This is a genomic window from Marinilabilia rubra, assembly GCF_003121985.1.
Taxonomy (GTDB): domain Bacteria; phylum Bacteroidota; class Bacteroidia; order Bacteroidales; family Marinilabiliaceae; genus Marinilabilia; species Marinilabilia rubra.
In genome coordinates, this window is sequence record NZ_QEWP01000001.1 from 1 (window position 1) to 230,686 (window position 230,686).

Annotated in this window: 187 protein-coding genes, 2 tRNA genes and 1 pseudogene (1 of these 190 cut by a window edge); 102 read left to right on the plus strand and 88 right to left on the minus strand. The window is 41.8% G+C overall.

Annotated elements, in window-relative coordinates; genetic code table 11:
• Positions 1-667 precede the first annotated feature (667 nt).
• Positions 668-3,091, minus strand: coding sequence for an RICIN domain-containing protein (locus tag DDZ16_RS00005; protein WP_109262370.1), 2,424 nt, complete (start codon positions 3,089-3,091; stop codon positions 668-670).
• 195 nt (positions 3,092-3,286) lie between these two features.
• Here DDZ16_RS00005 and DDZ16_RS00010 point away from each other — a divergent pair, with 195 nt between their 5' ends.
• Positions 3,287-4,318, plus strand: a complete 1,032-nt coding sequence (locus tag DDZ16_RS00010) for a serine hydrolase domain-containing protein (RefSeq protein ID WP_109262371.1) — start codon at positions 3,287-3,289, stop codon at positions 4,316-4,318.
• A gap of 504 nt (positions 4,319-4,822) precedes the next feature.
• Here the strand turns inward: DDZ16_RS00010 and DDZ16_RS00020 are convergent.
• Positions 4,823-5,521, minus strand: a complete 699-nt coding sequence (locus tag DDZ16_RS00020; RefSeq protein WP_109262373.1) for a hypothetical protein — start codon at positions 5,519-5,521, stop codon at positions 4,823-4,825.
• 792 nt (positions 5,522-6,313) lie between these two features.
• Here DDZ16_RS00020 and DDZ16_RS00025 point away from each other — a divergent pair.
• From DDZ16_RS00025 to DDZ16_RS20945, 6 genes and pseudogenes are all read left to right on the plus strand, one after another.
• Positions 6,314-7,861, plus strand: coding sequence for a type I restriction-modification system subunit M (locus tag DDZ16_RS00025; RefSeq protein WP_109262374.1), 1,548 nt, complete (start codon positions 6,314-6,316; stop codon positions 7,859-7,861).
• Complete coding sequence (locus DDZ16_RS00030) at positions 7,858-9,105, plus strand: restriction endonuclease subunit S (protein ID WP_198416651.1); 1,248 nt, start codon at positions 7,858-7,860, stop codon at positions 9,103-9,105. The genes DDZ16_RS00025 and DDZ16_RS00030 overlap by 4 nt, the downstream gene beginning before the upstream one ends.
• A 141-nt stretch (positions 9,106-9,246) precedes the next feature.
• A complete protein-coding gene (locus tag DDZ16_RS00035) occupies positions 9,247-9,825 on the plus strand; it encodes a transposase (RefSeq protein WP_198416652.1) in 579 nt (192 codons plus the stop codon).
• Between the two features lie 15 nt (positions 9,826-9,840).
• Entirely contained in the window at positions 9,841-12,948 is a 3,108-nt protein-coding gene (locus DDZ16_RS00040; protein ID WP_109262375.1) for a type I restriction endonuclease subunit R, read from the plus strand.
• Between the two features lie 317 nt (positions 12,949-13,265).
• Entirely contained in the window at positions 13,266-14,057 is a 792-nt protein-coding gene (locus tag DDZ16_RS00045; protein ID WP_109262376.1) for a type IV toxin-antitoxin system AbiEi family antitoxin domain-containing protein, read from the plus strand.
• Positions 14,054-14,845: pseudogene (locus DDZ16_RS20945) on the plus strand (nucleotidyl transferase AbiEii/AbiGii toxin family protein). Before DDZ16_RS00045 ends, DDZ16_RS20945 begins: the two are co-directional and overlap by 4 nt.
• A 794-nt stretch (positions 14,846-15,639) precedes the next feature.
• Here DDZ16_RS20945 and DDZ16_RS00065 read toward each other — a convergent pair.
• On the minus strand, positions 15,640-17,151 hold the full coding sequence (locus DDZ16_RS00065) for a BCCT family transporter (protein WP_109262379.1): 1,512 nt from the start codon (positions 17,149-17,151) through the stop codon (positions 15,640-15,642).
• A gap of 367 nt (positions 17,152-17,518) precedes the next feature.
• Between DDZ16_RS00065 and DDZ16_RS00070 the strand changes: the two genes are divergently transcribed.
• A complete protein-coding gene (locus DDZ16_RS00070; protein WP_109262380.1) occupies positions 17,519-17,698 on the plus strand; it encodes a hypothetical protein in 180 nt (59 codons plus the stop codon).
• A 160-nt stretch (positions 17,699-17,858) separates the two neighbouring features.
• Here DDZ16_RS00070 and DDZ16_RS00075 read toward each other — a convergent pair whose 3' ends face one another.
• A complete protein-coding gene (locus DDZ16_RS00075) occupies positions 17,859-18,893 on the minus strand; it encodes a nuclear transport factor 2 family protein (protein WP_109262381.1) in 1,035 nt (344 codons plus the stop codon).
• Positions 18,894-19,321: 428 nt separating this feature from the next.
• Positions 19,322-20,341 (minus strand): phenylalanine--tRNA ligase subunit alpha, encoded by a 1,020-nt coding sequence (gene pheS / locus DDZ16_RS00080; protein WP_109262382.1) that lies wholly within the window; start codon positions 20,339-20,341, stop codon positions 19,322-19,324.
• 389 nt (positions 20,342-20,730) lie between these two features.
• Here pheS and DDZ16_RS00085 point away from each other — a divergent pair, with 389 nt between their 5' ends.
• The 4 genes from DDZ16_RS00085 (at position 20,731) to DDZ16_RS00100 (ending at position 26,537) form a co-directional block, all read left to right on the plus strand.
• A complete protein-coding gene (locus DDZ16_RS00085) occupies positions 20,731-21,396 on the plus strand; it encodes a metallophosphoesterase family protein (RefSeq protein WP_109262383.1) in 666 nt (221 codons plus the stop codon).
• Positions 21,397-21,526: 130 nt separating this feature from the next.
• The gene (locus tag DDZ16_RS00090) at positions 21,527-22,174 is read left to right on the plus strand and encodes a LuxR C-terminal-related transcriptional regulator (protein ID WP_109262384.1); all 648 of its coding nucleotides are present in this window, start codon (positions 21,527-21,529) and stop codon (positions 22,172-22,174) included.
• A 363-nt stretch (positions 22,175-22,537) separates the two neighbouring features.
• The gene (locus DDZ16_RS00095) at positions 22,538-23,662 is read left to right on the plus strand and encodes a hypothetical protein (RefSeq protein ID WP_109262385.1); all 1,125 of its coding nucleotides are present in this window, start codon (positions 22,538-22,540) and stop codon (positions 23,660-23,662) included.
• 70 nt (positions 23,663-23,732) lie between these two features.
• Complete coding sequence (locus tag DDZ16_RS00100; RefSeq protein WP_109262386.1) at positions 23,733-26,537, plus strand: S8 family peptidase; 2,805 nt, start codon at positions 23,733-23,735, stop codon at positions 26,535-26,537.
• A gap of 98 nt (positions 26,538-26,635) precedes the next feature.
• Here DDZ16_RS00100 and DDZ16_RS00105 read toward each other — a convergent pair whose 3' ends face one another.
• The gene (locus DDZ16_RS00105) at positions 26,636-27,364 is read right to left on the minus strand and encodes a redoxin domain-containing protein (RefSeq protein ID WP_109262387.1); all 729 of its coding nucleotides are present in this window, start codon (positions 27,362-27,364) and stop codon (positions 26,636-26,638) included.
• A gap of 386 nt (positions 27,365-27,750) precedes the next feature.
• The gene (locus DDZ16_RS20665; RefSeq protein WP_158275578.1) at positions 27,751-28,029 is read right to left on the minus strand and encodes a LytR/AlgR family response regulator transcription factor; all 279 of its coding nucleotides are present in this window, start codon (positions 28,027-28,029) and stop codon (positions 27,751-27,753) included.
• Between the two features lie 199 nt (positions 28,030-28,228).
• Here DDZ16_RS20665 and DDZ16_RS20670 point away from each other — a divergent pair, with 199 nt between their 5' ends.
• Together DDZ16_RS20670 and DDZ16_RS00115 are read left to right on the plus strand one after the other, a co-directional pair.
• The gene (locus tag DDZ16_RS20670; protein ID WP_158275579.1) at positions 28,229-28,450 is read left to right on the plus strand and encodes a hypothetical protein; all 222 of its coding nucleotides are present in this window, start codon (positions 28,229-28,231) and stop codon (positions 28,448-28,450) included.
• A 441-nt stretch (positions 28,451-28,891) separates the two neighbouring features.
• Complete coding sequence (locus tag DDZ16_RS00115) at positions 28,892-29,962, plus strand: class I fructose-bisphosphate aldolase (protein ID WP_109262897.1); 1,071 nt, start codon at positions 28,892-28,894, stop codon at positions 29,960-29,962.
• Between the two features lie 349 nt (positions 29,963-30,311).
• Here the strand turns inward: DDZ16_RS00115 and DDZ16_RS00120 are convergent, their stop codons facing one another.
• Positions 30,312-31,076, minus strand: a complete 765-nt coding sequence (locus DDZ16_RS00120) for a hypothetical protein (RefSeq protein WP_109262389.1) — start codon at positions 31,074-31,076, stop codon at positions 30,312-30,314.
• 500 nt (positions 31,077-31,576) lie between these two features.
• On the opposite strand from DDZ16_RS00120, the gene DDZ16_RS00125 reads away from it, so the two are divergent.
• Positions 31,577-32,401: an alpha/beta hydrolase gene (locus DDZ16_RS00125; protein WP_109262390.1), complete on the plus strand. Its 825-nt coding sequence runs from the start codon at positions 31,577-31,579 to the stop codon at positions 32,399-32,401.
• Positions 32,402-32,769: 368 nt separating this feature from the next.
• A complete protein-coding gene (locus DDZ16_RS00130; protein ID WP_109262391.1) occupies positions 32,770-36,228 on the plus strand; it encodes an RICIN domain-containing protein in 3,459 nt (1,152 codons plus the stop codon).
• Between the two features lie 57 nt (positions 36,229-36,285).
• Here DDZ16_RS00130 and DDZ16_RS00135 read toward each other — a convergent pair whose 3' ends face one another.
• Complete coding sequence (locus DDZ16_RS00135; protein WP_109262392.1) at positions 36,286-36,729, minus strand: MarR family winged helix-turn-helix transcriptional regulator; 444 nt, start codon at positions 36,727-36,729, stop codon at positions 36,286-36,288.
• 191 nt (positions 36,730-36,920) lie between these two features.
• The gene (locus DDZ16_RS00140; protein WP_109262393.1) at positions 36,921-37,415 is read right to left on the minus strand and encodes a glutathione peroxidase; all 495 of its coding nucleotides are present in this window, start codon (positions 37,413-37,415) and stop codon (positions 36,921-36,923) included.
• 486 nt (positions 37,416-37,901) lie between these two features.
• Here DDZ16_RS00140 and DDZ16_RS00145 point away from each other — a divergent pair, with 486 nt between their 5' ends.
• The 12 genes from DDZ16_RS00145 (at position 37,902) to DDZ16_RS00205 (ending at position 48,573) form a co-directional block, all read left to right on the plus strand.
• Entirely contained in the window at positions 37,902-38,504 is a 603-nt protein-coding gene (locus tag DDZ16_RS00145) for a 5-bromo-4-chloroindolyl phosphate hydrolysis family protein (RefSeq protein ID WP_109262394.1), read from the plus strand.
• Positions 38,505-39,596: a toxic anion resistance protein gene (locus DDZ16_RS00150; RefSeq protein WP_109262395.1), complete on the plus strand. Its 1,092-nt coding sequence runs from the start codon at positions 38,505-38,507 to the stop codon at positions 39,594-39,596.
• A gap of 28 nt (positions 39,597-39,624) precedes the next feature.
• Positions 39,625-40,260, plus strand: coding sequence for an NfeD family protein (locus tag DDZ16_RS00155; RefSeq protein WP_109262396.1), 636 nt, complete (start codon positions 39,625-39,627; stop codon positions 40,258-40,260).
• Positions 40,261-40,310: 50 nt separating this feature from the next.
• A complete protein-coding gene (locus tag DDZ16_RS00160; protein WP_109262397.1) occupies positions 40,311-41,636 on the plus strand; it encodes an SPFH domain-containing protein in 1,326 nt (441 codons plus the stop codon).
• A complete protein-coding gene (locus DDZ16_RS00165) occupies positions 41,633-42,901 on the plus strand; it encodes an SPFH domain-containing protein (RefSeq protein ID WP_109262398.1) in 1,269 nt (422 codons plus the stop codon). The genes DDZ16_RS00160 and DDZ16_RS00165 overlap by 4 nt, the downstream gene beginning before the upstream one ends.
• 138 nt (positions 42,902-43,039) lie before the next feature.
• Complete coding sequence (locus DDZ16_RS00170) at positions 43,040-43,453, plus strand: DoxX family protein (protein ID WP_109262399.1); 414 nt, start codon at positions 43,040-43,042, stop codon at positions 43,451-43,453.
• A 304-nt stretch (positions 43,454-43,757) separates the two neighbouring features.
• Positions 43,758-43,832: transfer RNA gene (locus DDZ16_RS00180), tRNA-Val, on the plus strand.
• A 235-nt stretch (positions 43,833-44,067) separates the two neighbouring features.
• On the plus strand, positions 44,068-44,403 hold the full coding sequence (locus DDZ16_RS00185) for a hypothetical protein (RefSeq protein ID WP_109262401.1): 336 nt from the start codon (positions 44,068-44,070) through the stop codon (positions 44,401-44,403).
• Positions 44,404-44,419: 16 nt separating this feature from the next.
• Positions 44,420-45,253 carry a peptidylprolyl isomerase gene (locus tag DDZ16_RS00190; protein ID WP_109262402.1) on the plus strand — a complete coding sequence of 278 codons (834 nt, stop codon included), beginning with the start codon at positions 44,420-44,422 and terminating at the stop codon, positions 45,251-45,253.
• 172 nt (positions 45,254-45,425) lie between these two features.
• Positions 45,426-46,241 carry a peptidylprolyl isomerase gene (locus DDZ16_RS00195; RefSeq protein ID WP_109262403.1) on the plus strand — a complete coding sequence of 272 codons (816 nt, stop codon included), beginning with the start codon at positions 45,426-45,428 and terminating at the stop codon, positions 46,239-46,241.
• An 11-nt stretch (positions 46,242-46,252) separates the two neighbouring features.
• On the plus strand, positions 46,253-47,560 hold the full coding sequence (locus tag DDZ16_RS00200; protein ID WP_109262404.1) for a peptidylprolyl isomerase: 1,308 nt from the start codon (positions 46,253-46,255) through the stop codon (positions 47,558-47,560).
• Positions 47,561-48,141: 581 nt separating this feature from the next.
• Positions 48,142-48,573 carry a hypothetical protein gene (locus tag DDZ16_RS00205; RefSeq protein WP_109262405.1) on the plus strand — a complete coding sequence of 144 codons (432 nt, stop codon included), beginning with the start codon at positions 48,142-48,144 and terminating at the stop codon, positions 48,571-48,573.
• 112 nt (positions 48,574-48,685) lie between these two features.
• On the opposite strand, the gene DDZ16_RS00210 is transcribed toward DDZ16_RS00205, so the two are convergent.
• The gene (locus tag DDZ16_RS00210) at positions 48,686-49,390 is read right to left on the minus strand and encodes a LytR/AlgR family response regulator transcription factor (protein WP_109262406.1); all 705 of its coding nucleotides are present in this window, start codon (positions 49,388-49,390) and stop codon (positions 48,686-48,688) included.
• Positions 49,387-50,457 (minus strand): sensor histidine kinase, encoded by a 1,071-nt coding sequence (locus tag DDZ16_RS00215; RefSeq protein ID WP_109262407.1) that lies wholly within the window; start codon positions 50,455-50,457, stop codon positions 49,387-49,389. Before DDZ16_RS00215 ends, DDZ16_RS00210 begins: the two co-directional genes overlap by 4 nt.
• Before the next feature lie 518 nt (positions 50,458-50,975).
• On the opposite strand from DDZ16_RS00215, the gene DDZ16_RS00220 reads away from it, so the two are divergent.
• The gene (locus tag DDZ16_RS00220; protein WP_109262408.1) at positions 50,976-51,353 is read left to right on the plus strand and encodes a MotA/TolQ/ExbB proton channel family protein; all 378 of its coding nucleotides are present in this window, start codon (positions 50,976-50,978) and stop codon (positions 51,351-51,353) included.
• 129 nt (positions 51,354-51,482) lie between these two features.
• Here DDZ16_RS00220 and DDZ16_RS00225 read toward each other — a convergent pair whose 3' ends face one another.
• From DDZ16_RS00225 to DDZ16_RS00235, 3 genes are all read right to left on the minus strand, one after another.
• Positions 51,483-53,057, minus strand: a complete 1,575-nt coding sequence (locus DDZ16_RS00225; RefSeq protein ID WP_109262409.1) for a M81 family metallopeptidase — start codon at positions 53,055-53,057, stop codon at positions 51,483-51,485.
• A gap of 111 nt (positions 53,058-53,168) precedes the next feature.
• Positions 53,169-53,744: a peroxiredoxin family protein gene (locus tag DDZ16_RS00230; protein WP_109262410.1), complete on the minus strand. Its 576-nt coding sequence runs from the start codon at positions 53,742-53,744 to the stop codon at positions 53,169-53,171.
• Positions 53,745-54,130: 386 nt separating this feature from the next.
• Positions 54,131-55,180 (minus strand): hypothetical protein, encoded by a 1,050-nt coding sequence (locus DDZ16_RS00235; protein WP_109262411.1) that lies wholly within the window; start codon positions 55,178-55,180, stop codon positions 54,131-54,133.
• Positions 55,181-55,366: 186 nt separating this feature from the next.
• Between DDZ16_RS00235 and DDZ16_RS00240 the strand changes: the two genes are divergently transcribed.
• The 7 genes from DDZ16_RS00240 (at position 55,367) to DDZ16_RS00270 (ending at position 61,047) form a co-directional block, all read left to right on the plus strand.
• Positions 55,367-55,672, plus strand: coding sequence for a hypothetical protein (locus DDZ16_RS00240; RefSeq protein WP_198416655.1), 306 nt, complete (start codon positions 55,367-55,369; stop codon positions 55,670-55,672).
• Positions 55,673-56,154: 482 nt separating this feature from the next.
• Positions 56,155-56,943: a molybdate ABC transporter substrate-binding protein gene (modA, locus tag DDZ16_RS00245; RefSeq protein WP_109262412.1), complete on the plus strand. Its 789-nt coding sequence runs from the start codon at positions 56,155-56,157 to the stop codon at positions 56,941-56,943.
• Positions 56,944-56,999: 56 nt separating this feature from the next.
• Positions 57,000-57,656: a molybdate ABC transporter permease subunit gene (modB, locus tag DDZ16_RS00250; protein WP_109262413.1), complete on the plus strand. Its 657-nt coding sequence runs from the start codon at positions 57,000-57,002 to the stop codon at positions 57,654-57,656.
• 154 nt (positions 57,657-57,810) lie between these two features.
• Entirely contained in the window at positions 57,811-58,911 is a 1,101-nt protein-coding gene (modC, locus tag DDZ16_RS00255) for a molybdenum ABC transporter ATP-binding protein (protein WP_158275580.1), read from the plus strand.
• Between the two features lie 22 nt (positions 58,912-58,933).
• Positions 58,934-60,109 (plus strand): porin family protein, encoded by a 1,176-nt coding sequence (locus DDZ16_RS00260; protein ID WP_109262415.1) that lies wholly within the window; start codon positions 58,934-58,936, stop codon positions 60,107-60,109.
• A 24-nt stretch (positions 60,110-60,133) separates the two neighbouring features.
• Positions 60,134-60,640, plus strand: a complete 507-nt coding sequence (gene tsaA / locus DDZ16_RS00265; RefSeq protein WP_109262416.1) for a tRNA (N6-threonylcarbamoyladenosine(37)-N6)-methyltransferase TrmO — start codon at positions 60,134-60,136, stop codon at positions 60,638-60,640.
• 125 nt (positions 60,641-60,765) lie between these two features.
• Complete coding sequence (locus tag DDZ16_RS00270) at positions 60,766-61,047, plus strand: winged helix-turn-helix domain-containing protein (RefSeq protein WP_158275581.1); 282 nt, start codon at positions 60,766-60,768, stop codon at positions 61,045-61,047.
• A 35-nt stretch (positions 61,048-61,082) separates the two neighbouring features.
• Here DDZ16_RS00270 and DDZ16_RS00275 read toward each other — a convergent pair whose 3' ends face one another.
• The 5 genes from DDZ16_RS00275 to DDZ16_RS00295 form a co-directional block, all read right to left on the minus strand.
• Entirely contained in the window at positions 61,083-61,472 is a 390-nt protein-coding gene (locus DDZ16_RS00275; protein WP_109262418.1) for a response regulator, read from the minus strand.
• A 203-nt stretch (positions 61,473-61,675) separates the two neighbouring features.
• On the minus strand, positions 61,676-63,106 hold the full coding sequence (locus DDZ16_RS00280; RefSeq protein WP_109262419.1) for a glycosyltransferase family 2 protein: 1,431 nt from the start codon (positions 63,104-63,106) through the stop codon (positions 61,676-61,678).
• Positions 63,107-63,109: 3 nt separating this feature from the next.
• A complete protein-coding gene (locus DDZ16_RS00285) occupies positions 63,110-64,144 on the minus strand; it encodes a hypothetical protein (protein WP_109262420.1) in 1,035 nt (344 codons plus the stop codon).
• 8 nt (positions 64,145-64,152) lie between these two features.
• Positions 64,153-65,370 (minus strand): YaiO family outer membrane beta-barrel protein, encoded by a 1,218-nt coding sequence (locus tag DDZ16_RS00290; RefSeq protein ID WP_109262421.1) that lies wholly within the window; start codon positions 65,368-65,370, stop codon positions 64,153-64,155.
• 16 nt (positions 65,371-65,386) lie between these two features.
• On the minus strand, positions 65,387-65,770 hold the full coding sequence (locus DDZ16_RS00295) for a response regulator transcription factor (protein ID WP_109262422.1): 384 nt from the start codon (positions 65,768-65,770) through the stop codon (positions 65,387-65,389).
• Between the two features lie 162 nt (positions 65,771-65,932).
• Between DDZ16_RS00295 and DDZ16_RS00300 the strand changes: the two genes are divergently transcribed.
• The 4 genes from DDZ16_RS00300 to DDZ16_RS00315 all read left to right on the plus strand — a co-directional run bounded on the left by DDZ16_RS00300 (position 65,933) and on the right by DDZ16_RS00315 (position 69,015).
• Positions 65,933-66,355, plus strand: coding sequence for a Fur family transcriptional regulator (locus DDZ16_RS00300; RefSeq protein WP_109262898.1), 423 nt, complete (start codon positions 65,933-65,935; stop codon positions 66,353-66,355).
• A 19-nt stretch (positions 66,356-66,374) separates the two neighbouring features.
• Positions 66,375-67,259, plus strand: a complete 885-nt coding sequence (locus DDZ16_RS00305) for a metal ABC transporter solute-binding protein, Zn/Mn family (protein ID WP_109262423.1) — start codon at positions 66,375-66,377, stop codon at positions 67,257-67,259.
• A gap of 200 nt (positions 67,260-67,459) precedes the next feature.
• Complete coding sequence (locus DDZ16_RS00310; RefSeq protein WP_109262424.1) at positions 67,460-68,200, plus strand: metal ABC transporter ATP-binding protein; 741 nt, start codon at positions 67,460-67,462, stop codon at positions 68,198-68,200.
• Positions 68,197-69,015 carry a metal ABC transporter permease gene (locus DDZ16_RS00315; RefSeq protein ID WP_232526512.1) on the plus strand — a complete coding sequence of 273 codons (819 nt, stop codon included), beginning with the start codon at positions 68,197-68,199 and terminating at the stop codon, positions 69,013-69,015. The genes DDZ16_RS00310 and DDZ16_RS00315 overlap by 4 nt, the downstream gene beginning before the upstream one ends.
• 5 nt (positions 69,016-69,020) lie before the next feature.
• On the opposite strand, the gene DDZ16_RS00320 is transcribed toward DDZ16_RS00315, so the two are convergent.
• Together DDZ16_RS00320 and DDZ16_RS00325 are read right to left on the minus strand one after the other, a co-directional pair.
• Positions 69,021-70,091, minus strand: coding sequence for a glycosyltransferase (locus DDZ16_RS00320; protein WP_232526513.1), 1,071 nt, complete (start codon positions 70,089-70,091; stop codon positions 69,021-69,023).
• Positions 70,092-70,234: 143 nt separating this feature from the next.
• Complete coding sequence (locus DDZ16_RS00325) at positions 70,235-71,359, minus strand: SPOR domain-containing protein (protein WP_109262900.1); 1,125 nt, start codon at positions 71,357-71,359, stop codon at positions 70,235-70,237.
• A 177-nt stretch (positions 71,360-71,536) separates the two neighbouring features.
• Here DDZ16_RS00325 and DDZ16_RS00330 point away from each other — a divergent pair, with 177 nt between their 5' ends.
• The gene (locus tag DDZ16_RS00330) at positions 71,537-72,478 is read left to right on the plus strand and encodes a bifunctional riboflavin kinase/FAD synthetase (RefSeq protein WP_109262426.1); all 942 of its coding nucleotides are present in this window, start codon (positions 71,537-71,539) and stop codon (positions 72,476-72,478) included.
• A gap of 145 nt (positions 72,479-72,623) precedes the next feature.
• Positions 72,624-74,024: an adenosylhomocysteinase gene (gene ahcY, locus DDZ16_RS00335; protein WP_109262427.1), complete on the plus strand. Its 1,401-nt coding sequence runs from the start codon at positions 72,624-72,626 to the stop codon at positions 74,022-74,024.
• Positions 74,025-74,224: 200 nt separating this feature from the next.
• On the opposite strand, the gene DDZ16_RS00340 is transcribed toward ahcY, so the two are convergent.
• Complete coding sequence (locus tag DDZ16_RS00340; RefSeq protein ID WP_109262428.1) at positions 74,225-74,668, minus strand: Rieske (2Fe-2S) protein; 444 nt, start codon at positions 74,666-74,668, stop codon at positions 74,225-74,227.
• 127 nt (positions 74,669-74,795) lie between these two features.
• On the opposite strand from DDZ16_RS00340, the gene DDZ16_RS00345 reads away from it, so the two are divergent.
• From DDZ16_RS00345 to DDZ16_RS00355, 3 genes are all read left to right on the plus strand, one after another.
• A complete protein-coding gene (locus DDZ16_RS00345) occupies positions 74,796-75,263 on the plus strand; it encodes a hypothetical protein (protein WP_109262429.1) in 468 nt (155 codons plus the stop codon).
• A gap of 159 nt (positions 75,264-75,422) precedes the next feature.
• On the plus strand, positions 75,423-75,896 hold the full coding sequence (greA, locus tag DDZ16_RS00350; protein WP_109262430.1) for a transcription elongation factor GreA: 474 nt from the start codon (positions 75,423-75,425) through the stop codon (positions 75,894-75,896).
• A 61-nt stretch (positions 75,897-75,957) separates the two neighbouring features.
• Complete coding sequence (locus DDZ16_RS00355) at positions 75,958-76,350, plus strand: HIT family protein (protein WP_109262431.1); 393 nt, start codon at positions 75,958-75,960, stop codon at positions 76,348-76,350.
• Between the two features lie 143 nt (positions 76,351-76,493).
• On the opposite strand, the gene ruvC is transcribed toward DDZ16_RS00355, so the two are convergent.
• The 5 genes from ruvC to rplU all read right to left on the minus strand — a co-directional run bounded on the left by ruvC (position 76,494) and on the right by rplU (position 79,725).
• Positions 76,494-77,054, minus strand: coding sequence for a crossover junction endodeoxyribonuclease RuvC (gene ruvC / locus DDZ16_RS00360; protein WP_109262432.1), 561 nt, complete (start codon positions 77,052-77,054; stop codon positions 76,494-76,496).
• Positions 77,055-77,062: 8 nt separating this feature from the next.
• Positions 77,063-77,413 carry a DUF4286 family protein gene (locus tag DDZ16_RS00365; RefSeq protein ID WP_232526514.1) on the minus strand — a complete coding sequence of 117 codons (351 nt, stop codon included), beginning with the start codon at positions 77,411-77,413 and terminating at the stop codon, positions 77,063-77,065.
• A gap of 95 nt (positions 77,414-77,508) precedes the next feature.
• Complete coding sequence (gene serS, locus DDZ16_RS00370) at positions 77,509-78,780, minus strand: serine--tRNA ligase (protein ID WP_109262433.1); 1,272 nt, start codon at positions 78,778-78,780, stop codon at positions 77,509-77,511.
• A 346-nt stretch (positions 78,781-79,126) separates the two neighbouring features.
• A complete protein-coding gene (gene rpmA / locus DDZ16_RS00375) occupies positions 79,127-79,390 on the minus strand; it encodes a 50S ribosomal protein L27 (RefSeq protein ID WP_109262434.1) in 264 nt (87 codons plus the stop codon).
• A 23-nt stretch (positions 79,391-79,413) separates the two neighbouring features.
• Complete coding sequence (gene rplU, locus DDZ16_RS00380; RefSeq protein ID WP_109262435.1) at positions 79,414-79,725, minus strand: 50S ribosomal protein L21; 312 nt, start codon at positions 79,723-79,725, stop codon at positions 79,414-79,416.
• A gap of 331 nt (positions 79,726-80,056) precedes the next feature.
• Here rplU and asnS point away from each other — a divergent pair, with 331 nt between their 5' ends.
• The 9 genes from asnS (at position 80,057) to DDZ16_RS00425 (ending at position 91,062) form a co-directional block, all read left to right on the plus strand.
• Positions 80,057-81,496: an asparagine--tRNA ligase gene (gene asnS / locus DDZ16_RS00385; RefSeq protein WP_109262436.1), complete on the plus strand. Its 1,440-nt coding sequence runs from the start codon at positions 80,057-80,059 to the stop codon at positions 81,494-81,496.
• Between the two features lie 115 nt (positions 81,497-81,611).
• Positions 81,612-82,454 (plus strand): LytR/AlgR family response regulator transcription factor, encoded by an 843-nt coding sequence (locus DDZ16_RS00390; RefSeq protein WP_109262437.1) that lies wholly within the window; start codon positions 81,612-81,614, stop codon positions 82,452-82,454.
• Positions 82,455-82,678: 224 nt separating this feature from the next.
• The gene (locus DDZ16_RS00395; protein WP_109262438.1) at positions 82,679-83,815 is read left to right on the plus strand and encodes a fatty acid desaturase family protein; all 1,137 of its coding nucleotides are present in this window, start codon (positions 82,679-82,681) and stop codon (positions 83,813-83,815) included.
• Positions 83,816-84,532: 717 nt separating this feature from the next.
• Positions 84,533-84,913, plus strand: coding sequence for a PH domain-containing protein (locus DDZ16_RS00400; protein WP_109262439.1), 381 nt, complete (start codon positions 84,533-84,535; stop codon positions 84,911-84,913).
• 437 nt (positions 84,914-85,350) lie between these two features.
• Positions 85,351-85,881: a hypothetical protein gene (locus DDZ16_RS00405; RefSeq protein ID WP_109262440.1), complete on the plus strand. Its 531-nt coding sequence runs from the start codon at positions 85,351-85,353 to the stop codon at positions 85,879-85,881.
• Between the two features lie 110 nt (positions 85,882-85,991).
• Positions 85,992-87,440: an RNA polymerase factor sigma-54 gene (gene rpoN, locus DDZ16_RS00410; RefSeq protein ID WP_109262441.1), complete on the plus strand. Its 1,449-nt coding sequence runs from the start codon at positions 85,992-85,994 to the stop codon at positions 87,438-87,440.
• A 73-nt stretch (positions 87,441-87,513) separates the two neighbouring features.
• Positions 87,514-88,119 carry a hypothetical protein gene (locus DDZ16_RS00415; protein ID WP_109262442.1) on the plus strand — a complete coding sequence of 202 codons (606 nt, stop codon included), beginning with the start codon at positions 87,514-87,516 and terminating at the stop codon, positions 88,117-88,119.
• 85 nt (positions 88,120-88,204) lie between these two features.
• On the plus strand, positions 88,205-89,044 hold the full coding sequence (locus DDZ16_RS00420) for a PorV/PorQ family protein (protein ID WP_109262443.1): 840 nt from the start codon (positions 88,205-88,207) through the stop codon (positions 89,042-89,044).
• Complete coding sequence (locus DDZ16_RS00425; RefSeq protein ID WP_232526515.1) at positions 89,041-91,062, plus strand: helix-hairpin-helix domain-containing protein; 2,022 nt, start codon at positions 89,041-89,043, stop codon at positions 91,060-91,062. The genes DDZ16_RS00420 and DDZ16_RS00425 overlap by 4 nt, the downstream gene beginning before the upstream one ends.
• Here DDZ16_RS00425 and recQ read toward each other — a convergent pair.
• The gene (gene recQ / locus DDZ16_RS00430; protein WP_109262444.1) at positions 91,059-93,239 is read right to left on the minus strand and encodes a DNA helicase RecQ; all 2,181 of its coding nucleotides are present in this window, start codon (positions 93,237-93,239) and stop codon (positions 91,059-91,061) included. The two genes, DDZ16_RS00425 and recQ, sit on opposite strands and share 4 nt — an antisense overlap.
• 432 nt (positions 93,240-93,671) lie before the next feature.
• Here recQ and tatC point away from each other — a divergent pair, with 432 nt between their 5' ends.
• From tatC to DDZ16_RS00445, 3 genes are all read left to right on the plus strand, one after another.
• Positions 93,672-94,490, plus strand: a complete 819-nt coding sequence (gene tatC / locus DDZ16_RS00435; protein WP_109262445.1) for a twin-arginine translocase subunit TatC — start codon at positions 93,672-93,674, stop codon at positions 94,488-94,490.
• A 22-nt stretch (positions 94,491-94,512) separates the two neighbouring features.
• Positions 94,513-95,280, plus strand: a complete 768-nt coding sequence (gene lptB, locus DDZ16_RS00440; protein WP_109262446.1) for an LPS export ABC transporter ATP-binding protein — start codon at positions 94,513-94,515, stop codon at positions 95,278-95,280.
• Between the two features lie 123 nt (positions 95,281-95,403).
• A tRNA-Leu gene (locus DDZ16_RS00445) sits at positions 95,404-95,485 on the plus strand.
• A 482-nt stretch (positions 95,486-95,967) separates the two neighbouring features.
• Here DDZ16_RS00445 and DDZ16_RS00455 read toward each other — a convergent pair.
• The 8 genes from DDZ16_RS00455 to DDZ16_RS00490 all read right to left on the minus strand — a co-directional run bounded on the left by DDZ16_RS00455 (position 95,968) and on the right by DDZ16_RS00490 (position 101,023).
• Entirely contained in the window at positions 95,968-96,213 is a 246-nt protein-coding gene (locus DDZ16_RS00455; protein ID WP_109262448.1) for a hypothetical protein, read from the minus strand.
• 56 nt (positions 96,214-96,269) lie between these two features.
• Positions 96,270-97,091, minus strand: coding sequence for a hypothetical protein (locus DDZ16_RS00460; protein WP_146192184.1), 822 nt, complete (start codon positions 97,089-97,091; stop codon positions 96,270-96,272).
• A gap of 283 nt (positions 97,092-97,374) precedes the next feature.
• Positions 97,375-97,866, minus strand: coding sequence for a DUF6291 domain-containing protein (locus DDZ16_RS00465; RefSeq protein ID WP_109262450.1), 492 nt, complete (start codon positions 97,864-97,866; stop codon positions 97,375-97,377).
• Entirely contained in the window at positions 97,863-98,339 is a 477-nt protein-coding gene (locus DDZ16_RS00470) for a hypothetical protein (protein ID WP_109262451.1), read from the minus strand. The genes DDZ16_RS00465 and DDZ16_RS00470 overlap by 4 nt, the downstream gene beginning before the upstream one ends.
• 13 nt (positions 98,340-98,352) lie before the next feature.
• Positions 98,353-98,637: a helix-turn-helix domain-containing protein gene (locus tag DDZ16_RS00475; protein ID WP_109262452.1), complete on the minus strand. Its 285-nt coding sequence runs from the start codon at positions 98,635-98,637 to the stop codon at positions 98,353-98,355.
• A gap of 90 nt (positions 98,638-98,727) precedes the next feature.
• A complete protein-coding gene (locus DDZ16_RS00480) occupies positions 98,728-99,504 on the minus strand; it encodes a hypothetical protein (RefSeq protein ID WP_109262453.1) in 777 nt (258 codons plus the stop codon).
• Positions 99,505-99,510: 6 nt separating this feature from the next.
• Positions 99,511-99,720 (minus strand): hypothetical protein, encoded by a 210-nt coding sequence (locus DDZ16_RS00485; RefSeq protein ID WP_109262454.1) that lies wholly within the window; start codon positions 99,718-99,720, stop codon positions 99,511-99,513.
• A 4-nt stretch (positions 99,721-99,724) separates the two neighbouring features.
• Entirely contained in the window at positions 99,725-101,023 is a 1,299-nt protein-coding gene (locus DDZ16_RS00490) for a tyrosine-type recombinase/integrase (RefSeq protein ID WP_109262455.1), read from the minus strand.
• 556 nt (positions 101,024-101,579) lie between these two features.
• Here DDZ16_RS00490 and tig point away from each other — a divergent pair.
• The 3 genes from tig to clpX all read left to right on the plus strand — a co-directional run bounded on the left by tig (position 101,580) and on the right by clpX (position 105,178).
• Positions 101,580-102,956, plus strand: a complete 1,377-nt coding sequence (gene tig, locus DDZ16_RS00495; protein ID WP_109262456.1) for a trigger factor — start codon at positions 101,580-101,582, stop codon at positions 102,954-102,956.
• Between the two features lie 275 nt (positions 102,957-103,231).
• A complete protein-coding gene (gene clpP, locus DDZ16_RS00500) occupies positions 103,232-103,909 on the plus strand; it encodes an ATP-dependent Clp endopeptidase proteolytic subunit ClpP (protein WP_109262457.1) in 678 nt (225 codons plus the stop codon).
• 54 nt (positions 103,910-103,963) lie between these two features.
• Entirely contained in the window at positions 103,964-105,178 is a 1,215-nt protein-coding gene (gene clpX / locus DDZ16_RS00505; protein WP_109262458.1) for an ATP-dependent Clp protease ATP-binding subunit ClpX, read from the plus strand.
• Between the two features lie 71 nt (positions 105,179-105,249).
• Here the strand turns inward: clpX and DDZ16_RS00510 are convergent, their stop codons facing one another.
• A complete protein-coding gene (locus DDZ16_RS00510) occupies positions 105,250-105,666 on the minus strand; it encodes an OsmC family protein (RefSeq protein ID WP_109262459.1) in 417 nt (138 codons plus the stop codon).
• Between the two features lie 360 nt (positions 105,667-106,026).
• Here DDZ16_RS00510 and DDZ16_RS00515 point away from each other — a divergent pair, with 360 nt between their 5' ends.
• Positions 106,027-106,734, plus strand: coding sequence for a Crp/Fnr family transcriptional regulator (locus DDZ16_RS00515; RefSeq protein WP_109262460.1), 708 nt, complete (start codon positions 106,027-106,029; stop codon positions 106,732-106,734).
• A gap of 12 nt (positions 106,735-106,746) precedes the next feature.
• On the opposite strand, the gene larC is transcribed toward DDZ16_RS00515, so the two are convergent.
• The 3 genes from larC to DDZ16_RS00530 are packed head-to-tail and all read right to left on the minus strand — an operon-like array spanning position 106,747 to position 109,069.
• Positions 106,747-107,556, minus strand: coding sequence for a nickel insertion protein (gene larC / locus DDZ16_RS00520; RefSeq protein WP_109262461.1), 810 nt, complete (start codon positions 107,554-107,556; stop codon positions 106,747-106,749).
• A 2-nt stretch (positions 107,557-107,558) separates the two neighbouring features.
• Positions 107,559-108,293, minus strand: coding sequence for a nickel pincer cofactor biosynthesis protein LarB (larB, locus tag DDZ16_RS00525; RefSeq protein ID WP_109262462.1), 735 nt, complete (start codon positions 108,291-108,293; stop codon positions 107,559-107,561).
• Positions 108,290-109,069 carry an adenine nucleotide alpha-hydrolase family protein gene (locus DDZ16_RS00530; RefSeq protein ID WP_109262463.1) on the minus strand — a complete coding sequence of 260 codons (780 nt, stop codon included), beginning with the start codon at positions 109,067-109,069 and terminating at the stop codon, positions 108,290-108,292. Before DDZ16_RS00530 ends, larB begins: the two co-directional genes overlap by 4 nt.
• A 376-nt stretch (positions 109,070-109,445) precedes the next feature.
• Between DDZ16_RS00530 and DDZ16_RS00535 the strand changes: the two genes are divergently transcribed.
• On the plus strand, positions 109,446-111,095 hold the full coding sequence (locus tag DDZ16_RS00535) for an AMP-binding protein (RefSeq protein WP_109262464.1): 1,650 nt from the start codon (positions 109,446-109,448) through the stop codon (positions 111,093-111,095).
• A 79-nt stretch (positions 111,096-111,174) separates the two neighbouring features.
• Here DDZ16_RS00535 and DDZ16_RS00540 read toward each other — a convergent pair whose 3' ends face one another.
• The 4 genes from DDZ16_RS00540 to DDZ16_RS00555 are packed head-to-tail and all read right to left on the minus strand — an operon-like array spanning position 111,175 to position 114,025.
• Entirely contained in the window at positions 111,175-111,810 is a 636-nt protein-coding gene (locus tag DDZ16_RS00540; RefSeq protein ID WP_109262465.1) for a DUF4097 family beta strand repeat-containing protein, read from the minus strand.
• A gap of 12 nt (positions 111,811-111,822) precedes the next feature.
• Complete coding sequence (locus DDZ16_RS00545) at positions 111,823-112,629, minus strand: DUF4097 family beta strand repeat-containing protein (RefSeq protein WP_109262466.1); 807 nt, start codon at positions 112,627-112,629, stop codon at positions 111,823-111,825.
• A gap of 60 nt (positions 112,630-112,689) precedes the next feature.
• Positions 112,690-113,472, minus strand: a complete 783-nt coding sequence (locus DDZ16_RS00550) for a HEAT repeat domain-containing protein (RefSeq protein ID WP_146192185.1) — start codon at positions 113,470-113,472, stop codon at positions 112,690-112,692.
• A gap of 13 nt (positions 113,473-113,485) precedes the next feature.
• Positions 113,486-114,025 (minus strand): RNA polymerase sigma factor, encoded by a 540-nt coding sequence (locus DDZ16_RS00555; RefSeq protein ID WP_109262468.1) that lies wholly within the window; start codon positions 114,023-114,025, stop codon positions 113,486-113,488.
• Between the two features lie 101 nt (positions 114,026-114,126).
• On the opposite strand from DDZ16_RS00555, the gene DDZ16_RS00560 reads away from it, so the two are divergent.
• The gene (locus DDZ16_RS00560) at positions 114,127-114,957 is read left to right on the plus strand and encodes an MBL fold metallo-hydrolase (RefSeq protein WP_232526516.1); all 831 of its coding nucleotides are present in this window, start codon (positions 114,127-114,129) and stop codon (positions 114,955-114,957) included.
• A 3-nt stretch (positions 114,958-114,960) separates the two neighbouring features.
• On the opposite strand, the gene DDZ16_RS00565 is transcribed toward DDZ16_RS00560, so the two are convergent.
• From DDZ16_RS00565 to DDZ16_RS00595, 7 genes are all read right to left on the minus strand, one after another.
• Positions 114,961-115,452, minus strand: a complete 492-nt coding sequence (locus DDZ16_RS00565) for a dihydrofolate reductase (protein WP_109262469.1) — start codon at positions 115,450-115,452, stop codon at positions 114,961-114,963.
• 18 nt (positions 115,453-115,470) lie between these two features.
• Positions 115,471-116,265, minus strand: coding sequence for a thymidylate synthase (locus DDZ16_RS00570; RefSeq protein WP_109262470.1), 795 nt, complete (start codon positions 116,263-116,265; stop codon positions 115,471-115,473).
• A 5-nt stretch (positions 116,266-116,270) separates the two neighbouring features.
• Complete coding sequence (locus DDZ16_RS00575) at positions 116,271-117,380, minus strand: endonuclease/exonuclease/phosphatase family protein (protein ID WP_109262471.1); 1,110 nt, start codon at positions 117,378-117,380, stop codon at positions 116,271-116,273.
• An 11-nt stretch (positions 117,381-117,391) separates the two neighbouring features.
• Positions 117,392-118,285, minus strand: a complete 894-nt coding sequence (locus DDZ16_RS00580) for a rhomboid family protein (protein WP_109262472.1) — start codon at positions 118,283-118,285, stop codon at positions 117,392-117,394.
• A 9-nt stretch (positions 118,286-118,294) separates the two neighbouring features.
• Positions 118,295-119,158: a rhomboid family intramembrane serine protease gene (locus DDZ16_RS00585; protein WP_109262473.1), complete on the minus strand. Its 864-nt coding sequence runs from the start codon at positions 119,156-119,158 to the stop codon at positions 118,295-118,297.
• 81 nt (positions 119,159-119,239) lie between these two features.
• The gene (mutL, locus tag DDZ16_RS00590) at positions 119,240-121,126 is read right to left on the minus strand and encodes a DNA mismatch repair endonuclease MutL (RefSeq protein ID WP_109262474.1); all 1,887 of its coding nucleotides are present in this window, start codon (positions 121,124-121,126) and stop codon (positions 119,240-119,242) included.
• Positions 121,127-121,191: 65 nt separating this feature from the next.
• Positions 121,192-121,521 (minus strand): hypothetical protein, encoded by a 330-nt coding sequence (locus tag DDZ16_RS00595; RefSeq protein WP_109262475.1) that lies wholly within the window; start codon positions 121,519-121,521, stop codon positions 121,192-121,194.
• 225 nt (positions 121,522-121,746) lie between these two features.
• Here DDZ16_RS00595 and DDZ16_RS00600 point away from each other — a divergent pair, with 225 nt between their 5' ends.
• Complete coding sequence (locus DDZ16_RS00600) at positions 121,747-123,285, plus strand: YifB family Mg chelatase-like AAA ATPase (RefSeq protein ID WP_109262476.1); 1,539 nt, start codon at positions 121,747-121,749, stop codon at positions 123,283-123,285.
• Between the two features lie 74 nt (positions 123,286-123,359).
• Positions 123,360-124,061, plus strand: a complete 702-nt coding sequence (locus DDZ16_RS00605) for an inorganic pyrophosphatase (RefSeq protein ID WP_198416656.1) — start codon at positions 123,360-123,362, stop codon at positions 124,059-124,061.
• A 495-nt stretch (positions 124,062-124,556) separates the two neighbouring features.
• On the opposite strand, the gene DDZ16_RS00610 is transcribed toward DDZ16_RS00605, so the two are convergent.
• Positions 124,557-126,419, minus strand: a complete 1,863-nt coding sequence (locus tag DDZ16_RS00610; protein WP_109262477.1) for a methyl-accepting chemotaxis protein — start codon at positions 126,417-126,419, stop codon at positions 124,557-124,559.
• 440 nt (positions 126,420-126,859) lie between these two features.
• Between DDZ16_RS00610 and DDZ16_RS00620 the strand changes: the two genes are divergently transcribed.
• Positions 126,860-127,531, plus strand: coding sequence for a 2-C-methyl-D-erythritol 4-phosphate cytidylyltransferase (locus DDZ16_RS00620; RefSeq protein WP_109262479.1), 672 nt, complete (start codon positions 126,860-126,862; stop codon positions 127,529-127,531).
• Here DDZ16_RS00620 and DDZ16_RS00625 read toward each other — a convergent pair whose 3' ends face one another.
• The 13 genes from DDZ16_RS00625 to DDZ16_RS00685 form a co-directional block, all read right to left on the minus strand.
• Positions 127,532-128,617, minus strand: a complete 1,086-nt coding sequence (locus tag DDZ16_RS00625; RefSeq protein WP_109262480.1) for a 3-oxoacyl-ACP synthase III family protein — start codon at positions 128,615-128,617, stop codon at positions 127,532-127,534. It lies immediately after the preceding gene.
• A 25-nt stretch (positions 128,618-128,642) separates the two neighbouring features.
• Positions 128,643-129,398, minus strand: coding sequence for a UDP-2,3-diacylglucosamine diphosphatase (locus DDZ16_RS00630; protein ID WP_109262481.1), 756 nt, complete (start codon positions 129,396-129,398; stop codon positions 128,643-128,645).
• Between the two features lie 288 nt (positions 129,399-129,686).
• A complete protein-coding gene (locus tag DDZ16_RS00635; RefSeq protein WP_109262482.1) occupies positions 129,687-130,856 on the minus strand; it encodes a TlpA disulfide reductase family protein in 1,170 nt (389 codons plus the stop codon).
• A gap of 202 nt (positions 130,857-131,058) precedes the next feature.
• A complete protein-coding gene (gene leuB / locus DDZ16_RS00640) occupies positions 131,059-132,126 on the minus strand; it encodes a 3-isopropylmalate dehydrogenase (protein WP_109262483.1) in 1,068 nt (355 codons plus the stop codon).
• A gap of 230 nt (positions 132,127-132,356) precedes the next feature.
• Entirely contained in the window at positions 132,357-133,901 is a 1,545-nt protein-coding gene (locus DDZ16_RS00645; protein WP_109262484.1) for an alpha-isopropylmalate synthase regulatory domain-containing protein, read from the minus strand.
• A 72-nt stretch (positions 133,902-133,973) separates the two neighbouring features.
• A complete protein-coding gene (leuD, locus tag DDZ16_RS00650) occupies positions 133,974-134,567 on the minus strand; it encodes a 3-isopropylmalate dehydratase small subunit (RefSeq protein ID WP_109262485.1) in 594 nt (197 codons plus the stop codon).
• Between the two features lie 70 nt (positions 134,568-134,637).
• Positions 134,638-136,038: a 3-isopropylmalate dehydratase large subunit gene (leuC, locus tag DDZ16_RS00655; RefSeq protein ID WP_109262486.1), complete on the minus strand. Its 1,401-nt coding sequence runs from the start codon at positions 136,036-136,038 to the stop codon at positions 134,638-134,640.
• A gap of 72 nt (positions 136,039-136,110) precedes the next feature.
• Positions 136,111-137,607 (minus strand): 2-isopropylmalate synthase, encoded by a 1,497-nt coding sequence (locus DDZ16_RS00660; RefSeq protein ID WP_109262487.1) that lies wholly within the window; start codon positions 137,605-137,607, stop codon positions 136,111-136,113.
• 160 nt (positions 137,608-137,767) lie between these two features.
• Positions 137,768-138,820, minus strand: a complete 1,053-nt coding sequence (gene ilvC, locus DDZ16_RS00665; RefSeq protein ID WP_109262488.1) for a ketol-acid reductoisomerase — start codon at positions 138,818-138,820, stop codon at positions 137,768-137,770.
• Positions 138,821-138,843: 23 nt separating this feature from the next.
• Positions 138,844-139,398, minus strand: coding sequence for an acetolactate synthase small subunit (ilvN, locus tag DDZ16_RS00670; RefSeq protein ID WP_109262489.1), 555 nt, complete (start codon positions 139,396-139,398; stop codon positions 138,844-138,846).
• Positions 139,399-139,476: 78 nt separating this feature from the next.
• Positions 139,477-141,210: a biosynthetic-type acetolactate synthase large subunit gene (ilvB, locus tag DDZ16_RS00675; protein ID WP_109262490.1), complete on the minus strand. Its 1,734-nt coding sequence runs from the start codon at positions 141,208-141,210 to the stop codon at positions 139,477-139,479.
• A gap of 222 nt (positions 141,211-141,432) precedes the next feature.
• Complete coding sequence (gene ilvD / locus DDZ16_RS00680) at positions 141,433-143,259, minus strand: dihydroxy-acid dehydratase (protein ID WP_109262491.1); 1,827 nt, start codon at positions 143,257-143,259, stop codon at positions 141,433-141,435.
• Positions 143,260-143,880: 621 nt separating this feature from the next.
• Positions 143,881-144,609 (minus strand): peptidase associated/transthyretin-like domain-containing protein, encoded by a 729-nt coding sequence (locus DDZ16_RS00685; protein WP_109262492.1) that lies wholly within the window; start codon positions 144,607-144,609, stop codon positions 143,881-143,883.
• A 109-nt stretch (positions 144,610-144,718) separates the two neighbouring features.
• Here DDZ16_RS00685 and DDZ16_RS00690 point away from each other — a divergent pair, with 109 nt between their 5' ends.
• The 3 genes from DDZ16_RS00690 to DDZ16_RS00700 all read left to right on the plus strand — a co-directional run bounded on the left by DDZ16_RS00690 (position 144,719) and on the right by DDZ16_RS00700 (position 146,727).
• A complete protein-coding gene (locus DDZ16_RS00690; protein ID WP_109262493.1) occupies positions 144,719-145,537 on the plus strand; it encodes a 2,3,4,5-tetrahydropyridine-2,6-dicarboxylate N-succinyltransferase in 819 nt (272 codons plus the stop codon).
• Positions 145,538-145,679: 142 nt separating this feature from the next.
• Positions 145,680-146,249: an L-threonylcarbamoyladenylate synthase gene (locus DDZ16_RS00695; protein ID WP_109262494.1), complete on the plus strand. Its 570-nt coding sequence runs from the start codon at positions 145,680-145,682 to the stop codon at positions 146,247-146,249.
• A gap of 46 nt (positions 146,250-146,295) precedes the next feature.
• Positions 146,296-146,727, plus strand: a complete 432-nt coding sequence (locus DDZ16_RS00700) for an acyl-CoA thioesterase (protein WP_109262495.1) — start codon at positions 146,296-146,298, stop codon at positions 146,725-146,727.
• A 106-nt stretch (positions 146,728-146,833) separates the two neighbouring features.
• Here DDZ16_RS00700 and DDZ16_RS00705 read toward each other — a convergent pair whose 3' ends face one another.
• Positions 146,834-147,367: a ribosome maturation factor RimM gene (locus DDZ16_RS00705; RefSeq protein WP_109262496.1), complete on the minus strand. Its 534-nt coding sequence runs from the start codon at positions 147,365-147,367 to the stop codon at positions 146,834-146,836.
• A 127-nt stretch (positions 147,368-147,494) separates the two neighbouring features.
• A complete protein-coding gene (locus tag DDZ16_RS00710; protein WP_109262497.1) occupies positions 147,495-149,522 on the minus strand; it encodes a transketolase family protein in 2,028 nt (675 codons plus the stop codon).
• Between the two features lie 425 nt (positions 149,523-149,947).
• Between DDZ16_RS00710 and DDZ16_RS00715 the strand changes: the two genes are divergently transcribed.
• Both DDZ16_RS00715 and gnd read left to right on the plus strand, forming a co-directional pair.
• Positions 149,948-151,072, plus strand: a complete 1,125-nt coding sequence (locus DDZ16_RS00715; RefSeq protein WP_109262498.1) for a 4-phosphoerythronate dehydrogenase — start codon at positions 149,948-149,950, stop codon at positions 151,070-151,072.
• Between the two features lie 205 nt (positions 151,073-151,277).
• Positions 151,278-152,732 carry a decarboxylating NADP(+)-dependent phosphogluconate dehydrogenase gene (gene gnd, locus DDZ16_RS00720; RefSeq protein WP_109262499.1) on the plus strand — a complete coding sequence of 485 codons (1,455 nt, stop codon included), beginning with the start codon at positions 151,278-151,280 and terminating at the stop codon, positions 152,730-152,732.
• A 65-nt stretch (positions 152,733-152,797) separates the two neighbouring features.
• On the opposite strand, the gene DDZ16_RS00725 is transcribed toward gnd, so the two are convergent.
• Complete coding sequence (locus DDZ16_RS00725) at positions 152,798-153,115, minus strand: type II toxin-antitoxin system RelE/ParE family toxin (protein ID WP_109262500.1); 318 nt, start codon at positions 153,113-153,115, stop codon at positions 152,798-152,800.
• Positions 153,097-153,300 carry a hypothetical protein gene (locus DDZ16_RS00730; RefSeq protein WP_109262501.1) on the minus strand — a complete coding sequence of 68 codons (204 nt, stop codon included), beginning with the start codon at positions 153,298-153,300 and terminating at the stop codon, positions 153,097-153,099. Before DDZ16_RS00730 ends, DDZ16_RS00725 begins: the two co-directional genes overlap by 19 nt.
• A 348-nt stretch (positions 153,301-153,648) precedes the next feature.
• On the opposite strand from DDZ16_RS00730, the gene DDZ16_RS00735 reads away from it, so the two are divergent.
• Entirely contained in the window at positions 153,649-154,503 is an 855-nt protein-coding gene (locus DDZ16_RS00735; protein ID WP_109262502.1) for a UDP-2,3-diacylglucosamine diphosphatase, read from the plus strand.
• Positions 154,504-154,767: 264 nt separating this feature from the next.
• Entirely contained in the window at positions 154,768-155,814 is a 1,047-nt protein-coding gene (locus DDZ16_RS00740) for a glycosyltransferase family protein (RefSeq protein WP_109262503.1), read from the plus strand.
• A gap of 357 nt (positions 155,815-156,171) precedes the next feature.
• Here the strand turns inward: DDZ16_RS00740 and DDZ16_RS00745 are convergent, their stop codons facing one another.
• From DDZ16_RS00745 to priA, 8 genes are all read right to left on the minus strand, one after another.
• Positions 156,172-156,876 carry a zinc metallopeptidase gene (locus tag DDZ16_RS00745; protein ID WP_109262504.1) on the minus strand — a complete coding sequence of 235 codons (705 nt, stop codon included), beginning with the start codon at positions 156,874-156,876 and terminating at the stop codon, positions 156,172-156,174.
• A 128-nt stretch (positions 156,877-157,004) separates the two neighbouring features.
• Positions 157,005-158,513 (minus strand): MBOAT family O-acyltransferase, encoded by a 1,509-nt coding sequence (locus DDZ16_RS00750; RefSeq protein ID WP_109262505.1) that lies wholly within the window; start codon positions 158,511-158,513, stop codon positions 157,005-157,007.
• Positions 158,514-158,526: 13 nt separating this feature from the next.
• The gene (locus DDZ16_RS00755) at positions 158,527-159,930 is read right to left on the minus strand and encodes an SGNH/GDSL hydrolase family protein (protein WP_109262506.1); all 1,404 of its coding nucleotides are present in this window, start codon (positions 159,928-159,930) and stop codon (positions 158,527-158,529) included.
• 39 nt (positions 159,931-159,969) lie between these two features.
• Positions 159,970-161,430, minus strand: a complete 1,461-nt coding sequence (locus DDZ16_RS00760) for a lytic transglycosylase domain-containing protein (RefSeq protein ID WP_232526517.1) — start codon at positions 161,428-161,430, stop codon at positions 159,970-159,972.
• 224 nt (positions 161,431-161,654) lie between these two features.
• A complete protein-coding gene (locus DDZ16_RS00765) occupies positions 161,655-162,353 on the minus strand; it encodes a DUF5683 domain-containing protein (protein WP_109262507.1) in 699 nt (232 codons plus the stop codon).
• 16 nt (positions 162,354-162,369) lie between these two features.
• The gene (locus tag DDZ16_RS00770) at positions 162,370-163,263 is read right to left on the minus strand and encodes a ParB/RepB/Spo0J family partition protein (protein WP_109262508.1); all 894 of its coding nucleotides are present in this window, start codon (positions 163,261-163,263) and stop codon (positions 162,370-162,372) included.
• A 197-nt stretch (positions 163,264-163,460) separates the two neighbouring features.
• Positions 163,461-164,261 (minus strand): ParA family protein, encoded by an 801-nt coding sequence (locus DDZ16_RS00775; protein WP_109262509.1) that lies wholly within the window; start codon positions 164,259-164,261, stop codon positions 163,461-163,463.
• A 189-nt stretch (positions 164,262-164,450) separates the two neighbouring features.
• Positions 164,451-166,919: a replication restart helicase PriA gene (gene priA / locus DDZ16_RS00780; RefSeq protein WP_109262510.1), complete on the minus strand. Its 2,469-nt coding sequence runs from the start codon at positions 166,917-166,919 to the stop codon at positions 164,451-164,453.
• 357 nt (positions 166,920-167,276) lie between these two features.
• Here priA and DDZ16_RS00785 point away from each other — a divergent pair, with 357 nt between their 5' ends.
• The 3 genes from DDZ16_RS00785 (at position 167,277) to DDZ16_RS00795 (ending at position 170,813) form a co-directional block, all read left to right on the plus strand.
• Positions 167,277-167,936, plus strand: coding sequence for a 2-aminoethylphosphonate--pyruvate aminotransferase (locus DDZ16_RS00785; protein WP_109262511.1), 660 nt, complete (start codon positions 167,277-167,279; stop codon positions 167,934-167,936).
• Between the two features lie 427 nt (positions 167,937-168,363).
• A complete protein-coding gene (locus DDZ16_RS00790) occupies positions 168,364-169,716 on the plus strand; it encodes a UDP-N-acetylmuramate--L-alanine ligase (RefSeq protein WP_109262512.1) in 1,353 nt (450 codons plus the stop codon).
• Between the two features lie 74 nt (positions 169,717-169,790).
• The gene (locus DDZ16_RS00795; protein ID WP_109262513.1) at positions 169,791-170,813 is read left to right on the plus strand and encodes a DUF4097 family beta strand repeat-containing protein; all 1,023 of its coding nucleotides are present in this window, start codon (positions 169,791-169,793) and stop codon (positions 170,811-170,813) included.
• Between the two features lie 152 nt (positions 170,814-170,965).
• On the opposite strand, the gene DDZ16_RS00800 is transcribed toward DDZ16_RS00795, so the two are convergent.
• Both DDZ16_RS00800 and DDZ16_RS00805 read right to left on the minus strand, forming a co-directional pair.
• Complete coding sequence (locus DDZ16_RS00800) at positions 170,966-172,267, minus strand: acetyl-CoA hydrolase/transferase family protein (RefSeq protein WP_109262514.1); 1,302 nt, start codon at positions 172,265-172,267, stop codon at positions 170,966-170,968.
• Positions 172,268-172,572: 305 nt separating this feature from the next.
• Complete coding sequence (locus DDZ16_RS00805; RefSeq protein ID WP_109262515.1) at positions 172,573-173,154, minus strand: 30S ribosomal protein S16; 582 nt, start codon at positions 173,152-173,154, stop codon at positions 172,573-172,575.
• Between the two features lie 296 nt (positions 173,155-173,450).
• Between DDZ16_RS00805 and dnaE the strand changes: the two genes are divergently transcribed.
• Together dnaE and trxA are read left to right on the plus strand one after the other, a co-directional pair.
• Positions 173,451-177,251: a DNA polymerase III subunit alpha gene (gene dnaE, locus DDZ16_RS00810; protein WP_109262516.1), complete on the plus strand. Its 3,801-nt coding sequence runs from the start codon at positions 173,451-173,453 to the stop codon at positions 177,249-177,251.
• Positions 177,252-177,591: 340 nt separating this feature from the next.
• Positions 177,592-177,909, plus strand: coding sequence for a thioredoxin (gene trxA / locus DDZ16_RS00815; RefSeq protein WP_109262517.1), 318 nt, complete (start codon positions 177,592-177,594; stop codon positions 177,907-177,909).
• A 240-nt stretch (positions 177,910-178,149) separates the two neighbouring features.
• Here trxA and DDZ16_RS00820 read toward each other — a convergent pair whose 3' ends face one another.
• The 4 genes from DDZ16_RS00820 to DDZ16_RS00835 all read right to left on the minus strand — a co-directional run bounded on the left by DDZ16_RS00820 (position 178,150) and on the right by DDZ16_RS00835 (position 182,343).
• Positions 178,150-179,553: a NupC/NupG family nucleoside CNT transporter gene (locus tag DDZ16_RS00820; protein WP_109262518.1), complete on the minus strand. Its 1,404-nt coding sequence runs from the start codon at positions 179,551-179,553 to the stop codon at positions 178,150-178,152.
• 111 nt (positions 179,554-179,664) lie between these two features.
• The gene (locus DDZ16_RS00825) at positions 179,665-180,267 is read right to left on the minus strand and encodes a bifunctional nuclease domain-containing protein (RefSeq protein ID WP_109262519.1); all 603 of its coding nucleotides are present in this window, start codon (positions 180,265-180,267) and stop codon (positions 179,665-179,667) included.
• Positions 180,268-180,376: 109 nt separating this feature from the next.
• Positions 180,377-181,360: a lysylphosphatidylglycerol synthase domain-containing protein gene (locus tag DDZ16_RS00830; protein ID WP_109262520.1), complete on the minus strand. Its 984-nt coding sequence runs from the start codon at positions 181,358-181,360 to the stop codon at positions 180,377-180,379.
• Between the two features lie 5 nt (positions 181,361-181,365).
• Positions 181,366-182,343 carry a lysylphosphatidylglycerol synthase transmembrane domain-containing protein gene (locus tag DDZ16_RS00835; RefSeq protein ID WP_109262521.1) on the minus strand — a complete coding sequence of 326 codons (978 nt, stop codon included), beginning with the start codon at positions 182,341-182,343 and terminating at the stop codon, positions 181,366-181,368.
• Between the two features lie 218 nt (positions 182,344-182,561).
• Between DDZ16_RS00835 and rsmA the strand changes: the two genes are divergently transcribed.
• Both rsmA and mgtE read left to right on the plus strand, forming a co-directional pair.
• Complete coding sequence (gene rsmA / locus DDZ16_RS00840) at positions 182,562-183,338, plus strand: 16S rRNA (adenine(1518)-N(6)/adenine(1519)-N(6))-dimethyltransferase RsmA (RefSeq protein WP_109262522.1); 777 nt, start codon at positions 182,562-182,564, stop codon at positions 183,336-183,338.
• Positions 183,339-183,382: 44 nt separating this feature from the next.
• Positions 183,383-184,747: a magnesium transporter gene (gene mgtE, locus DDZ16_RS00845; protein WP_109262523.1), complete on the plus strand. Its 1,365-nt coding sequence runs from the start codon at positions 183,383-183,385 to the stop codon at positions 184,745-184,747.
• A gap of 87 nt (positions 184,748-184,834) precedes the next feature.
• Here mgtE and nagB read toward each other — a convergent pair whose 3' ends face one another.
• On the minus strand, positions 184,835-186,781 hold the full coding sequence (gene nagB, locus DDZ16_RS00850; protein ID WP_109262524.1) for a glucosamine-6-phosphate deaminase: 1,947 nt from the start codon (positions 186,779-186,781) through the stop codon (positions 184,835-184,837).
• 421 nt (positions 186,782-187,202) lie between these two features.
• On the opposite strand from nagB, the gene DDZ16_RS00855 reads away from it, so the two are divergent.
• The gene (locus DDZ16_RS00855) at positions 187,203-187,931 is read left to right on the plus strand and encodes a FadR/GntR family transcriptional regulator (RefSeq protein ID WP_109262525.1); all 729 of its coding nucleotides are present in this window, start codon (positions 187,203-187,205) and stop codon (positions 187,929-187,931) included.
• 423 nt (positions 187,932-188,354) lie between these two features.
• Here DDZ16_RS00855 and murQ read toward each other — a convergent pair whose 3' ends face one another.
• Together murQ and DDZ16_RS00865 are read right to left on the minus strand one after the other, a co-directional pair.
• Positions 188,355-189,185 (minus strand): N-acetylmuramic acid 6-phosphate etherase, encoded by an 831-nt coding sequence (gene murQ / locus DDZ16_RS00860; RefSeq protein ID WP_109262526.1) that lies wholly within the window; start codon positions 189,183-189,185, stop codon positions 188,355-188,357.
• Between the two features lie 38 nt (positions 189,186-189,223).
• Entirely contained in the window at positions 189,224-190,060 is an 837-nt protein-coding gene (locus tag DDZ16_RS00865) for a BadF/BadG/BcrA/BcrD ATPase family protein (protein WP_109262527.1), read from the minus strand.
• An 844-nt stretch (positions 190,061-190,904) separates the two neighbouring features.
• On the opposite strand from DDZ16_RS00865, the gene DDZ16_RS00870 reads away from it, so the two are divergent.
• From DDZ16_RS00870 to DDZ16_RS00925, 11 genes are all read left to right on the plus strand, one after another.
• Positions 190,905-193,973, plus strand: a complete 3,069-nt coding sequence (locus DDZ16_RS00870; protein ID WP_109262528.1) for a golvesin C-terminal-like domain-containing protein — start codon at positions 190,905-190,907, stop codon at positions 193,971-193,973.
• A gap of 20 nt (positions 193,974-193,993) precedes the next feature.
• A complete protein-coding gene (locus DDZ16_RS00875; RefSeq protein WP_109262529.1) occupies positions 193,994-195,466 on the plus strand; it encodes a glycosyltransferase family 2 protein in 1,473 nt (490 codons plus the stop codon).
• 2 nt (positions 195,467-195,468) lie between these two features.
• Positions 195,469-196,434 (plus strand): DUF4922 domain-containing protein, encoded by a 966-nt coding sequence (locus tag DDZ16_RS00880; protein ID WP_109262530.1) that lies wholly within the window; start codon positions 195,469-195,471, stop codon positions 196,432-196,434.
• A 12-nt stretch (positions 196,435-196,446) separates the two neighbouring features.
• Positions 196,447-197,781: a SpoIID/LytB domain-containing protein gene (locus tag DDZ16_RS00885; protein ID WP_109262531.1), complete on the plus strand. Its 1,335-nt coding sequence runs from the start codon at positions 196,447-196,449 to the stop codon at positions 197,779-197,781.
• Positions 197,782-198,038: 257 nt separating this feature from the next.
• Positions 198,039-199,880, plus strand: a complete 1,842-nt coding sequence (locus DDZ16_RS00890) for an MFS transporter (protein ID WP_109262532.1) — start codon at positions 198,039-198,041, stop codon at positions 199,878-199,880.
• A gap of 109 nt (positions 199,881-199,989) precedes the next feature.
• Positions 199,990-201,507, plus strand: a complete 1,518-nt coding sequence (locus DDZ16_RS00895; RefSeq protein ID WP_109262533.1) for a glycoside hydrolase family 10 protein — start codon at positions 199,990-199,992, stop codon at positions 201,505-201,507.
• Between the two features lie 180 nt (positions 201,508-201,687).
• Positions 201,688-203,127 carry a sodium:solute symporter gene (locus DDZ16_RS00900; protein ID WP_109262534.1) on the plus strand — a complete coding sequence of 480 codons (1,440 nt, stop codon included), beginning with the start codon at positions 201,688-201,690 and terminating at the stop codon, positions 203,125-203,127.
• A gap of 151 nt (positions 203,128-203,278) precedes the next feature.
• Positions 203,279-204,388, plus strand: a complete 1,110-nt coding sequence (locus DDZ16_RS00905; RefSeq protein ID WP_109262535.1) for an acyltransferase family protein — start codon at positions 203,279-203,281, stop codon at positions 204,386-204,388.
• A gap of 305 nt (positions 204,389-204,693) precedes the next feature.
• Positions 204,694-205,413, plus strand: a complete 720-nt coding sequence (locus tag DDZ16_RS00910) for a pirin family protein (protein WP_109262906.1) — start codon at positions 204,694-204,696, stop codon at positions 205,411-205,413.
• A gap of 438 nt (positions 205,414-205,851) precedes the next feature.
• Positions 205,852-206,610 carry an NYN domain-containing protein gene (locus DDZ16_RS00920; RefSeq protein ID WP_109262537.1) on the plus strand — a complete coding sequence of 253 codons (759 nt, stop codon included), beginning with the start codon at positions 205,852-205,854 and terminating at the stop codon, positions 206,608-206,610.
• Between the two features lie 176 nt (positions 206,611-206,786).
• A complete protein-coding gene (locus DDZ16_RS00925) occupies positions 206,787-207,491 on the plus strand; it encodes an HAD family hydrolase (RefSeq protein ID WP_232526518.1) in 705 nt (234 codons plus the stop codon).
• Between the two features lie 687 nt (positions 207,492-208,178).
• Here the strand turns inward: DDZ16_RS00925 and DDZ16_RS00930 are convergent.
• Complete coding sequence (locus DDZ16_RS00930; RefSeq protein ID WP_109262538.1) at positions 208,179-209,402, minus strand: exo-beta-N-acetylmuramidase NamZ family protein; 1,224 nt, start codon at positions 209,400-209,402, stop codon at positions 208,179-208,181.
• 254 nt (positions 209,403-209,656) lie between these two features.
• On the opposite strand from DDZ16_RS00930, the gene DDZ16_RS00935 reads away from it, so the two are divergent.
• From DDZ16_RS00935 to DDZ16_RS00980, 10 genes are all read left to right on the plus strand, one after another.
• The gene (locus tag DDZ16_RS00935; RefSeq protein WP_158275582.1) at positions 209,657-211,036 is read left to right on the plus strand and encodes a transglutaminase-like domain-containing protein; all 1,380 of its coding nucleotides are present in this window, start codon (positions 209,657-209,659) and stop codon (positions 211,034-211,036) included.
• A 205-nt stretch (positions 211,037-211,241) separates the two neighbouring features.
• Positions 211,242-212,405 (plus strand): C40 family peptidase, encoded by a 1,164-nt coding sequence (locus DDZ16_RS00940; RefSeq protein WP_109262540.1) that lies wholly within the window; start codon positions 211,242-211,244, stop codon positions 212,403-212,405.
• Positions 212,406-212,417: 12 nt separating this feature from the next.
• Positions 212,418-213,563 (plus strand): dipeptide epimerase, encoded by a 1,146-nt coding sequence (locus DDZ16_RS00945; protein ID WP_109262541.1) that lies wholly within the window; start codon positions 212,418-212,420, stop codon positions 213,561-213,563.
• Positions 213,564-213,757: 194 nt separating this feature from the next.
• On the plus strand, positions 213,758-216,787 hold the full coding sequence (locus DDZ16_RS00950) for a SusC/RagA family TonB-linked outer membrane protein (RefSeq protein WP_109262542.1): 3,030 nt from the start codon (positions 213,758-213,760) through the stop codon (positions 216,785-216,787).
• Between the two features lie 21 nt (positions 216,788-216,808).
• Complete coding sequence (locus DDZ16_RS00955; protein WP_232526519.1) at positions 216,809-218,359, plus strand: RagB/SusD family nutrient uptake outer membrane protein; 1,551 nt, start codon at positions 216,809-216,811, stop codon at positions 218,357-218,359.
• 190 nt (positions 218,360-218,549) lie between these two features.
• Entirely contained in the window at positions 218,550-220,412 is a 1,863-nt protein-coding gene (locus tag DDZ16_RS00960) for a serine hydrolase domain-containing protein (RefSeq protein WP_158275583.1), read from the plus strand.
• Positions 220,413-220,716: 304 nt separating this feature from the next.
• Positions 220,717-223,815, plus strand: a complete 3,099-nt coding sequence (locus tag DDZ16_RS00965) for a SusC/RagA family TonB-linked outer membrane protein (RefSeq protein ID WP_109262544.1) — start codon at positions 220,717-220,719, stop codon at positions 223,813-223,815.
• An 11-nt stretch (positions 223,816-223,826) separates the two neighbouring features.
• Positions 223,827-225,512, plus strand: a complete 1,686-nt coding sequence (locus tag DDZ16_RS00970) for a SusD/RagB family nutrient-binding outer membrane lipoprotein (protein ID WP_109262545.1) — start codon at positions 223,827-223,829, stop codon at positions 225,510-225,512.
• A gap of 210 nt (positions 225,513-225,722) precedes the next feature.
• Positions 225,723-228,566 (plus strand): FAD-binding and (Fe-S)-binding domain-containing protein, encoded by a 2,844-nt coding sequence (locus tag DDZ16_RS00975; RefSeq protein ID WP_109262546.1) that lies wholly within the window; start codon positions 225,723-225,725, stop codon positions 228,564-228,566.
• A 344-nt stretch (positions 228,567-228,910) separates the two neighbouring features.
• Positions 228,911-230,686 carry the 5' portion of a SusC/RagA family TonB-linked outer membrane protein gene (locus DDZ16_RS00980; protein ID WP_109262547.1) on the plus strand. It continues 1,422 nt past the right edge of the window, so 1,776 of the gene's 3,198 nt are visible here — the first part of the coding sequence; the start codon lies at positions 228,911-228,913; the stop codon falls past the right edge of the window.

Sequence of the window (230,686 nt, forward strand, 5' to 3'; positions counted from 1 at the left end):
TTTACAGTGTAAAATAAGGCCGATCGCTTTAAGATTCACCAATCAAGATCGGCCTTTTTATTGTTAAATAAATCACAGCAAATATATGAAGAAAATTCGACTATCATCCCGAAAGGGGTGAGTTGCGTCTGCTTACCAATCTTCAAATCAAGCACTTAGGCTTTGTAAGCCTGACGGCTATGCCCTCTGGGGACAGGACATTCCCCTTGTCATATCCACATTGTTCCCCAAGATTATTTGGGGTAGGCACTCAGAATGACAAATCTGGTGCTGCGAATTCTTTCCAGGATAATAGGTAACGTCGAGGCCGATCCCCGTGCTCAGCAGGATTTGCCATCCGGCTGGCTTTTAGCAGTGGGTTTGTAACCCGCCAATTTTAAAAACTTCTCCGGATAGACAATTAGGAATAACGGTCTGACCGTATTACCGCTCTGCTCCACTGCTTTGACCTTGCAGAGAAATCCTGCTGCACCGTTTTACCTGAGGATAAGCATTTTTTGCAGTCTGGCAAAGTTGGCGGTAAAGAAAATTAAAAGTAATTCCAAAGCAATGAAAAGGAGCTGCTAAACAAAATAACTCCAAACAAAAACCGGCTGCCCAAAGAGACAGCCGGTTTGTTTTGTGATGTTTATTTGAATAACCTTGCTAAGGTTATAAGGTTAGATATTTAATTAAAATACTTTGTAAAGTCGATGGGCTTACCTGTTTTGGTATCAATCAGCTGAAACTGCTGGGCAGCTTCATAATGGGTATCCCAGAGCTGGATGTCTGCACTGTTCTCGTTGTATTTTCCGCCTTCTATGTCAAACGCTTTCCAGCCCTTACTGAAAATAATACAAGTATATTTTCCGGTAGGCCTGATGGCGAACTTTTGCGAATCATTTCCATGAGGAGTCCAGGTGCTTAGTTTAACATCTTTCCTGCCCATGTTTTTATCACCACCTGATACGTCAATGCGCATTTGTCCATTGTTAAGCTCGAACCAAATCCAGGAAGCATCACCGGATGACTTAATGGTATATATACGGTCTTTTTCATCGCTGTCAGAATAGATCTGTAACTGACTGCTTTTCTTACCGGCCATTTCGCTGCCGCCGCCTGCCAAATCCCAGGTTTTGTCGCTGTAAGCGGCTTTTATTTTAACGGTTACCGGCTCTTTTGGCGCAAACCACTTCGGGCCGGCTGGTTCCAGCTTCCATTTTTGCTGATCCTGACCGTTTTTACTCCAGATCTGAACCGGGCAGCCGTTTTGAGCAATTCTTGATTCAGAGGCATCCAGGTATTTTTCGCTTTGTTTGCTTTGTATGTAAAAGGTCATAGCGGAACCGGCATAAATAAACCTGAATTGCTGGTTTTCGGTATCCGTTTTATCCCACAATTGCAATTTTGCACCGTTCTTGGTGCTTTTGCTCTCAATATCCCATACATAGTTGGAGGCGTGGTTGTGAAACACATAAAACCAACCATCTACAGGTGTTTTTCTGACGGTGATGTAACGGTCGGGATCATTGTCCATATCCCAAAGTTGTATGTGCTCGTCTTTTTTGCGGGCTTTGGCTTTCCTTCCTCCCAGGTCCATGTAGCGATTGGCTTTGACATTTCGCAGGGCCATTGAATAATCTGTTTTTACAGGCATCATTTGTTCTGCCCTTGCAGGTTCCAGATACCATTGCTGATTCTCGGCTTTGGTGTTTTCTTCCTGGGTGAGTTGCTGGCTTTTTCCATGCGAGGTAAGTACCAGTCCGCTGTTCTTATTTTCGATGTAGTAGGTATTCTTTTTACCGTCTACCTCAACGAGTTTAAACATCTGGGCACCATTGTTCTCCCCTTTTGACCACAGGTGGATTTTGGTACCCGGCGTTTTATGCCCTCCGGCTACATCCATTACTAAATCGGAGTTCTGTGGACGCAGAAATACATAATCAGGATTGGTAGAGTGAGGAATGACTTTAATAAAGCGGTCTATTCCCTGAAGTCCGCCCATCTTTGTGTCTTTAGGATACATAGACACTTTTGTGCCTTGACTTCTGCCGGCATCGAAGTGATATCCGGGAAGGTCGATGTACAAACCATCGCCCACATTTTTGATAAAGTACACCTGGTTACTCACGTACATAGATGCAGCCATGGCTGCAGGCAGCGGATTGGCTTTTACCATACGGTCGAACTCAGCTTTTAAAGCGCTTTTGCGGGCGGCATCTTTACAGAACATCCAGATAGGTTTGAGACTGTGCTTGTCAAAATCACACAGTACCGGCATGTCAGCAATCCCGGCAGCCCATTGCTCATATTTTACAGGGTCCTGAATGTTGTTGGCAAATTCAGAATTACCGCCTGTAACCGTCAGTTTTGAAGTGGTTTTGGATTTGCTAAGTGTGTTTTTCTGGTCTTGTGACAAATCGGTGCTTCCACTTACCGCTTTATATTGTGCTTTAACGGCTATTGCTATTGACGAAGTATTGGTTTGACTGGTAACTACGGATTTTGTATTAAAATCGGCGCGGCCACCCAGATACGCACTGGCAATGAAGTGGGTGCCGTAGCGGTCAAACAAATCGGCAGGCGAGAGATTTGAGTTGTTAAGATCCTCAACAAAGAGGGGGTCAAGCATCTCCTGAAGACTGTTTAAACGGCGTTCATCGAACGAAATACGCCACTTGGTATTGGCATCGCGGTAGGTGTAGTAATAACTCCGCTCGCTGCCCGATGAACTCTTACTAAAAGAAGAATTGACCGATGCCGAGAAAAAGAATCCGTCAGCTTCCAAACCTACAGAGGCTGACTGGTTTTTGGCATACTCGCGCATGCTTGAGCCTTCTACCTCTTTGGTGATGTGATTGGAAATGTTTTCCAGGATTACATATTTGGGAACCGAATATTGTTGAGACCCAATGTTGTTAACCTGCTGAGCAACATTGTTGTATTTGAATAAGCAGTAGCGCTTCTTGCTTTTTTGGTCGGCGTAATTTCCAAAAACGTCATAGCCAAAGCCCAGTACATCCAACCCCGGTGCTTGTATTTGTGCATGGGCGGGAATAACCACAAGCACAGCAAGCATGCTCAGTAATAATTTTAGTGATCGTTGTTTCATGTTTCGTGATTTTAGCTTGTAAAGTTGATTTCGAATTTTTTTTGCAAATGTTTAGTTGCATGTATGGGCACGAATTGAAAATTTATTTGGTAGTTTTTTGGTCTAAATTTGAGGGAATGGGAGCCCCGGTGACCCCGATTCTGAAGAATATCAGAGATTAATGTGTAAATTGAACCGCAATCAAATCCAAATCAAATGAAGAAGAAACAAAAAACACTAATAATCAGACTGGCATTGCTATTGGGAACTGTTGTTTCCCTGTTCTTTGTGCCATGGCCATTGGTGAAAGCATGGTTGAGGCCCCTTCCGGATTCGGTTCAGGAACAAGTCAGTGAAGCAATAAACCTGGGGTTTGACGGCATTGTTGCTTATGTGGATGAAGGAGGTAATGAACCTGCTTTTTATGCGGCTGGTTATAAGAACCGGGAACACGAAATTCCTGCTGATCCTCATGCCCTTTTCAAAATTGCCAGCGTGGGAAAACTCTATAATGCTTTGGCTGTGGCCAAACTTGTAAACAGTAACAAGCTTTCATTGGATAAAACCCTTGGTGACTATTTGCCCCAACTGAAAGGACGAATTGAAAATGCTGACAGGATAACATTGCGAATGATGGTGCAGCACAGAAGCGGCATTCCCAACTATACCGATACAAAAAATTATTGGGTAGCCCCAAAAGAAACGGACGATGAGAAGCTTGCCCTGGTTCTTGATTTACCTGCAAATTTTGAACCTGGTGAAGCCTTTGAATACAGTAACACAAATTATTTATTACTGGTGAGGATTATGAATCGTGTGCTGGGTTATGATTCGTTTCAATACATTGAGGAAGAAATTTTGGAGCCTCTGAACCTAAACCATACATATGGTTCCATTCACGATGTAAACATGGATGAAGTAATGAGTGGCTACTATGTTGGTTACAATGCCGATCTAAAAACTGTTGATAATGGGTCTATGGTGGCAACAGCAGATGATCTGGGGAAATTTATCAGAGCTTTAAACGATGGTTCGGTGTTTAAAGATCAAAATGAGCAGGATATATACACCTCCATTTACAGGTATAACCATACAGGGTTGATTCCCGGCTATCAGACCATTGCCGCATACCACCATGACATAGATGCGGTTGTCATCCTGTTTACAAACACAGTGGATTTTGAGGGGTACAACTGGAACTTATCCGAAATAGTATATAACCGTATTTTGAAAATATTAAGAGAGTAACAATAGATCGTTAGATTTCGTCCCTGCCTGCCGTCAGGCACTCAGGTGAGATAGCTCTTATTATGCTGAAATTTTGCAGATTAAAACAAAAACGGGTCCTTTTGTAATCAATCGACTACGAACCTGTTGTAAAAGTTTAATTGAGTGTTGAGGTAAAGATGCGCCCAAAAAACAAAGGCCCCGAAATTTCCGGGCAACACCTTGAAAGGCCCGGGGAGAGGAGAAAACGCCCGGGAGCATGAGAAAACGCCCGGGAGGATGAGAAATTCTCCCGGGGCGGCCCAAACTGTCCCGGGAACGCGAAAAACTGTCCCGGGGCGGCTCAAAACCTCCCGGGGCGGCTCAAAGAGACCCGGGAAGGTCAGAAAATGCCCGGGGCCACTGAAAACTTCCCGGGACGGCCCAAATTCTCCCGGGACGGGTTAAATCGCCCCGGGAACATGAAAAAACCGGCTACCTTTTAAGGAAACCGGTTTTATTTTGGGATTTTTATGTGATTAAAGATTATTCTCTATGATATTTGCTGATGTAACCGCGATAGCGATTGTCATCTCTCCAGAAAACATACTTTCCATGAAGGCGTATTTCATCAACAGCTTCTTTCAAATAGGTATACGCTTTATCGCGGATGACTTTGGTTTCTTCAGTGTCGAAGCGTTCACCATTGGCCCGTGCCAGAACTGAAGCCAGCTCATCAGACCAGGTACGCGCTTGTTCGAGCTTTTCCCAGTCAAATCCGATGGCATCCAAAAGTGGTTTGTTGTCCATCCCCAGCTGATAGAGGTTGTTAAGGTCCTGAAGCATGTCGGAGTTGGAGCCTCCTTCACGTATGGCCCGGACCTTATTGGTTAAATCGGACTGCCTGCGGAAGGCGTGTGTGAAGTCGTGTACCAACACATCCCGCAGATCAAAGGCTTCGGGCGATTGTTCTTTCCATTGCTCCTGGGCTTCTTCTCTGGTGAGCGAATCGCGGTTCCAAATGGCCTCTGAGTAACGCAGAGCGCCGGCGCGAAGTGGCAGATCGGTGACCAGTTGCCAGTCCAGCCCGGCTGGTTCCAGCTTTTCCTGGTCTTCCTGTACCCATTCAAACAAATCTTCGGCTTCCTGTACCGATGCATGAACAGGCATGTTAGGGATTTTCACTTCTTCCGGGCGTAGGGCCAGGATGGGTTCCTGTAGGGTTTCAAAGTCTTGTTTCGACATAAAATTGAAATTTTGGTGGTTAAGGATAATAATCGTTAGGGTTATTATCCATTTAATTAAAGAAACTGTTTAAGTTTTATCCTTTGGGATGTTTTCTGGTCTTGAGCTCTTATACTTCGTCAAAATTTCCTTAAATAGCGTTGCTATTCGTGTCAATTTAGACTTGTCTAAGAACTCAATTCTTCAAAAACATCTTCCAAAAATAAAATTCAAACCGTTTCTAAAGAATTGACACGAATTTATAGAGTTTAATTATAAAACACAAAAATTCAAAAGTTTTAACTTGTAGATTGACAGGCTTCGATGTTCTGAAATGTACAACCACTCTTAGGTTGAGGTGGTAAAAAATTTTTAATTATTTTTTGAAAATGTCGATGAGGTTGATAGATTAAATATGTGCCTGTGAGTTGTTTATGACAACAGGGTAATTCCTCTCCATGCCTTATTGAATGGGGCCATCAGAGGCTTTCAACAGTCCGGCTTGGCGGTCATCCTGAGCTTGTCGAAGAATCTTTTCCATCCGTTTTCTTAAACGTTTGAGTTTTTCCGACCAAACAAAATATCTATTGGTTTACGAATAATTATCTTTGAGGGGGCTTTGAAAGGAGTATTATAGTTCCGGCATTGACTATACTTCGTTAAACTTTTTCAAATGCATGAAACTAAATTGGCCGAAAAACACGAGATGCAAAAGTTAACGCTATTATAATAAAAAAACTTTGCGTCATTGCGACTCTGCGTTTAGTTTTTTTAACGGACTATTAGATTGAAAAAACGACATAAAAACATAGAATGACAAGTACAAACCAACGAGCCGAATTACAACAACAAATATGGAAAATTGCCAACGATGTGCGTGGCTCTGTAGATGGGTGGGATTTCAAACACTTTGTTTTGGGCACCCTTTTTTATCGCTATATAAGCGAGAATTTTACCAATTATATTGAAGGTGGCGATGAGAGTGTAGATTACGCCGCGCTTGATGACAGTGTTATCACGCCTGAAATAAAAGAGGATGCCATTAAAACCAAGGGATACTTTATCTATCCCGGTCAGCTTTTTGTCAATGTGGCCAAAAATGCCGACAACAATGAAAACCTCAATACCGATTTGGCTGAAATCTTCTCGTCCATCGAAAGTTCTGCCAACGGCTTTCCTTCGGAGCAAGACATAAAGGGACTGTTTGCCGACTTTGATACTACCAGTAGCCGGCTGGGGGGTACCGTTGAAAACAAAAACAGCCGGCTTGCTGCCGTACTAAAGGGCGTTGGGGGACTGAAATTTGGTAAGTTTGAAGACAACCAGATTGACCTCTTTGGGGATGCCTATGAATTCCTCATCTCCAATTATGCCGCCAATGCCGGTAAATCGGGCGGGGAGTTTTTTACCCCTCAGAATGTATCAAAGCTCATTGCGCAGCTGGCCATGCACAAGCAGGAAAAAGTGAATAAGATATACGACCCGGCGGCTGGTTCCGGATCGCTGCTTCTGCAAGCCAAGAAACACTTCGATAACCATATTATAGACGAGGGTTTCTTTGGACAGGAGATCAACCACACCACCTACAACCTGGCCCGGATGAATATGTTTCTGCACAACATCAATTACGACAAGTTTAACATTGTGCTGGGCAATACACTTATTGATCCTCAATTATGGGATGACAAACCTTTTGATGCCATTGTTTCCAATCCGCCTTACTCGGTAAAATGGATTGGCAGCGATGACCCGACGCTGATCAACGACGACCGGTTTGCCCCGGCCGGTGTGCTGGCACCCAAATCGAAAGCCGACTTTGCCTTTGTGCTCCATGCACTGAGTTACCTTTCGGGCAAAGGGAGAGCGGCCATTGTTTGTTTCCCCGGCATCTTTTACCGTGGGGGCGCCGAACAGAAAATCAGAAAGTACCTGGTGGATAACAATTTTGTGGAGACGGTGATCTCCCTGCCGCCCAACCTCTTCTTTGGGACTTCTATCGCCGTTAATATCCTTGTTCTCTCGAAAAGCAAGAACGATACCACCACGCAGTTTATCGATGCCAGTGGCGAAGAGTTCTATCAAAAAGCCACCAACAACAATGTGCTCACCGATGCCCATATAGAGCGGATTATGGGCATGTTCGACAGCAAAGAAGATGTGGCGCATGTGGCCAGACAGGTCGATAATGCCAAGGTTGCCGAAAATGAATACAACCTATCTGTGAGCGCTTATGTGGAAGCAAAGGATACCCGTGAGGTGATTGATATTGATGAGTTGAATAATGAGATTGCTGCCACGGTAAGTAAGATTGACGCTCTGCGTACCGATATTGATGCCATTGTAAAGGAGATTGAAGCATGAGTGAACCACAAAATACACAAAATACACGAAAAAGTGCCTTCATGGAGAGGTTGTTGGATGGGGTTGAGGTGGAGTGGAAGAGTTTGGGGGAGGTAATTCAATCGTTAAAAACGGGATTGAACCCTCGAAAAAACTTCAAACTTAACACCACAGATGCTAAGGGCTATTATGTGACTGTTCGTGAAATTCATAATGGTAATATTGTTTTTCATGAAAAAACGGATCGAGTTAATAATCAAGCACTAGAGTTAATAAATAATCGTTCAACTTTAGAAGTTGGTGATATTTTATTCTCTGGGACAGGTACAGTAGGAAGAACAGCAGTAATTGAGAGTCCACCTAAAAATTGGAATATCAAGGAAGGTGTTTATGTAATAAAACCTATACAAGAAATTATAGTTTCAAAATATTTATCTCACTTACTTAACTCAGAAAATATTGTTCAAACTTATATCAGAAAGATTGTAGGTTCTCCAGTAGTTAGCTTACCTATGAAAGAACTCAAAAAACTCCAACTCCCCATTCCACCCCTCTCGGTCCAAAAAGAGATCGTTCGCATTCTCGACACCTTTACGGAGCTAACCGCAGAGCTAACCGCAGAGCTAACCGCTCGTAAAAAGCAGTACAGCTACTATCGGGATGAGCTGCTGAGTTTTGAGTCCACGAAAGACACGAAAAGCACGAAAAAGGTGGAGTGGAAGACGTTGGGGGAGGTAGGTGAGTTTCGACGGGGTACGGCAATTACAAAAAAAGAGACAATACCCGGAGAAATACCAGTTGTTGCAAATGGGCCATTTTCAACCTATTCTCATATAAATTATAATAGAGAAGGTGAAACAATTGTCATTGCTAGATCAGGAGCTTATGCAGGTTATGTGAGCTTTTGGGATCAGCCAATTTTTTTAACTGATGCTTTCAGTATTCATCCCGATTATACAATTTTAAGGCCGAAGTTCGTTTACTATTTTCTTCAAAACAAACAGCAACATATTCATGCAATGAAGAAAGGTGCTGGTGTTCCTCATGTTCGTGTTAAGGAGTTTGAGTTATTTGCTATCCCTATCCCCCCATTAGAAGAACAACAACGCATCGTCAGCATCCTGGACAAATTCGACACGCTGACGGCGTCCATCAGTGAAGGATTGCCCAGGGAGATAGCATTGCGAAAAAAACAATATGAATATTACCGGGATATGTTGTTGACGTTTCCGGGGGCGCCGGGAACGACGACGGGAACAACGTAGGGGCGAACCTCTGTGTTCGCCCCTGAAACGGGCAGACACGTAGGTCTGCCCCGACAGGTCTGCCCCGACAGGCCCCGACAGGTCTGCCCCGACAGGCCCCGACAGGTCTGCCCCGACAACAAAAAATAAAAAAATAGGATTATGAAAACCAATTACCCAAACCGCCAATCCATCCGGTTAAAAGGATATGATTATTCGCAACCGGGCAGATATTTTATCACCCTTTGCACGCAAAACCGGGAATGTTTGTTTGGCGATATACAAAACGGCAAATTGATATTGACCGATGCCGGGGAAATGGTGAACCATTGGTATTACGAATTGGAAAATAAATTCCCCGATATAAAATGCCACGCCATGGTGGTTATGCCTAACCATTTTCATTGCATTATTGAAATTGTGGGGGAAACGGGCAGACACGCAGGTCTGCCCCGACGGGTTCGCCCCGAAATGGGAGCCGTTATCCAATGGTTTAAAACGATGACAACGAATGAATATATCCGGGGGGTGAAAAACGGGAAATTCCCACGTTTTGATCGTCGTGTGTGGCAACGAAATTATTGGGAACACATTGTGCGCAATGAAAATGAATATATGCGCATATCGCAATATATAATTGACAATCCGCAAAAATGGGTCAACGATAAATTAAATAATGGTGATGGAAATGTTGTATTGGAAACCCAATCACCCTATAATGAAGAACCCTGGATGATTTAATAAAAAACAGAAACCATGACTACCTACAAAACCATAGCAGAAACCAACAATTTCATTGTCTTAGATACATACACCAAATTTTCGGAGGTGAACGATGCACCTGTCGGCTATCAGTCGGAGGCAGACCTTGAGCGGGAATTCATTCAGGATTTAATCAGTCAGGGTTATGAGCATCTTCCTAGGGTGAGCACGCAGGAGGCCATGCTTGCCAATGTGAGAACGCAGCTTCAACGCCTCAACAATGTGGAGTTTACAGAAGGAGAGTGGCTGCGTTTTGTGGAGGAATATTTAGACAGGCCCGGTGATACGCTCATCGATAAAACCCGGAAAATACACGACGACTATATTTACGACTTTGTCTTTGACGACGGTCATATCCAAAACATCTACCTGGTAGATAAAAAAATGATTGCGCGGAATAAAGTGCAGGTCATTTCGCAGTTTGAGCAGGCAGGGAGCCAGGCCAACCGGTACGATGTTACCATCCTGGTCAATGGCTTACCACTGGTGCAGGTGGAACTGAAAAAGCGGGGTGTTGCCATTTGCGAAGCTTTTAACCAGGTGCATCGGTACACCAAAGAGAGCTTCAATGCCAAAAACTCCCTCTTTAAATACTTACAGCTTTTTGTAATATCTAACGGTACCGATACCCGCTATTTTGCCAACACTGTGGAGCGCAATAAAAACAGCTACGACTTTACCATGAACTGGGCAAAGTCGGACAATACGCTTATCAAAGACCTTAAGGACTTTACAGCCACCTTCTTTCAAAAAAACACCCTTTTAAATGTGCTGCTTACCTATTCGGTATTTGATGTAAGTGATACGCTGCTGATCATGCGACCGTATCAGATTGCAGCTACCGAGCGGATCCTATGGAAGGTTGCCAGTTCGTATCAGGCAAAACAATGGTCTAAGCCCGAAAGTGGTGGTTATATCTGGCATACCACCGGATCGGGTAAAACCCTCACCAGTTTTAAAGCGGCACGCCTGGCTACAAAGCTTGATTTTATCGACAAGGTATTCTTTGTGGTCGATCGTAAAGACCTCGACTTCCAAACCATGAAAGAGTATCAGCGGTTCTCCCCCGATAGTGTGAATGGCTCGGATAGTACAGCTGGTTTAAAAAGAAATATTGAGAAAGAGGACAACAAGATTATCGTTACCACCATTCAGAAACTCAATAACCTCATGAAAGGTGAGCGTGATTTGCCTGTATTTCAGAAACAGGTGATGTTCATTTTTGACGAAGCTCATCGCTCTCAGTTTGGAGAGGCACAAAAGAATCTCCGGAAGAAATTTAAAAAGTACTATCAGTTTGGTTTTACCGGCACCCCTATCTTTCCGGAAAATGCTTTGGGAGCAGAAACAACAGCCGGAGTGTTTGGTCGCGAATTGCACTCGTATGTTATTACCGATGCCATCAGAGATGAGAAAGTACTTAAATTTAAGGTTGACTACAATGATGTCCGGCCAAAGTTTAAGGCCATAGAGACAGAAACGGATGAGAAAAAGTTAAGTGCAGCCGAAAACAAAAAAGCCTTGCTGCACCCTGTCCGTATCAAAGAAATATCTCAATACATTTTGCAGCACTTCAGGCAGAAAACCCATCGATTACAGGGGAATGGAAACGGGTTTAATGCCATGTTTGCCGTTAGCAGTGTGGATGCTGCCAAATGTTACTATGAAGCAATCAACAATCTGCAAAAAGAGAGCGGCAAGCCGTTGAAAATAGCCACCATTTTCTCCTTTGCGGCCAACGAAGAACAAAATGCCATAGGTGAGATAGCCGATGAGAGTTTTGAGCTCTCTGCCATGGACAGCACTGCAAAGGAGTTTTTAACCCAGGCCATCAACGACTATAACGCCCTGTTTAAAACCAGCTATGGGGTAGACAGCAAAGAGTTTCAGAACTACTATCGCGACCTTGCCAAGCGCGTGAAGAACAAAGAGGTGGATCTGCTTATTGTGGTGGGTATGTTCCTGACAGGTTTTGACGCGCCTACCCTCAATACGCTGTTTGTGGATAAAAACCTGCGTTATCATGGATTAATGCAAGCCTTCTCACGCACCAACCGAATTTACGATGCCACCAAGACCTTTGGTAATATTGTAACCTTTCGGGATTTGGAGTCGGCAACCGTTGATGCCATTACGCTATTCGGGGATAGCAGCACCAAAAATGTTGTACTGGAGAAGAGTTATAAAGAATACCTGGAAGGCTTTACGGATATTGCAACGGGTAAAGCGCGGCGTGGTTACATAGATGTGGTAAACGAGCTGAATGAAAAATTCCCCGATCCTGACGAGATCGTCACGGAAAAGGATAAAAAAGAGTTTGCAAAGCTCTTTGGCGAGTACCTCCGCGTTGAAAATATTCTTCAAAATTATGATGAGTTTACCCATCTCAAGGCACTGCAAGGTGTTGATACTGATGATCACAAGGCTGTTGAGGAATTTAAGGAAACCCACTTTGTAACAGATGACGATATAGCTGCCATGCAAGAGGTGGATGTTCCGGAGGAAAGAACGATCCAGGACTATCGCTCCACCTATAATGACATTCGCGACTGGCTGCGTCGCGAGAAAAGCGGTAAAGAAGGCGAAGAATCGGATATTGACTGGGATGATGTGGTTTTTGAGATAGATTTGCTTAAATCGCAGGAAATCAATCTGGATTACATTCTTGAACTCATTTTTGAGCACAACAAAAAGACCAAAGATAAGAATGAGTTAATTGAAGAAATTCGCCGTGTTATCCGTGCCAGCATTGGTAACCGGGCAAAAGAGAGTCTGGTTGTTGATTTTATCAATAATACTGACCTCGATACCATACAAGACAAGGCCGGCATAATAGATTCTTTCTTTGCTTATGCTCAGGAAAAACAAAAATCAGAGGCATCCGAATTAATTGCAGATGAGGATTTGAACGAAGAAGCTGCCAGGCGGTATATAACGACCTCGTTAAAACATGAATATGCCAGCGAAAATGGTACTGAACTCAATTCTGTTTTACCCAAAATGAGCCCGTTGAACCCTCAATATTTAAAGAAGAAGCAGAGTGTTTTTCAAAAGATTGCTTCGTTTGTTGAAAAGTTTAAGGGTGTGGGGGGGCAGATATAAAAACAGTATCTACAGGTTATCTGTAAGGATGCAAATACCGGTTTTCCAAAAAAACAATGCGTATTGTATATTGCAAAGCGGGTTGCAAGCCCGCAGTTTAAGGCCACCCGGATTGGCGCTCAGCTCTGCCGCTTTTGCTCGTCAAAAGAAATCCGGGTGAGCAGAGGTTAATAGTTCTATCTTTATTTAAAAATCCTGCAAGCCACCCCGCTTCCAAAATTTTAAAAGAGTTGTTTTTTGTCAACAAACAAAGAAATCGTAGAATTAATTTGACATTTGCACCAATTTGAGGTATATTGCTCGAAATATTTCTAAAGTTGGCCACTGCAGGATATATAAAAAAACTATTATCTGTTGAGGAATACTCATTCTCAGTAGATGAACTTCGAAGAGAAACAGGTAAAACGGATACCTCTATAAAGAGAGAACTTGACCGTTTGTCTGAGAAGGGAGACGTTGTAAATCTGAGAAAAGGATTTTATTTAATAATCACTCCGAGGTATTCCTCTGCTCAAAAGTTACCAATTCAATTATATTGTGAGAAATTATTCAAATACTTAGATAGAAAGTATTATGTAGGGCTATTCTCTGCGGCAAGATTTCACGGCGCTGGTCATCAACAAATTCAAAGAGACTACCTGCTTACTGAAAAACCAAAACTTAACGATATATCAAAAAAAACGATTGATATTCGTTTTTTTACAACAAGTAGGTGGCCGGATAATAATATTCAAATAAAAAAATCAGATGCCGGAACTTTTAAAATTTCCAGTCCTGCATTAACAATTGCTGATTTAATACATCACCAAACAAAATTGGGTGGTATCAACAGAATGCTTGCGACAATTGAGGAACTAACCGAAGAGTTAACTGAATCTGACTTGTCAAAGCTATTGAGCGTATATCCTAATAAAAGTACTTTGCAAAGATTCGGATTTTTGCTTGAAGTCCTTGGTATAGAAGAAGAGTTACAAGAAATGATTTATGCAGAACTAAAATCGGAAAACTTCTTCCCTGTTTTATTAAGCCCGAAATTAGAAGAAAAACCAGGTGCAGTTCATAATAAGTGGAAAATAGATGTTAATGTAAAATTAGAAAGCGATTTATGATACCTAAACCATATATAGCAAAGTGGCAAGAACAGGAACCATGGAATGAATTTTCACAGATTGAGCAAGACTTGATTATTTCCCGAACCTTAGTGGAAATATTTTCTGATGACTTCCTGAGAGAGAACCTTGCATTCAGAGGAGGAACAGCATTGCATAAACTCTATCTTAATCCGGCACCCAGATATTCTGAGGATATTGATTTGGTACAAATAAAAGAAGGTCCAATAAAACCAATAATGGAAAGGTTAAATGAGGTTATTACCTTTTTTTAAGAAAAAAGAGCAACACAAGTTCGTGGACATGGGGCCAAAGCGTTGTATCGTTTTACTTCGGAATATGAAGAAATACGAATGCGATTGAAATTGGAGATTAATTGCAAAGAGCATTTCAGCGTACTTGATTGGGTTGATTTTCCTTTTGCAATTGAAAGTGAATGGTTCTCTGGTAAAGCGGAAATAAAAACATACAATATTAATGAGCTTTTAGGGACAAAACTGCGGGCACTGTATCAAAGAAGAAAAGGAAGAGATTTATTTGACCTGGATTATTCACGGCAACATATTGATTTGAACTATGAGCAAATTATAGCTTGTTTTAGGGAGTACATTTCTTTTGCCACAGGTAAAAGACCTCCAGGGAAAAAAGAATTATTGTTAAATATCGAAGGAAAAGAAGATAGTGCAGAGTTTACAGGTGATATGGAAGGATTGCTGAGACCTGAAATTAAATACAATCAGGATGATGCTTTTAATTGGTTGAAAAAAGAATTGGTTGAAAAAATATAGAAGCTTTTTCATCAATTCAGGATTGCAATTAGGAATAACTGTCCGGCTGATTATAGCTTGTGTTGCCAATTTGCTCTTGGATGAAATCCCGCTGAGCAGTAGCCTGTCAGCCACAGCATATGAATACAATGCTAATATAAAAACAAAAGGCCGGTTGGAATCAATATCCAGCCGGCCTTTTATTGATCCGTATTAGCTACCAATACCCCGTTAAACTTTTGCAGGGCACCGCAAGCCAGTATTTTGTGTTTGCAGGTGTTTGTTTGTTAAGATGCATCATTTCAGGATTGTATCAATCATCTTACATCTAAAAATCTATAAATAAGAGCTGCTGAAAAAGTCAGCAGCCTCATTTTTATTTTTTTATTGATTTTCTTTTTGGCATTGCCCCAAAAAGAAACAAAATCCCGAATTAAGTTTTGTAAGGTTTTTGTTAGGCCAAAAACCCACAAAAACTATTCTCGGGAAGTCCGTTTAAACCTTTCCACCCGCATCAGGCTTAATTTCCGGCTAGCCCGCAAGGCCTGGAAGTCACCCATTAAGCCTTCTCGCCAACCGCCGGCCCGGAAAACGGACGGGCCCGCGCGCCTTTTAAATACTAAGATGCGTAGCTGTTTTTAAACAATCTTTCAGAACAAAAACAACTAAAATTTTATCCTAAAGAATTTCTCAAGTGCAAAGCTAATTGTGATTCCAAACAAACATCCTTGCACCTCATTTTTGTTAAAGTACCCTCGATGTACTGATGCGTAGATATATAAGTGTTTCTCAGCCAGCCCCAAATAATAAAATGATCAGCTCTTTAACTGCTCATCCTGTTTTAAACTTTTGATTAAGGACAAACTGACCAGCACCAGGATCATGGCAAAAGGGAAGCCGGTTGAAATAGAAGCCGATTGAAGGGCCGTTAATCCGCCTCCTACTAATAATGCAATGGCAATGGCGCCTTCCATGAAAGCCCAAAATACCTTTTGTCCTTTTGGGGCATTCAATTTTCCGCCTGCTGTCATCATATCTACCACCAAAGAACCACTGTCGGATGATGTAATGAAGAAAGTACCCACCAAAACAATGCATATAAATGCGGTGATTTCATATAAAGGCAGAGTCTCCAGCATTTTGAAGAGTCCCACTGAGCTGTCCTGTGCCACGATGGAGGCAATATCCAGGCTGCCATCTAACTGGAGGTTTAGAGCGGTTCCCCCCAGAACAGACATCCATAAAAAGGAAAAAACAGAAGGAATGACGAGTCCAAAAACCCCAATTTCCCGGATGGTTCGGCCTTTGGAAATTCTGGCAACAAAAGTTCCCACAAATGGCGACCACGAAATCCACCATACCCAGTAGAACATCGACCAGCCTTTAAACCAGTCGCCGGGAGTGCCATACTGATTTCGGAATAAGCTCAATTCAACCAGACCTGAAAGGTAAGTCCCTAAGCTTTCCACAAAACCATCGATCAAGCGCAGGGAACTCCCTAAAATCAGCACAAATGCGAATACAACCAGTGCTATGATGATATTGGCATTGCTTAAATATTTGAGTCCTTTATTTAAACCTGTTACCACCGAGATGGTAGCAATTAATGTTATTCCTATGATGGAACAGACTTGTAAACTGGTGGAGTTCTCCAGTCCAAAATACTCAGATAAGCCGGTGCTGAACTGCAATGCACCAAAGCCGAGTGAGGTGGCCAGTCCAAAGAGTGTTGCCAAAACAGCCACAATATCAATTATATGGCCTGGCCATCCATTCAGGCGGTTACCAAATAACGGAACCAGGGTCGATTTTAATGATAATGCTGCGTTCTTGTTAAAGGTAAAATAGGCCAGTGCAATACCGAGCAACATGTATATTCCCCAAACATGGAAACCATAATGAAAATAGGTGTTGCGAATGGCCAAACGGGCTTTCTCAACATCCGAGGCCCCTTCAATAATGGGATTGTTAAAATGCAGCATAGGTTCTGCTACACTAAAATAGACCAGGCCAATGCCCATGCCGGCAGAAAACAGCATTGCGACCCAGGAAAACTTGCTGAAACTGGGTTTCGCATCTTTCCCGCCTATTCGGATGTTTCCGAATTTGCTGAATGCCAGATATAGTACAAATATTAAAAAGTAATTGATGCACAGGGAGATGAACCAGCCAAAATTACTCGACATATAATACTGAAAACCGGAAAATCCGGCTTCAGCTCTGTCGCTGAAAAGGATGGTTAAACTGACAAATAGAAAGGTGATTATGGCTGCCGGTATGAAAACCGGTTTTGAAATATCAAAATACTTGTTCTTGAAATTCTTCATTACGATTGTTTGAGATTTAGAGCTACCACTTATTTTTCTGTACTTGAATTCGTCCCGGGTGGTATGCTTCAAAATGAAGGCAGGGTGCCTGATAAGTTTTTTACTCAACCGGCACTAAAAATTTGAAATAAGAATTATAGGCAATTTCATTGGAGTGGCTTGAGTTATGGCGGAACCTCCAATTCACTACTTTCTGCACCATTTCCGGCAACATCATTTACTTGGCTGGGTTGAAGATTGGCCCATGCGGCAGTTTGATTCATAAATCTCTTGTAAAAACTATTGGTAAAAAATTTTAAGGGTGCGAAATAAAGGAATTCCTTAAGATTCTTACATCAATACTTTGTTAAAGTTTTAAAAACAGCTTATGAAGAATTATTTGGTTATTGGTGAGTCGAAAATCCAAATACTTGAAAGCAAGTGTTTTCTCTTTCGGTTTTTGTATTTAGGGTTTTTTAACAAGTCGATATTGCTGCTGGAGGGAAGGATCTCTTTGCAATATGAAAATGGCGGAGTTGAGCGGCAATTTGTGGATAGTTATCTTTGATTTCTAATTCTTCATAATTTAGACTTTGCAGCGGGTTGCAAACCCGCAGTTAAGAACAACCGGATTGCCTTTCGGCTATGCCGCTTTGTCTTGCAAAGAAATCCGGCTGAGCGGGGTATAGTACCTGATATTCCGAATGGCAGGGACAGATGCACTCGCCCTACTGGGGACTGACGTAGGTTGGATCAACGGCGCTTCGGTAGTAATCGCGAAAACCGAGTACGGCATCTCTGAGATCAGGAACGCCAAGCATTACGTCACCCTCTGTGTAGTAGTCCCGGGAGTAATAGGTTTGTGTTGTACCTTCAACAAACTTCACGATTGACATACCTGGCGCGCTAAAAGGAGCTCCGTTAAATTCACCGGACATGGTCCACGTCGCCATATAAATATCGTCTACCATAGTCTCGTCCTCGACTGTAGTGTACAGGTCCGACGATCCTGCAAACAGACGGCCCAGAAACTCGGTCATGGTGGCAGGGGTAAAGATGTCGACGATGGGGTCGTGGTATTCGTAGTTACTCTCCAGGAAGGGGAGTACGTTTGTCCAGTTCCCGGCATTGATCTCGACCAGTTGACGACCAACCACCAGCTGATCCTTACTTATCTGTTTTAGAGAACGCAGTTGGTTGTTTTCGGCGTTGAGAGGGACATTCGCGAGTGGGCAGTCATAGGTAGGATCAACAGAGCATCTGTAGTACATCCTGAAGCCACCTATTGCCTCATCCAGACCGGGAATAGTGGCCATGATATCGCCTTCGGAATAGTAGTCACGTTGGTAGTACACCTGTGAAGAGTTGGGTGAGAATTTGAAGATTGAGATCCCTTTGGCCTGATAAGGAACATTGAGGAAATCCCCCGACATGGTCCACGTAGCTGAGTAGATGTCGTCGATGAGGGTTTCGTCCTCCACAATAGTGACAAGATTGGGAGAAGCATCAGTAATGAGTTGATTGAAGAATGCAGTCATATCCTGAATTCCATAGATGTCAACGATCGGATCGTGGTACTCTATGTCGTCCGTATAGTACGGCAGGACTTCATCTACGTTAGGCGCCTGCACTTCGAGCAGGGCACGTCCGATCTCGAGTCTCTCCTGGTGGAGATTGGTGGAATCGTCTTTTGAACAGGCCTGGCTAATCAGGATCATGACGATGCCGGCGAGCATGGTGAATGCATGGATAAACTTTCTCATGTATGACCTCCTTAAAAGATTGATTAGTATATAATAATATATAAAGATTGAATTTGTAAAATAAGGCTGTCCGAAAAGTTCAAATTTGACGTCATTGTTTGCTCTTGCTCTTATAAAGGTAGGTGTTTTTTGTTTTTAGTGCATCATTAATTTAACCCCTGCTGAGCGACTGTTTTCCCCCCCCTTCTCAGCAGGAATTGCAATCCAGCTGACTTATAATTGCGGGTTTGCAACCCGCCATTATAGCCCTTGATTTTCAATCCTGAAAAGATCTCCTGTCCCACAAACTTCTAAACTATATTGGCTGGTAAAAAGTGTTTTAGTGTCTCACCAAAATCCACAAAAAAACCGCGAACCCAAAGATCCGCGGTTTGAATATTTTCAATAAAAACTCTGCGTCATTGCGTCTCCGCGTTTAAATAAGGTCTTTAAGATTCTGCCTTAAATTGTTCCAGGAAGCGGACATCGTTCTCGAAAAAGAGGCGTATGTCGTTGATCTGGTACTTCAGCATGGCAATACGCTCGATGCCCATACCAAAGGCAAAGCCGGTGTATTTTTCGGGGTCGATGTTGCAATTGCTCAATACAGCAGGGTCAACCATGCCACATCCCAGAATTTCCACCCATCCGGTGTACTTACAGATGTTACAGCCTTCACCACCACACAGCGTACATGAGATGTCCATCTCTGCCGATGGTTCGGTAAAGGGGAAATATGAAGGTCTCAGACGAATGCGCGTCTCTTTACCAAACATCTCTTTCGCAAAGTAAAGCAATGTCTGACGTAAGTCGGCAAATGAAACATCTTCATCAATGTAAAGGCCTTCTACCTGGTGGAAAATACAGTGCGCCCGGGCTGAAATGGCCTCGTTGCGGAAAACGCGTCCCGGGAAAATGGCCCGGATGGGGGGCTGCTGATTTTCCATGGTGCGGATCTGCACCGATGAGGTATGCGTACGCAACAAAATATCCGGATCCTGATTGATAAAGAAGGTATCCTGCATATCTCGTGCCGGGTGCTCAGGGGGGAAGTTCAAAGCTTCAAACACGTGCCAGTCGTCCTCAATCTCAGGACCTTCAGCCACAGTAAAACCAATGCGGTCGAAAATATCCACAATCTGTTTGCGTACAATTGACAGCGGGTGGCGACTGCCAATGGGCATCTGGCTTCCGGGAAGCGTCAGGTCAGACGCTCCGGATGTTAAATTGGACTGCTCAAATTGCTCCTTCAGGTTGTTGATGGATTCCTGCGCGGTATTCTTCAGCTCATTAATGGCCTGTCCCACTGCTTTTTTCTGATCGTTGGGTACACTCTTAAACTCATTGAAGAGCGAAGGAATGATGCCTTTCTTACTCAGATATTTGATGCGCAGTTGTTCTGCTTCCTCAGCCGTTTCGGCAGTCAACCCTTTGACCTCTTCCAGTAAATCTTTTATCTTATCAAGCATTGTGTCTGATTTTTTGGAACAATTTGAAGCACAAAAGTAATAAATTTTTCTACCCGCTTAAAGGGAGGGGCTTTTTAATAAAAGTTTAGAGTTGTTATACTACACAAGGCGCATTTGTGCTTGAATCTTATGGGGCAAATAAGATTAGCACGCATAAACACCAGGGTTGATGTTTGACCATTCTTTTTGTAATTTATGCTGGAGGGAAATATCTGTTTACCAGATGAACAGCTTCTTCGGCAAGCTCAGAATGACATTAAACCCGGACCTTTGACAGCCACTTAAAAGCCCAAATATGGCTTAAATAGATCAAATTTCTATCCTCTGATTTCCAACCTCTAACCTCTATTGTCTAAAAGTCTTAAATCTAACCATCTAAAAATATATTAATGCCCAATACCTACTTCATAGGAGATGTTCACGGTTGCTGCCGGACTTTAAAAAAACTGATTACTGAAAAGATAAGGCCGGTTAAAGAAGATTTGCTCTGTTTTATTGGCGATTACATCGATCGGGGCCCCGATAGCAAAGGCGTGATAGATTATGTTATGGAATTACAGAGTGAAGGTTTCCATGTGATTACGCTTCGTGGTAATCACGAGCAGATGTTGCTGGATAGTCTAAATGGTAGAAGGTCTCAAAAATTGTGGTTGATGAATGGAGGCGGGGAAACACTTCGAAGTTTTGGCGTTGATTCTGTAGATGAAATTCCGGCCCCGTATATTAACTTTTTCGGGCAAACCCGTATGTATGTCAATGGGGAAAAGTTTGTGGCTGTGCATGCCGGGTTGGATTTTGGTGTGGATGATCCTTTTAACGATGCTGAGTCCATGCTTTGGATTCGCGATTTTCCGGTTGACCATTCCTTTTTGGGTGGAAAAGTCCTGATCCACGGTCACACCCCACGTCCCCTTGATTTTGTGTTGTCTCAGGAGATGAGCAGTCCGGTAAATATAGATGCCGGTTGTGTTTATCAATCCATGGGCGGAATGGGGCATTTGGTAGCTTTAGTTTTTGAAGGGGGAGAGTTTCTGGTAGTTCAATATGAGGGATAAATCTTTAAATATTGCAGATAACCTTTAATTTTAAGGTGTTGGTACAAAATGAAGGCATAAAAATTCAAATAATTGTAACTTCTGATGTCCGGGAACTTTCATCGGGCCATGAGAATCAAATTTTATTGAGATGAAGAAAAGAGTTGCCATATTGTACCTTCATCAGCTATGGGGAGAGGCTCTTCAGGCTTTGATCAATCAAAGTGATCAATTCATAGTTCAGGAGTTACTGCCATTAAACGATGAAACGATACAAATCGCTCAGCCGTTTTCTGTAGTTATCCTGGAGACACTCTGCCCCGATCAGTCAGTCTTAAAACACATTCAGGAGTTAAAGAAATATGAGCAAAGAGTCCTTTTAATAGGCTTTCTGAAAGAAAATACTCTCTTAATAGACATACTTGATGCCGGCCTTGATGGTTATGTACTGAAGAGCTGTGGAGGAAAAAACCTGATGATGGCCCTTCAGCAGGTCAGCAACGAAAAAAAATACTTTTGTTCCGTTATTACTGAAGTTTTAAATCATCAGATTCATGTACAGAACGGAAACGGGAAAAATGAATTAAGTGCCCGGGAAAAGGAAATTTTAAATTCCTTTATTGATCTGCAAACCCCAAAGCAGATAGCGGAGGTTTTTAACATCAGCGAATCTACGGTTCGTACCCACCGGAAAAACATTATGCGAAAAGTAGGAGCCAAAAATGTTCTTGGTCTTCTCAAATATGCTTGTTCTCAAGGCATCCTTTGCCGGAATGAACGGGTTCAATGTACCGACTGAATCAGGGCTTCCCTTTTTACCCCATTTGGTTAGCTTCTCTCGACGAAATGGGTATTTAAAATCCTCAACCGTGGTATTGAAGCACCATTGGTATTTCCTTAATTTTAATTGAGTACATGTGTTAACCTGGAGTGGGCAGGAAAATGAAGAGGATTATTATCCTTTGTCAATCTGCCAACGAACTTCTGCCTTTCTGCTTTAAAACGATTTCCCGGGAATAGCAGGCAGGGCTCTCACAAATACCCCATTCCGTTTATTCTGAAGGGATGTAGGTTTTTTAACGGTTACTCGGCTTTCTGAATTTTTCGGGAGCCATCTGTGATGTTGCCTCTTTTAATAAAACAATTCTTAAAAACCTGAAGGATGAAGAAATTATTATTACCAGCCTTACTCATACTGGCTGTTCTATCCGGATGCCAAAAAGGACGTATGTGGACGGACGGAGATGACGACAGCGACCGTCCGAATTGGGCCAATGGCAATACAAGCGAAAATCCTCACATCAAACGAAACGATGAAAGCGGCACCTCCAGAGGTGGGGATTATGGAGATCTTTATGTGCTCCTGAGAGAAGAAAATGGTGTGCCTGAAATGGTTGAAATTGCAGGTGAATGGTACGTTCAACCGGTGGATGCCAACGGCAATGCTCTGGAATTGGATGCTGAAGGTGAACTATTAAACCCCGAACTGGCATCTGAAGTTGAATTTGGACGTTTAAATATTGTCCGTTCCCCCCAGGATGTTTTGGACCAGGCTTTTGAGGAAGCCATGAAAACCCTTACTGCGCCTAATGCAGTGATTACGGTTGACTTTTGCGGACGGTTAACTTCGACTTATGACCTTATGGTGGAGGGGGAATTAACGCGATATACCAAAACCATCGATTCTCCCCGTGAAAACATGGCGCTTTATCAATACCTGATGAAATGGCTGTTTGAGCCTACTGATGACGGACCTAACCGTTTGGCATTCCTTGGACAGGACCCTTACAACTTTAAACCTCTTGAGCTGGCGGCTTCCTGTCTGGCAGCAGGATCAGATAAAACCGGTACGCTCACCCTGGATGAAATGGTTTACATCAATGGATTTGTTAACTGCTGGGGAATTAATCCTATTGTGAACCCCCATGAGTATAACTTTCTGGGCGAGCAAAAACGGTATTTTAATTTCCTTGATTTCGACGGGATGGGCTCTTCCTATAGCTACAACCGCAGAGAAACTTATGAGAACAGGTACATCCAGTTTTTGGTTTGGAATAATGTGTATTATCCCATCGATGAGAATGGAAACTCTGCGAGTCCGGCTATTTTCTCAATTGCTGATTATTTTGAAACCAACGGACTATTTACATCCCGGTGGGGGACTGAAGAGACGGTAGACGCTGCCGGGGGTTTTGCTCTTGCCGCCGATGATGCCGTTCAGGTACTTGACTTTGTACATGGCGACAGTAATGTCATTTTTTTGCCCGGGTATTCTCCTGCCGAGTAGTCCTGTTTTTGATTGTTGTGCCTGTTCAGGAGGTGCTTAAGATCCGAGAAACGGGCTGAGAGAATTTATTATGATATCAAAATTTTCTTTGGTAGCTGCTTGGCTGACTTTTTTGTTGCTGGCATGTTCCGGGCTCTCCGTTAATGGTCAGCTCCGGAGCATGACTCTCCGGGACCAGCAAAGGAAAGCAATAAGAGATTATTCCATGAATTGGGCCCAATGGTATCGTCAGCAGCAGTATGTTGTAGATTCCCTGGCCCGAAAAAATAATTATCGGTCCTCCTTTTCGGGTGGAGATGGTGTTGCGTTGCTCTTGCGGCGTTTCGAGCATCAACATCCGGTATGGATACACACTCACAACCTTGATGCTGCCATTACTGCAGGTGTTGATGTGTTATGGGATGAGCCGGAGAATGAACTATCCGGGAAAGGAATTATTACCGGATTATGGGATGGCGGAGGTGTGTTGACTGAACACAATGAGTTTTTTCAAACGGGCGAAAGTCGGATTATCCAAAGAGACCAACCCAATGCCTGTAATGATCATTCCACCCACCTGGCTGGCACGATGGTGGCCGGAGGGGTGGATAAGTCATGTCATGGCATGGCCCCTTTGGGAACTGTCGTGGCTTATGATTTTAATTTCGATGTGTCGGAAATGGGTTCCGAAGCGGCTGATGGATTATTGGCTTCAAATCATTCCTATGGCACCATTTGCGGGTGGAAGTACAACCCGGGAGATGAAGCCTGGTACTGGTACGGTGATCTTGACATTTCCACCGATGAGGATTTGAATTTTGGCAGATATTCAAAAGAAAGTTATGACCTGGATTTATTGACTTACCTGGCACCATGGTATTTGATTGTAAAATCAGCCGGCAATGACCGTAATGATGCTCCTCCTGAAAACACCCCCCATTTCGATTTTTCAGACCATTGGTATGAGGCTAATGATTATCATCCTCCAGATGGCTCTTCGGATGGTTATGAATGTATGGGCTCCATGTCGGTAGCCAAAAATATCATCACAGTTGGAGCAGTTGCCGAGGTGCTGTCAGGTTATTCAGGGCCCGAAGATGTTGAAATGAGCATTTTCAGTAGCTGGGGACCTACCGATGATGGGCGTATTAAACCCGATCTGGTAGCCAATGGCACTTCTATATATTCTTCCATTGCACAGAATGTAAACCAATACGAAACTTATGATGGCACCTCTATGGCAGCAGCATCTGTGTCGGGAGTTGTTACGCTCATCAATCAGATGCAGAAGGAATGCCAGCCGGGAGTGCCTTTGGCTGCCTCTAGTGTAAAAGGGTTGTTGATTCATTCTGCCAGGGAAGCAGGGGCTTATCCCGGACCTGATTACCGGTTTGGATGGGGCCTGATTAATGCATCAGCGGCTGTGGAATTGTTAAAGACCAACAGATCATCAGGGGGGCAGTCAGTTATGGAAGATGAGCTGGCCGATGAAACTGTCTTTTATCATGAGATATACATACCTGGTGACTGTCCCGAATTGAAGGTGACACTCTGCTGGACCGATCCCGCCGGGCAAATTGCCGAATATGTGCTGGATGATGAAACCCCTGTGTTGGTAAATAATCTGGATATTGAATTGGTCCGGTTAAACGATGGTACTGTTTTTTACCCCTGGGTTTTGGATCCTGACGAACCCTCGGCTCCTGCTATCAAAGGAATAAACAATCTCGATAATGTAGAACAGGTAGTCCTGTCCAATCCAATGGAAGGAGAGTACTTAATTCGCATTTCCTCGCGGGCCGGGCTGAAATATGGAAAACAATCCTTCAGCTTGATTATTTCCGGACAGGATTTATCATCAGGCCTTTATCCTCCTTCTAATCTTGAAAGGATCTCTGATGATAGTGAAGTTTTTCTTACGTGGTATGCTCCTGATGAGGGTGAGCCTTCTGGCTACAATATATACAGAAACGGGAGCTGCTTTGCCACCTGCCATGATACAGCCTGGTTAGATAGCAGCGTTCAAAATGATATTGAATACTCCTATTATGTAACCGCGGAATATGGCAGTTTTGCTAATCAAAGCCTTCCCACCAATGAGGTTGTTGCCAAACCTCATGAGCAGGAACTTCTGCCTTATGTTGTAACGTTCGAGGAAGAACCCGTTGATTGGAGTATTAAGGACGATACCACCGGTTGGCTGTGGGGCAATAGCTCTACGCTTTCTTCCTATTATCTGGATTTTGGTAATAATACAGGGAGTTTCCTGGGAGCTGATTCTTATTCAGCAGGCGAAGGGGTTCACGTTTGGGACGGGGCCCGGTCTCCTCCACTGGCTCTGGATTTGTACGAAAGAGTGACTCTTTCATTTAATTATTTGTTGGTTACCGGAATTTATGACGCCATTGATGAATTGGTGATTATGGCCTGTAAAGAAGGGGATTCTTGCATTGAAATTGTGAAGCTGTCTAAATCTTCTTCCTGGGAATCTATGAATATTGACATTACTGAGGAGATGCGAAGATCTAATACACGATTAGTCTTTTATTATGATGACAATTACCGTTGGGGGATGGGGGCCGGGATTGATGATATTACCGTTACCGGAATTCCTCTGGTACCATTAGATAATCGGGTTGATGTTGAAGATAGTCCTGTTGTAAAGGTTGGTTATGAGGGAGGCAGGCATGTGGTTTGGATAGGTGGAGTTAATGTATCAGAAAATATGCAGCTTCAGGTAGTTGCAATAGACGGGAAGGTGTTATGGGAGGAGAATTGGGGGAACAACAGAAATGCTGAGACCAGAGTGGTTTTGCCTTCATTGCCAACAGGATTGTATATTCTCCGTTATTCCTCTTCGGCTGAGGTTTCAAGTGTTAAGTTTGAGGTCCGTTAGTAAATACTGTATTCCCTGTTCAAATATAAATTTTAACCGGCTGTCACTATCCTGTAAGGCCAGCCGGTTACTTTTTTATATTGAACGACAGCAATAGTTTACTTTGCTCTCATGTAATTCATAAACCAGGCTTTCCGGTAGTATTTTGAGCCGGGAAGGTCTACTTCTGCTAATTGCTCACTATCCAGATATTTGAGCATTACATCGTCGCCCGGCTGCCAGTTAACGGGAAGTACTACCCTGTGGTCTTCGTAATTGGTTTGGAGGGCGATAAGTGTTCTTTTCATTTCTTCCACATTCCGTCCTACTTCGTTTGGATAAAAATAGTAAGCCCTGATCCGGTTCTCGGGGTCAACAAAAAATACACCGCGTACACTTTGTCCGATTGTGGGTCCCATATCCAGCATGCCGTAGCTTTTGATAATCTTCATGGAATTGTCATCCACAATAGGGAAATTTATTTTTATCGGTTCCCTTCCATTGAACTTAACTTCTTCCAGTGCCATTTTCCAATTGTTGTGGGAGTCCAGCAAATCTGTTGAAACAACAACAAGGCTGGCACCCAGTTTGGCGAACTCTTTTTCCTGATGGGCCAATTCCAAAATCTCTGAGGAGCAAACGGGGGTGTGGTCTTTGGGGTGAGCGAACAGGATTTTCCAGCTGTTTCCAAAATCCTCGGGGAAGGCTATTTCTCCATTGGTAGACATACCCACAAATGAGGGGGCTTCGGATCCAATAAACGGAACATTCTGAATGTCCTTTTTCTGGCTTTCTGCTCCAAATAGGGGAAGAACCAGAACCACTGTTAACAACATTAGTTTTTTCATGACACCTTTATTAAATAATTTTAATTTGTAGCAGCAATTTACATTCAAAACCAGCAAAAAAAAACTTAATTAGGACCAAAAGGTCCGAAAACCGTCCGAACGTATGTTCTGTTCTTCCCGGGAAATTTTTGGGGTACATTCAACCTACTCCTGAGACATTGATTTCTGATGCTGACGAAGGGAGAAGTATTGAAAGTGAAAGGAAGATTGTCTTGATAAAACGCAATAGATCAGAAGTCTAACCTTTACCTGGTACCTGTCTGTAAACTAAGTAGCCATGTGTCTGGTCAGAAAGTGCCAGTTGCAAAGCCTGCCCCGGTTTTTCTTCGGGGGCTTGCGAAGCTAATGGTACTTTATGGACAGACTCTGCTTAGCGTAAAATTTGCTCAGATGGTTTGCAAATGCTTGAGAAGTTCTTCCTTTGAGGATTTGCTTAAAGGAACAGTTTTTTTTGAGATTACTACATGTCCGGTCCCGATTTCATCAACGTGTAAAAGATTTATGATGAAAGAGCGATGGATCCTGAGAAATTGTTTTGAAGTCAACTTTTCACCTAAATCCTTAAGAGGCATCACGACCAAATACTCTTTTTGTTTGGTATGAAGAGAGCAATAGTTGCGGTCTGCCTTAATGAAGAGAATGTCCTTCAGGGGAATTTTAACCATTCGCTCATGGTTTTTAATAAAGACGCAATCTCTGATTCTGAAAGGATTGTTGTTGGTCTTTACAGAAAAGCCGTTAATGTTTTTCGGTGATTCAGGGGGTGCTGAGCTCTTTTTCAGAAGTTCTTCATTTTGTTTTTTGAGAATCAGATATCTCTTCTGGTAATACCTGGTCCGGAAAAACATAAAAAACAGAAGAAATGTGAGCCCTGCTAAGATGCCGATAAATAAGAAGCCGGGATTGGCTGACCGGTGCGTTGAAATTGGAGATGTTTCCGGATTAGCAATGAAAGTAAGAAATGTATCATTTTGCATGCCCGTGTTGAGCAGGGTGATACAGGCCGGACAAAACGCCTCAGGAAAAGCCTGTAATGATGAAATGGGTTTTGAAAAAGATGGAGAAGCATTGCTTAACAGCAAATAAAGGATCAAACATAAAATGGTGGAATTTTTCTTTGGCCTTACTTTCTCAATGCAATACTTCCTCATATTCTCTCCTCATCTTTTACTTTAAAACCAAAGGCCGGGTGGATCTTTCTGTTTTTTTCACTACAGAAATAACAAAAATGCAAGGTGTAAGATACAATAATCGGGTGGGGATATCAAGATAAATCTTGTGAAAAAAAGTTTATGTTCGAACGCATGGCATTTTGGAATAGTATCCGTGTGGTACGTAGAACAAATAAGACAAAAATTCGCATAAGGACAGCTATTGTCCCGGAAAACCAATAGCTCTGATTAGTGGTAATGAAATTTAAATCATCCTCTGATTTAAAAGCTTGTTCCTATTGAAAAAATGATCCGGATACTGGACATTCTTCTGTTGGATTGCTACATTTAATTGAATCACAAAAAAATGACCGTTATGGATACCTTGAAAAACAACACTGAAAAAATTCTTGAATACCTGGGAAGTGATGACTCTCTGCTGACGTTTGACCAGCCCAAAATTTCCAAAGACAGGTTGCTAAAGCCAGGCCCCGATTATATTGATAAAGCCTTTGGGTTGAGCGACCGCAATGTCAATACTCTGATTAATCTTTCACGGATTTACAACCATGGCCGGTTGGGCGGTTCAGGGTATTTGTCTATACTTCCCGTCGATCAGGGGATAGAACACACGGGTGGTAGTTCTTTTGCCCCCAACCCCGATTATTTCGATCCGGAGAATATTATCAAACTTGCCCTCGAGGGTGGTTGCAATGCGGTAGCCACTACCTTTGGAGGCCTGTCGTTGCACGCCCGCAAGTATGCCCACAAAATTCCTTTTTTGGTTAAGATCAATCACAATGAGTTGATGACTTTTCCCAATACCTATGACCAGATTATGTTTGGAAGTGTATCTGATGCCTGGAATCTGGGAGCTGCTGCAGTAGGTGCCACCATTTATTTTGGCTCGGAGGAGTCGGACCGGCAAATTGTTGAAGTGGCCGAAGCTTTTGAGGAGGCACATGAATTGGGTATGGCCACTGTTCTTTGGTGCTACACCCGCAACAGCAACTTCAAAACCGACCAGCAGGATTACCACACAGCGGCCGATCTGACAGGACAGGCCAATCATCTGGGAGTAACCATTAAAGCCGATATCATTAAGCAGAAATTACCAACCTGCAATGGCGGTTTTAAAGAACTGAAGTTTGGTAAAACACACCCGGATATGTATAAGAAACTGGCTTCCGACAACCCCATCGACCTTTGTCGCTATCAGGTGGCCAACTGTTATATGGGCAAAATAGGACTGATTAATTCCGGAGGTGCTTCTTCGGGCGCCGGCGATTTTGCCGAGGCCGTTAAAACAGCGGTGGTAAACAAACGTGCCGGCGGTACGGGGTTGATTTCAGGTCGAAAAGCATTTCAACGTCCCATGAAAGAAGGGATTGAGCTGTTAAATCTTATCCAGGACGTATACCTGAATGATGAGATTACCATAGCCTGATAAGTTATATAGTTATAGTCATTAGATGGGTAAGTCTGATGACTATAACTTAATACCCGGCCAATATCTTTCATATAAAAGTAAAAAGGGCACCATCAGTGCTCCTGAACAGGTAGTATCGAATTAGGTCTGGCAGATTCCGATCCGCCACCGGAGGTAAACCGGCGGATCGGCTTCGGCTCTGCTGCTTTCTTCAGAAAGAATCTGCCGTACCTGATCTTCCATTGGTAAGGTTCGGCCCCCAAAAACACGCAACAATAAACCGAAGCCTTGAGGTTTTGTAAGAGGCAGGAAGTCAGTTCTTAGGAGTCCTGTAGGGGGAGACTTAATGCCTATCGCCTTTATCTTGCTATTGGGCAACAGCCGCGATAATGAGAAGTCCTAACCCGGCAACTCCACCCATGAAAGTTCCAAAACCGGTTGTTTCTTTTATATAGAAATGTTTGTCTCCGCTCTTGTTGAAATTGTTGGGTTTTACCGAAGTGTTGGTCAATGTTTTGGCATTGAATGTTTTGTCCATAAAAAAGGGTTTCTCATCAGATCCATATTTAGAAAAAGTCAGAAATACACGAAACTGATGCGGAGAGTTGTTGCCAAAATGAATTTGTTCCCCTTTGAAGGATCCGTTAGGGGTGGGGATCAAAATTTTTTTGATCTCAGCATTAGGCGTTGAATCAAGAAAATTGGTCTGAATCTTTGGTCCATTGAGCTCGCCTTTGCTGGCAGGAGGGATGAACAGAAGTGTTTCATCTTTGATGATTTGACCATCTGTGTCGGTGTAATAATTCCTTTTGTCCACAGATGACTGCCGCGTGGTGGAAGATGCGGTGATAACAGATTTGTCCTCCCAGAGGGGGATGGTTTTTTCACCCTTGATGAGGTTCGATTTGGTTTTATCCACAATAATGGGGTGTTCGGAATTATTCCGAATATGCATAACAATATTCCCCCCATCTCCTGTAAAGGTAAAAGCCACTTTAACAGAATCTTTAATGGAGGATGAAGAATTTTCATTTGTTGCAGGAGCGTCTTCCAGAGTGACATATTGATAAGTGCTGCAGCTGGTTAATGCCAGTAAGGTTACAAGAAGGGTAAGCAAATAAGTTTGTTTCATGAGTTGAGTTGTTTTTGGGAAAAAAAACTTTAAGAATTTATATCAATTATTTTGCCAAATTTGAATTTTTTGTTTGCATAGTCGGTTTTTGTTTTTCAATTGACAAAAGAGGTTGTCTCAAAAGTCCAATTTTGATGTCATTGGTAGCTTGTCGAAGAATCTTTTTTTTGAAGTGTAGATGTTTCGCCTCCGCTCAACATGACATGCATTTGATATTTTATACTTTTTCAAAGCTCCGGAAATGAAATTTTTAAGTTTGAATGAATGTTTTTGATAAAATTCAGAATATTAATTTTATGCGATTTGTCTAATATCAATAGATCGTTAGTCCCGATGCTTCGGGATAGACATAAGATATAAGATGAATTGTATGATATTGAAAATCTGCACCTTAGCACAAACAATCGTTTAAATATAAATAGTTGACTACAAGTGCCTTATAAAAGTTTAACGGAGTATTGTAATATCTAACTTCTAAAAATCTAAAGATCTATTGTGATATGAAACACACAAAACTACTATTACTGTTAATCTTTCTGACCGTCAATACCGTTGGACAGGATACGGAATACAAATCAGAAACAAATATTCATTACTACCCATCAGAGGTGAATCAGTCCGACACATACATCAATGAGCGATGCGCATTGGATATTTATTATCCTGAAAATAAAGAAAACTTCAGCTCCATCGTTTGGTTCCACGGTGGAGGGCTGAGTGCAGGACAAAAAGAAATCCCTGAAGCATTGAAGAATCAAGGAGTCTGTGTAATTGGCGTAAATTATCGTTTGCATCCTAAAGTTGAATCACCAAAATATGTTGAGGACGCTGCTGCTGCGGTGGCATGGACCATCAAAAACATCCACCGGTACGGGGGTGATTCCACTATGGTTTTCGTGTCCGGCCATTCTGCCGGAGGCTATCTTACAAGTATGGTTGGATTGGACAAACGCTGGCTTGCCAAATTTGATGTGAATGCCAATCAAATTGCAGGTCTTATTCCTTTTAGCGGACACACCATCACCCATTTTACTGTCAGAAAGGAAAGAGGAATACCCGGCACCCGGCCAATTGTCGATGATATGGCTCCGCTTTACCACGTCAGAGCCGATGCTCCACCTCTTTTGTTGATTACCGGAGATCGGGAACTGGAGATGCTGGGCCGGTATGAGGAAAACGCTTACATGATGCGTATGATGAAAGTGGCAGGGCATAAAGATACCCGCCTGTTTGAGTTGGACGGTTACGGACATGGAATGACTTATCCTGCTTTTCCGCTATTATTGGAGGAAGTTAAGCGCATTGAAAAAGGTTTAAATAAATAGCATTAGTGTTAGTATTTGGTTGGAGAATGATTTTAAACCCACTGATTTAATTTGGTGGGTTTTTTTTGAACTATTTAGTTTCTGTCCATAAAGTACCACTTGCGTCCCCGAAGGATCGGGGCAGGCTGTTACGCTTGCCGCCAAAATACTCATCCCGAAGGATCGGGACTCCGTTTTTGGCGGCTTAGCAAGCCTAGCAATTGGCACTTTCTGACCAGAAACAGCTCTAAAAACAGGATTTACTTAGTTTATGGACAGGCACTTCTATTTAGAATGACTTAAGATTGCCATTTATCCTGCCTGAAACATTTCATTTCTGCCTCAAATTCGCAACTAACTCCTTATAAACCGTCTAAAGAGTTGTTAGTATGCGAATTATCACATTTTTACTATTGCTTATTTTTGCCAGCCCGGTATTTTCACAAACCACTGAGCAAATAAAATTGCCCGGATTTGGAGAAATTCCTGTAACCAAAACAGGAGATCTGTATTCAGTCAAATTACGTAATTATGGGACTTTTGACTTTAAAGGAAGTATAAATCCTTTGGAGTTGGAATCTACTGTTACCATAGGCCAAATGAGTAAACTGCCCGGGTATGAGATTTATAAAAATCTTGGACTTGAAGATATTACGCTAAACCTGTCCGGAGATGGTTTTATTTTCGAAGCCAACGCTGACACTCGTAAAAATTTAGCGACCTTATGTGATGCTTTTAACATTACCGCTCCCTTTATTAAAATAAAAGCTAAGATAGCCAGGGATGGTTTTGCTACTCAGGGGGCCTTATCTTTTGAAGATGATCCCATTGAAGTGATCATCATCCCAAGCCAGGGAACCAAATATTCATTAGTGGAACTTGAGCTGGGAGCTAAAATTGGGATTAGTATGCCGGGAGCTGAAGATGAAGGGGATGACTCTGCATCCGGCACCCGGGGGAACCAGGGAAAAGGTGGCGGCAAACTCTTTGATATCTCGCCTGAGATTGGGGTAAAGACCACCATGGGTATTCAGCCAACCAAATGGGATCCTGATTTAGAGACAGTCGTTGCTTTTTCTTACAATTTGGTGACACAGGAAATCACCGGCTCGGGATCGATGGTTGGTGAGTGGTCGAATCCATTTAATTTGTCCAAGTTTTTGGCGCCCGAGACCATCGTTCTGGCTGATGCTGCCATTGAGATGGGATACATCCCGGGATCACCTACACCTACCAATATTGGATTTCACTTTGGAAGAGCCCGCCTTTTCGGACTGGAATACACTGTGGCTATGTCTATGGCTCCTGCCGACAAGCAGATAGCTGTAAAAGCAGGACGGCCCAAAATGACCATGAACCAGTTCACCGATATGCTTCAAAGCTTTAAACTCAATGTGCCTGATATTTTTCCGGATGAAATTTATATTGAAGATGTGGAGATAACAATGGCCCCTGCCGGTGCCGAGATTGGTGAATTTGAGTTGGATGATGGTTTGAGGTTTAAGGGGGTTGCCAATTTCCGTAATACCTTTAAGGGAGATATTAACTTTATTGCCAGTGTAAGTCAGGGCTTCTTCCTGGATTACAATATCGATGCTGATTTTAAGCGAATGCTGATGAATGAACTCAGAAAGGTGAAACCTTTGGCTCCTGTTATGGATCGTGCGTTGAGTACACTTCAGGTTCGTAAGGTCAATCTTCATCTCGAAGCTAATCGCGAGGACCTGAAACTTGCCGGAAAAACACATGTGAAGTTTGAAGTTTTCGATAAGACCTTTGAATTTGATGTAGAGGGACAACTTGATCCACAAAAGATTGCTGAGAAGGCTATTGATAAAATTGTTGAGGAAGGAGAAGTGCTTCAAATGGCCAATAAGGTAAGAGATGTTGTGGGTGGAGCTTCTAAAAAAGCCTATGGAATTGCCAGTAATGCTTTTAATGATGCGCGGAAAGAACTTGGTACTGTAGCTCGACATACTCACGGAAAGGAGGCAGCAGAAAGTGCTGTAGGATTTTTAAAGACTGCGATCACAGAAAGAAAGCTCGACTGGGAAAATAAAAGCAAAACCAAATGTGATAAAGAATGTGTGCCCAGGCTTGCCCGGAATATGGCGGATCCAATGCTTAGAGGAACCAATAATTCCGTAAGCAGCTTTTACAATGAAGTAATGCCCAGTCTTCGCAGAGTTGTTGGTGATAATGAAAGTGAGACCAAAGAGATGCGAAAAAAGATTATTTGGAACGATTGGAAAAAGCTGGCACAAAAAATAGATAAGGATTGGGCGAGTATTATTAAAGATGATACTTACATCCGGTTTTACATTAAACCTTCCAGTGCTACAAACGGGGGGCATATTTATCGACGATTGGTGCGCAAAGAGCGGGATGAACATAAAAAGTTCCGCTTATCCATATGGGAAAAAATGCTGACTGAGGTGGATCGTTCTAACGAACTCTACAATGTTTATCGTATTTACTCGGTGGCCGACGAAGATAAGTCATGGGATATCCCCGGCCTCCATTTTAATGCCAGGACCAAAGGGGGAAAGCTTAACCTATATAAAGACGACAATGGAGCCGACCGCTTTATTAAAGTCATCGATAGTGATAACGACGGTGTGGTTATGTTCCAGCCTCAGCACTCAGATTGTGTTGTAGACGTTACCGGTGGATCAAGTGCAACTGGTAATCATATGCAGCTTTGGCATCAGAATAATACTGCATCACAGAGATTTAAGCTGATTGAGGTTCCCGGTAAAATCGACACCTATTTTATCGAAACAAAAGATGGTCTTTACCTGACATCCGGGCGAACGATTACTCAGGAAACGCCCACCAAGACCGAAAACCAAATGTGGTATTTTGAGAAAGCTTATACCAGTGAAATGGATCCCCCAAAAAGCGACAAATACCGAATCAGGAGTATGGCAGGTAAAAAGCTTTATATCGATGTGCCGGGAAGAGGTGAAGGAATTGATGGTAAAGATGCCTACTTACAGTTATGGAGTATGGATTCAGGCCCTGATCGTACCATTCAAATTAGTAATGAAAAAGATGGCAATCTGTTTACCCTTCAACCTTTGCACGGAAAATGGGTGTTCGATGTAGAAGGCTATTCTCACAGCAAAGGAGCCAGAATTCAATTGTATGACAAAAACAAGACTCCAAACCAGTTTTTTGAATTTGTTTACGCCGGAGCTCCTATGGTATATCAAATCAGATGCTTTCACAGTGGCAAATTCCTTGATGCATCTGCTGGAGGTATTAACCAAAACGGATGTAAAGTACAGCAATGGGCGGGTCACAACGGAGATAATCAAAAGTGGAAACTCGAATCTGTAGGTCCTCACTGGGCAGCGCCCCCTAAAGATCAGGCTTTCTTTATTCGACCGGCCTATTCCAAAAAATACTGGGATCTTGGCGGTGATGGTGCTGAAACCAACAAAAAAGGAAAACGGTTTAAACTGTGGACCTTAAATGGAGGTGGTGACCGTAAATTTAAATTCAAGCCCACCGGAGATCATTCCTGGTTGAATATTCAGGTTCAGAATGGCGGCAGACAAGTAGATTGCAAGGGAGGAAAAGTTAAAAGTAATGGAACCCCTCTTCATCTTTGGGATGCCCATGGTGGCGATTCTCAAAAGTTTGCCATAAAACCAACCGGTCCCAATACCTTTGTATTGCTGTCTAAAGGCTACAAAGCAGTGGACATTAAAAGCGGGGATATTCATGACAATGGTGCCGAAATACATCTTTGGAGTCAGCATTACGGTGCAAGCCAGCAATTTGTAATTGAGTATGCCGATGGGCCTAAAAGGGGACAGGTATATAAGTTTCCAGGATTTTAGGTAAGGATAAAAAAAATGAGAATAGGGCTGTTCCTGAGGGAGCAGTCCTTTTTGCTTTTACTGACTTTTCAAATGTTCTATGACTTTATCCAACTTCTCCTTCAAATCTATTAATTCTTCTACCGATAAAGTTTCGGAGATCAGGCCATCGGCTAATTGCTGAGGAATCTTCGCTGCTTCTTCCTCCAGATCACGTCCTTTTTCTGTTAGTTCAATAAAAACTTTACGCTCATCTTCCTGAGAGCGCTGGCGGTTTAGAAGCCCCATGGTCATCATTCGCTTCAGAAGCGGGGTAAGTGTGTTGGTATTTAACAAAAGCTTGCCTGATAGCTCACTTACCGTTATTTTGCCATGTTCCCACAAAACTATTAGAACGAGGTATTGAGGATAAGTTATCCCAAGTTTTTCCAGATAGGGCTGATACTTCTTGGTTATGAGCCTGGAGGCAGCATAAACCGGGAAGCACAGCTGGTTACTTAGTTTTAATTGTTCGTAAGCCATGACAAGCCTTTTGTACTGTTTATATTTTAATTCAAAGGAAGTTGTCCAAAAGAGTCCGAAACATCAACTAGCTTGTCATGTTGAGCATAGGCGAAACATCTGTATATTAAACGAACAGATTCTTCGGCAAGCTCAGAATGACATCAGATTTGGACTTTTTGGAACAGCTTCCTTCCATGCCGGGGACAAATTTAAACAGTTTCTTTATTCAAAATGCCTTTCAGATATTGCTCTATGGCTTCCGGTTTCGTAGTTGGAGCAAATCGCTTCACTGGTTTTCCTTCAGAGTCAATCAAAAACTTTGTGAAATTCCACTTTATCATGCTGCCAAATATTCCCCCTAATTCGTTTTTTAGGTATTTAAAGATTGGATGTGCATTTTCCCCGTTAACATCCACTTTGGCAAACATCGGGAAAGTAACCCCATAGTTGGTGTAACAGGTTTCTGAAATGGACTTTTCATCCCCGGGCTCCTGATTGGCAAATTGATTACAAGGGAAACCCAGTATGACAAGGCCTTTGTCCTTATACTTTTTGTAAAGAGCTTCCAGCCCTTTATACTGAGGTGTTAATCCACATTTGCTGGCTGTGTTTACAACCAGTATGGTCTTCCCCTTGTATGTATTCATATTTACTTTCTGTCCGAAAAGAGTTGCCGCTGAGAAATTATAAAAATTGCTTTCCATGCTTAAATATTTTTAGATTTAAATGACGTGAACGAAAAGATCGCGCACGACACGAATGTAGATGTTTTTTGATTCTCTGTCAATATTTTTTTTGGAATTATACTTGTTATTGCTTTAAAGTACCGATTATTAGTGTTGTATGATTTGTCATAAATCTTACCTGACTGCCGTCAGGCAGGTATCTAAAAATCTAACGATCCATTGTAATAGTTAATCAGCAATTTAAAAGCATGGATGGGCTGAAAAGAAATCTGTTTTTCAGGGGGGGGTATTGGGGTGCGGAGTTGTAGTGAAACTAATTTGAGTGTTAGTGTGAACGGAGCACCTTCCTGATGATTTGTTTAAACAGGTTGTATGGCCGGAGAGATGAAGAAGTTTATCTTTTTTAGTCAAAGCTTAACAAAAAGCTTAACTTTTTACTATATTTGAAAAGAATCGATAAAAGTTTAATATTTAAACCTGCGTTGGAACCCTAATCCAATTAAAATGAAAAGATTTTTTCAACACTTTTTTTGTGGACTTCTTTCTTTTGCTCTTTTCTTTATTCTGTTTTTCATAGCAGATCTATCTGTCATTTTATCAGGACTTTCAGGCGTTGTGTTATTTTTTATTTGCTCTTCCTTTCTTACTTCAGGGAACGAGAGTTCTGAACAGGAAATTAATAGCCCCTCCGACTCTAATGTTGAATCAGCCCTTTCGTATGGATTTCAAAAGTTAGAAGCGATTGAGAAAAAATCATTTGGGATAGAAAATGAAAGTGTAAGAACAAAAGTGGGTAGAATATATAATTTGGGGCAGAAGATTCTGGATGATATTAAAGAGAATCCGGATGATTTTTACGCTGCCCGGCAATTCTTTAATTATTATCTCGACGCTACCCATTCCATCCTTGAAAAATATGTTTCTCTTCAGGAGAACCGTCAATTTCTTGAAATTGCTGATGAATCATTCAGAAAAACCGAAGCTTTGCTCGATACGGTTGAAGTTGCTTACCAGAAACAGCTTGAGAAACTCTTTGAAGACGATGTAATGAATCTTGATACAGAATTAAAAGTACTTGCCAAAACCATAAAAACGGAGGGATTTTAAATGACAAATGAAAGTGTTACTCCCGGGAGTGAATTAAAAATTATTGATGTTGAAAAACTTGAGCCGGCTCAACTTGAGAAGGCCAGAGAAATTGCTTCTTCTATAGATGTCAGCGACTCACAATCGGTGATTCAATATGGCGTTGGTGCCCAAAGCAGGATCTCCGAATTTTCCGATAATATTTTGTCAAAGGTCCGCTCCAAAGACGCGGGCTATGTGGGCGAAACACTTACCGATCTGGGCATGAAAGTCAAGAGCCTGAAGATTGAAAAGCTGGGACAAAGTTCGTTTTTCTCCGGGATTCCTTTTGTGGGTGGGCTGGTTAGTTCTATCAAAAAATTTATGAGCCGTTACGAAAAAGTAAGCACTCAGATTGAGAAAATTGTTGGAGAACTTGAGAAATCCCGCATGGAACTAATAAAGGATATTACCATGCTGGATACTCTTTACGAAAAAAACCTTGAATATTTAACGGAGCTGGATCTTTTTATTGCTGCCGGTCAGATTAAGCTTGAGGAACTGCGTGAGGAGATATTACCCAAAATGCAAAAAGAGGTTGAACAATCTGATGATGCTTCTGAAGCTCAAAAGTTCAGAGATTTTGTGCAGATGGCAGATCGTTTCGAGAAAAAACTTCATGACCTGAAACTCAGCCGGACAATATCTATTCAAACTGCTCCACAACTTAGGCTGATACAGAATAATGACCAATTGCTGGTTGAAAAAATTCAAAGCAGCATTTTAAACACCATTCCTCTTTGGAAAAATCAGGTGGTAATTGCACTGAGCATTTTCAGGCAAAAGAATGCTCTGGAAATGCAAAAGAACGTTACCAAAACTACCAATGATCTGCTTTCCAAAAACTCGGAAATGCTAAAAGACAGTTCTGTAGAAACGGCCAGAGAAAGTGAAAAAGGCATTGTGGAAATTGATACCCTTAAGAAAGTGAATGATGATCTTATCTCCACCATCGAAGAAACCATTTCTATTCAGAAAGAGGGACGAATCAAACGGCAGCAGGCAGAAAGTGAGCTTTCAAAAATTGAAAATGAACTTAAGATGAAGCTTAAGTTGGTGGATCAAACCCGTTAATGTTTAACCCTGATTATTTTCTAACCTAATGGACAAGTTATTTTATTTGTATGTTGTAGCCGCAGTTTTTGGTGCCGGAGTCCTCCTCGTTGATTCTTTTTCAAGTGTTTTGTCTTCATCTCAGAGTGGAGATGACGATGGTGGTGATGATCTTGATGCTGATGGAGAGGTTGATGTGGATTCTGAAGGAGGAGATGATAGCGATCATTATGAGGCAGATGGTTCAGATCTTGTGGATTATCAAAAATATAAGGCCAAAGGCTTTCTTCAGTTTATTTCCTTTCTCCGGACTCTTGTTTATTTCTGTGCAGGTTTTGGCGTAACAGGTGTTTTTGCAATCCTCACTGGTGAATCTACTTTATCCAGTCTTCTTTGGAGTATTCCAGTGGGATTGGGAACTGTTTTAGTTTTCAAATTATTCAGACGCATTCAACAAAACAAACTGGATTCCAGCTTTGCAGATAAAGAGCTGGTTAATATGAAAGGGGAGGCTTTGTTGCCCATCGAGGGGCAACAAATGGGCAAGGTAAGAATTCAATTCGGGTCTCTCACACTGGAGCGTTATGCAAAACTGGCTTCAAACAATCAATCAATAAATAAAGGCGACCGCATAGTGATTAGCAATGTGGATAAAGAAGTGGTCTATGTCCGGAGCCTTAACTGACAACATTTTTATTAACCCAATATTTAATTTTTCGAAAGAAAGGAAAAGACATGGAAACACTTTTTCAGCAAGGCTCCGGAGGTATTCTTGAGGGAGTCGTAGCAGTAATCTGCTTTTTTTTGCTACTGGGCATTTTGAAAGCTTTAATCAAAGTCGCTCCGCCGGACAAGCTGCTGGTTATTACCGGTCGCAAAAGGAAAGAAAATGGTAAAACATTCGGATTTAGCGTGGAACGGGGTCGAAGTACGGTTATTCCCTATTTTCAAAGTGCGCAGAATTTGGACCTTAGGGTCTTACCTATCAATGTGCAGGTGGATGGTGTAAATTCAGCTAACGGAATTACCGTTGGGGCTGATGCCACAGCTTGTGTTTGCATTGATGATGAACAAAACTCTATGCTTTACTCTGCAGTGGAACGCCTGATGGGTAAGGATACAGAGGAACTGCAGGAGCAGGTCCGACAGACCCTGATTGGGAACTTCCGCGGAGCTCTGAACAAAGCGACGCCTCTTGAGGCCATTGGTATGCAGGAAGTGACCAATGATGATGATAAACATGGTGGAGTTGATGGGGAACGTGCCCAGTTTAGAAATGCACTTCTGGTCGATATCAATGGTGATATTGCCAGTTTTGGTATGAAAGTGGTGTCGGTTTCATTGCAAAAAATTTGGGACAGTTCTAATTACATCGGTAACCTGGCCCAAAAAACACTTGCTGAAAAGAGACAGGAAGTTGAAATTGAAGAAGCCCGCCTGAGAGCGCTTGCAGAACAAGCAGAATCTGATGCTCAGCGAAGAATCGAAATCGCCAGATCTAAAGCCAATGAGAAAATAATTGAGGCCAATGAAAAGCTGGAGATGTACAAGCGGGAAAGCGAGGCCAGTATTAATCAGGCTCAATCTGAAGCAGTAAACAATATAGAAGCTGCCCGAAACAAAGGATTGAAAGGTATTGAAGAGTTGAATACTGCCTTGAAAAAGCTTCAAAACGACACCGAAATACTTATCAAAGAAGAAGCTTCTAATGAAAAAGCTGAAATAATTAGTCAGGGTGAAAAAGAAGCTGTGAAAATTGTTGAGAGTACCCGTAACCGAATTCTTGACCAAAAAGTTAAGATTATTTCAGAAGCCAAAGAATTTGGAACTTCCGTACTATTCCTTCAGCAGCAATTGCCTACACTTTACGAATCTTTTAAAGAATACAGCGCCGACCTTTCGGTTGATTCTTATATTCTTATGGACAATGAAAAAGGCTTCAGTGGAGCTGTTAACCGCGGACCTGAGTCGTTTGTCAGGTTCCTGGGTGAATTCGAAAAAGCTACAGGAATTGCAGTAAAAGATTTTTTGACAACTAAAAAAGCGGAGGAAGAAAAATGATAGTATTTGTAAGTGTATTTTTCGGCTTAATTATCGTCACCCTGCTCATTCAGGTGATATCCAATATGCGAATTGTAGGGGGGAATGAACTGGGAATTATTTCCGGCGTTTCAGGAAAAAAAGGGTTTCAAATGATCAGCGGTGGCCGTATGTTTACCATTCCGCTGTTGCATAAGTTTGCCAAAATGGACCTGACCCCTCATACCATTGAAGTTGTGGTGGATTCGGCGATTGCTGACGGGGTTGTTCCGCTAAATGTAAAAGCTACTGTGAGCTTTGCAATTGCATCTAACCAGGCCGGTAGGAGTCTGGCTGCCACGCGTATTCTTCATATGGTAGATAATCCTGAGGAGTTAAAGCAGGTCGCCAGTAATATTATCGAGGGGCATCTGAGAGATTCTATTGCTACCATGACACCGGTTCAGGTGATGCAGGATAAAGATACTTTGGTTGCAAAAATGATCAATGTGTGTAAAAGTGATCTGGAAAACATAGGATTGGAAATAACCACCATGAATATTGCCGATGTTGACGATCACCGTCTCAAAGGGGTAGAAGAGCCTGATTTGTATATTGCTTTGCTTAAACGGGTACAAACCGTTAATGCTGAAACAAAAGCCAGACAGGCCAAAGCAGAATCTAAAGCTTCAGCTGTTGAGCAGGAAGAGGCGCGAAAAGCAGAGGTTAAAGTTCGGAATATTGAGAACCAGTACGAACAATTGGTGGCCGAAACCCGGGTGAGAGTGATGGAAGAAAAGCAGAAAGAGAAAGTCGGGGTTGAAAAAGTTGTTCAGGATATTAAAGCTCGTGTTGCTGCTTTGCAATCAGAAATTGAAGCTGAAAGCCAAAAAGTAGAAATGTTAAAGCAGAAATACCAGGCTGAAATTGTAACGCCTGCCTTTGCCGAAAAGGAAAGAATGATTCTTCAGGCTAAGCAGAAAATGGCTTCTGTTATTGGAAAAGCAGAAGGTGAGATTGAAGAACTAAAAGAAACCATTGACATTCTTCGCAAGAATCCGGAAATGGGAAATCAGATTTATCTGATCGAAAACTTCAGTACTTTAATTAAGCCTTTCGCTGAAACGCTTAATTTCTTCCCATCTAAAAATATTTCCGTTATTACGGGTGTTGACGGGAAACATGAACCTATTTCTGCAATACATCCCAATGCGGTGGATGAAATGAAGAATAATTTGATTGGCGGAGCAATGAGTGAAGTGCTCAATCACAGAAATAATTCAAAAAAGGATTCTCAAACAGATTGATGATCTTTTTTTGTATAGGAAAGGCCGTTCTGGAATTGACCAGAGCGGCTTTTGTTTTCAATTGGGAGATTATCCGGGATGGGGATGAACAAAATTTTATTTCCCCGGTTTAGATATCTCAAATATAAAGAACACAAAATGGGAATATTTAAGAAAAGCGAAAAAGATTTAGCAGCTCTGATATTACGAGTGGGATTTGGATTTTTTATGGCCTTTGGTCACGGCCTTGGCAAACTGCAAATGCTGTTGGCCGGGAATATCCAGTTTCCGGCATTGTTGGGCATTAGTCCAACCATCAATTTGATTTTGGCTATTCTGGCAGAATTTGTAGCCGGAATTATGGTTATGATCGGACTGCGTACCCGCCTGGCTTCAATTCCGTTGATGATTACCATGGCTGTTGCTGCATTTATGGTGCATGCCGGTGATCCGTTGTTTTCATCCGGAGGCGCTTCCAAAGAATTTGCATTGCTTTATCTGATTGGTTTTGCAGGTACTTTCTTTCTGGGGTCGGGCCGATTCTCGGTTGATGCCATTGCCGGAAAGCGATAGATAGAAAATTCCGCAATGATTTGTTAAAAATGATTATTATCCAGTGATTCAGGTAAAAGAGCCGGTTTCGGGTTAAGATAGTTGACATGTTTTTCATGTTTTATTTAAAAAATATCCACTTTTTGTTTGTGATTGTTAAAAGATGTCTATCTTTGCCGTCAGAAAGTTTCGCCTTTCCCTTGAATCAGAAAAAAATCCATCAAAAGGAAGGTTCGGTATATGTCGAACCTTTTTTTATGATCTTTTGTGAAGTAGATCGTTTACGGAATCTTAAATTTTTCTATTTTTGCAGTGTTTACAAAAAGGGTTGTTAGCTCAGTTGGTTTAGAGCATTACCTTGACAGGGTAGGGGTCACTGGTTCGAATCCAGTACAACCCACAAAAAGCCGGCAGGATTTTCCTGGCCGGCTTTTTTTAAACTATAACTTAAAACTCCGATTTACTATTCATTAGGCTATAACTATCCACTTAATTCTCTAAGTTTTATTATTTTTGAACTTTTGCATCAGCAAATTTGTATTTGCAGGGAAGATATTATTTAGAAAATAGCCCCTTAGGGGAGAAAGCTGGTTTAGACGTGCAAAGTCCCCGCAGGGGATCAAAGGGCTATAAATATGGAGTACAATGCAGAAAACTGGGACCTCATGGTCCTCGAAATAAGTAAAAGGTTCAAGGTAACGGCCGATTTTGATTTTATGCTTTTCTTAATCGGAATACAAGAGCTTGGGCAGGGGATGAAACCATACGAACGTCAGGAAAAGATGGATTTGATAAACTTGGGGAAATGCACCCTTCTGAGTGAGCAGGGTTACCTGGAAGCCGGCGGTCGTGATGAAGAGGGCTGGCCCCAATTTAAAGAAGTTAAATCATTGAAGTCCCTGACGCCGTCTTTTATGAATCATCTTTTAAAAAGAGCCGCCTACGATTATTTGAAAGTTCAATTACAATAAACATAAAAACGCAATCATGACACCATTTCAGTTTTTAAAAAAAACAGCAATTTTTATCATTATTGCCGGCTTAGGTATTGCTTTAACTTTTTGCAATGAACCGGAGAAGAAGGTTTTAGTTAAGACACCTTACGGAAATATGAAAATCAAACTTTATGACGATACACCTGAGCATAAAGCCAATTTCCTGAAACTTGCTGAAGAAGGCTATTATGACGATTTACTCTTCCACAGAGTGATTGAAGGATTTATGATTCAGGGAGGGGACCCTGATTCAAAAGGAGCTGAACCAGAAGCACGCCTGGGAGGCGGAGGACCGGGATACAAAATCCCGGCGGAAATAAATTATCCTGAACGTTTCCATAAAAAAGGTGCATTGGCAGCTGCTCGCCAGGGGGACAGGGCTAATCCTGATCGTGAGTCGTCCGGTTCACAATTCTATATTGTGCAGGGGCAAGAGTACACCGACGGACAATTGGATACCATAGCCGATAAAATGGGACAACGTCGTCTGCAGGCTCTGATGTTTGAAAAAATTACTCCTTATCAGGACTCTTTGATGGCTATGCGTCAGCGCGGCGATCGGGAAGGCTTTGAAGCACTTATTAAAGGGTTGGAAGATGAAGCCAAAGCTGAACTTGGTGATTCAGCTGACTTTGAGTTTCCTGAAGAAATTCGTGAGGCCTATACTACAATAGGCGGAACACCAATGCTTGATGATGAGTACACCGTCTTCGGTGAGGTTGAAGAAGGTCTTAATGTGATTGATTCAATCGCCGCTGTAGCTACTAACCAAATGGATCGTCCTGTTGAAGATATTGAAATGACGATGGAAGTCATTGAGGAATAGTTTTTGCATTCTTTACTGAGGCTGTCTTAAAAGACCGTATTTGATGGCATTCTGAGCTTGCCGAAGAATCTTTTTGTTTTATATACAGATGTTTCGCCTCCGCTCAACATGACAAGCCATTAATGTTTTTTACTTATGAGACAGCTTCAGTTTTGTTTTTAAAAGGTAAGATATGCGAGGATTTACTAAACTTCTGATAGCAGGATTGTTAATGCTTTCCTGTGATTTGGTATTTAGCCAGAATTATACCCATTATGTGTTGATAAAAACCAATATGGGCAATATGAAGGTGAAACTCTACAATGATACACCCAATCACCGGAACGAATTTCTGAAACTGGTCAACAATGATCATTTCGATGGAACCTTGTTCTACCGGGTGGTTAAAAACTTTGTGATTCAGGGTGGTTCCTCCGACTCCAGAAATGCCTCTCCACGACAACACATTGGTTATGGTAATTCGGCTAAAGTGATTGACGCCGAAACACACGAGCATCACTTTCATAAAAAAGGCGCCTTATGTGCTCCCCGCCAGCCTGAAGACATTAACCATTTTAAGATGTCCGATATTTCTCAGTTCTACATTGTTGACGGGCGAGTCTGGACGGATGAGGAGTTGGATGTTATAGAGAAGAACAACAATATTCCTATTAAGAATAAGCTGAAGAAGAAATACTATGTGCCCCGTAAAGAAGAACTGGCTAAGTTAAAAAAAGAAGATCCCCGCGGGTTTAATAAACTGCTGAGAGAGATCAAAGAAAAAATCAACTTCGAGTACTCTGTTTCTGATTACATCGAGTTTTCCGAAGCTCAACGTGAAGCTTATACCACCATTGGCGGGCTTCCCGACCTTGATGGAGATTATACGGTTTTTGGGGAAGTGGTTGAGGGCTTTGGTGTGATAGACAAGATTGCTGCCCTGAAAACCGACAAAAATGACCGTCCTTTCAAAGACATAGAGATTCATGTTGAAGAAGTAACCCAATAATTTTTTGCCAAATGCCAAATCGCGTTCAAACTCTTCTGATTTATCTGTCAGTTTTTGCTTTAGCAATATTTGAAGGTTGTAACTCAAGTGGAGGAGGTAGCAGCTCACAACAAAGTGTACCTAAAGGGTCATATGGTGAAAACATCAAAGGAATGGTTGAGATCCATACTTTTGATCATTACAACCGTGCAGAGAAAGAGGGTTTTGGCTTTTTTATCGACCGCGATTTGGTAGTAACCAATCTTGACTGGATAAAAGGAGCTTACAAGGCAAAAATTACTCCTCCCGGAGCTAAAGATTTTAAAGATGTCCGGGGCTATACAGTTTACGATCATAACTTGAATCTGGTGGTGTTGAAGGTGAAACGCAACAATCCCAATCATCTGGGAACAGGTGGGAGTATGCAGCAACCAGACACTCTTTACACTCTGAAACGGCCCAAGAGAAACCTTTTTGTGGTAAAAGGGAAGGTTGATGCTTATGTCGACCAGGATTCTGTGAGTTTCTGGCCCGTACCGGATGATTTAAGGACAGGCAAACCTGCTTTTCGTCTCAATCATGAATTTATGGGCATTGTTCAGGAGAGAATGATGGGGGACAGTCTTAGCACAGTGGTATTGTCCAAAAAGTGGATTGCATCCTTATTGAAAAAGCAGAGTGATCAACCAAAATCCATTTACGATCTAAGAACTAAAACCGATAAGGTTTATATTTCTCATAAGAAAGTTTCCGGCTTCCGTATAAAAACCAATATGGGCAACATTGTTATCCGTCTATACGATGAAACACCCGGGTTTCGAGACAACTTCATAAAATTGGTGAGCGATCAGTTTTACGACAGCCTTTTGGTTCATCGCGTGTTGAAAGATTTCCTGATTCAGACCGGTGCTGCAGATTCAAAATATGCCGACAAAGATGACGTTGTCGGCTGGCAGGGGCCGGGATACAATTTGCCAACCAACATTATTCCTTCTCTTTATCATAAGCGAGGGGCTATAGCTGCCTCCAAACTGCCTGCTGATAGAAATCCCGGCAATCGCTCTGACGGATCCCAGTTTTTCATTATCTCGGGCCGTGTCTTTACCAATGAAGAGTTGGACGATATTGAAGAAGAGAAAGGCTTCAGATTTACACCTTCGCAACGTGAAGTATACACAACCGCAGGGGGAGCACCATATCTGGATGGTGATTACACCGTTTTTGGAGAAGTAGTCAGCGGGATGGATGTGGTGGACCGCATAGCATCTGTAGAAACATACGGGGAGGACCGTCCCGTGAATGACATTCGCATAAAAACTATTGAGATTATAAGAAAGTGAACTATTAGTTAGTTCTCGTGGTTACTTAGGGGGCGCTGAAAAGCGCAATTTTTTTTTAATATTTAAATCATGACAACGAGTTTGTAAGAGCAAGGTTATTTCACAAAACACTCATATTCCTTTGCACTTATATATAAGAGAGGAGCTAATCAAAAGAACAAAATTTACTTCACCGTTTCAATCTCGAAGTATTTCAATGCTCCTTCGATCGGATCGGCTTGTAAATTTTGCTCTTTTGACTTTTTCAGCAGGCCCTTCTTATATCTTAAACCCATCCTAAATCATCGGAGCTAACGATCTGTTTTTGAGGATTACGGGATCAATAATTTTGTATTGTTTTCCAAAATTATGTTTTATATTAATTGAATTAAAGAAAATATTTTCTATATTTAGGATTGTATATATCATCAATACTCCGTTGAACTTTTACAATAGTTTCGGAATCAATTGATTATAAGAACACTTTCTTTTGTGTTAATGTGCCGAAATTCAGCATGATACGAATTATCTTACCTGACTGCCGTCTGGCAGGAAATCTAACGATCTATTGTATCATTATTTGTTAATTAAAATCCTTTATTATGACTCAGAATTTGACTGACCCGGGTAGTGAAAATCAGGATATGACTCTTGATCAACAAGCATTAACCAATATTTCCGGAGCACGCAAATGGAGCCTGTTTCTTTCAATTGCAGGATTTATTATGATCGGCTTTACTTTCCTTGCCTTTCTGGTAATGGCATTTGGTCGCAGCTTTTTGGGTGGAATTGGTGCCATGGAAATGATTCCTGCATTAGTGTTGTTGTTGATTTATATTATTCCAATTTATTATTTGTATCAGTTCTCGGTTTTATCCAAAAGAGCTTTGGCCACTTCACAAGCTTATATTTTATCAGATGCTTTTAAATATCTGAAGAAGCATTATATGTTTATGGGAATATTATTGATTATTGCTTTGGCTTTGAATGTTGTTTTGATTCTTCTTCAAATGACCATGATGAGTGGATTTTAAATATTGCAATGTTTTGTTGGAATGAGAAAACTGTTCTGATATTTCCCAAAAAAAATCCCATGTCAGCAAGGAAGTGGGGTTTTTTTATTGAGAATTGATTATACCGTATATTTCAAAGTCTTTTTGCCACCTCCTCTTTATAATTCCGCCCTATGGTGAGTTTTCGATCACCAATTTCCACATATGAGGCGGTGAAAGCTTTTATGTGATGAATATTGACAATGAAAGAGCGGTGAATTCGTAAAAAGTCATTCTTTGGTAATTTTTGTTCAATGGCAGAAAGGCTTTCATAGCAAACCAGGCTTCCTGTATTTTGGTTGTGAATTTTTATGTAATTGTCCAGGCTTTCAATGATGGTTATATCGCTAAAGGCCACCTTGTGATGCTTTTTGTCCGATTTCAGAATTATGTACGCTTTCTCTTGTGTTTTATCATAAGAAAAACCCTGCTCATTTGCTATCTCCAGAAATTTGTTAATGGCCTTTACGAACCTCTCAAACGGGACAGGCTTTACCAGGTAATCCACAGCATCAAGGTCAAAGGCATCTACAGCATATTCACGATAGGCGGTGGTGAAAATTATCTGTGGTTTGTGGGCGAGTGATTTAAACAGGTCAATCCCGGAAAGGCCGGGCATATTAATGTCCAGAAAGATAAGATCCACTTTCTCCGAACTCAGGAATTCCATTGCTTTCAAAGGATTGGTGAATCCTCCGAGACATTCAAGGGATTCAAAAGGCTCCAGATGCTCTCGAATGATGCGAATGGCAATGGGTTCGTCATCAATGATAATGCATTTATGCTGTTGTTTTTTCATTTAAGTTGGATTTGCAGTCGGACTTGATAGGTTTTTCCGTCGTTTTTTATTTTTAGTTCATAATTATCCTGATAGATAAGGGATAACCGTTGGCGAATATTCTTCAGTCCCATACCATGGAGGGTGGCATTTGCTTTCTTTTGCGGAAATTGTGCAATACTGTTTTGAACCTCAAAAAGAAGCAGCTTGTCTTTTATTTCCAACGAGATGGTTATACCGGCATCCGCTTCGGGGCTCAACCCATGCTTAAAGGCATTTTCAATGAAAGGAAACAGTATTAACGGGGCAATCCTGACAGGTTCTACATTGTCTGCAACATTGATCTGTACATTGAAGGGCTCTCGCCTTAATCGTTCAAGATTTATGTAATTAAGAATGAAATCCAGCTCTTTTCTCAGTGGAATCCACGGGTCGTTGCATTCGTACAACATATATTCCAGCAGGGAGGAGAGTTTCAGGATCACTCTTCGTGACAGGGCGGTATCTTCTGAAACCAATCCATACAAATTATTGAGCATGTTGAAAATAAAATGTGGATGGATTTGATCCTGCAATAATTTCAACCTGGCTTCTTTGAGTTTAAGTTCCATCTCCCTTGTGGTTCTTTCGAGCTCGTTTTTCTCCATTTGCTGCTGATACGATTCCCGAATGAAGTGAATAACTGCGTTTAAAATTACAAAGAGATAAATTCCTGTAAGTAGAATGACAACATCTTTCCGGCTGGGTATAACAGCCTCAGGAAGATAATACATGCTGAAAAGGAGGATAATTAAAACCAATATAAAGATGACCCAAAGCGAGATGAGAAAGAGGCCTCCGAGTAAATAGTAAAACCTTAAAGGTTTGTTCCTGAAAAGAAAACGCGGTATTAGATCTTTGTTGATCAGAGTTGAAATTGAAATGCCCATTAAACTAACGAGCCCTACCAATATAAGGCGAATGTTGATGTTATACTCCCGGTTGCTAAAGACAAAAAACAAAATGGCTGCAGCTATTATCCAGAACAAAACCTGCTTTATTGCTCTGGTGCTGCCTTTCAGAGATATGTTTTGTATTTTATTAGCCATAGTATTTAGGGCGCGCTGAAAAACGCAGATTCAATTAACTATTAGATATTTAAAGCAAATCAACAATTAACTGGGTGCAAGGTTATTCCACAGCATACTCTTATACCTTTGCACTTGTAAATAAGAAAACTGCTAATCAAAAGAAAAAAATTTACTTCACCGGCCCAATCTCGAAGTATTTCAATACTCCTTCGATTGGGCCGGCTTGTAAATTCTCCTCTTTTGACTTTTTCAGCAGACCCTATTTAATGATGTGCCTGAGCCACGAGCCTTTAATAATTACTAGTTCTAATATAGTGTGTTGATAACCAGTCAAAGATAAAAGAAAGTGGTTCAGCCTCAAATTGAAACTGCTCTTTTTATGCAGACTACCAATTTGTCACCCCGAACAACCCAAAAACGGTTTGCATGGTGAAACTTGTTTTCCACCCGGGGAAAATGTACTTTGGCATAAGAAGTTTCGGGAGATTGACCTGAAGGCCTAATATTGCTTCAGTATTAATCAAAAAAGCTGAGTTATGATTTTTAAACATTGGTATGAAGGTGGTCCCCTTTTTATGACATTGATTTATCTGCTGTGGTTAGTAGTGATTGTGTTAATCGGGACTTTTTTTATGAAGAAAGGGAAAAGTAACCCGTCAGAACTAAAGCGGCTCAATGAAGGTGTTTTTTTTACTGGCAGCTTAGCATTTTTACTGGGCATTCTGGGACAAGTTATTGGCGTTTTCGAAGCACTAAAAGCTCTTGAGACCATTAAGCAGGATGTCTCTCCGGCTATGATTGCCGGTGGATTGAAAGTTTCTTTCCTGGCTCCGCTCTATGGTTTTGCTTTATTCCTGATATCGGGGATTGTTTGGTTTGTTTTCAGGAATATACTGAATAAACAAAGAATATAAAGCTTTTAGGAATGGCGGATTCCGATCTGCCATATATCTGTTTGACTGGTTAAGTGAGGGCTTCACTTCACGTGAAACCCTCACAGAGTAAATTAACATGGCTTTCATAAGCCTTGAATAGTTCAATCTCTACATGTCGTCTGATGATTTAATCAGCCTTGCCGATAAATCCGGATCCTCCATGTCTTTATCAAGCGGATACATGGGGCGTTTAATATTTTCGTAGCCCAATCGCTTCAGATCCTGATCTACGCCGCCGGGAGTGAGAGCCATTACCCAATCACCACGCATGTTGTAAAGCTCAGGTACCAGGTACCCAATTTTCACTACTACAATATCGGCTTCCCTGGGATTAAGTCCCAGATTGGTAAAGTCTGATTCATGATGATAAGGTTTTCGTCTTTTGGTAACAATAACATGGGCACTACCAACCTTTACTACAACTTCTGTATCGGCATCCCGATCCCCATGTTCGATGGCTTCAATGGTTCCTTTCAGACGAACGGGAGGAGCAAATCGGTTGTCCACATTTGCGCCGGCAGTGGCGTCAATGGTACTCCCAACGCCAGCTTCCACGGCTTTTTTGACAAACTTTGGTCCGGGAATAGAAGCATAAATGAGGCTGGGACCAGCTGGATTTTGAAATTCCCGGCGTTCCAGAATGCGCTGAAGAGTCCAGGTAACATCACCTGCCCCACCGGCCGTTGGATTATCGCCCATGTCGCTAATAATGAATGGCTTTTTGTTGCTTTCAATGGCCATGTCAAGACTTTCTTTAAGCGTGGCCACCGGAGCCACAAATTCAAACTCTGAACGGACATCCCAGAAACTTTGGGCCAGATCTTCTGCCGAATTGACCACTTTCTCTTTATCATCGCCTGTAACCATCACCACGGCATGATTGCGTGGTGCATCTGCCCATGCGTATCCCACCCATATGGCTGCATCAATAACGCCTTCCTGATTTGCAATGGGAGCCACCCTGGCGTAAAGACTTTTGGCTGGTTCAATACGTGTACTTGTCTTTTCACCCGGAAGTAGGATAGGTACAGGCACCCATGCTTTATATTGGGGCTTGCCCTTACCGGATTCAAGGCGGTCAAGGAGATTCTCAACAGCTCTTTGCTTCGATTCTAAAGCATCCTCGTGAGGAGCCATGCGGTAGCAGGTGATCAAATCAGTGTGGCGGGCCAGTTTCCTGGTGACATTACCATGTAAATCCATGCTTGTTGAAATCACAGGGTCTTTGCCTATTACTTCCCGGATCTTAGCAATGAAATCTCCTTCCGGATCATTCATTCCCTCCACACTCATGGCGCCGTGGATATCGAAAAACACCCCATCGTAAGGCGCATTGGTCTTCAGCATTTGCAGTGTCTCATTTACCAGTGAGTCATAAGTTTCACGGGTTACCATCCCGCCCGGAAGTGCATGGCCTCTAAGGGTTGGTACCCAATTGGCGCGTTGACGGGCCGATGAGTCTTCATCCATGAAGGGATAGTAATCAAATATTTCCTCTCCACGTTTTACTTTAAAGGCTTCGACATGACTGCGTGCCGGCGAAAAAGTGCTGGATTCGATGGCTAGCCCGGCAATGGCGATTTTAGGCAGGTCATTTGATGATCCTTTGTCTTTCCCGTCCTGGATGCAGGATGGCAATAACAAAAGAAGCATCAATGCAAAACTTAATAAATTGGATCTCATATTTCCTGAATTTGTTTATCCTGCAAAATTAGGACAAAGGACTTTTGTTTACAATGGCTTTTGCAAAAAACAACAAAAACAAATTCAATCTTAGTGTTAAAATTTTAAGAACTACAGCAATTTATTAACTACGGCCCTTAGGTTTTTTTCAGTTTTTTCTGGACTGAAGCCTTTTATTACTTTCCTGATAATCCGGTTTTTATCCAGGACAAAGAAAACAGGAACGCCTGAAATCTTGTATGTTTTCTTTACTTCATCCGAGCAGTTAAGAAATTTGTAATTCATTTCGTTTTTATCAGAGTAATGTTTTAATGATTGCATGTTATTGGTCCAGGTTTCCAGTGAGATCAGTTCCAGGTCCTTGTCTTCATAATCCTCAGCCATTCTTTTCAAAGCCGGAACTGAGGCCTGACACGGTCCGCAACCAATGCCTGTAAATTTTAGGAGAACCACTTTGCTTCCTAACTTATTTAATGTTACCATTCGATTATTAAAGTCGGGCAAAGTCCAGTCAGGAGCTTTTTTTCCCAATAAATCATGAGCATTGGGCTTCTTCTTATGAGTATCTATGCCATATTCTCTAATTTCATAACCTTCGGGGAAATAATCGGCCAATTTGAATTTTTTTATGTCCAAATGATTGGTTTCAACGTCGAAAACCCGGGTAGATGAAACGCTGTGGGCCATTGATCTTTTCACCTTATAGGGTAAATCGGTTTCTTTATCAATCCAGATTTTATATTTGGAGCTATTGTCTCCAAAAGTATAGGGGTTGTCGGCATATTTGGGTTTACCAAAAAATTCTACTTGTCGATCTTCATTAATGGTTAGTTTGAATGAGGTTTTTTTTAACAGTCATAATTTGATGTCAGTCTTAGCTCATGGAAAGAAACTGTTAATTTGATGCACAATTTTCTCGGCGACGCTCAACATGACAGGCTTTTTGCTTAATATCCCGGTTTGTTTTTAGACCGGAACCATTCTTTGATTTTGTGTAATAAAAATCCACTAGTTCAAACACTGGACTTATTTTTTACAAAAAAATAAGTTTTCAGTATGGTTGATGATTTAAGCTATATAAAGAACAAAACTCCCACTCCCATTGTACGTGAAATAAATGCCTCAGGTTTGAATATTAAAAATGCAATATCTGTCTCAAGATTTAAGTCAACATAAACTGATTTTGTCGCTTTTATCATAAGACCGGCGGAGGGAGCCATTGTAAACAAAAAACCTTCATGATTTTCTGTGTTTGCACTAGTGAAGATATTAATTCCAAATTCAAATTTTGGACGGATAATTTTATCTGGGAACAGATATTTTATTTGCAAAGGAATTTTAGTTAATGAACCATTACCGGTATTGTCTGAACCCAATACTCCGGTCTTTAGAAAAAGTCTTTCATTATATTTGGGAAGCCAGATGTAGATAAGGCCTCCATACAAATTTAATGCGCTATTTCCAGTAAACTTTGTTAGTTCTACTTTTGGTTCAAGCCGGATTTTTAAAGGATGTTTCTTTTTCTGGTAGGCAATGAGTTGATCTTCAATACCCATCATGCTGTGGTAGTTTGTTGTTATGGATGTCAGATTTTTTGCATTTGGTTCTTTTATTTGTTTTATTTTCCCAAAAAGTTCCGGACAATCTCTAAAATAGGATTTAAGAAACCCGATATGAGTTGTAGATTTGCGTAAATAGGAGCGTCCTGAGGATCTAATAATCTTTTCTTTGTAAGGGATTTTAACTGTTGAACTATCATTGATGCTTAATAAATAATATTTATGGTGGGTGTCTCTGAAATATAGGAGGTCTTTCTCACCTTTGACTAAATATTCTGCAAATACCGGGATTGAAACACTGTCTTCTGCGATATATTTTGATATGTAATACTTTCCATTGGAGAATCGATATGCATTAATGTCGAATGGTAAAAATATTTGCTTTTTCCCTTTGCCGGAATAAAATGTGCAGCTCTGACTGTTTTTTATGTCTCCCCGAAAGTCTATTTTGCCGTGAATGGTATCTCGGGTGTTTTTTATGATATAACCGTTGCGTAAATCTTGTTGAGCAGGTGCTGAAAGATAAATAAATAAGGAGATAATTAATAGGATTAATCTTTTCATATTTTTAGCTGTGATAATTTGAATTACAACTTTACTTAAACATACAAAAAAGTTTGAATAAAATAGCCTAAACGTACTGTCTTTTGCCAGTTCAAATGAAAAAGCGGATTTGGGGTAAATATGATAAACATTGGAAGTTATTATTCTATGTATTGAAAAGTCCTATCTTGCTAAGTCCTTGAATTAATGAAGACCAATCTCTCATCCAAGTCTTATCAGGAAGCCTTGGAGAGCATGCGCCTCGGAGCTCAAACCAAGGGAATTGATAAAGTGATGGATGCCATGAACCTGGATGCCATTATTGCCCCAACCGGGAGTCCGGCCTGGAAAACCGATCATATTAATGGCGACAGTTTTCAATTGGGGAGTTCTGGTCCGGCTGCTATGGCAGGATATCCCATCATTACGGTTCCATGGGCTTTGTGGAAGAATTGCCGGCAGGTATTTCCTTTTTCGGAAGAGCCTGGAGTGAACCCACTCTCTTGGAAGTAGCTTATGCCTATGAGCAAGCCACAAAGCATCGGAGGGCACCTGAATTTTTAGAACAGCTTTAGAATAGGCTGATTACATATAGGTTCTTCCTTCTCTTGTGAAACTTAAATACGTGCCTGAAACCAATTCGAAATAAAAAGGTATTCCACACATAGCAAACAGGTACCATCATCGGTCATTTGCCGAAGGAGGTACCTGTCAGCTACCTGTTTATTACCTGTGCCCTTCCCGGTTTGTCCGAATGATACCCGCGCAATTTCCTTATATGGGAATCTACATTTCTGAAGTTTTCTATAAAATTTCCCTACAAATGTGTAGGATTCAGAAAATAGATCCAGGTTCTAAATGTCTGTTCAGTAAGAGTTTGGGTGATTTTTTTCGTTTTGGCACATATACTGCTGCCCCCAATTCTATAAGATAGCAGCGATTTCTGCTAACCGTTATTCTTTTTGAGTATAACGGAGCCTAAATGAAACTTTATCATGAGGAATTTGAAAAAGAACCTGAGTGGTTTGATGGTTATTTTTGTTTTACTTTCTGCCTGTAGTAATCCTTCCGGCGAAAAGATTTCAGCACCTCAGGAAGAGCTGACCGTTTTTGTTGCGGCCAGCTTAACAGATGTTATTACCGTTTTGGCAGATAGTATTGAAAAGGATTTGAATACTAAGCTGAAGCTGAATCTTGCCTCATCCGGTACGTTGGCGCGCCAGTTGAATGAGGGCATGCGTTGTGATATTTACTTTTCGGCCAGCAGGCACTGGATGGATTATGTGGCCCAACACAGGTTGATTGATTCAACCACGCTGTGTTCTCCTGCCAAAAACAAGTTGGTGTTGATTGCTCCGAGGGGGAGAAAAGATATAGGTGGGGCGTTAGCAGCTCTGCCGCAGGTGCTCCGTTCACGCCTTTCAATTGGAGATCCGGCGCATGTGCCTGCAGGAAAATACGCCGAAGAAGCCATTAAATCGATGGGTATGTATGACCAGTTAAAAGACCGGCTTTTACCGGCAAAGGATGTCCGGTCGGCTTTGATGATTGTAGAGTTGGGGGAGGTTGATTTTGGGATCGTTTATAAAACAGATGCTTTGAAATCAGAAAAAGTAAAAGTCACGGGTGTTTTTCCGGATTCGTCGCATTCTCCCATAGATTACCACACTGCTGTTTTGAAGTCGTCAATGAAAAAGGATTTAGCCACGAAAGTGATAAAGTATCTGACGGGTCAGAAATCTAAGAAAACCTGGAAACAGTTTGGTTTTACTCCAGTGTTGTAATTCATCAGGACATTCATTCAAAAGTCAATTTGTTTTAACCAATTAACAGCTAATTTATGGATTATCAGGCAATATGGCTGTCTGTTAAAGTGGCGGTTTTTACGTCGCTCATTGCCCTGCCTTTGGCAATTGGGACTGGTTATGTTTTGGCCAGAAAGCATTTCAGGGGGAAGGCGGTTATTGAAGCAGTGCTCCATTTGCCTATGGTAATGCCGCCTGTCACTACCGGATATTTGCTGTTGTTGCTGTTAGGAACGAATGGATTGCTGGGGAGTTTTCTGAACCAATGGCTTGGCATTCGAATTGCATTTTCTTTTGGTGCTGCCGTGATTGCGGCCGCTGTAGTATCGTTTCCGTTGATCATACGATCTGTAAAAGTGGCTATGCAGATGGTTGATCCCGGATTGGAAGAGGCTTCAAAATCGCTGGGTGCATCACCTGTCAAAACCTTTCTTTTTATAACCCTTCCATTGGCATGGCCCGGAATTTTGGGCGGGTTTGTGTTGGGTTTTGCCCGTAGCCTTGGAGAGTTTGGTGCCACCATCACATTTGCCGGGAATATCGAAGGTGAAACAAGAACCTTGCCATTGGCCATATATGCCAAAATGCAGGTGCCGGGTCAGGAAAGCGAAACGTTCCTGCTGGTTGCTGTATCGGTGGTTATATCTTTTGTGGCCATCATTGGGTCGCACTTTGCCTACCAAAAGAAATGAATAAATCGGTGGTGCTGCTTATTTGTGCCCCTCTGATACGAAAAGGAATTATATATGGCAGGAGGGATTCTGCACTAAGCTTTAACATCTTTCTTGATTGCCTTAAGTCAATCATCTAACATCTAATTATCTAACGTCTAAATATCTGAAAAAGGTGTCTGGTTGTCTAAAAATTAACATAACGCTTCAGCGTCCCGGGTTCTCATTCCGAATCAATGAGACATTTAAGCCCGGGATAACAGGAGTTTTCGGGCAAAGCGGTGCCGGAAAAACCACTCTTTTGCAATGCATTAGCGGGGGTGTGCATCCCGAAAATGGTTATATCAGCTCCAACGGGCACACTCTGTTTTCAAAATCAGACAATGTAAATGTTCCGTCCCATAAACGCAGAGTAGGATACGTCTTTCAGGAGGGGCGATTGTTTCCGCACTTTTCAGTTAGGCAAAACCTTTTGTACGGAACGCGATTTCGTAAGAATAACAACACAGGGAATGCTCTTGAGCGGATGACTGGCATGCTTAATATTGATCATCTGATTGACAAATACCCGGGAAGTTTATCGGGAGGCGAAAGGCAGCGGGTGGCGCTTGGTCGGGCTTTGTTGGCTTCACCTGAGATTCTTTTACTGGATGAACCTTTTAGCGCATTGGATCAGGAACTGCGTCAGCAGATTATACCTTATATATCCAAAGTGGCTAAGCATCTAAATATACCGGTATTGATAGTGAGTCACGATTTGCCAGATATTATTAAGTTAACCAGTCGGTTATGCCTTTTGAGCAAGGGGGAAGTGGTGGCTCACGATCATTATGAAGCACTGATGCACCAACAATATTTGTTTAACATTCTGCCTGCTGCAGATGCTCTCAACTCTATTACCATGGAAGTGAAATCGGTCAATCCTGAGGATGGGATGATTGTGCTCAATGGTTTTGGCGAGGGGAGGCGTGTGAATGTCACTTTTGAACCGGGTGTGCACAATTATACAAGGGGAAGCAAGATGAAAGTCTTCCTGCGTCCGGACCATATAGTATTAGCCAGGGGACGGGTTGAAGGTTCTTCGTTTAGAAATCAGTTGGAGGGGCGAATTGTGGAAACGTTTGATGAAGGACCGCGGCTTCTTTGCCATGTTGATTGCGGCTTTCCGTTGGTGGCGGAAGTGAGTAGAGCTGCCGGTCGGGAATTAGAGTTACAGAAAGGAACCCGGGTGTTTTGTTTATTCAAGACTCTTGCTCTGGATGCCGTGCAGGTGTAGTTGACCGAAAATACAAAATGAGATGAGAAAATACTTTTGTTGTTTGTTTGTATCAATATTATCAATTTCTGCTTTCTCCGGAGAGCAGTTGAAATTTAATAATTTCGATAAAGCAGTTGTTCCATTTGTGGCTCTTCAAATTTGGAATACGGTTAGTTTTGATAATCAACTATCCGGAGAGGCAGTCGACAGCCGTTATGGGATGTATTTCAGAAGGGCCCGACCAGGATTCAAGGGACATCCACTGGACAGGCTTTACTATAATGTTCAGCTAAGTGCTGATTTCTTGGGGAAAGACCAGTTTCTTAGCTCAAAAGGTCCTTCAAATACAGGGGCCATCAAAGTCTGGTCGGCTTATATTACTTATCGGCTGAGCAAACAAAGCCAGTGGTTCAATTTAACTACAGGTTATATGCTGCCTCACATAAGCCGGGAGTCCACAACCACACCATGGACTATGTCCTCGCTGGATAAAGCTGAGACATCCTGCTATTTGCGACAGTTTGCAACGGGTAAAAGCAATGGCATTTCCTCCGGTATAAATCTTGGAGGAACCGGGGTTTTATCGGAATATATGAGTGCCTCTTACAATTTTGCATTCCTGAGTAATATGCACGGCGGAGTCACTCAGGGGAGAGAATATGCACCATTGCTTATAGGCCATCTTATTCTTACCATTGGAGCTACTGAGAGAAACGCCTATAAATTTACTGCTGACGATAACGTTCTGTCTGATAATATTTTTGTTTCGTTTGGGGTTGGGGCATCGTTTCAGGACCAATGCGACTATTTTCAAAAAAACACCACTTTCAGCACAGATTTGAAGCTCAATTTTAAAGGATTTCATCTTTTGACTGAATACAGCGAAATGAAACGTGATGCAGGTGTCAATTTTAAAGCCCATAATTTCCTGATCCGGTCAGGTTACAATATTGACTGGAAATACAGTGGGATATTAGAACCGGTTTTCTCTTACCGGGGTTTTTATGGAGAAGATAATGGAGAGGAAGTCGGGTTTTACACAGGCAAAGATACTCAGGTGGACGTTGGAATTAATTGGTGGTTGAGTGGACAAAAGATGAAAATCAATGTACATTATCTTGTAAACTCAGGAAATGGAAATAATTTTAGCTCAAAGGAGTCCGATCATACGAAGAGGGGGAACATAGCCGTATTAGGGTTACAAGTTGTTTTATAGAAAAAAATATTAAAATCAGAAAATATGGATGCGAAAGATGAATCGAAAAAAGAAGTGAGATTTTCAGTTATTGGAACCATTTCCACACCTCATGATACTGTCCGGGACATGCCGATTCAACCCTCAGGTGCCGGTAATACAGAAGGTGTGGCAGAAATACTCCCCAATTTTATCCCGGGATTGAGAGACCTTGAGGGGTTCTCCCATATCATGCTTCTTTATCATTTGCACAAAGTAGAGGGGTATAAACTCGTTGTAAAGCCATTTATGGATGATCGCGAACATGGGGTTTTTTCCACACGCTCTCCCAAGCGGCCAAGCCCTGTAGGTATATCCATAGTAAGATTGGTTAAGATTGAGGGTGGAAAGGTTTATTTCGAAGGTGCGGATATGCTGGATGGCACACCGCTCCTGGATATCAAACCTTTTATGCGACAATTTGATAACCGTCCGCATGCCGTGAGTGGCTGGCTGGACAGGAAGGATGACGACCTTGTTGAAAGAACTCGTTCTGATACCCGTTTTGTGTAAACATGCGGTTCAAAAAACATTTATTAAATATTTGACAGTTTGATACAGATCTTGAAATGAATTTTATCGTTAAAGGAGAAATCTCAATAGAGACTGAATGCGGTATCAAAATTAGTTCCAAAACCATGAAGTTATTCGGGTTGGTGAAAAAAACCGGTGCATTGAATACTGCCGCCAGAGAGTTGGGAATGTCTTATTCTCACGCCTGGAATACTGTTTATAAGATAAATTGTCAACTAAACCATCCGTTGGTTGTAACTCGCCGTGGAGGAAAGGGAGGAGGAATTGCTTATCTTACTCCTGAAGGGGAAGAGCTGTTAAAAAGTTTCACGGCTTTACAGAAAGAAATCAGGAGGCTTATAAAATCTACCGGGATTAACGATAAGAAAACTTCTCTTTCTGCTTGAAAGCTATTATAGCGGGTGAACTTAACCTGGCTTTTCTAAGCTGAAATAATGCTGAGGCGCTTGTGGTTTTGCAATAGCTGGTTGGTTTTTCTCTTAAGTCGATCTACTGCAAATGGTTTGGGAAGAAAGTCATTGGCCCCTCGTTTCTTGGCCCGGCGGACCTGATCAGAATTGGATGAAGCTGACGTTAACAGAATCGGTGTGGGTAATTGTATGATGTTTCTGATGAAATAGACTATTTGCATACCGGATTTTCCGGGCATGTTAATGTCAGATACAATTAAATCAAAATGGTTTAAACGCAATTTATCTATGGCAGAATTTCCATCAGTAACCAAGGTTACCTCATGGTTTTCACCACAAAGGATCCGCTCAATGATGCGGCTTAATAATTTATCGTCTTCACATACAAGAATTCTTGCCATCGTTCTATTTCTCCCTCAAATATTGCTTGTTCAAGTCATAATGGTTTTGTCCGGGTTTTAATCAAGGGGGTTGGGGGAAATAATTTATTAGTGGATACGTTGATCCGGGGAAAAGGTTTCTTAATCAACTAATAATTGCTATTCGTCAAAAAAAATAAACGTTAATTCATCATCATATTTTTTTGACAGGCGATTTTAATTTTTTATTTGATAGTTTTCTTTTTCGAGAATCCTTTTCTTTCCTGTGCGCCCCATGAGGAAACCCCGCGAAGATAGTCAATATTACCTCTAATGCCCCACCAAACTGTGAGCGGGTGATATATTAAAGGTTCGATAAGCGCTGTAAATAGTAGGGAACCAATGTGTGATGGTTTATCATATTTATGAAAAGTAAAAGCTTCCAACAAGATGGCCCAGGAGGAAATAGTAACTGCAAACATATATACAAATGCCAGAAGGATCAGTGCATAATTCCATTGAATCTGGCCTGTAAAGGCAAGTGCAATAAAAAAAATTATTCCTGTGAACTCAAAAATCGGGGCCAGCCATTCAAAAAACATCCAGTATGGATATCCAAGTGTGCCAACAGCCTTATATTTAGGATTCAGGAACATTCTTTTATGAAGCCTCAAAGTGTCCATGGTTCCGCGCATCCATCTGTTCCGCTGGCGGCCAAGGGTTTTTAAGGATTCAGGAACTTCAGTCCAGCAAAGAGGGTCCGGGACAAAGTCAACGATGTAGGGGCGTTTCTTCTCGCACATATAGCGGCGCATACGCACCAGCAATTCCATATCTTCTCCGACCGTTGATTTTAAATAACCTCCACATTTTTTAACGGTTGGAATATCAAACATTCCAATGGCTCCCGAAATCAATAGTAAGCCATCGATTTTTTTCCATGCCATGCGACCAATTAAGAAAGCCCGGATGTATTCCAGAGCCTGAAAGCGAGCCCAAAGATTGCGTGGAACATGCACCTTGGAAACGTTACCACCTGCGATTCGGCATGAGTTCGCAACCCTGACCACTGCTCCAACTGCAATCACTTTTTTGGAGGTTTCCTTTAAAAAAGGACGAATCAGTTTAAGAACTGCTTCACGGTCAATCAGAGAATCGACATCCATGGCCATGAAAAGATCGCTTCGGCAAACATTGACCCCTGCGTTCAAAGCGTCTGCTTTGCCGCCGTTCTCCTTATCAACTACAATCAGTTTCTCAAGGGCTTTATTTCTGGACTTGTAGATGCCGCGGATGGGCTTGCAGTCTATTTCATAATCGAAAGGATAATAGACCTTTTCTAAATTAAACTCTCTAATGGCCTTTTGCAGAGTATCATCTTTACTTCCATCGTTTACAATAACTATTTCAAGCTTATTGTATTTTAGGGTGAGCAGACCTCTTATATTTTCAACAATACTCATGCTTTCATTAAAGGCAGGTGCAATTACTGTCACTTTAGGCGCAAAGGTCGACGAAAGAACTCCGTTTAAGTTTCCTGTTTCGGATACTCTCTCATGTTGTTGCAGAGCCACTCCCGCCATCAGCGCGAAAATAAGATAGGACAGGCAGGCTGTCCCTGCATAAATGGCAACAGCAATCTTCCAGAAGGACGCTATGTCTGCGAAATATTCCATCGTTTAGGCTACTGTTTCCAGAGCTGCCAGTTCTATATTTTGTAAATCTTTTGAGTGATCATGGTTTCTCATCGCTTTTGCAAGCTCTATTTTTACAGGCGTTGATTTTTCCCAGTTGAACCACTGAATCAGCATAGACAGAGGTATGTCGCTAAGCATATTTGCCGTTTGCCCGATTCTCTGCCTAACTTCAGGTTCTTCAGCTTTGTACTTCATGGCCGATTTTAGCCAGAGTTCCCGGTTATTGGTCAGGGCGAAGTAATAAACAGCTTCCGATCTGATTGCAGCCAGGGGATCAGTGATGAGTTGGCTGATTTCGCGGTTGTTGGTCGCTTGCTTGAGGTTGCCCATAACCCTGAGGGCAAAAGAAACAACACCCGGGTTATCAACTTTTAACCATTCGGCAGCGTCTGGTTTTTGTTCCCATTTTGCTATTTCCTGGTACAAATGGATGCGTGCCCAAAGAGAAAAAGGACGATGTAATTGACTGAGAAATTCAAAAGGGTCTCTCGTTTTTAATGCCATAACTGAAATTTGAGCCTCCACTCTAAGTTCCAGATGGGTGTCGTCAATGTATTTTTCGGCATAGGGCACTGCTTCATGAAATTCCATGGTTCTGGCGTCTCTTAGCCCCTGGGCTACGATCCACCATTTTTTACTTTTAAGTTTCTTGATAATGTATTTCTCCAGTCCCAGGTTGTAGAACAAATCCTTTATTTTATCAGAAAATTCGCCGCTGAAATTGTGCATTAAGAATATGACTGAATCGAAAAGATATTTTTTCTCACTTTTACCCTTTAACCTGCAAATTGTTGAGACCTCTTTATCATCAGAAAGGAGGCAGTCAATCAATAAATCATTGTATTTCTGGTTTTTTCTGAGGTGTTTTGCAGCTCTTTTTCTGAAAAAGTACTGACGTATCAGTAAAAAAAGCGTTACACTGATAATTATTACAGTTAGTGCCATGGCAGATAATCCCACATAAGAAATTATTGTGGAGGTGCTTTCTTGTATTATGTTTGAGGAAAGGTCTTCCATAGCTGTAATTAAAATTTATATTCCAGACCTATTTGTGCCAGAAAAACATTTCGCCATTTTCCTGAAGAATATTCATCCATGCTGTATTCGCCCTTTATGCGACCATAAATGGGGCCTCCTATTTTTAGTATAGCATAGGCTCCGGTGGATATGCGTTTGGTGTTCAGTGTTTCAGAAAGTTCAAATTGGCGTTCTGTCCTGTCCGGATTGGTCCCGTATCCCGCATAAAAATGAATATAGCTATTGGGATCTTTTAAGTAGCGCCTGACAGAGGCTGTAGCTGCTATGCTACTTTCCGGTTCAGGCGAGAAGAAGAGGCGGATTCCGGGATACCATTTCCCCAGGTAACGGCTTGCTGAGAGGGTGAAGAAAAACAGGTGATCGTCCCAATATAAATACCTGCCTCCCGAAGAAACCTCCCATCCTTTGGAAAGAGTATGGAACCATTCCAGGGCACTGCGGTGGGATGGAAAAACGTCCGATTCAGAATATGCATAATTGACATACAGGTAAGAGGACGTTCCCAGAAGCGGATAAAAGTCTAATCCAGCCTGACTTCCGGTGAAAGTGGTATCCCCGCTGCCCAGGCTCCCGAAACTGAGCCTTGGAATAAGTTTTAAGTTGTGATCTCCGATAGGTGCTTCTACTGTGGTGGTGTAAAAACGACGTTCATATGGATCATTAAACCATTGCAGCGATTGCATTACCCGTATGGCTCCGGGAATTTTAAAATTCTCCAGTGATTCTTTTAACTCAATAGCTTTTTTATTATTCGGACTTACCCGCAGCAAGTGACTAATGTCGGTTCTGGCTTCCTTAAGCAGGCCATTGCTTGCGTATGCATAGGCACGGTTGTATAATAACGTCTCGTTGTCGGGATTTAATTCTAATCCCCGGGATGCATAATCAATAGTTTTGGCAAATTCTTCTGTGGCCAGAAAAACCGAGGAAATAGCTGTGATGGCTTCATGGTGGGTGGGGTTTTTGTTCAAGACTTCCAGAAGTGTGGCTCTGGCTTTGGAATAGTTTTTTTCCCAGTAAAAAGTTTGTCCTGTCAGAAATACCAAATCTGTGTTGGAAGGGTAATCATTGCGTTTTTGACACAGCTCCCTTGCCTTCTGGTAAGCTCCGTCCCAGGCAATCTGCCGGATAGAGTCCAGAGACTGTCCTGAGGCTGAATCCAAACAGAAAAAGAAGAAGATGATTAAGAATAAGTTCTTTTGCATAATAATATTTCTGGTTTTAATGGCCGGGTTCACAGTGCGGTACCTTAAGCAGGTATCCCACTTTCTCCCTTAACGCCCCAACACTGAATGGTTTTGAAACGTAGTCACTCGCTCCCAGTTTTATTGCCTCTTGAATGTTGTCCTCTTCCGAGAGGGCCGAAACCACAAGTATTGGAATGTCTGACCTTAGTTCATTACGAAGGTAGTTAATAACATCCAAACCGCTGTTTACAGGCATCATTACATCAGAAATAACCAACTGAAATACCTGTTCTTTTAACTTCCGGATCGCTATGTCCCCGTTTTCAACCAATTTAACCTGATGGAAATCTTCCAACAGTTTTCGTTCAATTATTCTTCCTATCAATCTGTCATCTTCACAAATGAGAATGTTTGCCATAACTCTGTGTTTTATCGTTGTTTTATTATACGTCAGTAAATGATAAAGGTTGTTCGTCAATAAAAAAGTGTTCTTCGTCAATAAAAATATGACTTTAATGTAAGGATGGATTTGTTTTGCAACACTGTTGCAGTTTGCGTGTTTAATTCGTATCATTGCAACATGGTTGCATTTATGGAGGATGTTGTAGCTTACATAAAAAGTTTTGGACTGTCAGGGACCCTTATACGTAAGCAGATTATAAGCTGCTTGTGGGGTGACGGAATTGCTTTGACTCAAAAAGAGATAGAGGAGAGGTTGCCGGGTGAGACCGACAGGGTTACGCTTTATCGGACCCTCAGGTTATTTACCGAGAAGGGAGTTATTCACAAAATCGTAATTGATGAAGATACCCGGAAATATAAGTTAGCCGGTTCTTTCCGAAAAAGTGACCATGCCCATTTCCATTGCATAAAATGCAACAAATTGCTTTGCATGCCACAGTTAAATGTTGATTTAAACGGCTTGCCTGCCGGTTTTCGCTATCAATCTGCAAAGCTTGTGGTTGAAGGAATATGCGATTTTTGTTCCCAAAAACAGATGTGAAATATATAAATTCATTTCAATGAGATTTAAGAGATTAATATTTCTAATTGCCTTCCTCATACCCGGAGCATTAGTGTTTTTGCAGTCATGTGGAAATAAAAAGGAAAACGAAGCTGAAATTACTGTTTCTATAGAACCACTAAAATATTTTGTTGAAGAATTAACCTCCTGGGATATAGAGGTAAATGTGATGGTTCCAATGGGGGCGAGTCCGGCTACTTATTCACCTACTGCCAGTCAATTAACCGGACTTTCTTCCTCTCGGCTGTATGTACAGGCCGGCTATCTGGGGTTCGAACAAGCCTGGATGCCGAGGCTCAAGGAATTGAATCCGGAGTTGAAGGTTTTAAATCTGTCAACTGACCTTAATTTAATAAGAGGGGAAGACCATGTACATGGAGACCATGTTCATAAGGGCGGAGTTGATCCTCATATCTGGATGTCACCTAAAGTTGTTATGGAGTTTTTACCCAGGCTAAGAGAAAGTTTAATTGAAACCTTTCCTGAGTATAAGCAGGAGATTGTTCAACAATATCCGGAGCTTTATGGCAGAATAAAAAAACAGCATGAAGCATTTGCCAAATTGGGGACTCATTTGAAAAAGAAGGAATTTATGATTTTTCACCCGGCGCTTACTTATCTGGCGAGGGATTATGGCTTAAAACAAATTCCCCTGGAGTATGAAGGTAAGGAGCCCACGCCTCAAAAATTGCGCAACCTGATTGATCTGGCCAATAAAGCCAATATAAAGGTTATCTTTATACAGGTTGAATTTGATCGTAAGAGTGCAGGCATGGTGACGGAAGAAACAGATGCCAGCCTTGTGCCTCTTAATCCCCTGGCTCATGATTGGGATGGGGAGATGAAACGTATTCATGATCTTTTAGAGGAATATCTTAAATAGACGTGTCTGTCCATAAAGTACCACTTGCGTCGTTACGCTTACCGCCAAAATACTCATCCCGAAGGATCGGGGCTGCGCTTTTGGCAAGCCTAACGCGGTAAATGGGACTTTCTGGACGCGAACTAAATAGTGCCAGCAAGAAAACTAAGGTTTTTCTAAATAATTGTTTTTTGATTCTTAACGCTTAAGAAGAGGAGTTTATGCCAGAACCGCTGATATCTGTTCGTGAAGTTACGGCCGCATATAATGGAGATCCTGTATTAACAGATGTAGATCTGGATATTTTCCCGAATGACTTCATTGGTGTAATTGGCCCCAATGGTGGTGGAAAAACGACCCTGTCTAAGATACTTTTTGGGATTCTAAAACCCCAAAAGGGTAAGGTTTCTTTTCCATCCGGCAGACCCAATATTGGCTACCTGCCACAGGTTTCCCGCCTTGATCACTCTTTTCCCATTACTGTTCTGGATGTGGTCTTGTCAGGTCTTTCTTCCAAAGGTACCTGGTGGCGATCATTGACCTCAGGCCACAAAAAAAAGGCTTTGAATCTGATTACTGAAAACGGACTTGAAGGATTGGCTAATCGCCCTGTAGGTACTTTGTCGGGCGGTCAGCTTCAGAGAGCCCTTTTGGCACGCGCCATCATCAACGATCCTCAGGTGTTGGTTTTGGATGAGCCCAACACTTTTGTTGACAGGAACTTTGAAGGTGAACTCTATCAATTGCTTGGCAAACTGAACGAGACGATGGCCATATTCTTAATCTCACATGATATTGGAACGATTTCCTCCATTGTGAAAACAATCGCCTGCGTAAATGGCACATTGCATTATCACCCATCCAATGTCCTTACTGATGAGGTCCTGAAAGTTTACAACTGCCCAATAGATTTGATTGCTCACGGTCCGGTGCCTCACCGGGTTTTAAAAAAGCACACATGATGGATACCCTTTTTTCCCTTTTTCAATATCAGTTTTTTCAAAATGCGGTGGCAACAGCCTTGCTTACAAGTTTGCTGGCTGCTATGATCGGCACCTATATTGTGAGTCGCAAAATTGTATTTATCAGTGGAGGTATTACTCACGCTTCATTTGGAGGTATTGGTTTGGCTTATTTTTTGGGATTGAATCCATTTCTTGGAGCCGTTGCATTTGCCATTACCACCGCCTTGGGCATAGAATGGATTTCTACCAAAGGGAAAATTCGGGAAGATAGTGCAATAGCCATTGTTTGGTCACTGGGTATGGCGCTGGGGATCATTTTTGTTTTTCTCACACCGGGATATACTCCCAATCTCATGAGTTTTTTGTTTGGAAGTATACTTTCTGTGGGCCGTTGGGATATATGGATTTTACTTGCTGTATTGGTGGTTACTGCATTGTTTTTTGTTTTGTTTTTCAGACCGGTTATATACACAGCTTTTGATCCTGAGTTTGCCAGAACCAGAGGTCTTCCGGTAGCTTTGATCCGTCATGTAATGGCAGTATTGATTGCGATGGCCATTGTTTTAAGCATCCGGACCATGGGAATCATTTTGGTGTTGAGTCTTTTTACTATTCCGCAAAATACAGCCATGCTGATGTCCGGTAGATTTAGAAACATTATTTTCGGATCTGCAATTTTTGGTGTTGTTGGCTCGGTTGTTGGATTACTGACTGCTTCGTTACTGGATATTCCCGGTAGTGCAGCTATTATATTTGTTTTAACTTTACAATTTCTATTACTTAAAGGGTTTATTCTATTGAAGTTGAGGTAGAGTTATTAACGGCCTTTTCTGTCTTTCCAGCTTTCACGAATAAAAAGACTACCTACACCTGCTGTTAAAATGTAATAAGGGTAGATCAATGAAAAGGAAAGAAAGGCCGGGAGACCGGTTCGTACTGAGAAAAAGCTTTTTCCAGAATTAAGTAAGCTCCAGTCTGCCGATGTTTTTATCAATACTGCTGCAACCCAAATTGTAAAGAACTGAATCCCGAAGAACAATGCAATAAAAGGCATGATGGCTATAAATGTATTAACAATCAGGATTGTAAGTGCTGTATTTCGTGCAAAATGGTCTTCGTATCCTTTGCTTTTCCCCCCCCACCTCATGCGCTGCAGGAGAAATTGTTTTAATGAATCTGCCGGATACGTTTTGGCCATTGCCTGGGCCGATTTCAGGTAGATGATTCTAAATGATTGTGACTTAAAGGTGTGAAGAAGAAATACATCATCACCTGATAAGTATTGAGTTCCCTGAATATTTTTGGATGTTTCAAGAAATGACTTCTTTTTAAATGCAAGATTCGCACCACTCGAGATGATTGGATTTCCATTCCCCATTGCGCCTGCTGTAGCTAGCTGAAGTGCCAGATAATCATTCTGTTGAAACCGGTCAATCCATCTTTTCCCGCTTTCCATGCCCACCGGCATCACTATCATATCCGGATTTTTCTCCAGATAGGTCTCGGCAATGGTTTGAAGCCAATCGCGGCTGAAGTGACAATCTGCATCCGTTGTTACAATTAGTTCACCCGTGGCAGAAGAAATTCCGGATCGCAAAGCCGCTTTTTTACCCTGCTTCTTAGATGATACGATTTTTAACCATTGGTGGCTTTTCTGCAACTGTTTGGCTGTTTCAAACCCGTTGTCTGTGGAGTGATCATCGACTAAAACTATCTCCATGTGATGCGGAGAGAAACGTTGTTCCGATAAATTTTTTACCAGCTTTAAAAGGTTTTCTTCCTCGTTTCGAAAAGGAATTATTACTGAAATAAAAACACGACCATGAAAATGATGTCCTGTATTGATTTCAGGCAGCTTCAGCCATCCCGACCTGAATTGAAAAATCATTCTGGCATAATGGAAAAGAAGAATTGCCGATATAATGGAAAGGTATACCATTGTAAAAACAAAAAAACGGGTGATTTTTGTATGTCAAAAACAACACCCGTTTCGATTTCTTAAAAATTTGGGAAATATTCTATTCCGGGATCTTACTTTTTGGTAAGAATCCAATTTTCCAACTTTTGTTCCTGCAGGATTTTTTCCTGCGCGTTTCTGGCTTCGGGCAGCGATTCAAATGAAGCTGCACTTACCATGTGTAAGTTGTTGTGCGTGAAATGACTGGCATTTTTGAAGCCTTTTGACTTTAATTCTGATACCAGCTTTTCAGCATTTTGCTGGTTCTTGAAGCTTCCGACAATAACCTGGTGCTTTCCCCGCTTAGCTTTTTCTGCTTCAGCACGTTCAAGTGCTTCTTTTGCTTCCTGCTCTTTTCTTTGTCTCTCTTCCTCAGCTTTTTTCAACGCAGCACTGTCAACAGCAGGTTTTTTCTTTACAGTATCAACTACTTCTACTTTCTTGGCAATGGGTACAGTTGCTTTGTCATTATCCCGCCAGACAAGCAAGTATAGCAGTATAAGGGTTACCGGAATTATAATAATCAGAGCAATGGCCCATGGGGGAAGGACAAACTTTTTGCGCTCATCATAAACGGGCTCTTTCGGTGGTTTGTTTTTAGTTGTAGCAGCTTCCGGTTTAGTGGGAGGAGGAACTGGTGGTGCTGCAGCTTTGGCCTCTTCTTTTTTATTCTCCTTATCCGTTTCCTTATCCTCATCAAGGTTCAGAAGCGACTCATCTTTAATCTTCCGTTTCTCTCCAGCAGGTTTTTTGGTCCCTGTTGGCTTCTCTTTCTTTTCTTCTTTCTCCCCTTTGTCCTCGGGTGCATCATTGTCGATGTCCAAAAGTGAAGACTCAGCTGTTTGTTCAGAAGGTTCTTCTTCCTCGGGCAAGAGCTCTGTTAAATCAGGATCCTGTGTAAATCGTAAAATTCCATTCTGATCTTTGGTGAAACTTCCCAGTTTATCAAGAATGTATTCACCTTTTTCATCCAGTTCCTTTTTAATGCTGTCCACAAAGTTTGAAACTTTCTCTGTAGCTTCGGTGGTATCAATACCTTCCTCTTTGCTAACATGGTTAATCAACAAACCATCGTTAAAACTGAGGAAGTTGTTGAATAATACGGTTGTGCCTGCATCTCGCGAAACAATAAAGGCGCCAAAATTAGGTACAATTACCCGATTATTGTGTTTAATTAATTCCAGTAAATATTGTTCCATAATCGGCAAATGATTTTTTAATAATATCATCTTCAGAACATAAATATAAAGAGTTTTATACAAAAACAAAATTCTTTTAAAGTATAACAAAGAGCAGAAAAAACAGGAGCATTAAAGGTTTGAATATGTCAACCCATAAACATTTGTAAATTTGCACATGAAATAAAGAATGATTAAATGAAGATCAAATCTAGTATAGAGGGTCTTAAAGCTTCTCGTCCCGTCCTTACAATGGGTATGTTTGATGGTGTTCACAAAGGACATGTATCACTTTTGTCACAGTTGGTGGAAAAGGCAAAAGAGGTGAATGGAGAATCCGTGGTGTTGACCTTTTGGCCACATCCCCGACTGGTTCTGAGGCAGGATTCAGGGCAATTGCGTTTTTTGACAACTCTGGAGGAGAAGACAAAGCTTATAAGCGAAATTGGGGTTGATCAACTTGTCATATTACCGTTTACACGTGAATTTGCCGGATTGTCTGCCAGTCGATTTATCCGTGAATATTTGATTGATAAAATCAGAGTTAATCATTTACTGGTTGGTTATAATCACCGGTTTGGACATGACGGTATTTCCCGGGATAAACTAAATGAACTGGCTCAAAATTACGGATTTGGACTGGATTTCTTCGGGCCCGTTAATGTTTTGGGAATGAATCCAAGTTCTACTGCCATTCGGAATTATATCTCGGATGGCGATGTTTGGGAGGCTTCAAGGTTGTTAGGGCGTTTTTATGGCCTGCAGGGAAGGATTGTGAGTGGTCGCCGGCTGGGAAGAGAGATTGGCTTTCCAACGGCAAATATAGAAATGGACGACCCCCTGAAATTGGTCCCCCATGATGGTGTATATGCCTGTAAGGTACATTTGCTGGGAAAAACTTTTGGAGGGATGATCAACATTGGTGGCAGACCAACCATAGAAGGCGAAACAGGACATCGGTCTTTGGAAGTTCATATCTTTTATTTTAATAAAGAGGTTTATTCTGAAGAAATAACCGTTGAGTTTATAAAACGAACCCGTCCCGAAATTAAATTCCCTAGCCTGGAGGCACTGAAAGAGCGTCTTAGTTTGGATGAGCGGGAAGTGAAAGATATTCTTAAGAAGGAAGGTGTTATTTAGGTCAGATGTGGTTAATTGCTTGAGGATGATTGAAAAGCTTTTAGCGAAATTCATATCTATTTCGTACCTTTGCAGCCTGAAAAACAAAACCCTTATGTGGTTTGTTCGTAACTTGTTCCAAGAAAGTATTATTTAGATTTCATATATGGATTATAAAGTAAAAGACTTGTCTCTGGCTGATTTTGGCCGAAAGGAGATTGAAATTGCGGAAAAAGAGATGCCGGGATTAATGGCATTGCGAAAGAAACATGGCGAAGAGGCTCCTCTTCGCGGCGCTAAAATCATGGGTTCTTTACATATGACTGTGCAAACCGCGGTTTTAATCGAGACCTTGACTGCGTTGGGTGCCGACGTACGTTGGGCCAGCTGTAATATTTATTCTACTCAGGATCACGCTGCTGCTGCTATTGCAAAATCAGGTGTGCCTGTGTTTGCCTGGAAAGGAGAAACTCTTGAAGAATACTGGTGGTGCACAGAACAGGCACTGAATTTTGGAGAAGGTAAGGGCCCTGATTTGATTGTGGACGATGGAGGAGATGCCACAATGATGATCCATAAAGGGGTTGAAGCTGAAAAAAAACCGGCTATTCTTGAGCAGGATTACAGTGAGGAGGGAGAAGATTTTCGTGAATTGATGGCTTTGCTTAACAAGCATTACAGCGAAGGCAGTGACCGTTGGCAAAAGGTCGCTGAAGGAATTAAAGGGGTTAGTGAGGAGACCACTACCGGCGTACACCGTCTTTATCAAATGCTTGATCGCAAAGAACTTTTGTTCCCTGCAATAAATGTAAACGACTCGGTTACCAAATCGAAATTTGACAATCTCTATGGTTGCCGTGAAAGTCTGGCCGACGGAATCAAACGTGCCACTGATGTAATGGTTGCCGGAAAAACCGTAGTTGTTTGCGGCTTTGGAGATGTGGGGAAAGGTTGTGCACAAAGTATGCGCGGTTTTGGGGCACGGGTTTTGGTTACAGAAATTGATCCCATTTGTGGTTTGCAGGCAGCCATGGAAGGTTATGAAGTAACCACTGTCGAAGCTGCCGTAAAGGAAGCCGATATTTTTGTGACCGCTACAGGTAACCGTGACGTGATTACTGTTGAACATATGGGGCAGATGAAAGACATGGCCATTGTATGCAATATAGGGCACTTCGATAATGAAATCCAGGTGGAGAAACTTGAAAACCTTCCTGGTATAGAGGAGATCAACATTAAGCCACAGGTTGATCAGTTTACTTTTAGCGATGGACACAGTATTGTGCTTTTGTCACGAGGCAGGTTGGTTAACCTGGGAAATGCAACAGGACATCCCAGCTTTGTAATGAGTAATTCATTTACCAACCAAACTCTTGCGCAACTTGATTTGTGGCAAAACGATTTTGAAATTGGTGTTTACACCCTTTCTAAAAAACTGGACGAGGAAGTTGCAAGGCTTCACCTTGGAAAGCTTGGTGTAACGCTTACTGAGTTAACTCCTGAGCAGGCCAGTTACATAGGTGTAACACCTGAAGGGCCATTCAAACCTGAGCATTACAGATACTAGTAGTGGGTTCGCTAAATAGTGTTTCAATTATTTTGCTTTCATTTTTTCTTTCTGCAAGGCAAAATTTTAACGATGCAGGAAGGGAAAAGGGATGTGAAATATGAAATAGTATTTTGTGATCGCACTACTAATTGAATCGATGCATTAAAAACCCGATTGGTGTGGATGCTGATCGGGTTTTTTATTATTCAGGGAGTGGGTTAGTTTGACGAAACAACAAGTATATTATCCTGGGTTACCCCTGTTTGGTAGGAATGAAGACTTTGCCTGGCCGGGCCTTCTATCAACTCCCCGTTGGGAGAGGCAATCAGAAATTTGGAACCGCAGCATTCACACTCGGCAATGGAAGGATCTTCTTCAATATCTACTGTTACGGAACAGGATATTTCTTTTTCATACGGGCACATTAAATCAAATGCATAATAAGTTGCCCCGGCATTGTAAATAACCAATCCGTTGACGCCTACCCGGCGTCCATCCATGTCTCTGGTAGCAGTGAAAACGGATTTTGAATATTCGGGATAATTGAGGTTGAAATATCCGATAAACCGGCTTTTCGGAAATTCATCTCTAACGGCATCACCGCAGCTTTCCAAAGCAAAGATGATAAGTATGAATGCAAAAGGATGTACAAATCGTTTCATGGAAAAATTTTTTGATGGTAATTCCGTTGAAATTTGAAGATGTATCTTTAAAATTCAATGGGTTTCTTTGGTAAAATCAAAACTTGGGGCTAATTTAGGACTTTAATTTCAAAGAAAAACAATTCAGATGGACGGCATCTCCGGAGAAATAATCTACATCATCATCATGCTGGTGATTTTTATCTTTTCCGCCCTTAAAAAGAAAAAGGGCAGAGGAGGTGAAATGCCTGAGCCTGACAGGGAGGTGGAAAATCCAATGGATGAAGTCTTTTCGCCTTTTAAAGAGATTTTTGGTGACGATGAGGAGGAAGAGGAAAAACCACAGCCAGCTCCGGTAGCCAGGGAATTCAAAAATGGGCGTAAGGATTTTAAAGATGCACCATTTGTAAAAGAAGATTACGTTTTTACTTCCAATACATCACCCGGCGATGCGCGTCGACAACGTAAAAACAAAACACCAGGCAGGCAAACAGTTTTAAAATCAGAGGAATCAATGCCTAATGAGTCTGAACAAACCGACTCAGGTCTCCATGAATGGTTCGATTTGAGAAAGGCAGTCATTCACTCAGAGATTTTAAAAAGACCCGATTATTAGTCGGTTACAATACTTTGCTTGTCCGGACTCACTTTTTTTATTCCGATACATTTGCTAATTTTGCAGCAAAGAGTCCCGGACTATTATATGTCCATGGGATTCTTTTCTTTTTATATACCCATTAATAATAAATTACTTAAATAATAGGAGGATTAAACAATGTCTAATACGAGTTACATTACCCAATCGGGATTGAATAAACTTCGTGAGGAGTTGGTTCAGTTGGAGTCGGTTGAGAGACCAAGCATCTCAAAACAAATTGCTGAAGCCCGCGACAAAGGGGATTTATCTGAGAATGCCGAATACGATGCGGCGAAAGAAGCCCAGGGATTGTTGGAGATGCGTATCGCCAAACTTAAAGAGACGATTGCTACCAGCCGTGTTATCGATGAATCTAAAATCGATACCTCTAAAGTTCAACTGATGAATAAAGTGAAGATCAAGAATTTGAAAAACAATTCGGTAATGACTTATACCCTGGTTTCTGAGTCGGAAGCAGATCTTAAAGCCGGAAAAATTTCTGTGTCTACTCCTATTGCACAGGGTTTGATGGGCAAAAAAGTGGGGGATAAAGTCGATATTAAGGTGCCATCAGGTGTTATGCCCTTTGAAATCATAGATATTTCTTTGTAGATTTGAAAGAAGTGATTGCAATTACCCGGATATCAAAAAATCTAATATTCTATCAAAAGTTATGGCAACCATTTTTTCAAAAATTATAGCTGGAGAAATTCCCGGCTTTAAAATTGCAGAAGACGATCGTTTTTATGCTTTTTTAGACATTAATCCATTGGCAAAGGGGCATACACTGGTTGTTCCAAAGCAGGAGACAGATTATCTTTTTGATTTAGAGGATTCCCTTTTGGCAGATATGATGGTCTTTTCTAAAAATGTCGCCAGGGCCATTGAGAAAGCTGTCACATGTAAACGCGTTGGGGTTGCAGTGTTAGGCTTGGAAGTACCCCATGCACATATTCACCTGGTTCCGATTAATTCTGAAGGGGACATTAGTTTTTCAAAACCCAAGCTGAAATTGGATAAGGAAGAAATGGCCGCAATAGCCGAAAAAATTAGATCAGGTTTTTAAGAAGTTTGAGAGTATTACAGCTTCTAAAAAAGCCGTCCCCGGAGTTTTCACTTCGGGGACGGCTTTTTTTTGTCTTGTCGGACAATTGTCGAAAAAGTTCTTTGCCTTTTCACCATCTCGGCTCTTCTGTCGTTTTACCTTTATTACTTCACCCTGCCCGGATTTTGGCGTATGAACTCTTTCCAGCTTTTAGCACCGGTTTGGTTTACCAGGTTTTGCTTCTGAAAGAAATGGCACACTGCTGCAGCCAGTCCATCTGTTGCATCAAGATATTTAGGCATATCCGTGAGTTTGAGATATTGTTGCAGAAACATCGCCACCTGTTCTTTGGAGGCATTTCCACGCCCTGTGATAGCTTGCTTGATGCGTAAGGGAGCATACTCAAATATAGGCATAGAACGTGAAAGGGCCGCAGCCATCGCTACTCCCTGAGCTCTTCCCAGTTTGAGCATTGATTGTACATTCTTTCCATAAAAGGGTGCCTCAATTGCTAATTCATCAGGATGGTAATGATCTATCAGACCCACCACGCGCTCAAAAATTTTCTGTAGTTTTAGATAATGGTCTTTGTATTTAGCCAGTTCTAAGACCCCCATGGTGATAACTTTGGGGGTTTTACCATTGACCTCAATGATGCCGTAGCCCATAACGGTCGTTCCGGGATCAATCCCAAGAATGATTTTTTCAGCTACTGCTTCAGGCATGTAAAAGATTAGTCTAGCTTATTAAGTACTGAGTTGAAATTGGTCACGCGTTCGCCAAACCTGGCTCTGAATTCATTAAATACAGGAACGGTTTCTTTCCTAATGTAATCCAATTGATCATTGGTGGAGCATCTGAACTGAACAGAAAAAACCAGCATGTCCTGATTGACTTCAGAAAGTACCTGAAATACTTCAGACTCGCTATCGGGAACGCGTTCAGCAACAAAAGGAAACAAATCCTTGTTAAGCCACTCCTCCCACTGATGACGATAATCGGGAGTAGTATAAAAAGAGGCGTTGAATATGTATTTCTTATCTTTCATGTCTCTTTTGTTGATATGGCCCTTGATTTTGGGCATAAATTTATTTTAAACTAAAGCTTTCCCTTTTACCCAAATAAAACCAGGCATAAAGCGGAGGGATTGCCTTGATTGGTGAGTCAAAAATCAAGAAATTATTTAATAATCTCGGTTCCCATAAATGGAACAAGCACCTTAGGTACTTTTATGCCATCAGGTGTTTGGTTGTTTTCCAGAATGGCTGCCACAATGCGGGGAAGTGCAAGTGCACTGCCATTGAGGGTATGAGCCAGCAGTGGTTTCTTTTCACCGGGTTTCTTGTATCTTAACTTAAGACGGTTGGCCTGATAGGTTTCGAAGTTGGAAACAGAACTTACTTCCAGCCAGCGTTCCTGAGCGGCGGAGTATACCTCGAAATCATAGGTCAAAGCAGAGGTGAAGCTCAAATCTCCGCCGCAAAGACGAAGAATACGCCATGGCAGTTCGAGCTTTTCAACCAGCGACTGTGCATGTGCCACCATTTGCTCCAGCACCTCATAAGAATTTTCGGGATTAGCCACTTGTACGATTTCTACTTTGTCGAACTGGTGAAGACGATTGAGGCCTCTTACGTGTGCTCCCCATGACCCTGCTTCACGACGGAAGCAAGCAGAATAGGCACATTGCTTAACCGGCAAATCTTTTTCATCCAGCACAACATCTCTGAAGATGTTGGTTACAGGAACTTCAGCCGTTGGAATTAAATAAAGGTTATCCTCTGTAACGTGATACATCTGGCCTTCTTTGTCGGGCAGCTGACCTGTTCCAAAACCTGAATCTTCATTAACCAAAAGCGGCGGCAGTACTTCGTTGTAGCCGGCTTTTGTCGCTTCATCCAGGAAGAAGTTTATCAATGCTCTTTGGAGTTTTGCTCCCCAGCCTTTGTATACCGGAAACCCGGCGCCTGTAAGCTTGGTCCCCAATTCAAAATCGATTAGGTCATATTTGGCTGCCAGGTCCCAATGGGGCAGTGCTTCCTGAAGTGTGGGCACTTCACCACCTTCCTTCACCACTTCGTTGTCCTCTTCACCTTTTCCCTCAGGCACCGATGGGTGAGGAATATTAGGAACCTGTACCAGTAATCCCTGTATTTTCTTCTCAATTTCACTCAAATTCGCATTCAGGTTGCGAATCTCCTCTTTTAAACCCGTTGTTTTCTCCCGGGCTTCATTGGCCTCTTCTTTTTTTCCCGACTTAAACAGTTGACCAATGGACCTGGACAGTGTGTTGAGTTCATTTTGCTTCTGGTCAGCCTGCGTCTGGGTGGCTTTTCTGTCATTGTCCGCAGCCACAATATTTGCAACCACTTCTTTGGCATCGAATCTCTTGGTTTTCAACCGGGAGATGATTTCTTCCTGATTGTCCTGAATGTACTTGAGTGTGAGCATATTTTCAGTGTATATTTAAATACTTGTAAACGATCTGAGTTCAGGTATAGGGTAATGTTTTTTACCAAAGAATGAAATTTCCTTGGCTGTGCCTTAGGCTAGAGTCAAGTGTAGAATGTCGGGTAAGCCGTCGCTATTTTTCACCTTGTGCAAATCAACCAAAAAGTAAACATAGCCGTAACTACGTGAGTCTTTTTTTTGAGAAGCATAAGGTAGAAAGAGCAAGGCTTGGGCCGTCAGACTGTGCTTGACCTGACTCTGGAATCAATCGGGCACAAAAAATCTCCTGAATTTGTTACGAAAGTAACAAAAACAGGAGATTCAGAGAATTTTTTTACGAATAAACTTATTCTGCAACTGCTGGTTCAACTGAAACAAAAGACTTATCGCCTTTTCTTCTGCGGAAAACAACGGTTCCGTCAGTCAGTGCAAAAATAGTGTGGTCTTTTCCCATGCCTACATTATCACCAGGGTGATGCTGAGTGCCACGCTGACGTACGATAATGTTACCGGCTTTTACGTTCTGGCCGCCATAAATCTTGACACCTAAACGTTTACTTTCTGATTCGCGTCCGTTTCTGGAGCTACCTACACCTTTCTTATGTGCCATATCGCATTAACTTTTTTTCGTGATTAACCTTCAATGTTTTCGATCTGAATCTGACTCAGATATTGACGATGACCGTTTTTCTTACGGTAGCCTTTCCGGCGCTTCTTTTTGAAAACGATCACTTTATTACCTTTCATATGAGACAAAACTTTGGCGGAAACTTTTGCTCCTTCTACTACGGGAGCACCAATTTTAACGTCGCCATCGTTGTCAACCAAAAGTACCTGGTCGAAATCAACTGAAGCTCCTTCTTCTGCATTGAGGCGATTCACAAAGATCTTTCTGTCTTTCTCTACTTTGAATTGCTGGCCTCCAATGGATACAATTGCGTACATTGAATTACAATTTTAAGGTTCTCACCGGCAGGTGGTTCCGCTTTCGGGAATCTCTTTTCTACCTGTTCGGATTATTTCGGTCTGCAAAAGTAGTAACTTTTTATTTGTCTGGCAAAAATATTGTCTGATAAACTTTTAATTCTCGCTATTGATCCATCTAATTCTTAAAATATTTATGCTCTATTATCCAAAATTGTTATTGGGTTTCTGGAAGAATTTATGGAAAAATGAGAATGAGTTGCAAAGGGGCCCTTATTAATCCAAAAAAAATGAGGGCTGCTAAAAACAAATCATTAATTTTGTGGCCTTCAGGAATAAAAATACTAAGCTGATGCAGAGAACTAAGGTAGCCGACCTGCTGAGGTCGAATGATATTGGAAAAACATTTACTGTTAAAGGATGGGTGCGTACCCGTAGAGGCAATAAGCATGTGAATTTCGTGGCCCTGAATGATGGGTCGGGCATCAATAATCTTCAGGTTGTTGTAGACATGGAACAATTTGACGAGGCGTTGGTGCGTCGGATCACAACCGGTGCTGCTGTTTCTGTAGACGGTGAACTTCAGGAATCTCAGGGGGCCGGGCAGAATGTAGAGTTACTTGCGAAAAACATCGGGATATTAGGTGATAGTGATCCTGATAAATATCCGCTTCAGCCCAAAAAGCATTCGCTGGAATTTCTGCGTGAAATAGCTCACCTGCGTTTCCGAACTAATACTTTCGGAGCTATTGCCCGCGTCCGTCATGCCATGATTTTTGCAGTGCATGAGTTTTTCAATAAAAGAGGCTTTTATAATATCCATACTCCCATTATTACAGCATCCGATGCTGAAGGAGCCGGAGAGATGTTCCAGGTGACCACGCTGGATATGGACAAGCCGCCGCGTAACGAAGAGGGGAAAATTGATTACTCTAAGGACTTTTTCGGAAAACCTACCAATCTGACGGTTTCGGGACAATTGGAGGGCGAATTAGCAGCACTGGCCATGTCAGAAATTTATACATTCGGTCCTACCTTCCGTGCAGAAAACTCCAATACTTCGCGCCACCTCTCGGAGTTCTGGATGATTGAGCCGGAGATGGCTTTTTATGAACTGAAAGAAAACATGGATCTGGCTGAGGAGTTCCTGAAATACCTTCTTCAATATGCTCTGAATAACTGCATGGACGATCTTAAATTTTTAAGCCAGCGTCAACAGCAGGAGGAGAAAGGCAAGAAGGAAGCTGACCGGTCAATGGAATTGATTGAAAAGCTTAAGTTTGTTTTGGAGAACGATTTCGTTCGTTTGACCTACACTGAGGCCATTGATATTTTGGAAAATTCCAAGCCTAATAAGAAGAACAAATTCCAGTATCCTGTAAAAGGTTTTGGAACTGACCTTCAATCTGAACACGAGCGTTATCTGGTGGAGAAGCACTTCAAAAAACCGGTAATACTGACCGATTATCCTAAGGAAATTAAGGCATTTTACATGAAGCTGAACGATGATAACAATACCGTTCGCGCCATGGATGTTCTTTTCCCCCAAATTGGAGAGATCATCGGGGGATCTCAAAGGGAAGAGAGCTATGAGAAACTTACCGCCCGCATGAAAGAGATGGATATTCCGGAAGAAGAAATGTGGTGGTTCCTTGATACCCGTCGATTTGGGTCTGTTCCACACAGTGGTTTCGGTTTAGGTTTTGAGCGTATGATGTTGTTCGTTACGGGAATGACCAATATTCGTGACGTTATTCCATTTCCTCGTGCCCCTAAAAGCGCAGAATTCTAAACTTATTTTAGAAAAAATATAACTTCTGTGAATAGCCGTTTTCGTTTGAGATCGGCTATTCTGTTTTATAACATGTCCGTTGGCAACATTTTTTGTTCAGGAATGTTTTTTTAAAATGACTGATCATCTGCATGAAATAACCGAAAAATTAAGAGAGCGGTTTCGTCTTTTTATAGGAATAAGCCTTGGGATTTTTCTCTTTGTCCTGTTTTTTGAGCCGTTTTCCATCTTGCTTACTGATTTGAAAAACCGGTTGGCTTTTCTGGTCGGACTTTCCGTTATTATTCTTTTTTTAATGGTTCTGGTGTATGTTGTCTTCACTCATATTATATCGGTCTCCTCTTTGGTATTAAAAGATTGGTTCTTATCATCCTATGTCAAGGGGTTTGTCCTAACAGTACTCATAACCATTGCTCTTACTTTCTATTTGCGTTTTGTGGGACAGACAGCGATGTCTTTTTTTAACTTCTTTAAGATCCTGTTTATTTCAATTTTCCCGGCTGTTGCTACCAGTCTTCACGATGCCATTGAAAATCTTAAGAGGCATAATGAGGCGCTTATTGCAGAAAAAGGTAAAACCCGTCTTCAGGTAGAAAAGTATGAAGAAAACCTTCTTGCCCGTACCATCGACCTTACTACTGTTGGAACTAAAGATAATTTCAGAGTGGCTGTTGCTGATATTGTCTGTCTTGTTTCGGCTGATAATTATGTAGAAGTGATATTTAAGGAAGAGGGGCGGTATAAAAAAAAATTACTAAGAAATACGTTGAAGAATCTTCAGCAATTGCTGGGGCCATATTCTTTCTTTGTAAGAATTCATAGAATTTGTGTGGTCAATATTCACTACGTCGATCATCTTCGAAAGAGTTTTAACAGCTATTGGGTAAGCATAAAAGGGATGGATCGTAAACTGCCGGTTTCAAGGCAATATTTACTGAAGATAAGGGAGGTTCTGTGAGTTCCGTGGCGAGTGTCAATCACCCCTTTCTTTTGATATTAGTCACAAATATCAAAGTCTGGCTTTAGCTCAACAGGCGTTCGCACCATTTTTCTAATTAGGACTTTGAGACATGCTAACTTTGGGCTTTAAGGTTTTTTCCGACGGGCCCTAAAATTAGGAGTAGAATTCTGTTTTATGCCCTTCGGAGATGCTTTTACTTTTTAGATTAAATGTTAGTAGTTATGAGAAATCAGAAAATTATTTTTCCCTTTGAGAAAAATCCGGAATTTATCAACGACCTTAGAAAAAAAGTTGATGAGTACTTTGATCAAAACAAGAAATCAAAGTTTGGAAACAGCACTATTGTATTACAGTCTGTTTTTATGGGCGCACTTTATATTTTACCCTACGCACTTATGTTGTCAGGAGTTGTTACCTCGGTATGGGGCGTTGTGGCATGCTGGCTTGTGATGGGAATGGGTATGGCCGGTTTGGGAATGGTGCTTATGCACGATGCCAATCACAGGGTGTTTTCAAAGAATATGACCGTGAATAAATGGCTTGGAAAGTCTCTTTATCTGTTGGGGGGATTTCCACCAAACTGGCGCCACCAGCATAATACAATGCACCATGGTTTTACGAATATTGAAGGCCACGACGAGGATATTGCCCCGGTTGGACTTCTGAGGTTTTCACCACATCGAAAATTACATAGAATTCATCGGTTTCAGCATATTTATGCCTGGTTTTTTTATGGGTTAATGACCCTTTCGTGGGTAACAGTGAAAGACTTTGTTCGCATTAACAAATACAGAAAAGACGGGGTTGCTCCATTCAACAAAAAATACAGCACTTACCTTACGGATCTGATCATTGCCAAATTACTCTATTACACATTTCTTTTAGTTTTACCGGCTCTTGTACTTCCGGTTGCCTGGTACTGGGTTGTCGGTGGATTTCTTTTGATGCATTATCTGAGTGGCCTGATATTAACTACGATTTTCCAAACAGCTCATGTGGTACCCAGTTCTGAGTATCCCCTGCCGGCCGGTAATGGGAAGGTTGAAAACAACTGGGCCATTCATCAGCTTTTAACCACCTCTGATTTTTCCCCAAATGGAAAAGTGTTGTCATGGATGATAGGGGGGCTTAATTTTCAGGTTGAGCACCATCTTTTTCCCAATATCAGCCATGTTCATTACAAAAACATATCCCGGCTTGTTCAGGAAACGGCTCAAGAATACAATTTACCTTATCACTTTCAGGATAGTTTCTTCTCAGCTCTTAAGGGGCACTGGAAGATGTTGAAAGACTTGGGGGGACAACCTGTGGTCGTTGGGGGAGAATTAAAAAATAGTGTTTCACCTGAAGTACTTTAAGGAGTTTGGCTTTGAATGTATGGTTGGAAATTGATAGTTAAACCCGACTTTTATTCTTTTTGAAAATTGAGAAATCAGGGATTGAAGGTGATTGAATGTAACTGGAACCCGTCTGTTCAGAAAAGGAATGGACGGTTTTTGGGTAGTCTTTGTAATAATTTTTCTTTAAGCTTGGCTGTAGTTTAAAATCGCAATTTTTCCACAGTCCCCGAATGGGGGCAAATTTGAATAACCCCGGGTACACCTGCCCGGGGTTCAAAATAAGGATATAATCGGTCTCTGAAAGAGGCCAACATTGCTTAAATCATTAAAATACACGGAATAGTTGCCCCCCCCGTCAGGGACCCTGCAGCTCCGACATCTCCCCCGGGCTTATTTCCCGTGGGCTTATCTGCCCGGGTTATCTAAGTTTGCCCCTTTTCAGGGACTTGATAGATTAGCATTTTATGCATCATGTAGGTATTTAAAAGAAAAACCTAATTGTTAATATCATCGCAAATATAAACTAGAGCCTTAAGCTTTTGTAAAAGGCTAAAAAACAATTGTTTGAAGGGAAAGGTATTTTTGTTTTGAAGGGTAGTTTATAAGCATAAAATGGCTTGTCTTAAATCTTTTATTTATCCTGTATTCTTTTTGGGGCTAACGATCTATTGTATGATACAAATTGATGGTTCTATTTTTTTTTCTTAATTTCGTATAAACTCTAGCGTTAAAATTATGGGACTACTCTCTTCTTTGATGGGAAATGCCGGAATGGTAGATCCTGAAAAACTTAAAGCCGATTATTCTAAACTCCTGACCGATAAAGAAGATATCGAGATTGGCTTTAGACTTATCCGCGATACTTTTATTTTTACAAACAAGCGATTACTGCTTATTGACAAACAAGGACTTTCCGGACGAAAAACGGAATACTTTTCGGTTGTTTATGGCAGTATCTCACGTTTTAGTATTGAAACGGCAGGGACCTTTGACCTTGATGCCGAATTGAAAATCTGGATTTCAGGAGAAAGCTCACCCAGTATTCAGAAAAAGTTTAATAAGTCGGTTGATGTTTACGAGGTACAGCAACTACTGGCAAGTCACGTTTTAAAGTAACTTTTTTTAACCCTCCTGATTGTTGATTCTATCTCTGATTCATTGCTTATAAAAATTACAGGTACTGAACGTTGCACTTTCTAAATTGGAGAGAATCATTCCGACAATCAGAAAAACTTCTTTTTAAAATGCAATTATTAACACTGACCTTCTTTTTGTGCTCCTTTTCAGAACCGGTTACTCGTGGATATCAAGTAGTTTTTACAATAAAAGAAGCTGTTGCAGATGCTTTTTTTTCAGTCTCATATAGCAAAAGATCCATAAGGAGGTAATTATCGAATTAGGTCTGGCGGATTCCGATCCGCCACAAGAGATAAAACGGCGGATTCCGATCCGCCGTACCTAATCTGTCATTACCAGGCATCGTCTTTAAAACTGAAAGTACGAGAAATAGCCGATCAGTTTTCTTTTGTGTTTCATGAATTAAATATGGATCAATGAACCTGCATCACTTAATCTTCTTGAGAGGATTTGCAACCTTACTGTTAGGATTTGCCCTTTTTCATTTATTTCTGGGGGTGTTTTTTGACGATTGGTTTCCGGAGCAATCGCAAGTGATCACTTATGCCATTGTTGGATTATCTGTTCCTCTGGGACATTGGGGGAGCTGTAAAAAAAGAATAAAATATTTGTATTCTCATGATTTTAGGGTACCACAATTTAAAGATTCCCTGCCCAATGCCATTCAGATTAATTCTCCGGGATTTTCCTGGAAAGAATTTGAAAACCGATTGGGTGAGGAGTTTATTATTACTGCTCATCAGAATGATGCAAATGCCTTTAAGCTCCGAACCAGGTTGTCATGGAATAAACCGGGGGCTGCTGCTTATTTGACGTACGATGAAAATGCAGGAACTTTAAAATGCTGTTATTTCTCGTTTCCGGGTTACATACGAAGTGGTACACGGGCCATTCAGCGAATGAATAAAGATATTGTGGAGTTGGCATGGCAAACGGGCAAATCTTAAAATACCTGTAATGTTTCCTGATTTCCTGAAATTACTGTAATTTTGTAGGAAATGGAGGTTGTTTGATGATACGCAATTCAGCCTTTGCCTAAAATTAACAGGATCATGGAATGCTGAAACAAAGTTTAAATCAAAAATTACTGCAAAAGCTGTCGCCGCTTCAGATACAGGTGATAAAGCTTTTGGAAATACCCACTACTCAGCTTGAGCAAAGAATTAAAGAGGAGATGGAAGAAAATCCTGTGCTCGAACTGGAACGTGATTCTCGTGATCCTGATGATGAGGAAGATGCTGCTCCGGAAACGGAAAATGAGAAGGATGAAATGTCTATTGATGCCTATATTCAGGATGAAGACATTCCAGCCTATAAACTGAGCTCCCGAAACTTTTCCAAAGATGATAAACAGGAGGATGTGCCATTCTCTTCCGGTACCACTTTTCATGAACATCTGGTGAGCCAGATGGGATTAAGAATAATGGATGACCGACAGGCATTGATCGCCGAGTACATTATTGGAAATATTGATGAAGATGGATATCTCAGACGTGAAGTGGATGAGGTTATTGATGACCTTGCCTTCTCTCAAAATGTGGAAGTGGATGAACGCGAAGCTCTTGAGGTATTAAAAATGGTTCAGGATTTTGACCCTTCGGGCGTGGGGGCCAGGGATCTAAGAGAATGTTTATTACTTCAGCTGGATCGAAAAGACCATGAAGATCCCATCGTAGAAAAGGCTCATCATTTGGTGAAGCACCATTTTGATGAGTTTACCCGGAAGCATTACGATAAGATTGAGAAACGCATGCATCTCAAAGATGGGGAACTGAAGGAGATTCTTGAGGAAATTCTGCATCTCAATCCCAAACCCGGAAGTTCCTACAGTAATCCGGTTACCAAAACGGTGCAACATATTATTCCTGATTTCATTTTGGATGTTGAAGACGAGAAGCCCAGGTTGTCGCTTAACAACAGGAATGTTCCGGAACTCCGCATCAGCAATACCTACTCCGAAATGTTTGAAGATTATCAGGCAAACAAAAAGAACCAGAGTAAAGAGAAAAAAGAGGCATTGATGTTTGTTAAGCAGAAGCTGGATTCTGCCAAGTGGTTTATAGATGCTATCAGACAGCGGCAAAATACACTGTTGACAGTAATGCAATCTATCCTTGAATACCAATATGAGTATTTTCTGGAGGGAGATGAAACCAAGCTCAGGCCAATGATCCTTAAAGATATTGCTGATAGAACCGATTTGGATATCTCAACGGTTTCAAGGGTCTCGAATAGCAAGTACATACAAACCCACTTTGGTATATTTCCGCTTAAATACTTTTTTTCAGAAGGCCTTCAGACTGATTCGGGGGAAGAAGTTTCCACACGGGAGATCAAACGGATTCTTCAGGATTGTATTGACAATGAGGATAAACGAAAACCGTTGACAGATGATAGGCTGGCCGGGATTCTCCAGGAAAAGTCCTACAACATTGCCCGTCGAACCGTTGCTAAATACCGGGAGCAACTGAATATTCCTGTGGCTCGCCTCAGGAAAGAATGGTAAGAGGAGTGTGGGGTGTTGTTGTGTTTGCGTAATTGATTACAATTGATTTGAGTGAGAATTTAATTTCTTTTTAATGAAACTTCTAAGTAAGATACTGTCCTTCCTGTTTCATCCCATGTTGATGCCTACTCTTGGGATTTTCTTTATACTTAACACAGGTACTCATCTTTCCTATCTTAGCTTTGAAGTGAAGCGGGTTGTCTACATTATTGTTTTTATCTCCTCCTGCTTGCTGCCAGTCTCATTATTGCCTCTTTTTCTGCAGATGAAGCTCATAAAAAGTTTTAATATGCAGTCTGCACGGGAGCGTATTTACCCGGTTCTGGCCGCCGGCATTTTTTATTTTCTTGGCTACTTCCTGCTTAACAGACTCAATATTTCTCAATTAATCGAGGGGTTTATGCTGTCTTCCCTTGTTGCTATTCTGTTATCTGTTGGAATCTCATTTTTCTGGAAGATTAGTATGCATGCCATTGCCGTGGGTGGGATCACCGGTGTTTTAGCCGGCATTATGTTTAGGTATGGTGTTGATTTGCTTGTGCTGATTTCTGTAATGGTTATGGTTTCAGGGGCTACCGCTTCGGCACGCCTTTATCTGAATGCGCACTCTCCCTCTCAGGTTTATTCTGGTTATGCTTTAGGTTTTGCTTTGGTGTTGAGTGGTGTTTTTCTGGTATGATAAGATTGTCATCCAGAGTTTTGCATTATTGATGTTTAGTTTTTAACTTGCATTATATTATTGCAAAATCTAACTCTGATCCAAAATGAAAACCAGGCTGTTGTTTACATGGCTTTCTGTTTTGTTATTTTCAGTTACAGAAGCTCAAAACTATGATTATCCCTCTCCTGTTACTACCGCCATGGGACTGTCAGGTGCCAGCGATACTACTGAGTGGTCGCTGTTTTCCAATCCCGCAGGCTTGTCTTCTGTAAGCCGAATGTCAGGAGGAATCGGCTATCACAACGCTTTTGGCATTTCTGCTTTAAGTGCAAGATCTGCGTTTTTCGTGGTTCCAACCCATATGTTAACCCCGGCATTGTCGTATATTCAGTATGGAGATGATTTGTATGAAATTCAGACCTTCTCGTGTTCTGCTGCACGTTCTATCTCTCCAATGCTCCGGATGGGAATTCGTTTTGAATATTTGCTCAGGCATATCTATGGAACGAAAGCTGAAAGTGCCTTTGTGATTGATGCCGGAGTAAATTACAATGCTTCAGAGAATGTCACGATTGCACTTTTTGCCCAAAACCCCGGCCGAACTGCCATTCTCGATGACTACAATGAATATGTATTGCCTTCTTCTCTGGCTGTTGCTTGCACCTTTCGATTATCATCGTCATTCTTCCTGACTGCAGATTTAAATCATCGTGAAGATTTGGCACGTCAATTTTATTCTTTCGGATTGTCTGCCATGGTTCATCAAAAGGCCAGTGTTAGAGGGGGGATTTCGGCCAGACCGGTACGCCTGGCAGTTGGGTCAACCTTGAGCTGGAAAAGAGTAGAAATAAACTTTTCAGCCAATTATCACGATCGTCTGGGCCTAAGCACCACTGCCGGTATTGCATATGCGCTTGATTTTAAGGGAGGAGGTGAAAATTGAATAAATTCTTGTGCCAAACAGCCCTTTCTTTTCTGATGCTTCTGGGCTTTGGCTCCGCTTGTGTTGCTCAGATTAACGACCAATTGCAAGATTGGGCTTCTGATGTAGCGACTGCTTATGCCGAGGAGTTTGATAGTGAAGATTTGACATTTCTTATTGAAGACTTGTTGGCTATCGCCCGTAATCCGATAAATATTAATACAGCGGGCCGGGAGGAATTGGAGCGTATTTTCTTTCTTACGGATTTGCAGGTGGAAAACATATTGTACAAACGATATGTAAATGGGCAATTTCTCTCTATATATGAACTTCAGGCTGTTGAAGGGCTTCCATTGGAGACTTTAAAAATGTTGGAGCCTCTTTTGGTTTTTGGGAAAGGAGATAATAAGTATAGGCCATTGAGGGTTTGGGGAGACGCTTTCTTTAGGAGTGAGTTTCAGGTTGAAAGGACTGCAGGATTTATACAAAACCAGGAAGGTGGCCGTGCTTATATGGGTGATCGGTTTAAAGTTTACAGTCGCACAGAGATGAATACAAACCATGGTTTTTCAGGAGGTACGATTGCTGAAAAAGATCCTGGAGAGCCAATGTTTTCCGACCGGATTCATGGTCTGGATTTGATGACAGGGTATTTGCATTACGAAAATTCCGGTAATTGGCTTAGTGAAGTTGGCGTTGGACAATACACTGCCAGCGCCGGACAAGGTTTGGTACTTCAATCTGGGATGCCTTTGCGTAAAAGCACTATGGTTACAAATATCCGTAATAGAAAAGCATCTTTCCGGCCTTCTCTTTCGGCTTCTGAGGCTTCAGGATTTCGGGGTGGCTACGCTTCTTTTGCTTTTGGTGATTTTGAGGTGACTCCTTTCTTTTCATTAAAAAAACGTGATGGCAGAATTAAAAACGACAGTATTTTAACAAGTCTCAGAGAAGATGGGATGCATCGGTCTTTAACAGAAATAGAGCAACGACATAATACTGAGGAGACCGCTCTTGGCTTAAAAACCCAATGGTCGGGAAAATGGTTGCAGATTGATGCCGGGCATTTGTCGTATCGGTTAAACCGTCCTTTGGTGCCGGATCAAAAGCCATACAATCAGTTTTATTTTAGTGGAGATAAGGCTTCTAATAGTTGGGTCTCTTATTTGCTCAGCAAGAATAATCTGCTGTTTTTTGGGGAGGTTGCCATGAGTGGATATTCTGAAATTGCCTTTTCAAACGGAGTGTTGTGGGGCGCCGCACCGGGTTTTGCTCTGGCGATGGCTCATCGGTATATACCTAAGAGCTATCAGGCTCCGCTTGCCGGGCCAATGACTCAAAGTTCTTCTTTTTCAGGTGAAAGGGGCTGGTATACCGGATTTAAATGGGAGTTGCCTGATAGATGGGTACTGTCATCTTATTTTGATTATTACCGTTTTGAGTGGTTGAAATTCAGAGTTGATGCCCCTTCATCAGGATTTGACTGGTTGGGAAATTTAGAAAAAGAATTTCGCAATGAAGCAATACTTCGCATTAAAGTCCGTCACCGTGAAAAACCATTAAATCATGCAGAAGATATGAATGAAAACAAGGTTGTAAAGGTTGTTTATGACCAGTTGAAGCTTCAGTACAGGCAATTAATAGGTGATGGATGGCAATTTACAACCCAGGGGCAATGGCACTTTGTAAAATCTGATGAACAAAATGAGAATGGTAAGATGTTGTCACAAGATATTAAGTGGAAAAATAACAAACTGAGTATTACCGGGAGGTTTGCTCTCTTTTCTGCTTCAGATTATCTGGCCCGGTTGTATGCTTACGAACCACATGTTTTATACATGTTTTCGGTTCCTGCCTATTCCGGAAAAGGGGCCCGCTATCTTTTGTTGGTCAACTACAGATTACTTAATAACCTTCACCTATGGTTGCGGGCGGCCCGCTGGCAATACAGCGATCGCGAAACTATAGGGTCCGGCAATCAGTTGATAGATGCTGACAAAAAGACCCAATTGACCTTTCAGATGAGGGTGAAATTCTAGTTCCCCACCTCTGAAATAAATTTGATACGAACCATTCTTACGTCTTCTTCAGAGTATTCATCTTCTCCCAGTTCTTCAAGAGCGGCACCAATATCATCGGTTTCCGCATCTTCTTTGAAATAGTAGAAAATGTCGTCTCTGTGTTCTTCGTCCATCACCTGATCGATATAATAGTCAATGTTAACACGAGTTCCGGAGTAAACAATGGATTCGATTTCCTGAAGCAATTCAAGTAGTTCAATTCCTTTTGAACCAGCGATGTCGTCCAGGGAGACTTGTCTGTCAATGTTTTGTATGATCGACACTTTGGACTTGCTCTTGTTGGCGACCGATTTGACAACCATGTCCATAGGCCGCTCTATCTCATTTTCTTCAACATGCCTTTTTATCAGGTTCACAAAGTCTTTTCCAAATCGCCTGGCTTTTCCGGCACCAACTCCCGGCATGTTCTGTAATTCTTCTTGCGAAACAGGATAATAGGTAGCCATGGCTTCCAACGAAGGGTCCTGAAATATAACAAATGGTGGAAGCTCTTTCTTTTTGGATATTTTCTTGCGCAAATCCTTGAGCATTGAGAAAAGACCTGTGTCAAGCGCGGCTGTACCACCGGCTGTTCTGGTCTCTTGCTCCATTACGTCATAGTCATGATCCCGGGTAAGCATAATGCTGTATGGCTTCTGGATATATTCCTGACCTTTTTCAGTAACCTTCAACAGTCCGTAACTTTCAATGTCTTTGGATAAAAGGCCTGCTACAAGGGATTGGCGGGTAACAGCATGCCAGAATTTTTCATCTTCATCACTTCCACAACCAAATATAGGCAATTCATGATGCTGATAGGATTTAATAACACTGGTAACTTTCCCAACCATCACCTGAATCACATGCTCGGTTTTGAATCGTTCTTTTAACTCATTAACAACTTTGAGCATTTTTATAATGTGGTTCTTTCCTTCAAATTGCTCTTTGGGATTAATACAGTTGTCACAAGTGCTACAGTTCTCTGGGGTGTATTTTTCCCCGAAGTAGTGCAGCAACATTTTTCTCCTGCATAGCGAAGTTTCAGCGTATGCCACGGTTTCAAGAAGCAGTTGTTTGCCAATCTCCTGTTCTGCAAGAGGTTTACCTTGCATGAATTTTTCCAGTTTTTGGATGTCTTTGTAGCTGTAAAAAGCTACACAACGCCCTTCTCCTCCGTCCCGGCCAGCCCGGCCTGTCTCCTGGTAATAGCCTTCCAGACTTTTGGGAATATCATAGTGAATAACAAATCTGACATCCGGCTTATCAATACCCATTCCGAAGGCGATAGTGGCCACTACAACATCAATTTCTTCCATCAGGAACTTATCCTGGTTGCCTGTTCTGGTAGCTGCATCCATTCCGGCATGATAGGGCAACGCTTTGATGCCATTAACCACTAGGTTTTCGGCCAGTTCTTCTACCTTTTTGCGGCTTAGACAGTAGATGATTGCTGATTTGCCGGTATTTTCCTTCAGCATCTTAATGATTTCCCGGGTAGCATTGACCTTGGGACGTATTTCGTAAAACAGATTGGTCCGGTTAAACGAAGATTTGAATACATGTGCGTTGAGCATCCCGAGATTCTTCTGGATGTCATGCTGAACTTTTGGAGTTGCTGTGGCGGTAAGAGCAATTAAAGGTGCCGTGCCTATCTCGCTGATAATAGGGCGAATTCTTCGGTACTCGGGCCGGAAATCGTGTCCCCACTCCGAGATGCAGTGGGCTTCATCAACAGCATAAAAGGAGATCGGAACCTGTTTCAGGAATTCAATATTCTCTTCTTTTGTCAGCGACTCCGGGGCTACGTAAAGCAACCTTGTTTTTCCGGATACAACATCATCCTTCACCTGCTGAATGGCAGATTTCGACAGGGACGAGTTTAAGAAATGGGCAATGCCATCGTCCTCGCTGAAATTGCGCATGGCATCCACCTGGTTTTTCATAAGGGCAATCAATGGGGATATAATGATTGCAGTTCCGTTGAGAATGAGGGCGGGCAACTGGTAACAGAGGGATTTACCTCCTCCTGTAGGCATCAGAACAAATGAATCATTCCCGTCCAGAACGTTTTGGATAATGGCTTCCTGGTTTCCTTTGAAAGTATCGAAACCAAAATGTTTTTTCAAATAACCGCTAAGGTCAACTTGCTTAGTCATAACAAATTCTAACTATTTCTCTGTATCCTACACAAAATCAGCTTGTTATTTCACTTTCCTTTCATGACCCTCAAAAGCAAACAAATTTAGTATATTAAAATGAAACACAGGCACTATTTTGTTTTTTTATGGGTCGGATCTACGTTAAATGACAGATGCACTAAATGCAAATCCCGGGAATGGGGAAGGAGGTTTAACCTCTTGAAATTTTGTTTGTTTTAATGTCGTCCAAGCTATTGGGATGAGGCTTTAAACAATTTAAGGTTGCTTTATTGAAGATATAAAAAGGGAAGGCTAAAAACAAATTATTTCGAAAGTGTTTTTATCTTCGCATTTAGATTAATAAGATCGTTTTGCCGCTAATTGTTAAGGATTAGGTTGTAAAACGATTTATTTTGGGGGCAATTATTTTTCAACAATTAAAGCATTGTAATGGGTGATAAGAACCAGACAGAAATGTCATTTCTTGAGCATTTGGAAGAGCTCCGTTGGCATTTGGTGCGTTCCTTTTTATATATATTCGCTTTTGCTGTGTTGGCCTTTATTTTTAAAAGCATTGTTTTTGATGTTATTCTTTTAGGTCCCAGTAATCCCGATTTTTATACCAATCAATTTCTTTGCGATTTATCTCAGAAATTGCATATGCCCGCACTTTGCATCAACCAAGAGCAGTTGATGTTGCAGAATATAAACATGACCGGCCAGTTTACCACCCATCTTTGGATTTCCTTTCTGGCAGGAGTTATTGCAGCTTTTCCTTTAATTTTTTGGGAATTCTGGCGTTTTATAAAACCTGCTCTTTATAAAGAGGAAATACAGCACAGTAGAGGTGCCATCTTTTTTGCTTCTATTCTTTTTACTGTTGGTATTCTTTTTGCTTACTATATTATCAGCCCTTTGTCGGTTCATTTTCTTGGCAATTATCAGGTAAGTGAAAAAGTGGATAATATCGTGAACCTGGGATCATACATAGGTACGGTTTCTTCTATTATATTGGCAAGCGGTATATTGTTTGAGTTGCCAATGTTTATTTACTTTATGAGTAAAGTCGGACTGGTGACAGCCGATACGCTTAAAAAATACAGGAGGCATTCCATTGTTGTTACTTTAGCAGTTGCAGCAGTTATTACTCCTCCGGATGTTATCAGCCAGGTGTTGGTTTGTCTGCCTTTGATTTTGCTGTATGAAGCCGGTATTTTAATAGCAAGAGGAGTTGAGCGAAGAAAATCAAAAGAACTGGACACTCTTTAATGAAGTGTCGTAATCAGATATTATGGAAAACCAGAAGATGAGATTGCATACCGATACTTTGGTGAAACGCTATCGTAACCGGACTGTTGTAAAGGGTGTGTCGGTGGAAGTGAGTCAGGGCGAAATTGTGGGCCTTTTAGGACCAAATGGTGCCGGAAAGACCACCACTTTTTACATGATTGTAGGTCTCATTACCCCAAATGATGGTGAGATTTATCTTAATCAGGAGAAAATTACCAACGAACCGGTATACAAAAGGGCACAAAAAGGGATTGGATACCTGGCACAAGAGGCAAGTGTTTTCAGAAAGCTTAGCGTAGAAGACAATATTAAGGCTGTTCTGGAAATGACAAGCTTTTCAAAGGATTACCAGAAGGAGCGTCTTGAAGAATTGATCCATGAATTTGGGTTAGGACACATTCGTAAAAGTTTGGGGATTCAGTTGTCGGGAGGTGAACGACGCAGAACTGAGATTGCCCGGGCATTGGCTATTAACCCCAGTTTTATTTTGCTGGATGAACCATTTGCAGGAGTTGACCCAATTGCCGTGCGTGATATTCAGGAGATTGTAGCCCGTCTGAAATTTAAAAACATTGGTATTTTGATTACCGACCATAATGTTCATGAAACTTTGTCTATTACTGACAGGGCTTACTTGTTGTTTGAAGGGAATATCCTGAAGGCCGGAACAGCAGAAGAACTCGCTGAGGATCCTGATGTAAGAAGAGTGTATCTTGGGGATGACTTTGAACTTCGCAGAAGAAATTTTGAGCATGCCCGGCATTCCTGAATGTTTATTTTCAGTGGTATATGGTTGGCAGAAACGGTCTGGTGAAAATGGGGAAGGAATTATTTGAGATTTTTTTTTGGATATTGGTAAAATATTCCCGTAATTTGCAATCGCAAAAATGAGGCGGACGTGGCGTAATTGGTAGCCGCGCTAGATTTAGGATCTAGTGCCGAGAGGCGTGTGGGTTCGAGTCCCTCCGTCCGCACAACCTTAAAGGTCTTTTTACTTGGTTTACAAGCGAAAAGGCCTTTTTTATTTCCGTTTTAGTCAACATTTAGACAACGGTTTTGGAAAAATTATTTTTCTTAATGCCTTGAAGCTGTTGGAATAATGTTTTTTTTCTTTACCCCCCACTAAGGGCAAATTTGATATTTTGTGAAAAAGAGGGTGGTGTGTGGTTTGGATTTGGTTGGGGTTTTATCTGAAAGTGGCCCCCCTGGGCTTGTGGTTTTCTTTTTTCGTTTTGGTCGGTTCCTTTGGTGGTTGGTCTGGTTGTTTCTTTTGTTTATTCCTGTGGGTTTGGTGGTGTGCCTTGTTTGTTGTGGTATTTGCTTTTATCTTTGTAAGGCAATGCAGTTGCCTGCATTTCATTGAACAAACAAAAAGGCACTCTGAAAAGTCAGGGCGCCTTTTTTTTTATTCTGAATTTATGGAAAGTGTTTACCAGGTAATCATTTGGCTTTTTTCTTAAACTTTTCTTTCAATAGATGCCACAACCTCCATTGATCGGCTGACGGCTCCGGGTGCATCCGGGAAAACATACTTTAAAACGTTGGCCCGGTAGTTTGAGTATAACGTGCCGTCGTACTTCATGCACTCGCTAAGATAGTCGAAAACGCTATCTGTGGGCGTTACTCCGCTAAACCGTTGGTCATTTGCCAAACGTGATGCCAGGGTGTAGGCTTGTTTGGTTGTTAATGTGTCGCTGTTCATTTGTTAAAACTTTAGGATTAATAAAAATAGTAATTGATTTGGGCCAGGGTGTTTATTTATTCCGGTAATTGTGCCGGGTTGGATCTTTTCATTTGTTTTAATGCTGCTTTGGCTGTCCCTTTGTAATATGCTTCATCCATTTCCTTGGTATAATCTTTTTCATGTATTGGTTTATACCAGACTGTTCCTTTTGCGTATCGCCTTAAAAAGCCTTCTGATGGTGCTATGCTGTGATCGTATTCTTTAATGCCTGTGGATTGCTTAATGTGGATAAACGAATCTTTTCCCCCAACTTCATTTCCAACCAAAAGCAAACCCGCATCCATTAAGTAGTAAAGAAGCTTTTCGGGGTTTGGTGGTATTTGGTAATTTAATTTTGTGAGGCCTTTTTTGATTGCGTGTAAGTAATCAAGCCGGGCCATTAATATACAAGGGGAAAAGATAAGTAGCCCCTCCATTAATGCCCTGCAAACGGCTGTTTTCCTTTCCGGTGTTAATTGGATAGACGCCCGGTATCTGTCAAAAAATGTTTTACTGAATCGGTAAACCTTATTATTTGCCTTTCCCGAAACAATATTAAACCCTGTTCCTGGTTGTTGTTTACTTTCTTTTGGTGGGATGCTTAAAAACCCGTCTTGCATCAGGTATTTTATTGCATCCTGAAAAGGGGTTCCGGCTTTTTGTTTTTCTGCAATGTTGTTGTAGTAATTTAAAACATTTAATTGCGTTACGTCTCTGGTTCCTTTGTGCCCCTCCGCATGATCGTTTAAGGTTGAATAAATTTTAACGTATGCCATACGGTCAAATATTGCCAATACTTCCGCTTTTTGTTGGTCGGTTAATTCTGTCGGGGCTGTGGTTGTTTTCGATGCTTTCATTTGTGCCTGCTTTTTTGAGTTTTTAAAAATGTTCATTTGTACCTGCTTTTGTGGTTTATTAATAGTCCCGTTTCTCTTTTCTTTTTTTCGCGGAACTTTTTTTCTTTTCTCTTTTGGGTGTTTAAGGGTAAAAGCTTAAAACTAAGAGGGTGTTTTTTTACCTCCCTTTCCCCAAACCCCTTTCCCTGTCTCTTTCATTTTCACTATCACTATCACTATCATTATCATTATAGGGTTTGTTCGTTTCCTTTAGCTTTGTTTGTATCCGTTTGGGTTAGGTCGGTTAGATATTTGGGGCGTGCTCTTTTGTTATTTTGGCCAGGTAAGTTTTAGCCCTTTCCTGGTCATTTCCGCTTTCCTCGTTTACTTCCTGAAAAAGGTCTATTAGTTGATATTGGTCGAAAACTTCGTTTTCTGTGCCTTCAATAGCTTTTAAATACTTCTTGAATGAATAAACCAACGGCCCCGGAAGGAAACTTAAATCAAGGTTTGGGTTTATTTCGGGTGGTTTTCCTCCCCTTTGCCCGTTTGCCCGGTTGGCCTGGACTTTCTTTTCGTATTTTTCCATATCCCGGATGAATTGTTTTTCAAACATTCTGAATGCCATTTTTAGTTGTCCATCTTGAAAATCTGGTATTGCTCCGGTGGCATTAAACAAATACATTGCTTCTATCAATTCGCCTTTTTGCTCCGTGTTAAGTAATTCGCTGACTACCTCCCAGCTATCAAAATGGATAATGAAGCTTTTCCGCTTTATTTCTGAAGTGTTATTCATTTTTTCCCCTCCTTAAAATTTTGATGAATCCAATAAAGAAAACCAACGAAGTCATGCGCAATAAAGTAAAGGCCCCCGGCCTGCTCAATATCTTTTTTATATTGCCATTGGTAGCTGCTCATTTTGTCCCCGTTGGCTTTTATTTCAATCTTTACAGATCGGCCCTTTATGGTTGCGCTTATGTCTGCCGTCCCCCGGTGCATTGTGGTTTTTCCGAATTTGTATAGCCCGTTCCCCTGTGGAATTGGGGCCCCGATACATTGCACCCTTTCGGCCTGTTGGCCTTTCATGTTTAGGTAGTCAATTATGCACTTCGTTAGGCCGTTGGCGGTGTTGGTTTCGTAGGTGGGTATCCTTTTCCCGGGGTTCTTTTCCCGGTGAAGTTGTCTAAGCTTTTTCAGGGCCTGTTTTTCCTTGTTTTTGTAGTGCTTTTGTGTTTGCCCCTTTTCCGAAACTTTTTCTTTTGTATCCATAGCAACCCCCTTTTTAAAATTCCTGGATTGCTTTTTCTATCTCTGAAAACTTGTAGTAAACCCGGTTCCCGATGCCGTAACGTTTCAGGATGCCCTTTTTTGTCCAGTTGTGAACGGTGGACAAATCAACCTTTAAAAGCTTGGCGGTTTCGTGCCGGGTTAAATATTCCGGGGGTGTTGGCGCTTGTAGCTGTTTTTTTAGCTTTTCGGTTTGCGCCTGGAATTGTTCTTGAAGTTGTTCCCTGATTTGCTCTTTAAGCTGTTCAGGTGTGATTTGGATAAATTCAAAGTTTTGCATCTCATTATTTTTTTAATGTTTAATGCAAAACTCATCTGAACTAATCCGCACTAAAACGGTGAACGGTTCAGCTTTGGTTCATTCTATTGTTTAGTATGTAATTTTGTCGAATCGCTCTTTAAATTCCGGTGTTGTTTTAATTCCGTTTTCCTCGCAATACAAATTTATTTTTTCCATCATTCGTTTTGAATCATAAAAGTTCTTTGTTCCCTGGTGGTTTAGTGTGTGGTTTATGTATTGCCTTACTTGTTTTTTAGTTCCCAGCATGCTTTGAACGGCCCTTGCAAGATCGCTTACTGTGGTAAACATGGTTTCTTTTTCCGTTCCCGTGTCTGTATTATTTTCTGTCAGATAAAAATATGATTTGGATTTTTTAATACAGCCTTGAGCGAATAAGGCCCCGATTTTTACATAAAAGGGCGGTTCTTTGGGTTTTTCTTTTTCGTCTTGTTGGTTTCCTGTTAGCTCTGTGGGTTGGTCTGCTTTGTTTCGTTCTTTTTCTAATTGCTTTTTTCGTTCTTGTAGGTGGTCGATTATTGCACTAAAATGAATTTTGAGTTCTTGTTCTTTATTCTCTTGCAAAATTGCTTTCATTTCCCAGTCATAATGGGGTTGTTTTTCTCCTTTTACATTGTGGTAAAGAGTGTTTTCTTTAGTCACCAATTTTGATGCAATACCTTTTAATAAAAAAGGTGTGTTTTGGATTTGTTCATAAGTATTTTCTAAGTGATCTATAAAGACCTTTTCTGTGGCTTCATATTTGGTTTGGAAATCTTTTAAATAGGTTGGGTAAATTTTTTTCAGGTCATCTAAATAAGGCGCAATTTCTGTAATATCAGTATCTTGTATTGTTATTGTGTTTTTCATTTTGCTTTAGTGTTTAGAGTGAACAACTTTTAAAGGGGTTTCTTTATTTGGGCTTGGTGTACCTGTTAACATTGACCAAAGTTTGTCATTGTATTGCTTTAGGTCACTGGTTAAGCTTTCCTGCTCCTGGATTATTTGGTCTTTTTGGTTTATGATCGCCTTCAATGCATTTATTTTTTCCCGTAGTTCTGTTATTTGTTTATCCTTGCTTTTCATGGTCTTATTGGTTTGAAGCTTTGCCGGGTAAAATGGTCATTTGTGCCCGTTGTTCCTCTTCTTTTTCCTGTTTTAAAAGGTATTCGGCCATTTGTTGGGCAAAGTCAAAAGATGTTTTCCCGATATAGGAATAGAACATTTTTTCGCTACTGTGGCCCGTAATTCGCATTAAAATGGATGTGGGTATGTCGTTGCCAAAATTATTGGATGCAAAAGACCTCCGGCAAATATGGGATGAAACAAGCTTGTATTTTGGATATTCGCCAACCTTATACCGTTTTGTTTCGGGGTCTATTAGTTGGCCTGTGGTTGGTGCGTCAATTCCGGCCAGTCTGCAAACCTCCTTTATGTAGTCATTGAATTTTTGGAGGCTTATTTTATAGGGTAAACCGTTTTTTAATATCTCTTTTGTTCTTTTTGATACTGGGATTGCAACGGATTTGCCCGTCTTTTTTTGGGTCAGTTCTATATATCGGTATCCGTTCCGGGTTACAAAGTTGTGTTCTGTAATGTCCAGTAAATCGCCTCCCCTTTGGCCTATATTGCACCCAAACAAAAGCCATTTTTTAGCATTAGCCAGATAAGGGGCTGTAATATATGTTTCTTCAATCTGTTTAAGTTCTTCCGGGGTCAGATAGATAACAGTTTCGTTTTTTACTTTAAAACCTGAAACCTTTTTCAGTTGGGCATGGGTTGGAATTTCGTTTAGTTCCGCATCGGTGCAAACTGTTTTTAAGTTGGAAATAATTCGCCCGGCGTACCCTTTGGAATAGTGTTTTGTATCCAGCAACCAACGCAAAAACTTATTTCTGTAGGCTATGTTTACGTTTTTTATTTTTGTCGGGGCTTTACCCTCAAATTCTTTTACTATCCTTAAAAGGGCTTTAAAATCATTTTTCCGGCTTCGGCTTAATCCTATACCCCCTTTTGCGTTTTGCCTTATGTCGGAGGTTTCTATATAGTGCTGTATGTAGTTGGTTAACCTGTGTAGATCTTCATTAGATTGACCATTGAAAGCATTTATTTTTTGTTGCAACCATGCTCCGTCTATGGTTTTGCCGTCTGCGTAGTCATGGTTGTACTGTTCGTTTATATAGGTTGCCAGTTTTTCCAGGGTTATTTTTAGCCTTTTGTTTTCTGGGGTGTTTTGTGATGTCGGTAGGTTTGTTTTTGTGCTCCATCGGTCGGAATTGACAAAAAAACCTGTTTTACGTTTAAAAACGTTTTTTCGGTTTACGGAAAATCTTAAATAAATAGGGGCTTTTTCCCCTTTTTTTTGGAGTAAAAATTTAACAGTTGCCATGCCTTTTTTCCTCTTTTAATTGAACATTTTTCTTTTCATTGAACACACCAAAGTTATTAATTTTAGTCAACCGTTAGTCAACCAAACGTCAATTTATTGCAATTTCTTTAAATCTTATTCAATTACTTTTTTGATGCAAAAATCTTTGCAAGCCTTTAAAAGCAGGGGTTCCGTGCCTGTTTATGGGGTGTTGGTAAAATGGTCAAATTTTAGGGGTTAACGTCCCTCCGTCCGCACAAATAAAAAACAAACCGTCTTGATCGACTTCTTGTCGCTGCGAGGCGGTTTTTTTGATGGAGTAAAGTGGCCATATTTAATACAAACTATTAAAAAAGTACAATGCATTGAAACAATGTTTGGCAACTTGTAAATGCTTCATTATCTTTGCACTCGTTTTTGTCTAAACCAGATTGCTGATTCACAAAAAGCAAACTAAGACAATACGGCCTTATTAGTAAAGTATTTTGCACATGGGGCTGACATAGAGACTCTCTTCTGAAATGAAATAAGTGACTTCTGTGTTTGCCATGTGGCTTTAAAAGAAAACTGTTTTCACATGAACATTGAGAAAGAACAAATTGACGATTTGAATGCCGTTGTGCATATCTCCATTGAGAAGGATGACTATGAACCCCGGGTAGAAAAAGTCTTAAAAGACTACCGGAAGAAAGTTAATATGCCCGGATTTAGACCTGGTAAAGTGCCTGCAAGCCTTGTGAAGAAAATGTATGGTAAGGCCGTGTTGGTAGATGAGATCAACAAGCTTGTTTCAGAGAATTTGTCGCAATACATCAGCGAAAATAAGCTGGACATTCTTGGAGAGCCACTTCCTTCTGAGAAGCAGCAAACCATCGACTTCGATCAGGATGAGCAGTTTAAATTTTCATTCGATCTTGGCTTGTCGCCAGAAGTGGAGGTTAAATTAACCAAGCGTGAGAAGCTTCCCTATTACGACATTCAGGTTTCTGATGACATGCTTGAAGGTCAGAAGAAAAATGTTACCAGCCGCTTTGGAACTACAGAGCCGCGCGAGGAAGCCAATGAAAAATGCATGCTGAAAGGTGACTTTGTTCAACTCGATCAGAATGGTGAGGAGATAGAAGATGGTATTAAGGCTGAAGATGCTGTAATGTCGGCTACTATCATTAAGGATGAGGACGAAAAGAAGAAGGTTATAGGTGCAAAGGTGGGAGATGAAATTGTCATCGAGCCAAAGAAAGCATTCCCTAATGAGACTGAAATCTCTTATCTTCTTAAAATTTCCAAGGAAGATGCAGCCCAGATTGACGGTCAATTCAAATTTACCGTTAAGGAAATTAATGAATATGTTGATCCTGAGTTGAATCAGGACCTGTTTGATAAAATCTTCCCTCCCGGGAGTGTAACCAATGAGGAAGAATTCACCGCTCAGGTAAAAGAAGATTTGGAGAATGCTCTGAAAATGGAATCAGAATATAAGTTCTCTATCGACGCTAAAGAAAAGCTGATGGGTAAAGTGGACATAAAACTTCCTGAAGCATTCCTGAAGCGTTGGATCAAGGCTACCAATCAGAATAAGGAAGAGCAAGACTTTACCGACGAGCAAATTGAAAACGAAATGCCTCGTTTCCTTGAAGACCTTAAATGGCAGATTATCCGCAACCAGTTGATCACGGATAACGAATTGAAAATTGAGCAGCAGGATGTGATGGATTTTGCGAAGAAATCTGCACGTATGCAGTTCATGCAATATGGTTTGAACAATGTGCCTGATGAGCATCTTGAAAGCTATGCTGCAGATATGTTGAAGAACGAAGATCAACAGCGAAGTATGGCCGAAGGTGCCATTAACGACAAGGTAATGGATTTTGTAAAAGAGGCAGTTAAGGTTGAAACGAAAGAAGTGTCTCGCGATGAGTTTAATAAGTTGTTTGAGGACAATAAGAAGAAATAATTAGATCTTTACGCTGCACCAGGATCCTCTGGGGTCCTTTTGCGGCGCAAACATATACTTTTAACCTGAGAATATGTCCATTGCCGAAAACATTTAGTTTTCCGGATGGTTATGTTTTCAGGTTAAAATGTTTTTGGACGATGGATTCTTTTAGAATTATTTACAGGTTATCATTAGGGTATTTGAACATTCCAATAGATAATTTATAAGTCAATCACGTCCATAACATTTAAATTATTTCTAATTTAGCATGTTGTAAACTCAAAATTTTAAATATGATTGATCCAAAAGATTTTCAGAAATATGCAACCAAACATATGGGCATTAACAGTTTGGTGCTTGATAAATACACTGCCGTTACAAGTAGCTATATATCCCCTACTATTATCGAAGAGCGTCAGCTAAATGTGGCCAGTATGGACGTTTTTTCACGTCTTATGATGGATCGGATTATCTTTTTAGGGGTGCCTATTGATGACTACGTAGCTAATATTATTCAGGCCCAGTTGTTGTATCTCGACTCTGTTGACTCTACCAAAGATATCAGCATTTATTTTAATACACCCGGTGGATCTGTTCATTCCGGTCTTGGTATTTACGATACGATGCAATTTATTTCATCAGATATTCAAACGATCTGTACAGGAATGGCTGCATCTATGGGGGCTGTGCTTTTGACGGCAGGTACCAAAGGTAAGCGTTCTGCCCTCAGGCACTCCAGAGTAATGATTCACCAGCCAATGGGAGGTGCACAGGGACAGGCTTCCGATATTGAAATTACGGCACGTGAGATTCTTAAGTTGAAGAAAGAATTGTACGAAATTATTGCCCAGCATTCAGGAAATACAGTGAAGAAGGTTGAAAAAGATTCTGATCGTGATTACTGGATGACCTCCGAAGAAGCTTTGAAATACGGAATGATTGATGAAGTGCTTGCGCGAACTAAAAAATAAAATGAAATCAACATCCGGAAGTTAAGGATGTTTTATTAGAAGAGACCGATTTTTATGGATAAATGCTCATTTTGCGGAAGAAGCAGGAAGGATACAAATTTACTGGTAGCCGGGATTTCCGGTCATATCTGTGACAGTTGTATCGAACAGGCACATTCAATATTGGAGGAAGAGGTTAAGAAGAAAAGTTCCTTTGATGTGGGTGACCTGAGATTGTTGAAACCTGCAGAGATAAACGCTTTTCTTGATCAATATGTAATTGGTCAGGACGAAGCCAAGAAATATCTTTCCGTGGCGGTTTACAATCACTACAAGCGACTGTTGCAGAAAGATGACGGGGACGAAATTGAGATTGAAAAATCCAATATCATTTTAGTAGGGGAGACCGGAACAGGAAAAACCCTCTTGGCCCGGACCATTGCCAAAATGCTCCATGTGCCTTTCACCATTGTGGATGCCACAGTCTTGACTGAGGCCGGCTATGTTGGTGAGGATATAGAAAGTATTTTGAGCCGTTTGCTTCAGGCTGCTGATTACAATACTCAGGCTGCTGAAAAAGGCATTGTTTTTATCGATGAGATTGATAAAATTGCCCGTAAAAGCGATAATCCTTCCATTACCCGTGATGTTTCCGGGGAAGGGGTTCAGCAGGGCTTGCTGAAACTGCTGGAAGGATCAGTGGTCAATGTTCCTCCCCAGGGAGGGCGTAAACATCCCGATCAGAAAATGATTGCCGTGGATACCAAAAACATTTTGTTTATCTGTGGTGGTGCTTTTGATGGCATTGACCGTAAGATTGCCCAACGCCTCAATACAAAGGTTGTAGGCTATTCTGCCAGCCGGGATAAGGAGAATATTGATGAAAGCAATTTGCTTCAGTACATCGCCCCTCAGGATCTTAAGTCATTTGGATTGATTCCTGAGATCATTGGTCGATTGCCGGTTCTTACCTATCTGGATCCACTAGACAGAGACATCCTGCGGCGCATTCTTGTTGAGCCCAAGAATTCCATCATCCGACAGTATAAAAAGCTTTTTGAAATTGATGGGATTGAGTTGGAATTTGACGATGAGGTGCTCGATTATATTGTCGATAAAGCTGTTGAGTTTAAACTTGGGGCCCGTGGTCTGAGGTCAATCTGTGAAACCATTATGATCGATCATATGTTCCATACACCATCAAAGAAGGATAAAAAGCTTACCATTAAGCTGGATTTTGCTGTGGACCGTATTGAAAGAGCTAATATGGGGCGCTTAAAAGCGAGTTGATTGTAGAGAATTATGTTTTGCGACTAAAAAAACCCGGTTGAAGAACCGGGTTTTTTTGGTTTATAATCCTTTCAATCTTCAATCTTGATTTCAGTAGTTATCTCCATGGCTTTTTTGTAAACAGCTGATACGCCGCAATACTTTTCTTCTGAAAGATTTACTGCCTTTTCAATTTTATCCTTTGGAAGATCTTTTCCTTTAAACGAATAGATGATATGCATCTTATCATAGTGCTTTGGATGCTCCTCTGTCATGTTGGCTTCAACAGTGACATTAAAATCTTCCACCTCAACTCTCATTTTTTTGAGGATTGAAACTACGTCCATGCCGGTGCATCCGGCCAGAGATAAGAGCATTAGAGGTTTAGGTCGAACCCCCTTGTTATCCCCGCCCACTGACGGGTCAGCATCCAATGTTACTTTATGTCCGTTCATTTCAGTTTCGAACGACATGTTTCCAGTCCAATTTAGGTCTAATGATGTTTTCATGGTTTATCTTTTTTTATCCGACTAATTGATTATTTCTGTAAAAAGCATTTTCTCTTTCCGTGAACAGGATGAATTTCAAACACCATCCTTTATATCCCATAATTTATGAAAAATAAAGGTTCCTTCATGAAAAAATATCAATTAGTCAGGTTCGGTTTTATTTGTTTAGTATATTAGTAATGGTCAAATACTAACTCAAGTGATTGGTAATGATGTAACAAATGGCTGTTTGTAATGTTTAAACATTTACATATATATATCAATAGAGTCGTAGTGCAAATATAATCTTTCTTTTTATATTTGTATTAAATATTTATGACAGATGTCAGTTTGCATTGTTGCATATCTTAAATATGTATTATGAGAAAATCCCAGGAAATAGTCAGCCCCGAAAATCTTGATTTAAAGACATTTAATATTTTCAAGGGCCTGACCGATGCCGAGCTGGAATCTTTGAGCCAAAGTTTGGTTTGCAACAGCCACAAAAGAGGTTCCATCGTTTACAATGAAGGAAGTCGTATTAATGGTTCTTATATTGTAACGAGTGGCGTTTTAAAAATCTACAAGACCGGTTTTGATGGAAAAGAACAGATAATCCGATTTGCCAAGGGAGGAGATTTAATTGGTTTCCGTTCGATCGTTAGCGATGAATTGGCTTGTACCACTGCCAAGGTGATTCAGGATGCTGTTCTTTGCTACCTGCCCGGAGATATAATTACCAGTTTTATTAAGGGGAACTCCGAATTTGCCATGTCCCTGATGCGGTTAACATGCCGGGAACTGGGTGAATCCAATAAATTTTTGACCGATATTGCACAGAAGACGGTGCGTGAGAGACTGGCTGAGGTTTTGTTGCTTCTGATGGACACTTTTGATCTTGACGAAGACCATACTCTCAAAATTTCCCTTACCCGTGAGGAATTGGCCAATATGGTGGGAACAGCGACAGAATCGGTAATTCGTCTGTTATCCGAGTTCAAATCAGATAAATTAATTGAACTTCATGGACGTAAGATCAAATTATTAAACATTCCCAAACTGATTAAGATTGGGAATGTCTATGTTTAAAACGTTTCTGTTTTAATCAAAAAGCAAAACCTTAAGTGGTTCGACAGGAAGATCTTTTGTTCCTCGTGAGCACCCTTCGGCAAGTGGATTTCTGTCGGAGGGTGGTTGTTCTGTTTCCTTGACCGAAAGGGCACTTAAAACAGCAGCGCCTGTTGGTGTGAAAAGCTCTGTTTCTATGGGGCCGGCTTGAGCGGGAAGATGATTGTTTTTTATCATTACTGCAGTTGCAGGTGCCGGAACTTTCAGTGTTCCGTGAGAAAAACTGATCGAACCGCCGCCCCAGCTTACCGGACTGGTTAGTTTTGCTGTGGTTGGGGCTGATAAATCCTGAAGTCCCATTACCGCTCCTATAACATCGATTAGAATGTCCTGTGCTTCATGTAGCCAGGCCTCAGGAACATCTTCCTTATGATGATGGTGGTGTCCCTCACCTCCTGTATGGTGATGATGATCATGATGATGATGGTCATCCATGTCGAAATCATAGGTTTCATGTGCTTCCTTTTCAGCTTTGATGAGGTGATTAAGCATGTTCACACCAAACTCCCTGTATTTCTTTTCAATTTTAAAATCTTCGAAAAGGTGCTCAAGAAGATGCATGGCTCTGGATGAAGAAAGGTGTCCGTGATGGTGTTCCACCTCGATAAACAGTCTGGAGCAATTGTCAGCAGTTTTGAGGTGTCTCACAGTGGCTCTGCCCAATTTTTCTGCGGCACTCTGCATCGCTTTGGTTACCTTATCTGCATCAGCTCCTGCATCAATAAGGGCTGCAGCAAACATATCTCCGGCTATTCCTCCTCCGGGATTAATATATAATTCCATTTTTATTGGTTTTTTGCAATTAGACCTGAAACAACGGCAGCTCGAATGCCCCCGTCGATATTTACAACTGTAAGGTTAGGGGCACAGGATGCCAGCATTGAGGTAAGGGCAGCTTCTTTGGCTCTAAAACCATAACCTACCGATGTGGGCACACCAATCACTGGAAGAGGCACAAGTGAAGATACAAAAGGCGCCAAGGCCCCTTCCATACCTGCCACCACCACTACTGCCGAAACATTTTGTTTCATGCCTTCAATCACCGCATCCAATACACGTGTAGGATGAGCGATACCCCGATCTTCAAATACATGAGGCTTTACTCCAAGTGCTTTGAGTGCAAGGGCACATTCAGCAGTAACAGGATGATCCGCAGCACCGGCACTTATCACCAAAACGTTTCCTCGTTCTGGAGGCCTTTCACCTATTGCTAACAAATTAGGGGTTTCTTCAATTTTATATTGTCCGCTGAAATGATTGATGATTTCTTTGTGACAGGAACTTCGGGAGATTAAAACCTGGGAATGTTTTGACAGAAATGCTTCTGCCATTTCCATAGTTTGATCAGCGGTTTTATATTCTCCATAGATGATTTCCGGTATGTTGATGCGTGCACCGCGATTTACATCAGCTATGTAATTACGGGCTGTTTCCATCCATTCCAGGGAAAAATGCTGTCGGGCTGCATCCCGGTCCATTTTCCCGGAAGCTATTTGATCATAAAGTTCGTCAAAAGTCATAATCCAAGTTTTTTGTCAAATGCGTTTTTTCTGGCGCCTTCCAGATCCAAAGTGACGAAGGTCGCGATTTGTTTCCCCTTTTCCACAATTTGTGTTCTGAATTCGGGATCAATGAGTTTTAAGAAAGTGGCCTTTTCCCGGCATTCAATTCTTAGATGGTCTTCATCATCCATGCGGCAACGCAGATGGTAATCGCCGGTAGCCTTTAAAATGGTCTGCTCAATTTCACGAATGGTATTGAGGCGTTCAGTGGTAATGTTTAGATTGTAATTGAAACGGGTAGCCAGGCAGCCTTCCATGTTGGCGATCACAGGGTCAGATCCCATCGTGAGAGCCATGGTTCTGGCCTGCTCTTTAGTGATGTTGATTTCGGCCAATGGTGATCTGACTCCACCTTGCCGCAATGCTTTTACACCGGGACGATAGTTTTCTGAATCGGAAGCATTGGTGCCATCAAATACGGGCTCATTCTTTCCTGAAATAACGGGGGCAATGAGCTGCCCCTTGCAATGATAGCAGCGATCAACCGGGTTGCTCATAATCTTCGGTTCCGGTGTCATGGGTATGATTTCCAGGTTTTGGCAACCCATATTGGCAGCTTGTTCCCTAATATCTCTCTCAGTGACTCTGTTGAACCCATTGTCTATCCAAACAGGCCTGACATCCAGTCCCGCTTCAATTGCACATCCCAGGATTGAACAACTGTCAAATCCTCCTGAGAACAACAGGTAAAAGGACGGGGTCTTCTTCAAATGCTCGATTAATATATCTTTCACAACTTATTTGGCGCTTTTTAATTGGAAATATGTATTTAGATTCTGGCGATAACGAATAGTTATTTTCTTTCATCAAACCAACCCTGTGATTTTCTTAAATCTGATATCCGTTTTTTGCTAATTTCTTTGGTGTTGCAATTTAATAAAAAATTCGTGGCTCCTTTTAACCGGTACCCTTTGTGGCGTTGAACATTAGGAAATAGTGACATGTTCCTTTTCTATAGAGATTTATGTGTTTTTTTATATGGTTGAGGTTTGGCAGATATAAAAAAAAGTTGAACTTTTGCTTCGCTAAAAATGCTTATTTCAGTTTGCAAAGAATCTTACTCTGCCTTAAATTACTGATTGCTTTCTGACGAAAAGAAAACCATTTAAAATGGAAAAGAACGGATACATAGGGTTAGTGAAATCGGCGCTGGAGAATTATTCCGATTTGCCGTCGTTTAGTGATTTTAAAGGGGAAACAATTACTTACCAAGAAGTAGGACAGTATATTTATCGTTGTCACAAAGTCTTTAAAGCGTTAGGGATAAAACCAGGTGATAAAGTGGCTTTGATAGGTCGGAACTCCACCAACTGGAGCTTGGTTTATTTGGGAGCTGTTACGTATGGAGCGGTTGTGGTGCCTATTTTGCCTGATTTTAGTCCTTCCGACATCAATCACATTGTCAATCATTCAGGTTCGGTACTGCTATTTTCAGCCGATTTGATTTTTGACAAAATTGATGAAACAAAAATGCCGGGGCTTAAAGGGATAATCTCAATCAATGATTTTTCAGTATTGGTGGATAATCATGGAAAACTTCAAAAAGTTATTGGTAAGGCCAGGGAGGAATTGGAAAAGCTGGGTGATAAATTTTCAATAAGCAAAATAGAATTCTTTAATCCAAAACCAGATGATTTGATGGTTCTTTCTTACACCTCCGGAACATCAGGTTTTTCTAAAGGTGTTTTGTTGCCCCATCGGAGTATATGGTCTAATGTTCAATATGCCCGCGATACCTTTGATATTACGCCGGGAGAGCGTATTGTGTCCTTTTTACCTTTGGCACATGCTTACGGCTGTTTATTTGAATTTTTGTGGCCGTTTACCGAAGGATGCCATATTACATTCTTATCCAGAACACCTTCGCCGGCCATTATTACAGAAGCATTCCGCAAGGTAAGACCACATTTGATACTTGCTGTCCCTTTGATTCTTGAAAAAATCTTTAAGAAACAAATTCTTCCCAAGCTTGAAAAGGGTACCATGAAAACCCTTCTTAAATTACCGGGTTTGAATAAGGTCGTTTACAATAAGGTGAAGGGAAAACTGGTAGATGTGTTTGGAGGCGAATTTCGTGAGATGATAGTGGGAGGTGCTGCGCTTAATAAAGATGTGGAGATGTTTCTGAGGAAAATTGGATTTCCTTTGACCATTGGATACGGGATGACAGAGTGCGGACCCCTTATTAGTTACGCTCCATGGAACAAAACCCAGCCTCACTCTGCCGGTCGCATTGTTCACCGTATGGAGGTGAAAATTGATTCGGAAGATCCATACAGCAAGGTAGGTGAAATTCTTGTAAAAGGAGAAAATAACATGCTTGGTTATTATAAAAACCAGCTGGCTACAGATGAAATGTTTGACGATGAAGGATGGTTGCATACCGGCGACCTTGGTGTTATTGATAAAGACAACTTTGTATACATCAAAGGGCGTAGTAAGAACATGATTTTAGGGCCATCAGGACAAAATGTTTATCCTGAGGAGATTGAGGCGATCATAAACAACAAAGAGTATGTACAGGAATGCCTGGTGAGAGACGATGACGGCAAAATTGAGGCTTTGGTTTATCCCGATTATGAAGCCGCAGATGCCCAAAATCTCGGTGATCAGGAAATTGATGAAATTTTACAGAATATAAAGAAAGAAGTGAACCGTGAGTTACCTGCTTTTATGAATGTTTCGAAGATTGTTCTCTTTCCCGAAGAATTTGAAAAAACGCCCAAAAAGAGTATTAAGCGGTATAAGTATCAGTCATAGACTAAAATAGATCGTTAATTAAATACCCCTGCCAGGTTTTAAAGCCTGCCAGGGGTATTTAATACATACACAATACAGATCAAGATTCTTTCCTGAGATAAATATTCCCACTTATTGTTTTAAGCGTAACCGGAGTTTTTCCTCCGTTAACATCGGCCTCCACTTTTGTGCCTACTAAAGATTTCTTCTGATTTTTCGATTCCATGTCCATATCGGAATAAACTTTTCCTGAAATGGATTTTATTTTCAGGTTAATTGAACTTTCAGGTTTGATGGTTAAGTCTATAAATCCACTGATGGTTTTTACATCAAGAGCGCCTTTATGCCCCGTCAAATCGACATTTCCATTTATGGTTTCAATGAATAACCGACAGTTTTCCGGAACATAAATCTTTCCGAAAATATCAGCGTCAAAATGGTTTTTATTTTCTCGGAATGAATTCTCGAGTTTGATAGTTTCAGTGGTTTTCTTTTCTTCCAGAAGATACCAATCATTGTGTTGATTGTCATCGATATTGACACTGAGATCGGCTTTTACCACATCCTTGTCCCACGCCGTAACTATTATTGAGTCAATAATGTTGAGGTTGATTCTCACATCCATCCCTGGTTTCCAATCCAGGGTTTTATGGATTATTCGTTGCGCATTCGCAGCAATATCTGCAATACCGGGAATGATTATTAATAAAGCCAGAATAATTTTAAAGCGTTTCATAATTATAGTGATTTATTTGTCTCGTAAATAAATGTTGCCGCTGATGTTTTGTATAGACAGGTTAACCCCACCTCCATTGATGGAGCCTTCTGTTTCACTGGCCATCCCCCCGATTTGAGGAAGGCCTTTAGCCCTTCCGTCGCTGGCAGAAGCTTGTTTCTTAAGTGTTATATCAAATCCCGTATAGATTTTTCCTGTAATGGATTTGAGACTTATATTTGCTCCGGTTGAAGGAGGTAATGCTATGTCTATGAGTCCGCTGACACTTGTGATCGATGAAGGAGCTTCCTGACTGAGTGCTGAAAAAGTGCCTTCAATATCTCCGCTGATGGAGTGAAAGACTGCAGGGCCGGTGATTGCCTCAAATTTAACATCTGCTGCCAGTGTTTTTACCTCAATAGCGTTTGAAAGGCTTTGGATATCAATTTCTTTACCTGCAAATGGACTTGTGTAATTGGCTGATACAGCAAGGTTTCCTGGAATGTGAACAGTGTAATGATAATCGTTGTCGAACTGGAAAGAAGCTGTAAGTGTAATGTTTGTGCCTGATTGAAGCAAAGAAAGGCCCAATCCGGTATTATCAATATTGCCATTCACTGGCCTTAGTCCCTCTGCTCTTTCGTCTTCCTCTTTGGGGACTTCCCTGTCAGTCTCAATTCTGATGGAATTGTCTTCACTTTGTTTTATTAAGATGGTTCCCGGAATCTGCTCGATCAGGATCTTTCTTACATCTTTTAGTTCTTTCTCGAAGTACGACTGCGATTGGGCTGAATAACTTGCCACTAAAAATGCAATGGCAACAATTATTGTTGTTTTCATGTTTTTAAGTTTTGATGTTAATAAAAAGTGAATATCCGGCCGGGATACTTAAGTTCTGGATTAAAGTAGTACTGTCAAGGCTTCCTGCGCTTCTTGTTTTACCATTTCATGTGTTTGTTGATCGGCCTCAAATTCCTGCAAGGTTGGCACCACACTTTTTTCATGCATCTGTACCAACATTTTTATCAAAACAATTTGTATTAATGGATCGGATTGCTCTTTAAGCGATGCAGCCATGGCCGACCTTATGTCCTGGTGAACTGCAAATTGCTGAAGTGCATTGACCGCTGCCAGCCGTACGTTCACACTGGGGTCGCTATTTAAAGTTTCGATAAGCGTTTCGGTTACCTGAGATGATGGCTGGTTTATTTGTTCGGCATATTGTACGGCCTTTAAACGATCACTTGGAGATTCTTTAGTAATAAGAGCAGCCATCAGCATTTGACGCATCTGTGAGATTTCTGTTTCCAGGTTGGCAATGGAGGCTGATTCTGTCACAGAATTGGTTCGTAAAAGCAGTCCGGCAGTTGTTCCGGCAAAGAATATGACAATTGCTGCAGCAATTTCTCTCCATGAAAAATTAAGGGTGATGGTCATGCTGCGTTTTGAGATATCCTTGTTTTGAGAAATTTTTTCTTTAAAATTCAGTTCTGAATTTTGCGGAGGATCTATTTCAGGAGTTGACAACAGCATTTTATCAAACGCCTTTATTTCTTCCAGTTCCCTAAGGCATTCACTACAATGAGAGAGATGCTCCTCAACCACTCTCTCTTCCTTCTCAGCAAGTTCGTTTTCAAAGTAAGCCGTTAGAAGATTTTTTATGTCAGGATTGTTACATTTCATATTAATATCGGGTTTAAGCGTTTTCAAAATAATGTTCTCTGAGTTTTTTAAGGGCCCGGTGCATTCTTACTTTGATGGCACCGACTGAGATCCCTGTGATCTCGGAAATAGCTTCATATTTCATCCCCTGAAACCGGCTCAGACTAATTAGTTCGCGGTCAGATGCCTGGAGACTTTCCAGTGCTTTGTAGAGTTCCTTTATTTTTTCTTCCTTTTCACCGGCGTCGGTATCATCCGGGGCCTCGGTTATTAATCTCTGAGGGAGTTGTATGGACTTTTGATGCTTTTGTTTTTCATAATCGCGTTTCACCAGATTTCGGGCAATGGTAAACATCCATTTCCTGAACATAGCCCCTTCTTTGTAACTGTTGCGATATCTGAGAATACGGAAGAAAACTTGCTGAACAAAGTCCTCGCTTTGATGATATTCTGTCCCAATTTGCATAAAGAAATTGAACAGGTGTTTCTGGTGTCGCCTGTATAAAAACGATAGCAATTCTGTGTTACCATTCTTTACATCCAGCATTATTTCTTCGTCAGTTAGCGAATTCATGCATTTTATTCTTTGTTTGCCCTTAAATATCCTTAAAGGTAGAAAAGGTTACACAGGTTTTGTTAATTTTATTTTCTGAACTCACTATAATTAACAGAATAATGGCTGAACTGGAAATTATTACATTGGTAGAAAATCTGGCCTATCAGCAGAGCACAAAGGGGGAACACGGTCTTTCATTGGTGGTAAGAGCGGGAGGTAAACAAATACTTTTTGATACAGGCCAATCCGGATTGCTGGAAGAAAATGCTCTACAGATGGGTGTTGATCTTTCTGCCATTGACATGGTGGTGATAAGCCATGGTCATTACGACCATACAGGTGGACTGAAACGTTTTTTCGAAGTGAATGATCATGCTCCGGTTTTATTGAAATCCAAAGCTCTTGGAGAGAAGTTCTCGGGCAGTACAGGAACACGAAGGTATATTGGCATTGATAGGGAGGTGGCAGAACAAAATGCTCAACGTTTCAGAATCATTGATGCCATTACTGAAGTTTCACCGAATTTGAAAGTGATAACCGATATCAGTCATTATTATAATTTTGAACAGTCTTCTCAGGTAATGATTGTTGAGAAAGAAGGTAGAACCATGGCTGATCCTTTCGAAGATGAGTTATTTATGGTTTATGATCATCCGGAAGGATTAACGGTTTTTACCGGTTGTGCTCACCGCGGAATCGGAAATATTTGCCGAACAGCAATGGAGGCGACGGGAAATAGCAATATTAAGTTGGTGCTGGGAGGGACCCATCTGAAAGGTGCCTCACAGGGGCGTATTTCAAAAACCATTGATGCCTTTTTGGACATTGATGTAGCAAAATTCGGTCTTTGTCATTGCACCGGGTTGCCTGCTTTTATGCAGTTCTCGGAAGAGTTTCCCGAACAGGTAAGATATGCCCATGTTGGCACACGCTTTCAGCCTTACGATTAAGATCTATTTGCGGTTGTAGTTTAAATAAGAATATGAAAGTCCGTTTTTGGGGTCGGTATACGGACCTTCCTTTTTCACAATTTCCCATTGGTCTGGACTAATTTCGGGAAACCAGGTATCAATGCCTTCAAAACTGTAATGAATAAGGGTCAGATAAATTTCTCGGGCTTCTGAAAAAAACAGTTTGTAGATTTCTCCGCCGCCAATGATGAAAACTTTTTCATCAGCACTGCAAATATTTTTAATTTCTTCAATGTGGCTGATGATGTCACACCCGGGAGCAAAAAAATCTTTCTGCCGGGTAAGTACAATGTTTCTGCGATTAGGCAAAGCCCCTTTGGGGAGCGCCTGATAAGTTTTACGTCCCATCACAATCGTGTTCCCGGTTGTGAGTGCTTTAAAGCGCTTCAGGTCTTCGCTGATGAAGGCCGGCTGGTCCCCGTTGATGCCAATTCCGTTGTTTTTGTCAGTAGCTACTATTAAAGAAATATGCATGTGATCGTTGTGAATTGATTAAACCGAAATTTTACCTTTGATGTGTGGATGAGGGTCATAATCGCTCAGTTTAAAATCTTCGAATTTAAAATCGTCAATGTCTTTGACATCCGGGTTGATGGTCATTTTTGGTAAATGTCTTGGTTCACGGGTCAGCTGCAACTTAACTTGTTCTAAGTGGTTCAGATAAATGTGAGAATCACCTAATGTGTGCACAAAATCGCCCGGCTCAAGATTGGTTACCTGAGCCACCATCATGTTAAGCAAAGCATAAGAAGCAATATTGAACGGAACGCCAAGAAAGATGTCGGCACTTCGCTGATAAAGCTGGCAGCTGAGCTTTCCGTCAGCCACATAAAACTGAAACAAAATGTGACAGGGAGGTAACTGCATATTTTCCAGTTGACCTACATTCCATGCACTCACAATGTGCCGGCGTGAGTTGGGGTTGTTTTTAATGGATTCGATAACTTGTTTCAACTGATCAATGTGCCCTCCGCGGTAATTGGGCCATGATCGCCACTGGTAACCGTAAATAGGACCCAATTCTCCGTTGTCAAGAGCCCACTCATTCCAGATTCTCACTCCGTTCTCCTGCAGATATTCTACATTGGTGCTGCCTTTAATGAACCAAAGCAACTCATGAATGATGGATTTCAAATGCATTTTTTTTGTGGTTAACAGAGGGAACCCTTCCTGAAGGTTAAACCGCATTTGGTGTCCAAAAACACTGATGGTACCTGTGCCTGTTCGGTCTTCTTTCCTGATGCCTTCATCCATCACTCTTTGCAGTAGTTCTTTGTATTGTTGCATGGTTGTTATTCTTTTGCAGCACCGGGTGCCAGTTCTAATGTTGTTGAAATCGGATAGTGGTCGGAGTAATCGACCTTATAGCGCTTAAAGTTATAAGAATTAAATTCTGCAGCATGAAAAATGTAATCAATACGGAGCGAGGGCAGGCGCCCGTTATAGGTTCCACCCAGGCCTTTGCCGGATTCCCGGAAGGCATCTTTGAGGTTGCCTCTCATGGTCCTGTAAACATACGAAATGGGCGTGTCGTTAAAGTCGCCACACACAATAACGGGATAGGGTGAATTGCTGATATGATTAGACAATGTTTCGGCCTGTGTGGAGCGTTGACGAAATGCCCGTGACATTTTTGTGACTATTTGCTGAATGCCCTCCCGCTGTTGTTCGTTCATCTCAAAGCGCAGACTGTCAATTACATCAAAATCGTGGGGGTTAAAGCCAATAGATTCCAGGTGGTTATTGAATACACGAACAACGTTACCGTTGATATTTATATCCGAGAAGATTGACATGTTTTTGCTTTCTTTGAAAAGAAGAGAGCCTTTGTTGACAATTGGATATTTTGACAAAGTCGCAATGCCATATCCGGCCCCTCGTCCATTGTCAAATCTGTATTCTACATGCTGATACCCCATTGCCCTGAAGCGCGCTCTTGTTTGATTGGGGAGAAACCCTTCTTTTCGTTCTGATGTGAAGTATTCCTGAATGCAAAGGATATCAGGTTTTTCGCTTCTGAGAAAGTTGTAAATGGCTTCCGGTGTGTTTTCCCGGCCCGACCAGTTGTAAAAATCAAACATCCTTGCGTTATAGGACATCACCTTGACAGGTGTGTGCATCGCTTCGGGCTTTTGGGCTCCGTTCAGTTGAAAAACATTGCTCCATTGGTTCCAGGTGAGGGCCAGTGCCAGCAAAGGAATTAGTAATCTTTTGCTTTTGCGGAAAGTATGGCCTGTGAAGAGCAGCAGGTTAATCACCCATAATACCGGGAATGCAAAGCCCATGAGGGTAAGAAAATGGATTTTTACCGGGCTGATATAAATTGTGGCCACTGATGCCAGCAATAAAAGTGCAAAAGCAAGTGTGATGAAAAATGATATGGATTTTAAAAAACGTCTCAAGGCAAAGGGGTTTAATTTTCGTCCTTACTGGCGTTGAACAGCGTTTTCTTTTCTTCTTTGGATAAACTTTCGTAGCCGCTGTTTTTAATTTTTTCCAGAATTTTGTCGAGTTCTTTTTGTCGCTTCACTTTATGGGCATTATACTCCATGTCTGTCATGGGCCGGCTGTGGGTAACCCTCATCCGTGACCTCTTTTTAAAAAGATCTCCTGTTCGTGAGGCTGCCTTGTCAAAAAATCCTCCTGTAATTTTACCTTCAGATAATTTCCATCCATAGTACAATCCTATGAGGGCTCCTCCTATGTGAGCCAGGTGCCCTCCCGCATTGTTCATTCCCGGAATACTTATTAAATCAATGATAAAAGCTATTAAAGCCAGATACTTAAGTTTGACGGGGCCTACTAAGAAAAGATAAACCGTAAAATTTGGACGAACTCTGGCTACCGCAAAAAGTATGGCCATAACTGATGCCGAAGCACCTAACAAGATCGCTTCACCTCCGACCGAATGGAAAGCAGGAAGAAGGTTGAAAGATAAGATATAAATGGCTGCACCACCTAATCCACCCCAGATATAGATGGTTAATATCTTGCGGTCGTCAATAAGTTGGGTAAAGAGTCGGCCAAACCAATACAGGTAAAGGACATTAAACAAAACATGAAAGAAGTCATAATGCAGAAACATATATGAGAATAGCGTCCAGGGCTTAAATAACAAGCTCATAGGATCGGACGGAACCGATAGCCAGCTTACCAGCAATTGAATAGAAGAAGGGGCATACCCAACTAGCAGCAGGATCAACTGCAGGAGTTTTATCACTACAAATACTCCAATATTGACGTAAATCAATTTGGTAAGCGTGGTTCCTTCTTTAAAGGATTCTTTTATCTCGTCCCAGATGCTCATATCTGCAAATTAATAATAAATTCCTTTATTCTTCCAGTATTTTATCAGAATGAACCCGAAAAGCATACCTCCCAGGTGAGCCCAGTGGGCCACATTGTCCATGGAAGAATTGCGTACACCCATGAAAAGCTCAATCAAACCATAGATAATTACAAAGTACTTGGCTTTGATTGGAATAGGTGGGAAAAGAAGCATTAATTGAATGTTGGGAAACAACATCCCGAATGCCAGAAGGATGCCAAATACAGCTCCTGATGCTCCCACCGTTACAAAACTATCGAGGTACGAATTCCTGTATTGAACTACAAATTCTTTGGAAATCGCAATTGCTTTGTCCGGATTGGTGCTGACCAGTTGGTTATAGGTTTCCACAAACTGGTCGTAATTTTGCTTCATTGCCATTGACCGGGGCACATAGTGCTGATCCAGAAACGCCTGAAGGGTTTCAGTTGATGAATTGTTCAGGTAATGTGTGATGGCTTGCATAACCGGGGCTACATCCATGTACTGGGTTCCAATATGGATGAGTGCCGCCCCTATACCCGTTACAAAATAATAGATCAGGAACCGTTTGGTTCCCCATACCATTTCAAGATTTCGCCCAAACATAAAAAGGGCAAACATGTTGAAAAACAGGTGGAAGAATATAATGCCTTCGCGCGGAGAAAAATAAGCATGCAAAAACATGTAAGACACCAACTGGAAAGGGTTAAAGGATTCTGCAGTAGGTAAATGAAGTCCCAGGTAGTCTTCTATTCTAAATCCAAATGTGCTGAAAAAAACCAAACTTGCCACATAAAATATGACGTTGATTATGATGAGGTTTTTTACGGCGGGAGTCAATCCTCCAAAAGGTGATGTTCCTACGTTCATTGTGCTATCCTAAAGGTTTATAATTGTCGGGGCAACCTGCAATATCGATGCCAACTAAATGTTCTGTCAACTTGTCTTCAATTATCTGAAGCGTTTATCCAGTTCTTCATTATCCAGAATCGAAAAAACCGTTTTTCCGGAAGGTGTATAGTTAGGGGCGGTGCAAAGAAACAATTTGTTGATCAGTTCTGCCATTTCCGATTGGGATAAAACCTCTCCCGGTCTCATACAGGCATTACGGGCCATTATTGCGGCCAGTTGTTCTTTGATTTCATTTTCGGGATCAACTTCTCCGCTTTTGAATGCATCTAAAATAGCATCAATTAATTTGGTTGCATTGACATTTTTGATGAATGAAGGCTGACCGGTAATGGCAAATGTGCAATTGTCATGTTCCTGTAATTCAAATCCAAATATCCTCAGATCCTGGTTTATTTCCCTTAGGAGGATGGCATCTTCTTCGCTGAAAGAAACCTCTTCAGGGAAAAGCGACTGTTGAGAAACAGATGCTCCCGACTGAATGTTTTTTAAAAAATCCTCAAACAAAATCCGCTCATGTGCCCGACGTTGGTCAATGATCATGATCCCTGACTTCACCGAAGTGATGATATACTTGTTTTTGATCTGAAAATACAGGGTTCCGGTTTCTGTTCTGTCACTTCCTTCGGATGAAGGCAACGTTACCTGCTTTATTGATTCAGGTTCTTCCATGTTTTCACGTGAAGGCAAAATGACTGCTTCCGGTTCATCGTCTCTCCAGAAATCATCCCCTGATGTTTCAAAACCTTCATAAAGAGATTCCCAGTTGGATGATACGGGAGAAGATGAAGTTCTGGAAGTTGAGGGTCTTGTTGATTCAGGTTCAAAAGGATTGTAGTCCGGGTTTATACTAACCGAAGGAACGGCAACAGGTTCATCTTTCCGGAAGGTGGGAATTTCAATTCCATCAGTCTGGTCAAAGTCAATTGAAGGCACCATATTAAATTTCCCTAAAGCTTCCCGGACCGATGCACTGACTATTTTCCATACGGACCGTTCATCTTCAAATTTTATTTCAGTCTTGGTAGGGTGGATATTGACATCAATGATCGACGGGTCTGCTTCGAAAAAGAGAAAATAAGGAGGACAATGATCTGCCTGAATTAAGTTCTCGTAAGCCGATGTTACAGCTTTGTGTAAATAAGGACTCCGCATGTAGCGGTTATTGATAAAAAAGAACTGGTCCCCCATTGTTTTCTTGGCGGCCTGCGGTTTTCCAATAAAACCATGAATATTGATGACTGAAGTTTCTGTTTCCACCGGAATTAGCTGGGCGTTTGAATTTTTGCCCATAACGCCTGCAATGCGCTGTTTGAGGTTTGTCGTCGGTAAATTAAACAGCACTTGTTCGTTGTGGTTAAGAGAAAAAGTAACGTCAGGATTTGCCAATGCAATTCTCTGAAATTCGTTGACAATGTGTCTTAATTCGGTGGCATTGGTCTTTAGAAATCGGCGACGCGCTGGCACGTTGAAGAACAGGTTCCTGATCATGAAATTACTTCCCGGAGCGCATGTGACAGGCTCCTGATTTTCTACCTTCGATCCGGATATTTCAATTTTAGTTCCAAGCTCCTGTTCATGCGGTCTTGTTTTTAGTTCAAGCTGCGCAACAGCCGCAATGGATGCCAGAGCTTCTCCCCGGAAACCCATTGTTCGAATGGCAAAAAGATCATTGGCATTTCTGATTTTCGAGGTTGCGTGCCTCTCAAAAGCCATCCGGGCATCCGTTTCACTCATGCCGCAACCATTGTCAATGATTTGCACAAGTGTTCGCCCTGCATCCTTTACTATTACTTTAATGTCCGTACTTCCTGCATCTACCGCATTTTCCACCAATTCTTTAATGACCGAAGCCGGGCGTTGTATAACCTCCCCGGCTGCAATTTGGTTGGCAACGGAATCTGGCAGCAATTGAATGATATCTGACATTGGCCTGTCTGTTCTTGCTGTTAGTCCTGTTTAGTGAAGATTCTATTTTAGATTAACCAGTCATTCTACATAAAGAACTGGCTGTACCATTCGTAGGCAGAATTGAGCAGATAATAGAACAAGACAATCAAAGCTATAAGGATTATAACCAATCTGAGGTTGGATTTTTTGCGCTCACTTCTGCTGATCTCGAAATGAGATTTAATTCTACGCCGCATGCCTCCGCGTATCCTCTCCTTATATCCTTGCTGGTCCATCTCTTTTTCAACGGGCAATCCCATCTCTCTCCTAATTTCTCTTTCCCTCGCTTGGCGCTCCTCCTTCTCCGGATTGTAATATATGGGATCGTATTGAAACCTCCGGTGTCTTGGGATTTTAATAAATGTAAACCTCATAATGCTCCATTTAGATATACAAAAGTAATAAATCCATTTCTTCTTTCAGCCTTTTCTTTTCTTCCTTCTTAGCTTTATTTGATAGAAATCGATTGATTCGTTTGAGTTTTCTTAGTAATGCTTGATTTACAATATCGGATTCAGTTAAACAAATAATTATCAGTCTCTTTATTTGTTTGTATATTTTGTTTAACTTGTGCTCCCAAACCCCAAATACCCTGAATTATGCTTGTTAAAACTTTTGGGGCAGCCGTAACCGGTATTGATGCCATTACCATTACTATTGAAGTAAATGTAACACGGGGCATCCGGTTTTTTCTTGTAGGCTTGCCCGACAACGCCGTTAAAGAGAGCCAGCAACGTATTGAATCTGTTTTTAAAGAGATGGGGCACAAGTGGCCCGGCAAACGGATTGTTGTGAATATGGCCCCGGCCGATACCCGCAAAGAGGGTTCTGCTTACGATCTTCCCATTGCCATTGGCGTTTTAGCTGCTGATGAGCAAATCAATTCCTGCTCCATTTCTGATTACATGATGATGGGAGAGTTGTCTCTTGATGGGTCTATTCATCCCATTAAGGGGGCTTTACCCATTGCCCTTAAAGCTCGTGCAGATGGATTTAAAGGTTTTATTGTACCTAAACAAAATGCCCGTGAAGCCGCAGTCGTCAAAGGGTTGGATGTTTACGGGGTAGAATCTTTCAAAGAGGTGGTTGACTTCCTGACAGGAAGGAATGACCTGAAGCCTGAAATAGTTGATACCGATGCTGAGTTTCTAAAAGAACAATCCCGCAGTGAGTTTGACTTTGCCGATGTAAAAGGTCAGGAAAGTGTCAAAAGAGCATTAGAAGTTTCGGCTGCAGGAGGGCACAATTTAATAATGATTGGGGCTCCGGGCTCCGGAAAATCCATGTTAGCGAAGCGCCTTCCTACTATTTTACCGCCTCTCACACTCAATGAGGCTTTGGAAACCACAAAGATCCATTCTGTTGCCGGGAAGTTAAATGGTAACATTTCACTGTTGACGCGCCGCCCATTTCGAAGTCCTCACCACTCAGTTTCAGATGTGGCCTTAGTTGGAGGTGGATCTTATCCCCAACCCGGAGAGATTTCTTTATCTCATAACGGGGTTCTTTTTTTGGATGAATTACCTGAATTTAAGCGCACGGTTTTGGAAGTGATGCGACAACCCTTGGAAGATCGCACCATCTCTATTTCAAGGGCACGTTTCACGATTGATTATCCTGCAAGTTTTATGATGGTGGCCAGTATGAATCCTTGTCCTTGTGGGTTTTACAATCATCCGGAGAAGCAATGTGTGTGCAGCCCCGGGGTCGTGCAGAAATATCTGAGCCGGATTTCAGGTCCATTGCTGGATCGCATCGATTTGCACATTGAAGTGGTGCCTGTTCCTTTTGAGAAACTTGCAGATCAGAGGGCAACAGAGGACAGCACTGCCGTAAGGAAGAGAGTGATTAAGGCCAGGGAAATTCAATCTAAAAGGTTTGAGGAGCATCCCGATATTCACTGTAATGCACAAATGACCAGCAGGCTGTTGGTGAAATTTGGTACCCCCGATGAGAGCGGGCAGGCCATTCTTAAGAATGCTATGGAGAAACTGGATCTCTCGGCCAGAGCTTATGACCGAATTCTGAAGGTGTCCCGAACCATCGCCGATCTTGAAGGAAGTGAAAGAATTGAAGCGCATCATGTGGCCGAGGCTGTTCAATACCGAAGTTTAGACCGGTCGGGATGGGCCGGATAAAAAAATATTGATTTACTTTGTAAATTATAAACTTTATCTTGGTTTGAATATAATTTACTTGAACAGCTTATTATATGGCTAAGAAGAAAAATGATCGGAATATGTCGGCAAACAGTTTAATGGATCCTATTGGACGACTTATGGGACTAAGATACAAATCGCATCCCTGGCATGGGATTGACCTGGGTGATCATGCACCTAATGAGGTAAATTGCTTCATTGAAGTGGTGCCTACAGATACAATTAAATATGAAATTGATAAAGTTAGCGGATACCTAAGGATTGACCGTCCTCAGAAATACTCCAACGTAACGCCTACTCCCTATGGTTTTTTACCACAAACCTATTGTGGTGAAAATGTAGGCAATTATTGCGCCTCCAAAACTGGTAAGAAAGATATAATGGGTGATGGAGACCCCTTGGATATTTGTGTGTTGACCGAGAAGGATATGACTCACGGTGATATTATAGCCCAGGTTGTTCCTGTTGGGGGATTTCGTATGATTGACGGCCTTGCAGCAGATGATAAAATCATTTCTGTCCTAAAAGGAGATGTGGTTTATGGTGATTTCAAGGATATTACCGATTTGCCTGAGTTGGTGATTCAACGGCTTAAGCACTATTTTTTAACTTACAAAGATATGCCCGGAATGAGCCGGGAATCAGAAATTACACATGTCTACAATGCTGAGGAAGCAAGGGAAGTAATTCGAATGTCAATTAAAGATTATGAGGCGCGTTTTGAGAATTTACGGAAAGCGCTTAGAAACTATTAATCAGGATAGGGTTTTAATTTTTATTTAAGAGTTTAGCTAAACCCCAAGAGGGTAGGAATCGAAACTTCTTACCCTCTGTTGTTCCAACATTCACCTAGAGTCTGTCCATAAAGTACTATTTGTGTCGTTATGCTTGCTGCCAAAATACTCATCCCGAAGCATCCCGGGACTCCGTTTTTGGCAGCTTCGCTCCCGAAGACTCGGGATTGCAACTGGCATTTTCTGACCAGACGCATGACTAAAAACAAATTTTACTTAGTTTATAGACAGGCACTCACCTAGTGTGACAATTACTAAATTCATTCACTAATTTCAGGCGCTTTTTTTCTTTCTGCTTCGTTGGGGCTTTTAACCATAGCTAAGGCTATGCTTACTTTTTTGTTGTTTTGCACAAGGTGAAAATATCGGCGGCTTACCCGACATTCTACACTTGCTTGTATTTTAATAGATTATTTATGAATGAATAAGGTTAGTTGAAAGGGGTTTTGTCTGGTTTTATTTGTTGAAATTACTATCAATGCTAAAGTAGCTAATGGCTTTCTGGAGGTGTTCGATTTCATCGGTGAATTCATGCGCCATACCGTTTATGTTCTCGGAGGTCTGAGCATTCATTTGCGAAACTTTATCCAGTTCCATTAAAGCATTGTTGATCTGTGTTGCTCCGGCATCCTGTTCCTTTGAAGCTGCAGATATCTCCAATACCAATTCGTTGGACTTATTGATTTTTGGCAGTAGATCTACAAAAATTTGCATGGCATTTCGGGCATTATCCACACTGTTGGTAGAAAGTTGGTTGATTTTTGAGGCATTTATGCGACTTCGTTCTGCAAGTTTACGAACCTCTGCAGCTACAACTGCGAAACCTTTTCCCTGCTCCCCTGCTCTGGCTGCTTCAATGGCCGCATTCAGGGAAAGAATATTGGTTTGCCTGGCCACGTCTTCAATTAGAACCACACTTTCGTAAATGTTCTCAATAGCAGATACAGCTTGTCTTAGGATTTTTTCTCCATTTTGGGCTTCACTGGCAGCCTCTGAAACCAGCATTTCTGTTTGTCTGGCATTGTCCGCATTTTGACTGATGTTGGAACTCATCTCCTCCATCGATGCGGATAACTCTTCGGTCGAACTGGCTTGTTCGGTCGCGCTTTCTGAAAGAGAGGCTGCTGAGCTGTTCATCTCCTCACTACCATTATGCACAATCTCCGATGCATTAAAGGCCTGTTGTATCATTTCAGAAATCTTAACTTTCATAGCTTCGAATGCTACAGTTAGCTGGCCTAATTCATCCTTTCTTTGGAGATATTCTTTGTTGGGCCTTCCTGTCAGGTCACCTTCTGAAAATCTGCGTGCAAGTGACGATATTTCAACCAGTGGAGCAGTTATGTTGCCGGATAACCAGACAACTACTCCTAGTGTTAAGGCCAGGAATATGATGCTTAAGATAATACTGTTGGTTTTGATGGGTTGGATGATGGCCAATAGTTCATCGGTGGGGGCAACAAGAATGGTTGTCAGGCCTGTGTTGCCTACTGCCATTGATATAATTTCGTGCCCTTTCTTGTCAAATTTCTGATCGGTCAGAATTGTTGTTTCTTCGTTGTTAAGGAGTTCTTTAACGACTCCCTTTTCAAGAATGGCATCGATATTCATGTTGATTTGACTTTCATCGCCTGAAATCAGGATCTTGCCAACTTCGTCAACCATCCACATTTTACTGTTAGGTGTAATTTTCCTGCTGTTAAAAGCTTCCACAACCACTGTGGGGTTTAAGCTTAATCCCGCTACACCTGATGGATTTGAAGGATTGCCCATTAAAATGTTATAGAAAAAAAATGTTTGATCCAACTCGGCATTGTAATCATAGTTTAGCGATTTCTTTTTTCCGGAGCTGATAGTTTGAAAAAACCAGCTGTCATCCGAATCAGACGGATCTACCACATCTATCATCTGGTAATTCTCCGTATAATAGCGGTGGGTGGTGTTATTTACCGCAAAAACAGAAGGGTATCCCATCTTTTCCGCAAACATATCCAGTTTTGCCAGGGCCAGTTTTTTAAGAGTAGTATCTGTTTCCCCACTCTGAAACCATTCAAGTAAAAGAGGGTCATCTGCTAATGTAATGGATGCCTCCATGCCTTTTTCCAGTTGACTTTTTAGGTCACTTTGTGCAGCTTCGACGAATCCGGTTAGCTGTTTTTCACGCACATCCTCCAAAAGAGTGCTCTTTACGGTTGAATAATTTAATATTGATTGGATGGCGATGATAGAGAAGATCAAAATGCCGAAGGAAACAAGTAATTGATCCCTTAAACGCTTGAATCGCTTGAAAGATGTAATGTTAAGACCCATAATACCCATTGTTCAAATTCTTTTTAAAACTCCTGTTACGCACTTTGGGGATTAAGGTTAACCAGTTTTCGTTTTTTTAAGAAATAAATATGGCTTACATGAATCTGGAAATCTATAGTTTAAATGTTCAAATAAGAGTTTTTTGTGTTTTATTTGACTTCATGAATTTCTTTTTAGTCTCTATATTTGTAAATGAGAGCTGCTGAAAAGTCAAAAGGGCAGAATTTACAAGCCACTCAATGGAAGGAATACTGAAATACTTCGAGATTGTGGAGGTGAAGTGAATTTTGTTCTTTTGATTAGCCATTTTCATATATTCAAGTGCAAAGAAATTTAAGTAATTGTGAAATAACCTTAGGCTTAAGTCCTTGTTGAGATGATTTAAAGGTTTAATAGTTAATGAAAAATGCGTTTTTCAGCCCTCCAAAAATAAACCAATCAAAGTAAAGATGTCAGCATTATCTGTTATTATTGTGGCAGGAGGGAGAGGCCTCAGAATGGGGCATGAGGTTCCCAAACAATTTCTTAATATTGGCCGGCGGCCGGTGTTAATGCATACGATTGAGAAATTTTATTCCTACGATTCTGCAATCAGCGTTGTTTTGGTTTTGCCATCCGACCAGTTCCCATATTGGAAAGCCCTGTGTCGTAAGCATAACTTTCTCTTATCGCATAAACTGGTTGAGGGGGGACCGACAAGATACAACAGTGTGAAAAATGGATTGGCGCATATCGGAGATTCTGACCTTGTGGGTATCCATGATGGTGTTCGGCCATTTGTTAGCAATCAAACCATTGAGCGCTGTTATCTGGTTGCACAGAGCCATGGTGCAGCCATTCCTGTTCTGGAAGTGGTGGAATCTATTCGAAAAGTGGAAGGTGATAGAAGTTGGATGAAGCCAAGATCAGCTTACCGAACCGTTCAAACACCTCAGGTTTTTAAGTCATCGATACTCAAAAATGCATACGACCTGCCCTTCAACCCTGATTTTACCGATGATGCCTCTGTAGTTGAAGCTGCAGGCTATGACATAACCCTGGTCGAAGGTAACCGGGAGAATATTAAAATTACTTCACCATTCGACCTGGTTGTGGCAGATGCTATGATTCGGGAAGAATGATCACTGCATCCTGTACATAAATGCATTGATGTTCATTCCGGCGCCTACAGAAGTCATCATAACATAATCACCTGACTTTAGAGAGTGACCTTCCATCTTATTTTTTACAACAAGGTCGTATAATGTTGGAACGGTTGCTACACTGCTGTTTCCCAATTTTTTGATGGTCATCGGCATTGTGCTGAAATCAGGTTCTTTTATGCCGTATAACCTGAAGATGCGTTTAAGGATGGCTTCATCCATTTTTGCATTTGCCTGATGTATCAGAATTTTACTTACATCTTTTAGATCCAGATTATTTTTCTGCAGGCATTCCTGGGCAACTAGTGGTACGTAGGTGAGGCCGTAATTATAGACTTTTCGGCCGAGCATCTTAACGTATTTAGAGTCTTGCTTAAGCTCTTTATTGAAGGAATCCCCCATCTTCAGAAGATCGAGATGTTCTTCGGTGTCTGTTCTGGTGACATGTCTTAATATTCCGACAGGTGTTTCACTTTCAATTGCCTCAAGAACAACTGCTCCCGCACCATCTGCAAAAATCATGGAGTCTCTGTCATGAGGATCCATAGCCCGGCTGAGGGTGTCAGCACCAATGACAAGAGCACGTTTGGCATCGCCCGATTGGAGGTAATAATTGGCCTGAATCATGGCCTGAGTCCATCCCGGGCAACCGAAGGTCATATCATAAGCCACTGTTTTCGGGTTTTTTATGCCCAACTTCTTTTTTACCCTGGAGGCAAGAGTTGGCATAATGTCGGGATAGAGACTGCCACTTTTTATATCGCCCAGATTGTGAGCGATGATGATATAATCCAATGTTTCGCGGTCAAAACCCGCATCATTCAACGCCTCTTCAGATGCCATTGTGGCAATGTCTGAGGTTGTATATTTCTCTTCGGCCAGGCGACGTTCTGAGATGTCCGTAATTTGCTCGAACTTCTCTACTATCTCCTCTCCGGGCGTTTCAATTTTTGTACCGTCTTCGTTCATAAATAAGCGGTCGGCAAATTGCTTATTTGGAACTGCTACAGATGGTATATAGCTGCCGGATCCTCTTATGACTGAGTATAATTTACTGGTAATCATGAAAGTGCTGTAATGGTTGGTTTTATTATTCCTGGAAGTATTTTAAACTAAAGTTTTCTCCGTCCCATTCCCCATACGAGAAGTGGTGTACCCAGTCGCCAAGATAAACCAGACGGCTGGTGTTGCTGATGTTCAGGTCGATAACGACATGTCTGTGTCCGAATATGAAAAAATCGTAATGTTGCGTTTTTATTTTTTCTTTGGCAAATTTCACAAGCCATTCGTCTTCCTCTCCCTGGAAAGTAGCCGGTTCGCTGCCTTGATTACTTTCTCTGCTTTTTCTTGACCAAAAACGTGCCAAAGCTACGCCCAGGTCAGGATGTAACCATTTAAAAAGCTTTTGGGCAATTTTATTTGTGAATACTGATTTGAGTTTTCTGTAGGCCTTTTCATATGGCGTGATACCATCTCCGTGGGCCAGAAAGAATTTTTTTCCGTCAATTTCGGTCAGAAAAGGCTCAGTATGAACGATGACTCCTGTTTCGGCCGGAAGATAATCAAATATCCAAATGTCGTGATTTCCGGTGAAGAAATGGACAGGAATTCCTTTGTCGGTAAGTTCGCATAACTTCCCTAAAAAGCGGGTATGCCCCTTGGGAATAACATGCTTGTACTCGAACCAAAAATCGAAGATGTCACCCATAAGATAAACCTCACGTGCGTCATCTTTGATGCTGTCAAGCCAATCCACCAGCTTTTTCTCGTGGGCACGGTGGTTGTTGATTGTTGGTGCCCCAAGGTGCGCGTCTGAGGCAAAATATATTTTCTTTCTATTATCCAAATCCGGAAATTTCCTTTTTTGTTTTCAGCGGACAAATATATCTGTTTTTAATTTGATTCACCAAAATATTGCAGATATGTAGATGATTGTTGATCAGTCGAGGAATGGGGTCAAAAAGTCTGATTTTAAATTTTGCTCTTTTAAGCCTTTTGAAGGGAAAGTAAAGTGGAGATATAGCAACCCCATTTATTGCAAATTAAAACTTTTAAGAAATAAGAAAGCCTTGTCAGAATTATTCTGACAAGGCCTGTATCTTTTGACTAAATTGGGCGATTATTAACCAGAAGCTTATAAGGCCTCTTTCACTTTTTCTTCCAGCATATCTCCAAAAAGGTTCTTTCCTATTATTTCTCCATCTCTGCTGATAAGGTAATTGGCCGGAAGCTGCTTGATGTTGTACATGCGGGCAGGGTAAGAGTCTGTATACCGGAGGTCACTGACATTGATCCATGGCAATTCATCCTTAATGATGGCATTTTCCCAAAGAACCTTGCTTCGGTCAAGTGAAACCTGGTAGACTTCAAATCCCTGATCGTTGTATTGGTTATACACCTTTTTCAGGTGGTCATTGGCTCTGCGTGAAGCTTCATTCCAAGATGCCCAGAATGAAAGTAACACTACTTTTCCTTCCAGGGAAGAAAGGGCTATTTCTTTACCCTTTACATTTTTCTCTTTGATTTCAGGGATGGTTTCTTCTGCTTCCTCCTGAAGTTTCTCTGTTATTTTTTGGGCCCGTTCCTGGGCTTTTGCGCTCAAAACGTAATTGTACAATTGTTTTACTCGAGGCGATTCGGGATATAAAAGGTTCAGACTTGTGGCAATGGTTGCAAAATATACCTGCTCTTTTTTGTCCATAACATTGAGCACCATTGTGTTGTCGCTCAATCTCTGGAATAGTGCATAATAACTGGCAAAGGACCTGGGGTTGTCCATAACAAAAGAACCCACAAAGTTTTTATGTTCTTCCAATTCTGTGCTTAATTCCTGTCCTATTTTTGTTTTCTGTGAAGTACTTCCATTCTCAGGCAGAGATTCATACAAAGCCAACAAGCTGTCAACCGACTCACGTAAGTTTTTGAGTCTTTGATTCAGAATCTGAACCTTTTTCGATTCAATTGAGCCTTCAATGCGGTAAGTGTCTTCCAGGTTTTGGCCATCTGCCGTTACAGAAACATGTTCGGTGCTGTCCAGCAGTAGCGTGACGAAATTTTTTGGGGATAACTTTAATTTGAAAAAGGTTGGAACACTAAGCCGCTCTCCTCTGAATGCAAAAGAACCTGCTTCATTAAGTTTTACACTGTCAATGATAAGGTTGCGATCAAGCTGCATCTTTTCAAGGATCAGTGTTTTTCCCTCCGCATTTTTAATGTTGCCTTTTATTTGATATTTATTTTGATGACAGCCTGTCAACAAAACAAAGAATAATAAAATTGAGATAATGTAATTCAGTTGTCTCATCAGAAAATGTTGCTCTAGTTCACGTTTAAAGTTTTTTTGGCGCTAAGCCAAAAACAGATATTCATTTATTAGCAATCAAAGATAAAGTTATTTTTTTATTTTGTCCGAATTGGGGGAATGAGGATTTCTTTACGATAGTCTTAAAAAAAAGCCGGTGTCTTGCGACAACGGCCTAAATGGGGTAACCGAATGTGATTCCTGGTTACATTTTTGAAATATACTCTGCAATCCAGTCACCAACTTCCGATGTTGAAAGCGGATTCTCTTTGTCTATATCTTCGGTAACTTTCCCTTCGTTCAGAGAAGCATCTACCGCTTTTCTTATTATCACAGCTTCATCTTTCAGGTTAAATGCTGATTCAAGCATTAATGCAGCTGAAAGTATAGTAGCCAGAGGATTGGCAATGTTCTTCCCTGCAGCCTGAGGATACGATCCGTGAATAGGTTCAAATACTGAGGTATGCAAGCCCATTGATGCTGATGGTAAAAGACCCAGCGACCCGGTAATTACACTGGCCTCGTCAGTAAGGATGTCACCAAACATGTTTTCAGTAACCATTACATCAAATCGTTTTGGCCACTGGATAAGCTGCATGGCAGCGTTATCGACGAACATGTATTCTACCTCCACCTCCGGATAATCCGGTGCAATGGCTTGTACCGTTTCGCGCCATAGTCTGGAAGTGGCCAGTACATTTGCTTTATCTACCACAGTAAGCTTCTTACGCCTTTTCATGGCAAAATCGAATGCCAGGCGGGTAATACGGTCGATTTCCTCAGTTGAGTAAACGCTGGTGTCATATGCAGTTAGACCATCTTCGGAACGCCCCTGCGGACGCCCAAAATAGATGCCGCCGGTAAGCTCGCGAATAGCTACAAAATCTGCGCCTTCGACCAAGTCAGCCCGCAGTGGAGATTTATGGATTAAAGAAGGAAATGTTGCTACAGGACGAATATTAGCATACAGACCCAGTTTCTTGCGCATAGCCAACAGGCCCTGCTCAGGTCTAACCTTTGCTTTTGGGTCATTGTCGTATTTAGGATCACCAATGGCACCGAAAAGAACGGCGTCAGATTTCATACACAGCTCATGCGTTTCGTCGGGATACGGATTCCCGGTTTTGTCGATGGCTGTAGCTCCTACCAGAGCTTCAGTGTAAACAGCCTCATGACCTTTTTTGGCAAATACAGCATCAAGTGCTTTCTTTGCCTGCTCAACAATTTCCGGCCCGATTCCGTCGCCGGGCAATACTGCAATGTTTAACTTCATGTGATGAATGATTATTGTCCCTCAAATCTTTGCGAGTTGAGATGTTTGATTATTTTTTTATTAAACTGTGAATACTAACAATACTCCGTTAATCTTTTATAATAGCCTAAAGTTCAATTGTTTGCAAGTAAATGAGTTTTCGTCTTAAAGCACAGATTATTAATACTATATGATTTGTCTTAAATCTTATATCTAAAAGTCTAACGATCTATTGTACTAAAAAACGTGGATTATTGTGCTTTCAGAATTACCCCGTTTTCTTTATTTTCAATAATATTCAGCATTTTCAAAGTGCCCTTGATGGCAGCTTCGGTTTGGTCTGCATCCAGTCCTCTGGTTTTAAACTCCTGGCCTTTGTATTCCCAGGTGATAACAGTTTCTACCAATGCATCTGTTTTTCCTCCGGGAGGAATGGATACCCAGTAGTCTGAAAGCACGGGATGCGTTTTTCCCAGTTTATCGTATATTTTCCAAAGTGCTTTCATGAAAGCATCGTACTGTCCGTCACCAACTGAGGTTTCGTTAAATGTCTCTTTGTTGATTTGAAGACTAACAGTGGCCAGTGGGCTAAGGCCTTGGACCAGAGATAGGTGGTAGTTTTTAAGCTTAATCCGCTTGTTGATTTTCTCAGTTTTTAAAACATCTGAGATAATATATGGTAAATCCTCGGGAGTGACATTTTCTTTTTTATCGCCCAGTTCAATAACCCGCTTGGTTACTTTTTTCATGTCCTCGGGTCCCAATTCAATACCAAGGTCTTCCAGATTTTTTTTGATGTTGGCTTTGCCTGAAGTTTTGCCAAGTGCATAACGTCTCACCCTTCCAAATCTTTCAGGGAGGAGTGTGTTGAAGTAGAGGTTGTCTTTACTGTCACCATCTGCATGCACTCCACTACACTGAGTAAATACGTTTTCTCCGGTCAGAGGTTTGTTGGCTGGAATACGTTCTCCTGAGAAAGTTTCAACCATACTTGAGATTTTGGTCAACTTACTTTCATTGATTGTGCTTTCCACCTTTAGGTGATCGTTCATTACCCCAATGATACTAGCCAGGGGTGCATTTCCTGCACGTTCACCAAGCCCGTTTACGGTAGTGTGGATGCCTTTTATTCCCGCTTTAAGGGCAAAGTACACATTGGCCACTGACAAGTCATAATCATTGTGTGCATGAAAATCAAAATGCACATCAGGAAATTTACTGGTCATGGACTTGCAAAACTCATAAGTCTGATCTGGATTTAAAATTCCCAATGTATCGGGCAACATTATGCGACTTACTGATGTTTTTGAGAGCCCGTCAACCATGTATTCAACATACTCAGGAGAACTCAACATGCCATTCGACCAGTCTTCAAGATACACATTAACGGCAATACCCCTCTTTTCTGCTTCAGCGATAACGCCCTTTATGTCTGAAAGGTGTTCTTCTTTGGTTTTTCTTAACTGACCAGTAAGGTGCTTTAGCGATCCTTTTGTGAGAAGGTTAATGACTTTTGCTCCGGCATCCTCAATCCATTCGAGAGAAACAGTCCCGTCAACAAAGCCCAAAACTTCAATTCTTTCCAGACAATTGTGTTGCTCAGCCCACTTGGTAAGACGTTTTACAGCTTTTAATTCACCTTCTGAAACCCTTGCCGAGGCCACTTCAATACGATTGACCTTCACTTCCTCCAACAACAAGCGGGCAATAGCCAGTTTTTCGGCATCATTGAATGAAACACCCGTTGTTTGTTCTCCATCCCTCAGGGTGGTATCCATCACTTCTATGGTTCTCATAGGCTCAAATTCATTACCCCCGGCCTTTTTGACCGAGGGTAGGTTAATATCTCAGGTTCTATTACTTTAGTTTTAGCTGTGGGCTTCTTCCCATTTTGTGATTTCCTCACTGATGTTCAGCAAGTAATCGATGTCGTCAAAGCCATTGAGCAAACATTTCTTTTTATACGGATTGATCTCAAAAGACTCTGAAGGCCCTTCAGGCAGAAGTGAAATCTTCTGGTTTTCCAGATCAATTTCAATTTTTGTGGCCGGATCTTTCTCAATTGCCTGAAACAATTGCTCCAAAAATTCTTTGGAAACCTGGACCGGCAATAATCCGTTGTTGAGTGAGTTGTTTTTGAAAATATCAGCGAAAAAACTTGACACAACAGCTTTGAAGCCATAGCCAGTGATGGCCCAGGCAGCATGTTCGCGACTGGATCCGCTTCCAATGTTTTGTCCGGCAACGAGTACTTTGCCCGAGTAAGTTGGGTCGTTTAGCACAAAGTCTTTTTTCGGGTTTCCGTCTTTGTCGTATCGCCAGTCGGCAAACAAATTATCACCAAAACCTTCTCTGGTAGTGGCTTTCAGGAATCGTGCCGGGATTATCTGGTCAGTGTCCACATTTTCGATGGGCAATGGCACACAGGTCGATTCCAGTTTTACAAATTTATCTATAGGCATAATTAATTTCTCTTAAAGATCAATTGTTCAAATGTTTGTGGTTGTAATTGGGCTTTTGGAAATGCCTCAATTACAAGAAGTCACGCGGGTCTGTGATTTTCCCTGTAACGGCAGCGGCGGCTGCAGTTAAAGGACTGGCCAGCATTGTGCGGGCTCCTGGTCCCTGACGTCCTTCAAAGTTTCTGTTTGATGTGGATACTGCATAATTGCCTTCAGGAATTTTATCATCATTCATGGCCAGACATGCAGAACACCCCGGTTGACGCATTTCAAACCCGGCTTCTTCAAGAATTTGTCTGATGCCTTCTTTTTCGGCCTGTTCTTCAACTTTATGACTACCTGGAACAATCCACGCAGTAATATTGTCCGCTTTTTTCTTGCCTTTTATGAATTCGGCAAAAGCACGAAGGTCTTCGATACGGCCGTTGGTACAGCTTCCCACAAACACATAATCCACTTTCTTGCCGATTAAGGGATCACCAGCTTGAAAATCCATATACTCCATAGATTTCTTGAAAGTTGGTTGAGTTGATTTTTCAACCTCTTCAAGCTTAGGTATCGATTTGCTTATGCCAATTCCCATACCTGGGTTGGTACCATAAGTGATCATTGGCTCAATGTCAGAAGCTTTGTAGGTCAGCTCTTTATCAAATACTGCATCATCATCGGTAGGAAGCTGGCGCCACTCTTCAACTGCTTTTTCCCACTCAGCTCCCTGTGGCGCGAACTCGCGGCCTTTGATGTATTCAAATGTAGTTTCGTCGGGAGCAATCATACCCCCGCGGGCACCCATTTCTATACTCATGTTACAAATGGTCATCCGTGCTTCCATTGAAAGGCTGCGGATTGCAGACCCGGCAAACTCTACAAAGTATCCAGTAGCCCCGCCTGTCCCAATTTGAGAAATGATGTAAAGCACAATGTCTTTTGAAACAACTCCTTTATCCAGTTCGCCTTCAATGTTGATACGCATTGTTTTTGGCTTATTCTGAAGCAGAGTCTGGGTAGCCAATACCATCTCCACTTCACTTGTGCCTATGCCGAAAGCGATACTTCCGAAAGCTCCGTGCGTTGAGGTGTGACTGTCACCACAAACGATTGTCATGCCGGGTTTGGTAATTCCCAGTTCCGGCCCTATTACGTGAACGATACCATTCCATTTATGATTCAGTCCGTAAAGATTCACTCCAAACTCTTCACAATTTTGAGCCAGCTTGTTTACCTGAAAACGGCTCAACTCATCACGAATTGGCTGATCCTGTCCCATTGTTGGGATGTTGTGGTCAGCCGTAGCAATGGTTTTTTCGGGGCGTCTTACTTTGATACCACGGTCTTTTAATCCGGCAAAAGCCTGGGGACTGGTCACTTCATGTACAAAGTGACGATCGATGTACAATACACTGGGACCGCCATCGACTTTGGTCACCACGTGCTTGTCCCATATCTTTTCAAATAAAGTTTTTCCTGCCAAGGTACTATTGTTTTAATAGGTTACTATTTCTTTCTAATGAGCAGCCTCAATGGGCTGCTTAGATGTTTTGAATCAGGCAATTTTGCCTACCGCATCCAAAAATGCTTCCACGGAAGCTGTTATGATATCGGTGTGGGCGGCAAATCCATAGTAGGTTTGTCCCTGATGTTCAACTTGAACGTGAACTTTTCCAAGGTCGTCACTTCCGCGGGTAATAGCCTGAATGAGGAATTCCTCCAACCTTACACGACGCTTAACCAGGGCTTTCACAGCAGTGAATGCAGCATCAATAGGGCCATTACCGGCAGCTGTTTCGGTGAAGACATCACCATTGAAACTAACCTGAACGGTAGCTGTTGGAACGGTTGATTTTCCACAAATTACCTGAAGCAGTTCAAGCTGTAATGGTTTGTTTTTTTGCTCCTGACCGCGGCCTGCAAGGATTTGTAAATCCTCATCAGTGATGTCTTTCTTCTTATCAGCCAGATCAAGGAATCGTTGATAAACTTCGTCCAACTCCGCGGGCTCAAAATCGTAACCCAATACCTGAAGTCTGTGTTTAAGTGCTGCGCGACCACTTCTGGCAGTAAGAACGATAGAAGACTCTTTGACGCCTACTTCAGCCGGGTCAATGATTTCGTAATTCTCACGGTTTTTCAAGACACCGTCCTGGTGAATACCGGAAGAGTGTGCAAATGCGTTACGGCCAACAATGGCTTTATTGGGCTGAACAGGCATGCGCATCAGTGTGGATACCAGGCGACTGCTTTTGATGATTTCCTGGCTGTTGATGCCTGTTTCAAGGTCCAGATCTTTATGGCTCTTAATGGCCATAGCTACTTCTTCCAGAGAAGTATTTCCGGCACGTTCGCCAATTCCGTTAACAGTAACTTCCACCTGACGGGCGCCATTTAGTACGCCTGATATGGAATTGGCTGTAGCCATTCCCAGGTCGTTGTGACAGTGGGTTGAAAGGATGGCTTTGTCCACATTAGGGACATTGTTCATGAGGTAGGCAATTTTTTCTCCGTATTCATGGGGGAGACAATAACCTGTGGTGTCAGGGATGTTAATGGTTGTAGCTCCTGCTGCAATAACTGCTTCCACAACCCGGGCCAGGTATTCATTATCTGTGCGGCCTGCATCTTCTGCATAAAATTCCACATCGTCAACGAAATTTCGGGCATATTTAACAGCTTCCACAGCCCTTTTGATGATTTCCTCCGGATTGGAATTCAGTTTGTAGTTGATGTGATAAAAGGAAGTTCCTATGCCAGTGTGGATTCTCCCTCTTTTGGCAAATTTTAAAGCATCTGCAGCCACTTCAATGTCCTTCTTGACGGCACGCGTCAAGGCACAAATAGTGGGATTACTAACGGCTTTGGATATTTCCACCACCGAATTGAAGTCTCCCGGACTGGAGACCGGAAATCCGGCTTCGATAATGTCCACGCCGAGTTTTTCCAGTTGCTTGGCTACCTCGATTTTCTCGATGGTATTCAACTGGCAACCCGGGACTTGTTCGCCATCCCGCAAAGTGGTGTCGAAAATATAGACTTTATTACTCATGGTATTATTTTTTTTCAGTCCGGAGATTTCCGGTTTTTTTGAGCATTAATGAACTCCGGGAAAGCTCCCGGAGCCATTGTTGCTATATAATATCTAAAGTTTTGAAACCAGAAAAAAGAAACAAAGCCCGCGATATTAATGCAGCGCGGGCTAAGTTTTATTATTTTTTCTGATTTTCCGGACGCAACTGGCGTACGGCAGCTCCTGCATTCCACATTTCAGATTCGCGCAATTCTTTGAGTTCCTCTTCGAGCTTCACGCGGTAATCGCTTTGACTGTTTGCATCGATTGAACGTTGCGCCTCGTTCCCTTTGGCTACTTCACTGTAAAGGTCTTTGAATACCGGGAGAGAAGCGTCACGGAATTTTTTCCACCAGTCGAGTGCACCGCGTTGAGCTGTTGTGGAACAGTTGGCATACATCCAGTCCATTCCGTTTTCAGCAACCAGAGGCATCAGACTTTGTGTCAACTCCTCAACAGTTTCGTTGAAGGCTTCAGAAGGAGAGTGCCCATTGGAACGCAACACTTCGTACTGAGCTGCAAAAATTCCCTGGATGGCTCCCATCAATGATCCACGCTCGCCGGTAAGGTCACTGAATACTTCTTTTTGGAAAGTAGTTTCGAAAAGGTATCCACTACCAACACCGATTCCTAAGGCAACAACACGGTCGAATGCTTTGCCGGTTGCATCCTGGAAGATGGCATAACTTGAGTTCAAACCACGACCTTCAAGAAACATTCTTCTCAGACTGGTTCCCGATCCTTTAGGGGCAACGAGAATTACGTCAACATCTTTGGGCGGAATTATTCCTGTGCGTTCTTTGTAAGTTACGCCGAATCCATGTGAGAAATAGAGTGCTTTTCCGGGTTTCAGGTATTTTTCAACGGTTGGCCATACGGCAATCTGACCTGCATCTGAAAGGAGGTACTGAATAATGGTACCTTTGTCCAGAGCTTCTTCGATGGGGAAGAGGGTTTTTCCGGGTTTCCAACCATCAGCAACAGCTTTGTCCCAGCTTTTTGAATTCTCTCGCTGCCCAACGATTACGTTGAAGCCGTTGTCTTTAAGGTTGAGTGCCTGGCCGGGGCCCTGAACACCATAACCGATAACAGCAATGGTTTCTTCTTTTAAAACGTCCTGTGCTTTCTTCAATGGAAACTCCTCACGGGTTACCACATTTTCTTCGGTTCCTCCAAAGTTGATTTTTGCCATGATTAATCTGTTGTTAACTGTTTTTAGTTTAATTGAGTTTGATCTTTTTCCAACTTCTTCAGATAAGTCTCAAGAAGTTCTTTCTTATTTTTTGTTATAGCAATACGGCCTGATCTGACAAATTGAGATACGCCGTAAGGATCGAGCTTTTCAAACAACTCCTGGGTCTCACTTTTGTGACCTGTTTTCTCAATTACGGTGAATTCAGGTGTAATCTCCAGTATGCGGGCGCCATACTGACGCACCAATTTTTCAATTTCATTGCCTCCCAGGAGCGAACCTGTCGAGACTTTATAAAGTGCTACTTCCTGGTGAATAATCTCATCAGCCCTGAACACAAAGACCTTCAAAACATCGATGCGTTTTTCAATCTGCTTCGCCAGCTTTTCAATATGGTTGGCTGTGGCATAAACGACAATCGTAAATTTATGAATTCCCGAAATTGCTGATTCGGATGTTGTCAGGCTTTCAATATTGATGTGACGACGCGTGAATACAGTTGTTATCTGGTTGAGTAGGCCAACGTGGTTTTCTGAATATACCGAGAGTGTGAACTCTTCTTTATCTGGTGCTTGCATTTTACTCGTTTTTTAATGAACTTTTCCCTGAATTAAAAAGGGAACACTGCTATTATGGCCTGTGTCCCGGCTGCTGTGCTATTCCAGTCGAATATCGGAGACTGAGGCTCCTGCAGGAACCATAGGGAATACATTTCCTTCTTTTTCAACTACTACTTCCATCAGGAAGGGACCTTCTGAATCAACCATCTGCTTAATGGCTCCATCTAAATCGTCATGCTCGGTAATTTTTACTGATGGTACATGGTATCCTTTGGCAATGGTCTGAAAGTCCGGATTGATCAATTCTGTAGATGCATATCTTTTGTCAAAGAAAAGCTCCTGCCACTGACGAACCATTCCCAGAAAATTGTTGTTCAAAAGTACAATCTTAACAGGTATTTTGGTCTGGAAAATAGTTCCCAGCTCCTGGATTGTCATTTGAAACCCGCCATCACCCACGAAAACACAAACGGGGCGATCGGGGGTTCCCAGTTTGGCCCCCATTGCTGCAGGAAGACCAAAACCCATTGTTCCAAGCCCTCCGGAAGTAACCACACTTCTTGTTTGCTTAAATCGGAAATAACGAGCACCCATCATCTGATGTTGCCCCACATCCGTAACCATAACCGCATCGTCATTGAATGCTGATGATACCCTGGAGATTACTTCTCCCATGGTCATCCCTTTATCGATTGGGTTAACTTCTTTTTCGATGATCCGGTCATATTCTATGCGATCACAGGCTTTAAATTCTGCCAGCCATTCTTTGTGTTCGTTTTGAGAAACTTTCTCCGTTAACACGGGAAGTGTTTTCTTAACGTTCCCAAGAACAGGAACATCCGCATGAACATTTTTGTTTATCTCAGCCGGATCTATTTCCATATGGATTACCTTAGCATTGGTGGCATATTTGCTGAGATCGCCGGTTACACGGTCATCGAATCTCATCCCGATGGCAATGATCAGATCTGCCTCATTGGTTTTTATATTGGGTCCGTAATTTCCGTGCATCCCCAGCATTCCCACATTTAGAGGATGCTCTGTTGGCATGGCAGATAATCCAAGAACTGTCCATGCAGCAGGCATGCCTGTTTTCTCAATAAATTCCATCAATTCATTCTCGGCATTGCCTAAAACGACTCCCTGCCCTACCAAAATCAATGGCTTTTGGGCCAGGTTGATTAAATGAGCTGCTTCATCAATTTGATGGAAATCGATGGGGCTTTCCGGTTTGTAGCTGCGAATTCCGGTTACCGGTTCATAGGAGTAATCCAACTCTTTGATTTGAGCATCTTTGGTAATGTCAACTACCACCGGGCCGGGGCGTCCGGATCGGGCAATAAAGAATGCTCTGGCAAGAGCTGCAGGAATGTCCTCTGCTTTGCGCACCTGGTAATTCCATTTGGTAACGGGTTGTGTTACGCCCACTACGTCTGTTTCCTGAAAAGCATCGGTTCCCAATAATGACGACACCACCTGCCCTGTTATTACAACAAGTGGCGTAGAATCCATCATGGCATCGGCCAGACCGGTAATGGTATTGGTTGCCCCCGGGCCCGAGGTAGCAAAACAAACACCTACTTTACCGGTAACACGGGCGTAACCCTGTGCAGCATGTACAGCACCCTGCTCGTGGCGGGTAAGTACATGGTGAATCTGATCATGATAGTTATACAGGGCGTCGTAAATTGGCATAATCGCCCCTCCGGGATACCCGAAAATGATTGAGGTATCTTCCTTGAGCAGAGATTGCATTACTGCTTCTGAACCGCTCATCCTCGTAGTCTCTGTGGTTTTTTCCTTCATCAGTAATTGTGATTGTGGTTCCATAATGTCTATGGTTGCGTTTGAGAAAAATAAACTAGTGTCGTGTCATGTATAAAATGACGTAAAAACTGAAAACAGTCATCCTTGGTGCGATATTTTATGCTTGATGCGACACTACAAAAACCTGCTCTCCTTTTATAGTGGGGTTACAAGATTATGCCAGAAACCAAGATTTGTCAAGTATTAGGACAAGGATATTAATGGTTGGCATTGGTCTGTAACCGGTTAAATCATTCTAACTGCTCCCTTGTCGGCCGATGACACCATTGAGGCATAAGCCTTCAGTGCTTTCGATACCTGCCTTTCTCTTGGTCCTGGTTTAAAAGCGCTATCACCTTTAGATTGCTCCTTTTTACGTCTTTCTTCCATTTCTTCATCGGTAATATCCACATTTATGCTTCGGCCCGGGATGTCGATGATAATTTTATCTCCTGTTTGAATTAGAGCAATTTCCCCTCCTGCTGCAGCTTCAGGAGAAACATGTCCGATAGATAGCCCTGATGTTCCGCCTGAAAAACGACCATCAGTAATGAGGGCACACTCTTTACCCAGATGCCTGGATTTTATATAAGAGGTGGGATACAGCATTTCCTGCATTCCCGGTCCTCCTTTGGGACCCTCATATTTTATAATAACAACATCATTGGCCTTTACTTCTCCGGCTAAAATGCCATCGCAGGCACTGTCTTGTGATTCGTATACTTTGGCTGTGCCTTCGAAATGGAGGATGGATTCATCCACGCCTGCTGTTTTTACGATACAACCTTTTTTGGCGATGTTGCCGAATAAAACGGCTAGCCCTCCATCCTGCGAGTAGGCATGTTCCACATTCCGAATGCAGCCTTGTTTGCGGTCAAGGTCAAATTCTTCATAAACAGCATTCTGTGATCCCAATACCAGATTTCGAAATCCTGCCGGGGCACTTTTATATTTTTCTTTAGCTTTTTCTGAAACCTCTTTTCCTACTAAGTCGTGCTCCTTCAAAGCTTCAGCCAGGGAGGATGAATCAACACGTCCCACGGAGGTGTCTATAAGATTTTTGCGACTTAACTCGGCCAGAATACCTAATATGCCACCTGCCCGATTTACGTCCTGAATGTGATAATCGCTGTTTGGGGCAACTTTTGATAGCACAGGTGTTTTTCTGGATAATTGATCAATGTCTTCCATGGTGAAATCAACACCGGCCTCATGGGCTATTGCAAGCAGGTGAAGAACTGTATTGGTGGAGCCTCCCATGGCAATATCCAAAGTCATCGCATTCATGAATGCTGCTTTTGATGCAATGGACCTGGGTAAAACAGAATCATCGCCATCGCGATAATGACGGTAAGCAAGATCTACAATTTTAGAAGCGGCCTCATCAAACAATTTTTTGCGATTGGCATGTGTGGCTACAATTGTTCCGTTGCCGGGAAGTGCCAATCCAATAGCCTCATTTAAGCAGTTCATCGAATTGGCTGTAAACATTCCGCTGCACGAGCCACATGTGGGACAAGCATTTTGTTCAACCGCCAAAACATCTTCATCAGCAACATTATCATCAGCAGCCATTACCATGGCATCTATTAAATCAAGAGCTTTTCCGTTATTGTTTCCTGCCTCCATGGGGCCTCCTGAAACAAATATGGTGGGGATATTCAGTCGCATTGATGCCATCAGCATTCCCGGAGTGATTTTGTCACAATTGCTGATGCATATCATTGCATCAGCGCGGTGCGCATTGACCATGTATTCTACGCTGTCGGCGATGAGGTCTCTTGAAGGTAATGAATAAAGCATCCCATCGTGCCCCATGGCGATTCCGTCATCTACTGCAATTGTGTTGAATTCGGCAGCGAAACAACCCTGCTTTTCCACAATCTGCTTTATTTCCTGTCCGATGTGGTGCAGGTGAACGTGTCCGGGAACAAACTGAGTAAAAGAGTTAACGATGGCTACCAGTGGTTTGCCCATTTGTTCGTCTTTCATTCCATTGGCTCGCCACAAGCTTCTGGCTCCCGCCATTCTTCTGCCCTGGGTGGTAGTATTACTTCTTAATGGTCGCTTCATTATTCTATTAATTTCTGTTTTAAATTAAAAACCCCTCTCACGCAGAAGTGAGAGGGGTTTTTAATTTTGTGCTTTATTTAGCTATACACCATTCTCACTTCTGCCTGGTTGTCCCACGAGAATAATAATATTGACGAGAATGAGTGATAGAAAAAAGTTCATATCTAAGTTTAAATTCATTTGTTCTTTGCAAATGTAAATATTTTGACAATACGTCCAAGCATTTTGTAACAAAAAAATGAATTTTTATTGCAAATTCATGATTTTGCTCCCATTTTGACTGATGAAATCTTAGTCTTAATGATCAATTAATTTGAACATTTATGAGGGTGAAAAAGTTTTGCGCTTTTTGTTCTTTGCAACTAATTGTAAATGGGAGGGATTTGTTTGTGAGGGTTTAAGGTGTTTTTCGAAGTTCGTAAAAAAGTGTTTTTTGATTATGATAATGATTATGAGTGAATGAATCAGTTTTAGATAGGCATGGTTGTTAAAGTTTAGTTAGACAGTTGTTTGTGAATTTTGAGGTGAGAAATTATGAATAGATATTCCTTTTAGAAGTAATAAATATCCGTTTTCAAAATATTCCGGGATTTGTATGCCGATTCGTCGGCAAATGTTTTTTCAATCTTTCTTGTTTTTATATTGCTTCCAGAGATGAAGAACTTTCCCTCTTAAGGTGATCAAATTATCATTATTAGTAACCGTTATTTTTGAATTACAGAAAACAGTAAAATCATCCATGTCTTTGTCATCAATTTCAATCCAATCTTTTATTAAACCGGATGAAAGAACCTGATGCCATAGGGATTTTTCCTGACGCTTTTGAATTACTTTTCTCATTTTTCTTTGATTCCTGGCCTTTTTGCTAAAAGTGGACTGGGCTAATGATAATGGAGAAAAAATCATTCCCAATGAGGGATCGGGGATAGAAGCTCTGGGCTCTTGCGCAGGATCAACATTTTTTCCAATGTTTCCGGGCAGGTTCAGGTTGATTACGTTCTCTTTTGCATTGACCGTGACTTCATTTAGCAGATATGTCGCAGGTTCCAGATAAATGGTATCGGGGCCGGGTGTTTCCAAAAACTGACTAACTTTTTTTACCATCCCTTCAAATCCCATGGAGACAATTTTGATGGAGTCACTCTTGGGCAGAGATAAAAGAAACGTTCCGTCGGAAGCTGAAGCATAAGAAAGCATGGTTTCATAACTTACCAGCTGCACATATCCCAGAGGCTTTTGGGTCTCCTGATTGAAAACAATCCCTGAAATTTTAGCTTTTTCGTTCTCCTGGGCAATCAGAATTAGAGGTACAAAGAGGATGGCCCAAAAAGTTATGTTTTTTTGTATCATGATATAATGCAAAGAATTACATGTTGTTAAGGTTTGTCAGGGGAACTTAAAATTTGGTCTATCTCATTTTAAACCTATATCTTTACGGTTTAAAACAAAAACTGTACCTATGAGTGAAAATTTGAAAGCAATTATCGAAAAAGCCTGGGATGATCGGGCTCAATTGGAAAACAAAGAAACACAGGACGCAGTAAACGAGGTGGTTTCCCTGTTGGACAAGGGGGAATTGCGTGTGGCCGAACCAGATGGAGATGACTGGAAAGTTAATGAGTGGGTAAAGAAAGCAGTAATTTTATATTTCCCTCTTCAAAAAATGGAAACCATTAAAGTTGGTCCATTCGAATGGCACGATAAAATAGCCCTGAAAGGCGGATATGCTGAAAAAGGGGTGCGCGTTGTTCCGCATGCAGTGGCCCGTTATGGTTCTTTTGTTGAGAAAGGCGTGGTAATGATGCCTTCTTATGTCAATATTGGAGCATATGTTGAGTCTGGTACCATGGTTGACACCTGGGCTACCGTTGGGAGCTGTGCACAGGTTGGCAAAGGCGTTCACCTGAGTGGTGGTGTTGGCATTGGTGGGGTTTTGGAGCCTATTCAGGCAGCACCGGTTATTATTGAGGAAAATGCCTTTATCGGATCACGTTGTATCGTTGTTGAGGGTTGCCGTGTAGGTAAAGAGGCCGTTCTGGGTGCCAACGTGGTACTGACAGGATCTACCAAGATTATTGATGTGAGTGGTTCTGAGCCTAAGGAATACAAAGGTTATGTGCCTCCTCGTTCAGTGGTAATTCCCGGAAGCTATACTAAGAAATTTCCCGCAGGGGAATATCAGGTGCCTGCTGCATTAATTATTGGTCAGCGTAAGGAATCTACCGATAAAAAGACTTCACTGAATGATGCATTGCGTGACTTTAGTGTAGCTGTGTAAGGAATAAAGTAGTATTTGAAAAATATAAAAAGGCCGGAGCAATTAATTTTGTTTCGGCCTTTTTGTTTATTTGAGACCATCAGAAATTAGATTGACTAAAATTCATTTTATATTTGTGAGTAAACCAATAAAAAGAGAGAAAATGGACTTCCGCGAACAATTGAAAAAGGCCGTTGAAGTGCTTCAAAATGGAGGATTGATTCTTTACCCCACGGATACTATTTGGGGGATTGGGTGTGATGCCACGAATGCAGAAGCTGTAAAGAAAGTCTATGACCTGAAAAAACGGGCAGAAAGAAAAGGGCTTTTAGTGCTTATTGAAAATGAGGTTCGCTTGAACTCTTATGTACGGGAAGTTCCTGAGATGGCTTATGATCTTATCGAGTTATCAGATAAACCGATTACTATTATCTATCCTCAGGGGAAAAATCTTGCTGAAAATGTTTATGCAGAGGATGGAAGTATTGGGATCCGGGTAACCAAAGAGGACTTCTCAAGATCGCTTTGCCAGCGTTTTCGTCGACCTGTTGTTTCGACTTCAGCAAATATCAGCGGGGAAAAGGCTCCCCGGAGCTTTAGCCAGATAAATGAGGAAATTCTTAATGGTGTCGATTATGTTGTGGATTTTCGTCAGGAAGAACCGGGTAATGCGGCTCCATCAGGTATCATAAAACTGGACGTGGATGGACAGGTTGAGGTTATCAGGGAATAGTCCCGAAAAGAATTAAATCCAAACTAAGGAGAAAGGTAATTCTAATATGACAAGAACAGATTTCAAGCATAAATTACCTGTTCAGATGCGGTTCAGTGATGTGGATGGATTTGGGCATGTAAATAATGGTGTATACAATGAGTATTACGACCTGGGTAGGATGTATTATCTGAGTGAGGTGCTTGGGTGGTTGCCCGGTGATACTTCTCTTGACGACCAACTGGTGGTGGTGAGTACTAAAACCGACTTTTTAGGGCAGATATTTCTTGGTCAGTCCATTGAGGTTTTAACCCATATTTACGCTCTGGGTAACAAAAGCCTGAAAATGGTGCAATGGCTTGTAGAAAAAGGATCTGATCAACCTCTATCCACTTGTGAGTCTGTAATGGCAGGATTTAGAAGAAGTACCGGGACCTCCTTTGTTTTGCCGGGTGAATGGAGGGACGCGATATCTGGTTTTGAGAAATGTTCTTTTTGAATTATTCTTCAGCCTATGAGTGTTTTAAAAAAGTTCATGCATAATAGAAAGTAGATGAATCTGGTTTTCACAGATAATATCTGCTTTAATCTATCATGTTAATTCTTTAATCCGGACTGTTTAAACCCAGCAATCCTTCCGGAATATTCATTTCAATAATCTGGTTGTCATCGTCTATATTCACAATAAAGTCTTCGGCAACAGGAATTAGAACTTCTCCTTGTGGTCCTTCAATAATAAAAAGTGGATTCGCTGAGATGTCCTGAATACCCGAAATGTGGCCAATAGATCCTGCGGTCGCATCGATAACCTCAAATTCATTGAAGGAATTTAGATTGGAAAAGTCAGCTCCTGGGCTGGCGACGTCTTGAGGATCAAGGTAGACCCTGAAATCCATTACTTTCCGGATTTTTTCTTCAGAAGCCAGAAGAGGCAGCTTTACCAGAATTACATCATCCGATTTATATCTGAGGCCGGAGACTCTGAAAGGTACCAGGCCATTGTCTATTTCAATAAAAATAAAAGTTGGTTGAGTTTCTTTCAGGTCAATTTCGGGAGAAAGACGCACAGCTGTTTCTCCCGAGATACCATGTGGTTTGGCTACAATGCCTGCCTGTATGTATTGCGATTTTTCGAGCATGATACAAAAATACAATAGTTTGGTTAAAGTAGCTTAACGATCCAACGTAAAGATTGCTGGTTTGTAAGCATAAAAAAGCCTCCCCAAAAACTGAGGAGGCATATATCTAAAATGGAATCTTCCGGTGTTACAAATCCATGAATTTGCAAACGGCATTGTATACTGCTTCTCCTGTAAAACCAAATTTTTCATCCAGCACTTTGTAGGGAGCAGAATAACCGAAATGGTCTAATCCGTTGGCCAATCCGTTTGGACCGGTCAGTCCTTCAATCGTCGTTGGCAATCCTGCAGTCAGACCATATCTTGTTGTTCCTTCAGGAAGTAGTTCCTCCTGATATTCTTTAGGCTGATTGCGGAAAAGACCTTCAGAAATGGCTGAAACCACCTGGACTTTCAAGCCTTTTTCTTTACGGAGCATTTCTGCACCCGCAACCAAAGTAGAAACTTCAGATCCGTTTCCTACCATCACAAGATCAAGTTTGCCCTCATCTTTTTCTACGATGTAAGCACCTTTTTTGGCGTTGAGTGCTTTTTCGTAGGTACTTCCCGGAAGATTCGGAATGTTTTGTCTTGAAAGAATCAGAGCAGAAGGCGTGGAGGTATTTTCCATGGCCATTTGCCAGGCAACGGTTGATTCGTTGGCATCGGCAGGACGCATTACCAACATGCTGTTTTCGCCATGGTGATTTTTAAGTTTCTCCATAAGTCTGATCTGAGCTTCCTGCTCAACAGGCTGGTGCGTTGGGCCGTCTTCACCTACACGGAATGCATCGTGCGTCCATACATATTTTACAGGTAGTTCCATGAGGGCTGCTAACCGAGCAGCTGGCTTCATGTAGTCTGAGAATACAAAGAAGGTTCCACAAACGGGTATTATACCCCCGTGCAATGCCATACCGTTAGCCAATGCACCCATTGTCAGCTCAGAAACACCTGTGTGAACAAATTGGCCGGAGTAGTCTCCTTTAACCATGGGCTGCGTTTTCTTGAGGAACCCGTCAGTCTTGTCAGAATTACTAAGGTCTGCTGACATTACAATCATGTTCTCTACATGATCGGCAAAATGTGCAAGTACCGCTCCTGATGCACCTCTTGAGGCTATGTCTGCTTTTTGTTCAATAGCTGCATAATCAATTTCAGGCGCTTCTTTCGAGAAGAATTGATGGAACTGTGCGGCAAGTTCAGGATGGGCTTTTTCCCAGGTTTCCTGTTCTGCCTTTTTTCGTTCAGCCTGAATCGATTTTTCTTCCATCAATTTGTTGTAATACTCTGCAACGTCGGGGAAGACAGCGAAAGGTTGTTCCGGATCTCCGCCCAGGTTTTCAATGGTTTTGCGGAACGAAGCACCTGCAGCACCCAAAGGTTGACCGTGGGTTGAAACCTTGCGCTCGAATGATTCACCATCTTCAGTTAAAGCACCTTTTCCCATAACGGTTTTACCGATGATCAGGTAAGGCTTATCGGTGATTTTCTTAGACTCTTCAAGAGCTTCCCGAATCTGGGCATGATCGTGTCCGTCAATAGTTTTAACGGCCCATCCCCATGCTTCGTATTTCATTGCGGTGTCTTCGATGGAAACAGCACTGGTCTCAGTGGAAAGCTGGATGTCGTTTGAATCGTAAAACATTACCAGATTTCCAAGTCCAAGATAACCGGCTAAACGTCCGGCTCCCTGAGAGATCTCTTCTTGAATACCACCATCAGAAATAAAGGTGTAGATGTTATGAGCACTCCACAAGCCAAATTTCTGGGCTAAAAAGCGCTCTGCAATAGCTGCACCCACTGCCATGGTGTGTCCTTGCCCCAGTGGACCTGAGGTGTTTTCCACACCGCGCTCAAAGTCGACTTCGGGGTGTCCCGGGGTTGGGCTTCCCCACTGGCGGAAGTTTGCCAGATCTTCCATTGAATAGGCGCCTGTTAGGGCCAATTGTGAATAAAGCATTGGGGACATGTGGCCTGGATCCAGGAAAAAGCGATCACGGAGCGCCCACTCTCTGTCCTGCGGATCGAAATCCATATATTCAGAGAAAAGGATGTGAATATAATCGGCTCCTCCCATGGCTCCTCCCGGGTGACCTGATTTGGCTTTTTCAACCATAGCAGCCGAAAGAACGCGTATGTTGTCTGCGGCTCTTTTTGCAATGTCTGTGCTCATAGTATTGTTGATTTGTTTGTTTGTATTCTATGTGTTCTGGTCTGTTCTTTTTTTGTTCGAACTGCAAATATAATTAAACCAGAAAATTTTCTTAGTAAAGACTCATTCATATTTTTCAAATGCAAAAGTAGTTAAATTTTTAGGTGGGAAAAATAAATAGTAACTATTGCTTTTAGGACCAAAGGATTAAGGTGTTTTTTATAAAAAACACAAATTAATTTTGCCATTATTGATAAATGTTTCGTAGCTCTTTTAGCGTTTACCGGATGATTTCCGAAAATCAAGCATTTAGATGAAGGGGTTGTCTTTGTGTTCCATAATTTTGGTTGCCGTTGAAAAGTATCCTTTTAGAAGTTGGGGGTTTATAGTAGTTTGATATTTTATTGTTAATTTGGGGGTTTGAAAACGACAATCCCCATATAAGTATGTTGATAATTGCAGATGACAAAATTCCGTTTTTGAAAGGAGCGCTTGAGCCTTTCGCTGACGTGGTGTACATTCCTGGAGCATCCATAGGTCCCGAAGATTTAAACAATGCAGATGGATTGATTGTGAGAACCCGGACTAAGGTGAATGAAGAGTTGTTGAAGCACAGTAAAGTCAAAGCGGTTGTATCGGCAACCATTGGAACAGATCATCTGGATATTCCCTGGCTTGAAGCTAATAACATAGCATGGACCAATGCTCCGGGTTGTAATTCCGGTTCAGTAAAGCAATATATTGCCTCTGTATTTTCCGCCCTGGAGATGAATTATTTCCCTTTAAGAGGAAAGACTCTGGGCATCGTTGGTGTTGGAAATGTTGGCAGTAAGGTGGCAAAAGCAGGAGAAGCTTTTGGTATGCGTGTTTTGATGAATGATCCTCCCAGGAACGAAAAGGAGCCTGACTTCGAGAACGTAGATCTCAATGTATTGCTGCAAATGTCAGATGTGGTCACCTTTCATGTACCTCTGACGCGGGAGGGCAAATATCCCACCTGGTATTTGCTCAACGACACGACCCTTATGATGATGAAACGTGGAAGCGTTTTGATTAATTCATCAAGAGGCGAAGTGGTTGAAGAACGCGTGCTGATGAAGGGGCTTAGTTCTGAGTTAATAAAACATGCTGTATTGGATGTATGGGAACATGAGCCTGATATCTCGTTGGAACTTCAGGAACGATTAATGATTGGGACCCCTCATATTGCAGGTTACTCTGTGGATGGAAAAGCCAACGGCACAACAGCCGCTGTTCGTTTTATGAGCCAGCAGTTTGGGCTTGGGATAGATGACTGGTCTGCTAGTGAGTTGCCGGTTTTTGATGATATGACCCTGACCGTCAAAGAAGTCAATGACCGATTGAACCTTGAGCTGGCTAAACTCGTTGTTTCCACATACGATGTCACCAAAGATTCACAACGATTGCGTGAATCCCCTCAGCATTTTGAATCTCTTAGGGGCAATTATCCGGTTAGGCGTGAATTTCCAGCCTGGCAGGTAAAAGTTACAAAAGAACATGAAACTTTAAAAAATGCTCTGCAACTATTGGGATTCCAAATTTCAGGGTGACAAACGGAAGAAAAGGATGAAGTTGTCCCTGGGGTGTAAAACTCAAAAACCTTGTCATCTAGAGCGTTGCCGAAACATCTGGTTGTTAAACCAGCAGACGCTTTGACAAGCTCAGAATGACATCAAATTTGGATTTTGGAGGCTGTTCTCACCCGTTTTGGGAAGTATCTGTAAAACTAAAATCAAACGATCTATTTATATAACTATGGCACAAAAAGCGGACATTGGACTCATTGGTCTCGCCGTAATGGGGGAGAACCTGGTTTTAAATATGGAAAGTCACGGATTTACTGTGGCAGTTTTCAACCGGAGTGTTGAGAAAGTGGATAAATTCGTAAATGGGCGAGGCAAAGGCAAGAAATTTATTGGTACTCATTCGCTTGAGGAATTGGTAGAGAATATTGAACGGCCCCGTAAGATAATGATGTTGGTGAAAGCCGGGCAACCCGTGGATGACTTTATCGAAAAGCTCATTCCTCTGCTGGAACCCGGTGATGTCATTATAGACGGCGGAAACAGCCATTTTCCGGATACCATCCGCAGAACCAAATATGTTGAAAGTAAAGGTCTGCTTTATATTGGGACAGGTGTTTCAGGAGGAGAAGAAGGGGCTTTAAAAGGGCCCTCAATGATGCCTGGGGGTTCCCTCAAGGCATGGCCACTGGTGAAAGACATCTTTCAAAGCATCGCTGCGAAAGTTGAAGATGGGTCACCATGCTGTGACTGGGTTGGTGAAGATGGAGCCGGTCACTTTGTGAAAATGGTTCACAACGGCATTGAATACGGAGATATGCAGCTTATCAGCGAGGCTTATCATCTCATGCGCGACTACCTGAAACTCTCGCACGATGAGATGCATGATATTTTCGACCTTTGGAACCAGGGCGATCTTGACAGTTACCTCATTGAGATAACCCGTGACATTATGGGCTTTCGCGATGAAAATGGAGAACCTTTACTGGAAAAAATACTAGATGCAGCCGGGCAGAAAGGAACCGGAAAATGGACGGCCATTTCATCGCTTGAAGTAGGTGTGCCTCTTACCTTGATAGGGGAAGCCGTTTATTCAAGGATTCTTTCCTCACAAAAAGAGGAGCGCGAAAGGGCTGCAGGTATTATTAAATCCCGTGTGGAACACCTTGATGAAGAGAAAGAGGAGTTTGTCAATGCCATTCATGATGCATTGTTTGCTTCTAAAATTGTGTCGTATGCACAAGGGTATGTTTTAATGAGAGAGGCAGCCGAAGAGAATAACTGGAATCTGAATTATGGAGGCATTGCCTTGATGTGGAGAGGTGGTTGTATTATTCGTTCGGCATTTCTGAGCAAGATAAAAGATGCTTTTGACAGCAATCCTGAACTTGAGAATTTGATGCTTGACGACTACTTCCATGATAAGCTCCGGGCTGCCCAAGAGGGATGGCGGAAAGTCGTTTCTGTTGCTGCACGCATTGGAGTACCTGTTCCGGCATTCTCTTCAGCACTGGCATACTTCGACGGATATCGAACTGCCAACTTACCGGCCAATCTGCTTCAGGCTCAGCGTGATTATTTTGGGGCCCATACTTATGAGAGGGTTGATAAAGATCGTGGCGAATATTTCCATACCAACTGGACAGGAAGAGGAGGAGATACAGCGTCTTCTACTTATCAGGTATAAATTTGAATCAGATAAGACATTGATATCCCCGGATTAGAGCTTTTGGCATCTTTTTCCGGGGTTTTTTATTGGTTTTTGGTGGGATTTTGACGCGTGTCAAATACACGAACAATGAAGACCTTGCATTCTTGTTTGTTAATTCTGTAAGTGATTTTAATATTTCCTTCAATTAGCTTTTTGTAGTTTCGTTTTAGATGGGAGAATTCTTTATCATTGGTTCTGATTTTCACCACGGCTTCATTGGTGAGGATATCAATTTTGTTTAGAAGAGAGGTTATTATCTCAATAGATTTATCTTCATTAATTGTTTCCGAATAGAAATTGTAAACTTTTCGTAAGTCTTTTTTCGCTCTGTTTGTCCACTTTATTTTGAATGTCGCCAATTTTTAATTTCTTTTTTCAGTTCCTCATGATCTGTTAATCTGTCCTCAATAATGTCTTCCTCTGATTCTTCTATTTTTCTATCATTCAACGATGTTACTATTTTCTCATAGATTTCATTAACATCAGGTTCTTTTACCTGGTGTAAATGGCTATGAATGAATTGTCTTTTTTTATGTATGTCCATAATGTTTTGTTTTGATTATTTCAAATTTAATGATTTTAGCTTACAAATTCCACCTGTGACATCCTAACTAATGCATTCGCAATCCGAAGTTTCAGGATTCTGTAAACCAATTGTATTGTTTTGACAGAACTGAAAGAATCAAATGATTGGGTTGCTCAAATTGAGGCCAAACAGTTTCTGACTATTCCCGTCTCGGGCCATTTATTCTAAGGAAAAATTAAGAACCCCCAAAAACTGAATTATGAATGCTGGTTTTCGGGGATTTTTCTTAACAATTTGTTTGCCCAGGGATTACATTCAATTATTGCTGTGTGATTAATCTTGCATCAAGAAACTAATACGCAGCATATGCAAAAAATCAAACACATCAAAAAACGCCGGATCAAAGCTTCTGTGATTTCCGACCTGCATCTTGGCACATATGGCTGTAAAGCACCTCAGATCTTGGATTACCTCAAAGGGATTGATCCTGAGATCCTGGTTTTAAACGGTGACATTGTAGATGGCTGGCAGTTTACCCGATCGTACTTTCCTCCTTCGCATTTGAAGGTCGTTCGTCAGCTAATAAAAATGATGGAACAAGGCACCAGGCTGATTTATGTAGCCGGAAACCATGATGAAGTTATGCGTCGTTTTGCGGGTTTAAAGCTTGGCAATTTTTCTTTTGTCAATAAGGTGGTTTTAACGATTGACGGTAAAAAATCGTGGATCTTTCATGGTGATGTTTTTGATGTTTTTATGCATCATTCCAAGTGGCTTGCCCGACTTGGTGCCAAAGGCTATGGAATGCTTACTATCCTGAATAAGTTAGTAAATAGAGTACTTTCAGTTTTCGGGAAAAAGCGGTTGTCTATTTCCCGGAGTATAAAAGAGAAAGTAAAAGGTAGTGGGCATGCTATTTCCCGCTTTGAGCGCACGGTTGCCGGTATTGGAGTTGAAAAGGAATATGAATATGTGATATGCGGACATATTCACACTCCTGCAGACAAAACAATTAAAGCGGATAAAGGAAAAATTAGATATCTCAACTCTGGCGACTGGGTGGAAAGCCTTACAGCTCTGGAGTATGAAAATGGCGATTGGCAATTGAAATACTGGGAGCCTCATTGGTCCGAAACAGAGGAGTTGTCGGCGGATGAGAGCTTTTCACGACCATCCAAAGCCGTATTTATAAGTGCCTTTAAGGAAGTAATGGGTAGTTGAATAGTATAACTTAGCCTGCTTTATTCATGAATTATCGTTATGAGATGTCTAAATATCAAGAAATACAATTAACCGCAGATAAAATGGATGCAGGCAAATAATGAAACGAGCAAGTTTGCGAGTTCAATACGACCATAAAAATAATAATAATCGTATTAATTATTTTCAAATCCATTTTATTGAGGACGATTGTATTTTGCAGCTAGTTGGACATCGGAATAGATTATTTGTGAATAAAGCAGGTTAGAATTAACAGAAAGAAAAATGAAAATATTATATGCCATTCAGGGAACCGGAAACGGCCATCTTGCCAGAGCTATTGATCTGATTCCTGAATTCAGGAAATATGGAAACGTTGATGTTTTATTGAGTGGCCAGCATTGTGAGTTGCAATTGCCTTTTGATATTAAGTATCGAATGCAGGGTTTTGGCTTCTTTTTCGGCACGAATGGGGGTATTGATCTTCAAAAAACCTGGAAGAAGAATTCTTTAGCTCGCTTTTTTAAAGAGATTACAAAGTTACCTGTTGATGATTATGATTTGGTAATTTCTGATTTTGAACCTGTGTCGGCCTGGGCTTGCCGTATTAAAGGTAAAAGGTGTTTTGGAATGAGCCATCAATCAGCTGTCATTAATCCAAAAGTCCCACAACCTAAACAATCCAAGTGGTGGGGGAGAGGTATTTTGAAGCACTATGCTCCGACAACGGATCATCTCGGATTTCATTTTAGTGCACTAAGCAATAAGGTTTTTACACCTGTTATCCGGAAGTCTGTTCGTCAGTTATCAACAGTGAACAATGGTCATTATACCGTTTACTTACCTGCTTATTCTGATATTCAGATTATCAGTGTGCTTTCCGGTATAAGGGAAGTAAATTGGCAGGTTTTCTCCAAACACGCCAAGGTTCCTTATTCTTTTAACCACATCTCTGTTATGCCGATTGATAATGACACTTTCTTAAAAAGCATGGCAGGAAGTACTGGCGTCTTGTCTAATGCAGGATTTGAAACCCCTTCTGAAGCTTTATACCTGGGAAAGAAACTTTGTGTGGTACCCATGAAAAATCAATATGAGCAATCTTGTAATGCTGCTATGCTCGAAGAAATGGAAATTCCTGTTTTGCGCAGCTTTTCTTCAAATGAACTCCCTCAATTAAGAGACTGGGTAATAATGGGGGAGAAAGTGGCTGTAAACTATCCTGATAATGTTCAAGGTGTTGTTCGAAAAATGATGGATATGGCCGAGTCTTATCAGGATTCTCATCAAAAGAAGAATATTCCTGGTCTGGCAGGTGCTCTGAGTGGGTGACTTTTCTTAGTGAATTGTAATAGTTAATATTCCGGTGAGTTTTGTAAAGGTCTGTAAATAAAACTTTTGGAGTCATGTGCCTTGTTGCTTTAAAGCCCTGCTTATTAGTATTATATGGTTGGTCTTTAATCTTACCTGATTGACGTCTGTCAGGTGTCGGAAAATCTAACGATCTATTGAATAGTGGTAGCATTAGAAATAGTCTTTCAGTGTCTCTTCTCATATTAGGGAAAAGCCTCTCAGATAGAGATGTCTATCTCTGAAAATAATCTAAACCCTGTCTGGAGGGGTGAAAAAACGAAAGCCCTGCAAATCAGCATGAATGAAAAACAGGGCTTTTATCGTATATACTAAACATTATTCTCTGTTTCCAAGAAGTACCATAACCCAGTAGGCCAGTGTGGCCAGAGCAGATAATGCGGCTACCACATAAGTATAAGCAGCCCATTTCAGAGCGTCGCGTGCCTGATTGTGATTTCGACCGCTGGTGATGTTGGCAGAATGAAGCCAGGCAAGGGCTCTTTGGGTGGCATTGATCTCAACAGGTAATGTGATGAATGCAAAAGCAGTGAACACGGCGTAACATGCAATGATGATTTTTATGGCCAGTTCGAAAGGGATTAAGCTTGGTAGCATAAAAGCTCCAACAAACATCATGATGAAGACTGCATTTAAAATCTTAGAACTCACATTCTGTAAGGGCACAAGAGTGGTTCTTAGTTTCAGCGGTGCATAACTTCTGGCGTGCTGAACGGCATGGCCACATTCGTGGGCTGACACTGCCGCAGCGGCTACATTCCGCCCATGGTAAACATTTTCACTCAGGTTTACAGTTTTATTGGCCGGATTGTAATGGTCGCTTAAATGTCCGCGTGAGGGTAAAACCCTTACATCGTGAATCCCATTATCACGAAGCATTTTTTCAGCCACTTCACGCCCCGATAAATTACTGTCAAGCGAAGTCTTTGAGTATTTTTTGAAACGACTCTTCAATTGGGAACTAACAATCCAGCTGGCTACCAGGAAGAAGAGGAATATAAGAATCAGAGGTGATGAAAACATAGCTCAATAAATTATTAACAATAATTAAAAGGTTTACTTGTTTATTTCTCCGATGATTTTGGCAGCAAAAATCCTGCCATGGCTTAAGTGAAGAATGTCGATGGATGGCTCTTCACGCAATGCGTGGGTTAAAATCTGAAATAAATAAATGGAACAACCTCTGCCGTTCTGAATTGCAGCATAAAAACCACAGCGATGGCAATCAGTGCCACTTTGGCAGACCAGTGAATGGTTATAAACCAGCCTCTGAATTTTTCTTTAAGAGATGCCGGGAGCCAATGCAGAATAAAGCCTGTTATAATCAATGTATAGGACATGATATTTGACTGGATAGCCGGTAATATCATGCCGGAGTTGAAAGCTGTAAATATTCTTTTTGTCATCACTCCTGCCCTTTCAAGGTCATTGGCCCGGAACAGAATCCATCCGGCTACAACAAAATGAAAGGTGATAATAAATCCGGTCCATCCGGCAATCCATTGGGGTAACCTTGAGGTTAAAGGTTTCATCATTTTATCGGCTACAAGCCCCAGGCCGTGCCATACGCCCCAAAGTACAAAACGCCATGAGGCGCCATGCCACAATCCCCCGAGTGTCATCGTAATCAAGAGGTTCAGGTGCGTTCGAAGATTGCCTTTGCGGTTACCGCCCAAAGGAATATAAAGATAATCACGTAGCCAACTGGATAAAGATATGTGCCAGCGGTGCCAGAACTCCGTAATAGAAAATGCCTTGTATGGACTGTTGAAGTTCAGGGGTAATCTGAATCCCAGAAGCAGTGCCAGACCAATGGCAACATCGGTATAACCACTGAAATCGCAATAGATTTGGAGGGTATAACCATAAATTCCACTCAAAATCTCAAACCCCGAATAAAGAAACGGGCTTTCGAAAACGCGATCCACCAGATTCACAGCAATATAATCGGAAAAAACGATTTTTTTCAAGAGCCCCGAAATGATTAAAAAGGAGGCATGCCAGGCTTGTTTTTCAGTAAGGACAAAAGGGCGGTAAAGTTGTGGCACAAATTCTCTGGCTCTGACAATGGGGCCAGCCACCAATTGCGGGAAAAAGGAGACATAGAATCCGAAATCTACTATATTATGCACCGGTGCCAGTTGTCGTCGGTATACATCCATTGAATAGCTGATCGTCTGAAATGTAAAAAAAGAAATTCCAACCGGTAAAATTATATCATCCACACTGAAATTGCTGCCAAAAACAGCATTTGAGAAAATGGCCAGCCAATCCTTCATCTCTACACTTTGATTGAAGATGTCACCCCATACATCTGCAATGAACCAGGCATATTTGAAATAGCCCAACATTCCCAGATTTACCGACAGGCTGAGGATTAGTAAAACTTTTCGCTTCCAGTGTTTCGTGAAGTGTTCCAGTCCAAGACCAATGAAGTAATCAACGACTGTTGAGATGACGAGTAGAAAAAAGAAGTAACCTCCGGCCTTGAAATAAAAAAACAAACTAACCAGAAACAGAAAGCCGGTACGTAACAGACGGTGCCTGTAAATCAAGGCATGTCCCAGAAGAACTACTCCAAAAAACACCCAGAATAAGGCAGAAGTAAACATAAAAGGTTCACCTTGCTGATATTCCGGTATTTGGAGGAGTGCTTCCATTCTTCTTGTTTCGTTACTCTACTGACGGAATTCTAACTCTTAATGAATCCAGCGATGTCCATATCCGGTCTCCAACTATTCTGGCTCCTTTGCCACTAAAGTGCATATAATCTGAAAGCATAAGAGAGGGTTCTTGTTTGGCCCACTCAACAGCGCCGTTGGTCCCGCCCATGGCTTTATGAAGATCAAAAAAGCCCATGTCGCAGGCTAGTGTGGCTGATTTTTGAGCCTCAGAAATTAAACGGGCATGTTTCATGGGTTCTACCTCTCCTGCGGCAACTTTTGCGGCCGATTGAACGCCAATTACAAGTGCCGGAACATCTGGCAATAGCTTTTGAATTAATTGCAACTCCTTTAAGAAATGAATCTGGTAAAAATTGTAATTGGTGGTTTCGGTGGGCAAAACATTGGTTCCAAACTGGATAATTAAAAGCCCCACATTTAGTTTCCTGGCCATTTGTTTTAACATATCGTTATTAGCAAGCCTGAAACCGGGCCAGGGGCGTCCGCGCATCGCAAGATTGTCGACGGCAATTCCGCTGTACGCATCCAGCGTTACTCCGTGGATAACAGGACTCCGATCTGACTCAAAGGAAAATTGGATATTATCGGATCCTTCACTGTTGATCTTTATGATCTGCAAACTATCGGAAGGGTAGAGAGAGGTTGTAATCTCCAGACTGTCTGCATAAAAAGCCCTGACTCCAACTGTATCAAGAAGAGAAGAGGCCAGCAAACCGACATTTGGGTGTTGTCTTAAACGATGGGCTTTCCAGGGAATGGGGTTGACGCTAAAGCCCGCAGAACCTCCCGAATACCAAGCCGCTTTTCCTGAAAAACCAAAATTAATGGTGTCTGGATAGTTGCCTTTTCGGTAACTGTACGAAAGATGCCACTGTCCCTTGTTTGACAGCTGAACTGTGGCATTAATTTTTAAAGGGTCGTATGGCATTACATATCCTGGGCCCGATCCTCCATATAAACCCTGAAAGTGATTACGCAATACCCCGGTGATGCGGTCTGCTTCAATTTGAGAATCCCCAAGGTGAAGAACTCTCACTACTGTTTGATTCATCTTGGCGTTTGCCGCTTTATTACAGAATGAACGGAATTTTTTTTGAAAGCCGGGAGGAGCCGTCAGCACCGAATCGTTAACAAAAAGCGGTGTTTTAATTTCCGGAAACGAATCATTCTTTAGAGAATCAGGGGACTCTTTTTGCAAAGAATCTTGCGGCGGCAGTTTTTCTTCAGGAGAAATATGCAATGAAACTTCTGAAGAATCCTGCTCCTGCTCGCCGTTTATGGTAGCAATATCCGGAATCAGGGAAATGCCAGCATCGTTCAACGCCTTGTCTAAAAAGGCGATTAACAGAGCAGTGAGAATGAAATATAAAAATATTTTAATCGGACGTATCATCCGCTATTTCTTAACCTGATTAATTCATGGCATCGAAAGTTACGATTTTGGTTTTATTTTCAATCTTTGGCCAGGCTTAATTTTTTGAGCGTTAGAGATGTTATTTAACCGCAAGATGTCAGAATCGCTTACCCCCGGATACTCTCGTGCTATAGACCAAACACTGTCACCCCTGCCCACAGTATGGTAGATGTAGTCTCCATCTTCGCTGGCACTGGCCAGTTGCTGGGATGAAGGTGCGGAATAACCACTTTTCTGCCTTGCAATGCTTTTGTAATAATCTACCTTATCCTTATCTACAAATATTGCAAGCTTTTGGCCAACCCGAATCATGTTTCGTCTGATGTTATTCCAATAGCGTAAACTTGAGGAATAAACATCGAACCAATCGGCAATTAGCCCGACCACATCACCCGATTTTACAGTATAATAGATCTTTTCTTTGCCAGGCGGGGGCGAAAAAGAGCTGCCGGATGAACTACCGGGCTTTACAACCAATTGATTGCTTGTAAAATATTTTTCTCTGTTATGGGTATATATAGAATCTTCAAGGGTAGCAAACGTAGTTGACCGGTCGAAGGCCAATCGCAAAGGATAACTTTCCTTCTGTGCCGGGATTATATCTTTTCTGTATTGGGGGTTCAAATGCCTGATAATATCGACTGGCATGTCCAGCATCTCAGCTACCTGAGAAAAATGAAGCGGCTTTGATATCATAACGGTATCGGTGGCCAACGGCAACTTAGCCGCCTTGGGTATTATGTTGTGCTCTTTGTGGTAGATAAAGGTGTAAGTAGCGGCAATAAAGGCAGGTACATACCCTCTTGTTTCTCGAGGCAGAAGGTAGAAGATTTCCCAGAAATTTCTTTTTCCACCGCTTCGGCGAATGGCCCTGTTAACATTACCCGGGCCGCAGTTGTAGGCTGCAATAACCAATTGCCAATCGCCATAAATATCGTATAAGTCACTGAGGAACTTGACTGCTGCAAGAGTTGATTTATGAGGATCCCGCCGTTCGTCAACATAAGAATTGATGTTGAGACCATACTGCTTTCCGGTGTAATACATGAACTGCCACAATCCTGAGGCGCCCGCTCTCGAGAAGGCCCGGGGATTCAATGCCGATTCGATAACCGGCAGATATTTCAATTCAAGGGGCAGCCCGTAAGCATCCAGGGCTTGTTCAAACATTGGAAAATAATATGCAGAAAGTCCTAACATGCTTTCAACCTGTTCTCTCCTTTTTTGAGTGTACAAATTGATATAAGCTTTTACATGATTGTTGTAATTTAGCTCGAAAGGAGAAACAATGTTATTGAGTCGTTCAATGTAAACCGAGTCGGATGTCTTGTTCCCTTCTGCAATAAAATCATCATAAATAGTGTCAACCACCAGTCCCGGATTGGTGCTCATATACCACATGTTCACAAGGCTGTCAAGAGACTCCGCAAACACATCCATGTTTTCCGGCTCTGGGATGGACTTTGTTGTGTCTGTCATGGCAACCTGTGCTCTGGCACAATTAAAAGACAGAAAATAAAAAGAAACTATGCTAAAGCACAGAATTAGTTTTTTTGATAAAAAAGGCATCATCATGATCAGATGTTTTGTTTTTGCTTAAAAGAAAGGAGCGAAGTTTTTTGCGAAATCAGAAATGGCCCGTTCTGTCCGCGAAATGCTGTTGTTACGATTATGAGGGGTTAAGGTTTCAGTCTGGGCTGAGGTTAAAAGTTTAATGACAATTGAATGCCAATCTTATTGCCTGAAAAGGGATCCGGTTCCAATACTGCAGGGCGAATATTCATTGAAAGATCATCACTGACATCGAAATTGTAAAAGTGGGCATCTACAGTTGCGTCAATCATATTTAACAGGTAAACAGCTGCCATTCCAATGTAACTTAAATCTCTGTAACGTCTGTAATATTCTCTTTTATTTTCCAGTGCTTGCTGGAACCAATCGGCATATTGTCCTTCTACATCTTCGACTGTAAGATTTACCGGAATTACTTTCTCATAAGACTTATTTCCCGGGTCGCGAATCAGGAAGTCCCTGTAAGCATTTTTGTACTTGGTGTAATTAGTCGAGTTAAAATGTATTGCGTAGCCAAGTGCACCAATTCCTGCGTATAGGATTGGAATTTTCCAGTATTTTTTATTGTAAGCTTGTCCCAGTCCTGGTAATATAGCTGAATAGAATGTGGCTTTATGAGGAGAATGAATTTTCTCTTCTTCTTTTTGTTTAAAGGCTTCTTCTACCGTTGTTCCTTCTGTGATAGAGATAGAATCGGTCGTGCTTTGCGAAACAATGGTTGTATCAACCCCTTGCTTGATTTGGGCTTGCAGGGAGCTCGTTCCTGCCATGTATAAAATAAATAAGACCGCAAGTAACTTTGTGAAGCCTCGCCACGTCATAAAATCCATTCTCACCCTTTTTGATTTATTTGGTTTTCGCTTTGTCAAGCACGTTTACGATTTTTTCTAATTCATCGTCCGAGCGAAAAGGGATCACGATTTTGCCTTTTCCATTATTGCCACGTGAAAACTGAATATTGGTTTTGAAGAAGTTGGATAACTGCTGACGCAAATCTTCATATTCAGCCGGTAGCTCTTCCTTTTTCTGTTCCTTCTTTTCTGTTTCTTTCCCTTTGGCCAACTCACGCACCAGCTCTTCAACCTTGCGGACACTGAGGTCGTTTTTTACAATTTGGTCGAAAATTTTTATGCGCCCTTTTTGATCGTCAAGATTGATCAGGGCTCTGGCATGTCCCATTGTGATTTGCTTTTCACGCAAACCCAACTGTATTTCAGCAGGAAGCTTCAGTAACCTGAGATAATTGGAGATGGTAGAGCGCTTTTTTCCAACTCTTTCCGACATACTCTCCTGGGTAAGGCTGCACTCATCCATTAGTCGTTGGTAACTGATGGCTACTTCGATGGGATCAAGATCTTCCCGTTGGATGTTTTCCACCAATGCCATTTCAAGCATGGTATCATCTTCAGCCATGCGCACATAAGCAGGAACGGTTTTCAACCCTGCTATTTTAGCAGCCCTGAAACGACGTTCACCTGCAATCAGCTGAAATTTATCGGCCGCTTTACGCAATGTAAGTGGCTGAATAATGCCAATTTCGCGGATGGATGCTGCCAACTCATTTAATTTCTCTTCATCGAAACGAGAGCGGGGTTGCCAGGGGTTTCCTTCAATTTTGTCAACGGGAATTTCATTAATTGCAGCTTCCGGTTTCTTGGGGGCCGCTGCCCCCTGAGAATACTCTTCCGAATTGTCAATCAATGCTCCCAGTCCTCGTCCCAGTGCGTTTTTTCTTGCCATCTTCTATATTCTATGTTAATCAATAGTCCGTTATCTCAAAGGTTCGGGATAGTAAGCGCTTATGAGTCAGTATTTATATTAAAGATGTATTTTTGTTAAGATTGATAATCTCAATCTAACCTCAATCTAACCTCAATCTAATTTCTACCCTCTAACGTCTAACCTCTAATGTCTAATCTCTAACGATCTATTGTTTGTTATTTGGCTACTTTATCTTTGTTGTCAATCTTGGTCATGTTGTTCTTTTGCAGTACTTCACGTGCCAGATTTAAGTAATTCATGGCTCCTTTGGATGAAGCGTCGTACATAACCACAGCTTTTCCGTAACTGGGGGCTTCGCTAAGCTTGATGTTACGGGTAATGAGGGTCTGAAATACCATGTCCTGGAAGTGCTTCTGAACTTCCTCCACCACCTGATTGGAAAGTCGCAATCGTGAGTCGTACATCGTTAGCAGGAAGCCTTCGATTTCCAATTCGGGATTCAGACGATTTTGAATGATCTTTATGGTATTCAATAGTTTACCGAGACCTTCCAGTGCAAAGTATTCACACTGAACAGGAATGATAACCGAATCAGCGGCTGTAAGGGCGTTTACAGTTATTAATCCCAATGAAGGAGAACAATCAATCAAAACGAAATCGTACTCGTCTTTAATTTCATTGATTACGCCCTTCAAAACCTTTTCACGATCATCCATGTTGAGCATTTCAATCTCTGCTCCTACGAGGTCGATGTGGGAAGGAAGAAGATATAAATGCTCAATTTCTCCCTTTTGAATGGCTTTTCTGGGGTCAGCCCCATCAACAATACACTCATAAATACTCGTTTCCACCTCGCGCAGATCATAGCCAAGCCCGGATGTAGCATTGGCCTGAGGATCTGCATCAATCACCAGTACATTGTATTCAAGAACTGCAAGACTTGCAGCAAGGTTGATGGCTGTTGTGGTTTTCCCAACGCCACCTTTTTGGTTTGCTAAAGCAATTATTTTAGCCATAAAAACAAATTTTTGAAATGTGCAGAAAACGGGAATGTACCCATTTTTTGGCAACAGCCAAAGTTATACTTTTATTAAAAAAATACCACCGAATTGGTCATATATTTATTTAATTAACAGGTATTAAGCTAATTTTAAGAGGTTTACATTGGAATGCAAAGTTATAAAAAATAACAAGCATCTTATTCGCTACAGAGGGTCAACATCTACCTGCAAAGTAACGTATCGCCACTCTTGCCGGCTTAGAATATTGTTGACCGCATCGTTTACCAGCTGTTTAACATGTGATGGGGAATGCCCTTTTTCAAATTTTAGCATTATTCTGGTCAGATATTGATTCTGGACTCTGCCAACAGGGGGTTCCTGAGGGCCTAATACTCTGTCTCCCAGTATGGCTCTAAGCTGATTTGCCAATGCCTCCGCTGCTTTGTCTACGACAGGTTTGTGTTTGTGTTTCAGAATAAGGTTCATTAATCGGTAATATGGTGGGTATTTGTACATTTGCCTCTCGGCAATTTGGGTTTTATACATTGTGGCATAGTCGTTTTCGACGACATAACCTATGATTGGGTGATCGGGTGCAGAGGTTTGAAGAACGACGGTTCCCTGTTTGTTCTTTCTGCCCGCACGACCACTTACCTGGGCCATCATCTGAAATCCTCTTTCGAATGCCCTGAAATCCGGTATGTTGAGCATGTTGTCCGCATTTAAGATACCCACTACACTGACATTGTCAAAATCTAACCCTTTTGTAACCATCTGAGTTCCTATTAGGACATCAATGTTGCCTGATTCAAAGTCAGAAATGATCTTTTGGTAAGATTTTTTGGATCGTGTTGTATCCAGATCCATCCTGCCGGCACGGACCTCAGGGAAAATGTTTTTAATTTCTTCTTCAATTTTTTCGGTACCAAACCCCTGGGTTGACAAAGAAGGGCTGCCGCAGGCATGACAGGTTTGTGGTGTGGTTACGGTATGTCCGCAGTAGTGACAGACCAGTTGGTTCATCTTTTTATGGTAAGTCATGCTTACGTCACAAAACTTACATCGTGGTACCCAGGCGCAAACTGTACATTCCAGAAAAGGAGAGAACCCCCGGCGGTTCTGAAATAAAATTACCTGCTTGTTATTGGATAATGCTGACTCCACATGTTCGAGCAACAGGGGAGTGAAGTGCGACTTCATCTGTTTTTTTCGCCTGGCTTCCCTGGTGTCGGCCACCAGAATCCTGGGTAACTGAATGTCTTCGAATCTTGTGAATAGTTCCACCAGTCCGTATTTTCCCCTTTTGGCATTGTAATAGCTTTCAACCGAAGGTGTTGCTGTTCCTAAGAGGACCTTTGCTCCATGTTTGTGGGCCAGCATTATCGCGGCATCCCTGGCATGGTATCGGGGGGCCGGATCAAACTGTTTAAATGAGTGTTCATGCTCTTCATCAACAATGACGAGACCAAGGTTGGTAAATGGCAAGAAGATAGAAGACCTTACGCCCAGCACAATTTGATAGTGATGGTTTTCCAATAGATCGCGATAAACTTCTACTCTCTCTTCGCTGCTGAATTTTGAGTGGTAAATGCCTAATTTGTTGCCGAAATGTTTTTTTAACCGGGTGGTGATTTGCGTTGTAAGAGCTATCTCCGGCAACAGGTAAAGCACTTGTTTCCCTTTTTCAATATTCTTTTCTATTAAGTGGATATACAATTCTGTTTTTCCGCTTGAGGTTACCCCGTGAAAAAGCACCACATTTTGAGTTTCAAAAGCAGACTCAATTTCTTTAAAAGCTTTGGCCTGGGCGGGAGAGAAAATGCTTTTTTCTTTTATTGGGCCATTGGCTAAGTCCAGGCGGCCTACTTCATGGGCATATTGCTCCAGAATCCCTTTTTTGAGGAGTTCATTTAACGGAGATGTGGCGCTGTTGTTACCTTCAAGCATCGCTTTACGGGAGATGCCTGCTCCATTCATGGCCTGTCCTGCGCCGCCGGTTTTTTGAAGAAGGGTCATCAATAACTGAAGTTGCCGGGGAGCCTTTTCAAGAGCGTTGAAAGCCTCATGCAAAGCTTCTTCTTTTTGAAAGGCTTCGCCCAGTCTCAAATAATTCTCAGTGCGTGCCTTGTAACCTTCTTTTAATCGTTCGTTTACAAAAACAGCCCCTTCTTCGAGTAAAGTCTGAAGCAAAGAAAAGCTGCTTTTCTGTTTCAGAAAATCATTTATTTCACCTACAGAGCAAAACTTCTTATCCGATAAAAACAGCAAAACTTTTTCAACTTTTTCGGATAATTCATTGGATTGGATGTAATCCGGGTTGTAATAAACTCTGGTCTCGCTTTCGAGTTTCAATCCGGAGGGAAGAGCGGCTTTGTATACTTCGCCCAGTGTGCATTGGTAATACTCTGCCATCCACTGCCAGAAATCCAGCTGTTTTTCATTGATTATTGGTGTTCGCTCAATGATTGACAATAGTGGCTTTGTTTCATATTCTGCCGGTTTGTTTTGGTGAACTGAGAAAACGATGCCCGAATATTGCTTCTTTTTGCCAAAAGGCACTACTACCCTCATTCCCTTTTGCAGATTGTCCTGCATGTCATCGGGAACAAAATAAGTAAAAAGCCTTGGCAGAGGCAGAGGCAGTATTACATCAACAAAAATTTCCGGCTCCATCAAATCAATATTTTTATGAAGGCATAAAGATATTAATTCTGTATTGATCGGTTAATTCTTCAGAAATACATTTATCCGGTAAATTTTTTCATGCAAAAGAGAATTTTTTTAACTGCCATTTTTCAAAACAGGGGGAAATTTCAAATTGAAAGCATATCTTCCGGTGGAGTTGTAAATTTTAGGCTATCAGTTAAGAGTTTTTATGAATTTTCGAATACGTGCACTGACTTGTTTGTTTGTCAAAGGTTATAGAGGGGGATAAAAGGAATTAGTAAAGTGCTGTTAATATTGGGTTAATATTTGGGATGTTTATTTGCCCCTGGAAACCTGTTTTCTTACCTTCAAAATTCATTGATTATGAGCCTAGCTTCTTTTTCAAATGCCGGATTTGCCCCGGAAGCCTTGAATGCCAGTATTATTAATATGTGGACACGTGACGAAATTCATCCGGCTCAGTTTTATCGTACAGGTTTTGAGACCATTTTTTTCAATCATAACCGGCAGTATGCCTTAAACTGTCTTCTTTCATCTGCAGTTCCTTCCGACAGGGAGATTGTTATTGTTGGTCAGGAGAATCTGAGTGAGGTCATTTCCGGAGCCAACCAGTTTGATATTCCTAATCTTGTATTTGAGGGTTCACCTGATGAAATTTCCCTTGTTGATGCTGTTTTGGGAAGTGAAACAAATGTTTCCCACTTCGTACTGGTTATTGGAAAGGACGATGAGCAGATTGAGAAATACATCAATCATTTAAAACCAATCCTCAAATTTAAGGGGATTGATTTAATTTTGTATTGCACCTCATCTGTTCAGAGTATAAATGATAGAACCAATGGGGCGGTTGATTACATGATAGGAGGCTGGAGCGATTTTCCGGATAACTCGTTTGTTGTGGCTCGCAGAAATAAGCTGGTGCAAACAGAAGGAAATTCACGTGCCTTGAATTTTGATTTGTATGCATCCTGGCAGTGGTGCCTGCAGGGACGTGGGTCTAATATTGCCCCCATGGAGATGTAAATGTTTGGTGGTTGTGATTTTTAGCTTCTCCTAAAATAATAGATCGTTAGTCCCGAATGCTTCGGGATAGATAAAAGATCTAAGATAAAGCACATGTCGGTGATAAAGTTGGTTTTAACAGAAAATGCGATCTCGATGGCAGTTAGTTTATTTATAGCCTTTTGCATTATTTAGACGAAGTGTTATTAACAATACTCCGTTAAACTTTTACAATAGATTCGTAATCAATTGATTATAAGAGCACTCTCTTTTGTGTTAATGTGCAGAATTTCAGTATGATACGAATTATCTTACATCTAATATCTATCCCGAAGCATCGGGACTAACGATCTATTGATTAAAAAGCAGACGTTTCATTTAAACATGCTATCTCATCAAAAAATCATTAATTTGTAGACTTAATGTTTAGTGGTTAAGTTGACAAATTATGAGAATACATTTTATTGCCATAGGCGGGAGTGCCATGCACAATCTTGCCATTGCTCTTCACAAAAAGGGATTTCAGGTTACCGGCTCTGATGATGAGGTTTTTGAACCAAGTCGGGGCCGACTGCGGAAGTATGGATTGTTACCCAAATCAATGGGATGGAATCCTGATTCTATTACTGCTGATATTGATTCTGTTATATTAGGAATGCATGCCCGGCCTGACAATCCGGAATTGATCAGAGCACAGGAACTAAACCTGAAAGTCTATTCTTACCCGGAATATCTCTATGAACAAACCAAAAATAAAACCCGTATTGTTATAGCCGGAAGTCATGGGAAAACCACCATTACTTCTATGCTGCTTCATGTTTTGAAATCGCTTGGCCGTAAATTTGACTTCATGGTTGGAGCCCAGATAAAAGGCTTTGATACCATGGTTGAACTCACTGATGAATCCGAAATAGCGATATTTGAGGGCGATGAGTATTTGTCATCACCCATAGACCGGCGGCCTAAGTTTTTGTGGTATAAACCTCATATAGCGTTGGCCACGGGTGTCGCCTGGGATCATATCAATGTTTTCCCCACAGAATCAGAATACAATCAACAGTTCGGTCTTTTTGCCCAAACTATAGAGCCTGGTGGCTCTTTCATTTATTATGAAAAAGACAAAGTGTTGTCTGAAATTGCCCCCCAACTTCAGGAGATTAATGTGATTCCATACAATGAGTTGAATGCCAAAACGCTAGATGGGAAAACCTTGGTTGAAACTGATGAGGAAGAATATGAATTGGGAATATTTGGTCATCACAACCTGCAGAATCTGGCAGGGGCAATGGAGGTGGCCTTGAAGATCGGGATATCGAAACCGGATTTTCTTAAAGCAATGTTCTCCTTTGAAGGAGCATCCCGGCGTCTGCAGGTTTTAGCGGAAAATGATGATGCCAAAGTTTTCTTTGATTTTGCTCATGCCCCATCAAAAGTAAGAGCTACAGTAGCTGCTGTAAAAGATCAGTTTCCGGATCGTCACCTTTTGGCTGTTCTCGAATTACATACTTTCAGTAGCCTGAATAAAGATTTTCTTCCTCAATATAAAGGTGCTATGAACGCTGCTGATGAGGCTGTAGTTTTTTTCAACCCGGAAGTAGTGAAACACAAAAAGCTGCCAGCCATTGATCCCGATGACGTAAAAAAAGCTTTTTCCAGCAATGGTTTAAATGTTTATACCAATCCGGATGATCTTAAGCAATACCTGGAAGGACTTCAAATTAGGGATTCAAACCTGTTGTTAATGACCTCAGGAAACCTTGCAGGTATTGATGTTCAGAATCTTGCTGAGAGAATTGTCTGAAAAACACCACATCTTGTGTAACTTATCTAAAGGGATGAGCGTCACATATTGGTCTTACCTTAAAATAATTACTTATGAAGCGCTTAACATCCTTTTTACTTGCTGCTGTGTTTTTAAGCGGTTGCATGCTTACCCATTCACAAGAACTGGTTGACCATGTGGATACCCGGTTTCAGAATGTTGAAAGTATAAATATTGAAGGCGTCTTTTGTGACGTGAATGTTGAAGCTGGTGGCTCGAAAGAAGTTCATTTGCAGGGAGAAATCCGAACTACAAGAGATGGTCAGGAATATTCAATTAAAACCTCCCAATCAGGAGGGGAATTGAAAATTTGGGTGGAACACCCCAACAGCATGCGCGGACGCGTTAAAGGTTTTTTGATCCTGGAGGCACCCCGAGGGGTGAATTTGTCTGTAAATAACGTTTCCGGAAATGTTAAAGTGGATGACATCGAAAGTGATCATATGTTGTTAAAAAGCGTCTCGGGAGATGTTACAGTTTCAAAAGCAGGTGGTGACAGCCGGTTTCAGAGTGTTTCCGGAAATGTTCAGGCATCAGTTATAAACGGTGCTTTGAAAGCCAAATCGGTAAGTGGTGATTTGAGGATTAACAATGTTAAAGGTGATTTGTCTGCAAGCAGTACTTCGGGAAATGTTTCCGCCAGAATGGTTGAAGGTGAAGCCATGATTAGTTCTACATCAGGAGATGTTATGGTGGAAAACCTCATGAATAGTGCCCGGTTAAAATCTACTTCGGGAAACATTAAGGTTGATGTACTGAGAGGAGGCTTATCAGCAAAATCGGTGTCGGGAGATATCGTTCTGAATGATGTCACCGGGATTTTGAGTCTTTCTACAACGAGTGGCTCACAACGTGGAACTAAGATCGTGCTTACCGGTGACAGTAACTTCAAATCCGTTTCAGGAGATATAAATATGGATCTTGAAAATGCAATGGAGGCTTTAAGCTTTTTTCTGAAAAGTGGTTCCGGGAATTTAAGTGCAGCCGGCTCGTCCGCAGACGAAAGATTGGAGATCGAAAAAGGAGAGATTGTTGTTAAAGGGTCATCTATGTCGGGAAACCAGACTTTTAGATAGGCTTTGCAATAAAAATCCGATAACTGCATTACGCTCATCTTACTTGCCAGTCATTTACAGAAGATAGTAAATATCTGTTTTGTAAAATTAGAAAAGCCACCCTCAGCTGTTGAAGGTGGCTTTTTTGTATTTAAGAAGACAAATGTCTTAATTTATTTCGACACAAAGTGATAGTGAGATCCAAAGCGGTCGAAAGCAGCTTTGTCAAGCATTTCACGATGGTCGGGATGCGCTACAGAGATAATTAAGCGGGCACGTTCCTGAAGTGTTTTTCCGTAAAGATTAACGGCTCCATGTTCGGTTACCAACCAGTGCATGTTGGCACGAGTGGTTACAACACCAGATCCTTCCATCAGGGTAGGAGCAATCTTTGACAATCCTTTACCGGTAACAGAAGGCATTGCAATAATTGGTTTTCCGCCTTCGGAGTAACCAGCACCACGGATAAAATCAATCTGTCCACCTACTCCCGAGTAGTGAGTGGTTCCGATAGAATCGGCACAAACTTGTCCGGTAATATCAACAGCCAATGCAGAGTTGATAGCCGTTACTTTCTTTTGCTTACGAATAACGTCCACACTATTGGTATGTTTAACATCCATCATAGCCACCTGAGGGTTGTCGTCAACAAAGTCATACAAATCCTGAGATCCCATGAGGAATGAAGCAACCATCAAGCCTTTGTCGAGCTGTTTTCGTTTGCCATTTACAACACCTTTTTCAACAAGAGGAAGGATTCCGTCAGAGAACATTTCGGTATGAACACCAAGATCTTTGTGGTTTCCAAGTTCGGCAAGTACAGCGTTAGGAATTCCGCCAATACCCATTTGCAGGCAAGCTCCGTCTTCAACCAACTCTGCTACATTGTGACCGATGGCTCTTTCCACTTCCGAAAGAGGCGCATTGTTATGGATGTATAAAGGTTCATCCTGCTCAACCAAATAATCGATGTCTCTCATGTTGATTTGAGCATCACCCCATGTACGAGGTACATTCTTGTTGATTTGGGCGATAACCACATCAGCAGTCTCTACAGCTGCGCGGGTGGCATCAACAGAGGTTCCCAGGGAAACATAACCGTGCTTGTCAGGACTTGAAACCTGAATCATACATACGTTTACTTTCAGATATCCCTCGCGGATCAATTTCTGGGTTTCGCTCAAAAATACCGGGATGTAGTCAGCGTATCCTGCCTGAGTGACTTTACGTACGTTTCCACCCACGAAAAATGACTCTAGTTGGAAGACACCTTCAAATTCCGGATCTGCATATGGAGCAGCTCCTTCGGTGTGGATGTGCTGGATTTTTACATCTTTGAGTTCACCGTTGCGACCTCTCGCAACCATGGCATCAATAAGTGCATGGGGGGTTACCGCCACACTACTCATGTGAATACGGTCTCCTGATTTGATTACTTTAACAGCCTCCTCGGCAGTTACTGTCTTATACTGCATGTCGAAACAATTTTATGAAATGGTGTTTTAAATGCTTTCTGAAAAACGGTGCAAAAGTAGTCTTTTTGTGCCACATTTCAGGTATTAATATCAGTTTGTCAGAGTGTTTCTGGTGAATTTAAAACCATTCTGAAAAAATAGAGATTTATTTCTTTATTGGTTTCAGTGGGTTGGAGGGTGTCTGGATGTGGACCGTTATTTTTTTGTAAAAGATTTTAATATTTGCAAAGTGCCGTTCAGGCATAAAAAAAACCTGTCTGCAAATGCAAACAGGTTTTAATTTTGTAGGAAGAAAAAATGAAGAATTACTCAGACTTGGTTTCTTCAGAACCAGCTTCTGATTCGTTGTTTTCTTTAGATTTCTCTTCTGTAGCTTCTTCAGCTTCGGCAGATTCTTCTTTTTCTTCAGCATCTGCTTCAGCAGCAAGTTCGGCATTCTTTTTGGCCAAAGCTTCAGCTCTTTCAGAGTTGATTTTGGCTTCCTGCTCGAGACGTGCTTTACGCTCTTGCTCACTTTCTGACGAAAGCTGATCTTTTTTCGCTTGTATCTTAGCTTCTTTCTCTTCCATCCATTTCTGGAATCGACGTTCAGCCTCTGCTTCGTCAAAAGCACCTTTTTTTACACCTTCGAGAAGGTGTTTTTTCATGAGTACCCCTTGGTAACTCAAAATTGCACGGGCAGTTTCAGTAGGTTGGGCGCCTTTGCCAAGCCATGTTAAGGCTTTGTCGAAATTCAATTCAATCGTAGCAGGATTTGTGTTGGGATTGTATGAACCAATCCGCTCGATGTATTTACCATCTCGTGGCGCCCTGCTATCTGCTACTACAATGTGGTAGTAAGCATACCTTTTGCGTCCGTGTCTCGCTAATCTGATTTTTACGGGCATGTTTCTAAATAATTACAATTAAACAACCTACATTTTTTTGCGACTGCAAATATAGGGTGATTTATTTGGTTTACGAAACCTCTTTGCAGTTTATTTTTAGAAGATTGGGAAAATTAGGTTAATTGACTGTTAGATTTTATGAAGAAACACTTATCGCATTAAAACAGTTTTGTGGTTCTCTTGTTGGTTTTAATCCATCAACAGATAATTTTCATCAACGGGGCATCAGGATTAATTTTTTTCCTGCGGATTTTAGATAATTTTGTAGATCATAAGAAACATCTCAGCTACGCTATATGGATTTGATACCTTTTACACACTTACACGTTCATTCTCAGTACTCTATACTTGATGGGGCAGCCAGTGTCGGCGACCTTGTTGGTAAGGCTAAAGATGACGGGATGAAGGCCCTTGCCCTTACCGATCATGGTACAATGTTTGGCATCAAAGAGTTTTTTGATACCTGCAAAAAGCAGGGGATAAAACCCATTCTTGGATGCGAAACTTATGTGGCTGCCCGTACAATTTATGACAAAACTGACAGTAAATTGGACGGACGTGGCGATCATCTGATTTTGCTGGCCAAAAACCCCACAGGTTACAAAAATCTTTTGAAGTTAATATCCGTAGCTAATGTGGAGGGGTTTTATTATAAGCCGCGCATCGACAAAAAATTGCTGGAGGAGCATCACGAAGGTCTGATTGTGACTTCAGCTTGTATCGGTGGAGAGGTGCCTCAAAAGATTATGGCTGGAGACATGGAAGGCGCCAAAGAGAGTATCCTTTGGTTTAAGCGTGTATTTGGGGATGATTATTATCTTGAGCTCCAACGACATCCTGCCGAGGAGCAAAAAGCCCGGGAGAATGTTTACAATAATCAGGTGCTGGTTAATGAGAAGTTGATTGAGTTATCCAAAGAGCTTGATGTTAAGCTGATTGCAGCCAATGATGTACACTTTACAGATGCTGCGGATGCAGAGGCCCATGATCTTTTGATTTGCCTCAATACAGGAAAAGATTTTGATGATGAAAACCGGATGAGATATACCAGGCAGGAGTGGTTTAAGACTACTGCTGAGATGAATGAGCTGTTTAAGGATGTTCCTGAGGCTGTTCGGAATACAGCCGAAATTGCCGAAAAAGTAGAGGAGTTTGAATTGAACTCCGCACCTATTATGCCTTTCTTCTCTATTCCTTCGGACTTTGGGACTTTTGAAGGGTATAAAGAAAAATTTCCGGAGGAAGCATTACGTGAAGAGTTTGGCGATCGTTATGATGCTCTCGGAGGAGATTTTGAACACCTTATCCGAGTAAAATTGGAATCTGATTACCTGGCTCATCTGACTTACGAAGGAGCCAAAGACCCTATGCGATATGGTGATCCCATTCCTGATGGTGTAAAAGAACGTTTGGATTTTGAGCTGAATACCATTAAAACCATGGGTTTTCCCGGGTACTTTCTCATTGTCCAGGATTTTATTAATGCTGCACGGAATATGGGGGTTCTTGTTGGACCGGGACGTGGGTCTGCTGCGGGCGCAGCAGTTTCTTACTGTGTGGGAATTACCAACATCGATCCCATTAAGCATGACCTCCTTTTTGAGCGGTTTCTGAATCCCGACCGTATATCTATGCCGGATGTGGATATCGACTTTGATGATGACGGACGTCAATTGGTACTCGACTGGGTGACCGAGAAGTACGGACGTGACAAAGTGGCCCATATCTGTACATTTGGTACTATGGCAGCCCGTTTGGCCATAAGAGATGTAGGGCGAGTATTGAAATTGCCCTTACCTGATACAGATAAACTTGCCAAATTGATTCCGGAAAAGCCCGGAACTAAGCTGGCCAATGCCTATCAGGAAGTGCTCGACAGGGAATCAGAAACCGGAAGTATTGATGCTGCTCTGGGGAAGATTGAAAATGAAATAAAGGCAGCTCGTAACGCCGGTAATGGAAAGCTTGAAGGGAAACTTGAAGTTTACAAAATATTTGCAGAACGTATAAAAGAGGCCCGGACTTTGGGAGAGGAGAAAGTCCTCAAGACAATGGACCTGGCCTGCACCCTCGAAGGGTCTGTCAGACAAACCGGCGTACATGCCTGCGGTGTGCTGATTGGCCGGGATCCTCTTGAGCAACATATACCTCTTATTCCCACCAAGGAAGAGAGCCTGATGACCACCCAGTATGATGGTCGTTATGTAGAAGCCATTGGCCTTTTGAAGATGGACTTTCTGGGGCTGAAAACGCTCTCCATCATAAAAGAAACCCTCGAAAATATTAAGTTGTCGAAGGGGATCGATATAGATATTGAAAAATTACCTGCGGATGATAAGGAAGCTTTTGAGCTTTTTGCCCGCGGCGACACCACTGCAATATTCCAGTTCGAGTCTCCGGGAATGAAAAAACACCTCAGGTCTTTGCAGCCTAACCGATTTGAGGATCTTGTGGCTATGAATGCTTTGTACCGTCCGGGACCAATGGAATACATTCCCGACTACATTGCACGTAAACACGGTCAGCAGGATATCAACTACGACCATCCTATGATGGAATCTTACCTGAAGGATACCTATGGAATTACTGTCTTTCAGGAGCAGGTGATGCTTTTGTCGCGTGCTTTGGGTGGGTTCTCGCGTGGTGAGTCTGACTCCCTTCGTAAAGCCATGGGTAAGAAGCTTCTGGATATGATGGCCAAACTTAAGGATAAGTTCCACGATGGCTGTCTGAAGAATGAAAAGTTTATTGAAGGATGTAAGGAGGTTGGTAAGAAGCCGGAAGAGTTGATTGAAAAAATCTGGAAGGACTGGGAAGCTTTTGCCAGTTATGCCTTTAATAAGTCGCACTCGGTTTGTTATGCTTATGTAGCTTATCAAACAGGATATCTCAAAGCCCATTACCCTGCGGAGTTTATGTCGGGAGTGCTGAGCCGTAACCTCAATGACATTACCAAAATTACCACCTTCATGGAGGAATGTCGTCGCATGGAGCTGGCTGTTTTAGGACCTGATGTGAACGAGAGTTTCCGGAAATTTACGGTAAATGCCGAAGGTGCCATCCGGTTTGGAATGGCCGGAATTAAAGGTGTTGGAGCCGGTGCTGTGGAGGAAATCATCCGAAAACGTGAAGAGGGTGGACACTATAAAGATATGTTTGACTTTGTTGAACGGGTAAATTTGCAAACTGTTAATAAAAAGAACATAGAAGCCCTGGCTGCTGCCGGAGCTTTTGATAATCTGGATGAATACAACAGGGCTCAGTTCTTTGCCATCTCCGATGGGGAAGAAGGAACGTTCATTGAACGTTTACTTCGATACGGGAACCGTTATCAGGCAGATAAAGCATCAAACCAGGTATCGCTTTTTGGTGCTGCCGACATGACAGGGGCTGTTAAAAAACCAGCCGCACCCAATGTGCCTGAATTTACAAGTATTGAAAAGCTTGGTAGAGAGAAAGAACTGATTGGTATTTATCTTTCTGCTCATCCGTTGGATCGTTTTAAACTGGAGCTTAAGCACTATTGTAATATGACTCTCAGTGATTTGAGTGACCTTTCTGCCATCAATGGCAAGAGCTTTATTGTTGGAGGTATGGTTACCGGAATAAGACGAGGGGTTACCCGTATGCGTGAGAATCCTTTTGCCATTATCACCATGGAAGACTATTCGGGATCGCATGAATTTGCTTTATTTGGACGAGATTATAACGACTACAGCAAATTTCACAATGTTCCCGATGATGGGAGTATCTTCTTATTGGTAAAAGGTAAAGTCCAACCCAGGAAATATCGTCCTGAGGAATTAGAGGCTAAAATCAACTCAATGTCGTTTTTAAATGAAGTACTGGAGACACAAGTGAGCAGTTTGGCGCTTAATATACCCGTTGATAAGATAACCGATGATCTGGTGAATGAACTGGCGAATGTGATGCTGGAAAATAAAGGACATGTGTCCTTGAGATTTAATGTATTTGATCCTGCAAATGAACATTATAAAGTGCAGATGCTATCACGATCGGCACGGATCGATTTGTCTCAAAAAGATGTGCTTCAGTTTTTTGATGAGCATCCCGAATTGCAGATAAAGCTGGGCTAGAGATGTTTGATGTCATTTTCGGAAGGACCGTAAGGCTTTCGCAAAAATTAATTATCTTTGAACAAGGACAGCCAAATGGTGTTAATTGGATATTGTTGTTTTGGGGATCGTCAGACTCCGCTAGTTAGTGCCTGTCTATAAAGCCGGGAAAGTTTGTAAAAAGTCATGTGTCTGGTCAGAAAGTGCCAGTTGCAAGGCTTGCGAAGCCGCCAAAAGCGGAGTTTACTTTGGTAAATGAGTATTTTGGCGGCAAGCGTAACGCAGCAAGTGGTACTTTATGGACAGACTCTAGTTAGAGTGAGATGAAATAAATAATTGAAATAATTTAAATAATTTAGTTATGACTGTTGAAGTAACCGATGCCAATTTTGAAGAGATGGTATTGAAATCAGACAAACCTGTATTGGTTGATTTTTGGGCTGAGTGGTGTGGGCCATGCCGGATGGTAGCTCCCATTGTTGCTGAATTGGCCGAGGAATATAAAGATAAGGCCATCATGGCAAAAATGGATGTTGATTCCAATCCTGATACTTCAGTGAAGTTTGGAATCCGGAATATTCCAACTATTCTGTTTTTTAAAGGAGGAGAAGTAGTGGACAAACAAGTTGGGGCTGTTCCCAAAGCTTCTCTTGCATCAAAACTGGATGCTATTTTGTAGTTGCAATTTTTAAGATATCAAAAGGCGGCTGCTCCATAAATCGGAGCAGCCGCCTTTTTTGATTATTTATCTTTTACAATAGATCGTTAGTCCCGATGCTTCGGGATAGATATTAGATGTAAGATGATTCGTATCATGCTGAAATTCTGCACATAAACAAAAATGAGAGTGCTCTTGTAATCAATTGATTACGAATCTATTGTAAAAGTTTAACGAAGTATTGACCTATTGAGAATTGATTTATCCCAGTATCATCCCGATTATGGTAGCTGAAAGCAATGATGCTAAAGTGCCGGCCAATAAGGCTCTCATTCCGAGTTGCGAGAGCAGAACTCGTTTGCCGGGGGCAAGTGCACCAATTCCTCCAATCTGGATGCCAATCGAAGCAAAGTTGGCAAAACCACAAAGTACGTAAGTGGCCATAATAATGGATTTTTCCTGCATAAAGGCGCCGGTCTCTTTAAGCTCTCCCAGACTTACATAACCAATGAATTCTGTCATGATAAGTTTTTCGCCTAAAACACGGCCCACCAGGTCAATGTCCTCACTGGCAACGCCCAATAACCACATAAGAGGGGCAAAGACATACCCGAGGATAAACTCCAGTGACAATTCGTTGTATTGGCCATTAGTGGCTGATGTAATTAGTTCATTAACGGTTGTCCAGTCGCCTATTTTTACGAAAATGTAATTGAGCATAGCAATAAGAGCAATGAAAACAAGGAGCATCCCGGCAACATTCACCGCCAGCTTAATGCCTTCAGTGGTTCCATTTGAGATAGCATCCAGAACATTTTTGCCTATTTTTTCTTTTGGAACACTAACCTCTTTGCTGATAGCTTCGGTCTGCGGAACCAGCATCTTGGAAATGATGATAACTCCGGGAGCAGCCATAATAGAAGCCGCTAAAAGGTGCTTGGCATAGATTAACTCCTGAACAGGATCGCCACCTCCCAGTACTTTTATGTAAACGGCCAGGACGCCACCTGCCAGGGTTGCCATTCCCCCTGCCATGACCAGCATTATTTCGGAGCGGTTCATTTTTTCCAGATAGGCTTTGATCATAAGCGGAGACTCCGTTTGTCCCAGGAAAATATTACCCGCGACAGACAAACTTTCAGGGCCCGATATTCTGAGTAACTTAGTCATCCCCAAGGCCAGAAAATATACGACCTTTTGAATGATGCCGAAGTAAAAAAGAATACTGGTCAGGCCTGAAAAGAATATGATGGTGGGGAGAATAGTGATGGCAAAATTGAGTAATGGTTCCTCAATTTCACCGGTCGTAAAGCTCTTAAATAGAAATTTGGCTCCTGCATCCGAGAAGCTCAGGATTTTTACAAAGACTTTTCCCAGTACATCAAAGGCCGATTGCACAAAAGGTACATATAGAATGGCCAGAGCCAATGCTAACTGGATGGTTAGTCCGGTAATGACAACTTTCCAGGATATGGCCTTCCGGTTGGAGCTGAAAATCCAGGCAATAAAAATGATAAAGGCCATTCCGATAATTCCCCTGAGGAGACTTTCAAAACCAAAACCACCTCCGGCAGCAATAACCGGATTACTATTGGCAAAAAGGGATGTGGGGATAAAAAACAGGAGTAAAAGAGCAGGTAATACTCGTAACAGAGGTCTTTTCATTCGTTTTTATTGTCTGATTGGCTTTCTTTTCTGAGGTTTTAACTGCTTATTGACCAAAATGAAGGCCGAAAGAAGGGGGCAATTCTGGTCTTTTTTGATCTTCTCAGGAAATTATTTTTTTCTGCGCTCAATTTCAGCTTTTATTTCTGAGGCCTTTTCATAATTTTCTTTGTCGACTGCCTCGTTAAGAAGGTCTTTTAGCTCTTGCATGGATTTTTCTTCCATTGGGCTCTTTGTCTTCTTTGTCTTTTCCTCTGGCGATTTTTTCTCCTCCTGCTGAGGGGCTTCCTGATCACCAAAGTCGAGAACAATCCCGGCTTTCTCCATAATGTCTTCAAATGTATATATGGGGCAGTTGAATCTTAAGGCCAGAGAAACTGCGTCGGATGTCCGGGAGTCGATACGAACTACTTCGTCGTTGTATAAGCAAACCAGTTCGGAATAGAAAATACCCTCCTCCAATTTATAAATAACAACTTCCAGTATGTCAATCTTAAACGCTCTTGCAAAATTAAGAAACAGGTCGTGTGTCAGAGGGCGTGGTGGCTCCAGGCCTTCAAGTTTGATAGCTATTGATTGAGCTTCTACAGCACCTATAATGATGGGAATGCGTCTTTCACCTTCTTCTTCGGCCAATACCAGAGCATAAGCACCTGATTGGGTTTGGGAGTAAGAGAGGCCTAATATGTTTAGTTTAATTTTAGTTTTATCCATAAAAAAGTGGTTATTGCATTCGCAAATCTCTCGTACGATAACAAATATAGAAAATTGTTTTGACAATTGAGGGGGTTGTCGGAAATCGCCCTAAAATTAAGGGTTTTCCTTAAACCGGGAGGGTTCTTTTCTGAATCTTTTGTTTAAAAACAGATGGAATTGATGACAGGGATGGCAAAACAGCCGGAATGCCCAGGTTGAAAAACCACAATAATAAAGAGGACATTACAATGGCTGGCCCGGCAAGTTCTGTTTGACCAAAAATAATAAGAGCCAGAGAAGCCCTTAATCCTAAATCCCCTGCTCCGGTTGAAGGAAGGAATGATAAAGCTCCATAATAAATAAAGACAGACAGAAAGCCGTTCCGGATATCATTCAGCCCGAAAAACCTTAACAGAAGATAAAACTGAAATGAAAACACAAGGAAGCGTAATGCGGTCAACATTGTTATCCGAACAAGGTTGCTGATTCTGTGTTCTTTAAAAACCAATACGTGTGATTTGAATTTTTCAGAAATATTGCCTGACCAGAGATGATGTCTCATAAGCAAAAATACGATAATCAGGACTGTGGCGACCACTCCCCAAGTCCAATAGCTATCAGTTTCTGAGTAATAATTGACAAACTTCTCTTTCAGAGGATGGTTGTTGATGCCTGTGGCAAATAAAGCTGCTACTGCCGCCACTAAAATAATTACATTCTGAATTATGCTTCCGGCAAAAGAGAGAAGAACAACTCTCCATCTTTCAGTTGTTTTGAAAAAAACGGATTTTCCAATGGGGTCTCCCGCTCGTGCAGGAGTTATCATCCCCATTTGAATGCCTTTAAGAACCTGATAAAAAGATTTCCAAATGGATATGTTGGAAATGGGTGCAATCAGCAATTGCCATCTTCTCGACTCAAGTCTCAGATTTATGAAAAGAAGAACCAATTGAATGCCCATCAGTCTGAAAGCTTCAAGCCGATGATTACTTAAATAGTCTCCGAAGCTGTTCCAGTTTTCAAGGTTCCACAAGCGATATACCACCCAGGTTATTGCGATGAATGAAATTAGAGCGAGAAATCGCTTTATGAATCGGGGACTAATTTGCATGGGGGCTATTTTTTGTTAAAAATTGGCAGGGCCACCAATGATAGCAGTCCGGTAATCACAATCATTCCATTTAGGGAACCGTGGACCAATAGGGCAAACGCAGCTGCCTGTGGGGCCTGGACTCCAAAGAAAAGAAGTGTGGATATGACCATAAAGTGCCATGGGCCTATACCTCCCTGGACAGGGGCGACCATGCCAAAACTTCCGAAAACAAAAACCGCCAATCCTGCTCCCGCCCCAAGGTTCCTGGTGAAAGGAAACCCAAAAAAGCAAACATAAATCATTAGGAAATAGAGGGTGAATATCAAGAGGGTATGAATGAAAAACATGGGTTTGTTTTTTACATTCTTGTATGAGAAAAGTCCCTCTTTAAATTTATACCATAATCCTCTAAGTCTTACAAATATTTTTGAATTGGAAATGTTTTTTCTGAAAGCGTAAACAAGAGCGATTGATAATCCTAAACTGAATAGGAACCATATTGATGAAAAGAAATTACCTACTCTGGTCAGGTCTATCTTATTGTTTACTACCTCTACAAAAGCGTTGTATTGCAATACAATCATCAGGGCAAGTGATAAAAGCAACATGATCAGGTCGAGTACCCTTTCCGTAACAACAGTTCCAACCAAACGTGAGAAGGAAATCTCTTCATAGCGGCTCAATACTGCACACCGGGATATTTCTCCCATTCGGGGGATGGCCAGATTTGCCAGGTAGCCAATCATAACAGCCAGAAAGGTGTTGAAAGTGCGTGGCCTTTTTTCAACCGGTTCGATAAGCATTTGCCATCGGATTGTGCGGCTGACATGACTCAGCAGTCCCATTATTAAAGAGAGGAAAATCCACCCGTATCCTACGTCTTTTTTTAGTATTTCTGTCAGTTTCTCGGGATCCTGGTCTTTGTATAGCCACCAGAGAATGATAATGCCGAGTGACAAAAAAAAGAAAACACGTAGCCCTTTGCTTATAGATTTATTCATTGTCCTGTTTATGCAAACCTGTCACAAGGGGGGTGGCAGGAAAAATTAACTTTCAAAAGTATTTATTCGGGTTTTATTGCACAAAATATGTCGGATGTGGAAGATTACCCCACATAAAAATTTTACCTTTGCGCCACAAACAAAGTGCAATTTTACAAAATACGGGTCTTTTGGCCAAATGTTTTGTTTTTTATCAAAGTTGTTCGTTACCATGGAAGATGAAGAGAGTCAAAGCAAAAAAATACCTGGGCCAGCATTTTCTCAACGATCAGCATATAGCTATGCAAATCGTAGAGGCATTACCTATTCCACCTTACAAAGTTCTGGAAATCGGGCCTGGAATGGGTGTACTTACAGAGCACCTTTCACAAAAAAATGAAATTGATCTGTCCCTGGTAGAGCTGGATGCCGAGTCAGTTGCATATCTTACCACGCATTATCCCCAACTTTCAGACAAAATAATTGCCGCGGATTTTTTGAAGATGGATTTATCCCTTTTTTTTGAAGGGGAATTTTCTATTATCGGCAATTTTCCCTACAATATTTCCAGCCAGATATTTTTCAAGGTATTGGAGCACCGCGATCAGGTGAAGTCTGTCACCGGAATGGTTCAACGTGAAGTAGGACGAAGGTTAACATCCGGCCCCGGCAACAAGGAATACGGGATTTTAAGCGTGTTTATGCAGGCCTGGTATAATGCAGAATATCTTTTTACGGTTGACGAACACGTTTTTTCACCTCCTCCCAAAGTTAAATCTGCTGTAATCCGCTTTACCAGGAATGATGTTACCGATTTAGGCTGCGATCCGGGTTTGTTTCATAAAGTGGTTAAAACAGCTTTCAATCAGCGACGTAAGACCATGCGAAACAGCTTAAAAACCTTTGGAATATCTGATGATTCTGAGGATGTTAAAGCTCTATTGCAAAAAAGACCGGAACAATTGGGGGTCGAAGAATTCGTTAAACTAACTAATATTGTTGGTGCGTCTATGTAAAAGATCCGAGTCATTTTGTTGAACTACTAAAAAGAAACAGGGGTATGGCCAATTTTGAACTTACCAGAGAATTTGTGGACAAATTGAAAGCCCTGATTGAAAATCAGGACAATGAAGGTGTTTCGCAAATACTTGAAGATATACACCCTGCCGATATTGCTGAGCTTTATGAGGAGCTAAATATAGACGAGGCCAAATACATATATTTTCTTCTTGATGATGATAGGGCAGCGGATGTTATTATTGAACTGGATGAAAATGACCGCCTTAAGTTTCTGAAAGCTCTTCCCAGTGATGTGATCGCCCACCGCTTTATCGATAAAATGGATTCGGATGACGCGGCCGATGTTATTTCCGAATTTGACAGTGAGCGCCAGCAGGAAGTTTTGTCGCACATCGAAGATGTTAATGTTGCCGGCGATATTGTTGACCTTCTTAACTACGATGAGGATTCTGCCGGTGGTTTGATGGCCAAAGAGCTCATTAAAGTTAAGGAGAATTGGAGTATACCAACATGTTTGCGTAGTATGCGCCGCCAGGCTGAGGAAATTGATGAGGTTTATTATGTTTATGTGGTTGATAACAATGGGGTACTAAAGGGTACACTTTCATTGAAGAAGATGCTGCTTAGTTCTGCCGATAAGCATGTTAGGGATATTTACTATCCTGATGTCATCTCTGTGGGAGTAGATGCAAGTTCGGAAGAGGTGAGTAATATTATGAATAAATATGATCTTGTTGCCCTTCCTGTTGTCGATCAGGTGGGACGACTTGTGGGGCGGATTACCATTGACGATGTGATGGATGTAATGAGGGAGGAAGCAGAGAAGGATTACGCCCTGGCTTCCGGTATTACGGGAGATGTTGAAGCATCTGACAGTGTTTGGCTTTTAACGCGGGCAAGGGTTCCCTGGTTGTTTATCGGTCTTATAGGGGGCTTGTTTGGGTCACGTGTGGTAGGCAGTTTTGAAGGGGTTCTGGATATATATCCTCAGCTTGCTTTTTTTATGCCGTTGATTGCAGCCATGGGCGGAAATGTGGGAATTCAGTCCTCCGCGATTGTTGTGCAATCGATAGCTGCCGGAACCACTGGATTAGATTCCCCGTTAAGGAGGTTGATCAAAGAATTTAGCGTCGCTTTTTTAAATGCAACGGTTTTGTCTGTTTTGGCTTTTGGTTACAATTACTTTTTAGGGTCGCCTGATGCCTTGACTCTTACAGTTTCGGGAGCTATGTTTTCAGTGATAATATTTGCATCTGTATTTGGGGCACTGGTTCCTTTATTGTTGGATAAAGTAAAGATTGACCCTGCCGTGGCAACCGGACCTTTTGTTACTACAATTAATGATATCATTGGTATGGGGATTTATCTTACCATTGGAACATTTTTTTACGGTTGGTTGACCTGAAAATAAAAAGGCTGCAAGAGAATGATGGCATGTAATCTTTTCATTCTCTTGCAGTCTGCTTTCCCTTTGGGGGGAGCATTTGCCTGGTTACTTCAAAAACGATTCCTCATCATCGAAAGGATACTTTACAAATGCTTCGATGGCTTCATATTCAGTGAGTCCTAATTTATCGTATAAGCGGGCTGTTGTTCTGTTTCTTGCTTCTGATCTTTGCCAAAACTCCCTGTTGTCTTCTCCCGGAAATACCGGAAAGTCCTTTTGAGACTGGTGTTTGAAAATGGCTTTTCGTTTTCTTTTGAGTTCTTCGGGACTGATGGGAATGGCCATTTCGATGTCCTCTACATCCCACTCCTGCCATGCACCCCGGTACAGCCATACATAGGCGTCGTTAAGCCAGGTGTCTCCTGCTTCTCTTATTTGACGAATGGCTGCAAATATAATCTGGAGACAAACTTCATGTGTGCCATGGGGATCTTGCAGGTCTCCGGCAGCAAAAATTTGGTGAGGTTTTACCTTGCGGAGAAGGTCAACCACAATTTTTACATCCTCATCAGCCATTGGATTCTTTTCTACCAAACCGGTTTCGTAGAAAGGTAAATAAAGAAAATGAACGTTTTTTTCTTTCACACCGCAATATCTGCAGGCTGCTTCAGCTTCCCCCTGACGAATGAGGCGCTTTATATTTTTCACATACTGGGTGTCGATATCGTCCGATTTTTTAGATTTCAAAAACTTCACTAGTTCCTGGTGAGCTTTTTCATGATCGGGCGAAAGGTTGTTTTGGCTTTTCATCAGGTCAACAGAGAATGATGAGAAGCGAAGGGCATCATCATCAAAAACAGCAATGTTGCCTGAAGTTTGATAAGCAACATGAACGTCATGCCCCTGGTCAGCCAGTCGAAGGAGGGTACCCCCCATTGAAATAACATCGTCATCAGGGTGGGGACTGAAAATAAGTGAGCGTTTTACAGCCGGTTCGGGCCTTTCGGGACGCGTCTTTTCGTAGGCACCCGGTTTTCCACCCGGCCAGCCTGTGATGGTGTCTCTTATTTGTCCAAATACTTTGATGTTTAAATCGTAAGCGCCATCATACAAAGCAAGAAGATCGATTAGTCCTTTTGCTTTGTAGTCATCATCGGTGAGTTTTAAGATGGGTTTTTCAAGTTCCAGACTTAACCAAATAACCGCTCTTTTCACCATTTTGGGCGTCCATTTCACCATCCCGTAAATCCAGGGAGCTTTGGTTCGTGATAACTCGGTAGTCGCATCCTCGTCTGCATATATGGTAACTTCGTCATGAAGTTGAAGGAATGACGCCGGGACCTTAGTAGTGACAGGTTCTTCTATCATTTTCTTCAATATCACTGATTTATTTTTTCCCCATGCTGTCAGGATTATTTTTCTTGCATTAAGTATGGTGCTAATACCCATGGTGATAGCTCTTAAAGGAACCGATTTTTCGCTCCCAAAGTCTTTTGCAGCATCGGCAATGGTTATGGGATCAAGTTTTACAATTCGGGTTGTTGAGTTGATGGCCGAGCCCGGCTCGTTAAAACCAATGTGACCGGAACGCCCAATGCCCAACAGCTGGATGTCAATACCGCCTTGATCCTTGATTTTCTTCTCGTATTTTGAGCAGTACTTTTCAATTTTATTAATCGGTAGAGAGCCGTCGGGGATGTGTATATTATCCTTTGGGATATCAATATGGTCAAAAAGTTGTTCGTTCATAAACCGCACATAGCTGTTCTTATTCTCAGAAGACATGGGGTAATACTCATCCAGGTTAAATGTTACCACATTTTTGAAGCTGAGGTTGTCCTCGTTGTGCATCCTGATGAGCTCTTTGTAAACCATTACCGGAGATGAACCTGTTGCAAGTCCCAATACCGTTTTTTTGCCCTGAGCCTCTTTTTCTTTGATGAGATCGGCAATGATTGAGGCAATTTCTTTGGCTCCTTCTTCTTTGCCTTCAACAATATTTAAGGGGAGCTTTTCTACCGGTTGATCTGTAAAGTGAATTGATTGAGTCATAGCCTTACATTTTATTTTGTTATTGATTGGTATTTTAAAGTGTTTTATTTCTGATTAATGAGTTTCGTTAAAATGAGTGTATTACGAGAAGGTCATACAATCACATGTAATATATCCTTTAAAAGTAAAAGATTCACCATTCTCTTCAAAAACGGAAGAAAAAATCTATATTTGTATGTTTTTAAGAGCGATTGGCATGTTCTCTTGTTATTGAAATTTCAAAATTGATTGATTGCCTTTTAACTTCCGGATGTTTGCCTTTCACGCTTTTATCCCCTATTTCCTTCCTTTTGTCAGGGAATCCCGGGGAACAAATGTGATGTGGGATTTGAATAATTGGGGCAAACTAGTGGTTTGTTTTGCTGGTTTTTCGCCAATATTGTGTTGAAATTTGTTAGTGTATTCATTTTAATTGTTTTAGATGGACGATATATTTGGAAAGATAGGAACCACTCAAACTCTGAGTCAGAAGATTGAGAGAAAGATAGAAGAAGCCATTCGGCAGAAAAAACTTCTTTCCGGGGCCAAGTTGCCTTCTGAAAAAGAACTTTGCGAACTGTTTGGTGTGAGTCGTACTGCTCTCCGTGAGGCATTGCGCCGCCTCAACGCCAGAGGCCTTATTGAAATCCGGAAAGGTAGCGGAATGTATGTTTCCGAAATCAAAATAGAGGATGCTGTAAAGTCTCTCAATCTTTACTACGACTTGAGTTTTGATTCCAATCTTATTTCTCAGATAATTGATGTTCGACGTATCTTCGAGCCTGAAATTTCCAGGCTTGCTGCCCGCAATCGGACTGATGAGGATTTGAAAATCTTGCAGGATGGCATCGAAGATCTTGAGAGTTGCGATCCGGATAACACCCAAAAAGAGGTGGATACCATTAACCGTTTTCATATGAGCCTTGCTAAGGCCACCGGTAATCCTATCATTATCATTAGCCTGGAGCCCATTTATTCTCTTTTGCCAAGAATGCGCAATTTTATTTATGCCAATGTGGAAGGGGAGAAGGAATTTACCATCGATGCTCAGAAAAAAATATTGAAAGCGGTAGAAGCCCGGGATGAAGACGCTGCCTTCGCGGAAACTGAAAAGTTGGTTATTCGGAATCACGAGGTTTATGACAGGTACCTTAAAAAGGTGCTTAAATAGACCGGTAAAATTCATAATCCAAAGGAGTTTTCAAAATCAAATAAGCTTTTCTCCGTGGTCCTCATTTTTAGAGGACCTTGTTTTATTCTGAGTTTTGGGATTCTGTTATGGCGGGGGGGTATTCATGGGTTTAATACAGCCTTTTGTTATCCACAGGCTTAGGGGGCTTGCAGTTCTTTACAGGCTTTGATATGAAAAAACAAAGGATCTATTATTAAACGCATGCGGTTTCTTTCAAATTTTAATTTTGTGCCTGTCCATAAAGTCCCGGTTGTTTCGTTACGCTTGCCTGAAAATTACTCATCCCGAAGGATCGGGACTCCGTGTTTTCGAGCTTCGCTCCCGAAGCCTCGGGATTGCAACTGAAAATTTCTGACCAGGCACATGACAACTCAGTTTCAAAGCCGACTTTATAGACAAACACTATTTAGATCTTTTGTAGGCATCGATGGCCTTTTTTACAGAGCCATGCTGAATCAATAAGTCTTCGGCATCGTCTTTCTTTAGGCCCAGCTCTTCCATGAGCATTCTGGTTCCACGCTGAATTAATTTTTTGTTGGTCAGTTGCATGTTTACCATTTTGTTGCCTTTTACTTTACCCAATTTGATCATTAATGTGGTCGTGATCATATTGAGAATCATTTTTTGGGCCGTTCCGGCTTTTAATCGTGTGCTTCCCGTAATGAATTCAGGACCGACAATAGCTTCAATGGGAAATTCTGCAGCTTTAGCAATCTCCGATCCCGGATTGCAGGTGATGCATCCGGTCAAAAGGCCATTAGTTCTGGCATTATCAATCCCCCCAATAACGTAAGGTGTAGTGCCTGAGGCAGCAATGCCGATGACCGTGTCCATCTTATTAATATTATACCCCTTTAGCTCCTCCCAGGCTCTTTGGGGATCATCTTCCGCATCTTCAACAGCTTTGCGTAAAGCAACATCTCCGCCGGCAATCATGCCAATTACCAAAGTATCAGGCACACCAAAAGTGGGTGGCAATTCAGAGGCATCCAGAACCCCAAGGCGACCACTGGTCCCTGCTCCCAGGTAAAAAACCCTTCCTCCTTTTTTCATCCTTTCTACAATGCGCACGATCAATTGCTCAATTTGGGGCAGGGCCTTGTTTACGGCTTGATGAACCTTAGCGTCTTCCTGATTGATGCTGTGAATCAGGTCGGATACCTCCATCTTTTCAAGATTTTGGAATTTGGAAGGCGATTCAGTTATGCTTAGAGTAAATTTATTATCCGACATTTTTTATTTTTTTAAAGTTCCTGTGTAATTAGAGGTGGTTATTTTAGATGGAAATTTATTAAACCATCCATAGGGTCTTTAATAATATTCCCAAGTTTTAATTTGTGCTTTTCCAGTGCCTTATCAAGCAGATCTCTGAAATAATAAGCAATGCTGCCTGTAAAATGAACCGGGAGTTCCTTTGCCTTCTTGTATTGGAGAACATTTCGTGTTAAAAAATCATCAAATGACTTTATCACCAGCTCCTGCAGTGCTTGTTCATCTTTGTGTTCAGAAATAAACTTTGTGAAACCTGCGGCATACCTGTTTGGAAAAGGCTTTTTGTAAATATTTTCCAGTATTTCGGCATAGCTTGTTTTGTATTGGTTGAAAAATGTCTCCTGTATATAGGGAGGCAGTTGGTTTTTAAGGACATCGGCCAGCAGTTTTTTTCCTATTACTGCACCGCTGCCTTCATCCCCCAGTATAAAACCCAGAGGTGAAACACTTTCCACAATTTCTTTTCCATTATAATGACAGGAATTTGAGCCGGTTCCCAAAATGCAGGCAATTCCTTCAGAGTTTCCGCAGAGGGCGTGAGCAGCAGCCATTAAATCGCTTTCTATTTCAAGTTTCCCGGTATTGAAAAACTGATCGAGAGCATTGAAGGCCACTTTGCTTATCTCAGGATTGGCGCATCCTGCACTGTAAAAATAAATTGCATCGAACGTTCGTTCCCCGAAGGTGAACTCATTTTTCAGAGCCTGTACAATGGTGACTTCATCCTGGTAGAAGGGGTTGATTCCGGCTGTTTGGATTATTTCTTTTTTCCCGGATTCCTGATTTAAAAGACACCATGTTGTTTTCGTAGATCCACTGTCGGCTATTAAAATCATAAGGGAATGATGTATTATATGTTTGGTTTTTAATTTTTATTAGTTTCCTGTCTCTGGGCTTTCTTATATTTGTTTTGGCAGATATTTGGGTTTAAAGCTCATGTGATTGCTTGTTTTTTGCCTGTGCAAAGCTACAAAAAAAAGTTTAGTTTTGATATCATATAAGATGTATTACAAATTTTTGTTTGTTGAAAAAATGTTTCTACTTTTGAAAACAGAAATTGACAGTTGTTTGTGATGAGTTGTTTTTTTGGTGGATAATTTATCATTGTTTTAATTTTATAATGAGTATCCGTTTTTATACCCAACTTGAAAGCAGACTCGCCGAAAAGGACGGCCTTGACCGGTGAGCCAAAAAAACAAGTGAAGATGGCGTTAAAAAATCTTTTCTGTTTGAGCCGATAGGCGAGTTTAAAAGATTTTAGCCATCAAACGCTGTTTTTTTGAGTGAAGCGGTCACAGCCTTGACTTTTTTTGATTACTTTTTTGTGTCAAGACAAAAAAGTAATTGGGGTTTAAGGGGCAAAGCCCCTCTATAATTTCAATTAGGTAAATAACCGGATATTCCTATAATGGAGTTATTGACCGAAACCCAAATACCTTGTTTGTTAGTTGATTCTGATTTTTGGTTTTGTTTATTTCTTACTCGGGGATACACAGGCTACCCAACTCTAAACAAGTTACGAGGATGGCTTCTTTGAAGCAACTTTTTTGAGAGATATGTTACAGAGACTGGCTATGAAATTAATTTTTTGGCTTTGTCTTTATAGGCAATATGGAGAATTTTATCTTTTTACCATTAAAATCCGCCTGTTAAACCAGGAGGGGTTAATACAAAAAACAAATGAAGAGGCTTTTACAGTTTAAGTTTATTTTGATCCTTGGTCTACTGACGATCTATGCAGGAGACGTGTTTTCTCAATCAGGGAAAAGAGATCTGAGAATTGCAAAAAAGGCCATGGATAAAATTCAGGATGGACCTGACTTATTTAGAAGTTGGCAATACATGGGACAGATGTATGTTGATTCTGTGGCAGCAGATGTGACGAATGAAACACTTGCGGTTTTTCTTTCTCCTAATGTTGCGCGTGTTCCTATCCGTGAAGTCTGGATAAATTATATCGAACAATCAATAAAGAATCAGATTGGGCGGCGTTTTCGAAAATACAATCTTCAAATGTTTTGTAACGGGAAACCTCTTGAGGAGTTTGTGCCTGTTTATTTTAGGGAATCGCTTCCCACTGACACTTTAAGAATTAAAGGGACGGGACTTAGAAAGTCTCTTGTAAAAAGAGCTGATGAACCGTTTTTTGAATCAGGGCTAACCAATAATAATATAGCCATGTGGGCCAGTCATGGTTATTATTATGAATCGGAACTGGACCGTTGGGAGTGGCAGAGAGCGAGATTGTTTGGTACGGTTGAGGATATTTATCCGTTTTCATTTACACGCAACTTCCTGGTACCAATGCTTGAAGATGCAGGTGCTAGTGTTTTTCTGCCCCGCGAAAGAGATACACAGACCAATGAGGTTATCGTAGATAATGATGGATCTTCTGAAGGAAGTGAGTTAATAATAGAGAATGGAGTCCGTGAAATAGTGAGTTCTTCTGAAAAAGGATTCTGTATGAAGGATACTTTATTTAAAGGTGAAAATCCTTTTCAAATGGGAACCTTCCTGCAAGTCCATCCTTCTTCAGAAAATTCTTCAAATATCACCTATTTACCAAATATACCTGAAGATGGCGAGTATGCTGTTTATGTTTCCTATGGAAAAGTGGAGGGTGCCCTTAACAATGTGCCATACCGTGTGAATCATTCCGGAGGAACGACCCGTTATTTTATTAATCAGCAAATGGGATATGGAACCTGGGTATACCTGGGAACCTTTTACTTTAAGAAGGGCAAGAATGCAAAGACGGGATCCTTAGAAATTGAGGTTCCGTACAAAGCATCAGGAATTGTCACCACCGATGCCGTTCGCTTTGGTGGTGGAATGGGCAATGTTGCCAGACGCCCGGAGGATTCCTATATTAAAAGAAAATGGTCTCTGAACGATCATCAGCAGCAGAACTCGGAAGTTGATTTAAGCGATTCTGTTACCTATACTCCTAAGTTGAGCGGAAAGCCACGCTGGATGGAAGCCGGCAGGTACCGGATGCAGTATGCAGGTGTACCTGATACCATCGTTTACAGTTTGAACGATAACAAAAATGATTACAACGACGATTATCAGTCACGGGGGGAATGGGTGAACTATCTTATGGGCAATCCTAACGGGCCTTCAAAAGCACCTGGAACTCCCGGATTGAATATTCCTGTTGATCTTGCTTTTGCATTTCATACAGATGCCGGGACTACACCTGGTGATTCGGTTATCGGAACACTTGGTATATACAGCTCGGTTACCAACGATGGCCAATTTCCTGATGGAAAATCCCGCCTTGCCAGCCGGGATCTTACCGATGTGATTCAATCTCAGATTGTATCCGATGTCAGATTGACCTTCGACGATGAATGGACCCGCCGGGCTATGTGGGACAAACAGTATTCAGAAGCGTATAGGCCAAATGTGCCCACCATGTTGTTGGAATTGTTGTCGCATCAAAATCTGGCTGATATGAAATACGGACTTGATCCGCGTTTTAAATTTACTGTGTCCAGAGCCATTTATAAAGGGATGGTGCGCTTCCTGTCAGCGCGTGAAGGGCGCCGGGCGGTTATAAAACCTCTGGCTCCCGATCATCTCTCTCTCATTCAGGTTGAAGGCAAAAAGCTGAGGTTAAGCTGGAACCCGGTGGAAGATCCCCTAGAGGAGAGCGCTGTGCCTTCAGGATATAAGGTGTATCAAAGAATTGAAGACAATGGTTTTGACAATGGCTTTTTTACTACTGATACCACAATGGTTATTGAACTCCCCGAATGGGGAACCATATACAGCTTCAAAGTGACCGCTCTGAACGATGGGGGCGAAAGCATGGCCGGAGAAACCCTGTCGGTATCTCTTCAGTCCGATTCTAATGATTTGGTGTTGGTAGTCAATGGCTTCGATCGTGTGGCCCCTCCTTCTTTTGTGGATGGAGAAACTGCCGGAGTAGCATGGTGGGATGATGAAGGAGTGCCATGGCACAGAGATATGAGCCACACGGGCAAACAATACGATTATGACCGTTCCTCCCCATGGCTTGATGATGATAGCCCGGGGCATGGAGCCAGTTATGCAGATATGGAAGGTAAAATCATTCCCGGTAATAACTTCGACTTTGTGTTTACACACGGAAAAGCCATTCGCGATGCCGGTTATTCATTTGTTTCGGTAAGTGATGAAGTTTTTGCCTCCAATGGGTTTGAGGTTGAACCTTACAAGGCTGTTGATTTGCTTTATGGCGAAGAGAGAGGGACCGAACCTCTATTTCAATCAGGCGAAAAACAATACAGACTTTTTAGCCCGGAAACAAGGGAGACATTGAAAAAATATCTTTTGTCCGGAGGAAATATTCTGGTTTCGGGAGCTTATATTGGTACCGATGCCGCAGAGAACAAAGACACTGCCACAATTGAATTTTTAAAAGAATTTTTGCACTACCGGTGGATGACCAATCATGCTGACAATGTGGGAAATCTGAAAGTGACAGATGAAGCTTCTGCATTGTTCCTGCCATCGCTCAGCTATAATGTAGAATATCATCCCGATATTTATAAAGTTGAATCGCCCGACGGCATTGAGCCTGTGGGAGATGATGCTTTCAGGATTTACAGGTACGAAAGCAACAATACCTGCGCAGGAGTTGGCTTTTCAGGCCATTATCAAAGTGTAATCCTTGGGTTTCCTTTTGAAGCCATTGCATCAGAAAAGGAGAGGGCTGAATTGATGAAACAGGTCTTACAGTTTTTTCAGAATGAGAATAAATAAAAACGATAAAAAATCAGGATATGCATAACAAAATTTCATGTTTTTTGCCGGTTGCCGAACCGGCCGATCTTAAGCAAACCATTGATGAACTAAAAGCAGTTGATCTGGTCGACGGAATTTATGTAATGATCACCCCTGGAAGTAAGGGCGCAGAGTTGCCGGAAGGTGTTGACTCATTTGAAGTGCCGGCCCTTAACTCCACTCAGATGGTGAAAGAAATAGCAAAAAGGGGTGAGACATCCACGCATGTTTTGCTGTATACCAAATCGCTTCCTCTGAAATTGGGTGCATTGTCGTTGGAGCGCATGGTTCAGGCGGCTGAATATACCGGGGCAGGAATGATTTACTCCGATTATTTTGCATTGAAGGAAGGTAAAATGATACAAAATCCGGTAATTGATTATCAGGACGGGAGTTTGAGAGACGATTTCAACTTTGGTTCTTTGCTGTTTTTCCCTTCTGAAGCGGTTAAAGAAGCCGCAGGCAAAATGAAGGCCGATTATAAATTTGCGGGACTGTATGACCTTCGACTCAAAGTCTCTCAGAATCTTAAGCTCTTCCGTTTGCCGGAATTTCTATATACCGAAATGGAAACGGATACACGTAAATCAGGCGAAAAGATTTTCGACTATGTGGACCCTAAAAACCGGGAGGTTCAGATTGAAATGGAAGTTGCCTGTACCGAGCATCTAAAAGCCATTGGCGGATATCTTAAGCCGGAATTTGAAGAAGTGAAATTTGATGAATCGGATTTTCCGGTGGAGGCCTCAGTCGTAGTTCCGGTGCGAAACCGTGCCAAAACCATCGAAGATGCGGTAAGGTCTGTTTTTAATCAGAATACTTCATTCAAATTCAATTTGATCATTGTCGACAACCACTCGGATGACGGAACTACAGAAATTTTGAAGAAACTGGCCGGTGAAGACAATCGTTTGATTCATGTTATTCCCGATCGCAAAGACCTTGGCATTGGGGGCTGCTGGAATATGGCTATTATGAATGAATCCTGTGGTAAGTTTGCCATCCAACTCGACAGCGACGATTTATATGCTGATGATTCAGTTGTTCAGACCATCGTCGATGCTTTCTATGAACAAAACTGTGCCATGGTGATCGGCTCTTATCAGATGGTGAATTTCAAACTGGAAGAGATTCCTCCGGGATTGATCGACCACAAAGAATGGACGCCTGACAATGGGCGAAACAACGCTTTGCGCATCAATGGATTGGGCGCTCCACGTGCATTCTACACACCTGTATTGAGAGAAATCCGGGTGCCTAACGTGAGCTATGGAGAAGACTACGCCGTAGGATTGGCCATTTCCAGAGATTATCAAATCGGACGGATTTACCAATCTTTATACATGTGCCGTCGTTGGGATGATAACTCAGATGCTTCTTTAGATATTGCAAAAATGAACAACCATAATTTATACAAAGACAGGGTGAGAACCATGGAATTGTGGGCTCGCATTGCTAAAAACAAAAAGTAGTTATGTCGAATGATGTTTCCATGAATACCTCTTTACAGGAAAAAGTTGATCACCTGATTGATGAACAGGTGGTCAACTGGCCAATGGCTAAACCCAATTATGAAGGGCTTAAGCAGGTTAAAATCCGTTCCCTGGAGTTTGGGCCGGCCACCGAGATGAGAGTGCAGTTCAATCCTGCACGTATACGGTCTTCGGCTGCTAAAGTGGATGCAAAATCCATTCAGGAGCGGAAATGTTTTCTGTGTGAAGATAATCTGCCTCAGGAACAAAAAAAGGTGCCGTTCCGGGATGATTATCTGATTTTGGTAAATCCTTTCCCAATATTTCCAAGGCATCTCACCATCCCTCATGTGAGACATACCGATCAGCGGATCAAAGGGCGATTGTCCGATATGATGATGCTGGCCCGGGAGCTTCCTGAATTTGTTGTGTTTTACAATGGCCCCAGATGTGGTGCCAGTGCCCCCGATCATTTTCACTTTCAGGCCGGAAACAAAGGTTTTATGCCAATTGAGAAGGAGTTCCGGTTCCATCCGCGAAAGTCGTTATTGATTGATCACAAGGGTGTACGTGTTTTCTGTGTCGAAAACTACCTGCGCAAGACACTGGTGTTTGAAGGAGAGCAACCCGATGAAATCGAGTGCTGGTTCAACCGGGTATACCGTTTTCTGGATACCATTCAACGAAATGGAGAGGAACCGATGCTTAACATTTTGTGCTCATGGGAAAATGGCACCTGGCGTTTGATTGTTTTTCCCCGTCAGGGACACCGTCCCCGTCAGTTTTTTGCTGAGGGCGAAGAAAAAATTGTGTTGAGTCCGGCTTCAGTAGATTTTGGAGGAGTACTGATAACCCCCAGAGAAGAAGATTTCAATAAACTCAATACCGATCTTGTAAAAGACATCTTTGACCAGGTTACACTGAATAAGCATGATTGGGAATTGGTAAAGAAAATATTTCAAGAATAAAATCTGAATAGTATGCAACCAAATATAGAAGTAGGGGTGCTTTTTGCTCCCGAATTTTCTTTTACTTTGAATGGGGCTTATAAATTAAAAGCTACAGGTGAGGTGGTTGAGGGCGAAGGAGAAGCTCTTCTGAAGGATGGGGTCATTGCGATTATGATTAATGGCCAGGCCATCTCATCTGATTTTCCGGTGGAATTTGAGCCTGTGAATTATGAAGAAGCCGGTTTTGAATTGAAAGATGTGGTGATTGGCATCAATTTTCACTGGGAGCGGAAAGAAGACCAGCGGTTCAAGGGAACACTAAGAATCATCAGTGAGGATGGGCACCTGACAGCTGTTAACCGTTTACCTCTGGAAGATTACTTAATAAGTGTGATTTCATCGGAGATGAGTGCCACTTCTTCACCTCAGCTGCTGAGGGCCCATGCGGTGATCTCACGGAGCTGGTTGATGGCTCAGAAAGAAAAGGAGCAAAAACTGAAAGAAACAGGCAATTACGAAACCGTCATTGAAAGTGAGGGTGAAAAGATTAAGTGGTACGATCGTGAGGATCACATCAACTTCGATGTGTGTGCCGATGATCACTGCCAAAGATATCAGGGTATTACTAGAGCCTCTACAAAAGAAGTGGAGGCGGCCATTGCTGACACGTTCGGAGAAGTTTTGACCTACAATAATGAGATTTGTGATGCCCGGTTTTCAAAAGCTTGCGGTGGCATTGCAGAGGTTTTTGAGAATGTTTGGGAGCCGGTCAATCATCCCTACCTTACCAAGGTGATCGACAATGACTTTACACCGGAAGGATTCAGTTTGGATTTAAAGCAGGAGGATGCAGCGAATGACTGGATCACCGGAAATCCCCCGGCTTTCTGTAACACACAAGATAAAGAGGTGCTGGCACAGGTGCTCAACGACTACGATCAGGAAACTGCCGATTTTTACCGATGGAAAGTGACGTTGGAACAGGATGATGTGAAGCGACTATTGAAAAAGAAGATTGATTTGGAACTGGGCGATATCATCGATATGATTCCGGTTGAGCGAGGCGAATCCGGTCGTTTGATTCGTCTCAGGATTGTCGGAACCAAAGGAGGGCTGATCATCGGCAAAGAACTGGAAATCCGTAAAGCTCTGTCAGAATCTCACCTTTACAGTTCTGCTTTTGTGGTTGAAAAAGAAGCTGGTGAAGGAGATATTCCGAAGTCATTTACTCTGTTTGGTGCCGGTTGGGGCCATGGTGTTGGGTTATGCCAGATAGGAGCAGCCGTAATGGGAGCCAAAGGTTATTCTTATCAGGAGATTTTGAATCATTATTTCAGAGGGGCTGAATTGGAAAAACGTTATTGAATTGACGAGCTTCCGCTGATGCGGATTTAAAATTTGCATCTTTTTAATTCAGGATTTCTTTGAGATCAAAGCGACAGAGCCGAGCGGCAATCCTGTTTACAATAAATCAAAAAGATAAATTTTAAATAAAAGTGGATTGCAAATCCACTGCAAAAAGGGTGCGGATTACAAATCCGCACCAGGGAAGTTATCGTTTTGAGAAATTATAAATGTGCGATCACAGTTATTGCTAACGTGACAGTTAAATTTTTTGTGCTATGGGTTCAAAAAACCGTTCACCCTGGAGTTGGGTGCCTACTCTTTACTTTGCGCAAGGTATTCCTTATGTAATTGTGATGACCGTTTCGGTCATTATGTATAAGCGATTAGGCATTTCAAATGCTGATATTGCTTTGTACACCAGCTGGCTTTATCTGCCATGGGTCATTAAACCACTTTGGAGTCCCGTGGTAGATTTGCTTAAAACCAAACGTTGGTGGATTGTTGTAATGCAGATTTTGGTCGGTGCCGGACTGGCCGGTGTGGCTTTTTCGATACCGGTGCCCGATTTCTTTCAATACACACTGGCTTTTTTCTGGCTGCTTGCCTTCAGTTCGGCCACACACGATATTGCTGCTGATGGGTTTTACATGTTGGCTCTTGATGAGCATAAGCAAGCCTATTTTATTGGCATTCGAAGTACCTTTTACAGGGTGGCGATGATTACAGGGCAGGGATTGCTCATTATTCTGGCCGGATTTTTTGAAACCCATACAGGGCTGGATCCCATCGAATTTTCAGTGCGTACCAGGCCCGATCAACCCGCAGAAATTAGGGTGCCCGAGTTTGAAAAGGACGTTAAAAGCGATGAAAAGAGTTTTGTGCTCACGACGGATGACCTTCAGATTCCCACAAAAAAAGCAGCCCCGGAGACCATCGACAGCCTTATTCAATGGGCTGAGGATGAAAATCTTTCCAATGGCTTTGTTTTGCCTGAAAAAGCAAAAGAGGTTGAAGAGCCTGATGGATGGTTTTCCACCTATGTGTCCGGTCCGCTAAAAGAGACGCTGAAGTCAACCTTTGGACGGGATGAGGTCGTAGAATCTACCCTGAATCCCGGGAATATTGGAATTGTGGGTGTTCGGTTAACCAAAGCTCCTGAAACCGGTGAAAAGGTAATCCTGAATACCGGTATTCGAAAAGGTGATGAGAGTATTAAATTAATAGAGGGAGAGCGCATTGAGGTGAGTCCTGCCAACTGGCAGAAGATGGCCTGGATAGTGGTTCAGCTCGACCCCAAACTTGAAGGCGCAACCAATGCGTGGTATGAAGGTCGTTCCGGGAATATTCCTTTGGCCTGGACCATTACTTTTGTTATTCTTGCGGGCATGTTTGTGGTGTTTTTCCTTTATCATCGGTTTATTCTGCCACGTCCCGATTCGGATAAAGCAACTGTTCAGGGAGAAGGTGAAAACCTTTTTTCTGAGTTTTTTGCCACTTTCAAATCCTTTTTCACTAAAGAAAACACCGGTCCGGCCTTGGCTTTCCTGTTGTTATTCCGGCTCGGAGAATCACAAATCGTAAAACTGGCTTCACCATTTATGCTGGATGCACGTGAAGTAGGCGGTTTGGGACTTACTACCGGTGATGTTGGGCTTATTTACGGAACTATTGGTATTCTTGCCCTTACCCTGGGCGGAATTCTTGGCGGCCTGGTAGCCTCAAAGCATGGTCTTAAATTCTGGCTTTGGCCCATGGCTTTTGCAATGAACCTTCCCAACCTGGTATTTGTGTATCTGTCGTATGTTACCCCTCAAAGCATGTGGCTCATCTCAGCATCAGTAGCCGTTGAGCAGTTTGGCTATGGATTTGGGTTTACCGCCTACATGCTTTATATGATCTATTTTGCAGCAGGCAACCATAAAACTGCACACTATGCTATTTGTACCGGACTCATGGCTCTTGGTATGATGATTCCGGGAATGATTTCAGGTTGGATTCAGGAGATTGTGGGCTATGAGAATTTCTTTATCTGGGTGGTGATATGTACCATCCCCGGCTTCATTGTTCTTAAGTTTCTGAAAATTGATCCCACTTTTGGTATCAAAAAGAAAGAGTAATTTAAGGCTGAGACTGAGGTTAAGGCTAAGATAACTCTCGATCTTAATCTCAACCTCAGTCTCAACTTATCTGCCATCTTAAATCTAATAATCTTAGATCTAATACAATATGTTACGTAAACTAACATTCCTATCCATCCTGTCGCTTTTTGTTGCTTCACTGCAAGCCAGAGAATACCCCAAGCGCGAGATGCGAGCCATCTGGATTGCTACAGTGGCCAATATCGACTGGCCTTCAAAGTCGGGGTTGTCGGTAGATATGCAGCAGGAAGAAATGCTTGAGCTTTTCGATCTGGCCAAAGAGTACAATCTTAACACCGTTATATTTCAGGTCAGACCATCTACAGATGCTTTTTTCCCTTCAGATTTGGAGCCATGGTCGCAGTGGCTTACCGGAGAGCAGGGTCAGGCACCGGATCCTTATTACGATCCTCTGGAGTTTGCGATCGAAGAAGGGAGAAAGAGGGGCCTTGAGATACATCTCTGGTTAAACCCTTACCGGGCAGTGGTGGATACTGCGAAAGCTTCAGTTGCTGATGATCATCCCGTAAATCAACATCCCGATTGGTTTGTAACCTATGGTAAGGCCCGGTATTTCAATCCCGGATTGCCCGATACCCGCAACCATGTGGCCACGGTGGTGGCTGATGTATTGAAACGATACGATGTGGACGCCCTCCATTTCGATGATTATTTTTACCCCTACCGAATTGCCGGGGAGGAATTCCCCGATCAGGAAGCATTTGAAATGTATCCCCGTGGTTTTTCGTCCGACCAAAAAGATGACTGGCGTCGCGATAATGTGGATCTGATAATTGAACAATTACATGACACAATAGAAAGTGTTAATCCATCAGTAGCGTTTGGTATCAGTCCTTTTGGTGTTTGGCGGAATCAGTCGGTCGATCCGCGTGGATCAGCCACCCGTGCCGGACAAACCAATTATGATGATCTGTTTGCCAATATTCTTCGCTGGCAAGAGGAAGGGTGGATCGATTACATCACACCTCAAATATACTGGCACATTGGGAAGGAGGTGGCCGATTATGCGATTATAGCCGATTGGTGGAGTAAAAATGCCCTGGGATGCCGGCTATACATCGGACAGGCATTCTACCGCATTAACCGCGATTCCAAAGATCGTGAATGGCGATCGTCCAGGCAGATTCTGAAGCAGATTAAACTGAATCGTACTTACCCTAATATTGATGGCAGTATGTTTTTTAGTGCCAAATCTCTTAGAAGTAATCCCCGCCGGTTGAAAGAAAAGCTGCTGAGAAAGGCATATCGTTATGAGGCTCTGCCCCCGGTCAACCCTAGGGTTGAACAGGAGACTCCCGAGGTTCCCCAAAATCCTGAAATCAAGTTGGCAGGAGACTCTATTCATATGACGTGGGAACCCGGAGAAAACAATGAAACGTTTGTAATCTATAAGTTTAAACGTGGAAAACAGGCCAACACCGAAGACCCTGAAAATATTTTTGCCGTAACCGGAATGAATGAAATCACTTTCGAAGTAGACCGCAAAACGCATCCCCGAAAGTATTATTTTGTAATTTCGGCCATGAGCCATACCAATATTGAGTCGGTTACGGAGTTTTTTACCGATGTAAGTCTGGAGGATTAAGGTTGAGACTAAGGTAAAGGTTTAGACTAAGGTTGAGTAGAGACGCGCCAAACTCGAGGTATCTTTTAAAGATTCACGGCTTCCGGAGAGGATAGTAAAGACGCACGGCCGTGCGTCTCTACCCACACATCAGCCTCTACCTACACCTCACCCTTAACCTCACCCTCAATACTATAAACTATGAGCACAACACTTGTTTTACTGGTTATTCTGGGCTTTTTCACTGCCCTTTTTCTGATATCGTGGTTTTCATCGCGAAACAGCAACAGCGAAACTTTTTTTACGGGTAACCGCCAATCTCCATGGTATCTTGTTGCTTTTGGCATGATTGGCGCCACTATTTCAGGTGTCACATTTATATCTGTTCCGGGTGAAGTTGGCAACAGTGCGTGGAGCTATTTCCAGTTTATTCTTGGTAACTTTGTGGGCTACTGGATAATTGCTCTGGTGCTGTTGCCACTTTACTATAAACGTAACCTGGTATCCATTTATACTTATCTCGATCAGCGTTTTGGTCTGAGATCTTATGAGACAGGATCTTTCTTTTTTCTGGTATCTCAAACCATTGGTGCTTCATTCAGGCTTTATCTGGTTGCCGGGGTTTTGCAGATTTCCTTTTTCGATGCGTTGGGTGTTCCGTTTTGGGTAACTGTGCTTGCTACCATAACGCTCATTTGGCTTTACACCTATAAAGCCGGCATTAAGACAGTCGTTTGGACCGATACATTGCAGACGTTCTTTATTCTGCTTTCTGTAGTTGTGACCATTATTGTTGTTCTTCAACAGCTGGATATGAGTTTTGGGGAAATGATTCAGGCTATTGACAGCCATCCCCGAAGTAAAATTTTTGACTGGAACTGGCGTTCCGGAACCAACTTTTTCAAACAGTTTATCGCTGGAATCGGAATTACTATTGTGATGACCGGGCTGGATCAGAATATGATGCAGAAGAGCCTGACGTGTAAAAATCAGAAAGAGGCCCAGAAGAACCTGTTTTGGTTCAGTCTGGCATTTGTGTTAACCAATCTGATGTTTCTGGGGCTGGGGGTGATGTTGTATCATTATGCCGCAGAAATGGGCATTGAATTGCCTCAACGAACGGATGATGTTTTTCCACTGCTGGCTATAAAATATTTTGGGACTGCTGTTGGTGTTTTCTTTCTTTTGGGGATTACGGCAGCTGCCTATTCGAGTGCAGACTCAGCACTTACAGCACTTACCACAGCCTTTTGCATCGACTTTCTCAAGGTTAACCCCAAACTACCGTCCACAGAAAAAACCAGAATTAAAGTCCACATAGCTTTTTCCTTTATTATGTTTTTGGTCATCGTGATTTTCCGCATTATCAATGACGAGAGTGTGGTTAACTCGGTGTTTACAGCTGCCGGATATACTTATGGACCTTTGCTTGGGTTGTTTACTTTTGGTATCCTGACAAAACGCAGCACCAGAGACCGGTTTGTACCTTATATTAGCGTACTCTCACCCATATTGTGTTACATCATTAGCTCCAATTCGGAACAGTGGCTCGGAGGCTATAAGTTTGGTTTTGAACTATTGTTGCTTAACGGATTCCTGGTGTTTATGGGACTTTTGATGTTTTCAGGTAAGGAAAAGTAGACTCGTGGTCAGTAATCAGTGATCAGTCAGTGAACAGTTGAACAACCAACCCATCACCCAGCAACCAGAACCCCGAACCCCGCACCTTACACCCAGTACCTTATACCCAGCCCCAATAAAAAGTAGTCTAATGAGTAAATAATATCTACAAATGAAGCAATCACAAAGATATCTGGCCCTCGATGTTCTGAGGGGGATGACCATCGCCTTAATGATTACGGTAAACACTCCCGGAAGCTGGCAGTATGTTTATGCGCCCTTGCGCCATGCCAGCTGGCATGGATGTACTCCGACTGATTTGGTTTTTCCGTTTTTTCTGTTTGTGGTAGGCGTTTCCATGTTTTTTTCATTCGGGAAATATGGAAGTACCTTAAACTCCGAATCACTTAAACGGCTGGGACGAAGAACCCTGTTAATCTTTGCCATCGGCCTGTTTTTGAACTCCTTTCCGCAATGGTCGCACGATTTTAGTAAGCTGCGCATAATGGGGGTACTTCAACGAATTGCACTGGCCTACGGAATTGGTTCGCTGATTGTGTTGTCTGCACCCCGCAAATATATCCCCTTCATCGGTGTTGGTATTTTGCTGGCCTACTGGGGTATCCTGGCCTGGTTTGGCGGTGCCGATCCTTACAGTTTGGAGGGCAATGCCGTCATTCCTTTCGATAAGGCGATATTAGGTAAGCAACACCTCTACACCGGGTTTGGAATACCTTTTGATCCTGAAGGTCTGCTGAGCACCGTTCCAGCCATCGTCACCGTTTTATTGGGGTACATGACAGGTGTGATTATTAAGAACACCGAACGTGTAAAAGTCCCTGGTCGTCTCGCATTATATGGTTTGATTGCTGCTGTGATTGGCCGTCTTTGGGGAGTCGTTTTCCCCATCAACAAACCATTATGGACAAGTTCGTATGTCCTTTACACAGCCGGATTGGCAGCTTTGTTTTTGGCACTTCTGGTGTTCATTATCGACATTAAGGGTTATAAAAAATGGACCTCCTTCTTCGTGGTATTCGGTATGAATCCTTTATTTATCTATGCACTTTCCGGGTTATGGGCCCGTACGTTAGGTGTCCTCATAAAAGTAGAAACAGCCGATGGCTCGGTAATGAGCGGAAGTGCATGGCTCTATCAGAATGTTTTTGTCCCCCTTGCCGGAAACATGAACGGTTCGTTGCTTTTTGCACTGACCCACATCTTCTTTTTCTGGTTAATCGGTTTTATACTCTATAAGAAACGAATTTTTATTAAAGTGTAATTCAATATTACAATAGATCGTTAGATCTAAGATTTAAGAGGAATTCCACTCCCTCTCGTTTTCAACGAGTGGGTAATTAACCGTCGTCTGTGACGACATTAAGATGTTATAAGTCTTGTTTTTTAGTTCCTCGTCAAATACGAGAATGTGTTAACCCCTCGTTGCAAACGAGGGGTAGGATGGTTATGAGGGCTGCCCCGCAATTATGGAGGCAGCCTTCTGTATATTCTGTTATCGTATTTGCTTGTGAACCTTTGTTTTTAACAAATGTTTCAGAGAAAACGAATATACCTGAAGGAGATAAGATGAAAAAGACCATTCACAGAAACGATACTCGGGGACATGCAGCCCATGGATGGCTGGATACCTGTCACACATTTAGTTTTGCCAATTATTACGATCCCGAAAGATTACAGTTTGGTGCCCTGAGGGTGTTGAATGACGATTCTGTACAACCGGGTATGGGATTTGGGAAACATCCCCATGACAATATGGAAATTATTACCATTCCACTTTTTGGTGATCTTGAGCACAAGGACAGTATAGGAAATGAAGGTGTCATAAAAGAGGGTGATGTTCAGGTAATGAGTGCCGGAAAAGGAATATTTCACAGTGAGAAGAACCACAACAGGGATAAAGAGGTTAAGTTTTTGCAAATTTGGGTTTTACCAAATAAGCAAGACGTTGAACCCCGCTACGATCAAATTTCAATACGCGAATTATCTGTCCCCAATCAGTTTTATCAGATTCTTTCCCCTAATTCCGAGGATCAGGGAGTCTGGATTCATCAGTACGCCTGGTTTTTTATGGCTGATTTGGAAGCTGGTAAAAGTGCTTCGTACAAACTTAATGGTGACCACCACGGTGTTTACCTGTTTGTGATTGAGGGGCAAGTGAAGCTTGTCGGGGAGGTTTTAAATAAACGAGATGGAATAGGTTTAAGAGAAATTGAATCAGTTACGGTTGAGGCATCTGAAGATAGCTGCCTGCTGCTAATGGAAGTGCCGGTGTCAAAGAAAGACTGATTTTTATCTCTCCTCAAAAGCGAGGATGAATAACCCCCTCGTTTTAAATAGTGTGTGTCCATAAAGTCCCATTTGCCGCGTTACGCTTGCCCGAAAATTACTCATCCCGAAGGGTCGGGACTGCGTGTTTTCGGGCTTCGCAAGTCCCCGAAGAAAAATCGGGGCAGGCTTTGTAAATGAAACTTTCTCAACAGGCACATAAATTTTGGCACTGTTTGCTTAGTTTAAAGACGGGCTAAATAATGTCAGGTGAAATGGCATAATATTTTTTCAGTGGCCAATGATGATTTATCGGGAAAGGGTGAAAACAGGATCTCTTTTTGCTTTCTGAAAGTCTGATATATTTCGTAGCTTAGAAGATAAAAGCAGCCGGGAAAATCTCTGGTTAAGTTTTTCCGGGTGAAAAATCTACCACAAAGTTCCATTAAAGTAAACCTTATGAATATGAATTTTGCCGTTTTAATTGACGGAGATAACATCCCTTCTGCTCATGTAAAAGAGATGATGGAAGAGATCGCTAAATACGGAAATCCCACCATAAAGCGGATTTATGGGGACTGGACCAAGCCTCACCTGGGGAAGTGGAAGAGCATTTTACTTGAAAATGCCATTACTCCCATTCAGCAATATGGTTATACAACCGGTAAAAATGCCACTGATTCGGCCATGATTATTGATGCCATGGACATCCTCTATTCTGGAAAGGTTAATGGTTTTTGTCTGGTTTCGAGCGATAGTGATTTTACCCGTCTGGCTACCCGGTTACGGGAAGCCGGGATGCAGGTTCTCGGTATTGGCGAAAAGAAAACGCCCGATCCTTTTATTGTGGCTTGTGATAAATTTATTTATCTGGAGATATTAAAAGGTGAATCGGAACAAAAGGAAACAAGTGAAGATAAGCTTAATGGGAAAGAATCGGTGGATAAACTTTCAATCAAAGAAATAAGGCTGATTGAATCCTCAATCGCTGCAACCTCAGATGAAGATGGATGGGCATTTCTTGGGGATGTGGGTAGTTTGATACAGAAGAAACGTCCCAACTTTGATTCCAGAAACTATGGTTTTCAGAAATTAACCCCCCTTATTAAATCACTCGGGAATATTGAAATAGAGTTAAAAGAAAATCCCAGGAGTCAGCATAAATTGATTTATGTGAGAATCAAAGAGAAAAGCAAGACCAAGAGGAAAAAGGGATAATTTTAAGTCACAATAGCCCGTTATTCCGATGATTCTCGATTGTAATGTTTTGTTATTTAGTTATTTGAGGTCAATGCAGCTTGGCTATAAAAGTGCTAGTTATCAGAAATATTTGAAGTATCTTACATCTAACCTGACTGCTGTCAGGCAGGTATCTAAAAATCTAACGATCTATTGTGAAAATTAATACCAATTTTGAAGTCATTGCCTTTGATGCTGATGACACCTTATGGATGAATGAACCCTATTTCAGAGGAATGGAAAGTGACTATTGCAGGTTGCTTTCCAAATACGGCACAGAGGAAGAGATTTCCGCGGAGCTTTTGAAGACCGTTATTAAAAACCTTGAATTATATGGCTATGGCGTAAAAGGGTTTGTGCTCTCCATGATAGAAACGGCACAAAAAAAGAGTAAAGGTGAAGTGGATCAGCAGGTGATTGCCCAAATACTGGAACTGGGCAAATCTCTTCTGCAAAAGCCTGTGGAGATTTTGGACGGCGTGCATGAAGTACTGCAAGCCCTTTCGGAGGAACGGGTAAAGCTTATTGTGGCTACGAAGGGGGATTTGCTCGACCAGGAGAGGAAACTCGCTAAGTCGGGACTGGAGAAGTACTTCCACCATGTGGAGGTGATGAGCGATAAAAAAGAGGACAACTACCGCAAGCTTCTGGCTCATTTAGACATTGCTCCTGAAGATTTTCTAATGGTGGGTAATTCTCTGAAATCAGACATCGTTCCTGTTTTAAACATTGGAGCCCATGCGGTGTATGTTCCTTATCACGTTACGTGGACGCTCGAAGAGGTTGAAAAACCGGATAACCTGAAAAATTTTGAAGAGATTAGTCATCTGGTGGAGTTGCTGGATTTGTTGAGGGAATAAAACTGAATTTGGCAAAATGCTTTCGTTTTCAAGGTATGGGTAACTTAATGTTGTTTGTGGCGACAAAGATTTCGGGATGACTTGTATTTTAATTTCCCGTCAAAGACGAGGGTGGGTGAACCCCTCGTTGCAAACGAAGGGTAGGGCGGCAGGTAACTTCCACTCATAAATATAAAATATCGTTTTTAGCCACCGGATTTTTAGGCATTAAAAGGGAATAACGACCCCGGACAGACAACTTGAGGCCCTAAATTGATTTTTACAGTCCCCTGCAGCCTGCAGCCCGTTTCTGCCAAAATTTATTTCTTCCTGCAGACTGCAGCACGTTTTCTACAACGCCGGATGCTTCCTGCAGGCTGCTGCAGCCTTTAAATTGAAAATAACGACCCTGTGCAGCTAAATCTGGAATCTTGTTTGGTTCTTACGACTTTCTGCAGCCTGCCAAGGCCTGTCGTTATAGTCGGGAGCTGGTTGTTGGTTGCAGGAGGCCATCGGAAGAAATTTACAGGGCAATGCAGACTGTCCTGCTATCTACTTCCTCTCGTTTTCAACGAGTGGGTGTTTCACCGTCATCTGCGACGACAATGAAAGAGCAAGTGGCTTGTTATTCAAGTATACGTCAAAGAAGCAGGGGGAGGAGAATCTGCGAACATCGGTTCCGTCTGTGTCATCTGCGTTCTTAATCAATTAATAGAGAAAACTCTTCTTAGCCGATTTTTTAAACTTCTCAATGTCCTGTGTCCAGAGCTTCATGATGTCTTTCACTTTGAAATTTTTCTCAAAAGCCTTTCTTACTTTATCGGTTCCACATACTTTGTCGAACATCCCCAAACGTGATGGCTCGCACATCTCGAAAACATTCTTTTCAGGATTCATCTTGTAAGCTTCCTGAAGCACATAAAACTGAATAAGCGACAAAGGGGCTTTTTCAATCTCGGTGAGATGAACCTGAACGCCTTCAATTTCTTCGCCTTTATAAGTGCTGTAGTAAGGTTTGAAGTAGACCGGACGAAACATAACGCCTGGTAATTCCAGTGCCTGTAGCTTTTTGGCAAGCTGGTTGGCATCCAGCCAGTCGGCTCCAAAGAGCTGAAAGGGCAGTGTGTAGCCCACGCCGATATTGTAAACATACAATTCGCCTAAAATACCCGATGCCGGATAGTAGTAAGCCGAATGAGCGTGTGGGATATGTGGAGAAGACATCACCCAGGGCAACCCTGTTTCTTCAAAATTCATGTCGCGTTTCCAACCCTCCATTTTGATGACTGTCAGGTCGCACTGTACTCCGTCTTTTAATAGTTTCTGTTTATTCAGGTAAGTGGCCAGTTCTCCAACCGTAAAGCCGTGAACATAAGTTATCGGAAACTGACTTACGAATGAAGTGAATTCCGGCTCGGTTACAGCGCCCTCAAACTTGTTTCCGCCTAAAGGGTTGGGACGGTCTAACACCATGAATTCAATGTTGTTTTCTGCTGCGGCCTCCATGGCCAATCCAAGCGTACTTATAAATGTGTAAGACCTTGATCCGATATCCTGAATGTCGTAAACCAGCACATCAATTCCTTCAAGCATTTTGGGTGTTGGTTTACGCGTTTTTCCGTATAGACTGAATACGGTGATGCCTGTGGCGGGGTCGGTGGCATTTTCAACCTTTTCGCCTGCTGCAATATTACCTCTAACTCCATGCTCCGGTCCGTACAATGCTACCAGTTCCACATTCTCTGCCTCATGCAGAATGTCAACGGTGGATTTCAGATTTGAATCAACACCTGTGGGGTTGGTTATTAAACCCACTTTTTTTCCTTCGAGATAAGCAAAATTGTGATTCTTTAAGGTTTCAATGCCCGTTTTTACCTGGGCCGGGCTGTTGAAAAACATTCCCAGAAATAAAAAAGATAATATAAGTTTCATGTTTGTCTTTATTTTAAACGGGGGCTCTTTGGAAAAACATCCTGAAACTCCCGCTTGGATGTTAAAAGTAACCCCTGGTTCGAAAAATTCTTGTTTTTGTGACGAGTTCGTTGTAGGTTTGTAATATGTAATACAACAAACAAAAGTATGCAAAGTTTTTGAATTTTTAATACAATCGGATGGCTGATCGTTTCAAAAAAATAATCAATCTGTTAATTACCATTTCTTTTTTATCCGGTTTATCCTGCAATAATATGAAATTTGAAAACGGTTTAAAAGAGCGGCTTACCTGTTTATTTGAAAGCGGCGAATTTGACAAAGTTGAATTCCTTCTGGATTCGATAAATGTTTCTGAGCATGAATACATCGTTTTTGCAGACAGTCTGAAGGATTATATGCACCGTTTTCGGCTTGAATACCCTGTATCTTCCTCCCAGCTCAAAAAAGCCATTGAGCAAAAGGGAGTGAAATGTTCTGAAGGGCTGATTCAGCAATGGGAGAAAAGAGGTATGCTGGAGTATAAGTTTATGAATGGGGTGAAATGGTATTTCAGGAATGCTGTTTACAATCTTTTTTTGCTTAACGATTCTCTCAGATCCCTGGCCGGTTATACGGGACTAAATGAAAAAGGGCTTGGCGAATTTTGCGTTAAACACATTCAAGAAGTACTGATGGCTTACGGGGATGAAGTGAATGGAGAGCCTGTATTGGATGCTTCGATGATGCTAAAATATTCGATGACCTTTATGCCGGGGGTTGTTCCCTCTGGAACTCTGATTTCAGCGTGGATGCCTTACGGCGCAAGAGATTGCGAACGTCAAACCGGGGTAAGACTTTTCCGGAGTCATCCTGCTGAACCCGGTATTAGTGGTATTAATTGCCCTCATCAATCGCTCTTTTTAAGTCAGGTCTCTGCTAAAGATTCGCCTGTTACATTCTCTTCAACTATTGGTATTACCGGGCATGCCAGTTATTTTTCGCCTTCTCTTTTATCTCCCATCCGGTTTGGAGATGTTCCCGATTCCATTGGAAGGCATCTCGGGGAGAGGCATCCTCATATTGTATTTTCGAAAAAAATCAGGCATCTGGCAGATTCCCTTACTCATCCTGATATGACCCCCTATGAAGTTGTAAAGGCTTTTTATTATTGGATAGATTCAAATATCCCCTGGGCGTCCGCCGTAGAGTATGGTCTTATTTCCAATATTCCTGAATATACGCTTGAACACATGCATGGGGACTGCGGCATGCAGACTTTATTGTTTATGACTCTGTGCAGGTATAAAGGAATTCCCGCGCGATGGCAAAGTGGCTGGATGTTACATCCAGGGTATGTCAATCTTCACGACTGGTGTGAAGTTTGGTACCCTACAGTTGGATGGGTGCCTGTTGATGTATCTTTTAAGCTTCAGAAAAGCCGGAATATCAGAATTAGAGAATTTTATATATCCGGCATTGATGCTTACAGGTTTATTGTCAATAATGATTATGGCAGAGAATTCTGCCCGCCTAAGAAATGGCTGCGTAGTGAACCATGGGATTTTCAGAGAGGGGAAGCCGAATGGGAGAGAGGAAATTTATACTTTAATCAGTGGTCACGGGAAATGGAGGTCGAGTATCTTCCCGAAATGTAAAAAAATATAATTTTTTCAAGGTGGTCTGTAATTTTAAATGGACTATTAATAAAGGGCTAGCGGAATTTTATGGGTGATTTTAAACATGTAATACATGTTATGTGGTATAAAAAGTTGAAAATTTGTTTGGATTTTGAAATCTTAACATTATTTTTGAAGTCTGTAAGATGTAATACAAGAATATATACTAGTAGCAAAGTTCTGTATGGATGTTTTAAAATTTGTAATAATTGTCTCCCTTTTATTTGCATTTACGCAATGCAAGAATGATGAGATAATGGATGATGAGATCTCCCGGTTTAGGGTTGAACATGTGGGAGACTTGCGGGAACAGGTTTTTAGCATCTCCCCTGAGCGGGTTGGAGGAATGACTTATATATTGCATGGAGAGCTGGATGACGATGCTTTAAAAGGGCGCTTGCTTTCCGAACTTAAGCAAAAAGGTTTTAAAATTCAGGACAGTATCAAGGTTCTTCCGATGGGAGTGCCAGAACTTCATGCACTGGTTGAATTGAGTGTGACTACTATTAGATCTTCGCCTTCTCACACAAGTTCAATGCTGAGTCAGGCACTAATGGGAACGCCTGTAAAGGTTCTGAAAAAAGAGGGTGGCTGGGTTTTTATTCAGACTCCTGATAAATATCTGGGGTGGTGTGAAGCCGGTTCTATTCATTATATGAACAAGCAGGAATGGAACACCTGGAAAAGTGCCGGGAGGGTGATGGTAATTGAAAGGAGTAAAAACCTGAAAGATTTATCAGGCGAACATGTGGTAAGAGATCTTGTGGCCGGTAATATATTGGAAGTTATGGACAAAGCACCAGGTGGTTTTGTTGTGGAAACCCCTGATGGAAAGGTGGGTGTTGTTGAAGAAAGTCAGGTCGTTCCATTTAAGGAATCCACCTTCTCTGTTCCGGTAGATATTCAGAAGGTTAAGGCGGATGCCCTGGATTTATTGGGAACTCCTTACTTATGGGGAGGAACTTCTGTCAGGGCCCTTGACTGCAGCGGGTTTACAAAGACTGTTTATCAAATGAACGGGGTTATTTTAGCCAGAGATGCCTCCTTGCAGGCTCGTCATGGAGAGGCTGTGCAGGTTGATGAGGGGTGGCAAGGATTCGACATTGGTGATCTGCTTTTCTTCGCCCCCAATGAGAACAGTGAACGGATTACTCATGTGGGGCTTTATATTGGAGACTCTGAGTTTATACATGAAGCCGGAAGGGTAAAAATAAACAGTCTTGATAGTACCAGAGCCAACTACAGCGATTACAGAGAACGTACACTGAAACAGGTTCGACGCATCCGGGGCATGGAAGACTCTGAGGGAATAATACCCATGTTGGAACACCCCTGGTATGTTAATTAAAAAGCCGAGAGTATGAAGCTTATTAAAAACAGAAGAGACTTTATTAAGGTGGCAGGGATGCTGGCCGGATCTGCTTTTATGGTACCCACGTTGGCAGGATGTCAGCAGACAGCAAATAAAAAAACAACAACAGGAGGGAAGTCAATGGTTCTAAGATTCAAGCCTTACGAATTGCAATTGAAACACGTTTTTACCGTAGCTGCCGGTAGCAGAACAACAACTCCGGTTATGCTTACCGAAATTGAGTATGACGGAATTATTGGTTACGGGGAAGCGTCTATGCCTCCATATCTGGGTGAGAGTCATGAATCGGTACGAAAATTTCTTTCAAAAGTTGATCTGTCCCGCTTTAAAGATCCGTTTTTAATGGAAGATATACTGAATTATGTGGATCAGATTGCTTCCGGGAATTATGCTGCCAAAGCTTCCGTGGATATTGCCCTTCACGATTTGGTCGGGAAACTGATGGGGCAGCCCTGGTACCGCATTTGGGGACTGAATCCTGCCGAAACGCCCGATACTTCTTTCACTATTGGAATTGATAAGCCCGAAGTGGTAAAGGAGAAAACGCGGGAGGCTGCCCCATACAATATATTAAAAGTCAAGCTTGGAGGTGGCAACGACCAGGAAATGATTCAGTCGGTAAGGTCGGTAACTGACAAACCCATTTGTGTGGATGTCAATCAGGGATGGAAAGATCGCCGTGAAGCCCTTGACCTGATTCACTGGCTTAAGGAAGAAGGTGTGGTGTTTGTGGAACAGCCCATGCCCAAAACCGCTATTGACGATCTGGCCTGGCTGGCCGCTGAAAGTCCGCTGCCAATAGTGGCTGATGAAGCACTTCAAACTGTTGACGATGTGCGTAAAGCATACGGACTCTACAATGGTATCAATATAAAGCTAATGAAATGTGGCGGTATGAGGGCGGCCCATCAAATGGCGCTCACAGCCAAATCTCTTGGTATGAAAGTTATGTTTGGATGTATGACCGAAACTTCCTGTGCCGTTACTGCTGCAGCCCAACTCTCCCCCATGGCCCATTGGGCCGATCTGGATGGAAATCTCCTGATTAGTAATGATGTTTTTAATGGTTTGAAAGTGGTGGATGGCAGAATTGTCTTGCCTGATCGGCCCGGTATTGGGGTGGTGGAAAGTTAAGATTATCTATGGATGAAAAGGGTATGATTACTTGCAAGTTTTGAACTATAAATAATGATAATGAATAATTTATATAATAAATATAAATCAAATTATGAATCAATAAAAAAGACTTTCTCTGTTAATGAGAAAGTCTGTGAAACAGATAGATTGTCTATGAAACTTACATTGTTAATTATTAAATCCTTATTTTTATGAGAAGAATAATTTTTTCTTTGTTGTTGACCTTTTTGGTGGGTCATCTCGCTTCAGCTCAGGATATAAATGTTTCCGGAGTTGTTAAGGACCTGGAAGGGGAACCAATCCCCGGAGCCAACGTGTTTGTGAAAAGTCAACCTACATCGGGGACAATCACAGATATGGATGGACATTATGAAATATCTTTAGAACAGAACCAGACTCTCGTTTTCACATTTATAGGAATGAAAACTGTGGAAATAAATGTTGAGAATCAGAGAGAAATTAACGTGGTTTTAGAGGAACAGTTGGTTAATCTCGATGAAGTGGTGGCGGTTGGTTATGGCGTGCAGAAAAAAAGTGATATCACCGGATCTGTCGCATCTGTTGATTTTTCGGAACTTGAAGATCAGCCTATTGCCAGCGTTGACCAAGCATTGCAGGGGCGTGTAGCCGGAGTTCAGATAGTATCTAATTCAGGCGCTCCGGGGGGATCTTTAGCTGTCCGGGTACGTGGTATCGGGACAATCAATAACGCAGATCCTTTATATGTTGTTGACGGTATTCCTGTTTCTGATATTGACTTTTTGAATGCCAATGACATCGAATCTATTGAAATATTGAAAGACGCTTCAGCATCTGCTATTTATGGTTCAAGGGGTGCCAATGGGGTAGTGTTGATTACATCCAAAAAAGGTGGATTAAACGAGGAAGCCCGTGTGAATTTCAATGCTTACTATGGCACCCAACAGGTAATTAATAACTGGGAAACCACCTCCGGGTCAGAATGGTACGGTATTCAGGAAGAACTGAATAATACCCGTACATCTGCTCTTGATCTTTCAATTGTGGATCCTAATCAAAATACTGATTGGTTTGATGAGTTGACCAGGGTTGCTCCGATTTATGACGTTAATTTAAATGTTGCAGGAGGTTCTGAAAAACTCACCTATTCGTTAAGTGTAGGCGGTTTTGGTCAGGAAGGGACCATTAAGGGTAGTGAATTTCAGAGACGAACTTTGAAACTTAACTCCGACTATCATGTATCTGATAAATTCACAATTGGATCTAATATTAACATTCAAACCAGTGAACAGGAATCAATACTTGAAGGATCGTATCATACCGGTGTTATAAATACAGCTATTAAGCTTGAACCTGTTGTGCCGGTATGGAATAATAAAGAAACTGGTGAGTATGGATACTCTGCTTTTACCGATTATCCAAATCCGGTTGCCCAGATTGCCTATGAAAATGCCCGTAATGAGAAATTGAATTTACTGGGTAATATTTATGCAGAATATGAGTTTATTTCTGGCCTGAGCTTCAAAACGACTTACAATCAAAACAGCTATAGGAATGATTCCTATGATTTCGAACCTGTATATTATGTGAATGTAAATCAGCAGAATGTTGAAAATGAGGTTTCTCAAGGCTATAATAAAGGAGACTACTGGACTTGGGAAAATGTTCTGACCTTCAATAAATCGTTTAATCGTCACGAACTAGGTGTAATGGCTGGTTATACAATGGAAGAAGGTACTTACGAGTGGACAAGTGCTTCGAAGAAAAATATTCCCAACGAAGACGAGGCGTTATGGTATTTTAATGCCGCCGCAGATGGTGATTATGTTTCCGGAAATGCATCTGAAGTTGGACTTATGTCTTATCTGGGAAGGTTAAATTACAGCTTCGATAACAAATACCTTGTAACAGTTAACTTTCGTGCCGATGGTTCTTCACGGTTCCCTGAAGGCAACAAGTGGGGCTATTTCCCTTCTTTGGCATTAGGATGGAAAATGTCTGAGGAGGCCTTTATGTCAAATATTGATTGGATTAGCTCTCTCAAGTTACGTGCAGGTTGGGGACAAATAGGGAACAATAATATTGGCTACTATCCTTACCAAACGACCATGAGTGGAAACGCGCAATACCGCTATCTTTTTGGTCCTGAAGAGAATTTTGACCAGGGATATGTTGTAGTGAATATGAGGGATCAGGATATAAAATGGGAGACCGTTGAATCGTATAACCTTGGTTTAGACGCGCTTCTTTTTGATGGTCGCTTACAGTCAACTATCGATTGGTATTTGAAGGATACCGAAGATATGTTGGTTGGCGTACCCATTCCTATGTATTATGGATATGAAGGTGGACCTGTTTCAAATGTTGGTTCGGTTCGTAATACTGGCCTGGAGTTATCTTTGAATTACAAAGAGAGAGTTAATGCAGATCTTCGCTATAATGTAGGGTTCAATATATCTACCTACAATAATGAAGTTTTATCTCTTGGTAACGGTCAACCTATTACAGGAGGTTCTTATTATGGCGGTTCTGCAACCCGAACTGAAGAAGGACAACCCATTGGTTATTTCTACGGATATAAAACAGACGGTGTATTCCAGACTCAGGCCGAGATTGACAATCATGCCGCTCAGGTTGGAGCAGACAATGCAGGGCTTGAGCCCGGAGATCTAAAATTTGTGGATACCAACGAAGATGGTCTTATTAATGATGACGACCGCACATTCCTTGGAAGTCCCATTCCGGATTTTACTTATGGACTTAATGGTGGTTTAAATTATAAGGGTGTTGAATTCTCTCTTTTCTTCCAGGGCTCGCAAGGGAATGAGATTTTTAATGCCATGAAGACGCACCTGTACAAGTTTGATGAAACCAATAAGCATAAAGATATGCTTAACTCATGGACTCCGCAGAACACCAATACCGATATGCCTCGTCTTGATGGAAATGATATCAACAATACCAATCGTACATCGGACCGTTTTGTCGAAGATGGCAGTTACATCCGTCTTAAAAACCTGACTGTGGGATACAATATTCCTGAAAAGTTCCTTTCGCCTGTGGGGGTAAAAGCTCTTAAAGTTTATTTCTCAGGTCAGAATTTATGGACAAAAACCGATTACAGCGGAGCTGATCCTGAAATTGGTCAGAGGTCATCAACCAACTACTTAAGCCGCGGAGTTGATATCGGTACTTATCCTCAGGCTCAGGTATATACTTTTGGTGTTAAAATGCAGTTTTAATCATTGTAATAATTGAATATTATGAGTAAGATAAATTATATAATTGGAATAATTCTCTTGCTTCTTGTGTCTTCGTGCGAAGACTTTCTGGAGAGAGAAAAGCTGGGTGAAGAAACTTTCGATGTGTATTACAACAGTGAAGAGAAAGCCATCCATAACGTAACGGCAGCCTATTCCGATCTTAAAGATTATCGGTTCGGATGGACACTTTGGGCTTTTGGTGAAACCTTAAGTGACAATGCTGTTTATAGTGGAAGTGATGGTGACAATGCCGGATTTGAACCATTGAAGAATTTTAATGGAACTCCCGATATGCACTATGTTACCAACAAATGGAGACTTTGTTACCGCGGTATCAATAAAGCCTCCCAGGCGATGGAAGGTATCGAAAAAATGAATGACAATCTTTTTTCTTCTCTTGAGCTGAAGAACAGGTTGATTGCTGAAGCCCGTTTTCTGAGAGCTTTTTATCACTATGAGCTGACAAGAGCTTTTGGGGATGTTCCTATCGTTGATCATTGGGTTAAAACTGCTACCGAGAAGATTGGTCAGTCATCCAGAGAAGATGTTTTTGCATTCATTATTAGCGAACTGGAATTGGCTGCTGCTGATCTTCCGCTGAAGAGTGAATATGCAACAGAAGATTTGGGGCGTGTTACAAAAGGTGCTGCTCATGCCTATTTGGCCAAAGCAAATCTTTATATGGAAAACTGGACTGAAGCTCAGGATTGGGCATCCAAAATCATTACTTCCAATGAATATCAGTTAGACCCGGATTATGCACATGTGTTTAGTTTTGAGGGGGAACATGGAATGGAGTCAATCATGGAGATCTCATATCATGAGTCAGAAACACAAACTTCTGCTTTCCGGAATAATGGAAATTTCCAGACATTGTTTATGTTGCCTCGTAATATTACTTACGGATATGGGATTAATCAGCCAACAGAAGACTTAAATAATGCTTTTGTTGCTGCAAATGATGTTGTTCGAAGAGATGCCACTCTTTTGACTACGGAGGAAGTTTTTGAAACAGAACTGACTGATCTTTACCAGGCATTGGAAGATGCTGAGGAGTCCGGAGATGCAACAGCGATTGCTGAAGCAGAAGCTGCTTTGGAGGAAGGAAAAGATGCTCTGACATTTAACCGCACAGGTTTCTACAACGAAAAAATGTATGTAAGTCCTGAAAACCGTGCTTTATCTATTAGGAATAATGCCAATAATATTCGTCTGATGCGCTATGCTGAAGTTCTGCTTATTTATGCAGAAGCCAGTGCTCAATTGGGAGAAGATGCAGAAGCCAGAGATAAATTAAATCTGGTTCGAAATCGTGCAGGTTTGGCTGATGCTACTGAGTCGGGGCAGGATTTATTAGAGGTTATTTACACTGAAAGACGTTTGGAATTAGCCGGTGAAAATGATCGCTACCATGATTTATTGAGACTTGGTAGAGCTGATACACTTCCGGGGTGGACTGACGCTAAGAAATACTGGCCGGTACCACAGGCTGAAATTGACCTGACAACAGGAGAAATAGAGCAAAATGACGGCTATGTAAGTTCAAATTAATAGCGGTTTGTTTTATTTATTCCCCGGGGAGCTATCTGCAAAGTTGCCTCCCCGGGGTTAAAAAAAACGGGAAATATTATTTCAAAATCCATAACTTTAATGGAGGATTATCTCAAACAGGCTTTTGGTGATGAATAAAATAGTGTTTCTTTTTTCTTTGATATTTCTTTTCCCTGGAAAACTTTTCCCCGTGGGATTCCGATATAGCCCGGAAGATACACTCACAATATCCCGACAAAAGAATTATGATGATGCGGGTCAGTTTTATATTTCTAATGACTCCGCTTCTTTAAAACCTCCCCATTTAATCCTCCTCAATAATAGTAACGAAACATTTCCTCTCAAAAACCTCGATCAATCCAACTTCCAATGCCTTCTTCAGGGTGATTTACCGGTTTTCAAAAACCGCCTTATGGATTATCTGGAAATGCCGGTGTTTACGATTCCTTTAGACAGCATTGAAGAAAAAATATTGAAGCTAAAAAGCCGCGAGACAAAGACTCAGTTAATTGTAGGATTGAACGCCTCAGACTCTATTCTCGGAATCAGTCCGTTAATTAAGAAGCTAATGGACAAGCATTCTTCGGTAGTGGTCTTTTTTGGCAAGCCTGAGACGATGACTCAGTGGACCGGAATTGCTGATGCTGATGGCGTTTTGTTGAGTGAAAAGAGTGACTCTGTAAGTCAGGATTTAGCCGCCCAGTCGCTTTTTGGCGGAATGGGTGTTCATGGAACATTGCAAAAGGAGATCCCCGGAATGTATGCCAAAGGCCATGGAATTGCATCTAAAGGTGGTCTCCGTTTTGAATATACGCATCCCGATTCTTTAGGGCTGAATGGAGATCGTCTGAATGAGCGAATTGATAGTGTGGTGAACAACGCCATTGATCAGGAGGCGTTCCCCGGGTGCCAGATTTTGATGGCCGTGAATGGAAAAGTCATTCTCCGGAAATCTTATGGATATCATACTTATGACAAACGACAGAAGGTTCAAAATAGCGATTTGTACGATTTGGCCTCTGTGACAAAAATAAGCGGTCCTCTGCCACTGCTTATGCAACTAAACGGCAGCGGGGTACTTGATCTTGACCGGCCGTTTTCTGATTATTGGGCAGATTGGAAGAACGGGCTTTTTCATTGTTCCAATAAAGATACTCTGACATTGCGGCAAATACTCGCTCATCAGGCCAGATTAGTGCCCTATTTGGGGTTTTGGCGCGAGACCAAACGGGATGGGAGGTTTAAGCGAAATCTTTATCGTTTGGAAGCCTCTCCTGACTTTCCTTACCAGGTTGACGAGCATCTTTACTTAAAAGAAAGGTTTACAAAGAAGATCTATCGGATAATCCGTCGTTCAGATCTGCTTCCGGATACTGAATACCGTTACTCGGGGCTTTCTTTTTTGGTTTATCCTGAAATGATTTCTCAAATGACAGGCACTTCCTATGAAGAACTTCTCTATTCTGAGGTTTACAAACCTCTTGGGGCAGCCAGACTTGTTTACAATCCTTTGAACAAAGGCTTTACAAAAAGCGATATTCCACCCACCGAGGTAGATCTTTTTTACCGCGAAAGTCAGGTCCACGGTCGGGTGCATGATGAAGCTGCCGCTGTATTTGGGGGAGTGAGTGGCAATGCCGGCTTGTTTGGCAATGCCAATGATTTGGCCAAATTGATGCAAATGTATCTCAATAAAGGCAACTATGGCGGACAACAAATCATACCCCGGCAGGTGATGGATGAGTTTACCCGGGTTCAATTTCCAGAAAACCAAAACCGGCGGGGGCTTGGATTTGATAAACCTTTGTTGGACAATGCTTCAAAAGATTTGGATGATGCTTATCCCGCACCTGGAGTTTCGGCTTCCAGCTTCGGACATAGCGGATTTACCGGGACTTTCGTATGGATGGATCCGGAGTACAAAGTACTGTATGTTTTTCTTTCCAACCGGGTTTACCCTACACGAAGAAACGTTGCGCTGTTTGAGCTTAATGTGCGAACTTCCATTCAGCAATTTTTATATGATGAGTTAAGTACTTCCTCTTATTTCTGACCGGCAATTTTTGTCTTCCGCTTTAAAAGTCAGGTTATTATTAAGTTTCTGAAGGAGGAAACACTTGAATGAGGTTTTACTGTTTTTATTAGGGCGAGGTTTTAGGTAGTAATAATTACAACAAGAAAGGACTTGGGGTTGGATAAAAAAACCCTTGTAAAAGTGCCACAAAGATCATTACTTTGTAAAAGTAAGTGAAAAAAGACAAATAAAGTCAAAAATAAACTTGTTAAAAACTGGATTTCCTACCCAAAAGGATTTAAATTGACTACTGCATTTTTCTCAAACAATTAAATTCAGGTTTATGAAAAAGAAGCTTTTATTGAAAAAATGGCTTATTACAGCATTAATGTTGCTGTATGCCGGATTTATTGCTGCTCAGCAAATTGAAATTTCAGGAATAGTAACCGAGAGTTCCAATGGTTCACCTATTCCAGGGGTTTCTGTCGTTGAGAAGGGTACCACTAATGGTACTATTACCGATTTGGAAGGCAATTATTCGTTGAGTATTTCTGATGGAGCAACTGTTGTTTTTTCATTTGTAGGGTTTGCAACGCAGGAAATTGTTCCGGAAGCATCAGGCGCTTTGAATATCCAGATGGAACCCGCTGTTTTCGATGTAGATGAGGTCGTTGTCACTGCGCTTGGTGTTTCAAGAGAGAAAAAGGCTCTTGGTTACTCTGTTTCTGAACTAGGAGGAGATGAGCTAAATACCGTAAAGGATGCTAATGTTATGAATTCTCTTTCCGGAAAAGTAGCAGGTGTAGTTATTACTCAATCTACTTCAGGTCCCGGAGGTGGATCCAGGGTTTTAATTCGTGGAAATAACTCGCTAAGAGGAGAGAATCAGCCGCTTTATGTTGTAGATGGAGTGCCGATAGATAATTCTGGTATTGGATCTGCCGCCGGAGCTGGCACCGGTGAGTATTCTCGTGCCGATTATGGTACAGGTATTTCTGATATAAATCCGGACGATATTGAATCCGTAACGGTTTTGAAAGGCCCAAATGCTGCAGCACTTTATGGCTCCAGAGCTGGTAATGGAGTGATCCTTATTACGACCAAAAAAGGACAGGCCAGGAAAGGATTAGGGGTTTCTGTTTCATCTAGTTATACTGCCGAGAATCCAATGATTCTGCCGAAATTTCAGAACAAATACGGACAAGGAAGTCAAGGCAATATTCCCTCCGAACTTGATCAGTTAAAAGGGAACGGTTCATGGGGACCTGCTTTCGATGGTTCTGATCGGCTTTATTGGACCGGAGAAACGAAACCATATATTGCGCAGCCCAATAATGTTGAAGATTTCTTTGAAACTGGGTATCAATTAATAAATACGATTTCATTGGAAGGGGGTAATGAGGATGCCAATTTGAGGTTCTCATATACGAATAATTCAACCAATGGTATTTTGCCTAATTCACATTTGGACAGGCATAATTTTAATTTTCGGGGTTTTTCCAACTTAACAGACAAATTAACACTTGATGCTAAAGTTACATTCTTTAGTCAGGATATGAAAAACAGAGCTGTACAGGGAACCGAAGGTATTATGGCCTATGTTTATCCAATGCCCAGGAACACAAGGGTTGATGATTTGAAAAATTATCAGAACCCAGAAGAATCATTGGACGTTATTACTTATTCCTCATCCGGAGGGAACCCGTATTGGATTTTGAATCATGATAAGAATGAAGATAGCCGGCAAAGATGGACTGGTTTTGCTAAAGCGAACTATGAGTTTACATCCTGGCTTTCTGCATTTGCTAGGGTGGGAACTGATATCGTGAATACAAAGATCGAGACCGTTACAATGCCTGGACATCATTTTTTTGCTGATGGGCGGTTTAATTTCTCCAAACGAAAAAATACTGAGACCAATGTGGATTTTCTTCTGAGTCTGAATAAAGATTTGTCAGACAGCTTTAACCTTAATGTTAATGTGGGTGGAAATCATTCCTACCGGACCTATGAATCAATCAATATCTTTGGTGAAAACTTTAAAATTCCCTCTAAAGCTACGGTAGACAATGCTTTTAGGACTGTGCCCGGGTATACCCCGCTGCAGGAAAAAATTGTTAATTCTCTTTATGGAGCCGCTTCGTTGTCTTTTCAAAATATGATCTATCTTGATGTAACGGGAAGGAACGATTGGTCCTCAACCCTCAGTTCAGAGAATTGGTCGTATTTTTATCCCTCGGTGAGTCTTTCTGTATTGGCTGAGCAGCTGATTCCGGGAGCTGAGGATATTTTGGATATGGCTAAAGTAAGGGTCAGTCTGGCCCAGGTTGGTAACGATACTAATCCTTATCAACTTTACGAATACTACAACCTTGCGCAGGAAGGGTATTTGGGAACCGTTGTTGTTACCAGACCGAGTGTCCGGTTCAACGAAGATTTAAAAGCAGAATTAATTACTTCAACTGAAGCCGGTTTAGAATGGAGTCTTTTGAAGAATAGGTTGTACGGGGATTTTTCATGGTACAATATTAAAACTGAAGATCTGATTTTTGATGTCGAAGTCCCCGCTTCTACAGGCTATTCTTTTTTCAGGGAGAATGTTGGTGAACTGCAGAATACAGGTGTTGAACTCTTATTAGGAGGTCGCCCTTTGGATTTGGGAGACTTCAGCTGGGATGTCTCTTTTAATTATGCTAAGAATAAAAATGAGCTGATAAGCTTAATTGAGGATACAGAGGTGTTTCCATTCAGTACAACGAATTCTGGAAATTTAATTGTTCAAGCTACTGTGGGGGGTGGTTATGGAGATATTTATGGTACGACATTTAAATATAATGACAATGGTCGTATGGTTGTGGATAAACAAGGTCGTCCGCAAGCCTCTGATGAGAAAGTTTATTTAGGTAACTATCAACCCGATTGGAGTGGTGGATTTTCCAATACATTTAAGTACAAAAATTTGTCTTTGAGGTTTTTGATTGATGGACGTTTTGGAGGAGAACTTTATTCCGGAACTGACTCAGGTCTTGATGCTTCAGGTGTTACTGAGCGAACCCTGAAATACAGAGAGGATGGTGTTGTGGTTGATGGAGTATGGTTAGATGATGATGGTAGTTATGTAGAAAATACAACTCGGATCAGTTCAGGGGATTACTTTGGTGCAATTTCAAGTATTGCCTCCGAATATGTTTATGATGCCACTAATGTGCGGTTAAGAGAAGTAAGTTTAACGTATAATATCCCGAAGCGTATATTGGAGGAAACTTTTGTTCAGAATGCATCACTAAGTTTAATCGGAAGAAATCTCTTTTTTATTTACAAAGAGATGGATAATTTCGATCCTGAATCTAGCTTTTCTACAAGTAACTTTTCACAGGGAGTTCTTTGGTACAACTTGCCAACAACGCGGAGTTTAGGTTTTAACTTGAATGTTAAATTTTAAATGACACAATTATGAAATTAAAATATTTTCTTTCGATATTCATTTTTATGGTCATCATTGTTGGGTGTACCGATAAATTTGAAAAAATAAACACCAGGCCTGATGTTTTCTATAGTGATGAGGTTAGTGGGAAGTTCTTTTTAACTAATCCTCAATATAGATTGTTTGCTCCTGATCGTTTTCCTTATTGGCGGGCTCATTTAATTCATGCTGATCGTTATGCAGGACATTTCACTTTCGGACACAACAGCAGTTGGTGGAGCGACGAACTCGGATATTCTTACAGCGCTGGTTATACCGATGCCGCGTGGGGTTGGCTGGAAGGCTACCTGGGGGGGCTTGATAATTTTATGAAGTTAACCGAAAACGGGGGTGAATTTGAAAATGAACATATGTATGCAATGGGTCTTATAATGAAGGGCTTGTATTATCAGATGTTTACAGATGTTTTTGGCATGATCCCTTATTCTCAGGCAGCAGATCCGGATATAGTGACTCCTGAATTTGATTCCCAGAAGGTTATTTATAAAGGAATTATAGCAGATCTGGAAGAGGCTATGTCAATAATTGGAGATGCCGAAAGAACAGGTGTTGGCGTTGATGATGTTGGTGATAATGATCTTTACTATAATGGAGATCTTCAAAAATGGAAAAAACTTGCAAATACACTAAAGCTTCGAATTGCTTTGCGAGCCTATGGTGCAGAGGGCGATGATTTTTCTGAAACCGCCATTAATGAGGCTTTAAGTGCACCTTTGCTGGCTACCGTGGATGATAATTGTTTAATGGAGAAAGATGCCGAAATTTCTCAATGGGGTAGCGCAGCTTACGGAGATGTTTGGCATAGCTTTGGTGCCGGGTCAGATTGGACTGTCAGTAAGCCTTTGGTAGATTATCTTCGTAATGAGGACGATCCCAGACTATCAAAATATGTTAAGCCAGCTGAAGGGGGAACTGCCAAATTTGTAAAACCTGAAGGTTCTGAAGGAGATTTATTTTTGGACAGAGTGAATTTTATTTTGGATGAGCTAAATCAGGCCGGTGTAAGTTATGATCGCGAGGATATTGCCGATACCGTTACTGTCAATGTTGCTCCAGCAACTTATTACGTTGGCCAGCCGGTCCGGATTAATTCAAATACATATCCATATGTGGAGTATGATTTTTTCTCAACACCTGCGGATATTGTCATTCAGCAAAAAAATCAGGGGGAAGATATTTTTCCGGAAATTGTTTTGCAAACAGCTGAATCTTACTTCCTTCAGGCCGAAGCTGCTGTCAGAGGGCTTGGTTCAGGGGATGCCAATTTCCTATATCAGGAAGGGATTCGTCAGGCAATGGCTGTTTGGGAAATCTCTTCAGCTCAGGCTGATACTTATATAGCAAATTCTGAGCTGGGATCTTTGACAGGATCTGTTGATGAGCAACTGGAGAAAATTGCCATTCAAAGGTGGATTGCAGCATATACCGATGGCTTTGAAGCATGGGCTGTGGTGCGTGATTTTGGTTATCCTTCTTCTTTGGCTGATGGGGTATCTGATCCTGATATTTATGGGCTTGGAGATATTAACGGTCGTTACCCTCAGAGGATGAGATATGGAAATGATGCTTGGAATAAAAATGGAGCTAATACGCAAGCTGCCGTTGATATTCAGGGCCCCGACGTGCAAGACACCAAACTTTGGTGGGCTAAGTGAGTTAAAACAATAATTTATTTGATTGAGCTGTCCCCTGGGGCAGCTCTTTTTTTGAAGTAGAAAATAAATTGTATAGTTGTAATATGTATTATATATTTGCAAGACGGGTGATGATGAATAAAGAAAAGACTATTATAGGCTTTTGAAGGCATTCAAACTGCTGACTAATTTTTTAGATGCAGCATAGTTGACTTCTATTAACTTTTATCGATGGGAAACGGAAACATTAAATCAAAAAAGTTCTGGCAACAATTGCGCACAATCCTGCCGGAGTCAGAGATCTTTACCGACACTCTTAACACCCTTGCCAAAGGCACCGATGCCGGTTTTTATCGACTTATACCTGAATTGGTTTTACGGGTTGAATCGGAACAACAAGTGGTAAAAGTGCTTGAGTTATGTGCGCTCTTTAATGTTTCTGTTACGTTTAAATCGGGAGGTACCAGTTTGAGCGGGCAAACCATAACCAACTCAGTCCTTATTGATACGGGCGAAGGGTTTTCTGGTTATGAGATTTCCTCTGATGGAGGCAGTGCCCGTTTTCAAAGCGGAATAACCGGAGCCCTTGCAAATGCCCGTTTGGCACCCTATGGTAGAAAATTAGGGCCAAGTCCGGCTTCCATTAATTCGGCCCGTATAGGCGGTATTGTTTCTAATAATGCCAGTGGAGCCAGTTACGGTATACGCTATAATAGTTATAACACAGTTGAGAGCATGCGCATCGTTCTGGCCGACGGTACGGTGCTCGATACCGGCGATCCTGAATCCCGGAGAAGCTTTGAGGAAACCCACTCCGACATGTTAAGTCAGTTAACGGTTCTTAGTAAATCTGCCAAATTCAATGAAACAGTCAGACAAAAAATTCAGCATAAATTTGAATTAAAGAACACCTGTGGATATGGTGTAAACTCATTGATTGACTTTGAAGATCCCATTGACATCCTTCAGCATTTGATGGTTGGTTCCGAGGGAACGTTAGGGTTTATTTCTGAGGTGCGTTTCAATACTGTCAAAGAGTTTAATCTCAAGGCCACCTCAATGGTCTTTTTTAAAGATATCAAATCGGCTTGTGAAGCCATTGTGCCATTGCGGGGCTGTAGCGTAAGTGCAGCCGAACTGATGGACCGGAATGCTTTACGATCAGTGGAAAATAAACCAGGGATGCCTGCGGTTCTTAAAACACTGGAGGACGATGTAGTCGCTTTATTAATTGAGACTTCTGCGGATGAGATAGAGGTCCTTGAAAACCAGATGAAGTCAATTGAAAAAGCACTCACCCGTTTTGATGCGGTTTATCCTGTTGAGTTCACTACCGATAAGAATGAATATAACCGGCTCTGGAAAGTTCGAAAAGGCCTTTTTACTTCTGCTGCGGCAGCACGCCCCAAAGGAACAGCCTGTATTATTGAGGATTTGGCTTTCAGGGCAGAGGTGCTGGGTGATGCTTTGGTTGCCCTGAAAAAGCTGATAGAGGAGTTTGAATATGAAGGATATGTGATTTGGGGGCATCTTCTGGATGGCAATATCCATTTTGTAATGATGCCTGATTTTAACGACTGGGCCGGCGTGGAGAAGTATCGAAAGTTTATGGAAGCTCTGGTGAAACTGGTAGTTCATGAGTTTGATGGCAGTCTGAAAGCCGAGCATGGAACCGGTCGCAACATGGCGCCTTTTGTGAAGGAAGAGTGGGGGGGTGAGATTTATGATCTGATGAAAAAGGTTAAGAATGTGATCGATCCCGGAGGTATTCTTAATCCGGGAGTCATAATAAATAATGACCCGGATGTTCATTTAAAAAATCTTAAGCCGCTTCCTGTTGCTCATGATCTTATTGACAATTGCATTGAGTGTGGGTTTTGTGAAATTAATTGTCCCTCGCGTGCGGTAACACTTACCCCGCGACAGCGCATTGTTATTTATCGCGAAATACATCGATTGGCGCTGGAGGGTAGAGATAAAGAAAGGCTTTCAGAGCTGAAGAAGAGATACAACTACGATGGCGAAGCTACCTGTGCCACCGATGGGCTTTGTGAACTGGCCTGCCCCGTGGATATCAATACCGGGAAATTAATTAAAGAACTCCGGTTTGATGGCAACTCTTCTGCCGGCAATAGTGTTGCCTCCTGGATCGCAGATCATATGGGCTCAGTTACCTCCTCAGGACGATTTGTTCTGGGAACGGTTGGTGGTGTGCATAGGGTTTTGGGAACCCCGGTAATGTCTGGTATCTCCGGGTTTTTATTTAAAGCGTCGGGGCATCGCATCCCTTTGTGGAATCCGAATATGCCCCATGGAGGGCCTTCATCTTCGGTTTATAAGTCAAATGGGCGGGACTCAGAGAAGGATACAGTGGTTTATTTCCCGACCTGCATCAATCGCACTATGGGAAAGTCTGCCGATTATGGGAACGAAATGGCAGTGGTGGAAAAGACTCGTCTGTTACTGGAGAAAGCCGGTTTTAATGTTGTTTTCCCCGATGGTTTGAAGAATCTATGCTGCGGAATGGCCTTCGATAGTAAAGGTTTTAAAGAGCAGGGTCTGCGAAAAGCCAAAGAACTCAATGAGGCGCTGCTGGTTGTTTCTGAAAATGGGAAATATCCTGTGTATTGCGATATGAGCCCCTGTTTGTTGAGAATGAAGGAAACGCTTTCTTCAGAGTTGGATTTATACGAGCCGGTTGAATTTATTTTAAAATACTTCCCTGACAGACTTCAATTTAAGAGACTAAATAAAAAAATTGCTATACACACCACTTGCAGCAGTACCAAAATGGGGCTGGAAGATGAGTTACTTCAGTTAGCCAGGATGTGCGCGGCAGAGGTGATTGTTCCCGATGAAGTAGGGTGTTGTGGCTGGGCAGGTGACCGCGGTTTTACTCATCCCGAGCTGAATGCCTCTGCGCTTAAACCCCTAAAACGTCAATTGCCCGATGGGGTTGAGAGTGGTTATTCCACCAGTCGTACCTGCGAAATAGGTTTGTCATTACACAGCGGCGTTTCCTATAAGTCGATTGTCTATTTGGTGGATGAGGCCACTCATGAAAAAAGTAAATAAAAAAAATTAAAAACCAATCTGGCTTTTAGTTATTATTTCTTAATAAGTCCGTTGCTTCTCAATAAGTGCGGACTTTTCTTTTGCTTTCTGCTTCTTAAATATTTTCTGATTGCTGTTTCCTGTTCTTTATTTTCCGTATGAAATAGTAGAGGCTGTCTCACGCTTTAACTGCGGTCTGGAGGTAGGTGGTTAATTTTTTCTTGTAAAAAAGTATTAAAAAAACTTGTTAATAAAAATTTTAAGAAATAGATTTGCAGAAAGAAAATAAAAAAATGAAAACATTCTTTGGTGAGAATTTTTTAAAAAGAACGCTTTGTTGATTAATTCATAAAAATCAAACCGTAATGAAGGCAAGTTTTTTAGTGATTTTGGTTTTAAGTATTTTCTCTTTATCGGTTTTCGGTCAGGAAACTGTGGTAAGGGGGAAAGTTGTTGATGAAAATGGTGGTCCTTTACCGGGGGCCAGTGTGGTTGCCAGGGGGACCTCGGCAGGTACCATTACAGATATGAATGGCAACTTTGAGTTAAATGTTCCGGAAACAGCAGAGGTTTTAACATTTAGCTTCATCGGTTTTGAAAGTGTTGAGCTTCCCCTGGATGGAAGGGCTTTTTACGATGTGGTATTGCAACCCACCGTCACCGATCTGGATGAAGTCGTGGTTACCGCTCTTGGAATAAAGCGTGATGCCAAGGCTCTGGGTTACGCTGTCCAGCAAGTTGGTGGTGAAGAAATGGAAGATGCTTCGGGTATTGCTCCCTTGTCCGGCTTAAGTGGAAAAGTCTCCGGGCTAAACATCTCCGGCTCCGGTAATGGTCCTGCAGGATCTACCAAGGTGCTGATTCGCGGGGTTAATTCATTGACCGGATCCAATGATCCTCTTTACGTGGTGGATGGTGTACCCATGGATAATTCAGGAGGAGCCTCGGGATCAGAATGGGGTGGTTTTGATTATGGTAATGCTGCCAACAATATCAATCCTTCCGATATTGAATCCATTTCTGTCCTTAAGGGTGGAGCTGCAGCTGCTTTGTATGGTGCCCGCGGACAAAACGGAGTGATCATGATTACCACCAAAAGCGGATCGGAACAAAAAGGGCTTGGCATTTCAGTTAGCTCGTCATATGAAATTGCCAATCCGCTTGTGAAGCCCGATTTTCAGAATAACTACTCTCAGGGTGCGGCTGGGAAATTTGAGCCCTTAAGCTACAGAAGCTGGGGAGCTAAAATGAATGGACAAAGTGTTACCAACTTTTTGAATGAAGAACAGCAACTCCGTTCTCCTGCAGAGCATCCATATGATACATTTTTTCAGACGGGAACTACTTTAACAAATACGGTAAGCTTGAATAACCGTAATGAAAAAAATGGTGTTTATTTCTCTGCCAGTCAGATGAATAATGAAAACCTTCAGCCTGGAAGTACTTACGATAAAAGTTCTTTCACCATTCGGTTCGATACCAAACCAGCCGAATATTTTAAGTTGGATACCAAACTGAATTATGTGTATACCGAGGCTGAGAATCGTCCCAACCTGGCAGGGTCCCCTGATAATCCTGTGTATTTGATGACTGTAATGCCTCGCTCGGTTGGGTTCGACCAGTTGAAGCCTTATCGCACAGTAGACGGATATCCGGTTGTATGGACCAGTCAGTATCAAAGAAATAATGACGGAACAATTGCCTGGCGTAATGCCCCTCCCGAATTTGCAAGTTCACCGCTGCTTCAGAATCCATACTGGGCCATCAATGAAAACAGGAATGAAGACAGTCGTAACCGGTTAATTGGATTTGCTGAGGCTACCATTGACTTCAAAGAACTCCTGAATCTGGGCTTTAAGTTAGAATTCAAAGGAAAAGCAGGTGTCGATTATTACTCTGAAAACCGGAAACGCATAACTGCTCACAATACTTATTATAAAGCCGACGGTAAAGCTACCATCAATGATACCAGACTGGAGGTAAGGGAAGAAAACTACGATTTTCTTTTGAATGCCGAACAATCCTGGGGACAGTTTAGGGCCAACGGATCTTTGGGCGGAAACCTGATGCGTCATACCTATAAAAGTGTTGCTTCAACGTCTGAGTCCGGGCTTATCAATGAAGTGGGACCCTATGTGATT

Coding starts and splice junctions, on each gene's coding strand:
- DDZ16_RS00005 (WP_109262370.1), bottom strand. CDS start 3,091: ATGAAACAACGATCACTAAAATTATTACTGAGCATGCTTGCTGTGCTT.
- DDZ16_RS00010 (WP_109262371.1), top strand. CDS start 3,287: ATGAAGAAGAAACAAAAAACACTAATAATCAGACTGGCATTGCTATTG.
- DDZ16_RS00020 (WP_109262373.1), bottom strand. CDS start 5,521: ATGTCGAAACAAGACTTTGAAACCCTACAGGAACCCATCCTGGCCCTA.
- DDZ16_RS00025 (WP_109262374.1), top strand. CDS start 6,314: ATGACAAGTACAAACCAACGAGCCGAATTACAACAACAAATATGGAAA.
- DDZ16_RS00030 (WP_198416651.1), top strand. CDS start 7,858: ATGAGTGAACCACAAAATACACAAAATACACGAAAAAGTGCCTTCATG.
- DDZ16_RS00035 (WP_198416652.1), top strand. CDS start 9,247: ATGAAAACCAATTACCCAAACCGCCAATCCATCCGGTTAAAAGGATAT.
- DDZ16_RS00040 (WP_109262375.1), top strand. CDS start 9,841: ATGACTACCTACAAAACCATAGCAGAAACCAACAATTTCATTGTCTTA.
- DDZ16_RS00065 (WP_109262379.1), bottom strand. CDS start 17,151: ATGAAGAATTTCAAGAACAAGTATTTTGATATTTCAAAACCGGTTTTC.
- DDZ16_RS00070 (WP_109262380.1), top strand. CDS start 17,519: ATGAAGAATTATTTGGTTATTGGTGAGTCGAAAATCCAAATACTTGAA.
- DDZ16_RS00075 (WP_109262381.1), bottom strand. CDS start 18,893: ATGAGAAAGTTTATCCATGCATTCACCATGCTCGCCGGCATCGTCATG.
- pheS (WP_109262382.1), bottom strand. CDS start 20,341: ATGCTTGATAAGATAAAAGATTTACTGGAAGAGGTCAAAGGGTTGACT.
- DDZ16_RS00085 (WP_109262383.1), top strand. CDS start 20,731: ATGCCCAATACCTACTTCATAGGAGATGTTCACGGTTGCTGCCGGACT.
- DDZ16_RS00090 (WP_109262384.1), top strand. CDS start 21,527: ATGAAGAAAAGAGTTGCCATATTGTACCTTCATCAGCTATGGGGAGAG.
- DDZ16_RS00095 (WP_109262385.1), top strand. CDS start 22,538: ATGAAGAAATTATTATTACCAGCCTTACTCATACTGGCTGTTCTATCC.
- DDZ16_RS00100 (WP_109262386.1), top strand. CDS start 23,733: ATGATATCAAAATTTTCTTTGGTAGCTGCTTGGCTGACTTTTTTGTTG.
- DDZ16_RS00105 (WP_109262387.1), bottom strand. CDS start 27,364: ATGAAAAAACTAATGTTGTTAACAGTGGTTCTGGTTCTTCCCCTATTT.
- DDZ16_RS20665 (WP_158275578.1), bottom strand. CDS start 28,029: ATGGTTAAAATTCCCCTGAAGGACATTCTCTTCATTAAGGCAGACCGC.
- DDZ16_RS00115 (WP_109262897.1), top strand. CDS start 28,892: ATGGATACCTTGAAAAACAACACTGAAAAAATTCTTGAATACCTGGGA.
- DDZ16_RS00120 (WP_109262389.1), bottom strand. CDS start 31,076: ATGAAACAAACTTATTTGCTTACCCTTCTTGTAACCTTACTGGCATTA.
- DDZ16_RS00125 (WP_109262390.1), top strand. CDS start 31,577: ATGAAACACACAAAACTACTATTACTGTTAATCTTTCTGACCGTCAAT.
- DDZ16_RS00130 (WP_109262391.1), top strand. CDS start 32,770: ATGCGAATTATCACATTTTTACTATTGCTTATTTTTGCCAGCCCGGTA.
- DDZ16_RS00135 (WP_109262392.1), bottom strand. CDS start 36,729: ATGGCTTACGAACAATTAAAACTAAGTAACCAGCTGTGCTTCCCGGTT.
- DDZ16_RS00140 (WP_109262393.1), bottom strand. CDS start 37,415: ATGGAAAGCAATTTTTATAATTTCTCAGCGGCAACTCTTTTCGGACAG.
- DDZ16_RS00145 (WP_109262394.1), top strand. CDS start 37,902: ATGAAAAGATTTTTTCAACACTTTTTTTGTGGACTTCTTTCTTTTGCT.
- DDZ16_RS00150 (WP_109262395.1), top strand. CDS start 38,505: ATGACAAATGAAAGTGTTACTCCCGGGAGTGAATTAAAAATTATTGAT.
- DDZ16_RS00155 (WP_109262396.1), top strand. CDS start 39,625: ATGGACAAGTTATTTTATTTGTATGTTGTAGCCGCAGTTTTTGGTGCC.
- DDZ16_RS00160 (WP_109262397.1), top strand. CDS start 40,311: ATGGAAACACTTTTTCAGCAAGGCTCCGGAGGTATTCTTGAGGGAGTC.
- DDZ16_RS00165 (WP_109262398.1), top strand. CDS start 41,633: ATGATAGTATTTGTAAGTGTATTTTTCGGCTTAATTATCGTCACCCTG.
- DDZ16_RS00170 (WP_109262399.1), top strand. CDS start 43,040: ATGGGAATATTTAAGAAAAGCGAAAAAGATTTAGCAGCTCTGATATTA.
- DDZ16_RS00185 (WP_109262401.1), top strand. CDS start 44,068: ATGGAGTACAATGCAGAAAACTGGGACCTCATGGTCCTCGAAATAAGT.
- DDZ16_RS00190 (WP_109262402.1), top strand. CDS start 44,420: ATGACACCATTTCAGTTTTTAAAAAAAACAGCAATTTTTATCATTATT.
- DDZ16_RS00195 (WP_109262403.1), top strand. CDS start 45,426: ATGCGAGGATTTACTAAACTTCTGATAGCAGGATTGTTAATGCTTTCC.
- DDZ16_RS00200 (WP_109262404.1), top strand. CDS start 46,253: ATGCCAAATCGCGTTCAAACTCTTCTGATTTATCTGTCAGTTTTTGCT.
- DDZ16_RS00205 (WP_109262405.1), top strand. CDS start 48,142: ATGACTCAGAATTTGACTGACCCGGGTAGTGAAAATCAGGATATGACT.
- DDZ16_RS00210 (WP_109262406.1), bottom strand. CDS start 49,390: ATGAAAAAACAACAGCATAAATGCATTATCATTGATGACGAACCCATT.
- DDZ16_RS00215 (WP_109262407.1), bottom strand. CDS start 50,457: ATGGCTAATAAAATACAAAACATATCTCTGAAAGGCAGCACCAGAGCA.
- DDZ16_RS00220 (WP_109262408.1), top strand. CDS start 50,976: ATGATTTTTAAACATTGGTATGAAGGTGGTCCCCTTTTTATGACATTG.
- DDZ16_RS00225 (WP_109262409.1), bottom strand. CDS start 53,057: ATGAGATCCAATTTATTAAGTTTTGCATTGATGCTTCTTTTGTTATTG.
- DDZ16_RS00230 (WP_109262410.1), bottom strand. CDS start 53,744: ATGGCCCACAGCGTTTCATCTACCCGGGTTTTCGACGTTGAAACCAAT.
- DDZ16_RS00235 (WP_109262411.1), bottom strand. CDS start 55,180: ATGAAAAGATTAATCCTATTAATTATCTCCTTATTTATTTATCTTTCA.
- DDZ16_RS00240 (WP_198416655.1), top strand. CDS start 55,367: ATGAAGACCAATCTCTCATCCAAGTCTTATCAGGAAGCCTTGGAGAGC.
- modA (WP_109262412.1), top strand. CDS start 56,155: ATGAGGAATTTGAAAAAGAACCTGAGTGGTTTGATGGTTATTTTTGTT.
- modB (WP_109262413.1), top strand. CDS start 57,000: ATGGATTATCAGGCAATATGGCTGTCTGTTAAAGTGGCGGTTTTTACG.
- DDZ16_RS00260 (WP_109262415.1), top strand. CDS start 58,934: ATGAGAAAATACTTTTGTTGTTTGTTTGTATCAATATTATCAATTTCT.
- tsaA (WP_109262416.1), top strand. CDS start 60,134: ATGGATGCGAAAGATGAATCGAAAAAAGAAGTGAGATTTTCAGTTATT.
- DDZ16_RS00270 (WP_158275581.1), top strand. CDS start 60,766: ATGAAGTTATTCGGGTTGGTGAAAAAAACCGGTGCATTGAATACTGCC.
- DDZ16_RS00275 (WP_109262418.1), bottom strand. CDS start 61,472: ATGGCAAGAATTCTTGTATGTGAAGACGATAAATTATTAAGCCGCATC.
- DDZ16_RS00280 (WP_109262419.1), bottom strand. CDS start 63,106: ATGGAATATTTCGCAGACATAGCGTCCTTCTGGAAGATTGCTGTTGCC.
- DDZ16_RS00285 (WP_109262420.1), bottom strand. CDS start 64,144: ATGGAAGACCTTTCCTCAAACATAATACAAGAAAGCACCTCCACAATA.
- DDZ16_RS00290 (WP_109262421.1), bottom strand. CDS start 65,370: ATGCAAAAGAACTTATTCTTAATCATCTTCTTCTTTTTCTGTTTGGAT.
- DDZ16_RS00295 (WP_109262422.1), bottom strand. CDS start 65,770: ATGGCAAACATTCTCATTTGTGAAGATGACAGATTGATAGGAAGAATA.
- DDZ16_RS00300 (WP_109262898.1), top strand. CDS start 65,933: ATGGTTGCATTTATGGAGGATGTTGTAGCTTACATAAAAAGTTTTGGA.
- DDZ16_RS00305 (WP_109262423.1), top strand. CDS start 66,375: ATGAGATTTAAGAGATTAATATTTCTAATTGCCTTCCTCATACCCGGA.
- DDZ16_RS00310 (WP_109262424.1), top strand. CDS start 67,460: ATGCCAGAACCGCTGATATCTGTTCGTGAAGTTACGGCCGCATATAAT.
- DDZ16_RS00315 (WP_232526512.1), top strand. CDS start 68,197: ATGATGGATACCCTTTTTTCCCTTTTTCAATATCAGTTTTTTCAAAAT.
- DDZ16_RS00320 (WP_232526513.1), bottom strand. CDS start 70,091: ATGATTTTTCAATTCAGGTCGGGATGGCTGAAGCTGCCTGAAATCAAT.
- DDZ16_RS00325 (WP_109262900.1), bottom strand. CDS start 71,359: ATGGAACAATATTTACTGGAATTAATTAAACACAATAATCGGGTAATT.
- DDZ16_RS00330 (WP_109262426.1), top strand. CDS start 71,537: ATGAAGATCAAATCTAGTATAGAGGGTCTTAAAGCTTCTCGTCCCGTC.
- ahcY (WP_109262427.1), top strand. CDS start 72,624: ATGGATTATAAAGTAAAAGACTTGTCTCTGGCTGATTTTGGCCGAAAG.
- DDZ16_RS00340 (WP_109262428.1), bottom strand. CDS start 74,668: ATGAAACGATTTGTACATCCTTTTGCATTCATACTTATCATCTTTGCT.
- DDZ16_RS00345 (WP_109262429.1), top strand. CDS start 74,796: ATGGACGGCATCTCCGGAGAAATAATCTACATCATCATCATGCTGGTG.
- greA (WP_109262430.1), top strand. CDS start 75,423: ATGTCTAATACGAGTTACATTACCCAATCGGGATTGAATAAACTTCGT.
- DDZ16_RS00355 (WP_109262431.1), top strand. CDS start 75,958: ATGGCAACCATTTTTTCAAAAATTATAGCTGGAGAAATTCCCGGCTTT.
- ruvC (WP_109262432.1), bottom strand. CDS start 77,054: ATGCCTGAAGCAGTAGCTGAAAAAATCATTCTTGGGATTGATCCCGGA.
- DDZ16_RS00365 (WP_232526514.1), bottom strand. CDS start 77,413: ATGCCCAAAATCAAGGGCCATATCAACAAAAGAGACATGAAAGATAAG.
- serS (WP_109262433.1), bottom strand. CDS start 78,780: ATGCTCACACTCAAGTACATTCAGGACAATCAGGAAGAAATCATCTCC.
- rpmA (WP_109262434.1), bottom strand. CDS start 79,390: ATGGCACATAAGAAAGGTGTAGGTAGCTCCAGAAACGGACGCGAATCA.
- rplU (WP_109262435.1), bottom strand. CDS start 79,725: ATGTACGCAATTGTATCCATTGGAGGCCAGCAATTCAAAGTAGAGAAA.
- asnS (WP_109262436.1), top strand. CDS start 80,057: ATGCAGAGAACTAAGGTAGCCGACCTGCTGAGGTCGAATGATATTGGA.
- DDZ16_RS00390 (WP_109262437.1), top strand. CDS start 81,612: ATGACTGATCATCTGCATGAAATAACCGAAAAATTAAGAGAGCGGTTT.
- DDZ16_RS00395 (WP_109262438.1), top strand. CDS start 82,679: ATGAGAAATCAGAAAATTATTTTTCCCTTTGAGAAAAATCCGGAATTT.
- DDZ16_RS00400 (WP_109262439.1), top strand. CDS start 84,533: ATGGGACTACTCTCTTCTTTGATGGGAAATGCCGGAATGGTAGATCCT.
- DDZ16_RS00405 (WP_109262440.1), top strand. CDS start 85,351: ATGAACCTGCATCACTTAATCTTCTTGAGAGGATTTGCAACCTTACTG.
- rpoN (WP_109262441.1), top strand. CDS start 85,992: ATGCTGAAACAAAGTTTAAATCAAAAATTACTGCAAAAGCTGTCGCCG.
- DDZ16_RS00415 (WP_109262442.1), top strand. CDS start 87,514: ATGAAACTTCTAAGTAAGATACTGTCCTTCCTGTTTCATCCCATGTTG.
- DDZ16_RS00420 (WP_109262443.1), top strand. CDS start 88,205: ATGAAAACCAGGCTGTTGTTTACATGGCTTTCTGTTTTGTTATTTTCA.
- recQ (WP_109262444.1), bottom strand. CDS start 93,239: ATGACTAAGCAAGTTGACCTTAGCGGTTATTTGAAAAAACATTTTGGT.
- tatC (WP_109262445.1), top strand. CDS start 93,672: ATGGGTGATAAGAACCAGACAGAAATGTCATTTCTTGAGCATTTGGAA.
- lptB (WP_109262446.1), top strand. CDS start 94,513: ATGGAAAACCAGAAGATGAGATTGCATACCGATACTTTGGTGAAACGC.
- DDZ16_RS00455 (WP_109262448.1), bottom strand. CDS start 96,213: ATGAACAGCGACACATTAACAACCAAACAAGCCTACACCCTGGCATCA.
- DDZ16_RS00460 (WP_146192184.1), bottom strand. CDS start 97,091: ATGAAAGCATCGAAAACAACCACAGCCCCGACAGAATTAACCGACCAA.
- DDZ16_RS00465 (WP_109262450.1), bottom strand. CDS start 97,866: ATGAATAACACTTCAGAAATAAAGCGGAAAAGCTTCATTATCCATTTT.
- DDZ16_RS00470 (WP_109262451.1), bottom strand. CDS start 98,339: ATGGATACAAAAGAAAAAGTTTCGGAAAAGGGGCAAACACAAAAGCAC.
- DDZ16_RS00475 (WP_109262452.1), bottom strand. CDS start 98,637: ATGCAAAACTTTGAATTTATCCAAATCACACCTGAACAGCTTAAAGAG.
- DDZ16_RS00480 (WP_109262453.1), bottom strand. CDS start 99,504: ATGAAAAACACAATAACAATACAAGATACTGATATTACAGAAATTGCG.
- DDZ16_RS00485 (WP_109262454.1), bottom strand. CDS start 99,720: ATGAAAAGCAAGGATAAACAAATAACAGAACTACGGGAAAAAATAAAT.
- DDZ16_RS00490 (WP_109262455.1), bottom strand. CDS start 101,023: ATGGCAACTGTTAAATTTTTACTCCAAAAAAAAGGGGAAAAAGCCCCT.
- tig (WP_109262456.1), top strand. CDS start 101,580: ATGAACATTGAGAAAGAACAAATTGACGATTTGAATGCCGTTGTGCAT.
- clpP (WP_109262457.1), top strand. CDS start 103,232: ATGATTGATCCAAAAGATTTTCAGAAATATGCAACCAAACATATGGGC.
- clpX (WP_109262458.1), top strand. CDS start 103,964: ATGGATAAATGCTCATTTTGCGGAAGAAGCAGGAAGGATACAAATTTA.
- DDZ16_RS00510 (WP_109262459.1), bottom strand. CDS start 105,666: ATGAAAACATCATTAGACCTAAATTGGACTGGAAACATGTCGTTCGAA.
- DDZ16_RS00515 (WP_109262460.1), top strand. CDS start 106,027: ATGAGAAAATCCCAGGAAATAGTCAGCCCCGAAAATCTTGATTTAAAG.
- larC (WP_109262461.1), bottom strand. CDS start 107,556: ATGGAATTATATATTAATCCCGGAGGAGGAATAGCCGGAGATATGTTT.
- larB (WP_109262462.1), bottom strand. CDS start 108,293: ATGACTTTTGACGAACTTTATGATCAAATAGCTTCCGGGAAAATGGAC.
- DDZ16_RS00535 (WP_109262464.1), top strand. CDS start 109,446: ATGGAAAAGAACGGATACATAGGGTTAGTGAAATCGGCGCTGGAGAAT.
- DDZ16_RS00540 (WP_109262465.1), bottom strand. CDS start 111,810: ATGAAACGCTTTAAAATTATTCTGGCTTTATTAATAATCATTCCCGGT.
- DDZ16_RS00545 (WP_109262466.1), bottom strand. CDS start 112,629: ATGAAAACAACAATAATTGTTGCCATTGCATTTTTAGTGGCAAGTTAT.
- DDZ16_RS00550 (WP_146192185.1), bottom strand. CDS start 113,472: ATGAAATGTAACAATCCTGACATAAAAAATCTTCTAACGGCTTACTTT.
- DDZ16_RS00555 (WP_109262468.1), bottom strand. CDS start 114,025: ATGAATTCGCTAACTGACGAAGAAATAATGCTGGATGTAAAGAATGGT.
- DDZ16_RS00560 (WP_232526516.1), top strand. CDS start 114,127: ATGGCTGAACTGGAAATTATTACATTGGTAGAAAATCTGGCCTATCAG.
- DDZ16_RS00565 (WP_109262469.1), bottom strand. CDS start 115,452: ATGCATATTTCTTTAATAGTAGCTACTGACAAAAACAACGGAATTGGC.
- DDZ16_RS00570 (WP_109262470.1), bottom strand. CDS start 116,265: ATGCAACAATACAAAGAACTACTGCAAAGAGTGATGGATGAAGGCATC.
- DDZ16_RS00580 (WP_109262472.1), bottom strand. CDS start 118,285: ATGAGCATCTGGGACGAGATAAAAGAATCCTTTAAAGAAGGAACCACG.
- DDZ16_RS00585 (WP_109262473.1), bottom strand. CDS start 119,158: ATGAACGTAGGAACATCACCTTTTGGAGGATTGACTCCCGCCGTAAAA.
- mutL (WP_109262474.1), bottom strand. CDS start 121,126: ATGTCAGATATCATTCAATTGCTGCCAGATTCCGTTGCCAACCAAATT.
- DDZ16_RS00595 (WP_109262475.1), bottom strand. CDS start 121,521: ATGAGGTTTACATTTATTAAAATCCCAAGACACCGGAGGTTTCAATAC.
- DDZ16_RS00600 (WP_109262476.1), top strand. CDS start 121,747: ATGCTTGTTAAAACTTTTGGGGCAGCCGTAACCGGTATTGATGCCATT.
- DDZ16_RS00605 (WP_198416656.1), top strand. CDS start 123,360: ATGGCTAAGAAGAAAAATGATCGGAATATGTCGGCAAACAGTTTAATG.
- DDZ16_RS00610 (WP_109262477.1), bottom strand. CDS start 126,419: ATGGGTATTATGGGTCTTAACATTACATCTTTCAAGCGATTCAAGCGT.
- DDZ16_RS00620 (WP_109262479.1), top strand. CDS start 126,860: ATGTCAGCATTATCTGTTATTATTGTGGCAGGAGGGAGAGGCCTCAGA.
- DDZ16_RS00625 (WP_109262480.1), bottom strand. CDS start 128,617: ATGATTACCAGTAAATTATACTCAGTCATAAGAGGATCCGGCAGCTAT.
- DDZ16_RS00635 (WP_109262482.1), bottom strand. CDS start 130,856: ATGAGACAACTGAATTACATTATCTCAATTTTATTATTCTTTGTTTTG.
- leuB (WP_109262483.1), bottom strand. CDS start 132,126: ATGAAGTTAAACATTGCAGTATTGCCCGGCGACGGAATCGGGCCGGAA.
- DDZ16_RS00645 (WP_109262484.1), bottom strand. CDS start 133,901: ATGAGAACCATAGAAGTGATGGATACCACCCTGAGGGATGGAGAACAA.
- leuD (WP_109262485.1), bottom strand. CDS start 134,567: ATGCCTATAGATAAATTTGTAAAACTGGAATCGACCTGTGTGCCATTG.
- DDZ16_RS00660 (WP_109262487.1), bottom strand. CDS start 137,607: ATGAGTAATAAAGTCTATATTTTCGACACCACTTTGCGGGATGGCGAA.
- ilvC (WP_109262488.1), bottom strand. CDS start 138,820: ATGGCAAAAATCAACTTTGGAGGAACCGAAGAAAATGTGGTAACCCGT.
- ilvN (WP_109262489.1), bottom strand. CDS start 139,398: ATGCAAGCACCAGATAAAGAAGAGTTCACACTCTCGGTATATTCAGAA.
- ilvB (WP_109262490.1), bottom strand. CDS start 141,210: ATGGAACCACAATCACAATTACTGATGAAGGAAAAAACCACAGAGACT.
- ilvD (WP_109262491.1), bottom strand. CDS start 143,259: ATGAAGCGACCATTAAGAAGTAATACTACCACCCAGGGCAGAAGAATG.
- DDZ16_RS00685 (WP_109262492.1), bottom strand. CDS start 144,609: ATGATACAAAAAAACATAACTTTTTGGGCCATCCTCTTTGTACCTCTA.
- DDZ16_RS00690 (WP_109262493.1), top strand. CDS start 144,719: ATGAGTGAAAATTTGAAAGCAATTATCGAAAAAGCCTGGGATGATCGG.
- DDZ16_RS00695 (WP_109262494.1), top strand. CDS start 145,680: ATGGACTTCCGCGAACAATTGAAAAAGGCCGTTGAAGTGCTTCAAAAT.
- DDZ16_RS00700 (WP_109262495.1), top strand. CDS start 146,296: ATGACAAGAACAGATTTCAAGCATAAATTACCTGTTCAGATGCGGTTC.
- DDZ16_RS00705 (WP_109262496.1), bottom strand. CDS start 147,367: ATGCTCGAAAAATCGCAATACATACAGGCAGGCATTGTAGCCAAACCA.
- DDZ16_RS00710 (WP_109262497.1), bottom strand. CDS start 149,522: ATGAGCACAGACATTGCAAAAAGAGCCGCAGACAACATACGCGTTCTT.
- DDZ16_RS00715 (WP_109262498.1), top strand. CDS start 149,948: ATGTTGATAATTGCAGATGACAAAATTCCGTTTTTGAAAGGAGCGCTT.
- gnd (WP_109262499.1), top strand. CDS start 151,278: ATGGCACAAAAAGCGGACATTGGACTCATTGGTCTCGCCGTAATGGGG.
- DDZ16_RS00730 (WP_109262501.1), bottom strand. CDS start 153,300: ATGGACATACATAAAAAAAGACAATTCATTCATAGCCATTTACACCAG.
- DDZ16_RS00735 (WP_109262502.1), top strand. CDS start 153,649: ATGCAAAAAATCAAACACATCAAAAAACGCCGGATCAAAGCTTCTGTG.
- DDZ16_RS00740 (WP_109262503.1), top strand. CDS start 154,768: ATGAAAATATTATATGCCATTCAGGGAACCGGAAACGGCCATCTTGCC.
- DDZ16_RS00745 (WP_109262504.1), bottom strand. CDS start 156,876: ATGTTTTCATCACCTCTGATTCTTATATTCCTCTTCTTCCTGGTAGCC.
- DDZ16_RS00750 (WP_109262505.1), bottom strand. CDS start 158,513: ATGGAAGCACTCCTCCAAATACCGGAATATCAGCAAGGTGAACCTTTT.
- DDZ16_RS00755 (WP_109262506.1), bottom strand. CDS start 159,930: ATGATACGTCCGATTAAAATATTTTTATATTTCATTCTCACTGCTCTG.
- DDZ16_RS00760 (WP_232526517.1), bottom strand. CDS start 161,430: ATGACAGACACAACAAAGTCCATCCCAGAGCCGGAAAACATGGATGTG.
- DDZ16_RS00765 (WP_109262507.1), bottom strand. CDS start 162,353: ATGGATTTTATGACGTGGCGAGGCTTCACAAAGTTACTTGCGGTCTTA.
- DDZ16_RS00770 (WP_109262508.1), bottom strand. CDS start 163,263: ATGGCAAGAAAAAACGCACTGGGACGAGGACTGGGAGCATTGATTGAC.
- DDZ16_RS00775 (WP_109262509.1), bottom strand. CDS start 164,261: ATGGCTAAAATAATTGCTTTAGCAAACCAAAAAGGTGGCGTTGGGAAA.
- priA (WP_109262510.1), bottom strand. CDS start 166,919: ATGGAGCCGGAAATTTTTGTTGATGTAATACTGCCTCTGCCTCTGCCA.
- DDZ16_RS00785 (WP_109262511.1), top strand. CDS start 167,277: ATGAGCCTAGCTTCTTTTTCAAATGCCGGATTTGCCCCGGAAGCCTTG.
- DDZ16_RS00790 (WP_109262512.1), top strand. CDS start 168,364: ATGAGAATACATTTTATTGCCATAGGCGGGAGTGCCATGCACAATCTT.
- DDZ16_RS00795 (WP_109262513.1), top strand. CDS start 169,791: ATGAAGCGCTTAACATCCTTTTTACTTGCTGCTGTGTTTTTAAGCGGT.
- DDZ16_RS00800 (WP_109262514.1), bottom strand. CDS start 172,267: ATGCAGTATAAGACAGTAACTGCCGAGGAGGCTGTTAAAGTAATCAAA.
- DDZ16_RS00805 (WP_109262515.1), bottom strand. CDS start 173,154: ATGCCCGTAAAAATCAGATTAGCGAGACACGGACGCAAAAGGTATGCT.
- dnaE (WP_109262516.1), top strand. CDS start 173,451: ATGGATTTGATACCTTTTACACACTTACACGTTCATTCTCAGTACTCT.
- trxA (WP_109262517.1), top strand. CDS start 177,592: ATGACTGTTGAAGTAACCGATGCCAATTTTGAAGAGATGGTATTGAAA.
- DDZ16_RS00820 (WP_109262518.1), bottom strand. CDS start 179,553: ATGAAAAGACCTCTGTTACGAGTATTACCTGCTCTTTTACTCCTGTTT.
- DDZ16_RS00825 (WP_109262519.1), bottom strand. CDS start 180,267: ATGGATAAAACTAAAATTAAACTAAACATATTAGGCCTCTCTTACTCC.
- DDZ16_RS00830 (WP_109262520.1), bottom strand. CDS start 181,360: ATGCAAATTAGTCCCCGATTCATAAAGCGATTTCTCGCTCTAATTTCA.
- DDZ16_RS00835 (WP_109262521.1), bottom strand. CDS start 182,343: ATGAATAAATCTATAAGCAAAGGGCTACGTGTTTTCTTTTTTTTGTCA.
- rsmA (WP_109262522.1), top strand. CDS start 182,562: ATGAAGAGAGTCAAAGCAAAAAAATACCTGGGCCAGCATTTTCTCAAC.
- mgtE (WP_109262523.1), top strand. CDS start 183,383: ATGGCCAATTTTGAACTTACCAGAGAATTTGTGGACAAATTGAAAGCC.
- nagB (WP_109262524.1), bottom strand. CDS start 186,781: ATGACTCAATCAATTCACTTTACAGATCAACCGGTAGAAAAGCTCCCC.
- DDZ16_RS00855 (WP_109262525.1), top strand. CDS start 187,203: ATGGACGATATATTTGGAAAGATAGGAACCACTCAAACTCTGAGTCAG.
- murQ (WP_109262526.1), bottom strand. CDS start 189,185: ATGTCGGATAATAAATTTACTCTAAGCATAACTGAATCGCCTTCCAAA.
- DDZ16_RS00865 (WP_109262527.1), bottom strand. CDS start 190,060: ATGATTTTAATAGCCGACAGTGGATCTACGAAAACAACATGGTGTCTT.
- DDZ16_RS00870 (WP_109262528.1), top strand. CDS start 190,905: ATGAAGAGGCTTTTACAGTTTAAGTTTATTTTGATCCTTGGTCTACTG.
- DDZ16_RS00875 (WP_109262529.1), top strand. CDS start 193,994: ATGCATAACAAAATTTCATGTTTTTTGCCGGTTGCCGAACCGGCCGAT.
- DDZ16_RS00880 (WP_109262530.1), top strand. CDS start 195,469: ATGTCGAATGATGTTTCCATGAATACCTCTTTACAGGAAAAAGTTGAT.
- DDZ16_RS00885 (WP_109262531.1), top strand. CDS start 196,447: ATGCAACCAAATATAGAAGTAGGGGTGCTTTTTGCTCCCGAATTTTCT.
- DDZ16_RS00890 (WP_109262532.1), top strand. CDS start 198,039: ATGGGTTCAAAAAACCGTTCACCCTGGAGTTGGGTGCCTACTCTTTAC.
- DDZ16_RS00895 (WP_109262533.1), top strand. CDS start 199,990: ATGTTACGTAAACTAACATTCCTATCCATCCTGTCGCTTTTTGTTGCT.
- DDZ16_RS00900 (WP_109262534.1), top strand. CDS start 201,688: ATGAGCACAACACTTGTTTTACTGGTTATTCTGGGCTTTTTCACTGCC.
- DDZ16_RS00905 (WP_109262535.1), top strand. CDS start 203,279: ATGAAGCAATCACAAAGATATCTGGCCCTCGATGTTCTGAGGGGGATG.
- DDZ16_RS00910 (WP_109262906.1), top strand. CDS start 204,694: ATGAAAAAGACCATTCACAGAAACGATACTCGGGGACATGCAGCCCAT.
- DDZ16_RS00920 (WP_109262537.1), top strand. CDS start 205,852: ATGAATATGAATTTTGCCGTTTTAATTGACGGAGATAACATCCCTTCT.
- DDZ16_RS00930 (WP_109262538.1), bottom strand. CDS start 209,402: ATGAAACTTATATTATCTTTTTTATTTCTGGGAATGTTTTTCAACAGC.
- DDZ16_RS00935 (WP_158275582.1), top strand. CDS start 209,657: ATGAAATTTGAAAACGGTTTAAAAGAGCGGCTTACCTGTTTATTTGAA.
- DDZ16_RS00940 (WP_109262540.1), top strand. CDS start 211,242: ATGGATGTTTTAAAATTTGTAATAATTGTCTCCCTTTTATTTGCATTT.
- DDZ16_RS00945 (WP_109262541.1), top strand. CDS start 212,418: ATGAAGCTTATTAAAAACAGAAGAGACTTTATTAAGGTGGCAGGGATG.
- DDZ16_RS00950 (WP_109262542.1), top strand. CDS start 213,758: ATGAGAAGAATAATTTTTTCTTTGTTGTTGACCTTTTTGGTGGGTCAT.
- DDZ16_RS00955 (WP_232526519.1), top strand. CDS start 216,809: ATGAGTAAGATAAATTATATAATTGGAATAATTCTCTTGCTTCTTGTG.
- DDZ16_RS00965 (WP_109262544.1), top strand. CDS start 220,717: ATGAAAAAGAAGCTTTTATTGAAAAAATGGCTTATTACAGCATTAATG.
- DDZ16_RS00970 (WP_109262545.1), top strand. CDS start 223,827: ATGAAATTAAAATATTTTCTTTCGATATTCATTTTTATGGTCATCATT.
- DDZ16_RS00975 (WP_109262546.1), top strand. CDS start 225,723: ATGGGAAACGGAAACATTAAATCAAAAAAGTTCTGGCAACAATTGCGC.